This is a genomic window from Candidatus Manganitrophus morganii, assembly GCA_021651055.1.
GTDB classification, from domain to species: domain Bacteria; phylum Nitrospirota; class Nitrospiria; order SBBL01; family Manganitrophaceae; genus Manganitrophus; species Manganitrophus morganii.
In genome coordinates this window covers 1383244-1613929 of record JAJHOH010000001.1, presented here as the reverse complement: position 1 = coordinate 1613929, position 230686 = coordinate 1383244, and the positions used below count along the sequence as shown (strand labels likewise).

Here is a 230686-nt window from a genome sequence, read left to right as displayed (position 1 = left end):
GCCTCTACAAAAAGGCACTTTGTAAGAAATAGGATTTCGATGCGTCATTATTTTCTCCGGGCCGAATACTGGCGTGGAGCGGCCTCCGCCACATTCTAAACCGATTCGTCCAGCAACTTTTATCAGAGGAACCGATCGTTGTCGCAGAGAGTGACCGAAGTGGCGGCGTTGTTTCTCAGGCTCGGCGTAACCGCCTTCGGCGGCCCCGCGGCCCACATCGCCCTGATGCACGACGAAACGGTGAAGCGGCGCAAGTGGCTCAGCGAGGAAGAATTTCTCGATCTGGTCGGCGCGACGAATCTGATCCCCGGCCCGAACTCCACCGAGATGGCGATTCACCTCGGCTTTCGTCGGGCCGGATGGCCGGGGCTGATCGTCGCCGGGGTTTGCTTCATCGTCCCCGCCATGCTCATCGTCCTGGCGCTGGCGTGGGGGTATGTCCGGTTCGGCGCCACCCCTCAGGCCGAAGGGCTGCTCTACGGCATTAAGCCGGTCGTGATTGCAATCATCATCCAAGCCCTTTGGAGCCTGGGACAAAAAGCGGTCAAAGGCCCGCTGACCCTTGCTGTGGGAGTGAGCGTTCTCGCCCTCTATTTTGCGGGCGTCCATGAAATTGCGTTGCTCTTTGCCGGCGGATGGGTCGTGATGTTGGCGGAGAATGCTCGGCGGCTTCGCGGCCGGTCATCGGGCGCCCTGCTGATTCCGGCCGCGGCGGCGGGGTTGTCGCAGGTTTCGGTTCCTTTCAGTCTCCCCTTGATGTTCGTGACGTTCCTCAAGATCGGCGCCGTGCTCTATGGGAGCGGGTATGTTCTCCTCGCGTTCTTGCGCGCCGATTTCGTCGTCCGCTTCGGCTGGCTCACCGATCGGCAATTGTTGGATGCCGTCGCGATCGGGCAGGTGACCCCGGGTCCCGTCTTCACCACGGCGACGTTCATCGGCTATCTCCTCGGCGATCTGCCGGGAGCCCTTTTGGCGACGCTCGGTATTTTTCTTCCCTCCTTCATTTTCGTTGCCGTTTCAAATCCGTTGATCCCTCGGATACGCAACTCGGCCTGGGCGAGCGGCCTGTTGGACGGCGTCAATGTCGCATCGTTCGGTCTTATGGCCGCGGTGACCTGGCAGTTGGGGCGCGTTTCATTCACCGATCCCTTGACGGTTCTAATCGCCCTGATCTCTTTCGGGTTGCTCGTTCGCTATAGAGTCAATTCGACCTGGCTGATTGCGGGGGGAGCGATCCTCGGTTGGATGGCGTAAAATCTAAATCTACCCAAAGGGCGTAGAAAAACGTTTGCAAATAAAGGATGAAGAAATTCCGTTCGGCGATATGTGAGGACGCTCACAAAAGAAATAACCGACTGTAATGCCGGGCACTGAAATTGCGTTAACCAAAAGTGCCGGGACCTTCGGGTCCGGTCAAAGTTGAGTTTGAGTTTAAAAGAATCAGGAGGAAACATGGACCCATTTAAACTGTTGAAAGAGGATCACGAGAAGGTCGCCGATTTATTCGAAGAGCTGGAGTCAACGACAGAGAAGGCGATCAAAAAACGGGAGACGCTTTTTAATAAGTTGATGACGGAATTGGAGATTCACGCCCAGATCGAGGAGCAGATCTTTTATCCGGCGCTGAAGAAGGCGAATGAAACACGCGAAGTGACCCTGGAAGGGTTTGAGGAACACAAGGTGATCAAGCAACTCCTGCACGAGATGGATGCCTTGTCGAGGGACAGCGAGCAGTGGACGGCAAAACTCTCCGTGCTTCAGGAAAACGTGGAGCACCATGTCGAGGAAGAAGAAGGGGAGATGTTCAAAAGCGCGCGGGAGGCCTTCTCCAAAGAGCAGCTGGAAGATCTCGGCAAGCGAATGGAAGCGCAGAAGAAAAAACTGGCGGAAGCGGCCTAGGCTGCTAAACACTTGCCGGTGAGCGACACGTCAGGGGGTGACATTGCGTTCGCCCCCTGACGAATGCGCGCGGCGTTCATCTCCTAATAATTCCCCGATCGGCTGGAGGCCCTCGATCCGATCACAAACGGCCTTGGCGACCATGATGATCGGAATGCCGAGGAGCAGTCCCCAGACCCCCCAAATCCAGCCCCAGAAAAAGATGCCGACAAAGATCCAAACCGTGTGGATCCGGCCCGCTTTGCTCGTCATCAAGGGACTCACGAGAAGTCCTTCCAGGCTTTTGAGCCCCATCGACACCCCGCCGATCAGCAGCGCCATCGAAAGGGTTTCGAACTGAAGATATCCGACCAGCGCGGTCCCTCCGATGATCGCCGTCCCCCCCAGGAACGGGATCGATTTTAAAATGCCGGCGGCGATTCCCCACATGCCGGCATTCTCCAGCCCGATCCACCGAAACGCCAGCCAGATGGCGACCCCCATCCACAAACTCGTGATCACCTGCACGTACAAAAACCGTTTCATCTGCAGGTTGATTTCATCGAGGATTTCCAGTGTCCGTCTTTTTCTGCTGAAAGAGGGGCCGGCGATTTTAACCAGCCTCCGCCTGAACGTATCGCCTGAAACCAATAGAAAGTAGACCAAGAAGAGGATCATGACCGCTTGCAGCGCCATCCCGACGAGGCCGATCGTTCCGACCCAGAGATAGTTGCGGAGATCCAATCCCGGCCGGGCGGCCTGCGCCGGTTTCACTTGGGGCGCAGCGGCGTTGGCTGCTTCGGCCGCCGCCTTCTCGATCTCAGTGGCCGCTTTCTGAACTTTGTTCAGCGTCCCTTCCCGGTCGTTGCGGCCTTCCCGGAGCGATTGCCTGAACTTTTGCGAGGCCGCAGGGAGTTGTTCTAAAATCGCATCGGCCTGATCCCCCAACCCGTAAATTGCGGAGCCGATCCCTGCGACAATCGCCGTCAGCAAAAAGGCGGTCCCGACCGCGCGGGAGATCTTCCGTTTTTCCATTCGGGCGACGATCGGATCGAGAAAGTAGCTGATAAAGAGGGCGATCACCAGCGGAATGAGGACCTCCCGCGCCCACTGCAACGTGAAAATCACGACCAACGCGGAGATCAGATTCAGGGGGAAGGCGCCGAGAGGACCGACGCGCGCAAAGACCGGCGGTTTCGGTGTGGAACGGGAGGAAACAGGTTCCGCTTTTTTTTTGATTTCTGCGGTTTTAATGGCGAGCGATATCCTTCCCAAGCGGCGTCAAACATCGGGCATGTTCAATCGTCATCATCATCGTCGGGGCGATTCACGGTCCGAAAACTCCAGCTGGTATGTTCGAGGCGATTCCCGGCCAAGTCTCTGATATCGTGCGTCAGGACAACGGTGTAATTGGTGCCGTGTCTCAACCGGGAGGGGATCATCGTCGCCGTGTTCGAGGAGATGTTATATCCGATCTCGGCGGAAATCGCTCCCCCCCGGGTGGTGATCATGAAATTGCCCGCCAGTGTCTCAGGCCGGATCGCCTTGCTGAACCGGACGGTGACGAAACTCTCAAGGGGAATATCGATGCCGATCGGCTGTCGCTCGATGACCTCCGGACGATCGTCCCCCGGTGGGGTTTGGTCGTCGCTCCTCACGGTGGTGAACGACCATCGAACGTCGGCTGCGAGCCCGTTGCCGCTGAAATCGGAGACTCCCCTCCGGACGATCGCCTGATAGGTTGTCTCCGGTTGCAGCGCCGCGCTGGGTGTGAGGGTCGCGGTCCGCGCGCCGGAATCGTAGCGGATCGACGAAGCAATCTCTCCTCTGCCGGGGCCTTGTAGAATAAAGTTGGAAGGGAGGCTTTGTTCGTCGATTTCTTTATTGAAGACCGCTTGGATGGCGCTGTTCACCGCGACGCCGGTTTCTCCGTCTCCCGGAACGGTTGAAAGGATCACCGGCGGCGACAGATCGATAACGGAGGCGGTGGTGAACGACCATGATTGCGCGGCGGGCAGGGGATTGCCGGCCCGGTCGGTGATCTGGTTGGTCACCGTCACCTCGTATTTGGACTGGAGCGCGAGCGGCGCCAGCGGCTGTAGCGTGGCGGTGCGCGTCGACTCGTCGTATCGGATCTCGCCGGGAATCCCCCGGATGAAAAAGGTATCGGTCCGAAGGGTCTCGGGACGGATCGGTTCGGAGAAAACCACCCGGACCGGCGCATTGATCGGGATGTTCGTCGCCCCTTCTCTGGGAGTTGCTGAGACGATTTCGGGCGGGGTCTGATCCGGTCCCCCGCCGCCGGTGGCTCCCGTGGTGAAAGACCAGATAAAGTTCTCCGGAAGCGGAACGCCGTCGAGATCTCTGATCCCCGTCGTCAAGACCGCATGGTAGGTGGTTCCGTCGGCGAGCGGAATGGAGGGGGTAAAGACGGCCTTGCCGTTTTGATAGGTCACCTCTCCCGAAACGCCGGTGAGGATAAAGGTATCGGTGTTGATCGTGGCCGGGTCGATCCCTTTCGAGAGGGTTGCCTCGATCTGCCCCGAAAGCGGAACACCGGTCGCTTCGGGAGCGGGATTGGTCTCCATCACCTGGGGCCCGTTGAGATCCTCCGTCTCATCCCCCCCTCCGCACGCAGTCAGGGCGAGGAAAAGGAAAAGAAAAAGGGGGAGAGGAGAGCGTTTTTTTATGAGCATCGAGCGCCACATGGATGATAGAGTGAATCGATTCTGCATGATTGGACCCGGATTCATTTATCCAAGATCAGGGCAATTTCTGTACCATCTTTTTGAGATCGCCTCTTCCATCTAGGAAAGGAAAACATCGATATCACTACAATGTGATGAACCTGCTTGCATAGATTGATCACTGTCGGTTCTCTTTTGCATAGGGGAGTAGAACTGGTTTGCACACTGCGGGGGAGATTAGATGGATGCATCGGGTGTTCCCCCACATCGAAACAGATCGATCGACTTGCGTCGATGCGCAACGCCGGGTATGATAGGAGATGTTTAACCTAATTGAGGAGGGTGAATGGAACCGTCCCGATTTCCTCCGCCCGTGCAGCCGGGGGAGTTCATCTCGCCGGTCACGTCGGGCCCGGAGAACCGGATCGAGGTCGGCATTCTTTTCGTTGGGGCCGGTCCGGCGAACCTCGCCGGGGCGATCCGTCTGGCGCAATTGCTGGAGCAGGCCCCCGAGGTGAAAGCGGCCCTTGGCGAGTTCCCGATTGCGATCGTCGAAAAGGGGAAATATCCGGGGGCGCATCTCCTGGCCGGAGCGATCCTCAATCCGGTCTCGCTGAAAAGACTTTTCCCGGATTTGAAAGAAGGGGAGTTCCCGCTCGAAGTCCCCGTCCAAAAAGAGGCGCTTTATCTTCTCTCCTCGGAGAAGGGATACAAGGTCCCCCTTCCTCCGACGATGCGCAATCATGGGAATTACGTCATCTCGGTCAGCCGGTTCGGGAAGTGGCTCGCGGAGCAGGCCGAGGCGCTCGGCGTTTCGATCTTCAGCGAAACTGCCGGCGCGAAACTCCTGGTTGAAAACGGCGCGATCCGCGGGGTGAAGAGCGGCGACAAGGGACGCGATCGGACCGGCGCGCCGATGGAGAATTTTCAGGAGGGGGCCGAGATCCTTGCCAAGGCGACGGTTCTCGGAGAGGGGGCGCAGGGGCACCTCACACAAACGGCGATTGCCCACTTCGGGATCACCCGCTCAAATCCACAGACCTACTCGCTCGGGGTAAAGGAGATCTGGGAGGTTCCCCATCCTCCTGAAGAGGTCATCCACACGATGGGGTGGCCGCTCCGGGGTGAAAAGAAATATAACGAGTTCGGGGGAAGTTTCCTCTATCCGATGGGGGGAAATCTGGTTTCGCTTGGCCTTGTCGTCGGCCTCGGATACCGCAACGCCTGCGCGTCGGTCCACGATCTCCTTCAGTTGATGAAGACCCATCCCTTCTTCCGGAAGATCTTGGAAGGGGGCCGGCGGCTTGAGAACGGATGGGGAGCAAAGACGATCCCGGAAGGAGGCTATTATTCGGTTCCCGATCGTCTTCACCTCCCGGGGGGATTGCTCGTCGGCGATTCGGCGGGGTTTCTCAATGTTCCGGCGCTGAAGGGGATTCACTATGCGATGGCTTCCGGGATGCTCGCCGCCGAGGCGATCTTCGAGGCGTTGAAATCGGGAAAGGATCTCGGTCAGCCTGACGCGCTTTCGGGATACGATGCCGCCGTTCGGAAGAGCTTCATTCTTCGAGACCTCCATCGTGTCCGGAACATGCGCCAGGCGTTCGACCACGGGTTTGTGCCGGGGGTGTTGCTCGCGGGGCTGATGACGGTCACCGGCGGGGCTTTTCCGGGGTGGCGCTTTCAGACGCGGCGGGATGCCGACGAGCCGCTTTTTATCGAAAAGAGGGAGTACCCCAAGCCCGATGGAAAGTACATCTTCGACAAGCTGACCAGCGTCCATGCCAGCGGAAACAGCAGCCGCGACAACCAGCCGAACCACCTCCGTCTGGAGGTGCGTGTTCCGGAGGAGGTCGGGGAGGCCTGGATTCATATGTGCCCCGCCAACGTCTATGAGTGGGGAACCGATATCGAGGGGAAAAAGGTCGTCCGGATGAACCCGACCAACTGTGTCCAATGCGGCGCCATCGGAGCCAAGGGAGGCCGTTTAACCCCGCCGGAGGGGGGAAGCGGCCCCCAATATACCCTGACTTAGACTTTTATATTTCAGCAAATTCAATTTCTTATAAGCTATTTCGGGGACATCAGAAAAAATCTCTTTTCCTCCTCAAGTTTTTCTCAAGGCCTGCCGATAAGTGAGGTAAGGAGGAAAAGATGCTTTCACCATTAGGAGCTTCTCTTTCAGGTCTCCGTGCCGGTCTGGAAAAACTCGAAGCATCGGCAAATAATGTCGCCAATCTCAGCACCGACGGCTTCAAGAAAGATCAGGTCCTTTTAAGCGAAGGGGTCACCGGCGGCGTTGTCGTTGAGATCGGAAAGAGCACGGAGTCAGGACCCTCCTATCGATCCCCCCAGGGTGAAGTGATCGAAGCTTCCAATGTCGATCTGGCCGAAGAGGCCGTCGAGCAGATCCTCGCAAAATATACTTTCAGTATGAGCCTTGCCGCGTTCAAAACCACCGATGAAATGCAAAAGGGTGTGATCGATCTCCTCGCCTGATTCCACCCTTCTCATTTTTGCCGACATAAATCACCTGAAAAGTCTGACCGGCGGTTTGTCATACTGAGCCGAAGGGCGAAGCATCTCCTTGTCATGGGACAAAAACAGAGATCCTTCGCGTCGCTCAGGATGACAAAAACGTCAGTCATTTTTCCGGTCCTCCTTAATATCCTCTGTTTTTCAGATACGAGAGTTCCGGCGGATGAAAATGGATTGCGAAGCGATTCAAGATAGGGTATATAGAAACAGTCCTGTGTCTCCGATCGACATTGGGCGATCGTAAAGATCCAAATGCCAAACCAGAGGATGAAAAATGAGGCGGTTTAGACTTCTTGAGCCGGAGGATGAAGAAGCCGAGGAGGGAGAGGGTCGGCCGGGTCGCTCTATGAAAGAGTGGTTGAAGCTTCTGATCTGGACCCTGATTTGGGGCGGGGGAACGATCTGGTTGACGATCGCCATCATGAAAGTTTTCAAAGATAAAGCGAAATACTTTTAGCTTTTCTCCGCGACTTTGCGAACAGATTGGGAATTTGTTGGAAGAAGATCAGAGTCGCTTCAAACGTCCTTGACGACGTCGTTCTGTTTTGGAAAGTTTGCGCGGATTCCCCTTCTTTTCGGCCGGCCGGGCGGGTTCCGTCTCATCAAGCGCTTTTTCTATCGGCGGGGTTCCCTCCTGGTGAAGGGCGGCGTGAAGGCGGGCCTCGAATTCTCCCGAGTAGAGCGCGACGGCGCCGCTCCGTTGGACTTGATCCCGCACCGCCCGATCTGAAGAGACGACGGTGCAGCCTTCCCGGAAATCTTCGGCCATCCGGACAATCACGTCGTCGGCCGATTCTCCGTACCCCGAGAAGATCACCTCAATCCCTCCGGTTCGTTCGGCCGCTCCTTTCCCGCTTCCGTCGAAGACGACCGTAACAGGGAGTTCTTTGATTCGGCGATATGCTGTGAGCTGTTCGATGAGGCGGGCGCGTTTTCCCTCCAGATCCCCCCGAAGCCCCTTCTGCCTCCCGATGAAGTTGTAACCGTCGATGATAAGATGCATGAGATGATTGTATGCCGGGGACACTTCATTGGCAAGGGGGAATCGAACTACACGCCGCCGGCGTCCGGCGGTTTTTCGAAGAGATCACATTGCTCGCTCACGTAATGACGGCAGCCGGTGCAGACCTCTTTCTCCATCTGTTCTGAGGCCGCCCGGATCGCCTGGTCGGCGTGATCGAAGACCCGACCTTCCGGGATCATTTCCATCAATCCCATCTGCGTCAAAACGAACCGGACTTGGGGCTGAAGGCTGCTGATGTAGAGTTTTGCGCCGATCCGCTCCGTATGATCAATGATGGCCCGAAAGGCCATCGCCCCGGTGGCATCGATCATATTGACCTGCCCCAGGCGCAGGATCAATACTTTCATGTCGATTCGCTTCTTGATCTCATTCATGAACTTTTCCGCGGCGCCGAAAAAGAGGGGCCCGGCGATCCGGACGACGACCACATAGGGGCAGACCTGAATCGGGGCGGCCTTCTCAGGCGATTGGACGATCTCATCCACCGATTGGTTCATGATGCCGAGCTCGCTCATCCGGCGGATAAAGAGAAGCCCCGCGGAGATGAGTCCGATCTCGACGGCCAGAATCAGATCGAAGGCGACGGTTACTGCAAACGTAATCAGCAGAACGATCCGATCCGCCTCCGGGGCGCGGAATATCGCCCGGGTGTTTTCCCATTCGACCATCCGAATAGAGGTGACCATCAAGATCCCCGCCAGCGCCGCAAGGGGGATATGCGATGCGAATTCGGCGAAAAAAAACATGATCAGAACCAGCGCCAGACTATGGAAGATGCTGGAGAGGCGCGACTTGGCGCCGCTCCTCACGTTCACCGCCGTCCGGGCGATCGCCCCGGTCGCCGGGATTCCCTGAAAAAAAGCGGTGACGATGTTGGCCAGCCCCTGTCCGAACAGCTCTTTGTTGCTGTCGTGCCGTTCGGAGGCCATCATGCTATCAGCCACCACCGCCGAGAGGAGCGACTCGATGGAGCCAAGGGCGGCCAGCGCCAACGCCGGACGGAGGAGTGTGTGAAGGTCTCCCCAAGCGCCGGCGGGAAGATGGGGCATCGGAAGAACATGCGGAATGGCGCCGATCGTCGGCACATTCAGTTGAAAGAGGGCCGCGGCGGCCGTGGCGGCGGTCAGACCGATAAGGGAGGCCGGCACGCGGCGGGTGATGGAGACCGGCATGAAGAGCATGATGAGGACGACCGTGGCGGTGAGGAGAAGGGCTGAAAGATTCAGGCCGGGGAGGTGTGTCAGTGTCGTATAAAGGCCTTCAAAGAAGGTTGCCCCGCCCGCGGCAGGAATCTGAAAGCCGAAAGCGTTGTTCAACTGGCCGGCAAAGATGATGACGGCGATCCCATTGGTGAAGCCGGCGATCAGGGGATGGGGAATGTAGAGAGCGAACCGTCCCATCCGGGAGAGGCCGAGGGCGATCTGGATGATCCCGGCCAAGACGGCGGCGACCCAGAGCTTCTCGATTCCATATTGCGCGACGATTCCCGCAAGGATGACCGCCATCGCTCCGGTCGGGCCGGTAATCTGGACCTTCGATCCCCCGAAAACCGACGCCACCACGGCAGCGACGATGGCGGTGTAGAGGCCGTATTTGGCATCGACGCCGGAAGCGAGGGCGAAGGCAAGCGCCAACGGAAGGGCAACGACTGCGGAGGTGACCCCTCCCCAGAAGTCGCCGGAGACATCGACGAGGTAATTCGATTTCAAAAAGGTCCAGAATCGATCGGTGGGGATAGCCGGCGGTGTAAAGAAGTGAGTCTTCATCCAGGTCCTTATCGTAACGGAGAATAAAACGGGCGGAGGGTCCCCTCCCGCCCACCGTATAAGATACCATTTAATGCAACATGTCGCAATTAAATAAATGTTGCATTTGCATTGCGAGTCATGTAGCATCTGAAAAGCGCATCGTCAAGGGTAAGCGGCCATGAATCGGCGCGGGAGAAGAGGCAATGAAAAAACATAAAGATTTAATTGCAGTGCTTCGTCACAATCAGCAGCGGATTACCCCCGCCCGACGGTTTTTGCTTCAATATTTCATCGATCATTCCACAAGGCAGTTCTCCCTCCCGGAGATCCAGGCGCATCTTCAGGACAAGCTCCCCGGCATCAATCGATCAAGCGTCTATCGAAACCTGGAGATGTTAAAGCAGCTCAGCGTGATCCAAGAGCTGACCGTCCCCGGGCAGGGAAAGCGGTATCAATTCATCTTCGAGCAGCAGGTACACCATTTCATTATCTGCAAGGCGTGCGGGAAGGTGGTCAAGGGGAATCGAGATCTCTTCGAAAAGGTCGAGAAGGCGTTGAAGGAAATTCACGACTTTCAGAAGGCGAATCTGTCGGTGACGTTTTATGGGTTTTGTTCGAAGTGTCAGACGGCGGTGGAGGCGGGATAGCGCTACTTCTTCAAGCCGTTCTTAATCGCATCCCAGTCATACGGAAGCGGCTCGCTTTTCCAGGGGGCGATCCGGTCGATTTCGGTCCGGATTGCCTCGGCGCGGTTGGCGCTGGCGGGGTGGGTGGAGAGGAGAGCGATCGATGCTCCCTCTTTTTTTGAGAGCCGGTCAAAGAAGGTGATCATTCCCTTCGGGTCGATCTTTGCCTCTTTTAGAAGGGCGAGACCCTTGAGGTCGGCCTCGGATTCTTGATCGCGCCCGAAACTTAATATTTGCATCTGGGCGGCCGCCTGGCCGAACCGGCCTCCTCCGATATCACCGAGGAGGAGGGCGAGAACGACACGCCATCCGAGCTGGTGAACCATCCCCTTTAAGCTGTGCCGTTGAAGAACATGTTCGGCTTCGTGGGCAAGGATGCCGGCGACCTCCTCGGGCGACTCGGCCGCTTCAATCAGTCCGGTAAAGACGACGACATGCCCTCCCGGGATGGCAAAGGCGTTGATCGTCGGATCGTCGGCGACATGCCATTGAAAGGGATAGGGGGACGCCTGCGTCAATCGACTCCCGATCTCCTCGATCATCTTCGTTGTTTCCCCTTCCGGAAGAAGGGTCAGGCCGGGCCGGGTCTGCGCGTAGATCAGATCTCCGAACTTCACCTCCGAAGTGTGGGAAATGCGATGAACGGCCCATTCGGCGATCGCATCCGACTTCCACCAAAGCGCCAGGCCGAGAAGGAGGGGAGAGAGGATCAAAAGTCCGAGGAGAAACCAACCGAACCGCATTCCCCGTCCGACGCGGGAAGTCTGCTTTTGCCATTGTCTCAGCTGCGGTGCAAGAAAAGAGGGAGCGGCGGCGAGGAAGGCCGTTTTGGCGCGGGGATCGGAGAGGATCAGCGACCCGCTCTCCTCCCTCTTCATCCAGGTCAGCGTGATCTGGTTGTGATCGAATCCGCCGGCCGTAATCCGGAGGCTCTCGAAGAGAAGGGTCTCCTCATCCGGCCCGCCGGGACGTAGAATCACCCCTTCCGAGGTGATCCGAATGGAAATCCGCTCCCCCTGGGGGGGGATTCCCGGCCCGAAGCAGAGAACCTCGAATAATTCCGTTTGAGAGGTGGATGAAGACACGACCGGTCAGTTGTTCCCATCGAGCAGACCGCCCAATCCTCCGAGCAGCGAGCCCTCCTCGCGCCCGCGGCCGGCCCCCGGCATCGCCGAATAGAGCCGGCTGGCCAGTCGGCTGAGCGGAAGCGATTGCAGCCAGATCTTCCCCGGTCCCTGAAGCGTGGCGTAGAAAAATCCCTCCCCTGAGAAGAGGGCCGATTTGATCTTGCCGACATATTCGATGTCATACGTGACCGAAGGCTGCATGGCGACGATGCAGCCGGTGTCGACCCGAAGCATCTCGCCCGGAGCAAGGTTCCGCTCGCTCAACGTTCCCCCCGCGTGCACGAACGCCAAGCCGTCCCCTTCGAGCTTCTGCATGATGAAGCCTTCCCCGCCGAAGAGACCGACCCCGAGCTTCCTCTGAAAGGCGATCCCGACGGAGACCCCCTTCGCGGCGCAGAGAAAAGAGTCTTTCTGGCAGACGATCTGGCCTCCCAATTCTCTGAGATCCATGGCAATGATCTTTCCCGGATAAGGAGAGGCGAAGGCGACCTTTTTCTTCCCGCTTCCCCGATTGATGAAGATCGTCATAAAAAGCGACTCGCCGGTCAGGAGGCGCTTTCCCGCGCCGAGGAGGGCGCCCATAAACCCGGACTTTTGCTGCTGGGAGCCGTCCCCGAAGACCGTCTCCATCTCGATGCCGTTCTCCATGAACATCATCCCGCCCGCTTCGGCGACCGCCGCCTCGGCGGGGTCGAGTTCGATTTCGACATACTGCATCTCAGAGCCGAAAATTTGGTAATCGACCACATCCATCCGTGCCATTGTGACTCCTTATCGACGTTTTTTGAATTTGCCTTTCCCGAACCCCGGGAGAGGACGCGTAGGTAGCATTATATCCATCCGTGGCATCGATCTCAAGTCCGACTTTTTTCTGCTTCCTCAGAAGAGGGAATAGACTTGGAACCGTTCAGGAAGGCAGGCGTCAAAGTGACGGATCAGAGATTTTGGGAGGGTTTTTAATCAGGTTTTCGGCCGGCCGTTCGGCAAGGTCATTGATCTGTTGCTCACGGAGGCCGTCGAGGCCTTCAAGTATTTGGGTCTGGACGACATCGAAGAGATGTCTGGCATAAAGGAGGCGGGGAAGAAGAACATAATCGGCTCCCTCTTCATAGAAGCGCCGCGTCTCGCGAATGGTTTCGGAGGTGACGATCACGGCGCTTTGCGGACAGAGTGTTCGGATCTGTTTCAACAAACGGGAATTCGTGGTTCCCTTCAGGAAGGTATCGGGGATGGTGGAGAGGACGATCTTTGCCCCGCCGATCCCGGCATGCCGCAGGGTTTCCGGATGCGCGATATCTCCATAAACACAAGCAATGCCGTTCTTCTTTAAGATCTCCAACGTCTGCGGATTAAAATCAATCACAAAGATCCGCTCTTTCAGGGAGGGCATCTCATGATTGATCTTAAAAAGAAACGAGCTGGCCTCTTTGAAAAAGCCGAGGAGGACGATTTCCTTCTGGATGCCCGGCGGTGTTGCGTCGGCCGGCGCCACCGTCCGCGTCTCCTGCCCTCTGGTCCATCGGATGATCGACGAGACGATTTGCTCGCTGTAGAGGATGAGATAAGTGGAAAGAATCGATCCGACAATGAGAGAGAGGGTGACAATCGAGACGACCTCTTCTCCGATATGGCCGTACGTCAAGCCGAGCGAGACGATCACGAGTGAAAATTCGCTCACCTGGGAAAGGTTGAGCGCCGTGATCAAACTGGCTCGCAGGCCGACATTGGAATGGAAAAGGGGAAGCACTGTGATGAACCGGCTGATCACCACGAAGCCGGTGGCCGCCAAGACGATTCCCATCAGCGGAAGTGTCACGGCCGGCGCCTTCAGGCCGAGCGAGACGAAAAAGAGGGTGATAAAGAAATCCCGGATGCCGGTGATTTTGGCGACCACATCCAGACTATAGGGGAAGGCTGCAATCGAGAGACCCGCGACCAGCGCCCCCATCTCCTTTGAAAGCCCGATCGCATTGGCCGTGCCGGATACCAGAAAACACCACGAGATCGAGGTAATCAGCATCAGTTCGGGCGCTTTGGCGACTGAGAGAAAGAGCCTAGGGAGGAGAAACTTGCTGATGAGGAAGGCCAGCGAAAGAAGTCCCGCTCCCGTCAGGAACGAGGAAAGGACCGGAATGAAGCTCGGTTGGAGCAGATTCGGCTGGATTGCAAGAAAGACGATCGACCAAATGTCCTGCAGGATGAGAATGGCGAGCGTGATCCGGCCGGCAAAGCTGTCGAGCTCGTATTTGTCGTGGAGGAGCTTCACGACGATCATCGTCGAACTCGACGCGAGGCCAAGGGCCAGGTAAAACGGATCGAACGGGTTTTCGTTGGAGACGAGCGGAAAAAGCCGAAGAAAGAGGAAACCGAGAAAGACCGCTCCGAAGAATTGGGCCGTGCCGCTCAAGGCGACCCGCCTCCCCGCGTCGAGGAGTTTGGAAAGATTGATCTCCAGGCCGATCATGAAGAGGAGAAGGATCAGGCCGATCTCGGAAATAAGATCGATGCTCGCCTCGTCGGAGATGATCCCAAACCCCATTTCCCGGCCCAGGAGGATCCCGCCGAAAATATAGCCGAGGATCAACGGCTGCCGAAACTCCCGCGCGACCAGGGCCGCGAGCGTGGCAAAAATGATGCTGACGGCGATACTGGTCAGGAGATTCATCTGGAGATCCAATTGCATTCGGTATATCTCCTATTGGGATTTTATTATTGTAGCAGACTCTTTATGAAATAGAGGGTTTTGAATGAGGAATTCGGTTTTCGGAATGGAATGAAGCCGGGCGCAAACCCCTGGTTTGTAGTCCCGATTATCTTTTGAGGGCCTTTTCGATAATCCGAAGTCCTTCCCGCAGCTCCTTCTCCGAGAGGGTCAGCGGAGGGGCGATTCGGACGACGGTATTCGTGTGGAGGGTCCAGCCGAGGATCAATCCGGCCTTCAGGCAACGTTGGACGAACCGGGCGGTTTCCTTCTGATTGGAAAGTTCCAGGCCGATCATCAGACCCTTGCCGCGGATGGCGCGGATGGTTTCGATCTCTTGACCGAGCTTCCGCAGGGCGGCCCGAAGTTTCTCTCCCATCCTGTCGGCCCGTCCGGGGAGATCGTTTTCGATGATAAAATTCAAGCTCGCCAGCCCCGCGGCGCAGCAGACCGGGTGGCCGCCGAAGGTGGTCACGTGTGAGAGGGGCGGGTCGACCGAGAGGGTCTTCATGATCGCGGGGCTGGAGATAAAAGCGCCGAGCGGCATGCCTCCCCCCATCGATTTCGCTAGGGTGAGAATATCGGGAACCACCCCCCAGTGCTCCATCGCGAAGAGTCTCCCGGTCCGGCCGAAGCCGGTCTGGACCTCGTCGAAGATCAGCAGCGCGCCGACCTCGGTGCAGCGGGCCCGGAGCGCGGGAAGGAAGCGATCGTCGGGAATCCGCATCCCCCCTTCTCCTTGAATCGGTTCGGTGATGACGGCGGCGACCGAATCATCGATCTGCTTGAGCGCGTCGAGATCATTAAAGGGGAGGAAGGCGACGCCGGGAAGGAGCGGTTCAAACGGCTTTCGGTAAATCTCCCGACCGGTCACGGAGCAGGCGCCGTGGCTATCCCCATGGAAACTTCCCTCAAAGCTGATCAGCCGCTTTCGGCCGGTCCATTTTTTCGCAAGCTTCAACGCCCCTTCGTTTGCTTCGGTCCCGCTGTTGGTGAAGTAGACTTGGGAGAGATTTCTCGGCAGAAGTTGCGCCAATCGGGTCGCCATCTCGATCTGCGGTGATTGGATGTATTCTCCGTACACCATGACGTGGAGGTATTTTTCGGCCTGTGTCTTGATCGCCTTGACCACCGCCCGGTTCGTATGGCCGATGTTGGCGACGCCGATCCCGGAAATGAAGTCGAGATAGGCCTTGCCGTCGGTCGTATAAAGATAAGAGCCGGAGGCGCGGTCGATCTCCAGGCCGATCGGGTGGGGGGAGGTTTGACAGACGTATCGTCGAAAGCGGCGGCGGAGGGGGGTCACGTATTCTCCCAGTCGACAAAACGGAGGAGATCGAGCAGCCGGAAGCGGCCGTCGTGGTGCCAGGTGAGCGGCGGCTTCTGCATTTTTCCGATCGCGCAGATGCGATTGACCCCCATTCTCGCCAGTGAGAGGAGCACCTCCGTCTGACGCTCCTGCGGGATGGCAAGGCCGACCGCCTGAAGATAGGGCCGGATCAATTCGAGGTGGCCCGCGATTTCCGAGAGATCCCTTACCGGCTTAATCCAAATGGTCCGCGCCAGGGGTGAGACGGAAAAGTGAGGATCAGGATCGTAGAGCACGGTCCAATCAACGCCGGAGGGGCTCGGAAAAACTTTCCCTCCCTTAAGCGGAATGGCCCCCCGGAGCTGCTGGATTTGCGCGGCTTCTTCGGACGAGGTCGCTCCTTTGGGCAGTTGATAGGAGGCGACATAGAGTGATTGGGCGAGCCATTGGGCGAATTCGACCGGCGAGACGGCGCCGCCTTCCTCCACGTAATAGAGATGCGGCGAGAGGCAGCCGCGTTGATCGAACAGGGCGATATCGGTCGCCGCCTGCTCTGCGCGGTCTTTGTCGATCGATTCCCGCGCGATCACCCCCAGGCTCAACCGATGGCCGTGAAAAATCGTTCGTGTCGATGGAGGAATTTCTTTTCGGAGGGTCTCGATCGTCTCGTCGCCCCCGTAGATGATCGCCAAGTCTGCCTTTTGAAAGACCGCCCGGGTGAGATCCAGCGCGCTGTTTTCCCAGGTCAACACCGCCAGACACTGCGCCAGATCGGGACGTATTTTTTCCAGCGACCGGGCGAAAAGAACCGGCAAAAGAAACGCGTCCCGGCTTACCTTCGCAAGGTTGGCCGATTTTGCCAGCAGACCGCAAACCAAGCTGAAGACCGCGGTGCCGGCCAGATTCCCCGGAAGGATGTGAGCGGTGAGGCGCGGGCCGAACGCCCGGGTAAATCCGACCCCCTTCGTTTTCGGACGAAACTGATCGAGCAGGGTCGGGTCGCCGACCTCCGCCTCCAACAGTTGGAGGAGGACCGGACGGGTCAGGTGTTTGAAGAGATCATCCAGGGCGAATCGAACCATCTCGGGAGAATCGCCGGTGATGATCGGAAGGGTTGATTCGGCTTCTTGGCGGATCGAATCGGACGGATCGGCCCAGCAACGGGCGGCGGCATCGATCCAGTCGACGATTTTGAAGATCGATTCCGCCGCCAGCCTTTTTTGGACTTCGATCAGGCGGTCTGAGATCTCGACGATATTCGATTCCGAAACGAGCGGCATCGCCAGCGGGATGCCGTGCGCTTCGTTCTGTTCTTCGGCGACGGAGCATTCGGGAAGATAATATCCTTTCATTTCTTCCTTGCCTCCACTTGAAGCAGCTCATCGAGGGTGATCGAACACCCTTTGGGCGTTGCCCCGGTGACCCGGCCGAGGAGGACGAATCCCCCCGCCGCCTCTCGCCCGAGATCTTCGGTGAGAATCGCCATCACCGAATCGATGTTCGCCAGATCATAATGGGCGAGCAGTCCCACCCCTCCCTTTCGGACCGGCTGCAGCGTCTCCGGATCAAGTAGCCTGCTGCGCACCTGTGGCGGAGAAATATAGACGCGCGGGTCTTTCCGGCCGGCGACGCCGTCGTAGAACTGCGAGGTCATCTCGGCCATGCCGTATTCGTTGACGCAATTCTCCGCAGGAAGACCGAGATACTTCTCATAAAGCCGATAGAGCTCCTCGCGTGGAACCTCTCGCGATTTTCCTTTAAAGCCGCCGGTGTCCATCAACCGGCTTCCCCCCGGAAGGGAGAGCGGCGCGGTTCGCGTCTGCAGGAAATCAAGAAAATGAACGAATGAAAACGAGGTTCCCAAGAGGGCGATCGGTTCCCGCAGGTTGGAGAGATCGGCCGCCAGCCGCTCCGCATCGAGCCGGCTTTTTTCAATATAGTAGCGGCTTCCCTCGGCTCCAAAGGCGTCGCGAACGACTCCCATCATGTGGGACAAAGAAGCGTCGGGGGCCTCTTCGGGAGAGGGGGTCAGGATCGCCATCCGAATCCGCTTCCCCTCCGGAACCAGGTGCGGTCCGAAGTGGGTGAGGATCGCTTCCCTGGCGAGGTCGAGGTCGAAAAGAGCATGCCGGCTTTTTTCCCTTCCGGTCGTTCCGCTCGATCGAAACACCCGGGCCGCTTTTTCCATGGGACGGCACGAGATCTCCGTAAGCTTAAAGGCCATGACCGGGAGGGGGGGGATCCCTTCCCAAACTCGGACAGCATCGGGGTCTTTATCCATGGAAAGGCAGAACTGACGGTAACGGGGATTGCGGTCGAATTGATAACGGAAGAGAAGCAATGCGATCTCATTAAAGTCCTTCTCCGGCACCGCCTCTTTTCTGGCGCGAATCAGTTCTACGATTTTATCTCTCATAGCATTGAGAGATACACCATGGGTTGAGTGACTGTCAAGGTCGAAGAAGAAATTAATCCGATCGAAGGGAAGGGCTCCTACCGGCAGGACCGAGAGAAAAGGCTTTTTCTTTGCTAGGGTTGAATCCGAGAGGAAGGGAGATGAAAGATCCTCTTGACCGCCAGAAGAAAGATCACCGCGATCAGCGCCAGCATCTCGGCGGCATCCAGGGGGCTTCTTTCTCCGTGCAATGGAAGGCGAAGGGTGCATCCGCCGCCGCCGCCGTCTCCGCTGGGTGAGGCGGATGCGGCACCGCTCATCTCTTTGGAGACCTCGTTGGAGAAACCGCTTTCATGATGGCCGAGTTTGTAGGCGGTGACGGCGAAGTAGTGGGTGCCCGGTGTGGTCACCGACAGGGTATAACTGGTCGCGTTCCCGACGTCGATTGAGTCGGCGTATTGACCGGGGCCCGTTCCATAATAGAGCTCGTAGCCGATGACATCGGCATCCGGGCTCGGGTCCCAGATGAGGAGGGCCTCCTCCGCAAAGAGAAGCGGAACCGGACCGAGCAAGATGATGAGCACGACTAAAAATTTCATCAGCTTAGTTTTAAATGATCGGCGATGTTTATTCCAGAAATTCGGTTTGTTTTTTTTAAAGAAAAAGGGGACGAATTCCATTTTGAATCGACCTTCTTTTGGACGCGCCTATGACTGTCTACAACAGGTCCTTCATGAAGCAATTCAAATGCCAATGTGGGATCAAATATTTTATGCCGCTATTTCAATAGTATAGTGAAAATGATCTCTAAAAATAAAGGACAAATAATCGAACACTATGTAGAAACATTCCGAGAAGGGTTACAAATTTGTCAATGTGCCGGAAAATCATTTAAGGAAGGCCTTACTCCGTCGGAAGGACCGGCTTATTGATGCGGTCGAGGAAAGAACGATCTAAGAAAGAGGGGGGCTCTTGTTGCCCTCTTGGGCGGTTGACAGGACCAGGCGGTCAGAATATAATCTGGATCATTTCAAAAAACGGCGATGGAGTTCGCCGGAACCGCCCTGACCGAACGGGCTGATGACTCCTACTTGAGTGTGCAACTTGGGTAGGAGTTTTTTTATATCCGATGAGGATCGCTTCGTGATAAATAAGGAGACGCATTGATTCCCTATTTAATGGTCGGGATAGGAGGATTTTTCGGGGCGATTGCGCGTTATCTGGTCGATCGCTGGATCGGCGGGAGGATGGGGGGGCTCTTTCCTTATGGGACCTTGGCGATTAATGTGAGCGGCAGTTTTATCCTCGGCCTTTTTGCCGCCACGATAACCGAGCGGTGGATGGTCCACCCCCACTGGCGCCTGTTGATCGGCGTCGGCTTTGTGGGGGCCTATACGACTTTTTCGACATTCGGGTATGAAACCCATCAGTTGATGGAAGAGGGGAGCTTTGGACTGGCGTTGTTCAATGTGTTGCTCAGCGTGATCGTCGGTTTGATTGCGGTTCGACTCGGCATTCTCTTAGGAAGAGTCGGTTGACAAGGCGGTTCCCCCTGGGCTAGAGTTGAAAAAAAAGGAAAGCAAATTTGAGTACACATCGCGCTGCATTCATCTCTCTTAATCCACTCTTTTGAATGGTTCTCGTTACTTTTTTGAATCCGCTTTCTTACCCCGATTACTCACCCGTTACGATCAACTCTATTCCGTCTATCGGATTTGATCTTCCTCCAACAAAAGAAAATTCAATTCTGATGGAGGGGATCTAATGTTCTATTTCTTATCGACCTTTATTTTTCTGGCGAGCCTATCCGCGCCGGCTTTCGGACAAGCCGACTATCGTAATCTCGATCCGGGGCGGCCGATCACGATTGAAGATGCCCAGCCGATCGAGTTCCGGGCGTTTGAATTTTCATTCGGTTCCCGTTATGGCCGGCATCAGGAAGGGTATGAACTTTCCTTTGAGCCGGAGCTAAAGTGGGGGTTCTCAAAAAACTGGCAGGTCGGGGTGAGCGGAGAGCGCGCCGTTCTGGATGACGGGCAACGAACCGACGTGTTGGCTGGGACCGAGTTTCACTTTCTCTATAATCTCAATCAGGAGGATTTTGATCTTCCCGCGATCGCATTTCGCCCGGAGCTGACCCTCGGCGCCGGCGATTTGGGAGCCGACCATCCGCACGGCGCCCTCAAAGTGATTGTCAGCAAAACGTTCGGATTCAACCGGGTTCACCTTAACGGTTCCTATACGATCGGCCCAACGGAGATCTCGGGGAGGGGGGGGGATCTCGTCAACCGGTATTTGTATGGCATCGCCTATGAGCGGACTGCTCCCATCGAGTTCTTCGTGCTGCTGTTCGATCTCTACGCGGCGGCTCCGATTGATGGGGGCCGGCGGGAGATCATCTATGACCTCGGGACCCGGATCCAGATGACACCGACCTGGGTCTTTGATGCCGGCTTCTTTCATGCAATCCGGTCGGAAGATCTCGATTTCGGCGTGACCGTCGGTTTTTCGTATGTTTTTTCTCCGCGGTCGATTTTCCCGAAAGGACTCTGATGGGAGGAAGGATGAAAATGTTCAAGGTCTTCACCGTCACTTTACTTTTATTTTGTGCGGTTCTTCCAGTCGAGGCGCGGATTGAAAAAAGGGAGTCGATCTTTTACCTGCCGGGACGCTACAATTTTGCAACGCAGCGGGTCTATCCCGAATTGAATGCCATGCTCAATGTCATCGACATCGGCCATGGCGTGCTTGCAGAGATCCTAATCACCACGAAAGACGAAGCCAGGGCGATCGAGTTGATCGAGAAAGATCTCTTCAATCGGGTCGCCCGGATGTTTCTCGGAAAAGAGCCCCGTCCCCGTTTTTCCCCGTCCGAGGAGACCGTGGCGCCGGAAGCGGTGAAGCTCGCCTGGCGGGTGAACAAGGCGTTTGATTGGACCCATTACCTTCATCGTCAGGTGTATGATATTCTCTCCGATAATCGGGTGGCGGATAAGGATCAATCGATCCGCGAAGCGCTCGGCTACTATCTCACCGAGGGGGAGCGGACCTTTCCGCTCAAGATCAAATCGATGCAGTTGATGGAAGGACAGTCATTCTCCGGCTACTGGAAGGAGAGATATCCCCGGTTCAACGGGGCGATCTGGGCCTATCACTGGCTGCAGCTCGCAGCGAACGAAGCGCTGCTGGAGCCCGACCCGGAGGCCCGCCGACGAAAGATCGACACCGCCGTCGGTGAATTCAAAAAAATGTTCTCCGATCCCTCGCGCCTTCCGAAGCATATGCCGATGGCGCACGAGATCTCGCCCACCTTCGCAAAGCGTTTCCCGGAGATCGCCGCCACCTTCGACAATCTTCACAGCTTCCACGACATCTACATGGACATTTTGACGAGTCCGGCCGTCCGAAACAAACGGGACGCCGTCTATCGTCAACTCGATTTGATGCAGGCGCCGAGGAAAGATCTGGAGACGATGCCGCTCCACTCCCTGCCGCCGATCCCGATCGAGCAGCAACAGACGTTGCTTCAGATGGATCCGGAGGAGGCGATGGCGATGATGATGATGACGACCGAGGAACAACTGGATTTCCTGGAGATGCCGCCGGAAAAGCGGAAAGAGAAGGTCGACCAACTCAAAAAAGAGGCCGACCATTCCGGGCATTCGGGGAGTTGAGGAAGAAGCGTTTATCAGAGATAAGATAAGAAGAGACCGCCGTGTCCTTTATCCGGAGATCCGGCGGATTTCCTCGAAGATATTTCCCATCCATCGATAGACGTTGTTGACCCGGATCTGCTCCCGCATCTCCTCCATCAGGACCTTTTTGATGGAGGGGGGCATCCCGAGCGAGGTCTTGATCGCTTCCGCGAGACCCTCCACATCGTATGGATTAATCAAGAAAGCCCCCTTCATCTCATCCGAGACGCCGGCCAGCTCGCTGACGAGAAGCACCCCGCGCTCGTCGGTTTGGGAGGCGATGAATTCCTTTGCCACCAAGTTCATTCCGTCTGCGAAAGAACTGATGATCGCCAGATCGGCGGCGCGATAGTAGATCGCCAAGGTTTCAGGGGGAATGTAGATCGGCCGGTAATCAAGCGGTTTCCATCCGTCGACGCCGTGGCGCTCGTTGATTTCCTGGGAGGTTTTCAGAAGGGTCTCCCCATACGTCCGATAATCGGTCATCTCCGTTCGGCTCGGCGACGCGATCTGGATAAAGGTGAATTTTTTCTTAAACTGCGGATAGCGGGTAAAGAAGAGGTCGATCGCGTTAAAGCGCTCGACGAGGGCCTTGGTATATTCAAGCCGATCGACGCCGATTCCGATCGATCCCTCCGCTCCCAGGGCGAGCCGTTTCCGGAGCGCTTTCATCTCCTCTTCGGCTTGCGGGATGGTGGCGAGACGGATCCATCCCTCCGCATCGATGCTGATCGGGAAGGCCTTCACCCAGACGGTCCGTCCGCGATAGGAGATCGACCCCCGTCCGGAGTCGACCGGAAGGTTCAGGATTTGACGGACGCATTCGAGGAATTGGTCGCGGTAGAATGGGGTTTGAAAGCCGAGCAGGTCGCAGCAGAGGAGCGATTCGAGCAGCTCCTTCCGGCAAGGGGCGACCCGATAAACGTCGTACGAAGGCCAGGGGATGTGCCAGAAAAGGGAGAGGGTCGCGTTCGGCCGCTGCTCTCTTAAAATCAGCGGGGCGTGCGCCAGATGATAGTCTTGAATCCAGACGATCGGGTCGCGTCCTTTGGTTTCGGCGAGGACCGCTTCCGCGAAACGCCGGTTGACCTCTTTATAATATCGCCAGTCCTCCTCCATAAATTGAACCTTGTCCATCGCCTTGTGGAAGAGGGGCCAGAAGAAACGATTTGAGAAGCCGTGGTAGTAGTGGTCGATCTCTTCCTCGGTCAGCCAAATCCGCTTCAGCGTGTAGGCGGGCTGGTGGGGGGGAACGACGACCTTTCCTTCCGCATCGGCCGCATCGCGATCGGCGTCGCCGCTTCCCCAGGCGACCCAGAGGCCGCGCGCCGCCTGCATCACCGGATCGAGGGCCGACGTCAAACCGCCGGCGGGACGGTCGCAGCGGATCTCTTCGTCCATCCAACGATGGACATAGGGCTCGCGGTTTGAAACCAAGACCAGCATTCGATGGGAGAAGTTCGCCTCGATCCCCTGCCGCACTTTGGCGCTGTCCCAGATCTCATCGCGAGAGGAGGTGGTGATCACGCCATGCGCGATCCGGCGGTTGGGGATGAGATAGGTCTGTCCGGAGGGGGATTGAATCCGCGTCGTCCGCCAGGAGACCTCCAGGACGGTTCCTTCCTCGCCCGAGTGGAGACGGATCCGATCTCCGACCCGAAGGCGTCTTTCCGCAAGAAGGTGGTATCCGGCGGCCGTGTCGGAGAGGGTGTCCTGAAATGCGAGAACGGTGGCGAGGCCGCCGATCCCGATCACGGTGAGAATGGGGGAGACCGGGAAATCGATTTTCAGGAAAAGGAGCAACACGCCGAGGAGAACAAAGAGGGCGTAGACCCCGCTGAAGACCGATTTGCTGATCGGCGCGGCGATCCCCTTTTCCCTTAAGAAGCGCCGGATCACCCAAATCGAGAATTCGATCGCCATGAGGGTGCCGGTCGCAAAGAGATAGAGGTCGAGAAGTTTGTCGGCATGTTTCAACGCCCGAGGCTGATCTGGGAGGTGGGTCAGCAAGACATAAACGCCGAGAACCGCGGGCCAATAGTAGGAGAGCCGCCCCATCCGGCGGGCCAGATCCCCCAGATCTTCCGAAGCGGTAAGTTGCCGCAGGAGAAACTTCCGGAGAAAATGTGCCGCAATCATGACGATGCCGGCCAAACCGAAAAGAAAGGCCAACTCCCAGGGAAACGCTTCCAGCGGTTTAGACATTGCGATCCTCCCGGCGGCTCAAACAGAGCGGCGCCTTCCATCCATATTAATGGTCTCAACTTCAAAAAGCAAGAAAGGATTCGGCACAAAACGGGGGATGAAAGAAGGAGAAGGGACCAATTGCATTCCGAGTGACCGGGTTTCTTCCCCTTGCCTCGATCTGTCCAAAGTCGTTAGACTAGATACATTGGGAGTAAGAGCGGTGGGACTTAGATTACGTACGCCGATTCGGCCGATTGCGCCGGTTCGCGGCTGGCTCAATAGCGGGCCGGTCGATGTGGCCCGTTCCGAAGGGCCGGCCACCTTGATTCATTTCTGGGGGCTGAGCTGTCCGCTCTGCAAAGAGCAGATACCGAGCGTCCGGCGTTGGATCGAGCAATTCGGCCCGAGGGGACTCCGGGTCATCGGCGTCCATACCCCTTTGACGCGGGACGATCAGGATGACGTGATGGTCGAACGGATGGTTCGGGCGCTAGCGCTTCGACATCCGATCGCGCTCGATCAAGAGGGGGAGGCCGCATCGGCCTACCAGGTCGATGCGGTTCCGACCTATTTCATTTACGACCGCGATCGGCTCCTCCGGTATCGCCACACCGGTTATCAGGCGGAGAAGCCGGTCGAACGGATGATCGAACGGATCCTCAACGAAGCAGAACATCAAGCGGCCGGAGGTCGTCCTGCGGCGTAGAAGGGAATTGAAATGGAAATCAGGAAAATAAATGAAGAGGTGGCTTTTAGCGGCCGGCTGACCGCGGAAGAATTGAGCATCCTGCCGCGGCAAGGATATCGGATGTTGGCCGAAGCCGCTTTGCCGGAAGAAATCCAGGAAGGGGAGCGGCATAAGGCGAAGCAGGCGGGGCTCCGTTACGTCGAGATTCCGGTGAATCCTCACGCCTGGTCGCGAGAGAGTTTTTTGCTGCTGGAGCAGCTTCTCTTCCCTCAAAAATCGCGACCGGCGTTGATCTGCTCTCCCCAGGGAAGACGGGCGGGGGTCTTGGCGTTGGTCTGGGATGCGGTTCAGCGCGCCCGCACGGTAGAGGAAACCGAAGCGACCGCCGGCCAATTCGGCCTGAGTCTTCCGGAGATCGCCAAGGAGTACCTCCGGAAGAACAGCCCGGCCTATGAAATCCAGCCGAAAGCGCCCTTCCCCGAGGCGCTTCCTTTTCCAGAAGACGACGAGGTTCTTCCGGGTGACTTTCATCGTCCTCCCGGGGCGTAAACGGTGAGGGACAACCATTTCGTTTTAAATAAATCAGTTTAAAAGGAGGATGTTCATGGACAAGCCATTTCTGACCGACATCAAAACCCTTCGCGAGCGCGCCCGACAGCACATTGAGAACGGGGCGATCACGCCGGTCTACCAAGGGGACGTGCAGACGGCGATCCGTATTTTGAATGAGGCGTTGGCAACCGAAATCGTCTGCACGCTCCGGTATAAAAATCATTACTACATGGCGAGCGGCATCCATGCTCAATCGGTGGCCCAAGAGTTTCTGGAACATGCCAATGAAGAGCAGATGCATGCCGATCAGATCGCGGAGCGGATCACGCAATTAAACGGCAAGCCTGACTTTTCTCCTCAAGGGCTTGCAACCAAGAGCCACTCGGAATATATCGAGGCCGATTCCTTGATCGACATGATTAAAGAAGACCTGGTCGCCGAGCGGATCGCCATTGAAAGTTACACCGAGATGGTCCGCTACTTCGGCGAGAAAGATCCGACGAGCCGGCGGGTGATGGAGGAGGTCCTGGCGAAAGAAGAGGAGCACGCGCAAGATCTGGTCACCCTTTTGGAGACGCTTGATCAGGGACGCTTCAAGGAGAAAGCGGCCTGACGAGGGGCGGGAATCGTGCTTGGGAAAAAAGAGGTTGGAAACAGATCGGAGGGAGCGGGCGGGAGGGACGGCCGCAGTGACCGGCCTCCCGCCGCGTCGCGGAAAAGTACCGGGCTACTCCCACTCCCCCGTGCCCCAGCCGAGCCGCGTGCGAAGGAGATCGTGCCGAGTAATCGTCCCGATCAAGATCCCCTCCCGGACGACCGGCAGGCGTTGGAGCTGGAGGTTTTCCATGATCTTGCTCGCTTCGGCAAGGGATGTCTCCTCATCAATCACGGCCGGAACCCGGCTCATGATTTCTTTCGCCTTAATCTCCTCCAGCCGGCGCGGACCGGGAAGCAGGCGGAGGAGGTCCTGGTCGTTCACCATTCCGATGACGCGCCCCTCCCGGGTAACGACAGGGATCGCGGCGTGGCCGCTGTCGAGGAGCTCGGCGGCGATATCAAAGGCCGATTCGTACTCTTTGACGAAGCGCGGTTTCGCAAGACGAATCTGACCGACCTCTTGGGATTTGACCTTCATGATTCTCCCTCCTTTTGTTTTTTCCGTTTGATGACGCTCTTTATCTGCTCGAAACGCTCAAGATTTGAGGATCGAGACGGAAAAGAGAAGGATCAATAAGCGGTAACGCATCAAGATGATTTCGATCGAAGCGGGATTGCGTTCCCCACCGGCGTGTGCCAGAAGATGGGGCAGCCGACCGATGAGCGTGCCAACATCCCTGATCTGTTTTATCCCACTCTTCCGAATCGTGAGGACCGGGTGCAGAGAGAGGGAAGGGGGTTCGGGGGGCCTTCTCTCACGGATCCATATCGGCTCTTTCATTTCTCCTCCTTATCGGCTGTTCCTGTCCGGAACGATTTTCCCGGCAAAAACCGGAACCGGGCCTTCCATTCCCCTCCTCCCTGAAGCGGCGGGAAAGAGGTTGACCGGCGAGGCGGACGGGGAGGAAAAGCGACGGGGGTGCGTCGCATGCCGCCTCGCCGGTCGGCGGGAACCTGTAATGCTAAGCGGCGTCCAGGGTCAGGAAGAGGGTGTTGCCCCCGCGGTGGACGAGGAGGAGCGCGCTTTGTTCTTTTTTCAGTCCGGAGAGGGCCTTCTCGTATTCGCGGGTGTTCCGGACCGCAGTTCGATTGACCTCCAGGATCACGTCGCCCGCTCTCAGCCCGGCCTCCTCCGCGAGACTTCCGGCCTCGACCCGACTGATGACGACCCCCTCGAGCCCCTTGGGAAGATTCATCTCCCTTGCGGCCTCCGGGGTGAGATTCCGGACCTGGGCTCCTTTCAGAGCGCTTGTTTCCGCTTCCGCCCCTTCTCCTCCAGCCTGGGCGACCTCTTGCGGCTGCTCGCCGGGGGAGAGCTCGATTTCCTTCTCCTTTTTATCTCTGAAGAGGGTAAGCCGGATCTTCTTTCCGACGGCGGTGCCGGCGACCCACTTTCGGAGTTGTGCGGTACTCTCAACTTCTTTCCCATCGATCGCGAGGAGAATGTCGCCCCGCTGGATCCCGGCCGCTTCGGCGGGACTGTCGGGGAGGACGTCGCTGACGAGGGCTCCCTTGGATTCTTTGAGGCCGAACTCTTTGGCCAACTGCGGGGTGACCTCCTGAATCGAGACCCCCAGCCAGCCGCGGGTCACCTTGCCGGTCCGCACCAGGCTCTCCTTGATCGATTTCGCCATTTCGCTCGGCACCGCAAAGCCGATCCCCATGTAGCCGCCGGTGCGGCTGAAGATCGCGGTGTTGATTCCGACCAGTTCGCCCCGCCGGTTGACGAGGGCCCCGCCCGAGTTGCCGGGGTTGATGGCGGCGTCGGTCTGGATGAAGTCTTCATAATCGGCGATGCCGACGTTGGCGCGGCCGACCGCCGAGACGATCCCCATCGTCACTGTCTGGTTCAGCCCGAATGGATTGCCGATCGCCAAAACATACTCTCCCACCTGCAGCTGCTTGGAATCGCCCCAAGGGACGGTCGGAAGATCCTCGGCGTCGATCTTCACAATGGCGAGATCGCTCTTCGGATCGCTACCGATCACTTTTCCTTTGAATTCCCGCTTGTCTCCCAGGAGAACCTCCACCTCGTCGGCATTTTCGACCACATGGTTGTTGGTGATAATGATGCCGCTTGGATCGACGATCACGCCGGAGCCGAGCCCCTGCGATCGCCGCTGCCGCGGCGGGCCCTGCCGATCAAACGGGCGGTCGCCGAAGAATCGTCTGAAAAAGGGATCGTTGAAGGGGTCGTCGTCTTCCCGGCCTTTGACGACCCGCGTCGTTGAAATATTGACCACCGCCGGCGTGACCCGCTTTGCAATGTCGATAAAGAGATCGTCAGGCGGAACGGCGACCTGCAACGGCGCACCCTCCCGATGGATCTCGACCGCCTGGCCGAGGGAGAAGAAATCGAGATGAGACGTAAGAAGACTCCCGAGGATCAGACCGAAGAGGAGGAGCGAAGTTGAAACGAAAAACTTCCTGCCTTTCATAATAAAAGAAACCTCCCGATAAAAATGAATGATCGAAATATCATTATGGTAATGATGACTGTAAATCATTCAGGTTAAGAGAGGATTAATTGAAGATTAAAAAACTCTAATCGTTGCGCAGGGGAAAACGGAGGGTAAAAAGGGTTCCCAGACCGGGGGTGCTGTCGACCTGGATGGTGCCGCTGTGTGCGTGGACGATCCATCGGCAGATCGAGAGCCCGAGACCGCTCCCTTTCGGATGGATCTCACGGGCGGAATCGGAGCGATAGAAGCGGTCGAAGATCTTGGAAAGATCTTCTTTCGGAATGCCGATCCCGGTGTCGGAGACGGTGACTCGCGCGTGGCTTCCTTCCCGAGAGAGGGTGACGATGATTCTCCCTTCTGGCGGGGTATAACGAATGGCGTTTTCGACGAGGTTGAGGAGGAGCTCCCGCAGCCGATCGGAATCGCCTGTAATCGTCGTTTCTTCCCGGCAGTCAAAACGGAGCGAGATCGCTTTTTCCTTTGCGAGAAGCTCCATTTGCGTGAGGGTTTCTTTAAAGAGGGGGGCGAGGGTGACCGGCTTTCTCTCCAGCCGGGCTTCGCCGAGATCGGCCTTTGAGAGAAGGAAGAGCTCCTCGACGATCCGCGAAATCCGGTCGATCTCCTCCAGCGAGCTGGCGAGGGTTTCCTGATACTCCTCCATCGTCCGCGCCTGCCGCAGCGCCAGCTCGGTCTCCCCCTTGAGGATCGTCAAAGGGGTTCGAAGCTCATGCGATGCGTCGGCGGAGAACTGGCGGAGGCGCTGAATCGACTCTTCCAATTGCGCGATCATGGCGTTGAATGTTTCGGCCAGCCGAGAGAGCTCGTCTTGGCCGGCATGGACCGGGATTCGGCGGGAGAGGTCGCCCGCTGTGATTCGACGCGCGACTTGCGCCATGGCATCGACCGGCTGGAGCGCCCGAAGGGTGAGGAGCCATCCACCGGCCACCGCCAAGAGGAGGGTGGCGGGGAAGAGAAAAAGAAGGATCAGTCGAAGCCGTTGCAGCACTTTTTCCAAATTTCGGAGCGAGCCGCCGACCTGGAGAATGTTGACCAGCCGCCCGTTTTGGATCACCGGGTAGGTGACCCATCGAATCTTCCCCCGATCTGGATCGATAAAGGTCTCATAGGTAAATTTGCCCTGAAGGGCGTTGTTGAGGGCTACTTCCGTTAGGGGATAAGTCCGTTTGGAGAGATTGCGTGATCGGGCGCCGAAGCGGCCGCGGGGATCGAAGAGCTGAAAGAAATTGCTGGTGGGATCGGGGTTGTCGAGCTGTTGTAGTAGGGCCTCGATGTCGAGCTCCGGAAGGGGGGGGCTGCGGTCGAGGGAAGCACGCGCCAGGGCTTCCGCGGTGGAGCGAAGCGAGAAGTCGAAATCGGAATGAAGGTTTCTCGACAGATAAACGAAGAGGAGCAGTCCGACGAAGAGGAAAGCCACCCCCAGGATGGTGCCGTACCAGAGGGCGAGCCGCCCCCGGATCGATGCGGGCCAGCCCCATCGATTGAGATTAGGCTTTGAGGACATAGCCGACCCCCCGGACGGTCTGGATCAAGGGGCGCTTGAAGCCGCGGTCCACCTTGTTCCGAAGGTAATTGACGTAAACATCGATCACGTTGGTGAAGGTATCGAAATGGATGTCCCAGACATGCTCCGAGATCATCGATCGCGTCAGGACCCGGTTCGGATTGCGCATGAAATATTCGAGAAGGGCGTACTCCTTGGTGGTCAGTTCGATCTTCTGTCCCGCGCGGCGGACCTCGTGCGTCACCGGATCGAGGGTGAGATCGTCGGCCTGGAGCAGCGGCGCCGTCACCCCTCCCCGTCGCAGCAGCGCGCGGACGCGGGCGAGGAACTCCTCAATCGCAAACGGCTTGACGAGGTAATCATCGGCGCCGAGGTCGAGTCCTTTCACCCGGTCGCCGATCGCCGTCCGGGCGGTGAGGATGAGAACCGGAACCTTGAGCCCCTTTTGCCGCAGCCACTGCAGAACCTCCAGCCCCCCTTTTTTCGGGAGGGTCAGATCGAGGATGATCATATCGTATGGAACCACCTCGATCTGATCGATGGCCGCTTCCCCGTCCCCGACCACATCGACGGCATAACTTTCCTCCTCAAGCGCCCGCCGGACGAATCGGGCGACCTTCTCCTCATCCTCCACGACTAAAAAACGCATAGGGGCGAGTATAACACATCTTATTTTGCGTTGAAACGGCGGGCCGAGGAGCCGCCCGGTCGGCCGGTTCCGGAAGATGACTGCGCAAGATTTTGAGATTGTATTCCGCCGAAGAGTTCATTATATTGAGGCCGTTTGTCGGAGTCGATCGCCTGGGCGCGATGAAAGGAGAAAGCGGTGTGTCGATTATTGTTGAGCGTGTTCTTGTTCGTCTGGATGGGGATGGTCTCCCCCGCTTTTGCGGGGGGATTCGAAAAACGCGGCGGCGAAGCGACCCTCGATTTGACCTTTCAGGATGAAGAGGATATCGGAACGTTCATCTCCGTGAATGGGTCTGTTTTGTTTATCTTGGCCGGCGGTTACTTCGAGATCGGGCCGGTTTATTCATACGCCCGTATTGAAGGGGATGATGGGTCCTTTTTCGACGGTTATGGTTTCGGACCTCGCGCGGAGATCAATTTTCTACCGGATCTTTCGGCGACGCCGTTTATCACCGGTTCGTTCCTTTTCTTGGGCGGGGATTTGGGCGATGTATTCGATGATGAGGTGTCGGTCGGGGTCGGGATTAAGATCTTCATCGGCGATTCTGCAGCGCTTCGGATTACCGGAAGCCGGATCACCCGTTCAGGCGAGCCGGGATTGGCGGATCAAGAAGCAACGTTGATCACCGCCGGTTTCTCTGTTTTTCTTGGGGATTGATAGAGAAAAAATCGATTACCGAAGCGATTCTAACCGTGTCCATCCCTTGCCGCCGTCGACGGTTTTATAGAGCCCTTTTTCGGAGGAAAGGTAAATGACCTCGGGCCGGGTCGGATGGATCGCAATCGCGTAGATCGTGCCGACCCCCTTCTGGCAGCCGGCCATTAAGAAAAAAGAGAGGAATAAGAGGGCGATTGCCGATCGGGGATTTCGGATTGAAGAGCGAAAAGATTTTTTCTTTTAATCCGCAGTCCCCAATCCGAAATCCGCAATGCCTCTACTCTGTCATTTTGCTGAGGCCGGTCCAGGTGCCGAACCATTTGTTCCCCTGCGCGTCGAAGGCAATCGAGAAGACATTGTTGTCTTGGAGGCCGTCGGCGGTGGTGTAAGTCCGCCATGACTGACCGTCGAATCGGGAGACGCCGCGGTCGGTCCCCGCCCAGAGAATTCCTTTGGAGTCGATCTCCAGCGCGTGAACGAAATTTCCGCCGATCGTCCCGCTGCCGGCGGTGTAGGTCGTCCATCGCCTTCCATCGAATCGGGAAAGCCCCGCCCCCCACGTGCCGACCCAGATATGGTTTTCCCGATCAACGGCGATGTCGAGGACAAAATTGGGATTCGCGGTTTGGTTCTCTTTGTTTCCTCGGCCGTGATGGCCTTCCTCGTACGCTTCATCCTTCGGTCGTGCGATGGCGGGAGGACCGATCTCCGCCCCCAGCCCGTCGCGATGGGTGAAACCGGTCCAGTTCTTTCCGTCGAAGCGGTTGATTCCCCCTTCGGTTCCGAACCAGAAATTTCCATCGTGGTCCTTCGCGATGGCATAGACCCACTTGTCGAGGAGACCATCTTCTTCGTGATACGTTTTAAAGGTTTTTCCGTCGAAGCGGCTGACCCCGTCCCAGGTGGCGATCCAGGCGGTGCCGTCCGGATCGAAATAGATGTCGTAAACCCACAGGTCGCCCAACCCGTTCCCGGCGGGATAAATAGTCCAGGCCGCATCATAAGTAATTCGACCGCCGCCGTACGGTGTGTAGGTGACCCACTCCCTCCCGTCAAACCGGGAGAGACCGCCGCCGTAGGTGCCGACCCACTTTCTCCCTTGCGGATCGACCGAGACCTTATAGATTCCTTTGGCGAGGAGACCCTGCGTCGATCGGACGGTGAAGATCTCGTGGCGATCGGGGGTGCGGGTGTCGTATCGGATCAGACCGCTTGCCAGACCGAGCCAGAGATCATCCCCCTCGAATGCGAGGCTCTTCACATTCGCGCCGGTCTCAAAATTGACGAAGCGGGGAGGGAGGGCCGGCGGGGCTGTCGAAGCAGGGGGGGCGACGGGGGCGGGCTGGGAACAGGCCATGAGAAGAAGGGTAAGGAAAATGAAAGAAAGTCGCATTTTCAATGCGTCATCGGCTCCGTTTTTGTTGACAAACAAAAAAGTTGGTAGTATTCTACAAAAACATTGCTCGAATAACAAGCACGTTGCGCTTGTTTTTCCGGGCGAACGTCGGGCGGATAGCTCAGTTGGTAGAGCGTCGGCCTTACAAGCCGAAGGTCACAGGTTCAATCCCTGTTCCGCCTACCACTTCGGGAGCGGCGGCGGGGATCGGGACCGGAGGCGCAGTGAGGCACCCGGTTCAGACGTTGCATATCAAAATTTGGAAAGGTCCTGGGGGGCCGTAGTTCAGCTGGTTAGAACGCCGGCCTGTCACGCCGGAAGTCGCGAGTTCGATCCTCGTCGGCCCCGCCACCTCGCTGTTATCGAAAGCGGCAGGCCATCCCTATCATGATTGAAATTCTTTCCGCCCATCCCGAAGGTGGGCGCGCTTATCGAAGGGAGAACCCACTGTTTTGCCTCTGAGCGCAGGTTCACAAGTTTCTATTTTTGATCTGGTTCTTTCCGCAGGTATTGTCGCAAAGATTGTCCTTCTTCTCCTCCTTCTCGCTTCGATCGTAACCTGGGCGATTATCCTGTACAAGTGGATGACCCTTCGAAAGGCCGAGGCCGAGAACCGGCGATTTTTAGTCCTCTTCTCGAAAATCGACGACCTGCTTGAGATCCAACAGAAGGCCCTCCAACGGAATGAGGGTCCGATGGTGATGGTCTATCAGGCGGCGATCGATAAAATGCGCCCCTACCTTGAGAAGGACGGGGAAAATGCTCCCCCCGCCATCGATGGAAACCGCCCGATGCTCTTGACCAGCCTTCAGCGCACCCTAAGGAGCGGTGTGCAAGACGAAATGGCCCATCAAGAACGCTACCTTCATTTTCTCGCGACCGTCGGGAACACCGCCCCCTTCGTCGGACTGTTCGGAACCGTCTGGGGGATCATTAATGCCTTTCAGGAGATCGGCCGGCAGGGGAACGCCAACATTGCGTCGGTCGCCCCGGGTATTTCCGAGGCACTCGTCGCCACGGCGGCCGGCCTTTTTGTGGCGATTCCGGCGGTGATGGCATATAATATCTTTATAAACAAAATCCAAAAAATGGAAGTTCAGTTGGAAGTCTTCGCGGCGGAGCTCACCTCTCTGGTGGAGGAGAAGCTGTTTAGCCTGCAGAGCAGCCGGAAGGTGAGATAGTTTTTTTCTTGCCTCCGAATCGCCAACCGTGCGAAACCGTGAAGGAGAGAGTTCTTCAACGGGAAGCGAATAGGGCAAACGGCTGAGCCGGGTTGCCCCTTCGATCTATAAAGAATGCGCAAGAGAGAATACAAATGATGTCGTCGTCGACAGGCCGCCAGCGAAAATTGTTGGCCGAGATCAATATTATTCCCCTGGTCGATGTCGTTCTCGTTTTGCTCATCATCTTTATGGTGGCCGCCCCGCTCCTTTACCGGGGGATGGACATCAAGCTGCCGCAGGCGGCGACGAATACCATCAAGCCGGAAGAGCGAAAAGTACTGACCATCGAAAAGAACCAAGCCATTTATTTAGATAAGGAAGAAGTCGGATTGGCCCGTTTGGAGGGAAGGCTCCAGGCGCTGAAAGGGAGCTCTCCGGAGGTGTCGATCTATCTTCGTGCCGATCGGGAGGTTCCCTATGGTACAGTTGTCCAAGTGATGGATTTGATCAAACGCGCCGGAATCGACAAGCTCGGCATTGTGACGGAACCGCTTCAGCAAGATTCTCCTTCCCGTTAGACTCATGTGAGGCCCCAGCGCGCGCTTTATCCGTTGCGCCAACGCGCCAGTATGATAATAGCGCCCGGCGCGCAAGGACAAAGGCCTTCTCCGCCAGAAACGAAGATCACCTCCTTATTAAGGGGGTGAACGAGCGGAATCGGCGGCGCATTCCCCGGTTCGCCGTTCACGATCAGTTGAAGCAGCGTCATTGTCCCACAGGCGTTCCGTCCAGAGATGGTTCGGAGTTCCCAGTGACCGACGCTGCGGCCGCATCGGCTGTTTTTAGGGGATTGAATGGGTGGATCGATGTCAGCCGTCCGTTGGAATTCGGATTGGGTCTCCGGGAGTGGGGCGATCCTCCGCCGTGCGGAGGGTCTTTCCAAAATGATGGTCCTCTCTTTGGTCCTTCATGTCGCATTTTTTTCCTTTGCATTGTATGGGCGGTCTTTTTTGGGATTCTCTCCCTCGGCATTCCAGAGCTATCAGGTGACGTTGGTTCCCCCGTCGTCCGCGCCGCCGATGCCCTCGATCGCTCCCGCGCCGCGCGCGCCGGCGCCGGCAGCCCCTGTTTCCCGGCCTCCTTCTCCGCCCGTTGCTCCGCCGGCGGAAGCGTCAAAGCCCCTTTCTTCAAAAGGGGTTCCCCCGGTCAAAGAAGATCCGGAGCGATTGCAAGACTGGTGGAAAAAAAAAGCAGGATCAATTAAAATACCAACGGTTCAAAAACCGAAAAACGATCCGGCCCCTCCGGCGCCGACACAAACGGTGAAACGACCCATGGCCACCCCCGCTCCCGTGGAAACAAACCCGACGGCATCCCAAGGAGAAACCGCCGCGCCGCCGCAACCCGTCGTGCCATCCACCTCGGCCCCGAGTGCCGCGCCGAGCCAGGAGGCGAGCAATCCGTCGCTCGTTGCGACCGGAAGCGCTTCGCTTAATACATCCTTATTTAAATATCCTTATTACCTCAAGAGTCTCGAGAATAAAATCAGCGGGCAATGGTCCCCCCCGCCGGTCCTCCTCGATGAACAGATTGTCGGGGCGGTTGTCCAGTTCAACGTCACCCGGAGAGGCTCGATCGAATCGGTTGAAATCGAAAAGAGCTCCGGCAACAGTCAGTTCGACCAGGCCGCTTTGAGGGCAGTCTATAACGCGAATCCGCTCCCTCCGCTTCCAGAGGGGCTTTCGGAGGATCCGTTGAAGGTCCATTTCAGTTTCACCCTTCAGAAGGGATCGTGAGCGTGCGGGTCAGGATTTTCGTTTTACTTCTTTTAGGGTTTTTTGCGGCGGCGGGGGGAAGCGATGCGGCCGATGTCTTCATCGGGACGACCCGCTCAGGCTACGAGAAAATTCCTTTAATGATCGTTCCCTTTCAGGGGGAGGGTTCGAGCGCCGAGCAGGTCTTGCTCGCCGAAACGGTCCTGCGCGCTGATCTGGAGCGATCGCAATTCTTTACCATTGTCGAGCGAAGCAAGGTGGCCTCCGCCACCGGAAAGACCAGCGCGCCGGAGGCGGCCCTCATCGCGGATGCCGGGAAAGCAGGTGTTCAGGTCTTGGCCTGGGCCAAATTGATCCCCAAAGGGGACGATTGGGCCCTGGAGAGTTACGCCTATGAGACCGCCAAGGGGGAGCAGGTGGTCGCGGTGCGGATGATCGGCGATCGGAAATCGGTCCGGATGATGGCGCATCGCTTCGCGGATAAACTTGTCTCTCATTTCACGGGGGAGCCGGGGATCGCTCAGACAAAAATCGCCTATGTTTCGGATATCACCGGCAAGAAAGAGGTCTATTTGATGGATTACGACGGCGCCAATGAAATGCGGGTCACCGCCGATCGAAATATCGTCATCTCTCCCCGCTGGTCGTCTGATGCCGGGCAGATCGCCTATACTTCTTACCGTGAGGGGAATCCCGATATTTATTTTCTGGATCTTGGAACCGGGCGCCGTCAGCGGATGGTTTCCTTCCCGGGGCTCAATATCTCGGCCGCCTGGTCGCCGAAGGGGGACCGGGTCGCCTTCGCGACGACGAAGGACGGCAATGCGGAAATTTATACGATGCGGCCGGACGGCACCGAATTAAAGCGGATCACCTTCAATACGGCGGATGACCTCTCTCCCTCCTGGTCTCCAACCGGAAGGCAGATCGCTTTTACCTCCGATCGGGGGGGAACCCCTCAAATTTATGTGATGGATGCCGACGGATCGAACGCCCGCCGGTTGACGTTCAACGGGAACTACAATACTTCTGCGTCATGGTCTCCGAAAGGGGATTGGATCGCTTACGCCTGTCGGAACGAAGAGAGATGGCTGAAGATTTGTATCGACAGCGTCGATGGTCAACAATCCATGCGGCTGACCGAAAGCGGAGCATGGGATGATGAATCTCCCTCCTGGGCCCTCAATGGGAGGGATTTGACCTTTACATCGAATCGGACCGGGAAAAATCAGATCTACACGATCCATGCAGATGGAACCGGATTGATCCGCCTGACCTCGAACGGGGCCAGCAACACCGCCCCGGCTTGGTCGCCCAAGTAAGGTAAAGAAACGTTCGGAACGAGGAATGCGGAATGTAGAATATTTCGACCCCGCATGCTCTGCACCGAACGCCGCATTCGAAATCGTTCACGGAGGAAAATAAATGAGAAGAAGTCTCTCAACCTTTGCAGCGCTGGTTATCTTATTCTCATCGGTCGTGTTAATGGGGTGTCCTAAAAAAGTCCCCTCGACCGAAGGGTCGGCCGGGCTCTCGAGAGAGCGGTCAGGAACGGAAAATCAGGGGGAGCCTGGATCGGACGGCCGGTCCCTTCCTCCCCCTCCGACGGAAGAGCGGCTTGACCCGATGGCAAAAGAGGCGCCGATGCCCGATGGAGTGCCGTCCGGCGGGGCCGAAGGCGGAGAGCGGGGCACTTCGCTTCAGGATGTCTTCTTCGAATTTGATCAGTGGCTGATCCGGCCGGAATCGCGGAAGCTTTTGGAGGCCGATGCCGAATGGCTTGCAGCCCATCCGGAGGCGAAGATTCAGATCGAAGGGCATGCCGATGAACGGGGGACCGAAGAGTACAACCTGGCGCTCGGTGAGCGGCGGGCCAAGTCGGTGATGAATTTTCTGGTCAATCTGGGGGTCAGCCCCTCCCGGCTCTCTTCCATCAGCTACGGTGAGGAAAAGCCCTTCTGCAGCGACCCGTCGGAGAGCTGCTATGAGAAGAACCGCCGGGCCCATTTTTTGATTGCCCCGCGATAGATCGATTGATCTATGGAGCCGTCGTGAACGGGAGGAGGAATGTGATGCGTTATTCCGTATTTTTGCTGGCGGGGATGATCTTGCTTCAGGGATGCGGATATTCTCTCCGAATGGTCGATGTCGCCGAGGAGAATCGCGAGCTTCGCAACAAGAGAGAGACGGAAGCGATGGTTTTCCAACTCGACGGTCAAATGAAGGAGATGCAAGCGCAGGTGACGAAGCTTCAGTCCGAGTTAAAGCAGACCCGGGAAGAGAGCCGAAAGGCCGTCGCCGACATTCAGAAACGAAGGGCCGACATGGACGTCCGTTTCGATGAGAGCGACGTCCAGCTTCGAATGGTTCAGGGACGGCTGGAGCGGGAGGAGCGCCGGCGCGCCGACCTCCTCCAGCAGGTCGACAACGCCGCCTTCCGCCTAAACGAGCAGGAAAAAAAGTGGGAGGGTTTTCAAAAAAACCTCCAGGCGCAGATCGAAGAGCTGAAGAAGGTCAATGCCGTTCTTCAGAAACATTCCGAAGAGCAGGAGGGACGGCTCAAGGAGATGACCGGACAGATCGGACAGCTGACGCAGGAGATCCCCTCCTCCCTCACCGCCCAGGCGGCGCAGCTCGACGAGTTGGGGAGGCAAATGCAGCGGGTGAGCCAGAATGGAGAGGTCGAGCAGCTGGGGAAAAGCCTGGCAGATCTTTCGGGCGCGCTCAACCTTCTCGGCGAGAAAATCACGGCGAAGGTCGATGAACAGGAAAAACTGTTGAACAAAACGACCAAACGGCTCCAGGCGCTGGAATCGAAGCTGGCCCCGAAGGGAAAGCAATCCTCGGTTCAGGAGGAGACCCCGAGCGGGGCGAGCCCGGCAGAAGCCGGTGAAACGGTCAACACCGCTTGGCATGAGTAAATCGTTTTAATCGGTCGTTTTCGGCTGATCCTGTTCCTCGGGACGGCCGCTGGACGGCGGGGCGATCGAAAAAGATGCGCGTTCGCTCGAGCCCGTCGGGGTAACAAGAGACAAAAAAAATCGGGTGGCGATACAATCGGTCATCAGTTTGTCATAGGGAGGGTCTTTAATGAAAATGAGATCAGGTTTTTGGGTGTTGGTCGGAGTCGGTCTGCTGTTGGTGCAAACGGGATGCGGGAAAAAAGTCACCCCCGTGTCGGGCACGGCGGCGTTGAGCGAGGAGAGCGCCTCTGGAAGTCTTCCTTCGGGAGGGGTGACGGAAGAAGGAATTCGGGAAGAGCGGGTTCAGAGCGATTCCATGGCGATGCAGGATGGCGCGGGTGATCCGACGGCCCCGTCCGCGAATGAAGAGGCCGGCGAGCTGCTCGATATCTTTTTTGAATTCGACCAGGCGATCTTGAAGGAAGAGTCGAAGATGAATCTTCAGAAGAACGCCCAGCGTTTGATGACCGAAAGGGTGAAGATTCGGATCGAGGGACACGCCGATGAGCGGGGGACCGAAGAGTACAACCTGGCGCTCGGTGAGCGGCGGGCCCAAGCGGTGAAGCGCTTCTTGACTGCGCTCGGCGTCGATAAGAACCGGATCAACACGATCAGCTTCGGCGAAGAGCGGCCATTCTGCAAAGAGCCGAGCGAGAACTGCTACAAAGAGAATCGCCGGGCCCATTTTGTGTTGACGCCATAACATGTCACGGAGGAGACGCTTGGATTCTCTTCGAAACGGTTTTTGGGGGGGGATGGTTTTATTCATCTCTCTGACGGGGTGCGCGCTTCAGTCGAGCATGGTCGAGATGGAAAGTGACGTCGATACGATGCGGAGGCATAATCGAGAGCTTCAAGGCCGCCTCGAGCGGCTTGAAAAGGGGGCGCTGACCCCCGGCGCCCCCGCCTCCGGTTCGAAGCTCCCGGCGGATATGGTCGTCCGGATGGACGGTTTGGGGACCGACCTGCAGATGCTGACCGGCCGGGTAGACGAGGGAAATCATCTCCTCTCCTCCCTGGCGAAGCGGATGGAGGACCAATCGTTCCGAACGGAAGAATTGTTGAGCCGGCTCGATGCCTTGGAGGCGCGGGTTCAGGCGTTGGAGAAGGGGGCCCCGGTCAAGGCCCCCGATCCCAACGAGGGAAAAACGATTCTGCCGGGAAGGACGATCGATCCGAAATCGAGAGGGGCCTCTCTGACGCCGACCGAGGCATATAATCTCGCCTATAACGACTATCTCAGGGGGAATTACGACCTCGCTATCAGCGGGTTCCAGACTTTCGTCCAGCAATATCCCGACTCTGGGCTGATTCCGCAGGCGATTTATTGGACCGGCGAGAGCTACTATAATAAGCGATCGTACAACAAGGCGATCGAGCAGTTCGAGCAGGTTCTTCAGCAATATCCGAAGAGTGAAAAAGCCCCGAACGCTCTCTTGAAGGAAGGGTTTGCTTACCTGGAAATGGGCGACCGGATCAAAGGGAGGCTCTTCCTGAAAAAGGTCATCGAGAATTTTCCCAATTCCAACGAATCGAACCTCGCCAAGGACAAGCTCGCCGGCCTTCGATAATACCCACGGACTGTAGGGGCACACCTGCGTGTGCGCCCCTGCCATGATAGATATTAGGTATCCCGTGCCGAAGATTAATATCCTTCCAGAAGGCTTAGCCAACAAGATCGCCGCCGGCGAAGTCGTCGAGCGGCCCGCGTCCGTCGTCAAGGAGCTGGTTGAGAATGCCGTCGACGCCGGGAGCCGCCGGATCTTCGTCTCCCTATTAGAGGGGGGGATCCGCCGGATTGCGGTGCAAGACGACGGCGAGGGGATGACACGCGAGGATGCGCTCCTCGCCTTTCAGCGGCACGCGACGAGCAAGGTGGCGGAAGAGGCCGATCTTTCCACCATCGCGACCCTCGGATTTCGGGGGGAGGCCCTTCCGAGCATCGCGTCGGTTGCGAAAATCCGGCTGGTCACCCAAGCCGCAGCGGAGACCGAAGGGACCGAAGTCCTTCTGGAAGGGGGGCAGGTGTTGGGGGTCAAAGCGGTCGGCGCCCCGAAGGGATCGCTCTTCGAGGTGAGCGATCTCTTCTACAACACCCCCGCGCGAAAGAAGTTTCTGAAGTCGGCGCAGACCGAGCTGAGCCATGCCAGCGATGTGCTCTTCCACCTGGCGCTTTCTCACCCGATGATCCATTTTCGACTCACCCACGGGAAGAAGGTCCTTCTAGACGCGCCCGCCGTATCCGATCTGAAAGACCGAATCCTCCAGCTCTTCGGAGAAGACGTTTTCGTGCGGCTGATGGAGGCCCAAGGGGAGGGCCACCTCTCCACCGGAAAGTCTCTTGAGGAGGGGGAGGAGAAGGGACTCTACGTCGATACTTTTTTCTCCCGCCCGCCGCTTCGGGGGAACCACCGAAAGGACCAATATCTCTTCGTCAATCAACGTCCGGTCCGAAGCCCCCTTCTCTCCCACGCCGTTTATGACGCCTATGGAAGCTATTTGATGAAGGGAGAGCATCCGTTCTTCATCCTCTTTCTCTCGATCGATCCGGCGGCGGTCGATGTCAATGTCCACCCGATGAAGCGGGAGGTCCGCTTCCAGCAGTCCGATCCGGTCCATGAGGCGGTTCGCCGCGTCATCCGAACGACCCTTTCCTTCGCCGGGATGGATGAACTGCCGGTGGCGGTGCCGCTCGAGCGGCTGATCCCGATCCAGCCGAATCGGGCGGACCGTAACCAGCCGCCACCATCGCGATGGATCGGATGGCCTGAGCGGGCCGCAGAGGCCGGTGCCGCGTACTGGTCGGCTGAAAAGGGAATCCTCCGGACGGAACAGGTACGGAATCAGGAACAGATTGGTTTTCACCCTGCATTCTCCGCTGCTCATTCCGCATCCCCCCTCATTCGCCCCTTAGGGCAGATCTATGGAACCTTTCTCCTGGCGGAGATCGAGGGGGAGTTTGCCCTGATCGATCAGCACACGGCGCACGAGCGGATTCTCTACGAGCGTTTCCTCGAGCGATGGCGCGCGCTGCAGCATCCTCCGATTGAAGGAAAAGGCGATGCCGGCCCGTTCAGCGCCGTGCAGCCGCTGCTCGTTCCGCAGCAGATCGATCTCCCCGTCACGAAGGCGGGTCTCTTGAGGGATTATCTGAAAGATCTGGCCCTTTTCGGGTGGGGGATCGAACATTTCGGGGAAACGACCTTCCTGGTCCGCGAGGTGCCGGCATTGATCTCCAAGATCCGTCTCGAATCGTTCCTCCACGATTTGACGGACGATCTGGCGCAGACGGAGGTCTCTTCGAAGGCGGAGCAGCCGATCCTGAACGTCATCGCTTCGATGGCCTGCCACGGTGCGATCCGGGCGAACCAGCCGCTGACCCCGCCGGAGATCGAGGCGCTCCTGAAAGATTATTTCGAGATGAAGACCCCGCCGACCTGTCCGCACGGCCGGCCGATTCTCCTCCGATATCCCCTGTTAGAACTGGAAAAACTCTTCCGAAGAAAATAACCTGCCTCGGTGTCTACCGGGGATGGAAATCATCCCTCATGACAGCCCCAATGTCCGAAGAAGCGCTTCCAAAACGCGCTCCGCGCTGAAATACTCTTTCGCGATCTTTCGCGCCGCGCGGGCGTGCCGGGGATAGTCCGATTCAATCGCCTCCACCGCGGCGACGATCTCCTCGAGGGTGTTGAAGGCGAAGAGTCCCTCCCCGGTGGGGAGGCGGTCTCCGAAGCCGGTGTCTTGCGTGATCACCGGACGGCCGGCGGCGAGATAACAGGCGCTCCGCTCGCTGAACCAGCCGCTCCGAAGCCGGACGTTCTGGTCCTTGGCGACGGTAAACTCTCCCCGGGAAGCCCAGAGGTAGTCCCGATAGCGCCAGGGATCGAGAGTGAACGCGTGCGCGTCGGCCATCCGCCATCCTTTTGTTTCAAGGAGCGAGCGGCTCTCGGCGTCGAGACCGGCGAGGCCGAGAGCAATTTCGACCGGCGGGGCGATCCGGCGGGGAAGGTCGATGAACTTCAGGAATTCGCGATCTTTGCTCCAATAATAGACCTCGCCGCCAAATTCGATTTCCCCCCGCTGCCGCCAGTTCGCCACCGTGGTATACACCTCGCCGGGGGGAGGGGCCCCTTCCCAGAGGTCGAGGAGGACCGGCTGGCGGGTCCGGGCGCGAAGCCGGGGGAGGGGCGGGATCGGGCAGTCGGGATCTCCGATCTTCTCGCCGTAGGTGACGAAGTCGTCGTGTTCTTCCAAAAGCCATTTTCTCTCTCCATGAGAGACCGCAATTTCATCGCCGACCGGATCGGTCCCGAAATAGATGAGCCGGCCGACCTTCAGCCCCTCTTCCGCGAACTTCGTCGCCCCCGCCACATTCAGCACGGCGTCGGCTTCGGCCAACAGGGTCTCCGCCTCGGCCCGCGCCATCCCGAGCCACCCTTTGTCCGAGTAGCTGCGGCGATAGGCCCACCGCCCCTTCATCCCAAACGCCTCCGCTACCCTCGCCAGGTACGGGGCCGCGTAGTCGGAATCGTTCACGTGCATTTGACGGAGCGGATCATACGGCCACTGCGAGGTCGTCTCGAAATAGTAAACCTCGTGGCCCAGGCGGCGCAGGCCGACCGCGATCTGCATGTGCATCCAGGCCATGCCGGCATAGGGATTGTTGGCCAGCGTTCCGACCACGATGAGACGCTGTTTCCTCACGGCATTTCCTCTTTCAGGGGGATCTTCGGCTCGCCGAAACGCGACGCCGCGGCGACATACTCGGCGGGATCGGAATGGAGATAAACCAACCGTCCCCGTTCGATCACGAGGAGCAGATCGCAATGCCGCAGGGTGCTCGGCCGGTGCGAAATCAAGAAAGTGGTCCGCCCCTGCATCAGGCGCCCCATCGCCTCCATGATCTCGGCCTCGGTCTCAGTGTCGACGGAGCTGGTCGGCTCATCCAAGATCAGCAGCGGCGCGTTTTTCAGAAAAGCGCGGGCGAGCGAGATCCGCTGCCGCTCCCCTCCCGAAAGACGCATCCCCCGCTCGCCGACCAGGGTGTTGTACCCCTCGGGAAGGCGGGTGATGAAGTCGTCGGCATGGGCCGCTTGGGCGGCGGCGATGATCTCTTCCCGGCCGGCGTCGGGACGGGCATACGCGATGTTCTCCGCGATCCGGGTCGAGAAGAGGACCGGCTCCTGCAGCACGATCGCGAACTGGCTGCGCAGGTCGGCCAATCGATAGTCGCGCAGATCGACGCCGTCGAGCGCGATTTCACCCTCGGTCGGGTCGTAGAATCGCATCAGCAGGCTGATCAAGGTCGTCTTGCCGGCGCCGGTTTTGCCGACCACCCCGACCCGCATCCCCGGCTCGATGACAAAGGAGATCTTTTGCAGGATCGGATGGTCCCGATCGTACCCAAAGGAGACCTCGCGAAAGATCACCCCCCCGCCGGCCCGCCGGAGGGGGCGGGCGTCGGGGCGCTCGGTCACCTCGGGAAGCTCATCGATTAATTCAAAGGCGCGCTGCGCGCCGGCGAGCGACGATTGGACCGTCGCCGCCTGCCGGATGATCGACCGCAGCGGGCCATAAAGTTGCGTCAGATAGGTGATCACGATCAACAGCTCCCCCAGCGTCAGCCGCCCCGACAACACGTGCCGGGCGCCGATAAAGAGGACCGCCGCGGTTCCCGCCGCGATGACCAAGTTGATCACCAGTCCGAAGAGCCCTTCCGCCAAGGTGAGCCGAAGCCGCGCCCGCATTCCGGCCCCCGATTCTTTGGAGAAGCGTCCCTCTTCCCGCGCTTCCTGCCCGAAGGCCTTCACCACCCGGACAGCGGTGAGGACCTCTTGAACCACCTTCAAAGCGTTGCTCTCCAGCCCTCGGACCGCGTGATAGTCGGCGCGCATTCGGCGGTTGTATTCCAGGGAGAGGAGAAAGAGAAAGGGGGAGACGGCCAGGGCGATGAGCGCCAGCGATCGGTCGATCTGGGCGGTGATGAGGATCATCGAAATCAGGGTGACGATCGAGGTGACGAGCGGGATGGCGCCGTGAATCGTGACCCACTGGATCGAGGGGGCATCGTATTGGATCCGGTAGATCGAGTCGGCGGTTCCCTTCGCATCATGGAAGGCGAGCGAGAGGCGCTGGGCATGGCGAAAGAGGGCCGATCGGAGGCGGAGGGTGAGCGCCTCGCCGGTATAGGTTTTTAAAAAATAGGTCGCCAGCTCCTGTGCTTGGCCGAGGAGGACAATGACGATTTGCAGGACGGCGACGGTCCCGAGAAGGCGCAGCGGCGTCGCGGCGGCCCAATCGGGGAGAAGGAGGTCGATAAACCGGGGGAGCGGGGCAGCGCCGATGACATTGTCGACGGCGATCTTCAGCGGCAAGGGGGTCAGAAGAAACAGGGGAGAGGCGAGGAGGTCGACGATGAGAATCAAGACGAGAAGGGGCCAAGCCGGGCGGGCCTGACCGAGAATTCTTCCATAAAGCTTCAGATCAGTCGATCGGAGCCGTCTCATCTGCTACAGCGCTCCTCCTCGGTTCGCTCGATGGCGGCGAGAAAGGCCGAGAGCCCCCGGCCCCCTTCCCGGATCGTCCGCCAGAAGAGGAAAAGGGTCGCTGCGCCGAAGAGGCCCGCGGGGATCCAGGCCCCGTCTCCCGCGGCGGCGGCGGCGAGGAGGAGCGCCAGGATCATGAGAATTCCCCCTTCCGATCGGATTCCGGGTTGGAGACGGTAACGAACGAGCTGTCTTCCCCCGCCATGTTCTTCGATCACCATTTGCAGCCGGGCGGTCCCCAGAAGCCCCCCCCGCAGCTCCAGGTCCCACGAATCAAAGTCCCCGCCGCATCGAAGATGGGGTGTTGCGCCGCTTTCTTTCAAGGCCGCCTCCAGGGCGCCGAGTCGCGATTCGGCCGATTTCCAGGTTTCACTCCAGGAGACCACCTTCCGGCGAAAAGGGAAGAGCCATCCTTCTCGACCTTTTCTCTCTTTCCCGTCTTGGCTATCCCCATCCGGACGCCGCCAGGGGGAGAGGCCGTGGCGCAGCCGGCCGATCAGACGCGCCAGCGGTTGCACCAGGTGAAGCAAGGCGGTGATTGTCCGCAGCTTGAACCGGGCCGCTCCGCAGGGGGCGCTATGAAAGAGGGCACGCCCGGAACTGAACCAGGCCTGGAGGAGCGGGATGCCGGCCGCCAGAAGAAAGAGGGGAAGGGCCGCCAGAAGCGGGCTCCAGAGGGGGCTGAGCAGAGAGAGCCCGCCCAGGAAAAAGATCAGAAGGAACCATTCCGGCATCAGCGGAAGCGACGCCAGGGTGGTGGGGTGAGGCTCATAAAGCGATTGGAACGGGGCGCTTCCCCAGGTGCCGTGGTAGATCCGGGTGCGCCATCGGCCGAGCGGCGCGGTCCAGCCCCTTCCGTAGAGTCGTCCGGCCCAGGTCAGATGGCCGGCGGCGTTATATTTTTCCGGCCACTTTCGCGCAAGGAGCGCCTCCGCCTTGCCGTACCCCTGTTGCTGTTTCCAATACCGGACCACGGAGTTGCGACGATGGTGCCAGACCATCGCCGCGGGGCTGAAGCCGAGGGTCCCCCCCCGCTGCTGCAGCCGCCAGCAGAGATCGACGTCATCTCCCGCGGCGCGAAATTGCGGATCGCAGCCGCCGACTTCCAGCAGCGCCGATTTCCGAAACGCCATGTTGCACCCCGGAATGTGCTCCGCCTCCTGATCGGAGAGAAGGACATGCACCGGGCCGCCCGGTGCATTGGCGACGCATTCGGCGATCGGTCCATCCCCCGGCGGGGGGAGATTCGGTCCCCCCACCCCGACATGGGTCGTCCGCATAAAGGTAGAGGCGAGGTAGGTGAGCCAATGGGGATCGGGGTAGGCGTCGTCATCGATATAGGCGACGATCTCCCCCTGTGCCGCCGCGAGGCCGGTGTTCCGGGCGCTTGCCAGGCCGCGGTTCTCCGTCCGGATCAACTGAAAGCCGAACTCTTTTGCGATGGCGGCCGTTTCGTCGGTGGAGCCGTCATCGACGACGATCACTTCGAAGTTCGGATAGTCGAGGCGTAGGAGCCCTTCGAAGCAATCGCGAATCGTTCCGGCGCCATTATAGCTGCAGACGACGACGGAGATCATCGGCCAGGGGAGATCGGGCGGGAAGGGGATCTCCGCGAAAGCCTTTCCGACGGCGGCCAAAGCTTGCTTCGGCTTTCTCTCCCGGGTGGTCAGGCCGAAATCCCAATCTTCGATTTCATATCCGCCGCGGTGCCACTCATCGGTCCAGGAGAAGATGAAGGCGCCGGCGCAGCCGGCGGCAAAGGTGGTCCGGATCTGCCAGTCGAGGGTTCGCGCCTGATTTTCCTCCCCATTGCGGCGACTGTCGAGGCCGATCTCGGCCATCATCAGCGGCCGCTCCCCCGCGATATTCTGGAGGCGGGCCAGATAGGCATCGAGAGAGGTCTGTGATTCGAGGTAGACATTGAAGCAGACCAGATCGAGAAACGGGAGCTGAAGATATTCGGTCGTGGGATAGTTGACATAGGTGACCAGCGCCCCCGGATCTTCCTCCTTGGCCGCGAGGTAAAGACGCTCCAAATAACGCTCCACCCGGGCGGGCTCATGCCAGCGGACGATCGGCGCCGGGATCTCATTGCCGATGGAATAACAAAGGAGCGCCGGATGCCCTGCGCAGCTGGCCACACCGGAACGGAGACGTTTTTCGATCTGCGCGGACCGGTCGAACTCATCGAGGAAGGCGACATGTTGTTCCCAGGGGAGGCCGACCATCACCCGCAGGCCATGCTGCAGCGCCGAATCGAGAAGCCAGCGGGGAGGAACCGTATAGGTCCGGACCGCATTGATCCCGTTCGCAGCCATGAGGGCGAAATCGGCCTCGGCCCGATCGGGAGAGTACTCCTCTTGCCGCGGCCCCTGCGGGCGGAAAGTGCCGTAGGTCACGCCGCGCAGAGACCACTTTTCGTCTCCGACATAAAGGAATTTTCCTTTGATCGTCGGCCGCTGAAACTGGGAATCGGCCGGAACGATCCGGTGAGCGATCTGGGCACTGGTTTTCGGGGGGTGAAAGGTTTTGATCTCAGGCATCATCTTCTGCTTCCCTTCTCTCTATTCAGCTTCGGTTCTGCATTTAGGCTCAACATGTAGGCGTACACTCCGCCGCCACCGGTTGAAGTGATGACGCATCGCTCGATGCGGAAGTCATCGTGCCGATGATGTTGGATCATCGGTAAACGGGACTCGGGGGTGAACGATGGTCTGCAAGGGGTCAGGTGATCTGCATCACAAGAGGACCTCTTCATTGGTATGATTTCGGCCGGAGGGGCCGGTGGCGGGGGTGGCGCAGATCGGTATACAAACGGGAGAGGCCGGGAAGATAAGAGGGAAATGGACCATAACATCCTTTCTACAGATGGTTTACGGGAAAGAGGCTGGCCTCCATAGAGCGAAGATGGTATATAAGGGGCGACGCCGGCCGACACTTCGGTCCGTTCGCCGCATCGCCGCCCTCTGCACGCGATACAATCGTTTATCACTATGGTAGGCTTTGCGTCCAAGCTGTGTCAAGGAGGGAGATCGATTTCAGCTTCAGGTGAGGAAAAGAAAGATCTTTGGTTGATTCTCGTCGGCCCGACCGCCGTCGGCAAGAGCGCCGTTGCCGAGCGGCTGGCGCTGGCGCTGGGGACCGACATCCTGGTGGCCGACTCCCGCCAGATCTACCAGGGGATGGATATCGGGACCGATAAACCGTCGCCCGAATCGCGGGCCCGGGTGCCGCGTCACTTGATCGATCTTGTCCCTCCCGACGGTTCCTTTTCGGCCGGGAAGTTCAAGATGCTGGCCGAGGAGAAGATCGCCGCGCTTTCCCGGGAGGGAAAGCCGATCTTTATCGAAGGGGGGACCGGCCTTTATATCAAAACCCTCTTGTACGGATTGTGGGAGGGGCCGCCGGCCGATTGGGATCTCCGGCGGCGGCTGCTTCAAGAAGAGAGCGAGAAAGGAGAAGGGATCCTTCACCGGCGGCTGGCCGAGGTCGATCCCGCGGCGGCGGAGCGGATCCATCCGCGCGATCTCCCGAAGCTGGTTCGGGCGCTGGAGGTTTATCATCAGACCGGCCGCCCCATCTCCGAAGTTCATGCGGCCCACCGGTTCGCCGAGCCCCCGAAGGGGACCTACTGTCTGATCGGATTGCGGCGCGACCGTGAAGACCTTTATCAACGGATCGAGCAACGGGTTGAAGCGCAGATCGCAAAGGGGCTGATCGAAGAGACGGCGGGTCTTCTCTCGGCCGGTTTTTCACCGGAGCTTCCTTCCATGCGGGGATTGGGATACAAGCAGATGACCCGGTACATTCGGGGCGAGCAGACGCGGGAAGAGGCGATCGCGACGCTGAAACGTGATACCCGTCACTACGCGAAACGGCAGATGACCTGGTTTCGGGCCGACCCAAAGATCGAGTGGATCGATCTTCGTCCGGATGAAGCGCCGGAAGAGGTTGCCGACCGGATTCTGCGCTTGAAGTATTTGAAGAGTATGCTATAATCCTGTTCAATTTTGGCCGTAGCAGATCAGTTGTGGGGAAAAAGATGGCGGAGAAGCGAGGTTCGAAGAAGCGCTCAGTGCGTCGATCCAAATTGCCGCAGGCGCGGATCGGCGTAATCGGCGGAAGCGGTCTATACCAGATGGAATCGCTGAAAGAGGTCCGGGAGGTGGCGATTTCGACCCCTTTCGGAAAGCCCTCCGGGAAGTTCATCCTCGGAACCCTGGAGGGGGTTCCGATCGCTTTCTTGGCGCGGCACGGCCAGGGCCATACGCTTCTCCCCTCGGAGATCAACTATCGGGCCAATCTCTTTGCCATGAAGAAGCTGGGGGTGGAACGGATTCTTTCCGTCAGCGCGGTCGGCAGTATGAAAGAAGCGATCGCCCCGGGCCATATCGCGATCCCGAGCCAGTTTTATGATCTGACAAAAGGAAGAAAGAGCACTTTTTTCGGACAGGGGATCGTGGCGCACGTCAGCCTGGCCGACCCGATCTGCTCCGAGCTGGCCGGCATCGTCGCGGAGGCAAGTGAAGCGGTTGGGGCGACGATTCATCGCGGGGGGACCTATCTCTGCATGGAGGGGCCGCAATTCTCCTCCCGCGCCGAATCGGAGGTCCACCGCAGTTGGGGGGTCGATGTCATCGGGATGACGAACGTCACCGAGGCCAAGCTGGCGCGAGAGGCCGAGATCTGCTATACGACGATTGCGCTGGCGACCGATTACGATTGCTGGCACGTCTCCGAGGAGCCGGTGACGGTCGAGATGGTCATCAAGACTCTTCTGGAAAATGTCGCTCTCTCAAAGAAGATCATTCAGGCGGCGGTGGTTCGGATGGGAGAGGGGAGGCGGTGCGCTTGCGCCGAAGCGCTGAAGCACGCCATCGTGACCCCCTCCTCTGCCGTTCCTCAAAAGACCAAAGCCGATTTAAAGCCAATCATCGGAAAGTATATTTGAGGCGCCCGCGGTTCGATCGAGGGCTTCGAAGGGGGGAGATTTCGAGCCTCTCCCGTGAGCCCGGCATCGGCATCGGATCGACGGGGCCGCATCTGGGGGATCGGCGCATGAAGCACACCCTGCTTTTTTCTTTTGTCCTCTTTTCATTCGGCTGTGCGGCCCTTTTGTCTCCGCCCGTCGCCCGTTCCCCCGTTCAGGACTATTCTGAAACCGAGTTTGTCTCTCCCCATCTGACCAAGGAGGGGCTGGCGTCGGGGAAATTGGCGATTCTGGCGGTCTTCTCTCCGAACGATCCGGAAGGAATGGAGCAGAACGCCGCCTATGAAATCTTCCAGGGGTTGCGCTCCTCGTTTCGCGATGTCCATATCATCCCGCGGTCGGATGCCGTCAAAAAGATCGCCTCGTCCGATGAGTTTCCGGCTTACGAGGCTTTTGTGAAGGAATATGAAGAGAAAAGAATCATCGACCTAGACGCGCTCAAAAAGTGGGGCGAGTTGGAGGAGGTCCGTTATCTTTTCATCGGAGAGCTCGGCGTGGTGAATAAACATACCGAGGCGCGGATGATGCGAGGCGGGGAGAATCTGGTCGCGGGAAAGATCTCCGTTTTTGCCTCGGGGCCGAATATGATTCCGGAAGAGGTGAGCAAACAGGTGCGGCTGCGCGGCGAAATCTGGGACAGCCGGTGCGGGCGGATGGTCTGGATGGGAAGAGGGGGGGCGGAGGTGGTGGAAACGGTGGGGCATGAGCAGACCCGCGTGGAAGACATCTTCATGGCCGCGGGGAGAAACCTGATCGCTTCCCTGACGAAGTCGATTAAAACGACGAAGGCCCCCGCAGAGGAATGCCCGTAAAAGACGATTGGGAATCGTTCAATTAGGAATGAGGAATCAAAATGCAAAAAGCCCGGTTTCAATTCTTAATTCGTCATTCCTAGTATTTAATTGAGTTAAGGAGGCGGTATGAGTTTATTGGTGGTTGGTTCGGTGGCGTTTGATTCGGTCAAGACCCCGTTCGGTGAGGCGAAAGAAGTATTGGGAGGATCGGCGACCTACTTCTCCACGGCGGCGAGCTATTTTACCGAGGTGAAGCTGGTGGCGGTGGTCGGCGAAGATTTTCCGGAGTCCCACCTGGCGTTTTTAAAAGAGAAGGGGGTCGATTTCGAAGGGCTGGAGCGCCGGCCGGGCCGGACTTTCCGATGGCGCGGGGAGTATGGCTATCAGCTCAACGAGGCGAAGACCCTCGATACGCAGCTGAATGTCTTCGAGTCGTTCCGGCCGAAACTTCCTTCATCGTACCGCGACGCCTCCGTCGTTTTTTTGGCGAACATCGACCCGGAGTTACAGCTTGATGTTCTCAAGCAGGTGAAGCAGCCAAAACTCGTTGCGTGTGATACAATGAATTTCTGGATCGGGGGAAAACGCGACGCGCTCATTAAAACCCTCGGAGAAGTCGATATCTTGATCATCAACGACGGCGAAGCGCGCGAACTGGCCGGCGAGTTCAACCTGGTGAAGGTGGCGAAGAAGATCCTCTCGTTCGGTCCGAAGATCCTCATTATCAAGCGCGGCGAATATGGGGCATTGATGTTCAACGGGCAGACCACCTTCGCCGCGCCTGCGCTGCCGTTGGAGAATGTGTTTGATCCGACCGGCGCCGGCGATTCGTTTGCGGGGGGATTTATGGGATACCTCTCGCAGAACGGAACGATGAACGAAGCGGCCCTCCGGCAGGCGGTCATTTACGGGAGCGTCATGGCCTCTTTCAATGTCGAGGCCTTCAGCCTCGATCGGATGCGGACCCTCACCCGGGAAGAGATCAACGCGCGGTATAAAGAGTTTCAGTCGTTGACCTTCTTTGAAAGTGCCTAGAACGGGCTCCCCGATTTAAACGACGGAGGAATGTGGATGCGTTGGAAAAGGGCGATGATTTGGATTCTCATTCCGCTTTGCACCGCCTGCGGGATGGGCGAGGCGCAACTCAAGAGAGAAAGGGAGGCATCGGCCCATTACAAGCTCGGCATCTCGTATATCAACGACAATTCCCTCCAAAGGGCGTTTATCGAATTTCAGAAGGCGATCGAGCTCGATCCGCGTTATCGCGACGCGCACTATGCCTTGGGGCATGTTCATTTTATGCAGGAAAACCACAAGGAAGCGGTCATCTCCCTGCAGAAATCGCTTTCAGCCGATCCGGAATTCTCCGATGCTCATAATTATCTCGGAAAGGTGTATGAGGCGCAGGGCAAATTCGATCAGGCGATCTCGGAGTATCAGGCAGCTCTCAAAAATCTACAATACGCGACCCCTGAAAAACCCTATCTGAACCTCGGGCTGGTCTACCTGAAGCAAGAGAAATATGATGAAGCGATCCGCTCCTTTGAAAGTGTTCTGAGGATCAATCCCCGTCCCGAGTTTATCGCGCTGACCCAGAATGGGCTTGGAAGAGCCTATTTTCAGATGGGAAAGCTCAAAGAGTCCATCGCCTCTTATCAGGAGGCCATCCGTCTTGCGCCCGATTTCGTCGATGCCCATCTCAATCTCGCCTCTGCGTATTTGAGAGAGGGCTCGAAAGGGCTTGCAGCGGGTTCGTTTAAAAAAGTCGTTGAGCTCTCTCCCAAAAGTTCACAAGCGAAAGAAGCGCAAAAATTTTTGGATGCGCTTCGCTAAACCGCTTCGCCCGCCGGCCGGTCGTCGTGCGTCTTGAATGGGGATTTTTCCTGTGACGTCCCGATTCAATCTTTCGGCGCCGCGGATCGATTCGATGCAAAAAACATTCGGCGGCGCCCGGTTCAATAAAGCAGGTGAGTGGAGAGCGTTTCGAAGAGGATCAGGTTTACTGGATGGAAAATTTAGGCGAGTTCCTTCGGCAACAAAGGGAAGGTAAAAACATTTCAATAGAGGAGTTGGCGACCCGGACACGCATCGGGGTCCGGTTCATCAAGCTGATCGAAGAGAACCAATTCGACCAGCTTCCCAACCCGGTCTCGGCCAAGGGGTTCTTAAGAAGTTACGCCCGCTGCCTCGGTCTTGAGGAAGCGCCCATTCTGAACCGGTTTTCGCAGACCGTTCAGTCGCCGGAGACCTCGGCCGCAAGCGGCACCGAGGAGAAAGTCCCTTCCTACATTCAGAGGAAGCAACCCGATCGCCTTCCCTTTCCGCTTTGGGCCGCCCTTGCGGTGGTCTGCGTGATCGTTCTCTTTCTTGTGCTCGCTTTTTTAATGCCGAAGAACAAAGAGGTCGCACCCCCTCCGCCGCCTGAAGAGATCCTCTCCGACGAGCCGGTTCCCCCGGAGCCGTCGCCGATTCCTCCCCCCCCGGAGGGTGGAGGGGCCTCCTCTGAGCCCCCTTCGTCTCCTTCCCCCGCTCCAACCCCTTCTTCGGCCGCCGATCCCTCGCCACCCACGCAGGAGTCCTTTATCCCGTTGGTTCTTCTGATTGAGGCGGTGGAGCCGTCATGGATCCATGCCACCCTCGATGGGACCGAGATTAAAGAGGCCCTTCTCCAGGCGGGTGAGAGCGTTCGATGGGAAGCCAAAGAGAAATTCGCGCTTACGGTCGGAAACGCCGGGGGTGTCCGTCTCTTTCTCGATGGGCGAGAGCTTGGCTCTCTTGGTCCGAGCGGAAAGGTGGTGAGAAGGGAAATTGTGGCGCAGCGGTAAAGCGCGCACAAAGGACTTGATTTTCCCGATTTCTCCGTGTATTAAGAAGGGCGACGCCGGCGTAGCTCAGTGGTAGAGCAGCTGATTCGTAATCAGCAGGTCGTCAGTTCAATCCTGACCGCCGGCTCCAGCAAATCAAAGGCGCTGTTCCCGGGCAATATCCCCTCCGTCTCTTCCTCCGAATTTTTTTGGCTGCGGCCGGTGCGGACCCTGTTTTTCTCGTAAGGGCTTACGCCTTAATGTTGGCTTGTATTAGGCGTGTCAATGTAGTACTATTTCCACATTCTTCATCCGGAGATTTAGAAGGAAAGACGCATGCCGAAGCAGATCCTGATTGTAGACGATAACGAAGATTCCTGCCAGGTCTTCACACGCCTTCTGACGAAAGAGGGTTATGCGGTGACGCTTGCGAAAGATGGCGCGGAGGGATTACAGCGGGTCGCGCAGTCCCGGCCGGACCTGATCCTGCTCGATGTGATGTTGCCCGGAATCAACGGCTTTGAAGTCTGCCGCACGATCAAAAGCGATCCTTCATTGCGCTCCATCCCGATTCTGATCATCAGCGCCGGTATCGATCCCGCCTTGCAGGAGCAGGGCCTGAACGTCGGCGCGGAGGCGCTTTTGACCAAGCCGATCAGACCCCCCGATCTGATCGCGAAGATCAAAGGATATTTCAATAACCAACATTCCTCTCTCTCCACCCCGTAATTTCTCCTCACGCCAGCGATATGCGATCCGGGACCGGCCCCTTGACACTGAAATATGAATTGTATAATTTACACGATTGCAAAGCATCGTAGGGAGTCTTAAGAGATATGATTGAGGTGGTGCATTTAGGAAAACGCTATGGAGAAATCGTGGCGATCGATGATGTGAACTTTTCGGTCGCCAAAGGGGAGATCCTCGCTTTTTTGGGGCCGAACGGGGCGGGGAAGACGACGACGATGCGGATTCTCACCTGCTTCATGCCGGCCACCAGCGGCACCGCGAAAGTGGCTGGGTTCGACATCTTCGAATCGCCGATGGAGGTGAAGCGCCGGATCGGCTATCTTCCCGACAACCCGCCGCTCTATCCCGAGATGACCGTCTCGGAGTACCTTCAGTTCGTCGCCAAAATCAAAGGGGTCGCGAATCAAAGGATCAAAGCGGCCCTTGCTTCCGCTTTGGAAAAGTGCAATCTCGGCGACGTGGCCCGCCGCCTGATCGGCAATCTCTCCCGCGGGTATCGGCAGCGGGTCGGATTGGCGCAGGCGATGATTCACAATCCCGACGTTCTGATTCTTGATGAGCCGACGGTGGGGCTCGATCCCAAGCAGATCATCGAGATCCGGGAGTTGATCAAGGGGCTCGGCGGAGAACACACCATCGTGTTATCGACCCACATCTTGCCCGAAGCGACCGCCGTTTCTCAGAAGGTCGTCATCATCAACCGCGGCAGGATCGTCGCGGTTGACTCGCAAGAACGGCTCTCGGCGCAGGTCCGGAAATCGGAGAAGATCTCGGTGCGGGTCCGGCGGGGAGAGGCGGTTGATCCGGAAAAGATCGTCTCGATCGAGGGGGTGCAACAGGTCCTCCCGCAACCGGCGCAACCGTCGATGAATGGGGAGGGGGTTTTCATCGTCGAATCGGAGCTCGGCCGCGATATCCGTGAAGAGTTGTCGAAGCGGGTGGTCGAGTGCGGGTGGGGTCTTCTTGAGATGAAACCGTTGGCGGTCAGCCTGGAAGAGGTCTTCCTCCAGCTCACCACGGAGGAGAAGGGGGTAGAGGAAGCGGCCGCCGCGCCGGTCGCCCCGGGAGGGGTGCCCGCATGAAAAATATTCTGACCCTGGCCGGAAAGGAATTAAAGCTCTATTTCATCTCCCCGATCGCTTATGTCTTGGCGATGGTCTTTTTAATGGTATCGAACTACCTCTTCCACAGCCAGGTTTTTTTCTATTCGAGGCTGTCGTCTCAGGCGATGCAGTTTCAGGGAAACCTTCCGCAGCTCAATCTGCATGAAATTCTCTTCCGGCCGACCTTTTTAAACATGGCGATCATCCTCCTTCTGATCATGCCGCTCTTGACGATGCGCCTCTTTGCCGAGGAGAAAAAAGGGAGGACGACGGAGCTCCTAATGACCTCTCCGTTGACGATCACCGAAATTGTCCTCGGGAAGTTTTTGGCCGCCTGGGTGATCTATGCCCTTCTTTTGGGACTCACCCTCCATCTGCCGGTGATGTTGTCGACCTTTACGGATGTCGCCTGGAAGCCGCTGGTCGCCAGCTACCTGGGGCTGTTATTGCTGGGAGGGGTTTTTCTCTCGATGGGGCTCTTCGCCTCTTCGCTGACGGAAAATCAGATCGTCGCCGCGGTGATCTCCTTCGGGATCTTGATCGGCTTCTGGCTGATCGGGCTGACCGCGCAGACAATGTCCGATTCTGCCGCAGGGGAGCTGTTCAGCTATCTCTCCCTGCTCGAACACCTCGATCACTTCGTGAGGGGGTTGATCAATACGCGCGACCTGACCTATTTTATTTCACTGACGATCTTGGGGCTTTTTCTAACCCACCGCGTGGTTGAGTCGCAGAGATGGAAATGATGAGATGATCTGTTTTGAGGTTTTAACATGAGACGAACGTTAAGCATTGTTTCCGGAGTTTTGGGGGCCATCTGCGCTTTCGCCGGTCTTTTTCATTTCTTGATCTGGGGGACACCGGTCTGGGTGGTCACCGTGCTGGAGAGCGCGGCGGTGATCTTCCTCTCCTTTTTTCTCTTCACCCATTTTGAATTGGTGAAAGATTTTTCCACCCGGCGGTCGACGAAGTTCGGGGTAAACAGCTTCTTGATGGCGGGGATCTTCATCGCCATCGTCGTGATCCTCAACTTCATCCTCGCCCGGCATGAGGTTCGCTTCGACCTCTCCGGAACCGGCGCCTTCTCGATCTCCCCCCAGACGGTGAGCGTCCTTCAAAATCTCAAAAACGAAGTGAAGGTGATCGGCTTCTTCGGGGAGCAGAGCAACGCCAAGCGGCTGGCGAAGGATATTCTCGAGAACTACCGGTATGAGACCGACAAAATCCAATATGAGATGGTCGATCCCGACAAAAAGCCGACCCTGGCGAAGCAGTACGGGATTACCGAATACGATACGGTCGTCATCGAGTCGGGGGGGCAGAAGGCGACCCTTCGAACGATTTCGGAGGAGGAGATCACGGGAGCGCTCATCCGGATCAGCCGGGAGTCGAAGAAGACCTTCTACTTCGTCGAAGGGCATGGCGAGCACTCCGTCGATGATCCGGAGCGCAACGGCTTCTCTATTCTAAAAGAGTCCCTGGAGAAGCAGGGATTTTCCGTCAAAAAGCTGTTGCTTCTTTCGGAGAAAAAAGTCCCGGACGATGCGGCGGTGGTGATCATCGGCGGTCCGCAGCGCCCCTATACGGAGGAGGAAGGGGCGGCGCTCGACGCCTATCTTTCGCGGGGGGGGCGGCTCTTCGCCCTGGTGGACCCGTTGGTGAAGACCGATCTGGAGCCGGTCCTTGCGAAGTGGGGGGTTCTGCTTGCGAACGATATCATTCTCGACCCCGCCTCCAGCCTCGGCGGGGTGGTCCCGATCGTCAACCCCGGCACTTACCCGCCGCACCAGATCACCGACCGGTTCAACCTGGGAACCTTCTACCCGGTGACAAGGTCGGTAAACTTTGATCCCGCCAGGGAAGGAACACTCCTCTTCGAGCCGATTCTAAAATCGGGACAAGGGACCTGGCTCACAACCCAAGTGGAGGGGGATCTGGCGATCGATCCGAGCCGCGACAAGCTCGGCCCGATCACCTTCGGCGGGGTGGTCCGCTACAAGGAGGAGCCTCCCCCGATGGAAACCGGCGACGGGGGAAAAGCGATCGATGCGTCGAAAAAAATGCGGCTGGTCGTCATCGGCGATGCCGATTTCGCCACTAACAGCGCCGTCCGATCTGCCGGCAACGGCGACCTCTTCCAGAACGTGGTCAGCTGGCTGGCGGAAGAGGAGGATCTCATCTCGATCCGCTCGCAGGAAGCGAAGACGAGCACCCTGCTGTTGAGCAGTGCGCAGCACCGGTTTAACTTCTACAGCTCGGTGATTATTTTACCGCTTGCTATCTTAACGGTCGGTCTCACAGTGTGGCGAAGGAGGCGTCGGCTGTGAGGTTTAAGGCAACGATTCTCCTCTCGCTCGTTCTCATCGCCTTGGGTGGGTATCTCTACTTCGTCGAAATCCCCGGAGAAAAGAAAAAACAAGAGGCGGAAATCGAAGAAAAGCGCCTTTACGGTTTTTCTCAAACCGCCGTTACCAACCTAAGCATCCAAACCCGAAACGGCGAGTCGATCGACTTTCTTCACGAGCCGGCCGATCCCGACAACCCCTGGCGGATCACCCACCCGGTCGAGGCGATCGCCAATGAGGCCGCCGCTTCTTCTCTTGCCTCCCAAGTGGAACGGCTTCAAGCGAGCCGGATGATCGAGGAGAAGGCGGAAGATCTGAAGGAATTCGGCCTTGATCCGCCGGTCTACACCGTCATCGTCACTCTCAACCGAGTCGATACCGAGATTTTGGAAGTCGGGAGTGAAAACCTGACCGGCAGTGAAGTCTATGTCCGGAAGGGGGCGGGGACGCCGGTCTATCTCGCCCCGGTTTCAATCAAGCAGACGTTGAATAAAGAGCTGAAGGATTGGCGACGACAGGAGCTCTTTCGGTTTGCTTCCACCGATGTCAAACGGGTTCAAATCGAGTCGCCCCGCCAGCAGATAGAGATCACCCGCGAAGAAGAGGGTTGGCAGATCAGATGGCCTCGTGAACGGAGCGGCCACCAGAAACAGATTCAGGCCAAGGGGGACCCCAATGAAATCTCGAATCTGCTCGGCAGTCTTTCGAGCCTTCGGGGGGACGATTTCATCGACACGCGGAAAGCGGATTGGCTCAAAGGGCTCGGTGAGCCGGTCCTGAAGCTCACTCTCCTTGTCGGCGCTCTGGAGCACCCGGCCGTTTTTTACAAAGCCCCCTTCGAACCGGATGCGGTTTACGCGGTCACCACACCGGCGGCGCCGATTTATAAACTCTCCGAGCGGGAGTTTAAGATTCTGGAAGAGCCGGCGTCGTCTTATCGGGACAGGCGGGTGGTCGATCTGGTCGATCCCTTTCTGATTGAACAGATTTCAATCAAGAAAGGGGGAGAGTCGATATTTCTTGAGAGAAAAGAAGGGGAGTGGTGGATGAAAAAGGGAGAGACCCCGAAGAAGGTCGATTCCACCGGCATCAACGGTCTGCTCTTTGAGCTGAATGAGCTGCGCGTCGACCGATTTCCGGAGCCGGCGCCCCCGCCGGCGAAGGCCGGTCTTTCGAATCCCGATTGGTCCGTTCAGCTCAAAGGAAAAGAGGGAAAGTCGCTTGGCCAGGTCTCGTTCGGCCGAATCGAAGGAGACCTCGCCTACGTCCAAAGCAGCAACCAACCGGGCCCCGTTCTGTTGAAGAAAGAAGAGGTCGATCGGGCTCAAAAGGCGAGGGATGAGATCAAACCTTCCGAAGCCCCTGTTACACCTCCGGCCCCACCCGCATCGCCGGCCGGTTCGACCGAACCGAAGAAGGGGTAGTTCCTACCGCTTCAACTTCTCCAGAAACTGCTTCCGCGCTTTTGCGACTTTGGGGGCGATCACCACCCGACAATATCCCTGGCCGGGGTTATTTTTATAGTAGTCCTGATGTTCATCTTCCGCCCGATAGAATTTTTCAAAAGGGGTCACCTCCGTTACGATCGGCGTGTCCCAGACACCCTTCGCCGTGAGCTCATTGATCACCTGTTCGGCGATTGCCTTCTGCTCCGGCGTGTGATAGTAGACGGCCGAGCGGTATTGGGTTCCCTCATCGGCCCCTTGGCGATTCAACGTCGTTGGATCGTGGATCGTAAAGAAGACCTCCAGCAGCTCGCGAAAGGTGATGACCTTCGGATCGAAGGTCACCTGCGATACCTCGGCATGGCCGGTCGTTCCGCTGCAGACCTGGCGGTAGGTCGGATTGTCGACCGTCCCCCCCGCATAGCCGGAGACGGCGCTCTCGACCCCCTTTAGATCGGCGAAGACCGCATCCAAACACCAGAAACAGCCGCCGCCGAAGGTGGCGACTTCTTTTGTTTCGGTTTCACTGCTCATCGATAGACCTCCTCCTGTGAACCGCACGGCAATGATGGATTCAATGACGTCTGATCATAACATATTCGAACAAATACAACAGTCATGGAGCGATTTACCATTGAAGACAGCTCATTCTCAGCCCCTTTGTAGAGAGAGCCACACCCTTATTTCGCCTGACTTGAAGCGCTCTTGACGAAATCTGTATAATTGAACACAGGGTTTCACAACCTTAAGATGGTCGCATAATCGATGCCCCCGCGAAAATTGAGCGACGTCCGTCCCCTCATCCAGCGCCTGCTTCTTCGGGCAACTCAGCATATACATATTAAAGATAAGGATCGCATCCCGTGACATTTTCTAAGATGGTTGTGACTGCTTGCCTCCTTCTTCTGGTCGCCTATACCTGGCCGATTTTTTCACATGGGACGGGGAGGTCGTCACCGACCCTTGTCATCTATGGCTTCAGTATTTTGGAAGAGGTGATCTCCTCCGGAATTCTCCCCGTTTTTCAGAAACGCTGGCGGGAGCAGACCGGAGAGGAGGTCCGTTTTTACACCTCTTTTGCCGGCTCGGGGACGGTGACCAATCAGATCCGGTTCGGCGCGCCGGCCGATGTCGCCCTCTTTTCTCACACGCTCGATGCGCATCGGCTCAAGGAGGCGGGATTGATTCAGCACGATTGGACCGGCTCTCCCTATCAGGGGATCATCAACCGCACCCCCATGATCCTCATCGTCCGGCAGGGGAATCCGAAAGGGCTCTCCAGTTTTGAGGCGCTCGGACAACCGGGGGTGGGGATCGTTCATCCCGATCCTCAGACGTCGGGTGGAGCGCTCTGGGCTCTCCTGGCCGAGTATGGCGCCTTTGCCCTCCCGGAGGGGGGAAGCCCCGGCGCCGCTCATGCGGGGATGATCGATCTTTGGAGAAACGTAATCATCCTCGGATCGTCGGCGCGCGCCGCCCGCACCCAGTTTGAGATGGGGTTCGGCGACGTCCTGATCACTTACGAGCAGGAGGCGGTGAAGGACCTCGCCCGCGGAAAATTCAATCATGAGATGGTGGTTCCGGAGTGGACGATCTACACCGAGCATCCCGCCATCGCGATCGATCGGAACATCTCTCCCGAGGAGCGGCCGCTGGTGGAGGCTTTTCTTGACTTTCTCTGGACGGAAGAGGCGCAGCGGATCTTTGTCGAATATGGCTTCCGGTCGATCACCGATCCCCGTCTGGATGCCGAGAACCCCTCTTTCTCGAAAATCCCCCACACCTTCACCGTGGACGATCTGGGGGGGTGGCCGCAGGCCTATGCCGAGATTGTTGAGGGCTTCTGGAGAAAACGCATTCTGGAGGAGGTGCGCCCATGATCAATCCGCTGCAAGCTGCGCGTGTTCGGCTCCCATGGCGGGGGCTTCTGATCGCGATGGTCTTCATGGTGTTGTTTCCCCTGCTGATCATGCCGATCGGCGCGATCTTCGTTTTCGCCACCCGCGACGGACTCTCCCGGTTCATCACCGCGCTGACCGGGGAGGGGGCGCAGTTTGCCCTTCGCTTAAGCCTCTTCGTGGCGCTGATTACCAGTCTCTTGAACTCGGTTTTAGGGACCCTCACCGCCTATATTTTCGCAAACTATCGCTTCCCGGCGAAGCGGCCGCTCGGCATCTTGATCAACCTGCCGGTTGCGATTCCGACCGTCGTCGTCGGAACTTCCCTCCTGCTCCTCTGGGGACCGATCGGTCTGGTCGGCCGTTATCTCGACCCGCTCGGCTTCCGGCCGATGTTCGCAATCGGCGGCATTCTTCTGGCGCATGTCTTCGTGACCTTCCCCTATATGCTCGGCGCGGTAAAGCCGGTGCTGGATGAGCTGGAGGTGACCTATGAAGAGGCCGCCTACACAATGGGGGCGGGGCGATTGAAGACCTTCTGGTATGTCATTCTCCCTTCGCTCCGCGGGGCGCTCTTTACCGGTACGTTGCTGACCTTCGCCCATTCCCTCGGGGAATTCGGGGCAACGGTGATGGTCTCGGGGAATTTGCGGCTACGGACCCAGACGGCGCCGCTTTACATTTTCTCCCAATTCGAAGCGGGAAACATTGAAGCGGCCAATGCCGTGGCCGCAGTCCTCGCGATGCTTTCGTTTGTTATCTTCTTTATCCTTCTTCGTGTGACAGAGAGAGAAGAGCCGGCGGAGGCCTGATCAGAGGGAAAAGTCTCATTCGCCGAGAGGAACATTAAACGATGTCCATTTCACTCAAAAATATCTCGAAATTATACGGCGAGCAGGCGGTGGTGGAGAACGCCACCCTGGAGATCTTCCCAGGAGAGCTCTTTGTTTTACTCGGAGCGAGCGGCAGCGGCAAGACGACGATCCTCCGGATGATCGCCGGGCTGGTCACGCCCGATCAGGGGGAGATCCTGCTGCAGGGGAAGGTGGTGAACGATCTGACCCCCCAGGAGAGAAACGTCGGCTTCGTCTTCCAGAACTACTCCCTCTTCCGTCACATGACGGTCGCCGAGAACATCGGATTCGGACTTCAGCTCCGGCGGGTTCCCCGCGAGGAGCGGGATAAGAAGATCCATCATCTTCTGGAGCTGATCGGGCTTCCCGGCTTCGGCCATCGTTATCCCTCTCAGCTCTCCGGCGGCCAGCAGCAGCGGGTCGCGGTGGCGCGGGCGCTTGCTTATGAGCCGAGCGTGCTTCTGCTCGACGAGCCGTTCGGCGCGCTCGATTTGAAGACCCGCACGCAGCTCCGGCAAAGCCTCAAGCAGATCCACCGGCAGCTGGGGGTCACCACGGTGATGGTGACCCACGATCAGGCCGACGCTTTCGAGCTGGGCGACCGGATCGGGATCATGGATCGGGGAAAGCTCCTTGCCACCGGCGCTCCGGCCGATATCTACAAGCGGCCCAAGTCGGAGTATGTGGCGCAATTCCTCGGCTCTGCGAACTTCTTCACGGGGGTGATGCAGGAACGGCATATTCAGATCGGCTCGGCTTTCCTCCCTCTTCCGGAGGGGACCGCGGCGCCGGAAAAAGGAGAGCGGGTGCAGGTGTTGATCCGGCCGGAGCAGATCGAAATTGCGCCGAGCCGGGAGGCGCTTCACGGCACCTTTATCGGGGAAGGGGAGATTCGGGATTTTCTCTTTGTCGGGGGATTCCACCGGATGACGGTGCAGGTTTCCGGAGTCGTCCGCTCCCTGACCGCAGGCTTCGGGGATACCGACCCGACGGTTCTTTCGGTACAGATGGGATTGGCGCAAACGAGCTTCCCGATCGGATCGGGGCAGAAGGTTGCCGTCGGGGTGACCTCCTTTCATATCCTTCCGTATCAGGGACTGCATATCCTTGTAGGGATCGACGGGTCGGAGCATGGGGAGCATGCGCTTCACTTTGCTTCTTATTTGGCGCAGAAGACCCAGGGACGGCTGACGATTCTGGGGGTGGCCGAGCGCTATCTGGAAGAGGCCAAGGCGCGCGAGGGACTGACCCAGGCGAGCCAGGCGGCCCAGCAGGAGCTTCAGGAGGTGGAGACGGCGTATCGGCGGGGACATCCCGCCGAGGAAATCCTCAACGAGACGGAGCAGAACCGGTATGACCTGGTCGTCCTCGGCACCCGCGGCCGCCACGCCCCGGGCCGCTTTCTCGGATCGACTGCCGCCCGCGTGTCGGTGAACGCGCCGGTGCCGACGCTGCTCACCCCGACCCCCTTCCAGGATTTCAAGAAGATCCTCGTCTGCATCTCGAGCGAGAAGGTCCGAAAGTCGGATATTCGTTTCGTGGGGCGGATTGCCCGGAGCACCGGCGCCAGCGTCACCCTTTTCCACGTGACGCCGGAGGGGGAGGAAAACGGCGGGGCCTTCTACCTTCAGGGGGTTCTTCGGGTTTTGGAGAGCCTCGGCCTGCGGGTGGAGACAAAGGTCGGGGAGGGGGAGATCGTCAGCTCGATCTTGAAAGAGGCCTATGAGGGAAGCTACGATCTGTTGGTCCTCGGCACCCGAATCGGGAATCTCCGAGAGGCCTTCCTGACCAACAGCGTCACCAGCCAGGTCCTCTCCCAGGTCGACCGACCCGTGTTGATCCTACATATCCGTCCGCCGAGTTAAGCCCCATTTACGGCGAAGGGCGCACCGACCCATCCGTGCGCCCTTCTTTGATGAAAACATTTTTCGCTGGGAGGGGGTTAGAATCGCCGCCCGCCGCCACCCCCCGGTCTTCCGCCGCGGTCTCTGCTCCCCCCTCCGCCGCCGCCTCTCTCTTCGCGAGGACGGGCCTCATTCACATTGACCGCTCTTCCCTTCAATTCTTTTCCGTTCATTCCGCTGATGGCCGCCTGCGCTTCCGATCCCGACGACATTTCCACGAACCCAAACCCCCTCGACTCTCCCGAGAATTTGTCTTTTATGACCGTGGCAGAATCTACTTTCCCGAAGGCCTCAAACGCCTTCTGTAAGTCCGCATCATTAACGTCTCGAGACAAATTGCCGACAAAAATTTTCATTCGACGCTCCTCTCTTCTGGTTGTGTGATAAGAAAATGGGGTTTTGGTGCTTTTCCTTTAAAGAGAAGAGGGGCTCTTGCTCTTTGTGATGTGGACAGGGCGAGATTCCCTCTTTAAAGGCAGGGTGTCGATGGATAAGGACGGAAAGGTACGGGGGGGAAACCATCGGATTTGACCCAGGGATTTATCCTTGAAGCGTAAGGCAGAGCCGTGCAGAAGTCAAGATAATTGTGCTCTGGTCTTTTTTCATTGAGATCAGGTTTGAACGGAGTTCTATCAAGCGATATCATACGGTAGGCTGACAATAAATGTGGAGCCGACCCCCGGTATGCTGGCGACCCGGATCGATCCTCGAAGGTATTCAACGAACTTTTTCACGAGATCCCTTTTGTCCAGGCGGCCGTCACCTTCTCCAGATCTTCCGGGAAGAGATGCTCTTTCCAGAAATTCGGCTCAGGCGACCGGATTTGAGGGGCGCCCTGTTTTTGCGGCGCCCCTCAAAGGGATATCCGGCAGGACGAAAGCACCGGTTTTACACGCCGATACCGGCGATAACGGTGGAGGAACGCGCGGAAACCGGTGAACCCGAGAGGCTGACTTTTGCATAAACTTCATCTTGTCGAGGAAAATAGACCGGCGTGTTGATGTCCGCGTCGGCTATTTTGACATTTCCCGGGTCCTCGTCAAGTTTTTCGTTGCTGATTGAACGGGTCTCCGTGAAGGCTTGCGGTCCCGCCGTCATGACAGTGAATTGCTTGTACGGTTTCTTGGGGAGCAGAAAGCCCCATTGAAAGGGATAGAGCAGGTCGTCGCCGACCGGATCCCCGGCCGGGAGTTTATCGCCCGATTTGTCTTCCCCGAAAATTCCGATCTCCATCCGAAAACTTTTTCCCACTTCGCCCGCTTCAAAGGTCATCGTTCCGGTGACCGTCACGTTGGCGGTGCTCGCGGTGGACCCGGCCGAGAGCGACATTACGATATTGGATACCGAAGCCATCTTTTTTCCTCCTATTCACATTCCATGTGGACGTTTGATATTCACCCTTTGATGATCATCACAGCGCCTCTCTGACGCCGTGCTCCCTCCACTGAGCAATCGGCGTGCCGACGCAGATTGCTCGTGGGTGTTGACGAAAACGCCGGCCATTTGCAGGAAATCGTGTGGAGAGGATCTGATCGGGCGCGACGCAGCAGAGGGATGTTTCTTTCAGGATACAGAGCGTATCCAAAGTTCATCAGCATAAGTCGTGACCGGATTCGGACTTTGCCCGGCGCCGCGTTCACGTTTAACAAAAAATTAATCTGAATTTAATGCGGTAATGGCTTGGGAGTGGTAATCATAAACGTGGCGAAAATTCCGCCCTCTCACGTATGGAGAGAATCAGAAACCTGAATGTAGGGAGAAAAGGATGTACAGGATTGTTTTAGAGTACGGACTTCCGGTAATGATCGGTCTGGTCTTTGTCAGCTTTCTCTGGGCGTGGATTTTGACGGCGGTGAAACCGCCTCAGAAATTGGAAGACGAACGGATCACGGGGCGGGTCAACCCGGATTGGAGGTATCTTGATGCGGGACCCGAGGGGGTGAGAAGAAATATTTTCGAGAAGATTGAGCAAGCGGGTTTTTTGAAAAAACACGTATGAGAATTCTACGAATGACCGATCCGGATCATATCGCAAGCGTTCGCGGCAGGCTGTTTTAAGCCGGATCGGTCTTGTTCAGATGGGTTTTGATCTTTGCCAGAAGATTGGATGGGTCGATCGGTTTGATGAGGATTTCTTCTGCGCCGGCTTCGACGGCTTGTTGCCGGGAGGCGGGATCGGCAAATTTGGCGCTGATCATCAGAATAGGAATAGGGCGATAAGCGGGGTTTTGTTTGAGCGCGCGGCAGACCCTCAACCCATCGACGCCGGGCATCATGAGGTCAAGGAGGATCAGATCCGGGTGTGTCCACCCGACCTTTCTTAGCGCTTCATCGCCATCGTTCGCGAGAGTGACCTCATAACTTTCTCCACTCAGCGTCTGAGCAAAGAGCTGACGCGCATCTTCGTTATCGTCGACGATGAGTATCCGCTTCGGCATGCGCGGTTCTCCCTGGGTGAGGGCTCGCATTATCTGAAAGAGGTCTGCTCGAGAATAAGTGTGACTTGGGTCGCAAGTCACAACCCAAGCTTTTGCTCAAGCTCATCTCTACTCTTTTTTTAAAATGTAATCAATCCCTTTATTCACCTACAGACCACCTGATCCGTATCCCCAACATCTGAAGGGTGATGATTCGAACGTGAGAAAGCGCTTCAGCGCCACCCCTTGATCAGGGCGAGCGTCTTCTCCCATCCACGATAAAGCATCTCCCGCTCGGCTTTCCCGATCCGGGGAGAGAAGGTTTCTTTGAGCGGGGAGAATTGAAAAATCCTCCGGTCGGCGGCGCCGCGGATCGTCGATTCGGGATCGTGCGTCGCCGTGATCGGCTTGCCAAAAAAGTCCGATTGGATCTGGAGGAGGCTTTTGATTTGCGAGCCCCCTCCGCTCGCGATGATTTTCCGGATCGGGATCGGCTCCTTCGTTCGCAAGGTTTGATAGATGTCGGTCATTAAAAAAGCAACTCCTTCCACGGCGCCCCGGACGAGATCGTCCTTGCGAGACGCGCCGGTCAGCCCTACGATGCTCGTGGGAACCCGATTGTCCCAATGAGGAGCCCCGAGGCCGATCAGCGCCGGGAGAAAAAAGATCCGCTCTTTCGATCGGGCGCAGGCGGCGTCGATCTCCGATTCCGACCCAATCATGCCAAGATCGCGCAGCCAGGTGAAAAGAGGGCCGATGCCATTTACCGTACCTTCCACCAAATACGTTGTCTTATTTTCGTTTGACCAGGCGATGCTGGTGAGGAGTCCGGGGACGGCGCACCGTTTCGGGCCGGTGTTGATGAGGAAGAAGCCGCCGGTCCCGTAGTTTACGTTCGCCATCCCTTCTCGGAGCCCCCCCAACCCGGCGAGTGAGGCTTGCTGATCGCCGATGCTGCAGGTGATCGGAAGATGAACCCGGTCGATCACCGCCTCGCCGAAGGCCGACTGCGTCGGAGCCACCTCGGGAAGGATCGCCCGGGGAATGCCGAAATGGTCGAGCAGGCCGTCATCCCAATCGCCCCGGTCGAGGTTGTAGAGGAGCATCCGGGCGGCGTTGGTCGGATCGGTCCGATCGACCTTCCCCTCGGTGAGATGCCAGATCAAAAAAGCATTCACCGTTCCGCAGAGGAGTTCCCGGGTGGATTGCCGCTCTTTTCTAAATCGATCGAGGAGCCAGGCAAGTTTGGTGGCGGAGTAGTAAGGGGTCAGGGGGAGGCCGGTTTTCGCGACGAAGTCGGGGCCCTCCCAGCGGGAGATTTGATCGCCCGCCCGCCGGTCTTGCCAGCTGATCGCGGGGGAGAGGGCCTTGCCGCTTTTCCGATCCCAGCAGACGAAGGTGGAACGCTGGTTGGCGATGCCGAGGGCGATCGGCACCCTTTCCAATCGGCGGGTCTCGCGAAGGACTTTCCGGAGAACGGTTCGAACGCCCTCCAGCATCTCCTCCGGATCATGCTCGACCCATCCCGGCTTGGGCATGTCGGTCCGAAGCGGGGCTTCGGCGCGGGCGAGCGGCTTGCCTTTCAGATCGAAGAGAACCGCCCGGGAGCGGCTGCTCCCCTGGTCCAACGCGACAATCGCCCAGCGAGAAGAGAGGGGGCGCATTCGTTAACGGGTCCCAGAGGCGGTGAGTAGGTGAAAGCGCGCCTTGTAGGCCCAAAGGCGATCTTGTCTCTTCTTGAACGAGGGGGAGAGCTTGAAGATTTCGATTGCCTTTCGGAAGCTCTCGGCGGCCCCGGCCCGGTTGCCGACCTGAAGCTGAAACTGCCCGAATTTATAGTAGCCCTCCGGGCTTGAGGAGTGGATCGAAAAAAAGCGATCGAAGAAGGTCTGCGCCTCCTCCGTCCGTCCCTTCTTTCCATAATACTCCGCGAGGCGGAGCGCCGGCTCGCCGTACCGGAACTTAGGGTTCTTCTCCAGCGCCTTGAGGATCAACGCCTCCCCTTCGGACTCGCGACCGGTCACAAGAAAGGCAAGGCCAAGGTAGTAGGTCGTCTCCTCGGTGTCGGAGAGCCGTTCGTAAGCGCGTTCCAGATAGGGAAGCGCTTGATGCTCTTTGCCGCGCATGACCAGAAGGCGTCCCAGATCGCTCAGGGCGGCGGCGTTGTGCGGATTCAGCGCCACCACTTTCTTCAATCCGGAGATCTCCGACTCCAACCGAAAGATCTGAACCCCCCGGCGGAGAAACCCGGTGAATTGGTAGTCGAAAGCCAAATAAATGCCGAGGATGACGAGGATTGCGAGGAGGGGGCTTCCGGTGAAAAGCATGACGACGTAAAAAATAAGAAACCGTGACAGCATTGACTCTCCTAAGTTGTCAATGTCCTATCCTATTCAATAAACATCGGTTTGTCAAAAGGGCGGAGATCCTGATGGATCCGGTTTTGTCGGGGGCGAGGCGCCGCCTCGCCCCTACGATAGACTGACTACATCGGAAAGTGGATCATTGATCTGGTCTGTCATTTAGAGTACGATAATGAAGGGGTTTAACGTGAGATCGGACAAAGATGCGGTATATCGTTTTTTGCGATGATTCCTTTTTTTATCAAATATTAAAGAGCCACCGCGAGGCCGGAAGCGCCTGGCTCTTCGTTGTGCAAGAGCCAGAGCTTGCCGACTGGCTTGAGAAGAAAAAGATCCCGGTGATCCGGGGTCCTTTCTCTTCCCAATCGACTTATCAACGGGCGAAGATCGGCCGCGAGGACCGCGTGATTATTGCGCTCTCCAAGACAAAGTTTTTCAGCCCGATTTTAAGACTCCTCTCGAAAGAAGGGGTCCGGCCTTCGCTGCTGTTGTCCAGAAACAAGGAGGTGGTCGATCTCGGCTCTCCCGATCTGAAGGTGGTCTCCTGCACCGATCTTCTCTCCTCCCCGCTCTTCTGGGAGCTTCGCGCCATCTCGCTCCGCGAGAAGACCCGGGAGATCCACCGGATCTTGGGAGAAGCGGAGCGGGTCTTGATCCTCGTCCAGGATGATCCCGATCCCGATGCCATCGCGTCGGCCCTCGCGCTCCGGACCCTGCTGGGCCGGAACAAGCTGACCGCGCCGATCGCCTCGTTCGGGGTGGTCGATCGTCCCGAAAACATGGCGATGCTCAAGCACCTCGAGATCGAAGTCGACCGGATCGATGCCAAGCGCCTCTCCGGCTACGATCGGGTCTGTTTCGTCGACACCCAGCCGAGCCGCTTCCCGGTCAAGTTTCCGCGGATCGACGTGGTGATCGACCATCATCCGGAGGAGAAGGGATACCATGCGGCCTATCGGGAGATCCGGTCGAACCAGGGGGCGACCTCGACCGTGATGACCGAGTATCTGCGCGCCGAAGATGTGAAGATCAGCCAGCGCCTCGCCACAGCCCTCCTCTATGGAATCGGAACCGACACCGCCTTCCTGGAGCGGGGGACCCATCCGGGCGATGTGGAAGCGTTCTCCTTTCTTTATCCGTTGGCAAACCATGGCCTCATCCGGCAGATCGAGCGTCCGGAGTTCCCTCAAGAGGAGGCCGGTTTCGTTCAGAAGGCGATCCGGCGGTGGCGGATCGAACATCGCCTTTTGGTGTCGCACTTGGGGCAGGTTCCCCGCCAGGATATCGTTCCGCGGTTGGCCGACTTCTTCACCCAGGTGGAGGGAATCGACTGGTCGGTTCTCTCCGGGATCGTGGGGGGGAATCTCATCATCTCCGCGAGAAACATGGGGAAGAGCGGAAACGCAGGGAGCCTCATGAAAGAGGCGTTCGGTTCCTACGGACGGGCGGGCGGACATCGGTTTATGGCCAAGGCGGTGATGCCGTTGAAGGGTTTCAGGGAGGTTTTCGGACGCGCGGACGAGCGGTTTGTTCGGGACCTGATCTTCGAGCGATTGGTCGATCTTCTCCAGCGGGAGGCGGTGGCGGTATGAAAAAAAAGTCCTCCGCGGCAGAAAAGCCGAGCTTCGATATGAACGACGTTTTCCTCTCGGCCGCCTCGGACGTGGCGGCCGGCGTCGGGGCGCAGGCGCTCCTCCTCTATGCCGACTTGTTGACCGATTATACGCCGCTGAAGATCCTTTCAAAGGAGTTGAACCTGATTTTGGTGGCCCGCGGGGAGCGCGCCTATCAGCGGGCGCAGCGTTATTTTGAAAAGGTGGTCCGGGTGCCTCAGATCGAATTGACCCGGATGGGGCAGATGAAGCTGGGGGTAATGATGAGTCTCTCCGCCGGGCTGGTCCGGGTGGGGGATCGGATTGTTTGCCTCTCGGGGATCAGCCGCTTCGGCTTTCTCGACAGCATCGTGGTCCTCGACATCGGGAGGGAGTTCGAGATCTTGACCTCGACCGACCTGACCGATCTTTCCAGTGAGATCCGGTACGACGTCTTCGAGGCGGTCCTCAGCCTGGCGGTGGAGTTGGCCTATCAGGGCCGTGCGGGGAAAATGATTGGAGCCCTCTTTGTCCTGGGGGACCATGAGCGTGTCTTGCAGCTTTCGCGTCAAATGATCATCAACCCCTTCCACGGCTATCCCGAAGAGGAGCGGAATCTCATCGATCCGATGCTGAAGGAGACCCTCAAGGAGTTCTCGGCGATCGACGGCGCGTTTGTGATCCGGGAAGACGGGGTGATTCTCTCCGCCGGGCGGCATCTGGACGCCTCCTTCGAAGGGAAGGAACTCCTGCAGGGTCTCGGCAGCCGGCATCTGGCGGCGGCCGGCATCACAGCGGTGACACAGGCGCTGGCGGTGGTGGTCTCCGAATCGACCGGCACGGTCCGCATTTTTAAGGGAGGCGAGATTATCCTGGAGTTAGAAAAGGCGGTGCATCGAGACCGTGGGAGCGCCTGAGGTCGCAGATGAGGGAATCCTGAAAGGGACTCATCCAGATTAATTAGTTCAAAATATAAAAGGCGTTCACAGCAGATGGCGGAAGCGAGGCGGGGAGGACGTTGGGGGTGGCTGGCGATCCTGGCGCTCGGGATCGGGATCGTCTACTTAGCCCGCAGCATTCTCATCCCATTTCTGCTCGCTTTTCTTCTGGCCTATGCCTTTGATCCGGTCGTCGGCTTCCTGGAACGGAAAAAGATCCGCCGCTCTTTAGCTATATGGTTTGTTATCATCCTTATCGCCGCCGCCCTGGCTCTCTTCCTGTTGGTGGTGATTCCCGTGATCCAGGAAGAGACCACCCGTGCCTTGGAGCAGCTCCCGCGCTACTTCGAACATGTCCGGACCAATCTCTTTCCCTATCTCGAGCAACGGTTCGATATTCACATCCCGAAAACCTATGAGGAAATTTCGGAAGCCATTCTCCCGAGACTGAGGGAGGAGGCCCCGAACATTTTCCGGCCGGTGACGGCGATTCTCCTCTCCGTCTTCTCGAATACGGCCTACCTCCTTGCCGTCATCGCGAACCTGATTGTCATTCCGTTCGCTTTTTATTATTTCCTAAAAGACTTCGAGACGCTGAAAGCGAAGGTGTGGGAGTACATTCCACCGAGGCATCGGCCGGAGGTCTCCCGATGGCTCCGTGAGCTCGACCGGTCGCTGGCCGGATTCATCCGGGGGCAGCTCCTCGTGATTCTCTTTCTTGCGGTCTTATACGGGATCGGCTTGACGCTGATCGGTGTTGATCTGGCGTTTGTTCTGGGGATCATCGCCGCCTTCGGCGAAATTGTCCCCTATGTCGGCTTTATCGTCGGGCTTTCCCTCGCTGTCCTGGTAAGCCTCCTCCAGTATCAGGACTTTCTCCATCCGCTCTATGTTGTTTTCCTCTTTGCGGCGGTGCAGTCGGTCCAGGGATTGGTGATCGCCCCGCTGGTCATGGGGCAGCAGGTGGGGCTTCATCCGTTGGTCGTGATTGCAGCGATCTATATCGGGGGGGATCTCTTCGGTTTCGTCGGGATTCTCCTGGCGGTCCCCGGGGCGGCGGTGGTCGTCGTCCTTCTCAAAGCGCTCGCCGAACACTATCGGCGCTCTTCGCTCTATAGAGCGTAGAGCTTAATTCGGAATGTATTCCGCCAGTCCCCAGACCCGCTCTTCGGTGGTCCCCGTTTTGAGCACCCCTTCGATAGACATGAGGTAGTATCCCCCCCAGATCCAATTTTTGGAGGCATTTCCACGCGACCAGATGAACAGGGTGCCGACGGAGGGGGCATCGATCTTCCATCGCTGCGGCAGGGTGTAGAGGGCGAAAGGGGGATGGGTGCTGTCGAGGAGGGAGAAGGGGATCGGCGGTTTGAAAAAGTAGGTCGATTTGGGGCCCGATCGGATCAGCCCCCCCTCCGGAAGGAAGGTTTCCGAAAGGCCGTATTTGTTAAGAAATTCCTTCGGGTTCGATTTATTCTGGTGCAAGTAGATCTCGCGCCCCTTCTCGGTGATGAGATAGAAGGAAAGGTACTCTTTGAAGAGTCCCTTGTAGCGTTTTAAGCCGTTGAAGCCTTGCCAGATGACCGTCTCGTGAACCACCTCTCCCCAATGCTCCTGCCCGCGAATATTGAGAACCGCCTCGGCCACGCCGAGCTGTTTTTGCAGGGTCTTCCCCGCATCGGGGGTGTAGAGCGGCTGGGTCGGCCCGCTGGAGAGATTGAGGGTGAAATCCCCCCCGTCGTAGCGAAGCTTAAATCCGGAGACGGCCGATCCGTCCGCCTTCGCGAAATAAGAGGGCTGGATGGTCTCCAGGTTTCCCGGTTTATAGAAATATTTATCGTTTCCCTCCAGAAACCACCATCCGGTCTGGGTAAAGACCGCGCCAAAGAACTCCCCATAGTACTTCTCTCCCTCTTTCCCTCGGCTGAAATTCAGGATGACCAGGGTGAGATCATCCACCTCCCTGCTCCGGAAAACAAAGCGATCGGAATAGTAGAGGGTCTCCGGCTCGCCGAAGGAGAAGGGGGGGAGCAACAATGTAAAACTGACGAGGATCCATAGAGCGGTGAGCTTGCGTTTCATTTTTTGATGTTGCCATGGTGGGAAGAGCAAGTCAACTGATTTGCCGTTCTCCGGAGAGAAAAGTCGGCATTCCGGATCGGCGTCCCAATGTTTTTTACGGGCGGTTTTTTCGCAGGCGTCGGGCCGTTAACGCCAGCGCCAGCAGGGCGACCCCGCCCCAGGGGTAGGCGACCAAGAGGACCAGCGGGGTCAGCGTCCAACGGACGACCGTTCGGAGGGAGTCATGCTTGCGGATGACGTCGGCGATCGGCGGCGAGGCGCGGTAGTAGGCCTCGACGAAGAGACGTCCCGGAAGATTCGTCAAAAGATAGCGGTCTCTGAAGTCCCGAAGGACCTTGACGTGCGGGTCGAGATAGCTGCCATACGCCGCGGTGGCGATAAAGCAGCCGCCGCCCCCGCCTCCTCCTCCGCCGCCGGGGGGAGGGGCCGGCGCCGCGCCCGCTTTGAAGGCCGGGCCGGCGATATTCTCGATGACGCCGTTCGCGGCATGATCGCCGTCTCCCATGCCGCCGTCCTTCAGCGTCATGCGGATGGTGTTTCCGCCGGAGAGGAGCGACCCGGTCGCTTCGACCGCCACAAACTGATTGTTCTGTGAATCGTACCAGAGCCACTGGGGTTGTCCCTCGCCGGAGATCGGCTCCGGGAAGGTGGCGCTGACGACCGCTTCCTCCCCGGGGGCCAACCCCTGAAGTTTGAAGGAGAGGACGCCGTAAGGGAAGGTTGTGTCGGCCGGCGGCACGGTCAGATTCGCAAGATCGCCGATATCGATTCGCTCAAAGGCCCCCGCGGAGGTGGTCATGACGATCGCCCCGCGCGGGCTCGATAACGTGACGGTTTCCGAAGCGCCGACCTGCGGCCCGGTCAGGGGGACGGCCGGCGTCGGCGCGGCCGGAGAGGCGATCGCCTGCACCCCGGTGGCGTCGACGGCGTCGAAATAATAGGTGTAATCGAACCCCGCTTGAAGGAGGCGGCTGTAGTTGTAGACGGCCCCGGCCGCGGGGGTTCCTCTCTCAAAGAGCATTTCGAACGGACTCCCGGCGATTTCTTTTCCACCCTGCAGAAGGTGAACCCTCGGATAGCCGGGGAGCGGCGGGTTGTTGTCAGGATCGGTATACGTCACGCGGAATTTGAAAGACGTGCCGTTGACCGTGCCGGTTTCCGGATCGAGGCCGTCGGTCTGATAGTTCGGCTCGCCGGTCCATTTCAGCGTCGGAGGGGCGCCGGACGATTTCGGGGTGGTCAGATGCGATTCCGGGATCACCTGCCAGCCGATCGAATTCGACGACCAGTTGAGCTGAAGGAGGGCCTGCCCCGTGTTTTCGGAATATTCGAGCTTGATGTCGTGCAGGCCGGAGGCGTTGAACGCCACCCCTTTCTCCAGGGAGACGAGATGGTCGGTCTGCTCCCAATGGTCGATCACCAACGCCCCGTCGATCCAAAGGCGGACGCCGTCGTTGGTGATGATGTTAAAGAGGTAGGACTCGGCGCGATCGATCTGGATCTGCCCGGTCCAGCGGACGGAGAAGGTCTCCGGATCGATCCCTTGGATGGGGGGTCCCGAGCCCCATCCGGTGAAATCGATTTTCGGATCGGTTTGCGTCAACATCGGTCCGGTCAGATCGGGGGTGTTGAAGTATTCCCCTTTCAGGCCGTTGCAGGTGACCGTCAAGGTCAGTCCCACCGACTGGGTCAGGAAGCCGCCGGCGCCGGTGACCGTGAGGTTGTAATCGTGGCATTCGACCGTCCCATCGATGTTGAGGGTCAAGGTCGGTTTGATCGATCCGTTGCCGGGCGGGGCGGCGGGATTGGGAGAGAAAGTGCCGGTCACCCCGGCGGGCGCGCCGGTCAGTGTCAGCGCGACCGGCGAGGTGAATCCCTGCGTTGACGCGATATTATAGGAGACCGACCCGGAGGTTCCTTTCTGAATGGCGACCGAGGCGCTGTTCGCGGAGAGGGTAAACCCGTTGGCGAAGTTGGCGCTGACCGTCTTGTCGCCGTCGAGCGTCAGGGTGCAGGTGGTCTGCGTGCCGGAGCAGGCTCCTCCCCAGTTCTGGAAAGGGGCGCCCGCGGCGGGAACGACGGTCAGGGTGATCCGGGTGTCGGGGTTGAGCGGGACGGAGGTGCAGGTCGTCCCGCAATCGATTCCCCCCGGAGTGCTGGTGACGAGGCCGTTCCCGGTCCGGCTCACGGTGAGGGTGAAGGTCAGCGGCGCGGTGAAGGTGGCGGTGACGCTCCTGGCGGCATCGGTGGTCACCACGCAATTGCCGGTCCCGGTGCAGGCTCCGGACCAGCCGGTAAAGGTGGAATTGCCGGTGGGGGCGGCGGTCAACGTCACCGTCGACCCGATGTTAAATGAGAAGGAGCAGGTGGCGCCGCAATTGATCCCGGAGGGGTCGGAAGTGACTGTCCCGGTTCCGGTTCCCTCCTTGACGACCGAGAGAGCGAAGGTCTTGAGGGTGAAATTAGCGTTGACCGACTTGGCCGCATCCATCGTCACGAAGCAACTTCCGGTTCCCCCGCAGGCCCCCGACCAGCCGGTGAAATTCGCGTCGGCCGAAGGAGAAGCGGTCAAGGTAACGGTTGCGCCGCTGTTAAAAGAGAACGAGCAGGTTGCACCGCAGGTGATCCCCGCCGGTGAAGAGCTGACCGTTCCGCTTCCCGATCCGGTTTTGGTCACCGTCAGATCAAAGGTCCGGAGGCCAAAGTTGGCGGAGACCGACTGGGCGGCATCCATCGTCACGGTACAAGTGGCCTGACCGCCGCTGCAAGCGTTTCCCCCCCAGCCGGTAAAGGTCGCGTGGGTGTCCGGGGTGGCGGTGAGCGTGACCTGGGCGCCGATGTTAAAAGTGGCCGAACAGGCGCCGCCGGCGCCGCAGCTGATGCCGGCTGGGTTACTGGTAACCGTCCCGTTTCCTGAGGTCGTGACGGAGAGGGTAAAGGTTCTCAATGCGAAGGTGGCGGCCACGTTTTTCGCGGCATCGATCGTCACGATGCAATTGCCGGTTCCGGAACAAGCGCCGGACCATCCGGTGAAGGTCGAATTGGTTGCGGGAGCGGCGGTCAAGGTCACCTGTGTTCCGGAATCATAAGACTGGTTACAATCTGTTCCGCAATTGATCCCGACCGGGTTGCTCGTCACCGTCCCGGTTCCTGTCCCGGTTTTGGTAACGTTCAACCCAAATGTTTTGAGCGTGAATGTCGCGGTGACCGACTTTGATTGACTCATCGTGACGGAGCAGGAAGTTCCATTGGTGCTGTTGCAGCCGGACCAGCCGGTGAAGTCGAAATTCGCGTCGGGTGCGGCCGTCAGGGTGACTTGGGTGGTGAAGTTGCCGAAGGATTGTGAACAGTCGGTTCCACAGCTGATCCCGGCGGGGTCGCTGGTGACGGTTCCGCTCCCCGTCTTCGTCACGGTCAGAACCGGCTTGAGGGTGAAGGCGGCTATCGCCGTCTTCGCGGCGTCGATCGTTACGACGCAGGCTGCGGTGCCGCTGCAGGCCCCGCTCCAGCCGGTAAAGAGGGAGTCGGTGTTGGGTGAGGCGGTCAATGTAACCTGACTCCCGGCGTTATAAGAGGCGTTACAATCAGCCCCGCAATTGATCCCGGCCGGACTGCTCGCCACCGTCCCGGTTCCTGTCCCGGTTTTGTTTGCCGCCAGCGCAAAGGTCTTGAGCGTAAATGTGGCGGTGATCGATTTCGCCGCGTCGACGGTCGCGTTACATGGGGCCGTTCCGGCACAACCTCCACCGGACCAGCCGGTGAAGTTGGAATCGGCCTCCGGCGCGGCGGTGAGTGTCACCGTTGTGTTGATCGTATAAGGCTCCGAGCAATCGGTCGGGCAGTTGATCCCGGCGGGGTTGCTCGTTACCGTCCCCCTTCCGGTTCCCGTTATGGTGACAGAGAGCCCCAAGCTCTTTAAGGTGAAGGTGGCGATGACGGTTTTTGCCGCGTCCATCGCGACGGTGCAGGTCGCCGCCGTTCCGGCGCAGCCTCCCCCGGACCAGCCGGTGAAGTCCGAGTTGACGTCGGGCGCGGCGGTGAGGGTGACTGAACTGTTCATCGTGTACATCTCCGAGCAATCGGCCCCGCAATTGATTCCGGCAGGGCTGCTCGTCACGGTGCCGACGCCGGTTCCGGCTTTCGACACAGCGAGGGGGAAGCGTCTGATGAAATTCGCCGTCACCGTTTTGGCGGCGTCCAGGAGGACGGAGCAGGTCGCGGCCCCTCCGCTGCAGGCGCCGGACCAGCCTGTAAAGAGCGAATCCGAGCCGGGGGTCGCGGTCAAAAAGACCAGGGTGTTGAAATCGTAGATTTCGGAACAGTCGGTTCCGCAGCTGATCCCGACGGGACTGCTGGCGACGGTGCCGCTCCCGCTTCCCGATTTTGTAACGGTGAGGGTGAAGGTTTTTAACGTGAAATTGGCCGTGACCGATTTGGCCGCGTCCATCGTCACGGAGCAAGGCCCGGTGCCGGAGCAGGCCCCGCTCCAGCCGGTGAAGTCGGAGTCGTCCCCCGGCGTTGCGGTGAGGGAAACAGGGGTGTTGATTGTGTATGTTTCCGAGCAATCGGCCCCGCAGTTGATCCCGGCCGGACTGCTGACGACCGTTCCGGTCCCCGTCCCGCTCTTCGTCAGAGTGAGGCCGAAGGTCTGACGGTTAAAGTTGGCCGTGACCGATTTGGCGGCATCCATCGTCACGACACAATTGCCGGTCCCACTGCATGCCCCCGACCAGCCGATGAACACCGAATCGGCGGAGGGGGGGGCGGTGAGGGTGACCGTGGTCCCGGTCGTGAAGGTAAACGAACAGGTCGTCCCGCAGTTGATCCCGGCCGGGCTGCTCGTGACGGTTCCGCTCCCCGTTCCGGCCTTCGTTACTGCGAGACTGAAAGTCTGCACATTAAAGGTGGCGGTGACGCTCTTCGCGGCGTCCATTGTGACGAGACAGGTTCCGGTTCCGGAACAGGCGCCGCTCCAGCCTGCGAAGATGGCGCCGGCCGAAGGGGCGGCCGTTAATGTCACAGAGGCGCCTGAGCCAAACGAGGCGGAGCAAGTTGCGCCGCAGTCGATTCCGGCGGGGGAGGAGGTGACGGTCCCCGTACCTGTTCCGGTTTTGGTGACTGAGAGATTGAAGTTTTGTAGGGTGAAGTTGGCGCTGACCGATTTGGCGGCGTCGATGGTCACGATACAATTTCCGACTCCGCTGCAAACACCCGACCACCCTGTGAAGGTCGAATTTGCCGCGGGGGCCGCGGTCAAGGTGACAACGGTGCCGCTGTTGAAGGGGAATGAGCAGGTTGCGCCGCAGTTGATCCCGGCGGGGGAGGAGGTCACCGTGCCGGTTCCGTTCCCGGTTTTAGCGACCGAGAGGCTGAAGGTCTGAAGATTAAACGTCGCGGTGACCGATTTAGCCGCGTCGATGGTGACCACACAGCTGCCTGTGCCGCTGCATCCTCCCGACCACCCGGCGAACACGGAATTACCGGCGGCCGCGGCGGCGAGGGTGACCGTGGTCCCGGTCGTGAAATTAAAAGAGCAGGTCGTCCCGCAGTCGATCCCGGTTGGGCTGCTGGAGACGGTTCCCGTGCCTGTTCCGGCTTTGGCGACCGAGAGGCTAAACGTTTGCAAATTGAATATCGCCGTGACCGACTTGGCGGCGTCGATCGTCACGGAGCAGGTACCGGTTCCCGAGCAGGCGCCGCTCCACCCGGCGAAAAGAGAGTTGGCCGACGGGGTTGCGGTTAATGTTACTGAAGCGCCCGCGTTAAAAGAGGCGGAGCAGGTGGCGCCGCAATTGATTCCTGCGGGTGAAGAGGTGACCGTTCCGGCTCCGGTCCCCGTCTTGGCGATCGAGAGGGTGAAATTCTTCAGGGTGAAGGTGGCGGTCACCGACCTGGCCGTATCCATCGTGACGTTACAGCTCCCGGTTCCGCTGCACGCGCCCGACCAGCCGGTGAAATCAGAATCGGCCGATGTTGTCGCGGTGAGGGTCCCGGCGGTCCCGGCGTTGAAGTTGGAGGCGCAGGCGGCGCCGCAGTTGATCCCGGCAGGGGAGGAGGTCACGGTTCCTGTGCCGGTTCCCCCTTTATTCACGGTTAGCGCAAAGGTCTGAATGTTGAAGGTGGCGGTGACCGATTTAGCGGCGCTCATCGTCACGGTGCAGGAGGCTCCCGCAGCGCTGTTGCAGCCCGACCAGCCGGCGAAGATCGAATTGGCGGCGGGTGCGGCGGTCAGCGTGACCGATGTCCCATTGTTAAAAGAAGCCGAGCAGGTGGCGCCGCAGTTGATTCCGGCCGGGTTGCTCGTTGCTGTTCCGGTTCCCGACCCGTTTTTGGCGACGGTGAGGGTAAAGCTTTTCAATGTAAATGTCGCCGTGACCGATTTGGCTGCATCCATGGTGACGACACAATGACCGGTTCCCGTGCAGGCGCCGGACCATCCTGTAAAGTCGGTATCCTCGGCCGTCGTCGTGGTAAGGGTCACGGTCGTGGCGGCGTTGAAGAACGCTGAACAGCTGCTGCCGCAGTCGATGCCGGCGGGGGAAGAGGTGATGGTCCCGGTCCCGTTGCCGAGCTTGTTGACCGTGAGAGAGTAGGTCTGAACCCCGAAGCTGGCGGCGACCGAGCGGTTGGTGTTCATGGCGAGGTCGCAGGTGTTCCCGGCGGCGCTGTCGCAGCCGGACCAGCCGGAGAAGGTAGCGCCCCCGGCCGGGGTGGCGGTCAGCTTGACCGCGGCTCCGATAGTGAGAGAGGCCGAGCAGACGTTTCCATTTGCGCCGCAGTTGATCCCGCCGACGTCGCTGGTCACCGTCCCGTTTCCGGCGGTGGCGACCGAGAGAGTAAAGGTTTTCAGTGTAAATGTTGCGGTGACCGATCGGACCGCATCCATCGTGACGGTGCAGTTTCCGGTTCCGGTGCAGGCGCCGGACCATCCGGTGAAATTAGAATTGGCCGACGGAGCGGCGGTTAATGTCACCGGCGTTCCGAAGTTAAAAGAAGCGGAACAGGTTGCGCCGCAGTTGATTCCGGCCGGACTACTGGTGACGGTTCCCCCGCCATTTCCGGTTTTTGCGACCGAGAGCGCGAACACTTTTAATGTGAAGGTTGCGGTGACCGTCTTTGCCGTATTAATTGTCATGGTGCAAGAAGTTCCGGAAACGTTGTCGCAACCGGACCAACCGGTGAAGTCGGAATCTGCAGAGGGGAGAGGAGAGAGGGTCACGACCGTTCCACTGCTATAAATCGCGGAGCAGGCGGCGCCGCAGTTGATTCCGGCCGGGGAAGAGGTGACGATACCGGTCCCCGTGCCGCTCTTTGTGACCGTCAGGGGGAAGGTCTGAAGGGTGAAGGAGGCCGTCACCGTTTTTGCGGCGCTCATCGTCACGGTGCAGGAGGTTCCCGAGGTGCTGTTGCACCCCGACCATCCGGTGAAGGTGGAATTTGCAGCCGGGGCGGCGGTGAGAGTGACCGACGTGTTGATATTAAACGTAGCAGAACAGGTTGCCCCGCAATCGATCCCTGCAGGCGAGGAGGTGACGGTTCCTGTTCCGGTACCTGATTTTGTAATCGATAGGGTGACGGGGGGCTGATAGATGATCTCTGCAAAAAGTTCGGTGATCCGAAGGTCTGTCGATCGGTCGGTGTTGTCGACGAGCGCATTCAAGGCATTGATCTCTGCCCATGTCCAAGCGGTCCCCGTGTTGGGATTTGTCGAATAAAGATTGCCGGAATAGAGCTGGTAGGAGTCGCCTGCGTCGAGCGTACTACTCCAAAAATCGGCTCCATTGGTTCTCAGGCCGATTCGGAATTCGCCGTCGCTCCAGCCGCTGTCGCTTCTGAGGACCCCTCTGATTCGCACCGAAGTGATCGTTCCTAAATTTGCCGAATCGTCCAGTGCAAGGCGCGCCGTATCTTCAGAGGAGAGGTCTCCATACGAGGTGCTCCCGTCGTTTGTGTCGAGCGCGGTGACGGCGGTGCCGCCGACGTATTGGTCTGTCTGATCGCCGGATGCGCTGCCGGAAGGATGGAGGATGAGGGTGTCGGCATAGGCGGAGCCGCTCCAGAAGAAGAGGGTTGCCAAGATGAGCAGGGCAATCGTTGTACAAAAAGAGGGTTGCTTCATGGACCTTGTTTTTACTTTGTCTTCCTTGTTCTGGTTCTTTATACGTTATACGTTTACGGAGCGCCTTCGAGCTTGAGAGCGCATTGATTCCCAAAGGGAATCCTATATTATGGGATATCCCCCGACCCGACAATCCCCTCGTAAAAGGGGTGTCTGGTGTCGTTTGGGTTCTTCGAACATGTATGGATGAAGCGACGAAAACCAGAACGCAAAGGCATGATGATAGTGATAATGAGGATGCCTGCGGAATGAAGTAGCCGGAAAAACGATCGAAGGATAAAACCCTGCAGGGGTATGTCGTAATTAGGTTCTTGCTACCCTCCTTGGTTTGGTTCTTTAAGGTGCAAAAGGATACTTAGAGTGTTGTCCTAAAAATCCCTGAATTACCTTCTTACATTTCCGGTCGGAATGCAAGCAAAAATTCATTAAATATTGAACTTTTTCGTTTCCATTTCTTTTGGAGGTCGGCAACACCACCTTAAGTGCACGACGCCGGCGCGGCCGACGGCTCTTTGATTGACAACTTAGGGTTTGGCATCTATCCTTCTCTATGGGAATAGAGAGGAGCGCAAATGGGTTTTCTAGACTTTATCCAAAGTACGTTGCAGGCGGGGGTGAACCAGACCGGCCTTTCCCCGCTGGCGGCCAAGGGGGTCGGCGTGGTGCTCTTGCTGCTCTTCCTTCTTTTTGCTGTTCGCTTTCCCGGAAAATTTTTGAAATTCTTGGTTGTTGTTTCTATTTTTTTCGCCCTCAGCTATGTCGCTTTCGATGTCATTCAACTCGGTTCTGAACGAAGCCAGCAGATCGAGAAAAACCAACCGAGTCTCACCCCCGAGTAGTTCTTTTTAGAAACGCTGGTTTCTCCCGAAATGATCTGATATACTCCGCCCAACAAAGATTCGGTTGGGTCATGTGGAGCGGTCAATTCTTATTCGGCGGAACCGTTGTGCTCTTCTCGGCCTTCTTAAAGGCGCTGGCGGATTTCCACCTTCGCCATCCGGTCTACGCCCGGCCGCGCGCTTTTCAAAGCCAGCGGTTTCTTTCGATGCTTTCCATCCTTTCAAATGCCCTCTTTGTTCTTGGTTTCGTCTCCCTCTTTGTGACGAAACTTTGGATCGGTCTTACGGCGCTTCTTCTCTATCCTTTCCTTTTCATTCCCGGTTTTGTTTTTCTCCTCAGCAAGATCTATACGTGACGAGGCCAGAATGATGTTTCGAGACCCGGCGGGGTTTATTCAGGAGAAGCTCTCCAAGAAGATCCTCTCGGCGAATACCGTCCGGGATGCGATGATGGCCTCGTTCATCTTGACCCTTCAGAAAAGAGAGGAGGGGGCGGGGGCCTCCATCCCCGATCCGGCCTCGTGGCGCCAGGAGAAGGCGCGGGAGATGCGCGAGGTTGCCAGCGCCGCCTTTGCCGGCATCGGCGCCCCCTTCGAATATCCGACCCTTCCCCAGATGGAGCAGGTCAAAGCCGAGATCGAACGAAAATATCGATGGGACCAGCTTGATGCCGGCCTCAGGGAAGAGCACGAACGAGTCTGCCGGATCCTTTTCGCAAAATTCGAAGAACCGTTCTGACGCGTGTTCTCCTCTTGCGCCGTTCCATGAAATGGACTATGATTTTTCCCAATGCAAAAACATCCCTCCCATACGGAAGACTTGGCCGCTTCGGGCGCGCTCAGCAGCCGGGAGATGCTTTACGAAGGGCTGGCGCTGATCGCCGATCCGATCCATAACTACATCAGCTTTACCGTTCCTTTCGGAAAACGAGACGAGGCGACTGAAAAAGAGCTGATCGACTCTCGCTGGATGCAGCGGCTCCGGTATATCAATCAGCTCCAGTCGGCGCGCTGGGTTTATCCTTCCGCGGAGCATTCCCGGTTTGTCCATTCTCTCGGGGCGATGCATGTGGCGGGGCGATTCGCCCGCCACCTTTATCCTTCCCTCAAAGAGGTGATTCCAGGCGCCCCTTCTTATCCTTTTATTGAAGCGCTTCTGCGGGTGTCGGTTCTCGTTCACGACATCGGCCATGGACCGTTCTGTCATTTCTTCGACGATAATTTTCTCGACGAATTTTATTTGACTCACGAAAAGCTCGGCCAGGCGATCATTCGGCAGGAGCTGGCTCCGATCATCCGGCGGATTCGAAGAAGCCCCGGCGGGGAGTTCGCTCCGAGGGAGACGCTCGATCCGGAACATGTCGCTTTTCTGATTCACAAGGACAAAGATTTCAAGACGCCGGAAAGTTATCCCCGATGGCTGGTCATGCTCAAGCCGCTTTTTTCCGGGATCTTCACCGCCGACAATCTTGATTATGTTCTCCGTGATTCGTACATGTGCGGCGTGGCGATCGGCCCGGTCGATCTCGATCGCTTGATGCATTACACGTTTTTCACCGAGCAGGGACTGACGCTGCACAAGGCCGGACTCTCCGCCTTGACGATGTTCTTGAACGCCCGCTCGTATCTCTATTTCAACGTCTACTATCATCGGACTACCCGGTCGCTCGACATGCACCTGAGAGATATCTTCCGGGAGACCCTCAAGGCGATCTTTCCCCACAATCCGCTGGAGCGGCTGGATGCGTATGTCGATCTGACCGATTGGTCGCTCCTTCTGGAGGTGAAGTCGTGGAAGGAATCCAAGTCCAAAACCAAGCGCTCCCTCTATGAGGAGTGGGAGAAGATCCTCCTTCGGGACGTGAAGTGGAAGATGGCCTATGACACGAACTTTTCGATCGAGAAGGCCGAAAAGGGGAGATGGATTATGAATCCGGCCGATCTGGAGGCGGAGATGCGAAAGCGCCTTCCCGCCGAATTGAGCGACCTTCCCTTCCGGGTCGATATGGCGAGTCAGGATCCAAGGCCGATGAACCCGTTGATGATGGGAGAGCGCCAGGTCTATGTCTTTAATCCATCAACGCGCGTCGTCTCCAAAGAGGCGCTCACCGAATATGTCGACTCCATTCCGGCCAAATTGATCCAGTGCCGCATCTTCGCCCTCAATCATGACAACGACGCCCTGTTGTCTCGTATCGCGGAAGAGGCCCTCGCCGGTCTTCCTCCCAGCATCCAGACGAGCGTTTAAGCACCGCCTTTCCTCCCATTCTGCGAGCGTTGACAAAAAGGGGGACATCTTCTATTCTAGTTTTCTAGTTTCTATGTTTTCATGCGTCACGCGTTTCCCCTGACCAAGAACGGAAATCCGGGAGCGCCTTGAACGGGGGAGGGTTGTTTGGAAAGCCGAAGAATCTTTTTAAAATCGCTCTTCCCGCGGGTGCTCGGATGGGGCGCCCTTCTCTCGCTCGATCTTTCCCGGGCCGATTTGCTCCTGGCCCACGCTGAACCCTCTTCTGCTTCTTCCCTGAATCTGGACGATCTGCGGTATGCCTCCTTAATAAAAGATCTGACACAGCGCCATCAGTTTGGGGCCGCCGAATTGAAAGCCATTTTCGGCAAGGTGGTCCTTCAGCCCGAGATCATTGAAAAATTTGAGAGACCGGCAGAGATTCTCCCTTACTACGCATACCGGAAGCGATTCATCAACGATGCGTTGGTCGTACGAGGACAGGCCTACCTCCAGGAGAACGCCGAACTCCTTCAGGGAGTCGAAGCTGAATTTGGCGTTCCGATGGAAATCATCTGCAGTATCCTCGGCGTCGAAACAAAATTCGGTCAGCCTGGGATCGAAAGGTACCGGGTCTTCGATATTTTGAATACCGCTTATTCCCTCTATCCACGACGAGAGCGTTTTTATCGGGAGGAACTGATCGCTTATCTTCTCCTTTGCCGGGAAGAGGGAATTGATCCGTTCTCCGTCAACGGCTCCTATGCGGGGGCCTTCGGGGTGCCTCAATTTATGCCGACCAGCTTTCGAAAACATGCCGTCGACTTTGATAAAGATGGGAAGAAAAATCTCTGGACGTCGAAAGAAGATATTTTTGCCAGTGTCGCCAACTACTTAAAAACGTTCGGATGGAAACGAAACGGGTTGACCTATCTTCCGGCCCGTTTTGCGGGCGATTCTCCGGAAGCACAGAACAAGGTGGAGATGGGAATTCGCAAGACCATTCCGATCGCGAAGGCCGTCGAGTTGGGAATTCAAATCCCGCTCCCTGCATCGATCCAGAAAGATGAGGCGGTTTCGTTCGCACTCTATCAACCGCAGGAGGGGACGGAAGCGCTCTTGGCGCTCTTTGGAAATTTTAGAACGATCACCTCCTACAACTATTCTCTTAATTACGCGTTGGTGGTCGCCGATCTTTCGGAGATGCTGATCAAGAGAGAAAATTCGTGAAGATGCTTCTTTGGGCCTTCTTTTTCTTCTTTTCCTCACAGGGATTGACCTGGGGTGAGACGGCCCCCGAATCGGATCTGGCTTTTCTCCTGGCGGAGGGGGACCGGATGTATGACACGCGCGATGAGGCGGGCCATTCCGATCGGGCGGTCGAGCTTTATAAAAAAGTTCTGGAAATCGATCCGAAGAACGAAGCGGCCCTCTGGAAACTCTCCCAGTCGTATAGATGGCAAGGGGATATCGCTTCTTCTTCCGAGGAAAAACTCGGCCGTTATAAGGAAGGGGAGCGCTGGGCGAAGCGTGCGATCGAAGTGAATCCCCAGAGCATCGGAGGGCATCTGATGCTCGGCATCGCTTATGGACGGATCGGGGAGACACAGGGGGTCATGAAGTCACTTTCATTGATCTCTCCGATCAAGAAAGAGATGAACGCCGTGCTGGAAAGAGATCCTTCCAACGATGTGGCGCATCATGTCCTGGGAGTTCTCTACCGGAAGGTCCCCGGCTTGATGGGAGGATCGATCAAAAAATCGATTGAGGCTTTGCAGGAGGCGGTCCGATTGAACCCTGCCAGCACACCTTCCTATCTCGATCTGGCCAAGAGTTATCTGGAAAAAGGGGAGAAAGAGAAGGCGAGTGCGACCTTGGAGAAACTTCTCTCGATTGACCACCCTTCGGATCGTGTCCAATCGAAAATGGATCGGGCCGAGGCGGAGAAGCTCCTTACCGAGCTTCAATCTCCCTAGCTTCTGCTTGCAATCACCCCGTTATTTCGGGTAGAATGATCCCACTTCAGTCTCATATTCAATTAAATTAGATAGTTATGAAGAAGAATAAAATTACAATTGTCGGCGCGGGACAGGTCGGCGGGACGACGGCGCAAAGGCTCGCAGAAAAAGAGTTCGCCGATATCGTGTTGCTCGACATTCAGCCGGATCTCCCTAGGGGGAAAGTTCTCGATCTTTTGGAGTCAGGCCCCATTTATGGCTATGATACCCGCTTGACCGGGACAGCGAATTATGAGGAAACGGCGAATTCGGACATCGTCGTGATCACCTCGGGTGTTCCGCGAAAGCCGGGAATGAGCCGCGATGATCTTCTACGGGTCAATGTCGGAATCGTTAAAACGGTGACGGAGCAGGTCGTCCAGAGATCCCCGGAAGCAATTCTCATTGTTGTTTCCAATCCGCTCGATGCCATGACCTACGTGGCGCATCGGGTCAGCCGATTTCCAAGGGAGCGGGTCCTTGGAATGGCAGGGGCGCTCGACTCGGCCCGTTTTCGCGCTTTTATTTCGATGGAATTGGGGGTTTCGGTCGAGAACATACATGCGTTTGTGCTCGGCGGCCACGGCGACAGCATGGTTCCGCTTCCTCGGTATACGACCGTGGCCGGCATCCCATTGACGGAATTGTTGCCGAAAGAGAGATTGGATGCGCTCATCCAGAGGACACGCGACGGCGGCGCCGAGATCGTGAAATTGTTCAAAACAGGGTCGGCCTTTTATGCTCCGTCGGCGGCTGTTGCCGAGATGGTCGAAGCGATTATAAAAGATAAGAAAAAAATCCTTCCTTGCGCCGTCCTCTGTCAGGGGGAATATAAAATCGACAATCTTTTTGTCGGTGTGCCTGTGAAATTGGGACAAGGGGGAATCGAGGAGATCATCCAGATCCAATTGACCCCAGAAGAAGAAGCGAACTTCAGGCGATCCGCCACGGCCGTCAGGGAGCTTTGTGAAGCCGTCGATAAGATGATCTGATCGCTCTATCATCCGAATTCTTTCCGCTTTAAAGCACATCTGTAGTAATATCTAATCTAATTAACGTCTTAAGTGAGGTCTTATTTTCCATGACCAAGGTCGCCATTATCGGGGGGGGGAGGGGCGGAACCGCCCTGGTCGAAATCTTACATAAAGATCCCCTCGTGAAGGTTGTCGGCATCGCCGACCTCAACCCGGATGCCCCGGGGCTCGATCTGGCCCGGCGCCTTAAAATTCCGACGACGACCGATTATCGCAAGTTGATCCGAGACGGGACCGACCTGGTTATCGATGTCACAGGGAGCAAGACCGTTCGAGAGGAATTGGAGACAATTACCGGCCAGGTGGAAGTGATCGGAGGGCTCTCCGCCAAATTCATGTGGCAATTGATTGAAGAGCGAATTAAAAGCAAGGCGATGGAGGAGGTGCTTCGGGAGAGATATTCTTTCGAAAATATCATCGGGAAAAGCGAGAAGATGCAGGAGATCTATCGCCTTCTTCCCAAGATTGCAAAGACGAATTCGACCGTTTTGATCGAAGGGGAAAGCGGCACCGGGAAAGAGCTGATCGCGCATTCGATTCATCATCTCAGCCCTAGGGAGGATAAGGCTTTTATTCGCGTCAATTGTGGGGCGCTGGCGGAAGGCCTTTTGGAGAGCGAGTTGTTCGGCCATGTCAAAGGGGCCTTCACCGGCGCAATTACTCACAAACTGGGTCGATTCGAGTTGGCGGATAACGGAACGATTTTCTTGGATGAAATCGGAGATATCAGCCCGGCGACCCAAGTGAAGCTTCTTCGCGTGATTCAGGAAGGCGAATTCGAGAAGGTCGGTGACTCCCGTCGGCTTAAAGTCGATGTTCGAATCATCGCTGCAACGAATAAGGATTTGAAAAAAGCGGTGGAAATGCGGGAATTCCGGCAGGATCTCTACTATCGGCTTCGTGTTGTGCCGATCCATCTTCCGCCGCTTCGGGAACGCAAGGATGATATTCCGCTTCTGGTCACCCATTTTATTTCCCGGTTTAATAAGGAGACCGGGAAAAAGGTGACTCATGTCTCGCCGGAGGCGATGGAGATCCTGATGGCCTATGACTATCCGGGAAATATCCGGGAACTCGAAAACATTATTGAACATGTTATGGTTTTCTGTTCCGGGGACACGATTCAGGCGGAACATCTCCTCAAGGATATTCAGCCCTCCCGCAATGACATCATCGGAAAAGTCATCGAAAAGGAAGATCCGCTAAGGGCGATGGAGCAGGAACTCATCCTTAAAATATTAAATCAAACCGGCTGGAACTATAAAAAAACTTCGGAAAGATTAAAACTCAGCCGAACAACCCTTTGGCGAAAAGTAAAGGAATATGCGATAGCCAAGCCGTCGGATGTTTCTTTTTGAAACTTGTTTAAAAATGAAACGTTATTCGTATAAGTATTTGATTATAAGATTAAATATTAAATAAAAAAGAGTCTAAAAAGAGTCTAAAGCGAATAGCTGTTTCTTTTTTAAACATATTCCTTAAAAGGATAAAATTACATAAGCTTTTGAATTATAGAGTAAAAATAACTAAAAAGAGCTTGGCACCTCTGTTGCAATCCATAAAGGTAAGTTCACAACGAACCTTTACCAAGGAGGCAACAGATGAACTGCCCAAGGTGTACGGGGAATATGATTACGGAAGCTTTTGAAGATATGAAAGATGATACCGGCCGTATCTGTTTTTACGGCTACCGCTGTCTGATTTGCGGTGAAATTCTTGATCCGGTGATTGTGGCCAATCGAGAAAATCGTCCTCATATGCAAGCAAGAAATCGGAAATTGATGGCCTCTTCAAGGGCATAAGCCCTTTTAGAGAACCGTTTCACCCTCGGCGTAAGGAATCGATTGTGCAGAGCCGGCATATTTTGACCGATCACGATCTTCCCCTGGAGCAGTTGTCGACGGTTCAGCCGATCAGTTATGAGGAATATCTTAGCCGCCGAGGCTACACGGCACTCCAGAGAGCGATCCATACCCTAGGGCCGTCCGGGGTCCTGGAAATGATCAAGCACTCCGGGCTTCGCGGCCGCGGGGGCGCCGGTTTTCCCACCGGGAAAAAATGGGAGATGGTCGTCCAGCGGAAGGCTGATCGAAAGTACCTTTGCTGTAATGCAGCGGAGGATGAGCCCGGAACATTCAAAGATCGCTATCTCCTCCGATTCAATCCCCACCAACTGATTGAAGGGGCCATTCTCGCCGCGTTTGCCATCGGCGCCGCAGAGGTTTACCTTTACATCAACGGCCGTTATGAAGAAGAGATCGAATTTATGGAGCAGGCGCTCCAAACGGCGAAAGAAAAAGGACATTGGGGAAAACAGGTTGAGGGAACCGCTTTTTCCGTAGAATTAAAGATCTCAAAGAGCCCCGGTACCTACGTAGCGGGAGAGGAAACGGCGCTTCTGGAGGTCGTCGAAGGTCGGTCGGCCAAACCTCGACAAAAACCGCCCTATTATCCCGCGATTCAAGGACTCTACGGCATGCCGACCGTGGTGAATAATGCCGAGACTCTCTCGAATGTCGCGCACATCATCAGAGAAGGGGTCGATTGGTTTCGAACGCTTGGGACCGCGACTTCACCTGGGACATTGGTTTTTACCCTCACGGGCGATGTGAATAGGCCCGGCTTATATGAACTTCCGTTAGGGACTTCTCTTCGGGAGCTAATTGAAGAGTATGGGGGCGGGGTCTGTGGCGGTAAACAGCTGAAAGCGGTCTTCCCAGGCGGGCCTTCTAATACGATTATTGCCGCCGATCAGATCGATGTGGCGCTTGATTTTGATGCTTTGAAGGCGATTGGATCGGGTCTCGGAACCGGCGCCGTGATCGTGATGTCTGAAGATGCCTGTATGGTTCAATCTGCGATCCAATATGCCCGGTTTTTTGCGAGAGAAAGCTGCGGCCAATGTCCCCCCTGCAAGCTCGGCACGGCCCACCTCTCCGAGATTTTAGAAAAGATCGAATCGGGCCAGGGAGATGAGAAAGACCTTCAGCAGATCGAACAAGTCTGTGGAATGGTCAAGGGAAGAGGTTATTGTTACCTGTTAACAGGCGCTTCCATCGCGGTTGAGAGCATTTTCCGGCGCTTCAGGGAGGAGTACGTGGCTCACGTTCAGCAAGGGGCGTGTCCTCTGGTCGGAACGGCTTAGTTTTATGTGCAATCTGCGTAAATTTTTGTTATAATAAACCTACTTTTAAAAAAGAGACAGCGGAGGGAAGAATGGTCACATTGACTGAAAGAGCCGGCTCCAAGGTGAAGGAAATCATGGAGGCCGAACAGAAGGCCGGATATGGGTTGCGGGTCTATGTCACCGGCGGCGGGTGTTCGGGGTATCAGTACGGAATGGCTTTTGAGGAAAAAGAGACCGAAGAGGACAGCGTCCTTGAAATGCACGGCGTGAAGCTCTTTGTCGATCCGTATAGCGCGCCGATGCTCCAAGGGACAGAGGTCGACTATTTGGATAGTTTGCAGGGCGCCGGTTTTGCGATTAAGAATCCGAATGCCAAATCGACCTGCGGTTGCGGGTCGTCGTTCAGCGCCTAACGTGCGTTGCGCGCGTTTTCTGCTCCGATAAGATCGAAGGTACGATTCACTACGAAATGGGCCGGTTCTTCAGATCGGCCCATTTTTTTGTCTTAGCGTTGGGCTTAAGATTGCTTGACAGCCAGGGAAACGTTTCATATAATGCGATTTTTTAAAGGAAAGAGCAATGGAAATTAAAATTCACGATATTCCGGAGGAGGGGCTTCTCCTTTCTTATGAGGAGGACCCGAAAGATTGGGACCTATCGGAAAGCGGATTTACAATCAAAGGTCCTGTCCAGGTTCGAGTGAAGGCGGTTAAACATAATCAGGAAGAGGTCTACGTCCGAGGCGCGCTCTCTGCGGAGGTGAGTGCAGAATGCAGCCGCTGCCTGAAGCCTCTAACGAGTCGGGTTGAAGCCGACTTTCACGCCGAATATGTTCCTCGAAACGCGGTTCCGACCGAAGGGGAACGGGAATTACTGGAAGAAGATCTCGACCTTCTTTTTTATGAAGGGGATACCATCGATATCAGTGAGGAGGTGGAGGGCCAATTGATTTTGGCCACGCCGATGCGGCCCCTCTGCAGTGAAGAGTGCCGCGGCCTTTGTCCTCAGTGCGGACAAGATTTAAATCTCAAAGAGTGCAATTGCGTGCAGGAGATCCCTGATCCGCGCTGGGCTGAATTAAAGAAATTAACCGATAAGAAATCATCGCCAAAGTAAGGAGAAGCAATGCCGAATCCAAAACACAAAATATCGAAAGCCAGAAGAGACAGCAGAAGGACGCACAAAAAGCTCCAGGTCCCTGTCTATGTACTTTGCCCTCAATGTCATGAGCCGAAGTTGCCCCACCGCGCCTGTCTGAGCTGCGGAACGTATAAGGGCCGCGAGGTGATTGCGGTCGAGGAAGTCTAGCTTAGAGGAAGGAGCGGCCACCCGTAGTCTAACGGATCGTTCCCGGTTGACACTTTATGAAGATTGCGCTGGATGCGATGGGGGGAGATGACGCCCCCGCCGCCATTGTGGAGGGGGCCGTTCTGGCCGCCCGAGAGCTCGACGTTGAGATTATCCTCGTTGGAGATGAAAAGGAGATTCAAAAAGAGCTCTCCCGACATCCCGCTCAAGGACTCCCCCTCTCCATCCATCACGCCCCGCAACGGGTTGCGATGCACGAATCCCCCTCCTCGGTCATTCGAAAGAAGCGTGATTCTTCCATTTGGATCGCCACCGAACTCGTTCAAAAATCCCAAGCGGTCGCGGTGATCAGCGCCGGAAATACCGGGGCGAGCATGGCGACCGCGCTCTTTATCCTCGGCCCGATGACCGGGGTCGAGCGGCCCGCCATCGCCACCTCTCTTCCGACGCTGAAGGGGACGTCGATCTTGATCGACGTCGGCGCCAATGTCGATTGCAAACCCCAGCATCTTTTTCAGTTTGCGATCATGGGGAGCATCTACGCCAAGGAGATCTTAGGGATTCCGGAGCCGACGGTCGGTCTCTTGAGCATCGGTGAAGAGGATACCAAGGGGAACGAGCTGACCAAAGAGGTCTTCAAGATGTTGAAAGCGAGCTCCCTCCGGTTTATCGGGAACGTCGAGGGGAGAGAAGTCTACACCGGCGGCGCCGATGTGATCGTCTGCGACGGCTTTATCGGAAATGTCGCGCTGAAGATCTCCGAGGGGCTTTCGGATGCGATCGGCCAATTCCTGAAAAAAGAAATCACCGCCTCTCCTTTTGCAAAGCTCGGCTACTTCTTGTTGAAGCCAGCCTTCTCCCGATTCCGAAAGAAGGTTGATTACGCCGAATACGGCGGCGCGCCGCTGTTGGGGGTCGACGGCATCAGCATCATCTGCCACGGCCGCTCTTCGGGAAAGGCGATCAAGAACGCCGTTCGTGTCGCCAAGGAATCGCACAGCCGGGGGGTCAATCGACTGATCAAAGAGCAGATCGAGGCGCAAATGGAGCTGACCTCCTCGAAGGAAGAAGGGAGCCCGCGCGGATGAAGTCCGAAAAGCCGGCCGGGAAATCCCAAATTCGCGCCGAGATCATCGGAACGGGATCGTACGTTCCGGAAACCCGGATGACCAACAAAGACCTGGAAGGGAAGATCGAAACCACCGACGCCTGGATCGTGGAGCGGACGGGAATCCGGGAGCGACGGATCGCCTCCAAAGATGAAGCCGCCTCCGACCTTGCCTTCCAGGCGGCACGAAAGGCCTTGGAAGCGGCTCAAGCGGCCCCGGAAGAGATCGATCTGATCGTTCTGGCGACTTCCACCCCCGACATGTTCTTCCCCTCGACCGCCTGCATCGTCCAAGACAAATTAAAAGCGACCCGCGCCGCGGCGTTCGATCTCTCGGCCGCCTGCTCCGGATTCGTCTATGCCCTCGCCGTCGGCGAACAATACATCCGGAGCGGGACCTATCAAAAAGTGTTGGTGATCGGCACGGAGATCATGTCGCGTCTGATCAACTGGACCGATCGAACCACCTGCGTCATCTTCGGAGATGGGGCCGGCGCGGTGCTCCTTGCCCCCTCTGCTTCGGAGAGCGGCATTCTTTCCACCCATCTTCATTCCGACGGATCACTTTGGGATCTGATCTGCGTGCCCGGCGGGGGCTCTGCGATCCCTCCTTCCGAAAAGATGCTGGCGGAGCAGCTCAATACCATCAAGATGAAGGGAAATGAGACCTTCAAGGTTGCCGTCCGGAGCCTGGAAGAGGTCGCCTGGGAGGCCCTTCGGGCGAATGACTTCCTGCCGTCGGACGTCTCCTTTTTGGTTCCGCATCAGGCCAACCTTCGCATCATCCGCGCGGTGGCCGATCGCCTTCAACTGCCGATGGAACGGGTGGTGATTAATCTCGATCGTTATGGGAATACTTCAGCGGCGTCGATTCCCCTCGCACTGGATGAAGCGGTTCGGGAAGGCCGGATCAAAAAGGGCGACATGCTCCTCTTCCTGGCGTTTGGAGGGGGCCTGACGTGGGGCGCTTCTTTGGTGAGATGGTAATTCTCTTTTTATGGAGGATAGGGTGAACGGACAATTTCTAAATGGATGGGCGCTGATTCTGGGGGCCTCCAGCGGTTTTGGAGAAGCCTGTGCCTTGGAACTGGCCGATGCGGGGCTGAACATCTTCGGTGTTCACCTCGATCGCAAAGGAACCCTCGCCAACGTCGATCGGATTACCTCCCGGATCAAAGAGAAGGGACGCCAGGCGGTCTTCTTCAACGTGAACGCGGCCGATCTCGAAAAGCGCAAAGCGGTCCTCGATGAAATTGAGAAGACTCTCTCCACGGGACCGGAACGATCACGCATCCGGGTCCTGGTTCATTCGCTGGCGTTCGGGACGCTTAAACCGCTTATCGCCGACTCGCCGAGCGAGGCGATCGCGCAGGCGCAGATGGAGATGACGCTCGATGTGATGGCCAACAGCCTCGTTTACTGGTCGCAAGATCTGGTGGCGCGCGGTTTCATGGCGGACGGCGGACGGATCTTCGCCATGACGTCGGCCGGCAGCGCGCGCGTCTGGAGAAGTTACGGCGCCGTCTCCGCCGCCAAATCGGCGCTCGAATCGCACGTTCGCCAGCTCGCCCTCGAACTCGGACCAATAGGGATCGCGGTGAATGCCATCCGGGCCGGGGTGACCGATACCCCCGCCCTTCGCAAAATTCCGGGGCATGAAGAGATGATCAAGATGGCCAAGGCGAGAAATCCGATGGGACGCCTTACCACCCCGGAAGATGCGGCAGGGGTGATCGCGCTTCTCTCCCATTCCAAGGCGCAGTGGATTACCGGAAATGTCATCGCCGTCGACGGGGGCGAGTTTATCGTCGATTGACCGCTTCTTTTTTCAGAAAATCCCGAGTGATTTATCGGAAATTTTTTGTTGACTTCACGTTTCTTTTTGATCAATATCATTGGACTGAAATGATTTTTGTCTTCTCATATCCCGATAAGCGAATCCTCTGCCGCCGCGGCTCAGGCGCAGCGGTGAGCCGATAGATGGCGATCGCATTTCTCTTTCCCGGGCAGGGATCGCAGTATGTCGGAATGGGAAAAGATCTCTGCGACCGGTTTGAGACGGCGCGGGAAACCTTTACCGAAGCCGATCGCGCGTTGGGATGGGAGATCAGCCGGCTCTGCTTCGAAGGTCCGGAAGAGAAGCTGAATCAGACCGAGTATACACAGCCGGCCCTTCTCGTCTCCAGCATCGCCGCTTGGCGCTGCCTCGGAGCACCGCTTCAAAAGGCAACGGTCGTCTCCGGACATAGCCTGGGGGAATACACGGCGTTGGTCGTCTCCGGAGCGCTCCCCTTTGCAGCGGCGGTCCGATTGGTCCAGCAGCGGGGCCGCTTCATGCAGGAAGCGGTGCCGAAGGGGGAAGGGGGAATGGCGGCCCTTCTCGGGCTCGATCGGAAGCGTGTCGAAGAGGTTTGTGAGAAGGCCTCCAACGAAACCGGCCGGGTGACCGCCGCGAATTACAACGCCCCCGACCAGATCGTGATCGCCGGCGAGTCGAATGCCGTCCAGCGGGGAATGGCGCTGGCGCAGGAGCGGGGGGCGAAGCGGGCCATCGCGCTCGCCGTGAGTGTTCCTTCCCACTCGCCGATGATGAAAGAGGCTTGCCGCCGTCTCGCCGCGGAGTTGGAGAAAGTTCAGGGTCGCGATCTCGACGTTCCCCTGATCAACAATCTCCAGGCGAAGAAGATCACGACGTGGAGTGAGGCGAAAGCGGGTCTGATTGATCAGCTCTCTTCCCCGCTTTTATGGGAGGAGACGATCCAGCGGATGCGGGAAGACGGGGTTGATCTCTTCATCGAGGTCGGGCCGGGACGGGTCTTGTCGGGACTGCTGAAGCGGATCGATCGCCGGCTCTCGACGGCGAACGCGGAAGATGCCGCCGGCGTTGAGAAGGTGAAGGAGCTTTTGGAGAAATAATGGGGGATTTCATCGATCTGCAGGGGAATGTCGCGCTGGTCACCGGAGGGGCGCAGGGGATCGGAAAGTCGATCGTCGGACTTCTTGCGGATTGCGGCGCGAGTGTGGTAGTCTCCGACATCAATCGCGAAACGGCGGAGAAAACCGTTGCCGAGCTGAACGCACAGGGGAAAAAAGCGATGGCGGTCCAGGCCAACGTCGCCCGCGGTGAAGAAGTGAAGGCGATGGTCGATTCGGTTGTTTCGCAGTGGGGAAAAATCGATATCCTGGTCAACAATGCCGGCATCACCCGCGATACCCTCCTGCTCCGGATGAAGGATGAAGACTGGGACGCGGTTCTCTCGGTCAACCTCAAGGGAACGTACCACTGCATGAAGGCGGTTCTCTCTTCGATGTCGAAGCAGCGTCGGGGAAGAATCATCAACATCTCCTCCATCGTCGGCGTCATCGGAAATGCGGGACAAGCGAATTACGCGGCATCGAAAGCGGCGGTCATCGGTTTAACCAAAACGGTGGCGCGGGAATATGCCGGCCGCGGCATCACGGTAAACGCGGTCGCCCCCGGATTTATCGATACCGCCATGACGGCGGTCCTTTCCGCCGAGGTAAAAGAGAATTTGATGAAGCAGATCCCGTTGGCGCGTCTGGGAAGTCCTTCGGATATCGCGAACGCGGTGGTCTTTTTGGCTTCGGATCGCGCAGGCTACATGACCGGCCAGGTGCTTCATGTCAACGGCGGCATGTATATGGGTGGATAAGGGACCCGAGGGTTCTCTTTCCAGTAAGACAATCAAGACCATTGAGTGTTCTACTCAATCTATAAGGAGGAAAGCGTTGGCAGTCGAAGAGCGTGTTAAAAAAATCATTTCGGAGCAGTTGGGTTTGGAAGATGAGGATGTGACTCCGGAAGCCTCCTTCGTCGAGGATCTCGGGGCCGACTCTTTGGATACCGTCGAACTGGTGATGGCGTTCGAAGAGGAGTTCGGGATTGAAATTCCGGACGAAGATGCGGAAAAAATCCTCACCGTTCAGAATGCAATCGACTACATCAAAGAGAAAGTATAGTCGTTGTTCGGAACGCTTTATCGGGTTGGGTCCGGTTCTGTGGCCCGACGCAGCTTTATTTTTTAAGTAAGGGGGTGAGTTTCTGAGTAGAAGGGTTGTGGTGACCGGTTTGGGGGCGGTAACCCCGCTCGGCGTGGGGGTGGAGAAGACATGGAAGGCCCTCCTTTCCGGAGAGTCGGGTGTCGGTCGGATTACCCGATTTGATCCAGCGGACTACCCTTGCCAAATCGCCGCCCAGGTCAACGATTTCAATCCCGCCGATTATATCGACGGGAAAGAGATCAAGAAGATGGACACCTTCATCCACTATGCGATCGCCGGCGGCCAGATGGCGATGGATGATTCCGGCTTGAAGGTGACCCCCGAGAATGCGGAGCGGGTCGGCGTCTACGTCGGATCGGGCATCGGGGGGCTCAACGCAATCGAAGCGTGGCACAAAGTCCTTCTCGAAAAAGGACCGAAGCGGGTCACCCCGTTCTTCATCCCGATGTCGATCATCAACCTTGCCCCCGGCCAGATCGCCATCCGATTCGGCGCCAAAGGGCCGAACTCCTGCGCGGTGACCGCTTGCGCCACCGGGAACAACTGCATCGGGGACGCCTTTCGATTGATCCAGCGCGGGGATGCCGATGTCATGATCGCCGGCGGAACCGAAGCGGCGATCACCCCTCTCTCCGTCGCGGGTTTTTCTTCCTCCCGCGCCCTCTCCACACGAAACGATGATCCCAAGCGGGCGAGCCGCCCGTTCGACAAAGATCGGGACGGGTTCGTCCTGGGCGAGGGCTCCGGCATCCTTGTTTTGGAGGAACTTGAAAGTGCGCGTCGCCGCGGCGCCCGCATTTACGCCGAGATCGTCGGATACGGCATGTCGGCCGATGCGTATCACATCACCGCGCCTTCGGAAGAGGGAGAAGGGGCGGCGCGCTGCATGCGGCTCGCCTTGAAAGACGCCGGGATTCAGCCGGGCGAGGTCGGCTATATCAACGCCCACGCCACCTCCACCATGGCCGATGCGATCGAAACGAGGGCAATGAAAACAGTCTTCGGCGAGGCGATCGGCCGCATTCCGATCAGCGCCACCAAATCGATGACCGGCCATCTTCTCGGCGCCGCCGGCGGGATCGAGGCGGTCTTCAGCATCCTCGCCCTTCGGGACGGCATTCTTCCCCCGACGATCAACCTCGACCATCCCGATCCTCTCTGCGATCTCGACTACGTCCCCCATCAGGCGCGGAAGGCCGATGTGAATGTGGCCCTCTCCAACTCCTTCGGCTTCGGCGGAACGAATGCCACGATCATTTTCCGAAAGTATCAGGAAAGCTAAACTCCCCTTTCTCGCAGGCGAACCCCACTGAGAGAACCTCTCCCCATGTCCCCTTCAGACCTCTTCGCGCTTCAGCAACGGCTCGCATATACCTTCCAGATGACGGAGCGGCTCCGGCAAGCGGTCACCCACAAATCGTATATCAACGAAACCAAAGACAAGACGGTCGAGGACAACGAGCGGTTTGAGTTTCTGGGCGACGCGGTTCTCGATTTGATCATCAGCGAAGCGCTCGTCGCCCGCTTTCCGAATGCCCCGGAGGGGGATCTCTCCAAAATGAAGTCGCGGGTGGTCAGCGAGGGGACGCTCGCCCGGGTCGCCAAGGAGATCGATCTGGGACGGTATCTTTATCTCGGAAAAGGAGAAGAGCGGACCCTCGGCCGCGAGAAGAGCTCGCTTTTGGCCGATGCGCTCGAAGCGTTGATCGCCGCGGTTTATCTTGACGGCGGCCTCTCTCCGGCACGGGAGGTCGTGATGCGGGAATTCGAGCCGGCGCTTCAAGAGCTGACCCGCCCCGAAATGACGGCCGACTACAAGACCGAGCTTCAAGAGCGTTGCCAGAAAGAATTCGAATCGCTCCCCCTCTATCAGGTCATCCGCGAAACCGGTCCCGACCATCAAAAGCTCTTCGAAGTGGAAATCCGGATTCAGAACACCCCCTACGCCACCGCCACCGGCCGGAGCAAGAAGGAGGCGGAGCAGCGGGCGGCGCAGATCGCGCTTGATAAGTTGAGGAAGGGCTGGCCGCCCCCGCAGGGGGAATAATTCAAACCAGAAAAATGAGTGACGCGGTTTAATGTAGGGGCGTGATTCATCACGCCCACCCAGAGGGCGCCATGAATGGCGCCCCTACAGAGACCCTTAAGGGGGTTCTTTCAACGCGCATTATCACTCGTTGAGGAATGGCGGCGTCTTCATAAAGACGAACTGATGCAAGATTGGGAATTAGCAAGGCAACGTAAACCGTTGCGCTCTATTTCTCCGTTGGAGTAAAAGCGATGATACCGCATGTTATTAAAGCAGAATACAAGGGATTACCGTGTCTGGCTTCGATTCAATGATGGCGCCGAAGGGGTCGTCGATTTAAAAGATGAACTCTACGGCGAAATGTTTGAGCCTCTTAAGGATATAAAAAAATTCAAATCCTTCCGAATCGATCCCGAACTGGAGACGCTGGTCTGGGAAAACGGAGCAGATTTCGCGCCTGAATTTTTACGTGACCATCTTCTTGTCTAAGAGAATTTCTTCTTAAATCGCGCATTGACTTTCATAAGAAAACTGCACTATAAAGAGTAGCCAGCCGTCATAAAGACATCCATCCAACTAGAGGCTCCGAAGCATGGACGCGCAGAAGATCGTTCTTGTTCTCGCGGGAGGGATTGCGGTCGGACTTCTCGGCTACAACCTCAATGCGCTCCTGCCCGAATGGCAGCGGACGATGCGGTTCGTCGTCCTCGGATCTCTCGGCGGCCTGCTCGGCATCGCGATCAGACACTTCAAAGAAATTTCAGGCGGCCGGTTGAGCAAAGAGATGTTTCAACTCGCCGCGCTCGGCTTGGCGGCCGGCGCCGCCCTGGGCGTGGGCTTGGCGGCCAATCCCCACATCCATCTCTACCAGCATTATTTCAGAGGGACGGAAGGGGTCTGGCTTCTCTTCTTAGGCGCGCTGGCCGGTCTTCTCGGGGTTGCGCTCGTTCGCCTTCTCGGTCGCGTTTCGAGTAAGGATGGTGCAGATGCGAACCTTTAGAAAAAAGCAGAATCCCTCTCATCGATCAATCTCCCCCAGCCTCGTTCAATCAAATCATCATTCAGATCTGATCCCAAACCTACAACGCACCATCGGCAATCAAGCGGTCCAGCGGTTTATCCAGCGAAAGTTGACAATCAATACGCCGGAGGACCGCTACGAGCAGGAAGCAGATCATGTTGCCGATCAGGTGATGCGGACGTCTGCGTCTCCATGCGCCTGCGGCGCATCATGCCCCAAGTGCAAACAGGATGGGAGCGGGCAAGTGCAGACGAAGCGGGTCCACGAACACGACGCCGGCAACAGGACCGCGCCGCCGGTTGTAGACGAAGTCATTTCTTCCTCAGGCCAGCCGCTCGATGTGAGCACGCGTCAATTCATGGAGACCCGTTTCGGTTACGACTTCAGCGGGGTGCGGGTGCACGCCGATGCCAAGGCCTCCGACTCCGCGCGGCAGATCGATGCGCTCGCCTATACCGCCGGCAGAGACATCGTCTTCGCCGCCAGCCGATACGATACGGCATCGGCGGCGGGACAACGTCTCCTTGCCCACGAGTTGGCCCATGTGGTCCAGCAGACCGGCGGGGCAAGCCGGACCATTCAACGCCAGCCCGCGCCCGATATCGGAAGCGAATCGTTCCAGCTCTCCCCGTTCAGACCGGACGATCCGCGCACAGATGCCTCCCCCCTGGTGGCGAGTGCGTTGGGATCGACCGTCCTCGACGGGTTTACCACGGGGAGCGCGGCCATTCCAAAAGGGGGTGACGACACCCTTCGTTTCGTCGCCCGGCAGATTCAGTTTTTCATTGCCAAATATCCCCGCTCGACCGTTCAGATTACCGGCCACACCGACCGGGTCGACTCGAAAGAGAGCAATTTCAAATTAGGCCAAAAACGGGCCGACGCGGTCAGCGCTTTTCTGAAGGACGAAGGGGTCCCCGCCGATCTGATCAGCGCCGACACCAAAGGGGAGAACGACCCGATGGTGCCGACCGCCGACGAAAAAGGGGAGCCGCGCAACCGCCGCGTGCATGTCTTCTTCCGGGTCCGGAAAAGCAGGAGAGTGTTGGAGGTGGAAGAGACGCCGCCGACCGAAGAGGAAGAGCGGACGATTAAATTCGACCTTCCAACCGATTATGATCCCGACAAGAAGGGGCCTCCCTATCGCAATCCAAAGGACACCGAGCTGACCGACAAGATGGACAAGGCGGAGAAGCGGGCGGAGGAGATCGAGAAAAAACGCCCGAAGAACACAAAGACCCCGGCCGGCGTGGTCATCAATAAGGTGATGGACGACATCGTGAACCCGGTCATCGAAAAACTCCCGATTCCGAAAAAGTGGAAGAAGAAAGCTGAGAAGAAAGTGCGCGAAGGGCTGGAGTCGGGCAGCGAGAAAGCATGCGAGGCGGGGATCGATCTCTTGGAGATCGGGAGCGGGGAGAAGGATGTCCTCAAGGCCACCTGTAAGTCGGCGCTCAAATACAAGCCGGGCGAAAAACCGGGCGCAGGAGGGACGCCGTAGAGATCGATCGGCGCCTCCTTGTTTTTATCTCGGCCGGATGGATGAAGAAGGCCGGGAAATATCCATCCTTGAAACTCCCGAATTGACTTGATCTAAAAACTCAATTATAAAGAAGGGCCAAACATCACCGAGATGCTTGCAATGTCTATCTCTGATCTCCATCTTTGTCCGTGAGCATCCAATCTATTTTTCCGTTTATTTCTTCCAAGAAATCACAGGGAAGTTTACTGATTTAAGGAAGCACGACAATTGACCCACTCCGGAGGGGGCTGCATCAACGCCGCGCGTTGAGGAGCGTCGTTTCGCGGCGCCTCCGTTTTCATCTGAAAACCAAGAAGGAGACCATCATGAGCGCCCCGAACCTCGAGATCAAACTGGAACCTGTCGAATCTGGAAAAGCGGTTTACCTTCCCCTCGCGGCGACAACCGCGACCGGAAAAACAATGGTGAAGATCGTCCTCCGCCTGCGGATCAAAAACAAAAATGGACGCGGCACGGTCAAGGTGAACAAGATCCAGTTTTCCTTCCCCGGCTCCTCGCATGCCGCGGTGAACATGCAGGGGGTGAACATGGACGGCAGCCTCGACCTTGCCGCCGGCGCGGCCGCCTATTGGTCGAACGGGCGGGTCGATCTCGACCCCGATCCGGATGTCGATAACTTCATCAACAACGCCGTCTACCTGAACACGCCGGCGCCGTCGCAGATCAAAATTTCGGTGAGCTGCAAGGACTTCACCGATCCGGCGACGGTGACGATGTCGCTGGCCTCTCACAAGAGCCCGACCCCCGAAGGGGCTTACCGGTTTCCCTATGCGGCGGGCGAGCTTCGGAAGGATGAGTATTATCAGACCGACGCGGTCCACTGGGCCAACGGCGGGGCGAAGGGACCGCAGATCTTCGCCCACGACATCGGCGTGGTCGGCTGGGACCCCAAGGCGAAAAAATGGTCGAGCCTCCTTCCGGGAGGCGCGTCGTCGAAGAATGAAGACTATCGGATCTATAACAAACCGCTCCGCGCCGTGGCGGACGGCGAGGTGGAAGAGTGGTTCGACGGCATGGACGACAACACCGTCCTCGGCGAGTTTCCCGATCCGACGCCGAGCCCGGGCGCGGGGAACAACATCTGGATCAGGCACGGCACGGAGCTGGTGAAATATGCGCACCTCAAAAAGGGGAGCATCCCCGCCGAGCTGATGAAAAAGGGAGCGCGGGTGCATGAAGGCCAGATGATCGGGCGGGTCGGCAACACGGGGAACTCCACCAACCCGCACACCCACATCGAATGCGTGAGAGATTCGACGTCGGGGCCGCTCCGGCCGCTCCCGTTCCGGGCCGGATGGGTGGTCGACCGGAGCAAGCTGAAGCCGCCCGGGGCGAAGGGGCCGTGGTTTGCGCTGCGGGGCCACGGCATCTCGAAAGAGGCCGTCTCGATCTGGCCGGCGTCGACCTATCCCGGATTCCCCGTGCCGGCCGTCGGCATTTCGATGCAGGGGGACTGGGCGAACTCCTACTGGATCAGCCCGGACCTGGCCAGCTTCCAGCAGAAGGCGCAGGCGCTGTTCGATGATCATGGGCGGCGGTTGATCCGGATCGCGACCTTTGTCGAGAACGGGAACCGGCGGTGGGTCGGCATTTCGCGCGCCGGGACCTGGGCGAGCCGGTGGTGGGTCAGCAACAATCTCTCCTCGTTTCTGGCGAAGGCCCAGGAGCTGTTCGATACACAAGGTTTGCGTCTGATCCAGGCCGCCAGTTATCTTGAAGGGACGCAGCGGAAGTGGTTCGGGATTGCGCGGGGAGGGGACTGGGCGAGCCGGCTGATCGTCAAGCCGGACCTCGGAAGCTTCTCGAAGGAGGCGCAGAAACTCTTCGACGAAAACGGCCTCCGATTAATCTATGTCACAACCTACGTCGAGGGAGGAAAGCGGAAATGGTTCGGCATCTCCCGCTCCGGCGACTGGGCCAACCGCTGGTGGATCAGCCCCGACTTCGGGAGTTTCCGGACGAAGTCGCAAGATCTCTTCGACAACGAGGGGAAGCGGCTGGTGCATGTGACGACCTACGTCGAGGGAAGCCAGCGGCGGTGGGTGGGGATCTCCCGTTCCGGCGATTGGGCGAACCGCTGGGTCTTCCGGAGCGATCTGGACGCCTTCAACCTGGAAGCGCAGCGGCTCTTCGACGAGGAGAAGCTCCGGCTGATTCACGTTGAGATGCTGGAGTAGGAACGAAGCGTGGCGGCTGGAGCACTCATCGGAAAACGGATAAGAGGACTTTTCCTCCTCTGGGGCGCGATCGTCCTCCTCGTGACGGGATGTGCGACGCGCCCCGCCACGCCGCCGACCCGAAGCGGGCCGGCGCCTTGCGACACCTGCATCGAAGGGGTTTCCAATTTTTCAAAAGTCTCTCCCCTGCTCTGGCGGGGAGCGCAGCCGACCGAAGCGGGATTCCGAAACCTCGAAGCCGCCGGAGCGAAGACGATCATCTCCCTTCGTGAGCACCACGACGATCTTCCGCTGTTGGAAGAGACGAAGCTCAATTACCTGCGTATCCCGATGGATGCCTGGGACCCCGAAGAGGCGGAGCTGGTCCTTTTCTTGACGCAGCTTGAGAGAATTCTGAAAGATCCCGACAGCGTGCCGATCTTCGTCCACTGCGCCGAGGGGAAAGACCGAACCGGGTACAGCATCGCCGCCTACCGGATGCTCTTCGAGAACTGGACCGCCGATGATGCCATTCATGAAATGTTCGATTTTCGCTTCAACACCGTCTGGTTTCGCAACCCCGGTTTTCTTAAGCGCCTGGATATTGAACGGGTTCGAAAGCGGATGCAACGGGCGCCTTAACGGGCCTTCCTCTTCCATTGACACTTCCCCTCTCTTCCGCTACATTAAGGCGATGCTTTTTCCCCGGACGGAGGGCGTTTCCCTCCGAGGTTCAAAAGCGAATCATCCCCACGAAGGGGCTTAAATCAACTGAGGTGTAAATGAAACAAGTGCTCAAGTTCAGTATCCTGGTGGTTGGATTGGCGATCGCCGGGTATTATATTTTCCACCTGGTGACTTTCCTCTCCCCCGCGACCGACATCTTCGCTCCGATCAAATAAGGAGGATCTGTGGCGCGTCGCGTCGCAATTCTCGGTTACGGGACCACCCCCTTTCGAGCCCGCTGGATCGACAAGAGCTATTATGAGCTGGCGTTCGACGCCGCCAAGGCCGCCTTAAAAGATGCCGGTCTCTCCCACGATCAGATCGAATCAGCCGTTTACGGGATCTACAACGATCTTTTCCAGCGGCAGTTCATGCCCGATGTCTACGTCCATGACTATCTCGGCCTCGGTCTCAAACCGTCGCTCCGGGTCACCACCGGCGGAGCGACCGGCGGGGCCGCCGTCCACACCGGCTTCGCGCAGATCGCCTCCGGCCTTTATGATATCGTCCTCGTTCTCGGCGTCGAGAAATGCTCCGACGCCTTCAACCCCGAATTAAAAAGCAGCACGCCGGAGGTGTTGAAGGGGATCATCTACTCCGCCGACATGACCTTCGAAGCCCCATTGGGGCTGACCCCCGCCGCTTCCTACGCGCTCCCGACCGTCGCCCACATGGAAAAATACGGCAGCCCGACCGAACTGCAGATGGCGAAGGTCTCGGTCAAGAATCACAAAAACGCCTTCAAGAATCCTTTTGCTCAGCGGCCGGAGCGGATCACCGTCGAAGATGTCCTCCGGTCGAAAAAGATCTGCCACCCGTTCAAATTCTACGACAACTGCCTCTACTCGGAAGGGGCCTCGGCACTGGTTCTCGTCTCGGAGAAAATTGCAAAGAAGGCGAAGCGGCCGGTCGCCTGGATCACCGGCGTTGGCGCTTCGACCGACATGGCCTTCACCGGGAACCGGCCCGACTACGCCGAGTTCGGCTCGTCGATCGCGGCAGGGAAAGCGGTTTACAAGATGGCCAAGATCAGAAACCCAAGAAAGGAGCTCGACTTCGCCGAGCTACACGATGCCTTCACCTCCGCCGAGATTCTCTCCTACGAAGCCTTCGGCTTTTGCAAACCGGGAGAGGGAGGGACGTTGATCGACGACGGGGTGACCGAGATGGAGGGCGATCTCCCGGTCAACCCGAGCGGCGGGCTGATCGGCTGCGGCCATGCGGTCGGCGCCACCGGCGTGATGCAGATGGGCGAAGCGGCGCTCCAGGTGACCCACCGGGCGGGGAAACGTCAGGTCAAAGGGGCGAAGCGAGGCTTGGTTCAGGGAATCGGGGGACCGGCGACTTCGTGGACCTTTGCTTTCATTGTCGAGGGAGAATGATGGCGCGAAAGAAGAAAGAACCCCGACCGGACGTTGTCCCCTTTGAGATCCCCGACCGGATCGAGATGAACTACCGCTACAGCTACGGCGGGATCTCCCCTTTTTTTCGGGCGATCAAAGAAGAAGCGAAGCTCCTCGGCAGCCGCTGCGCCCGCTGCAAAAAGACCTATCTTCCCCCGCGCATCAACTGCTCCCAATGTTACCGTCCAACGAAGTGGGTGCCGCTCGGAAACGAGGGGACCGTGATTACCTGCACCACCGTCTACTATGCAACCTCCCGCTTCTTCTCCAAGACCCCCTTCGTCTGCGCCTACATCCGGGTGGACGGCGCCGACACCCTCCTCCTTCAAAACATCATCCTCGATGAGGTGACCCAAGCCCGGCCCGGCATCCGTGTCCGCGCCCTCTTCCGCCCGGAGCGCAAAGGGGAGATGGCCGATTTTTATTTTGTGCCGGTGTAGCCGGATTCCCGATCCTTTCTTCTTCAAGTCGACAGGGTGAGGGCAGGCTGGTTCCGGGTTTTGGTCTTCCATTCCTTGTAGTGCGAATGGACCCATGCCGGAAGGGTTAAGCTGAGGATGAATAACATGGAAAGGAGCAAGGCCGGACCGGTTCCATATGAGGCGATCGGTTTTCGGACGAAGAATTCGAGTAGATAAAGCATCAGGAGGTGATAAGTAAACACCGGCAATGAATGCGCTCCCAAAAAGGCAAACCAACGCCACCGAAAAAGGTGCGGATAGGCTTGAACAAGCCGGGCGGTTAAGTAGGTGATGAGGAGGACGTTGATTAATCGGAGCCAGCCGAGATGGCTCTTTTCGGTTGCGTGTTGAATCGAGAAAGGAAAAACGGCGTCGAGCAGCACAGGTTGATGGCGAACCAGGAAGAGGAAAAGGCCGATCGTGAGTGCAATCGCAATAAAACAGGGATGGTAAAAAAGATGCGGGGTGGAACCCTTTCTGCCGGTGAATCCCAACCAGGTTCCGAGAACGAAGGGAAATTGCCACGCGAAGAGGTCGAAGTAGCCGAGCTCCGATTGGGTGAGGGGCAGAACGAGTGCCGTGAAATTTTCTCTCAGGCCGGTTTGAGAAAATCCCCATAAGGAGAGACTGAACAGCAAGACCGCCGCGCCGCTTCCGTTTTGATAGCGCCGGATCAAAAAAGGGACAACCAGCACCAGAAGGGTGTACATCGGAAGGATATCAAAAAAATGCGGCCGGTAAAGTGTCGCCGCGCCGAGAAGAAGGGCCGAGAGCGGTTCCTCGCGGATGATCAGGAGGCGATCGGTCCACCGGCTCTCCGCCGCCGCGAGGGGGAAGAGCCGGACCAGCGCGAAAACGAAAAGAAACGAGAGGAGATGATAAAGATAAATGCGCCGGGTGTTGTGGAAGGCGCGTTGCGCAATCGACGAAAAGGAGGGGGCTGTATAGGCCAGTCCGGTCGCCAGGCCCGATAAAAGAAAAAAACCTTCGGCCGCCGAGGCGAAACCGAACGGCTCATGCGTGAGCCGGCGGAGCGGGCCGCCGTCGTGATTGAGGGTCATCACGACAAGAAAAAGTCCCCGCAATGCATCCAAAGCGTCGTTTCTTTTCATGGAAGGGTGCCTCCGTCGGATCGGGGAAAGAAGGGATCTAGATCTATTTTATCTCTTTGGAGGATTCCGCCACAAGGCTGGGCCGGTGTTGGAAGGGGTGGATCGCTTGACAGCGCATCATCTTCTGCTATCTTCTCATTAGGTCCCTGTGCCGGTAACGGATCTATTCAGAAGTGAAGGAGAAGGAGATGGATAGTTTTATTTTGGCCCTTGAGAATCGAGACGATAAACGGAAACATCCCCGGCTTCCGGTGGTCAGCAAAGCGACGCTCCTTTCAGAGCTTCCCTTCGTCAAGGTGATGATTACCAACATGAGCCTTTCCGGTCTTCTTTTTCATTCCCGTAAGTGGTTGGATTTCGGAAAGACGGTCGCGCTTCAAATCGAGGGACGGTTCCGAAAAGAGGCCTTCCGAGAAGTGGTGACAGGAAAAATCGTAGCGGTGAATCGGGGGGGCGTCGGCTACTCTTACGGCGTACAATTCGACGAGGTCCTCACCTTGGAGAACCAGCCCTCACTCTACCGCTATCTTCAAGCCAGCAAACGCTCCGCAGTCAGAGAGTGATGTTCCGCTGAACCGATCCATCGGAGGAGAGGATGCCCAATTTTTTTATCGGAATGGAAGGGCCGGACGCCCCTTCTCTGGATCAACGAAAGCAGCCCCGCATCGCCTTCTCCGGGAAGGGAAGCGTCGTTTTCGGGCCGCGGCCGATCGAGATCACAATCAGCAACATCAGCCTCTCCGGTCTTCTCTTTCATACGAAGGAGCGGTTTGATCTCGGGAAACTGCTCACCCTTCGGATCCTCGGAGAGGAAGAAGGAAAACCGTTTGAAGAGAAGGCGGCCGGAAGAGTCATGGCGGCGCATCGGGGCGACGGCAGCCATTCCTACGGATTGCAGTTTCTCGCTCTCCTGACCGCCGAAAAACAACCCTGCCTCTTTGCAAAGATCCAACGGGTTCTTCAGAATAAATCGTGACGCCAAGCCCTGCCTCGCCAACACCCCGTCCCTTCCAAGAAACGTTGCAGCGGAGACTGGCTTGCCGGGGCCGGTCTCCTGTGTTAGACTCGCGCCAGAATCAAACCAGGTCCACCTAAATCATCGACCGGCTGAATGATGGCCATTCCCGATCCGCTTCGCTCCATCCCCGCCCTTCTCCGCCGGCAGGCGGAGCGCTTTCCCAATAAAGTCTTTCTTTTCTTCAAAGAGCAGGAGGTTACTTACCGCCAGCTCGATGAGCGGACCGAGCGGATCGCCGAAAATCTCGCCCGGTTCAAAATCCGGCCGGGGGAGAAGGTCGCCCTCTTCCTTCCAAACATGCCGGAATTTCTCTTCGCCTTTTTCGGGACGTTGAAGCTCGGGGCGGTGGCGGTGCCGATCAACACGCAATTGAAGGGTGAAGAGGCGGCCTATATTCTTCAGAACTCCGAAAGCCGCGTCTTGATCACCACCCCCACGCTTTATTCCGTCATCGCGCCGAAGCGGTCCGGGTTGCCGATGTTGGAGCAGATTTTTCTGATCGGTGAGCGGGCAGGCGAGGGAAGAGTCTTCTCCTCTCTTTATGTGGCCGGCGGCTCGCCGTTGCAGATCGATCTCCGACCGAACGATCCGGCGGCGCTGATCTACACCTCCGGGACGACCGGATCGCCAAAGGGGGCGATCCTGACCCATCGGAATTATCTCTCTAACGTGGCGCAGTTCGTTCGGCCGACGCAGATGACCGAACAGGACCGCCTCCTCTGCATCCTCCCCCTCTTCCATGTCAACGGCCAGGTCGTGACGACGTTGGGTCCTCTTTTCGTCGGGGGGAGCATGGTCCTGATGGAAAGATTCTCGCCGAAAGATTTCTTCATTTACCTGGAGCGATTTCGCGCAACCGCCTTCTCCGGTGTCCCGACGATCTACGCGATTCTCCTCCACGCCGAGGAGACGAAAGCGCATGACCTCTCATCGCTTCGTTTCTGTATCTGCGGGGCGGCGCCGATGCCGGTGGAGCTCTTTGAAAAGTTCGAGGAGAAATTCCATGCGTTCATTCTGGAAGGGTATGGACTGTCGGAAGGAACCTGCGTCTCCTCGGTCAATCCCTTGGGGGGCCTGCGAAAGATCGGCTCGGTCGGCCTTCCCCTTCCGGACCAGGAGATGACGGTCATGAATGACCGTGACGAGGAGGCGCCGGTGGGGGAGGTCGGCGAGATTGTTGTCCGAGGCGAGAATGTCATGGCAGGTTATTTCAAGAATCCGGCGGCGACCGAAGAAGCGCTGCGCGGCGGCCGGCTTCACACCGGCGATCTCGGCTATCGCGACGAGGAGGGATTTTTCTTCATCGTCGGCCGGAAGAAAGAGATGATCATCCGGGGAGGGGAGAATATCTATCCGAAAGAGATCGAGGAGCGGCTTTATCGGCACCCCGATGTCCTGGAGGCGGCGGTGGTCGGGCTGCCCGATCCGGTGTGGGGAGAAGAGGTGGCCGCCTTCATCATCCCGAAACCGGATGCCTCATCAACCGCCGAAACGATCATCGCTTATTGCCGAGAACACCTGGCCCGATTTAAATGTCCCAAGGAGGTGATCTTCATGGACGCTTTTCCAAAGACGGCAACCGGAAAGATCCAGAAGGGGAAACTGAGAGAAACCTATCTCCAACGGGAAGAAAAATGACCCGCCGGTTCTTCGATGATTTTGAAGTGGGGGAGAGGTTTACCACCGAGGCGCGAACAATCACCGAGAACGATATTGTTCAGTTCGCCGATCTCTCGGGAGATCACCACCGGCTCCACCTCGACGAAGCCTATGCGAAGAAGACCCCCTTCGGCGGGCGGATTGCGCATGGGTTGCTGGGGCTTTCGATCGCATCGGGTCTCTGGGTACGGCTCGGTCTTTTGGAAGAGAGCGTCATCGCCTTTCTTGGTTTGGCGTGGAAGTTCACCGCGCCGGTCCGGATCGGTGACGCCGTGCATACCGATGTCATCGTGAAGGAGAAGAGAGCGAGCCGGCAGCCCGATCGGGGCATCCTGACCCTGGAGGCGGCGGTTCTCAATCAACGGAATGAAACGGTGCAAGAGGGGAGCTGGACGCTGCTGGTAAAGAGAAGGAGATAGAAGAAGCTGTCAGCGGTCAGCCGTCAGCGAAAAGATAAAGATTTGCGTCCTTTACTGATAGCTGACCGCTGATCGCTGCACTCTCCGCCTTTAGATCGCGTCTTCGACAATCCAGAAAAAGTGATTCGGAAAGATTTTTGCCAGAAAGAGATTCTTGTCCTTGTCGTGATCGAAGATGCGCCGATCGAGGAGATGGTTTGCGAAGCGGTTGTGAAAAATCCGGAGGTGTTCTTGACCCGGCCTTCCCTCCAGCAGAGCGATTGCGCTCAGCTCCGGAAAGTGTCCCTCCTGAAGGGCTTCCTGAAGGTAGCGGTGTTCCAGACCGGGCAGACCCCCCTTGTGGAGGACCGGCATGAAAGGGGTTTTCTCCTTCTTGAACTGTTTCGACCGTTTTTGAGCCTCTTTCAGTTTTTCCCGGATTTCCGTGGAGGCATCGTATTCGAGGACCACTGCAAAGAGCTTCCCGAACGGGCTTTCGATCAGGTAGTCGGAGGGGGCCTTTTTTGTTTTCGATGTTCCCTTGTAGCGGAGAGAGAATCGTTTTAGATAATCCTGAAATGAGGACTTACCTGTTCTTTTTTCCTTTACTGCCTGCATCCACCATCCTTAATACGGCGACCACTCTTCCCAAAACCTGAACCGATTGATCCTGTCGAACAATGATCGGTTTCATCTCGGGATGGGCGGGAGATAAAATGATTTCTTTCTTTCTCTTCGTAAAATACTTGAGCGTCGCCTCTCCGTCGACAAGCACCACCGCCATCTCCCCATTTCCCACGGTTTGCTCTTTTTGCACCACCACGTAATCTCCGTCGACGATGTGGGCGTCGATCATGCTCTCCCCCTTCACCCGAAGGACGAAGGCCGATTCCCGGGCGGCGATCATCGAATCGAGCAAGAGCTCTCCCTCCATGTTTTCTTCGGAGAGAAGGGGAAGCCCGGCATGGACTTCGCCGAGAATCGGAAGAAGGCGGCCCTGCCGAAGGGGAGGGGTTTTAATGCGGATCGCTCGCGGTTGTCCGGGGAGACGTTGAATGACCCCTTTACGGACGAGGGTATCGAGATGTCTCTTTACCCCCATCGGTCCGGCCAGCCTGAAATGCCGCGCGATTTCACGGAGGGTCGGCGGAAACCCGTGTTCATCCAGGAAGCGTTGTAGATACTGATAGATCGCTTGCTGTCGTTTTGTAAGAGCGGTTCCCGCCATTCCTTCCCCCGGAAGTCTACAGGTGTAGACCTCCTGCGCGATCCTCATCGTAATCATTTTTTCATCCCTTGTCAAGGCGGAGTTCACCGCGGATCACCCGCTTCGCGTGAACCCTTAAGTTGTTATCACACGCTCGGTTTCGTTGACAAAAAACCCTTTTGTGTTATCCTTTTTCCACCCGGAGCAGCCGATGAAGAAGATCTTAATCGCCGACGATGAAGTCCCGATCCGCCTCCTCATTCACAGCACTCTGGAAAGCGAGGAATACCACATCATTGAATCCGAGAACGGTCCCGACACAGTCGCAAAGTGCCTAGAGGAAAGACCGGATCTTCTGATCCTCGATTTAATGATGCCGGGGATCAGCGGAGAAGAGGTTTGCAAAAAGGTTCGGTCGGATCTCCGGACCAAGGCGATCCCCATCATTATCTTGACCGGTAGGGGGAAGCTTTCGGAGAACGAAGCAAAGAGCTTCGATGCAAATGTCTACCTCACCAAACCCTTCAGTCCTCTCGAACTCCTCGACTGCGTCAGCAAGATCTTAACCCGAAAAAAATGATGAACTTCATCCCCAGTCAAAGACCAGGCGAATCGAGGGAGCTTTCTTCCGTCGATCGAGATCTGGAGCGATACCTTCGGGAAGAATTCGGTTATTCCGGAACGCAGCTCGCCTATGTTCTCCGAGATCTGAAGATTCTTCTTAAGAGAGAAAAACTCAAGACGCGAGAGTTGGAGACGGCGTACCAACAGATGTTGCGGTATGCTGAAGATCTTCGGAAGAGCTATCTGCATGAACGCCAGCAAAGGGAACAGCTCATTCAGAGCCAAAGAGCGACCGCCATCACGCTCGCCAAGGCGATCGAGAAGCGTGACCGCTATACCGGCGGGCATACCGACCGGGTGACCGAATATGCGAAGCTCACGGCAAAGCTACTCGATTGGCCGGAGGAACGATTGGCGGTGCTGGAGCTGGCCGGGCATCTCCATGACGTCGGGAAGATCGGCGTCCCTGATGCCGTTCTCAATAAGCCCGGAAAGCTCACGGTCGAGGAGTTTGAGATGATGAAGGCCCATCCGGAGATCGGCGAGCAAATTATCCGCGGGATCGATTTTCTGGAAGCGCTGGTTCCGTATGTCCTCTATCATCACGAGCGGTATGATGGAAAGGGATATCCGAAGGGGCTCTCCGGCGAGGCGATTCCGATCGAAGGAAGACTGTTGGCCGTCTCCGATACCTTTGATGCGATGACGAGCAGCCGTCCCTACCGTAAGCAGCTCGATCCCGAGCGCGCCATTGAGGAGATCAAACGTTGCTCGGGGACTCAGTTCGATCCGAACATCGTCGTCGTTTTCTTGGAAATTTGGAGGGCCGGCTTACTCGACCCGATCCTTCTCGGAACCTCCCCCCATCCTCCCAATCCCGCTTCTTAATTGAGATTTCCGTTTTGAAAATCGCGATCGTCTTGTCGATATACCACTGTGGTAGCTCAGGAGAGACCCGAAAGCTGCAACGCCTTTCCCATCCCTGAACGAACCTCAAGCAGGTCAAATTCCTTGACAATCGAAACGGCGACCTGATAACCTGAAAAACGGGCAGAGGTTGCGAATGTGGGCCATTTCACGGATAAAAAGGAGATTCGGGCCGGTTTTCTTCTCCGGAGAAAGGCGCTCTCCTCCGAGGAATGTCGGCTTAAAAGCGGGGAGATCGCAAAGCGATTTTTAGCTTCCTCTGAATTCAACGCGGCGCAGACGATCCATTTCTATTTGGCCATGGCTGCGGAGGTTCAGACCGACGAGATGATCCGGGAGGCGCTCCATATGAAGAAGCGGGTTGTGGTCCCTCTCGTTCAACCGGAGACAAAGTCGTTGGCCCTTTCGGAGCTGATCGAACTTCATCCCTCCAAGTTGCAGCCCGGTCCCTATGGCATTTCCGAACCGCGGCTCGAATACCGGAAAAAGGTCGATCCGAAGGAGGTCGAACTGTGGGTCGTTCCGGGAGTGGCTTTTGATGAGACGGGGAATCGGCTGGGGTTTGGGGGGGGGTATTATGATCGGCTTCTTTCTTCGGCAAGGGGGAGGAAAGTCGGGGTGGCGTTTGAGTTTCAGGTGCTCAATCGGCTTCCAATTGAAGAGACCGATCATCCGGTTGATCTGATCATGACAGAAAAAAGAACGATATACATTCAGGGAGACGAAAGTGCCGGCGAAACGAATTGACGGAAAGGCGATTGCGCAGGAAGTCCGCGCCCGGGTGAAGACCGAGGTCGAAAAACTCGGTCCGAGCGATCGGCCCGGATTGGCGGCGGTCCTGGTGGGAGAGAATCCCGCTTCGAAAATTTACGTTCGAAACAAACGAAAGGCCTGTGAAGAGGTCGGGATTTATTCGGAAGAGCATCACCTTCCCGAGGAGACCACGGAGGCCGAGGTGCTCTCTCTGGTCGAGCGCCTCAATCAGGACCCGAAAATTCACGGCATCTTGGTTCAGCTTCCCCTGCCGAAGCAGATCAACGAGCGCAAGGTGCTCGATACGGTGATTCCGGAGAAAGATGTCGACGGGTTCCATTATATCAATGTCGGGAAATTGGTGGCCAACGAGAAGGGGTTCGTCCCCTGCACGCCGCTCGGCATCATCGAGCTTCTCCTTGCTTCTAAAGTCGAGATCGCCGGAGCGAATGCGGTCATCGTCGGACGAAGCAATATCGTCGGAAAACCGGCGGCGCTGCTCCTGCTTCATCACCATGCGACGGTGACGATCTGCCATTCGAGGACAAAAAACTTACCCGAGGTCTGCCGCCAGGCCGATATCCTGATCGCGGCGATCGGCAAGCCGCAATTTGTAAAAAAGGAAATGGTGAAAGAGGGCGCGGTGGTGATTGATGTCGGGATCAATCGCCTTCCGGACGGCCGGATCGTCGGCGATGTCGATTTTGATCCGGTCCAGGAGCGGGCCGGGGCGATCACGCCGGTGCCGGGCGGGGTCGGTCCGATGACGATCGCCATGCTTCTTTTAAATACCCTTCAGTCTGCGAAGTGGAAGAAGGAAAAAGCCTGAGGGGAGACGCGGCCGGAGAAAGGCAAAGGGCTTTATGAAGACACTCAGAGAAGCGCTGGAATCGGGAGAGTTTATTTTAACGGCGGAGTGTTTGCCGCCAAAGGGAACCGATATTGGCGGGTTCTGCAATCACGCGCAGCGGCTCTTGGGAAAGGTCCATGCGGTCAACGTAAACGATAATCCGGCGGCGACCCTGCACGCCAGCCCGCTGGCGCTCAGCAAGATCCTCCTCGATATGGGGCACGATCCGATCTGCCAGATCACCGGCCGCGATCGGAATCGGCTTGCCATCCAGTCCGATCTCCTCGGTTTACATATTCTCGATATTCGAAATGTCCTCTGCCTGACGGGGGACGATCTCTCCATGGGGAATCAAAAAGAGGGGAAGGCGGTTTTTGATCTCGAATCGGTGGAGATTCTCCAGGTGGTCCGCAGCCTCAACGAAGGAAAGGAGATGACCGGGAAACCGATCCAGGGGGGGACTTCTCTCCTTCCGGGGGCGGCGGTCTCGCCGGAAGCGGAACCGCTGGAGCCGGCGTTGATGCAGTTCGGAAAAAAGATCGAGGCCGGCGCCCGATTTTTTCAAACGCAAGCGATCTTTCAGCCTGACCGTTTCGAACGATTCATGGCGCAGGCCCGGAAGTCGAACGTCAACATTCTCGCCGGTGTTCTCCTCCTCCGCTCTCTCAAAATGGCTCGTTATGTGACGGAGCATCTCGGGATCCGCGTGCCGGAGCGCTTTGTCCAAAAGCTGGAGCGGGCCGGAAAAGAGGGAGAACTGGAGGCAGGGATCGAAATTGCGCTCGGGCTGATCGAGGCGATCCGAAGGAAATGCGACGGGATTCATCTGATGGCGATTGGCGCCGAGGAGCAGATCCCGGTGATCTTGGAACGGGCGGGGCTTTTGCCCAAAGGTCCCGGGTTAAAAAAGGCCGCCGGAGGAGCGAATGGATAAAATCACGGTTCCCCGGATTCGCGAGAAAAAAGAGAACGGGGAGAAGATCACCGTCCTGACGGCCTATGATTTCCCCTTCGCCAAGCTGATCGATGAGGCGGGGATCGACATTCTCTTGGTCGGGGATACGGTCGGGATCGTCGTTCAGGGGGAGGAGAGCACCCTTCCGGTGACGCTGGATCAGATGATTTATCATACCCGAATGGTCTCCCGGGCCGCGAAGCGGGCCTTGGTCGTCGGCGACATGCCGTTTTTATCCTATCAGGCGAGCATTGAGGAGACGATCCGGAATGCCGGACGGTTCCTGAAGGAAGGGGGCGCCGCGGCGGTGAAGCTGGAGGGAGGCGTGCGGGTCGCCGATCGGATTGAAGTGCTGACGCGCCACGATATTCCGGTCATGGCGCACATCGGATTGACTCCGCAATCAGTTCATCGGATGGGGGGATACAAGGTTCAAGGACGAGGGACCTCTCAGGTCAAGCAGCTCCTCGCAGACGCCAAGACGGTCGAGTCGGCGGGGGCTTTCTCGTTAGTGTTGGAGGGGATTCCGATTTCCCTGGCGAAGAAAATCACTCAATCGATTAAAATCCCGACGATCGGGATCGGCGCGGGTCCTCACTGCGACGGCCAGGTCCTTGTTCTGCACGATCTCCTCGGCCTCTTCACCCGCTTCCATCCCAAGTTCGTCCGCCGCTACGCCGACCTCACCTCGACGATTACCGAGGCGGTCCGTCGCTACAAATCGGATGTGGAGTCGGGCAAATTTCCCACGGAAGAAGAGGGATACGAGTAGAACGCTCGAAAGGCTTATTTACAAGATTGAGTCGGATGAAATAAAAAGGCTGGGAGAAATCCCAGCCTTTTTGCATTCTTGAGGTGATTATTCTCGAGCAAAGACAATCTCGAGATTGCCGAGGGTTGCATCCTCCCAGGAGGCTAACAAGGTCCCATCCGCGGCGGCGATAATGCTCGGGTTCGCTGCGGAGCCTGCCGTCTCGATATTGGAAGAAGCGCTGAATGTATCCCCGCCGTCCTCTGATTTTCTAAATGCCATCCCTGCAAGGTCGGGAGTGCTCTCCATCCAAACGACATAGACAGATGATCCCGATATAGAGATCCGAGGACTATTGGAGTGGCCGGCTGTGCTCGAAAAATTGCTCTGAGCGCAATCGTTTGCATCACTAAATTGATCACCCTGGTTGTCTGATTGAACGAGAAGGATTTCCGACCGGGTCGAAGGATCAATGGCGGTACTGTCTTGGCCCGCGGGACACTGCTCAGGAGAGCCCTCCCAGACCAGATAGACCTGGTTTCCTTCTGCGGCCAGGTTCGGCCGGCTCGACCCCTTGATGAAACCGGAGAGGACCCTGGCTTGCTGACTGAGAGGGGGACTGAAAGACGAACCGAGCGGATCGGATAGCTTTCTAAAAAAAACTTTTGAATGCGCTACCGGTAAAGGCTGAGGCTGCGGCACGTCTTCCCAGGCGATATAGACTTCGTCTGCCGTTGCGGCCAGGGTCGGGGCAAATGAAGGGGAGAGGGTGCTGTCATCCTTTGGGCCTGAGATGGTGAAGATCGTTGGATCGAATGTGGTTCCATCGTCTGTCGATCTCCTTAGTAGAATTTCCGAGTTGATGATCCGAAATGTTTTGGAGGGAGGATTGAGTGAGTTATCGATCTCGAACTGATAAATGGTTGATTCCCCCCATGCAACGAAGACGTTCGCGCCGGAAGCAACAACGGTCGGTAATTGCGAAGGGCAGGGATCGTCCCCCGGCGTTTCGGTGTTGTTTCTGCAATTCTGAGTCGGACTCGAAAGTCTCAAGCCGGTCTCACTTAAAGGAGGAGACCAGGTGAATGTGCCGTTCACATCTTCGCCGCGTCTGTAAAAAATGTCGAATTCATTGGCCTCGACGTTGGTTGGAACCGTCTCTTCCCAGACGATATGGACGAAATTCCCCGACGCGGCGATCTGGGGATTGCCCGAGAAGACGGCGGTCTGAGAAACATTGACCGGTGCGCCGAAGGTGGCGCCGCCGTCTCCGGAACGGGAGAGGAAGACCTCCATGTTCTGACCGCCGACATGCTCCTGCCAGACGACATACAGGGTCTCTCCGGACGCAGCACTATCCGGCGCGATGGAGAGAGCCTCGGTGTTGGACAGGTTGATTACATTGGCCGGAAGCTCGGGAGGAGAGGGCTGATTTTCCCCTTTGCAACCGGAGAGGGTGAAGAGAAGAGCGATCAGCAGAGGAAACAGCAGAGGAGAGAGTGCGGAATAAAAAAAGCCGGAAGGGCTTTTGCTCCGCGCTTCGCTCTCCGCATTCCGCATTCAGAGGGTCCTTATTCTTTGTCGATCTGCGCTTTTTGAAGCCGGCCGCTGTAGTCGCGGTAGATGATCTTCCATTGGGTGTAGAGGTCGAGGGCGCCGCCCCGTCCGCCGGCGTCACGCGGTCCAAGGCCGGTCCGTTTGGTCCCGCCGAACGGCAGCTGGATCTCGGCGCCGATGGTGGAGGCGTTGATGTAAACCAACCCGGTATTCAGATCACGCTCCGCCACGGCGGTTTTGTTGACGTCTTGTGAGTAGATCGCCGCCGAGAGGCCGAAGGGGACATCGTTGGCGATGTCGATCGCTTCCTGGAGATTCCGGGCGCGCAGGATGGCGACGACCGGGCCGAAGATCTCTTCCTGCGCGATCCGCATCTTCGGCTGAACGTCGGTAAAAATCGTCGGCTCGATGAAATAGCCGTTGGCGTGCTTCCCCCTCTTCAGGGCATTCCCACCCAGGATCAGCTTGGCTCCTTCCTTCTTTCCGACTTCGATGTAATCGAGAATTCTACGATATTGGGCTTCGCTGATGACCGGACCGATCTGCGTTTTTTTATCCGATCCCGGCCCGACCCTCAGTTGGGCGGCCCGTTCGGAAAACATCTTTACAAAGCGATCGTGAACCGCTTCATGAACGATCAGCCGGCTGGCGGCGGTGCAGCGCTGCCCGCTGGTTCCGAATCCCCCCCAGATCGCTCCTTCGATCGCAAGCTCGAGGTTGGCATCATCCATGATGATGATCGGATTTTTCCCGCCGGTCTCCATCGTGAAGTGCTTGTGCAGGCTGCCGCAAATGCCGGCCAGCCGCTCGCCGACCGGATTCGAGCCGGTGAATGAGACCACATCGACCTCCGGATGGCGGACCATCGGTTCGCCGGCGGTTTCTCCGAACCCGTGAATCATGTTCAGCACCCCCGGCGGGAGACCCGCTTCGATCAGGATCTCGACAAACCGGGTGGCGCAGACCGGGGTTTCCTCGGCCGGTTTAAAGACGACCGTATTCCCAGTGATGAGGGCGGGAGTCATTTTCCAAGAGGGGATGGCGATCGGGAAATTCCAGGGGGTAATCTGAGCGACCACGCCGATCGGGACCCGCACCGATTTCGCGTCTTTATTCGGAAGCTCCGAGGGGACCGTCTCACCGGAGAGGCGTCTCCCCTCGCCGGCCATATAATAGGTCATGTCGATCGCTTCTTGAACGTCCCCCATCGCCTCCGGCATCACCTTGCCCATCTCCCGACAGACCAGCTCTCCGAGCTCCTTTTTCCGCTTGACCAGAAGTTCAGCCGCCCGGTAGAGGATCTCTCCCCGATGGGGAGCCGGTGTGAGGGACCATTCGCGAAATGCCTTACGGGCGGCGGTGACCGCTTTATCGACATCCGTCGCATCTGAGTCGGCGACTGTTCCGACGAGGTCTCTGTTGTCCGCCGGGTTGCGGCTCTCAAAGGTCTTCCCGCGGGCCGTATCGACCCACTTCCCGTTGATATAATTTCGAATCTTCTCAGCCATTTCGATTCTCCCTTTCGACTTTTTTAATTCTATCCAAAAAGGGCCTAAAAGACAACCAGGGGCTAAGAACACGGGAGAGGGTAGGCGAAAATGCTAAAGAACGAGACAAGATTTTCACCCTCTTTTTCCCCTCCCCCCTTCCGCCTTCCGCCTCCCGTTTATTTGTCTTTTGATTGTTTGCTTTTTGATTTTTGATCGATTATTATGAGAAAAAGGAAGAGGAATGGCTAAAATAAAAACAGTCTTTTATTGCCAGGAATGCGGCTATCAGTCGCCCAAATGGCTTGGGAAGTGCCCCGACTGCGGTGTTTGGAATTCGCTGGTCGAGGAGCGTGTCGAGCCAAACCTTGGGAAGAACCAGGAATCCCGATGGCTGGCCCAGGGAGAGCTCGACCGGGAGATTTGGGCGCCGAAGCCGATCTCTCAAATTCTCCCCGTTTCCGAAATGCGGGCGAAGACCGGTTCGAGCGAATTTGACCGGGTCTTGGGAGGGGGGATCGTCGCCGGATCGGTGGTCCTCATCGGAGGGGACCCGGGAATCGGAAAATCGACCCTTCTGCTTCAATCGCTCGATCAAATCGGGGCGGGCCGCGGAAAAGTCCTCTATGTCTCCGGGGAAGAATCTCCGGCCCAGGTGAAATTGCGGGCCGACCGGCTCCGGATCTCCTCCGACCACCTTTATATTCTTGCCGAAACGGCCTTTGAAGAAATCATCCACCATGCGCAAGCGGTCCAACCGGTTGCGATCGTCATCGATTCGATTCAGACGATGTATACCCGCCAGATCAGCTCCGCCCCCGGCAGCGTGACGCAGATCCGGGAGGTCGCCTCTCAGCTGATGTTTTACGCCAAGCGCGCCAACGTGGCGGTTTTGATTGTCGGCCATGTCACTAAAGAAGGATCGATCGCGGGGCCGCGCGTCCTCGAGCACATCGTCGATACGGTTCTCTATTTCGAGGGGGACAAGGGGCACCCCTATCGAATTCTCCGGGCGATCAAAAATCGCTTCGGGTCGACGAACGAGCTGGGGGTTTTCGAGATGAAAGGGGCGGGTCTGGCCGACGTCGATAATCCTTCAGGCCTCTTCCTCGCCGAACGGCCGCGCGACGCGGCCGGCTCGGTCGTCGTCGCCGCGCAGGAGGGAACCCGGCCGATCTTGATCGAGCTTCAAGCGCTGGTCAGCGCCTCTTATCTCGGGACGGCGCGCCGGATGGCGTTGGGGGTCGACTCGAATCGGGTCTCGCTCCTCCTCGCCGTTTTGGAAAAGCGGGCGGGGCTTCATCTCGCGGGGCAGGATGTTTTCATCAACGTCGTCAGCGGGATTCAGGTTGAAGAGCCGGCGATCGATCTGGGGATCGCGGCGGCGGTCGCTTCCAGCTTCCGGGAACGCCCGGTCGATCCGGCGACGGTGATCTTCGGGGAGGTCGGTCTGGCAGGAGAGATTCGCGGCGTCCAGCAGCCGACCCTCCGGATTCGCGAGGCTGAAAAGCTCGGATTCAAGCGGTGTATCCTTCCAAAGCGGAATCAGGAACTGCTTCGGGAAGAGGGGGAGATCGGGAACACACTGGAAGTGATCGGCGTCTCGCATCTTGCCGAGGCGCTCGAGTTGATCTAGTTCTTCTAGGAGAAGAAGTTGGTCCGTTCCTGGTTTTGCCTTGCGTTGGTGATGTTGCTGCTCGTATCGGGTTGCGCAAAAAAAGAGATCCGGCCCGTCGATGAGGCGGTGAAGAAAGACGCCTCCTTGGAGGAGCTTCTGACCCTCTATCAACTCCGCCGTCAGGAGTGGAGCGGATTTAAAGGGCTGTTGGAGATCACGGCCGACTCCGAACGTCAGGGACGCCATACCTTTCAGGCGAGCTGGGTCCACCGGAACGGGGAGACCCGAATCCGGGGATTTAACCTTTTGGGAGGGACCCTCTTTGAATTGCGGCTGGCCGGCCCCAGGGTGACCCTCCATCTTCCCTCGGAGCAAAGGACGATCGAGGCGACCCGGGAGGAATTTGAGGAAGAGGTCCGAACGGCGATCCCGATCGGATCGCTGGCGCTGATCGACTGGGTCAATCGGGGAGCCATCCCCGACCCGGCGCCGCCGTCGCTTCCGGCCCTGGAGAAGGGGGAAGATCGTTTCATCCTTTATCTCTTGAGGGCGCTGCCGGGGAAGGCGGTTCTGGAGGAGAAAATCTGGATCGAGCGGACGGCGTTCCGGTTAGAGCGGGTGGAGCGATTTGGGATGATGGGTGAGCGGAGCGGCCGCCTGATCTTTGGCGATTACCGGAAGGTCGGACGACAGGAATTTCCTTTCGAAGTTCGGGGGGAGAGCGAAAGAGAGAAAGTGACGCTCCGTTTCAGGGAGGTCTCTCCGGCCGTTCCATTGGAATAGTGGAATGGGACGGGGTAGAGGATGAAGATCTTATCGATTGAAACCGCCACGTTGGCAGGGGGGGTCGCGCTGATGGAGGAGGCCGGCCTGATTGCGGAGTATCGCCTTCATGTGGAGGTGCGCCACTCGGAACGCCTTCTCTTGGCGATCGATCGGCTCCTCACCGACAGCGGAACGGCGGTGGCCGATCTTGATGCGATTGCGGTTTCGATCGGTCCGGGGTCGTTCACCGGGCTGCGGGTCGGTCTCTCCACGGCGAAGGGGCTTGCGATGGGAGGGCGAAAGCCGCTGGTGACGGTTCCGACGCTAGAGGCGATGGCTTGGCTTTTCCCCTATTCGAATGCGTTGATTGCGCCGATGCTCGATGCGCGGCGGCAGGAGGTTTATTGGGCGTTGTTCGACATGCAAGAGGGAGGACCCGTTCGGCTTCATCCCGATGCGGCGACTTCGCCCGAGGCGATGCTGGAGGCGATCGGCCGTCTCGATCGACCGGTTCTCTTCGTCGGAGAGGGGGCGGAGAAATACCGGGAGCTTCTCCTCACGCGCAGACCGGGGGGAACGCTTTTCCCTCCGAAGGCGCTCCGATTTCCCTCCGCAGCCGGCGTGGCGGAGCTGGGCCTCGCGCGCCTGAAAGGAGGGGAAGTTCATCCCCCGGAGGAGGTGACGCCGTTTTATCTCCGGGCCTCGACCGCCGAATTGAACCACCGCGTGAAATCAAGCAGCCAGGGGGCGGAAAAGTGATTTTCCGGCGGAGGCGATGGAATCGGATATGAATAAGAGAGCGGCGTCGGTTCCTATCCTCTACGATCGGATGACTCCGAAAGATGTCGAGACGATCTTAACGATCGAGCGCGCCGCCTACTCGTCTCCCTGGACAAGAAGAATGTTCGAGTCCGAGCTGTGGGAGAACCCGTTTTCATTCGCCTATGTGGCGAGGGAAGAGGAACACCGCCGGATCGTCGGTTATGTCCTCTTCTGGGTTGTCTATGATGAGCTTCACTTGATGAATGTGGCGGTCGAGCCGGCCTGGAGAAGACGAGGGATCGGAGAGGGGCTGGTTCGCTTCGCGCTGGAGAGCGGCCGAAGGCGGGGAATCCGGATGGCGACGCTCGAAGTACGCGCCTCCAATCTTCCGGCGCAAACGCTCTACCGAAATCTCGGATTTTATCAGGTCGGGGTTCGGCGAAATTACTATCGGGAGCCGAGAGAAGATGCGCTCCTGCTCCAATGCGACTTCGGCGGAGGGGGAGAAGAAGAATAAAATCATTTCACGTTTAATCACCTCATGAGGGGGGAATCGATGGAGAAAGAAGAAAAGATCATCGAAATGCTCCGCGAAAAAAATTGGCATTTTCGTCACCTCGAGAAACTGCATGGGGAACTTGACCAATCGCTTCACCAGATGGGCCGAAGAAGGGTCTTGACTCCTCAAGAGGAGGTTCAAAAGAAAGAGTTCCAGAAGAAGAAATTAGCCGCCAAAGATGAAATGGTGGAGATGGTCCGGCAGGTTAAAATCGCCGGAAAAGCCGATGTCGAAAAAGGGGCCAAGCGGATCTCCAACATGACGGCTGGAAGACACTGACGGATTTCGGAGTGCGGAGCGAGAGGGAACTTGCTCCGCACTCCGAAACAACACACTCTGGATTTTTTTAGAATGAGGGGCCTTTGTTTGGGATTGGTTTTCCAGAATTGCTGCTGATCCTCGCGATTGCGCTTGTCGTCCTCGGTCCCGAGAAGCTTCCCCAGATCGCGCGGGTGATCGGAAGGGGGCTCGGCGAGGTTCGCCGTGCGACTGAGGAGGTGCGGGCGGAGATCGAGAAGGGGGATAAAGAAGAACCGGTCAAGCCTGCCGCTAAACCTGAAAGCGCCTCACCCGAAATCAGTGACAAATAACGTGTATAGACGTCATCTCGCATCTTTCCATTCAGAGGGTTTTGCCTTGATCAAAATCGGGGAAGCTGTTTTAAGCCTCGCTGTCGTGTTGGCGTGCGTCGGCAAGAGGAGCGGAGGAAAAGGGAGAGTTGGAAAAAAGTGAAAAAGCCGGCCGGGAGTAGTAAAGGGGGGGCGGAGATGCCGATCTCCGGGCATCTTCAAGAGCTTCGGAGCCGACTGATTCGGTCGGTCCTGATTATCTCTTTTGCCTTTGGGGCGGCTTTTTATTTTTCGGACAGCCTCCTTTTTTTCCTGAAGCGCCCCCTCCCTGCCGAATTGGTCTTCCTCGCCCCCGCCGAAGCTTTTTGGGCCGACCTAAAGGTCTCCCTCTTCGTCGGTTTTTTGGCGGCCCTCCCGGTGATTCTCTATGAGATTTGGCAATTCGTCGCGCCCGGCCTTCTTCCGAATGAGCGGGGATATCTTTTCCCGTTTCTAATCTTTGCGACGGTGCTCTTTTTCGCCGGGATGGCTTTTTGTTATCTCTTCGCCCTGCCGTTCGCGCTCAATTTCTTGATCGACTACGGACGTCGAAGCGGCATCACCCCCCAAATCTCCGTTTCAATGTATATCGATTTTAATCTGAAGTTCCTCCTCGGGTTCGGTCTTGTCTTCGAGCTTCCGTTGGTGATGCTCTTCTTATCAAGGATGGGGCTGTTGACCCCCGCCTTTTTCAGACAAAATCGGAAGTACGCCGTTCTCTTGGCATTTCTGATCGCGGCGATTCTCACGCCGACCCCCGATATCTTTAACCAGTGCATCATGGCGATCCCGCTGATTGTCCTTTACGAGGTTGGGATCATCATCGTTCGGATTTTCGGAACCAAGATCTCACTTCGCAAGGAAGAGCCGGGGGAGATGTCGCCATGAGCCGACCGAAGGCGTTTTTCCTCATCCTCGGCATGGTGGCCGTTGCCGGTTTTTTTTATCTCTCCAACAAACCGCAGGCCTCTACGATTCCCTTCGCATCGATTATCCAAAGAAAGGCCGATTACCGTCCCCCGATGGAGGGGGTCACCCTTTATCCGACCGACGGTCCCTACGGCGTGGGAGTGATCCAGACGATTGCGGCGGGGTCCGGAGAGACCCTCTTCGTCGGAACCTACGGGGAAGGTCTTTTCCGAAGCGAGGATGGCGGAAAGCATTGGGCTCCTTCCAATCTCGGCCTGGGGGATAAATTCATCGTCAATCTGATGCGCGTGGATGGAGGAACCCTCTATGCCGGGACGATTCGGGCCGGCCTCTTCAAAAGCCGCGATGATGGACGGCACTGGGTCTCGATCAATCGGGGATTGGAGAATACCAGCGTGGAATCGATGGTCTCCCTTCCCGGAGGGGTGGTCTATGCGGGGACGGGACAGGGGGTCTACGGCAGTAAGGATGAGGGAGCGCATTGGGAGCCTTTTAATGACGGGATCGGATCGGTCTTGGTCCGGAGTATCGTTGCGACGAAAGACGGAACCCTTTATGCGGGGACGCAAGGTAAAGGAATTTATAAACGGCGCCCCCGGGATTCGCAATGGACGCAGATCATCCGCGCGTTCGATTTTCAAGGGATTGAAGAGCAGGTCATTCGGGCCTTGGTTTTGGGAAAAGATGAGGCGCTTTATGCAGGCACATTGGGAGCCGGTATTTTCCGGAGCCGGGACGGCGGGGTCCGTTGGCAACGGGCCAATGCAGGTCTTCCCAATATTTCTATCCGCTCGCTGAGTGTGGATGGCAGCGGGATCCTCTATGCTGGGACCGGCGAAGGGGTTTTCTACAGTGAAGATGACGGGGCGCGTTGGTTTCCGCTCGAGGCAGGGACGGAGATGACCGATATTCAGATTCACTCGTTCGTCGCCGGCGAGGGGGGCGATCTCTATGCCGGGACCGGCGGAGGGCTCTTCCGGGGAAGAATTCGATCCCCCTGGGAGGCACTGCATCAGGGATTGCTGATCGCTCCCGTCCGGACCCTCGATTATGCAGAGGGAGAGATCACCGTCGGTACCGATGGAAAAGGGGTCATCACCGGTCAGGGAGGGAATTGGATCGGGGAGAATGTGGGACTGGTCAATCTCTCTGTCCGCGGAATGGCCCGCGGCAAGACGTTCCTCTATATCATCACTGAAGATGGAATTTCCAGAAGGCAGCATGGTCGGGGTACATGGGCGGCCGCGGAGGGTTCTCTCCCGGCCCGCGTGCTCTCCATCGCGGTGGACGGAACGGAGCGGCTCTACGCCGGGACAGAGGCGGGTCTCTTTTATTCCTCCGATCACGGAAAGGGCTGGGAGAAGGTGGAGGCGATCGAATCGGGGGCGATCTCGGCGCTGGCTGTGAAAGGGGAGATGGTTCTCGCAATGATGGAGAACACCCTCTGGTCAAAATCGAATGAGGGTTGGAAAAAAGTTGTTTCCAAGGAAGGCGCCCCGTTTCGCTACATCGCTTGGAGAGACGAGGGGCATTTCCTGGTGGCCAATGAACAAAAAATATGGGAAGGCGATCTTAATGGCGAGTGGAGAGAGATGAAGGGGGCTCTTCCGAATGAGGTGAGGATAACCGCTCTGTCGGTCGATCCGAAAAACCGGGAGATCGTCTACATCGGCACGGAACGGGGCCTTTTCTGGAGCAACGACGGGGGGGCCGAGTGGCATCCCGCCCGGCTTTACCAGGGGGAGCGCTTCGAGAAGCAGGTCAATCAACTCCTCCCGCTTTCGGACGGCTCCATCTGGGTTGCCACCGAGGAGAACGGGGTTTTGTTGGGAGTGGATCGGATTCCCAAAGGAGGACTTCTCGCAACGCTTCGGAAACGTTTAGGGTAAGACCGCGATCGTCGCTTCTGTAATCTTCTGGTCGATAATCCGGAACGTGCGAATTTCCGGCTTCTCCTTTTCCAAGGAAATGATCAGATAGGATGTATCCGTATAGAAGGCCAGGCGGACATCAGTGGCCGAAGGGTAGGCAGGAGAATGTGGATGCGAGTGGTAGATCGCGAGGAGCTCGGTCCCGCTCGTTCGCATTGTCTTGAAGGCCCGGAGTTGTTCCTTGGGATCCATCACATATCGGAATCGGCGGTCCGGCGGGACCTTCAGATCGGCGACGGCCGGATCATCCGCCGGCAGATTGCCGATCTTGTAAATTTCACTCACCACGTTTTCCTTCCCCGACAGTAGACCGCAGCACTCGTTCGGTGCCTCCACCTGCGCATGGGTGATCATTTCATCGATGATGTTTTTTGGAATTTGAAGCATTATCCCTTTGTCTATCCTGTTCTCGATCGATGCAATTTATTAGTGAAAATGTGGATGATTTTCGTCAGTACAGACTGTCCCGCCGTTGGAACCTCCTGATAGTATTGAAAACTCTAAAGAATGTCAAACAGACTGTTTGACATTTTCCGGTCACGTGGTACCTTTACCAATAACACTCCTTAATTGACGGTTGTCGGATGACGGCAGAAAACGGTGAAAAAAAGAGAAGGAAGGAGCGCGTCCTGGTGGTCCAGGAGGTCGAGATCAACGGCGCCGCCTCCGGCCAGGCGATTGATCTTAGCACCGAAGGGATGTATATCACGACGCATGAAAAATTCGAGAGAAACGCGACGATCTCGCTCCGTTTTTTCCTCGATAAGCATGAAATCGAGGTGAAAGCAAAAGTGGTTTATCTCCATGAAGGGGTGGGGATGGGGGTGCGGTTCGTCGGACTCAAACCGGGAGATCTCGACTATCTAAAGGGGTACATTGAGAAGCTCTCCCATTCGCACAACTCTTCAAGCTCGAACCACAAGAAGGTCTTGATTATCGATGATACTCAATTCTACCAGGCGGTCTATCGGCAACGTCTCCTCTCGGAGGGCTTTTCTGTCCTGGTGGCCAATAACGGAATTGAGGGACTCAAGATTTTGTTCAAAGAACGTCCCGCGCTTGTTCTGCTCGATCTAGTGATGGATGGGATGGACGGCTACAAGGTTCTCCACATCATTCGATCCCAACCGGAGGTCAAAGACATTCCGGTTATCGTCTCTTCAGTCAAAGGGGCGTCTCACGAGGTGGACCGCGCGATCGGTTTAGGCGCCGTCGATTTCCTCGTTAAGGCGACCACCTCTCCCAACAAGGTCGTCGAAAAAATCAAAGAAGTCATGCGTCACCGGCGTCCGGGGCATTAATCCAAAAAAATGGTCAGAGAGAATTTTGATACGGGACCGATTTGTCCTGCGGGAGCGGCGCGCTTATTTCCCGGGGGGGGGAAGGGTGCACGAGATTTCGTAGTCGAGAAGCTGTGTGATGGTGGGGTTCGGGCCGCAGAGATGGCACTGCTTGTTCTTTGGAACCTTCACCGTCCGGAACGACATCTCGAGAGCGTCATAAACGAGGAGTCTTCCGGCGAGGGAGGTCCCGATTCCTAAAATTTCCTTCAGCGCTTCGGCGGCCTGGAGCACACCGATTGTTCCGGCGAGGACGCCGAGCACCCCGGCCTCTTGGCAGCTTGGGACCAGCCCCGCGGGGGGAGGTTCCGGATAGAGACACCGATAACAGGGTTTCGGTTCGGAGGTCTCGTGCGGTTTGAGGGTGGTCAGTTGCCCCTCGAACCGGAAGATGCTTCCGGAGACAAGGGTCTTCTTGAGGAAAAAGCAGGCGTCGTTTACGAGGAATCGGGTTGCGAAATTATCCGAGCCGTCGAGAACGATGTCGTAGTCCTTGATGAGATCAAGGATGTTTTCGGATGAAATTTTCCCGAGATGAGGGACGATCTTGACGTCCGGGTTCATACTTGAAAGGGTTTCTTGGGCCGATTCGACTTTCGGGCGATGGAGTGTCTTTGCGCTGTGCAGGACCTGGCGCTGAAGGTTGGAGAGATCGACCACGTCGCTATCGATGATGCCGAGGGTTCCCACGCCGGCCGCCGCCAGGTAGAGAGCCGAGGGGGAGCCGAGCCCGCCGGCCCCGATCAAAAAAACCCGCGCCGCGGCGATTTTCTTCTGTCCTTTTCCTCCCACCTCGGGGAGGAGAATGTGCCGGCTGTATCGTTGAAGCTGTTCTTCTGTGAATGCCATTCTTATGGATGCTCCCGTATTACTCGATAATATTTCTTTCGATCGGATCGACCTTCACCCCTTTTTGCTTGAGGCCGGCGATGGCCCGTTCGATTTCATCGGGCTCTCCCGTCAATTCCAAATCGACCCATCCCGTTTTCTCGGTCACGTCGGCCCGCCGGATGTTGGTGATGAGTTTATAGTCCTTTCCAATCTGATAAATAATCGGCTCTCGAATTTTCTCTTCCGGAAATGTAATATGAACCTTTAGACTGGCCAATTATCCCTCCCTTGGTATCGTTATTACAAAACTATCCTCCTGCGATGGCCGGGACGATCGAGACTTCATCCCCTTTTTTCACGGGGGTCATGATCCCCTGGTGAAAACGGATGTCTTCTTCATTGACATAGATATTGACGAACCGGCGGAGCTCCCCCTGCTCATCGCAGAGCCGTTCTTTGAGGCCGGGATATTCTTTGTCCAGAAGATTAATCAATGCGGCGATGGTTTCCCCTTCGGCGGCGACCTCTCCCTGACCGCCGGTCAGTTTACGCAAAGGGGTCGGAATGCGAACCTTGATCATTGGACTCCTCTTTCCCTATTCTGGGCATCGGCCGAGGCGGCTTTCAGCGCCTCCTGGAAATTCGCCAGGCTCGGCTGAATCAGCCAGGGAACGCCCAGGGCCGGTGCGACCGCTTCCTGAGTCTTGAGGCCGTTCCCGGTGATATAAGCCACCACCGATTCCCCCTTCTTGAAAAGACCCTTCTTGGCCAGCTTTTTCAGAACGCCGATCGTGACCCCTCCTGCGGTCTCCGCGAAGACCCCTTCGGTCCGAGCGAGCAGGGTCATTCCCTCGACGACCTCCTCATCGGTCACATGCTCGATCACCCCGCCGCTTGCGAGGACAACCTTGACTGCGTAGAAACCGTCCGCCGGGTTTCCGATGGCGAGCGATTTTGCGATCGTCTTCGGTTTGACCGGTTTAATGAAATCTCGCTTTTCTTTAAAGGCGGTGGCGACGGGAGAGCACCCTTCTGCCTGGGCCCCATGAATCTGTGTCTTCACCGGTGAAACGAAACCAAGGTCGGCGAACTCGTTGAAGCCTTTTGAGATCTTCGTGAGAAGCGATCCCGATGCGATCGGCACGACCACGTGATCCGGCGTTCGCCATCCGAGCTGCTCCATCGCCTCGTAAGCGAGGGTTTTCGATCCCTCGGAGTAGTAGGGGCGGATATTGATATTGACGAACGCCCACGGATACTCTCCGGCGATCTCGCTGCAGAGGCGGTTGACGTCGTCATAGTTCCCATTAACGGCCACAACGTTCGGCCGGTAAATCAAATTCCCGAGGACTTTTCCCGCTTCCAGATCGGCCGGGATGAAGACGAAACAGCGAAGCCGCGCTTCGGCGGCATGTGCGGAGACCGAATTGGCCAGGTTCCCGGTGGAAGCGCAGGCGACCGTGTCGAAGCCGAGCTCCTTCGCCCGCGTGAGGGCGACGGCGACGACCCGATCTTTGAAAGAGAGGGTGAGGCAATTCACCGTGTCGTTTTTCAAATAGAGATAATCGAGCCCCAACTCCGCGCCGAGATTCTTGGCGTGGATCATCGGCGTAAAGCCGGCGTTCAGGCCGACCGTCGGCTCCCCCTCGATCGGGAGGAGATCCTGATATCGCCAGAGGCTCTTCGGTCCCTGAAGAATTTTTTCTTTCGTAATTTTTGTTTTGATGTAGTCGTAATTGTAGGAGACCTCCAACGGGCCAAAGCAGAATTCGCAGACGTGAAGGGCCGCGGCGGGATAGGTTTTGCCGCACTCTTTACATTTCAACCCTTTCATCTTGCTCATCGTGTTCTATCCTAAATTGAGGCTGATCGTGGATCGTTCATCACTAAGAAATGCTTCTCATCGTCACGCTCCCACGCTGGCGCACCGATTTTTTTCTTTGGATTTTATGGCTGGTGATTCATTCCCTGTGATCGGAGGGGGGCCGGATCTGTATCACAGACCGGCGATTCCTGGACCTCCAGTGTTCTGATTGTCGGATTGCCGCCGCAGAGAGGACAGTTTGGATTCCTCCGGATCGGGATCTCTCGGAACTGTGTCCGGAGGGCATCATATTTCAGGATTCGGTCGGTCAACGGTTTTCCAATCCCTAGAATCAGTTTCAAAACTTCGGTTCCTTGAAGGGTTCCAATCAATCCGGCGAGCGCCCCGAGCACCCCGGCCTCCTGGCAGGTCGGAATCAGACCCGCCGGGGGAGGCTCCGGGAAGATGCAGCGATAACAGGCGCTGGTACCGGGAAGGATCGTGAAGAGCTGTCCCTCGAATCGGAGAATCCCCCCGTGGATGAGCGGTTTCTTCGCGAAGTGGGCGGCGTCGTTGATTAAAAATTTGGCCGGAAAGTTATCGGTCCCGTCGATCACATAGTCGAAGTCGTTGAAAATTTTCAGCGCATTGTCGGCATCGAGGTTCTCTTGGTACGGAACGACCTTCACATCGGAGTTGATCGCAACCATTTTTTCCTGAGCCGAAAGGACCTTGGGCCGGCCGATATCGGAGGTATGATGGATGATCTGGCGCTGCAGGTTGGAGAGATCGACGACATCGGCATCAATCAGACCGATGGTGCCGACCCCCGCCGCGGCGAGGTAGAGGGCGATCGGAGAGCCCAAACCTCCGGCGCCGACGATCAGAACCTTCGCCTGTCCAATCTTCTTTTGTCCCTTGCCGCCGACTTCCGTGAGAATAATATGCCGGCTGTACCGGACGAGTTGTTCTTCCGTAAAGGCCATTTTCTTACCGCCTAAATATTAAAATATTTCTCGATGCTGATGTATCGCTCCCCGGTGTCGGGAAGGATCGTCACGACCGTCTTGCCTCGGCCAAGTTCCCGTGCAATCTGCTGTGCGGCCAGCGCGTTGGCGCCGGAGGAGATCCCGACGAGAAGTCCCTCTTGGCGCGCGAGCAGCTTGGCGGTTTTGTAGGCGTCGTCATCGCTGACGGTGATGACCCGGTCGATGATTTTCCGATTGAGAACATTCGGAACGAAACCGGCGCCGATCCCCTGGATTTTATGCGGACCCGGCTCCCCGCCGGAGAGGACCGGCGAGGCGGACGGCTCGACCGCCACAATCATCGTCTTCGGATTCTTCGCCTTGAGCACTTCGCCAACCCCGGTAATCGTCCCGCCCGTCCCGACCCCGACGACAAAGGCATCGACCTTTCCGTCCAGCGCTTCCAGGATCTCCGGCCCGGTCGTCTTCCGGTGGACCTCAGGATTCGCAGGGTTCGAGAACTGATTCGGCATGAAGTAATTTGGGTTTTGCTCGATAATGCTCTCCGCCTCTTTGATGGCGCCGCGCATCCCCTCCCAGGCGGGGGTGAGGACAAGTTGGGCGCCGTAGGAAGAGAGCAGGCTGGCCCGCTCCATGCTCATCGATTCGGGCATGACGAGAATCAACTTGTATCCGCGGACCGCGGCGACCAGGGCGAGACCGATTCCGGTGTTGCCGCTGGTCGGCTCTACCATCGTTCCCCCCGGCCGGAGCTTCCCGGACTGCTCGGCCGCCTCGATCATGCTGAGGCAGATTCTGTCTTTCACGCTTCCACCGGGATTGAAGAATTCGACCTTTGCAAAGAGGCGGGCGCTTTCATCGTCGGCGAACCGGTTCAATTGAACCATCGGGGTTCGCCCAATTAATTCGGTGACATTCGGATGTGATTTCATGAGATTCCTAACTGGAATGGTTTAAAGCAATTTTGTCTCGGATCCGCCCCCCATGAAAAAGAGGAATTCGATCTCATCTCCCTCGCGGATGCGGGTTTGATCCAGGCTGGATCGATCGACCATTTTGGCGTTCAATTCAACGGTGACCATTCGGGGCTCGATATTCTTTGCCTTGAGCAGATCTGAAAGCGTTGTCTCTTGAACTTCTTCTTGTTTTCCATTGATTTTAACGCGCATCATGCCGCTTTCTTGACAGCCATTTTAAATCAGTGTTATATAGTAGCCAACTTATTGAGGAATATGGAAACTTATCAAATAAGCATCTCGAATGTCAAGGCATTTTAGCCGCTTTTAGATGACGATGAAGCTGCATGGGAGGAGCTTCATTTTATTTTCAATCGTGCCGCGATAAGAAAAATATTTGACGATTAGAGGAAATGACTAAGAATATCTCGGAGAGTAAGGATCGATGTGAGAATGTCGAGAATATTTTTTGGAGGACGGTTCTAACGCATACTTCAATTTGGGGTTCTACCTATAGGGGGAGCTGATCGGTCAACGCCCAACAGCTGGTCCCTCATCCACCGCCTGAAAACGCCCGATCGTCTCAGAACGCTCAGAAAAAACACTTCCGAATCAAATATTTCGATAACATTCTGGTCGCTTTCTGTCAGCGCCTCCCTCCTCATGTCTACCCGGTATAACCTTTTGGGACATCGGCCCTTTTTCTCTTGACAAAGTGGAAAGCTGGGGTATAATTCCCCCCAAAGTGGGATGAAGTGGGGTTTCGCTGAGGGGGTAGCGTGTTCCTGGGGAAATACCAGCATACGATTGACGCGAAAGGGCGATTGAGTATCCCGGTAAAGTTTAGGGAGTTTTTGAACGCCTACTCCAACGGCACCGTCATCATCACCACCGATCTCGATCGGTGCCTGGCGGCATATCCGCTTCAAGAGTGGAACGTAATGACCGAGAAGGCGAAAAAGCTGCCGACCATGGACAAAGGGGTCAAGAATTTTTTAAGATTTTTTTATTCCCGCGCGACCGAATGTCCGCTCGACAAACAAGGGCGGATCCTTCTTTCTCCGCCGCTCCGGGAATATGCGCAGGTCAACGGCGACGTCCTTGTCGTCGGAATTGAAAATCGATTCGAGATTTGGAGCCCGCAAAAATGGCAGGAGAATGAGGCGCTCGTGACCGAAAACAGCGAGCGAATTCAGGAGGCGTTGGCCAGCTTGGGGATGTGAGCGGGCGAGCCGACATCCACGATTCTCCTGAAAATCAGTTTTGAAATCGCTTTCCACTCCGTGTAAAGATTTCGATAGAATTTGTGATCCGAGCGCCATCGAGAAGTAAAAACCCTTCAAGGCGATTCAACAAGTGCTCGCAGCAATGGTCGAACCGAGTTTCTCGGAAAGAGAAGATGAAGGGGGGCGGATCCACCAGCCTGTTCTCGTCGAAGAGGTTCTCATCGCCTTGGACTGCAAACCAAACGGAAGAAAACGCTATCTCGATTGCACCGTTGGATTGGGAGGTCATACGGAGGCGATCCTTGCCGCGACAAATCCCGAAGGACGGGTCGTCGGACTCGATCGGGATGAGGAGGCGCTTGCCTTGGCGGAAAAACGGCTTCATCCTTACCGCGATCGGATCATTCTTCGTAAAGGTTCTTTCAATGAACTCTCGAGCATTGCGGCGGAACTCAATCTGAAGGAGGTCGATGGTCTTCTTTTCGACCTCGGGATCTCTTCTCTCCAATTGGATCGGCCGGAGCGAGGATTCTCATTTCAGAAACCGGGTCCCCTCGATATGCGGATGAGCCAAACGGAAAAAGAAACGGCGGCCGATTGGGTCAATCGCGCCACCGAACACGAACTGGTCGAGATTATCCGGACGTATGGAGAGGAGCGATGGGCCAAGCGGATCGCCTCCTCGATCATCCGTTTTCGATCGGAGAGCGGACCGATCACCCGAACGGAAGAGCTGGAGGGGGCGATTTGGCGGGCGTATCCTGCAAAAGAGCGCCACGGCCGAATCCACCCGGCGACGAGGACCTTTCAGGCGTTCCGGATGGTCGTCAATCAAGAGATGGCGCAACTGGAAGCCGGCTTGGAAACGGCCGTCTCTCTGCTGGCGGTAGGAGGGCGGCTGGTCGTCATTTCATTCCATTCCCTGGAGGATCGGCTCGTCAAGCAGACGTTCAAGAAATGGGCGATGCAGGAGCCGCGCCGTTTCGTGAATCTTTACAAGAAGCCGATCCAGGCGGGACCAGAGGAGATTGCGCGGAATCCGAGGGCGCGAAGCGCCAAACTCCGCGCCCTTGAGAGGGCCGCATGAACGAGTGGTTTCGCCAATTGGAGTCACGGATTGCCTTCTTCATTCTGGGAGGGGCGATTCTCTTTTTTGTTTTTCTCTCCCTCTGGCAGCGCAACCAGATGATCCATCTTGGCTATGAGATCGAGCAGCTCCACCAGCAGAAGGCGGAGTTGCGCCGTATTCATCAAACCCTCTTGGTCGAGGCGGAGAGCTTAAGTGCGATCGAACGGGTTGAGCAAATTGCCGCGCGTCAGTTGAAAATGTCTCCGATCCTTCCTGAACAGCGCGTCTATATCCGGCAAGCAAAAGACGGAAGGGAAGCCCCGGAAGGGAAGGGAGGAAGAGCGCAATGATTTTCAAACGCTCCACCCCCGGGGAGAGGCTTGTGCCCGGTTCCTCCAGAAATAAACGTGGGGGAATGGCTGCATTGTTTCTGGTCTCTTCTCTTTTGACGGTCGGATTCCTTCTCGTTTCGGTTCGCCTCGTCGTGTTGCAGGTGTTCCAGCACGACGAATGGTCGAAGAGGGCCGAACGCGAGCACGAGAAGCATGTTTCGATCGAGGCGGAGCGGGGGGCCATTTACGATCGAAGCGGGACTGTCCTTGCCATGAATGTCGAGGTTCCGTCGGTTTATGCCGTTCCGGGAGAGATCCGGAATTCCGCGGCGGTTTCCCGAAAGCTGGGGCCGATTTTAAAGATCGACCCGAAAAACCTGGCGAAAAAATTGGACGATGGAAAGAGCTTCGTTTGGCTGGCCCGGAAAATCGATCCGGCGAAGGCGGAGGAGATCCGGCGTCTTCAATTGGACGGAATCGGATTCGTCATGGAGAGCCAGCGCTTTTATCCGAAGCGGGCCCTCTTCGGCCATCTCTTGGGATTCGCCGGTCTCGACAACCGCGGCCTGGAGGGGATCGAGCTGAAATATGACACCACCCTTCGGGGAGAAAAGGGATGGCTGGTCTTGGAGAGAGATGCCCACGGAAAATCGATCTTCCCGAAAGATCTGAATTATATCGCCCCCTCTCGCGGCAAAGATCTCTACCTTACGGTTGATGAAGTGATTCAGCATATCAGCGAGCGGGAACTCGACCGGGTGGTCGATCAGACGCGCGCCAAGGGGGGAACGATCATCGTGATGGATCCCTGGAGCGGGGAGATCTTGGCAATGGCGGTCCGGCCGCGCTTCAATCCCAATACGGTCCGAACGCATCAACCCTCCGAGTGGCGCAACCGGGCGATCACCGACGCCTATGAGCCGGGCTCTACCTTTAAAATTGTGACCGCCGCCGCGGCGCTCGAAGAGAAGGTGGTCGATCCGAACGAGATGATCGACTGCGAGGAGGGATCCTATCGAATCTTCGGAACGGTGATGAATGATCACGACCCGGTCGGCGTGGTTCCTTTTCACCAGGTCATCGCGAAGTCGAGCAACATCGGGACGGCGAAGGTGGCGCAGCGTCTCGGCGAGAAACGGATGTCCGACTACATCCGCGCCTTCGGGTTTGGAGAGCGTCTCGGAATCGATCTGCTCGGGGAGATGCCCGGCCTGGTCCGGGACCCGAAGCAGTGGTCAAAGCGCTCTCTCGCTTCGATCTCGATCGGTCAGGAGATCGGCGTCACCCCGCTGCAGGTGATCACCGCGGTCTCTGCCATTGCGAACGGAGGGTGGTTGATGACCCCGCATCTGATCCGGCAGGTCAAGGAGATCGATCTTCAGCGCGTCGGCGGCGAGGGAAGAGTGGTCAGGGAGTCGTCGCCTCAGGTCCGCCGGCGGGCGGTTTCGGAGGGGACGGCCCAGGAGATGGTTCGAATTCTCGAAGGGGTTGTTTCGAAATCAGGAACAGGGCTGCTGGCGGCGATTCCGGGATATTCGGTTGCGGGAAAAACAGGCACGGCGCAAAAGATCGATCCCGCGACGGGCCGCTACTCCCGGCATGCTTTTGTCAGCTCCTTCGTCGGCTTTGCGCCGGCGGAAGATCCGGCCGTGGCGATTCTTGTGATGATCGATGAGCCGGAAGGGGAGGGATGGGGGGGGACGGTCGCCGCGCCGGTTTTTTCCACGATCGGCCGGGAGGTTCTCCACTATCTGAAGGTTCCGCCGCAGCCGTCGCTGAACGAGCAGGTCTTGACCGCTTCACTGAAAGCGCGAAGCGCTCCGAAGGTGCGGGGAACCGCCTCGGCCGTGAAGGTATCCGATGCGGTCGCGTCGAGCGGTCTGGGGACACGTCGCGCGCCGAGGAACGTGTTTGAAGCTGAATGACTGGTTGACCCTTTTTTCGACCGTGGCGGTCTCCGGGAAAACCGATCTGGAGATCGGGTCGATCGCGTCCGATTCAAGGAATGTCGCGCCGGGGGGGCTTTTCGTCGCTGTGGCCGGGTCAAAGCAGGACGGCCGCCGGTTTATTTCGGAAGCGATTGAGCACGGTGCGACCGTCGTTGTCGCGGAGGGGCCGGTGACTACCCCGGCGAGCACCCTTAACGCGACATCTCGGAAGGAAGATCGCCCGATCACTTATATTCAGGTGTCCGATGCCCGGCAAGCGCTCGCTCATCTTTCCTCTTATTTTTATGGGAATCCGACCGATGGTCTTCATCTTATCGGGGTGACCGGCACCAATGGAAAGACGACGACGACTTTCCTGATCCAGGCGCTTTTGAGAACGGCCGGTTTCAACACGGGACTGATCGGAACGGTCCGGTTCGACTTGGGGAATGCCGTCCGGCCGGCAACGCATACCACCCCCGGGCCGATGGAGCTACAGGCGCTTTTTGCGGAGATGAGAGGGGCCGGCGCGACCCATGCGGTCATGGAAGTTTCCTCTCACGCGCTCGACCAAGGACGGGTGGAGGGATGTTGGTTCGACACGGCGATCTTTACGAACCTGACCCAGGACCACCTCGATTACCACGGAACGATCGAGGCCTATTTCGCTGCGAAGCGAAAGCTCTTCGATCAAGCCGGGACGACGCTGGTGAACCTCGATGATCCTTGGGGAAGGAGAATCCGGGAAGAGATCCCGGGCCGGTGTTGGGGCTACGGGATCTCCGAGCGAGGCCAATTCTATCCGAAGTCGATGGAGATCGGTCCGGGGGGAATCAGGATGACGGTGGCAAGCCCGATGGGAGAAATGGAAATCCGATCTCCTCTCGTCGGGCGCTATAACGTCTATAACCTGTTGGCGGCGATCGGGGCGGGGGCGGCGTTGGAATTGTCAAAAGAGTCGATCATCGCCGGTGTGGCGGTGATGGCCGGGGTGCCGGGGCGGTTCGAGAAAATCGACGCCGGCCAGCCGTTTCTGGTCATTGTCGATTATGCGCACACCGAAGATGCGCTCGATCGACTGCTCCAGGCGGTGTCGGACCTGCAGCCCCGCCGGATCATCACTGTTTTCGGCTGCGGCGGCGACCGCGATCGGGGAAAGCGGCCGAAGATGGGGGCGGTTTCGGCCCGCCACAGCGATGTGACGGTGCTGACCTCCGACAATCCGAGGAGCGAGCCGCCGATGGCGATCATTCAAGAAATCGAGGCCGGGCTTCGATCGGCCGACTCCTCTGTGGAGTATCAGGTTATTCCCGATCGGCGCGAGGCGATCGAGCGGGCTGTCCGTCTCGCCGCCGAGGGGGACGCGGTCGTGATCGCCGGAAAGGGCCACGAAGATTATCAGATCATCGGGAGTGAGCGCCTTCGTATTGACGATCGAGAAGTCGCCCGGACCGCGCTGACCGCCAGGGTGGGACGAGAATGAAGGTTCAGGAGCAGGTCGTGTGGAGCGTTGAGGAAATTACGATTGGAAGCGGCGGCGAGCGGCGGGGGAACGCCTCGGTGGAGGTGACCGGCGTCTCAATCGATACCCGCACGCTCCGTCCGGGCGACCTTTTTGTTGCCGTCAAAGGGCCGCGGTTCGACGGACATGACTTTGTGGCGCAGGCGTTGGAGCAGGGGGCCTCGGGCGCCATTGTTTCACGCCCCGAATTTCAGGCTCGGGAAGTGGCTTGGCGGCCGCTTCTCGATCGCCATTTTTTGACCCTGGTAGATGATCCCCTTACGGCGCTTCAGGCGTTGGCGACCTGGCACCGGATGCGATTCGACGTTCCGTTGATCGGGGTGACGGGGAGCAACGGGAAGACGACGACGAAAGAGATGATTGCCGCCATCCTCTCCCGGAGAGGGCCGGTCTTAAAGACGGAAGGGAATCTCAACAATCACCTCGGTCTTCCCCTTTCCCTTCTTCGTCTCGACGCAAGCCATCGGGCGGCGGTCCTGGAGATCGGAATCAGCCTCAAGGGGGAGATGCGGCGCCTCTGCGAGATCGCTCGGCCGACCGTCGGTTTGATTACCAACATCGGCCCGGCCCACCTGGAGTTCCTGGGAAGCATCGAAGGGGTGGCCGAGGAGAAGGGATCGTTGTTCGAAGCGGTTCGTCCCGACGGCACAGCGATCATCAACCTCAACGATCCGCATCTGGCTCCCTGGGAGAATCGGCTCTCTAATAGCCTGGGGAATAAAGCGCCCACCCGGAAATGGACCTTTGCGCTCGATGCGCCGGCCGATGTGACGGCGACCGAGATCCGGCCCGAGGGGGCGGAAATCGGTTTTCTCCTGACGCTTCGCCGGACCGGGGAGGCGGGGAGAATTCATCTGGCGACCTCGGGGCGGCATCAGGTGGCGAACGCGCTCGGCGCGGCCGCGGTCGCCTGCGCGTTGGGGTACCGGCTGGAGGAGATTCGCGAGGGGCTCGCCGCCTTTCGGCCGGTGGCGCTCCGGGCGGAGGTGCTGGAGGTGGAGGGAAAAACGATCCTCCTTGATGCTTATAATGCCAATCCGGCCTCGATGAAGGCGGCCATCGAAATGCTCGCCGCCTTTCCGAGGCGGGTGGGGGGTTCCTCCCGGAAGATTGCGCTGCTTGGCGACATGCTCGAGCTGGGAACCTTTTCAGAGGCGGCCCACCGAGGGATCGGAGAGGCGGCGGCACAAAACGGGATCGATCTGTTGATCGCCGTCGGTCGATGGGCCGGGGCGATGGCGGAGGGGGCGAGTCAGGCGGGAATGGCCGGCGAGAAGATTTCGGCGCATGCCGATCTTCCGTCGCTTCAAAAAGTGTTTTTGTCTTCTGTTCGGAAAGGGGATGTGTTGTTGATTAAAGGATCGCGCGGAATGCGGATGGAAACGGTCCTGGCGTGGCTCGGGGTCGAGCGATCGGATCGGGGAAAGCGGGCGGAGACCCTCCCTCAGGAGAGGGGAAAAGGTTAATGCTCTATCATCTCCTCTATCCGCTCCATACGACCTATTCGTTCTTTAACGTTTTTCGATACATCACTTTCCGGACGATTTATGCCATCGTGACCGCCTTGGTGATTTCGTTTCTGATCGGGGAGGTGGTCACCGAGTTTCTACGCCGGTATCAAATCGGCCAGCAGATCCGGAGCGACGGGCCGAAATCGCACATGAGCAAATCGGGGACCCCGACGATGGGAGGGATCCTGATCCTCATCGCGATGGTCGGTTCGACGCTTCTCTGGGCCGATCTGACGAATCGATATGTTTGGCTGGTGCTGACTGCAACGATGGGGTTCGGCGCCATCGGGTTTATGGATGACTATCTGAAATGTATTCGAAAAAACACCAAGGGGCTCCTTCCCCGCTACAAATTCAGCTTGCAGATCCTGGTCGCGCTGATTATCGCCCTGGGGGTTTATCGCTCCGCCGCCTACTCCCCGATTCTCTCGGTTCCCTTTTTCAAGAATATCACCCCCGATCTGGGGGCGCTCTACATTCCCTTCGCGATCTTGGTGATCGTCGGGGCCTCGAACGCGGTGAACCTGACCGACGGTTTGGACGGGCTGGTGATCGGGCCGATTACGGTGACGGCGGTCGCGTACACGATTGTCGCCTATGTGACCGGCCACAAGACCTTTTCGGAGTATCTTCTGATTCCATACATCGAGGGGGCGGGGGAGCTGTCGGTCTTCTGCGGCGCGATGATCGGGGCGAGCCTCGGCTTTCTCTGGTACAACGCCTATCCGGCGTCAATTTTTATGGGGGACGTCGGCTCGCTCCCCCTCGGCGGCGCGCTGGGGACGGTGGCGGTGATTTCGAAGCACGAGCTGCTGCTTGCGCTGGTCGGCGGCATCTTTGTCATGGAGGCGCTTTCGGTGATCTTCCAGGTCGCGTCATTCAAATCGAGCGGGAAGCGGGTCTTTCTGATGGCGCCGATTCACCATCACTTCGAGCTGAAGGGGTGGAAGGAGCCGAAGATCGTCGTCCGGTTTTGGATCGTCTCGATCATTTTAGCCTTGTTGAGTTTAAGTACCCTCAAGCTGAGGTAGTATCCCCTCTTCGAGCGGCCGCTCTATTTTCTCGGCGATCGGCCTTCGGCGGACGGAACGAGTGATGACGCGTAACGGGGTTGCATTGAAGGAGTCATTTAAAGGAAAGCGGGTCACAGTCGTCGGGATGGGAGCCAGCGGAATGGCCGCCGCCTCTCTTTTGGTCCGCGAGGGGGCCGACGTGCTCGTCGTCGACGATCGTCAAAAAGCGGTCCCGTCTTCTCTCTCCTCTCTCTCCCAGGGAGGCCGGGAGGCCGGCTCTCTCCACTTCCGCCTCGGCGGCCGACGCGAGGAAGATCTCCTCTCCTCCGAGTTGGTTGTTCTGAGCCCCGGGGTTCCATTGAAAACCCTCCCGTTAAAGGAACTCCAGGCGCGCCGCGTCCCGGTCATCGGGGAGATTGAGCTTGCCTCGACCTTCCTTTCGGCCCTCTCGGCGCCGATCATTGCGATCACCGGGACGAACGGAAAGAGCACCACCACCACCCTCGTCGGAGAGATCCTCAAGGGATGGGGGTGGAAGGTTTTCGTCGGCGGGAATCTGGGAACGCCGCTGTCGGAGGCGGTCGCCGGAACGTGGGATTTCATCGTGGCGGAGTTGAGCTCTTTTCAGTTGGAGACGATCCAAACCTTCCGGCCCCGGATCGCCGCCCTGTTGAACGTCACCCCCGATCACCTCGACCGTTATCCCGACTTTCAGTCGTACCAGGCGGCGAAGTGGCGGCTCTTCGAGAATCAATCGGAGGGGGATTATGCGGTCCTCAATCAAGATGATCCGGCCACGATGCCGCCGACGTTGAGCGGTTCGGCGGTCTCTTTCAGCCGGCTGGTGATCCCGAAGCGGGGGGTCTATCTTCATTGGCGGGAGGGGGAGATCGTCTCCAACCTCTGGGGAGAGCCCGATCCGGTGATTCGGGTGGAGTCCCTGAAGATCAAAGGGTCTCACAATATCGAGAACGCCATGGCCGCCATTGCCGTCACCCTTCTCTGCGGTTGCTCCCCCGAGGGGATTCGACAGGCGCTGATGAATTTTAAGGGACTTCCGCATCGAATGGAACTGGTCCGGGAGGTGCGCGGGGTCAAATACATCAATGATTCGAAGGGGACGAACGTCGGGGCGGTGATCAAATCGATCGAGGGATTGACCGTTCCGGTGATCCTGATCGCCGGGGGGAAGGACAAGGAGAGCGACTTCACCCCGATGCGGGAGTTGATGTTAAAGAAGGTGAAGCGGCTGATCTTGCTGGGAGAGGCGCAGGAGAAGATCGCCCGCTGTTTTTCGGATCATCCCGCGGTGGAACGGGCCGGGTCGATGGAGCAGGCGGTCGAGCGGGCCGCCGCCTCCGCGGCGGCGGGCGAAATCGTCCTTCTCTCCCCCGGCTGCGCGAGTTTTGACATGTTCCGGGACTATCGGCATCGGGGCGAGGTCTTCAGGCAAGCGGTGGAGGGACTGCCGTCGTGAGTGCAAGAAAAAGAGCGGACATAGAAAGTCATTCTCTTTTCGCCTCTATTCCGCAATCTGAAAGGAATCTGAAAGCCGTGCGGAGGCGCCGCACCCCCGGCGACCGCCTTCTGCTGATGATTGCCCTTTTCTTAGGCGTTGTTGGGTTGGTGATGATCTACAGCGCCAGCGGTATTCTGGCGGGGAAAAACTATCAAGACTCCGCCTTTTTCCTGAAGAGACAATTCCTTTGGATGGGGATTGCCTTTTTTTCTTTCTTAATCGTTTCACGCATCCCGCTCGATCATCTACGGGATTGGGTCGCTCCGATGACCATTGTTGTTTTCGCCTTGCTGATTGCGGTGCTTCTCCCCGGGATCGGGTCTGAAGTCAACGGCTCCCGCAGATGGATCCGGCTGGGGCCGGCCGCTTTTCAGCCTTCCGAGGCGGCCAAGCTCTTCACCGTCATTTATCTGAGTCACTATGTGGTCAAGAAGGGGGATCGGATTCGCGATTTCTTAGAGGGGCTGGCGCCGGCGCTGGTCGTCATCGGTCTACAGGTTGCCTTGATTTTGGTGGAGCCCGATCTCGGAATGACCGTGACGATCCTCGCTCTCGCGACGCTCCTCCTCTTTCTAGGCGGGGTGTCGTTCAAACACCTGGCGTCGCTGGGGCTGCTGATGATTCCACTGGTCCTCTACTGGATTTTCAAGACCCCTTATCGGCGGGAGCGGGTGATGTCGTATCTGAATCCCTGGAGCGATCCGTCGGCGAGCGGCTTCCAGATGATCCAATCGTACCTCGCGTTGGGAAGCGGCGGGATCTTCGGGAACGGATTGGGGGAGGGGCGGCAGAAGCTCTTCTTTCTTCCCGAACCGCACACCGATTTTATCTTCGCCCTGATCGGGGAGGAGCTGGGGTTGATCGGAACCCTCTCGCTTCTCCTTCTCTATGTCTTTCTTTTGTGGAAAGGAACCCGGATCGCCTGGTCGGTCGAAGATCCCTTCCACCGGATGCTGGCGATGGGAACAACCCTGATGATGACCCTGCCGGCGCTGATGAACATGGGGGTGGTGACCGGGCTTCTCCCGACCAAGGGATTGGCCCTTCCCTTCGTGAGTTATGGCGGTTCTTCTCTTTTAATGAACTGGGTGGCGATGGGGCTCCTCTACAATGTTTCGCGGAGCGCCGCCCCTTATCGGGCGAGGACCGGCGCGAGAGGACTTGCAGCGGAAGGGGGACGGGCATGAGGGTGGTGATTGCGGGGGGAGGAACCGGCGGCCATCTCTACCCGGGGATCGCCCTGGCGCAGACCTTTCAGAAGATTGAGTCGAACGCCAAGGTTCTCTTTGTCGGAACCGCGCAGGGGATGGAAGCGAAGCTCCTTCCCGAGAAAGGATTCTTATTTGCCGCGATTTCGGCGAAGGGATTCGTCGGAAAAGGGATTACCGGCCGGCTCAAATCCCTTTTCCTTGTACCGGTGGGGTTAATCCAGTCGATTTCGATTCTGAGGGATTTCTCTCCGCAATTGGTCATCGGGATCGGCGGGTATGCCGCGGGGCCGGTCTTGCTGGCGGCGGTCTTGCTGAAGATCAAACGGGTCATCTTAGAGCCGAACTTGGTGCCGGGGTTGGCCAATAAGCTGGTTGCCCCCTGGGTCGATCTGGCGGTGATCGCCTTTGAGGAGACGCGCGCCTATCTTCGGACAAACCGCTTTCTGCGCGCCGGTGTTCCGGTCCGGCCGGAGATCGTTCAATCAAAATCGACCACCCGGTCCGACAAGAAGACCCTCCTGATCCTGGGGGGGAGCCAGGGGGCGCAATCGATCAACCGGGCGATGGTCGCGGCCCTTCCTCATTTGGGGCAAGAAAAAGGATCGTTTCAGATCATCCATCAGACCGGCAAACGTGATTGGGAAGAGGTTAAGGAAGCTTACGAGCGCTCCGGACTCTCGGCCCGCGTCGAGCCGTTCATCCACGACATGGCCGCCGTCTACTCAGAAGCCGATCTGGTCGTCAGCCGCGCGGGGGCGGGAACCCTCTCGGAATTGGGAGCGGTCGGGAAGCCGTCGCTTTTGGTCCCTTATCCGCTCGCCACCGGCCATCAGGAGAAGAATGCGGCGGCCTTTGTGTCGGCGGGGGCGGCTGAGATGATATTGGATCGGGATCTCGACGGGCGAAGGCTGGCCGAGCGGATTGTCTTTCTTCTCTCCGATCCCAAGCGGCTTTCCGAGATGGCCGGGGCGGCCCGGCGTCAGGGACATCCGCATTCGGCGGAGGAAATTGTGGAAGCCTGTTATCAGCTGGTGGGGGCCGAGGGCTCGGGATCGAAACATGTTTCGTAAGGTTCAACATATTCACTTTGTCGGGATCGGCGGGGTCGGGATGAGCGGGATCGCGGAGATTCTCCTCAACATGGGTTTCCAGGTCAGCGGATCGGACAGGGCGGCGTCGGAGCAGACCCGCCGGCTGGCGTCGATGGGGGGGACCATTTATGTGGGCCACGACTCCCGCCACATCGAAGGGGCGGAGGTCCTCGTCTACTCTTCGGCGGTCCGGCCCGACAATGTCGAAATCGTCGCGGCGAAGCAGCAGAAAGTTCCTGTGATCCCCCGGGCCGAGATGCTGGCGGAGTTGATGCGGCTTCGATACGGAATCGCCGTCGCCGGCGCGCATGGAAAGACAACCACAACGACGATGGTCGCAACCGTCCTGGCCGAAGGGGGGCTCGATCCGACGGCGGTGATCGGGGGAAAGGTGAACAGCTTCGGCGGCCATGCGAAGAAGGGGGAGGGAGACTTTCTGGTGGCCGAGGCCGATGAGAGCGACGGCTCGTTTTTGAAGCTCTCGCCGACGGTGGCGGTGGTGACGACGATCGACCGGGAGCATCTCGACTACTACCGGACGTTCGAGGCGATCCAGGCGACGTTCCTCAGCTTCATCAACAAGATTCCGTTTTATGGACTGGCGATCCTTTGCGGCGACGATCGGGCGATCGCTGAACTGATCCCGCGGGTGGAGAAGCGTTATCTGACCTACGGCACGGCGACCCATCTTGATCTGGTCGCGGAAGAGATGGCCTTCCAGCCCTGGAAGACGACCTTCCATGCGCGATTTCACGGCGAAGCGCTCGGGCGCTTCACGCTGCCGGTGCCGGGCCGGCACAATGTGCTGAATGCCCTGGCCGCGATCGCCGTCGGATTGGAGCTGGAGATTCCGGTCGAATCGATCCGAAAGGGATTGGAAGGATACCGGGGGGTCGAGCGGCGCTTTCAACTGCAAGGGGAGAAAAACGGAGTCTGGGTCATCGACGATTACGGGCACCACCCGACCGAGATCCGGGCGACCCTGGCGGCGGCGAAGCGGGGGTGGGGATGTGAGCTGGTCGTCCTCTTCCAACCGCACCGGTATACACGAACCCGCGATCTTCTGGATGATTTAGCGGGATCGTTCACCGACGCCGATCACCTGATTCTCACCGACATCTATGCCGCCGGCGAGCCGCCGATTCCGGGGATCGACGGGGAGCGGCTCTGCCAGGCGGTCGCGGCGAGCGGTCATCCCGATGTGATGTTTCTCCGCGACCGCGCCGAGATGCTCGCCGCGGTCGAAAAGAAGGCAAAGCCCGGGATGATGGTGATCACCCTCGGCGCCGGCGATATTTGGAAGCTGGGGAAAGCGTTTCTCTCCGGGTCGGAGGGAGTGAAGTAGGATGAGAGTAATGCAAATGGAGCCGGAGAAAAAAGAGGGCCTTCCGCTGAAAGAGGCCTTGAAAGATTATCCGGGGGAGGTCCGCTTCGACGAGCCGGTCGCGCCGTACAGCTCGCTCAAGGTCGGCGGGCCGGCCGAGGCGATGGTCTTCCCGAGATCTTCGGCGGAGGTGGTTCTCCTGATGGAGCGGATCGGCCGGTATCGGCTCCCCTATTTTGTCCTGGGAGGGGGGAGCAACCTGATTGTGCGCGACGGCGGAATTCCGGGGGTGGTCGTTCACCTGAAACATTTAAGCCGGATCGCCTTCCAGGAGCCCGATACCCTTCTTGCCGATGCGGGGGTCTCTTATCCGAAGCTCTCCACCGAAGCGATGGCGAAGGGTCTTTCCGGATTGGAGTTCGCCGCCGGGATTCCGGGGACCGTCGGCGGGGCGATCGCGATGAACGCCGGCATTCCGGGAGAAGAGACGGCATCGGTCTTGAGCTCCGTCACTCTCGTCGATGAAGAGGCAAGAGTGAAAACCCTTCCGAAAGAAGCGATCCAATTCGGTTATCGGACCGCGGCGCTTCCCAAGGGAATCGTGACCTCCGCCTCCTTTCGGCTGACATTGGCCGCCCCCGCGGAGGTCGAACAGAAGTTGAAGCGGCTGCTGAAACGGCGGCGGGAAACCCAGCCCCTCTCCTTTCCGAATGTCGGTTCGGTTTTTACGAATCCGCCGGGGGATTATGCCGGCCGGCTGGTCGAATCGGTCGGGCTCAAGGGGTTCCGGATCGGCGATGCGCAAATCTCCGAGCGGCACGGCAACTTCATCATCAATCTCGGAAACGCCAAAGCCGGCGAGGTGCTGGCCCTCGTCGCAGAGATGCAGACGCGGGTGAAGGAGCGGCACGGGATCGATCTGGAATTGGAAGCCAAGGTGGTTGGAAGGGACATGTAGGGCCGGCGCATTCACCCCAAAAAGCAGGCTTTTTGGGGACCCCGGCGCATGCGTCGCCCGTACATCGAGATTATTATGCCTTTAGATCAGTTTCTCGGAAAGCGGATCGGAGTGTTGATGGGAGGGATGTCGGCGGAGCGGGAGGTGTCGCTGAAGAGCGGGCGGGCGATCGCCGCTTCGCTCGACCGGCTCGGCTACACCGCCGTCCCGATCGATGTCGATTCCGAGGTGGCGCAGGCCCTTCGGGCCGAGCGAATCGAGATCGCCTTCAACGCGCTGCACGGCCGGTATGGGGAAGACGGCGCGATTCAGGGGACGCTGGAGGTGATGCGGATTCCTTACACCGGCTCCGGCATCCTGGCGAGCGCCCTCGGAATGGATAAGATCGCCTCGCACGATCTCTTCCAATCGCATGGGATTCCGGTTCCGCCGTTTCAGGTTTTGACGGAGGAAGCGCTCTCCGGGTTCCGCGCAGACGGCCTCTCGTTCGGGTTTCCCCTTGTGGTGAAGCCGGCGATGGAAGGCTCCAGCGTCGGGGTCACGATCGTCTCGGGGCCGGGAGAGATCGATTCCGCGCTGAAAGAGGCTTTTCAATATGGTCCCCGGATTTTGATCGAGAAGTATATCTCAGGGATGGAGGTCCAGGTCGGGATTTTGGGAAGCAAGGCGCTCGGGGCGATCGAGATCCGGCCGAAGACAAAATTTTATGACTATACCGCCAAGTATGTTCCCGGCATGTCGGAGCATTTCTTCCCGGCGCCGCTCCCGGCCGATGTTTATCAAAAGGTCCTCGACTGGGGGCTGAGAGCGCATCACGTATTAGGGTGCACCGGCTACAGCCGGGTCGACCTTCTGGTCGATCGGCAGAATCACCCCTCTGTTCTGGAGGTCAACACACTTCCGGGGATGACCGAAACGAGCCTCCTCCCGGAGATCGCCCGGGGGGTCGGGATCGATTTCGACGCGCTGGTCGAATGCATTTTAGAGACGGCAGGATTAGACAAATAAAATTTCAGTCGGACGGGTCGGACACCAAATGAAGGCACTTGCGATCCAGAGGAATAAAAGAAGAAGAGGCCGGCTCTCTTGGGCGCGACTGATCACCTGGCTCCGGCCGACGCTCTGGGCCGTTCTCCTCGGTGGAAGTCTCTTCGCGCTTTATCTCGGCGGACAGCGATTGACGGCCTCCCCTGCATTCCAAGTTCGGGAGATCCGGTGGACCGGCCTTCATCATCTAAAAGAGCCGGAGATGACGGCGCGTTTTCGGTCGATTGTGGGACGGAGTCTCTTTCGCGTCGACATCGCCCAGATCCAACGGGAGATCCAGGCGAATCCATGGATCAAGGAGGCGGTCGTCCGGAAGGAATTTCCCGATCGGCTGCGCATTCAGGTGATCGAACGGGTTCCGGCGGCGGTCGAGATCGACTCGGCCCGCCGGCCGCTCCTCCGGGATGAGGAGGGAAAGATTTTACAGCAGAACGGAGAGCCCCCCGAAGAGTTGCCCCGGATCATTCATTACAATCCGGCTGCTTATGCGCAAGGGCTCCAATTGGCCTCGCTCATATCGGACACGCTGGAGAAGGAGGGGGCCGAACCCTCTCTTTTCGTGATCGATTTGGCCGATCCGGAGAACCTGATGGTTCATTTCCCGGAAGGTGTTCTCCATTTCGGCAAGGAAGAGTATCCCGAGCGGTGGCGGCGGTTTCTTGAAATTAGAGAAGATCTCGAACGGCGGGGAATTTCCGATCGGGAGATCGATCTCCGATACCGGCGAAAGGTGATTGTGAAGGATGGTTTCATCCCCGATGAGGGGGAGCGCGGATTGTGGCCCGGCGAGAAAGAGGCCGGGCGAGAGTCTCAGTTCTAAATCGGCAATACAGCGCCGCTTCTTCGGGCGGGGCTGAACGAGAGGGTCGGACGACCTTCTCAAGGAGGATCTCTTGGCGAAGCGTGAAAATATTTTAGTCGGCCTCGATGTCGGAACGACGAAGATCTGCGCGATTGTGGGCGAAGTCGTCGATGAGAAGCGGATCGATATCATCGGCATCGGGACCCACCCCTCGAAGGGGCTCAAGAAGGGGATGGTGGTGAATATCGAGAGCACCGTCGATTCGATCAAGCGGGCGGTCGAAGAGGCCGAACTGATGGCGGGGGTGGAGGTCAATTCGGTCTACACCGGCATCGCCGGGGGGCATATCAAAGGGCTCAACAGCCGCGGGGTGATCGCCGTGAAGGATCACGAGGTGACCCGGGCCGATATCGCCAGGGTGGTCGATGCCGCGAAGGCGGTCGCCATCCCGATGGACCGGGAGATCCTGCATGTTCTCCCGCAAGAGTTTATCGTCGACAGCCAGGATGGGATCAAAGATCCCCTCGGCATGTCGGGGGTCCGCCTGGAGGCGGAGGTCCACATTATCACCGGCCTGGTGACGTCGGCCCAGAACATCGTCAAGAGCATCAACCGGGCGGGGCTGCAGATGGCGGAGATGATCCTTCAGCCGCTCGCGTCGAGTGAGGCGGTGCTCACCCCGGAGGAGAGAGAGCTCGGCGTCGTCATGGTCGACATCGGCGGCGGGACGACCGATATTGCGACCTACATCGAAGGGAGTGTCCGCCATACCGCGGTCTTGGCGGTCGGGGGGACCCACTTTACCAACGACATCGCCATTGGGCTTCGGACCCCTCCCGCCGATGCGGAGAAGATCAAGGTCAAATATGGCTGCGCTTCCACGGAGATGGTGAAGGACAATGAGACGATCGAGGTTCCGAGCGTCGGCGGGCGTCCGCCGCGGGTTCTCTCACGCCAGCTTCTCTCCGAGATTATCGAGCCGCGGGCCGAGGAGATTTTCATGCTGGTCGCGCGCGAAATCGAACGAATGGGTTTTGAAGAGCGGGTCGCCTCCGGGGTGGTGATTACCGGGGGGACCTCTTGTTTAAACGGGATGGTCGAGGTGGCCGAGCGGGTGCTCGGTCTTCCGGTCCGGCGGGGGGTGCCTGCCGGCATGGGGGGGCTGATCGACGTCGTCGGAAGCCCGATGTATGCCACCGGTGCGGGGCTCATCCTCTACGCGTTTCGGAATCAAGAGAAAGAAGATCATCGAAGAAATGGAAAAGGGCAGTTGTTCCAGCGGATCAAGAGCCAAATGAAGAGCTGGGTGAAGGAATTTTTTTAAACCAGGATCGGCGCCCCGTGAGGTGCCTAAAAAGAGGGAGGTCTGAATGTTTCTCTTTGATGAGGAGGAACAAGAGTCAACATCGGCGAAAATTAAGGTCGTCGGTGTCGGAGGAGGCGGTTGTAATGCGATCAACAGCATGATCCAATGCGGTCTCCAGGGGGTCGATTTCGTTGCGGCGAACACCGATATCCAGGCGCTGTATATGAATCCGGCGCCGAATAAGATCCAGCTCGGCACCAAGCTGACGCGGGGTCTAGGGGCGGGGGCGAAGCCGCAGATCGGACGGGAGTCGGCCTTGGAAGCGGTCGATCAGATCCGGGAGATGCTCGCCGGGGCCGATATGGTCTTTGTCACCGCCGGCATGGGGGGCGGGACAGGAACGGGCGCCGCGCCGATCATTGCCGGCATCGCCAAAGAGATGGGGGCATTGACCGTCGGGGTGGTGACCAAGCCGTTCCAATTCGAAGGGGCCAAGCGCTCCCATCAGGCCGAAGACGGGGTCCATGAAATGAAGCGGGCCTGCCATACGGTCATTATTATCCCCAACCAACGACTCCTGAATGTCGTCGAAAAAGGAACCCCGCTTCGCGCGTCGTTCCTGGTGGTCGACGATATCCTCCGCCAGGCGGTTCAGGGGATCTCCGACCTGATCACGACCCCCGGATTGGTCAATGTCGACTTTGCCGATGTCCGGACGATCATGTCCCACACCGGCCGGGCCGTCATGGGGATGGGGGTTTCCAAAGGGGAGAACCGGGCGATCGAAGCGGCGCAAAAAGCCATTTCCAGCCCCTTGCTGGAGGACAGCTCCATCGAGGGGGCGCGGGGGGTGTTGATCAACATCACCGGCGGACTCGACCTCTCGCTCGGCGAGGTTGATGAAGCCTCGTCCATTATTCAAAAGACGGTCGATCCCGATGCGAACATCATCTTCGGATCGGTGATCTCCGAGTCGTTGACCGACGAGATCAAGGTGACCGTCATCGCGACAGGGTTTGAAGAGAATGAACGTCACGAAGAGCCGGTCGATGGAGAGAGCCGGCCGGCCAAACGGGCGCCCCAGAAGAGCCTCGATCGGACCGGTTACCTGAGAAAGGTGGTTCGTGAAGGGGGCAAAGAGGTCATCCGCATGGAAGGGGATGACGAATGGGATGTGCCGACATTCTTAAGAAAGCAGGCGGATTAGAACCCTTCTACCAATAGGAGGCACGGACGCCATGGAGATCCTGACACAGATGCAGCCGTATCAGTGGGTTCAGAACAGCGGACAAGGGTATATCGTCCTTCCCCGGCTCAGCGCGCCGGGGGTTTTCCATTTCTTCGGGACCCGTCTTCTCTCCGAAAGCGCGCTCTACGAGGCCGGCTCAGGGAGGCTGGGGAAAGCAATCCGTGTGCGCCAGGTTCATGGGGATCGGATCTGGCCGGTCTCCGAATCGGACGCGGGAAGGGGGGAAGGCCCGGAACCGCGGTTGATCGGTGACGCATTGGCAACCGATCGTTCGCATTTGTTGATCACCGTGTCGACGGCCGATTGTGTGCCGGTCCTCCTCTTCGATCCGGTCCAGAGGGCGGTCTCTGCGATTCACGCCGGGTGGCGGGGGACCTCCTTGAACATTTCGGGGAAAGCGGTTCGTGAGATGGCATCACGGTACGGTTCGGAACCGAGCGCGCTTCTCGCCGGCATCGGCCCCTGCATCGGCCCTTGCTGCTATGAGGTAGGGGAAGATGTCTGGGGGGAGATCGAGGCGAAGTATTCTCCCGGTCCGGAAGTGGTGATCCATGAAAGGGAGGGAAAGGCGAAGCTGGATCTGGCCCGATTAAATGCGCTGCAACTCGCCGAGGCGGGTCTCAATCCGGACAAGATCGCCTTTTCCGGCCTCTGTACCTCTTGTCTTCCCGGTCTGTTCTATTCTTTTCGTCGGGATAAAAAGAGGGTGGGGAACATGACCAGCGGGATTATGCTGATTGATGGGACCTAATCGAGAGGGAAGCCAATTTCATGGGGGAGATTGCCCGGGCTGTCGAGCGGATCGCGGCGAGGATTCAGGAAGCGGCACGCCGTTGTGGCCGAAATCCGGCGGAGATCACGCTGGTTGCGGCATCGAAGGGGGTTGGGCTCGATCGGGTCCGGGAGGGGGCGGAGGCGGGAATACAGATCTTCGGCGAGAACCGGGTTCAGGAGGCCCGCGCCAAGTTTCTGGAGAGTCGATTTCTTGAAGAGAACAAAACGGCTGCGGTCCATCTGATCGGTCCGCTTCAGACGAATAAAGTTAAACAGGCGGTCGGCTTTTTTTCTCTGATCCACTCCATCGACTCGGTTCGTCTGGCCGAAAAGGTGGCACAGGAGGCGGAGAAGCAGCAGATCACCCAACCGGTATTGATCGAGGTGAACGTTGGGGAAGAGACGACCAAACGGGGGATTTCGATCAAAGAAGCGCCGGCGCTGATCGCGCAGGTTCGAAAGCTTGCCCCGCTCTCTTTGGAGGGGCTGATGACCCTTCCCCCCCCGACCCCGGAGCCGGAGGGGGCGCGTCCCTATTTTTCGAGGCTGCGCAAACTGGGACAGGATCTGGGGTTGAATCGCTTCTCGATGGGGATGTCAGCCGATTTCGAAGTGGCCGTTGAAGAAGGGGCGACCTGGGTGCGTATTGGAACGGCGATTTTTGGGGAAAGAAAAAAAGAACAAAAATAATAAGATCTATTAGGACGGATAGGACGGATATTCTGTGAAAAAACAGACTGCGAAACTGCCGACCCGCCTCTCTTTTCTTGGATCGGGGAACATGGCGGAGGCGATCATGAAGGGGGTGCTCGCCGCCGGGCTCTTCAAGGCGGGCGATCTTCTTGCCTCTGATACCTCCGAGGCAAGGCTGAAGTCCATTCATCAAAAATACGGCATTCGAACCACCCGGAATAATCGGGAAGCGGTCCGCGAAGGAGATCTGGTGATCCTCGGGGTGAAACCGCTGGGGGTCGACGGGGTCTTGGCCGAAATTAAATCGGAGCTGAAAGAGAAGGTCCTCGTCTCGGTCGCCGCCGGCGTTCCCCTGGCCCGATTGGCCGCCGGCCTGGAGCGGGAGGCGAAGATCATCCGCGCCATGCCGAATGCGCCGGCGCTGGTCCAGGCGGGGGCGACGGCGCTGGCGCCGGGAAAAGGGGTGGAGCAAGAAACCCTCGATCTGGTCCTCCAGATTTTTGATTCGATCGGAAAAAGCTGGATCCTGGAAGAGCGCTACCTCGATGCGGTGACCGGCCTCTCCGGAAGCGGGCCGGCCTTTGTTTTTGTGATGATCGAGGCGATGGCCGACGGCGGGGTAAAGAGCGGGCTGAGCCGCGAAGTGGCCCTCGCCCTGGCGGTGCAGACGGTTCTCGGAGCTGCGCAGATGGCGCTCCAGACCGGGGATCATCCGGCACGCCTTAAAGACTTTGTCGCCTCTCCGGGGGGGACGACGATCGCCGGGCTCCATAAACTTGAAGAAGGAAAGGTCCGGTCGGCGTTTATTTCTGCCGTGGAGGCGGCGACGCGGCGGTCCGAAGAGCTGGGAAAGGCAAAATAAAGAATTTGCGTCTCTTGGTAAGAGCAACAAAAAAGGGGACCTCATTCTCACATTGAAAGTGGTATAGTATTTTTTATTGCGAGCCATCGAAAAAAGCGGGTTGCTCCGATTGGAATCGATGAGGAGAGATCATGTTCATTGCGGCAAACTTCGTCTCGGCGCTTGCGACGATTCTCAATTACGTCCTGGAAATCTATACATGGGTCATTATCATTCGCGCGTTGATCTCCTGGGTGAACCCGGATCCCTATAACCCGGTCGTCCAGTTTCTCTATAAGGTGACGGAGCCGGTCCTCTATCCGCTCCGGAAACTGATGCGGACCTACAGCACCGGAATCGACCTCTCCCCGCTGGTGGCGATCTTGATTATTATGTTTTTAAAACAGTTCCTGGTCAGCTCCCTTTTTGAATTGGCCAACCGACTGCGATAGAGAGGTGAATATGAAATGGACACCGATCGATATCCGCCAAATGACCTTCTCCTCCGGTTTCCGGGGGTACGCTCCGGGCGAGGTCGATGCTTTTCTGGAAAATCTGGCGAGTGAAATCGAAGAGATCCTCAAAGAGAATGCCGACCTCCGGGAGCGGATCGACGATCAGGGACAAACGATCGCCGAGTTGAAGAAAACCGAGGGGGCGCTGACGAACACCCTGCTGATGGCGCAGAAGGCGATCGAGGAGATGAAGCGGACCGCGCAGAAGGAAGGGGATCTCATTATCCGCCAGGCCGAGCTGCGGGCGGAGGAAATCACCCGGTCGGCCATGAAAGAGGTCAGCCAAGTCCAGGGAGAAATCCTGAACCTGAGACGGCAGCGCGATTTTTTTGTTGAGAAGATTCGATCTTTAATGCAGAATCTCGAAAAGACAATGCAATGGGAAGATGAAAAAGCGGATCAGAGGGAAGAAGAGGCCTCTCTTTAACATCTGAGAGACCGACGGTTCGGTTGTGCCGTCCGATTTGTCTTCATCGGATCGCCGGCCTATGAGCACTGTTTCGAAGTAAGCAATTCGGTTGGAAAGAAAATTTTCGGTTCGGACGGATGGAATTTCATCCACCTTCACCTTTGCACAGGAGGAGAGATGAGTTACTACGTCTATATCACGCAAGTCGATCACTGTTTTATCGCCGACGTTCCCGCCCTACCGGGGTGCCGCACTTTCGGTCGAAGCGAGGCGGAGGTTCTGGAAAATATCCGGGATGTGGTTCGAGGGTACCTTCAAAGCCTGCGGAAGAAAAACCGCACGGCGCCGAAGGTCAAGGTCGTCAAGCTTTCCGAGCATTTGCCTTCTTTCCCTCGGGGCGCATCAGGCCGTTCGATATTGAACGTCCCCTCCGAAAATGGAATCGCCGTTCCGCCCCTATAAATCGGGCGCGCTCCTCCATCTGCGCGTGACGCCGAATGCATCCCGGGACAGCATCGAAGGTTGCGTCGCGGGAATGCTTCGGTTAAAATTAAGGGCGATCCCGGCGGAGGGGGCCGCGAATGCGGCCTGCATTCGATATTTATCTGGGTTGTTTTCTTTCCCGAAATCCCGGCTTGAAATTATCCGTGGGGAGAAATCCAGAGAAAAATGGATTTTGTTTAAAGAGGTCGATCCGTCGGTTCTGAATCAACAGCTCGATAAAATCTTGGCGGGGTAAACGTGGGGGTTGAAGGGCGTCGGTGGGGTTGGGTGACAGGCCTGATTGTGTTCGGCCTTGTCTTTATCTTTTCCGTGGAAAGCGGGGTGTTGGGGGAGCTGACGGAAGATCCGCTGCGGAAGACCCCCCTCGCGCTGGTTGAAGAAGGCATTCGAATCCGGGGTGCGCTCTCTCCATTCGATCATACCGAGCAGGGAAAATATCTCTCGCGTTTCGAGAACGGGGTGACCGCCGTCTACACCTTCGATCCCGACCTTCAGACGACGATGGAGCGCTACTTCAAGCGGTACCGGGTCCCTTATGGCGTTTTCATCGCCATGGACCCGAAGAGCGGCAAGCTCCTCGCCTCCGTGGAATACTCCGCGATCGACCCGAAGGCCGACCGTCTTGCATTCCGGGCGACCTATCCCGCCGCTTCGATTTTCAAATTGGTGACCGGCGCCGCCGCCCTGGAGGAAGGGAAGGCCCGGCCGGAGACCGAGATCGCCTTCCACGGCGGGCTCTACCGCCTGGGGCCGAAGAACTGGGTTGATAATCCGAAACGGGACAAACAGAAGATGTCGCTGGCCGAGGCGATGGCGAAATCGAGCAATGTGGTCTTTGCGAAGACCGCCCTGCGTTGGCTCGATGTGCCGACCTTGTTGAGCTACGGAGAGCGCTTTCAGTTCAATCGCCCGATTCCGTTCGAGCTTCCAGTCCAGGTCAGCCGGATGGAGATCGACGACAGCGAGCGGGGATTGGCGATGTCGGCCGCCGGGTTCGGCGATGTGGGACTCTCTCCGCTTCACGGGGCGATGATCGGCGCGGCGATCGCCAACGACGGCGTGATGATGGCCCCCTGCATGATCGACGCGGTCCGGGACGCCGACGGCACGCCCATCTACCAATGCGAGCCGAAGGTGTTCGCCACGGCGATCGCCCCCCAGACGGCGGCGTCGCTCCGGGAGATGATGGCGATGGCGGTCATCAAGGGAACCTCCCGGAAGGCGTTTCGGGTCAAGCGGCGCGAGGCGAGTCTGCGGGGCATTACCATCGGCGGAAAGACCGGCTCTCTGACCGGGGAAGATCCCCCCGGCAAGTACAGCTGGTTCGTCGGAATGGCCCCCATGGAAGATCCCGAAATCGTGGTGGCCGCCATGATCATCAACCAACCCAAATGGCATATCAAAGCCTCCCAGGCTGCCAAGGAGGGGTTTGCCGCCTATTTCCGGTCTGAAAATCTCCGTAAAGTAGCCAGTCAGTAAGCGCCGTCTCCGCCCCGCCATTCCTTCCATTGATACTGATCGACGTTTTCTCTTTCCCCTTGATAAAAAGTGCTTGACAGAAAAATGCAGAAGGGTGTACTCTACTTCTAGTATTGAGAATGATTCTCAATCGCACTCCGTGCGGCTCGCGCCATCGCGATGTTAGGCCCAAGCCCGAAGGTTCATTTAGATTGTCTTTGGGTTTTATTGGGTCGATGAAGAAGCCTTCCAATAAGAAAGCGGATCCAAATCATCTTCGATGTCTCTGTGGGAGCCTGGTCGCCCGGATTGTGGATGGGAATTTGGAACTGAAATGCAAACGATGCAAGCGGATTCACCTTTTGCCGCTCCGGAAGTCTTCTTCGGCGTCGGGAAAAGAAACGAATAAAGGGGATGCTTCTTGAGACGGCTCCGGCCGGCTCGTGTTTTTTACAGAAAGGGAGAAAGATGCAGCGTGATGAATCTCCGTTGGGAGTTTTAGATGGAAATCATTCCGATGAAAAAATCGAAATTGTCCTGATCGACGAGGCCGATCGAAGCGGGGTGGAGATCCGCCGGATGATATGGGGAAACGGAATCGGATGGTATCCTCAAAAGCGTTTTTTCATCCCGACCGGCCAGATTGGAACGGTTCAACATCTGCTTCAGCAGGCCGAGCATCTCTCTCGATCTCAAAGAAAAATCACGCGCGCGGTCGGCGGTCGCGTGCTGCGGCTCGTCCCGCCCGTTCAATCAACCTGATCGGGGCGCCGCATCCGCAGGTGTCTTTTTATATAGAATAATGATAGAGCGGCTCGAGGTCATTTACCCCACGCCCGGAATGGAAAAATCATTCCGGGCGTTTTTGTTTCTGAGGGGAGCGCACCGCTTGGTTCCCTCCGGCCGCCGTGAAGGGGAAGAATGAGGTTCTTGAAGCGGGAGCCCGTCGACCGATCGTCCGCAACCGCGCGTGAGGAGATGAAAATGGGATGGAACCGCCGTCCTGTCGGGGAGAGGCCCTGTTCTCCAACCGAGATTGCACCGTTTGGCAGTGTCGATGCGGGATCTACCATGTTCAAATTCATACGGCCACGCTGCATCTGACGGCGGCTCAATTTGATAGGGTCGCTCGGGTTTTTAAACTGATGATGGGGAGAGCGGCTGGAGCCGGAGCGCTTTCTCCGATGCCGCAGGCAGGTTTGGAGAGAAAATAAAGAGGAGAGGTCGAGGCAGGATCGATCCAGCGCGCCGCTCGCGTCCTTCGAGGATCTGAAGTAAGGAGGAAGAAAAATGCAGGCCATTTTCGGAGTCATCGTTTGTTTCGTCTCTTTTTCGCTCGCGACGCCGCGCGCCAGCGCCGAAGGAAGCGTGACGTCGAAGACCGGCTTTCTTCTGGTCGCTCCGGACCGGGGCTTTCTCGGAAATCAGGAAATTGAAGCGCTGTATGAGGCATTTCAGAGGGACTACACTGCCGCGCTCGCTTGGGTCGGCCGAGGATACAACCGCGTCGGGGGGGAATACTCCGAATATCTGACCCGCGCGGTCGCTGATCTGAAACGGGCCGGGGCGACCGAGATCGTTGCCGTTCCCCTTTTTCTCTCGTCGGCCGATCCGATCTTGAAAAAGGTGGCGCCGCACCTTCCGGTTTACGCCGCGGGGGGAACGATCCGATGGGCCCCCTCGATGGGGGAGAGCCATCTCACCGCGCAGATTCTTCTTGACCGCGTGGAAGCATTGAGCCGGGATCCGGACCAAGAACGGCTGGTGGTGCTGGGGATCGGCGCGGTCGACGAAGCCGGCGAAGCGGCGCTTCGCGCCGATCTGCGGTCCCTTACCGACTATGTTTCCCGCTATCGTCCATTCAAGGAGACCCAAATCGGGATCTACTACGACCGTGAGGCCGAAGCGGAGCTGCGGGAGAAGAAGAGCCGTGAAGTCGAAGAGATGATCGTCAAGACGGCGGCGAAGAAGGGGAGAACCCTCGTCGTTCCCTTCTTCATCGGTCCCAAGTTCGACAGCCACATGTCGCTCACCCGATGGCTGGCCGATAAGCTTAAGGAGCTTGACGTCGTCTATGACGGCCAGGAGATTTTTCCCCATCCCAACCTTCTCCTCTGGTTGAAGCAAACGGCGAACGCCCATCTTCCCGCTTCTCCGGAAGAAACCGGGGTGGTGATCATGCCGCACGGCGCGACCCTCCCCTGGAACGACGCCGTCGAAGCGGTGATCGCGCCGCTGAAGTCCCGCTACCGAATCGAGATGGCCTACGGCATGGCCGATCCGGTCACCCTCCAGAAAGCGGTTTCCCGCCTGGAGGAAAAAGGGGTCCGCCGGATCGTTTTCGTCCGGATGTATTCTCTCTCCGACCAGATGAAGGAAGACACCGACTACCTCCTGGGGCTCTCCGCCGCTCCGTCCGGGCATGACCATGACGGGCCTCCCCCTCCTCAGGTTCGAAGCGGCGCGGTCTTCTCCACCTTCGGCGGTTATGAAGAAGATCCGGCGCTGGCCGAGATTCTCCACGACCGGATCACCGAAATCAGCCGGAAGTCCTCGGAGGAGACGGTCATCCTGGTGGCCCACGGCGCGGGGGACGATGCGGTCGATGCCCGGTGGCTTTCGGCCATGGGCCGCCAGATCGAGCGGCTTCGGAAAGATCCCCATTGCGCCGAGCTCAAGGCGATCCTTCCCGCCACGATCCGCGAGGATTGGCCGGAGAAGCGGAAGGAGGCGGTGGCGAAGCTCAAGGAGATGATCGAAGCGGGGAAGCGAAACGGGCGGGTCGTGCTGATCTCGCACCGGCTCCGGGGCGCAGGGCCGTATAAAAGCCTTCTGGAGGAGGTCGGCCTCAAAGAGGGGGAGGACTATGAGATCAACGGAAAGGGATTCACCCCCCATCCGGTCCTCACCCGATGGCTGGAGGCGGGAATCGAGCGGGAGATCGCGGCGATGGATGGAAAACGACCGGTCGAAGCGGCCGCTTCCCGTCGTCGATAGGCATTCCAGCGAGAAAATGTTAACACTCACATGCAAAGGAGGTTTTTCATGAGCAGCGAATCAGGCCATCATTCCGTTCCCCTTGCGAAGTCCGAATTCGGTTCGATCGATCGATGCCGGTGCGACGGCTATCACGTCAGCCTTCGGAACATCATGCTCCATTTCAACCGGGAGGAGTTCGCCGCCCTCGCCGATCTCTTCGAGCGGGCGCAGGAGCGGGAGGAAGAGGCGGTTCTCTTCTCCAAATGGGAAGGGTGAGGTTCCGTGTTTGTTTCTCGTAAGAACGACAGGAGGGAGAAGATGTTGCAGACAAGCTCAGGAGGGATCGCCCTTGATGAAAGCGTCCCGTCGCTTTTTTCCGAAGTCGCGAAAATCGTCCGGGACGAGATCGATCTTCTGGAGCTCTCCTCGCGATGCAGCGTGAACCCGACGACGCTGCGAAAGATCTTGGAGGCGCGCCCCATCTCGCATTATGTCGAGAAGAAGATTCGCGCCGGCTTGGAAGTCGCGCCCTCTTCCGGAGGGGTTCCCGGGCAGCCCTCGAAGGTGGAGCGGCTGCGGGAGATCCATCGGCTCTATCTGGAGAAAGGAACGCTGGAGGCGGTCGGCCGAACGATCGGGCTGAGCCGGGAGCGCGTTCGGCAACTGTTGGTCAGGGGAGTCAGGATCGGACTGTTCGAATACAGCGCGCGCCGGACTTCCGATCCGTCGAGAGAAAAGATTCTCGAAGATTACCGAAAGTTTTAAGATTGAGAATTGTCTCAATCTCTGCGTCTTGATCTTTTCTGAAATCAGATCATTTCAGGGAATGGCTTTTTTTGCAAGTATAATATAACAGGAATCCTGATCAAAACGTGGAGGCGCTTACGGCCTTCTCATTTCAAAAGTGGGGGTAAGGAATGCAGTTTGAGAGAGTGTTTTTGCATTTTGGGGCGGTGTTTTTCCTCTTGGGGATTGTCTTCGCCGGTTGCAGCCCTGGATCGGGAAACCTGAAATCGGATGCGAGTCCATCGGAGGTTCAAGTCACCCTCAGGGAATGGAGCGTTGCGGTCGATCGGGGGACGGTCCGACCCGGCCGGATCACCTTTCAGACGGCGAATCGCGGCACGGAGGATCACGAACTGGTGATTCTGAGAACCGATCTGCCGGCCGATGCCCTCTCTCTGAGGGATGATCGGGTCGATGAGGCGGCGGCGGGGAGAATCCAGGGAGAGATCGAGCCGTTTGCGCCGGCAACGGAGAAAGAGCTGACCCTCGATCTGGAGCCGGGGTCCTATGTCCTTCTCTGCAATATCGTTGAGACGGAGAATGGACAAAAAGAGGGACACTACGCGATGGGAATGCGGATCGCGTTCAAGGTCGAATCCCCCACGCTCTCGACCGAGTGATATAGATATCCAGCGGAGAGGACCGGCGATACGCCGATCCTCTCTCCAGACGAACCGCTACGCACTTTTCACTTTCTTGAGCTGAACCTCTTTTTCAGTGACACTGACCTTCTTCTGATCCAGCAGTTTCTCCAGTTCATTGACGTCTTGGTATTCATGATAGGCTTGGTCTTCGAAGAAAAATTTCAAGGGCATCTCTTCTGCCGCGGCCTTGATCCCCTCTTGATAAATTTTTAAACCGGTCCGTTCGAGTTCAAGATCGAGCTGAAGCATTTCTTTCAGATCGGTGCTCTGTTTGATCGCGTACGGCTCCACGGTCGGGAGCCCTCCCAAATTGACGATGTGGTCGCCGATCTGTTTGGCCTGGTTGAGCGAGCTCTCGCTCTGACTGCGGAAATAGTCGGCGAAGACGCGCCGGTCGATTCCCTGCACGAGAAAGCTGTGCTGCAAATATTGAATCCCAGCGGCATATTCGATCTGGAGCGCTTGATTCAGAATCTGAAGAACCTGTTTCGTATCCATAATATGGGCCTCCACGGTTACTGTTCTATTTTATGGGAAATCTCCGTTACATTCAACCGAGCTTTTGTGATTTTGTTATTTGACTCCTCTGACTCAGCCTCTCTATCATAGAAGGAGAATATTTCATCGCTTCATCATTGATGGATGGGAGGGGATTGTTATGTGGAAGAGGCTGGTCTGGAGTGTTTCGGTCGTTTTGGTTTTTGCTTCCCCCGCCATGGGGCAGACGATCTGGTGGGAAACCGGCATGGTGAAACTCCGGATGGAAAATGGGGGTCCGGAGGGGGATCCGGTCCCGAAGAATGCCGACCTTTGTCAGGAGGAGAAGTGCACAAAGGGGGGGGTCCGGATTGCCGCGGCGCAGAATGAGTTCGAGCCGTTCCAGATTTTCATCGCCGCGGAGAAAGACGAACTTCGCAGTGTCGATGTGGCGGTGAGCGATCTTGTGCAAGAGACAGAAAAAGAGGGTTATCGAATTTCGTCGCGCCTGCCGGGGCCGATCATGATCTACCGGCAGCATTATATTTTGATCGAGAAGCCGACCACCGCCGAGGCGCAGCCGGGCGCCTGGCCCGATGCGCTGATTCCGAAGGTCGACGAGTATTTCGGCGAGCGGCGGTCGATTCCCGGCGAGGGGCAGCCCGCCTTCCCCTTCGATGTCCGTCGCGGAATGAAGCAGGGGGTCTGGGTCGATGTGTATGTTCCCCCCGATGCGCCGCCCGGTCTCTACGCGGGCACGGCGACGGTGACGGTCGGCGAGAAGAAGGAGGCGGTGATCCCGATCCGCCTCACCGTTCAACCGTTTCGTCTCCCTTCAACCGCCTCGCTGAGAAACGCGTTTGCCGTCGGGATCACCGAGCTGGGAAGGGGGCACGACTGGGACGATCCCCGCTCAAATGCCAGAGGCTTCATCAGCGATGACCGGACGAGCGAGCTGGTCTGTCTTTATACCAAGGCGCTGCTGCTTCATCGGCTCTCCAACGAGAACGCGATCTGGCCTCCTCCGCGCTGGGACAAACAGGGGGGAAGGATCAAATGGAATTTCCCGGAGGGGAAAACAGGTTGCCGGGAGAAGTACCCTGAGTTTATGAACGGCATCAACTCCCTCCCGGGCGGGAAGCTGAAGGGGGCGCGGCTGACCTCGCTTCGCCTGCGCGACGGCTACGGCTTCAACGATCCCGAGCGATACGATCCGGAGAAGCTCAACCCCGATTATTATCAGGAATATGTCCGCTACTTTAAGGAGAACGGCTGGCTCGACCGGCTCTTTGATTACACCCGGGACGAGCCGAAATTTCTCTACCAGCGGCTCACGAAGCAGCGGGAGTGCTGGAACGTCGAGGAGGTCGCGGAGCGCCCCGATACCGACTGGGACAAAATCAAGCGCCGCTCGGAGTTCCTCCACAAACACGCCCCCGGTCTGAGGCTGCTGGTGACGACCGATCGCCATGCGGCCGAGTCTTGCTTCAAACGGCTCTTCGAGGTCAAGGAGGTGCAAAAGTTCATCGATATCTGGGTCGTCAGCATCAAACGGATGGATGGGAAGCCCGGCAGCGACCTTTATAATCGCAACTTCCGGTCGGTGTACGACGGATCGTTTATCGGGCCGGGACAGGAGCTCTGGTGGTACCACGCCTGCGGCTCGCACGGCTGCGGCGACGGATCGGAGAAGGGATGGCCGACCGTGATGGTTGATCTTCCCGCCGTCTCGACGCGGATCTTCGAATGGCTGACCTACCTCTACAATACTTCCGGGGAGCTCTACTATGAAACAATCTTCCAATATCCCTACTCTTATAAAATGAAGAAAGGTTCCGGCGGGAAAGAATCCAAGGTCGCCGACCGAAATCCGTTCGAACATGTCCATTACTTCGGAGGCCATGGCGACGGCGTCCTCTTCTATCCGGGAAAGCCCGATTACGTCGGCGGTAAGAATCATATCCCGATCGAATCGATCCGCCTGAAGCTGGTTCGGGAGGGGATGGAAGATTATGAATATCTCAAGCTGGCCGAGGTGAAGAAAGGGCGGGAGTGGATCGCGTCGAATGTCCTCACCCTTTTGAAGCAGGATGACCAAACCCCGCTGAACGTCTATCGGTGGACCCGCCGGCCGGAGCGGCTTTTGGAGGCGCGTGAGAAACTGGCTTCGGTCCTGAAGTAAAAAACACGAGAGGCGTACGGCGTGAGACGTGAGGGGTTAAAGATAAAAGACGCTTGGGTCTTACCCCTTACGTCTCACGCTACTTTACTTTCTCGCCTCACGATTTTTGACGCCTTTGTTGTTCTTCCCCTCCGCTTCGGTTATAATAACCGAATGTGTGTAAATCGAATATTCACGGAGGGGATAAGAAGGCTTGAAAAAATTAAATTTCACATCGGCTTTTTTTATTTTGTTTCTCATGCTGACCGGCTGCGGCTACAACTCGCTGCAGGCGATGGACGAGCAGGTGAACGCCGCCTGGTCGGAGGTTCAGAATCAGTATCAGCGCCGGTTTGACCTGATCCCCAACCTGGTCGAAACGGTCAAAGGTTTCGCGACGCAGGAGCGGGAGGTCCTCACCCAGGTGGTGGAAGCCCGGTCGAAGGTGGGTCAGATGAAGATCTCATCGGAGATCATCCAGGATCCGGAGGCGTTCCGAAAATTCGAAGAGGCGCAGGGGCAGCTCTCCGGGGCCCTCTCCCGCTTGATGGTAGTGGTGGAGCGCTACCCGGAGCTGAAATCGAACGAAAATTTCCTTACATTGCAAGCTCAGCTGGAGGGGACCGAAAACCGGATCACCGTGGCCCGGCGCGATTACATCCAAGCGGTCCGCGACTACAATACGTCGGTCCGCTCCTTTCCCACCAATCTGACCGCCAAGTACCTTCTTGACTTGAAAGTCCGTGAGAATTTCAGCGCAGAGCAAGGGGCGCAGGAAGCGCCGAAGGTCCAGTTTTGAGCCGGATTAAAATGCTCAGATTGGGCTTGATGGTACTCCTCTTGTTCTTCGTGGTTGCCGCTTCCCCCGCCTCAGCCCTGAACGTTCCCGCCCTGCAGGGCCGCGTCAATGATCACGCCCGCCTTTTAAGTCCGGAACAGGCCGCTGCTTTGGAGGAAAAACTCCGTGCTTACGAAGCGAAGACGACCAATCAGATCGCGCTTCTGACAGTGCCGAGTTTGGAAGGGGAGGCATCGGAGGATTTTTCAATCCGGGTGGCGCGCGAGTGGCAGCTCGGCCAGGAGAAGCGGAACAACGGGGTCTTGATCTTTATTGCAGCCGAGGAGCGGGGGATCCGGATCGAGGTCGGCTACGGCCTGGAGGGGGCGCTGACCGACGCGCAGAGCAGCATCATTATCCGCAACATCATGATCCCCGCCTTTCGTGAGGGAGATTTCAATCGGGGAATCGATGCGGGGGTCGATGCGATTCAGGCCGCGATCGCCGGCGAGTTCACGGCGCCGGAGACCCCCACCCCGCGCCGATCCCGGGACGACTCCAATGAGGTCTTCTCGCTCGGTCTGATCCTCCTGATTCTTTTCTCCTCTTTTCTCTCTTACCTCCCTCTGCCGGTCACCGGATTGGCCGGCGCGATCATCGGAGGGGTGGTGGGGTCATTCATGATCGGGTCGATCTTCTTGCCGGCGCTGGCCGGTGTTTTTCTCGGCATTCTGCTCCCGCTCCTCTTTCGAGGGACGGGGGGCGGACCGGGCCGCGGGCTCGGCGGGCGGGCTTACAGAGGCACCGGCTGGTCGGCCGGCAGGGGCGGTTTCGGAGGGGGAGGCTTCTCCGGCGGCGGGGGGAGTTTCGGGGGGGGTGGCGCGTCGGGACGATGGTGAGAGTACAAGAGCGATGAAAAAAGCGGAAGATTTTTTTACAGCGGATGAGAAGGAGCAAATTCAGCAGGCGGTGGCTCGGGCAGAGAGCCGCTCTGCGGGTGAGATCGTTCCGATGGTGGTCGACCAGAGCGGGCATTATCTTCAGTTTGCATTAACCGGCGCGATCTTTTTTACCTTCTTTGCCGCGGTCATTTGGATGACCGTTCAGCCGCGGGTGACCGCGCCCCAAATTCTGCTCATCGAGTTTTTTACCTTTTGGGTCGCTTTCTTTTTGATCCAACGGGTAAACCTGATCTGGTCGTGGCTGGTTCCGGAGGCCTTGAAAGACCGGGTCGTCCGGCGGCGGGCGGAGGAGGCCTTTTATTCAAATCGGCTTCATGAGACGCGGGAGAAGAGCGGCGTGTTGATCCTTCTCTCCTTGATGGAGCACCGGGTTCAGATTCTGGCCGATGTCGGCATCCACCAGCGGGTTCCGCCGGAGACCTGGGAGACGCTGGTGCAGCAGATCGCATCCGGCGTAAAAGAAGGACATCCTTTCGAGGCGCTGCGCGGCGCGATCGATGCGTGCGGCCAACTGCTGGCGGAGCATTTCCCAAGAAGACCGGACGATACCGACGAGCTGTCGAACCAATTGCGGGTCGGAGAATAGTCCTCAGTTCCCGGTCGCTAAGATCAAGTCTCCCGATCCGGAGATCCACCCCTGCTGATCGTTCACGAAGTGAATCCCGAAGAGGTCGTTCCGCGTTCCGGCCGAAACCCGCCGCCAGTTTTTTCCCCCGTCGCCGGTCTCGAGAAGGGTCCCCATCCATCCGGCCAGCCATCCTTTTTCTTGATTGATGAAAAAGAGATTGTTGATCGTCAGTGACGTGCCGGTCGGGACCCGGGTCCAGGTCGCTCCCCGGTCCTCCGTCCGCATCAACACGCCGCCCCGCCCGGCGGCCCAGCCGACATTTCCGATCATCTGAAAAGCATGAAATCGCCCCACTTCGGGGAGAAGCCGGTCCGAGACGGTGATCCTGTTTTCAACCCTTGCGTCCCACACCACCGAGGTTCGGAGATCCCAGGTGAGTCCTCCGTCGGTTGTGTGAGCAATGATCGATTCGGGGTTGCACGGGGCGCAGCAGCCGCCGGCGACGAAGAGGTCGTTGGGATCGGCGGGGTTCACCGAGAGACCGAAGAGATGCCCTCCCATCCTCGGCAGGGTGACACCGCCGGGGGTGGTGCATGTGCCGTCGATCGTCGTAAACCGCCAGTTGTTCGAGAGGAGCCGCCACGTCCTGCCGCCGTCGGTGGTTTTGTAAATCGTCCGGAAGCGTCCGACGGCCCAGCCGTTGTTCTCGTCGGCGAATTGGACCTGCCGGAGGTAGACCCCCGCCTTGGCGCACTGGTAGCAATCCTCCGCATAGGGATCGACGTTCTGCTCGGTCCAGGTGAGACCGCCATCCTCGGTGGAGAGAATCAGGCTCGGCTGACCGACCGCCCATCCTTTGAGCGGCGTCAGAAAAAAGACGTGATAAAGATGGATGCTGCTTGTTCGGATGCAGAGGGCGGTCGCCGGATCTTCGGCCCAGGTACCGTCCGGGTTTTTATTGCAGAGCCGGGCTGGATTTGAGAGATGGGTCCAGCGGATGTCGCGCCTCCAATCCCGCACGGGCTGCGACCAGGTCGTCCCGCCGTCTTGCGTGCGGAAGATCCGGGCGTTGCTCCCGACGGTCCATCCGTTTCCCGAATCGATGAAGAAAGGTCCATAAACCTCGGAGGTATTGGTCGGGTTTTGAACGCGCGGCGTTTCTTGGGATGAGGCGAAGGTCACCATCCCGTAATCACCGACCCCCCACGCGGCATTTTCGCCGGAAGGGGCGACCCCCTTGAGTGAGATCGTTGTTCCGGAAGGGACAGTCGTCCAACCGGTTCCGTCGAAACGAAGGAGGGTCCCCCGGTCGCCGACGGCCCAACCCTGTGTGGCGGTCGCCATCCGAATGCCGGTCAGGTTCGCCGTCGTGGCGGAGATCGGTGTCCAATGTGTCCCCCCGTCGACGGTTTCGAACAGCGCCCCTCCATCGCCGACGGCCCATCCCCGATTCCGATCGATGAAGTCGATCTGCCGGATCGGAGAGGAAAAAGTAAATTGGGGGGTCCATCGGGTCCCGCCGTCGTCGGTCTTCAGGAGAACCCTTCCCGGTCCGGTTGCCCAGCCGTAATCGGCATCGACAAAATCGACCGCGGCCAACTCCGAGGTGACGCCGCTCTGCTGAAGGGACCAGCTTTCCCCGCCGTTTTGCGTGGCGATGATCGTCCCGCCTCCTCCCACGGCCCAACCGTTTTTTCCCTCGAGGAAGTGGACCGCCTTCAATACCCCCGGGAGCGGCGGGAGCGTTTTCCCTTCCCAGGTCTGCCCGCCATCGGCTGTTTTTAAAATGGCATTGGCAAATGAATTCGATCCCGCCGGATCGCCTCCGACGGCGAAGCCGGTTTGAGCATCGATGAAGTCGATTCCGTACAGCGGCAAGGATGTTCCGCTCTCCTGAAGGCGCCAGTTTGTCCCGGCGTCGGAGGTGGCGACGATCAGCCCCCGTTCTCCGACGGCCCAGGCGCGGTCGGCTGAAATGGCATCGGCCCGGTAGAGATGCTGGTTGAAACGATTGCCCATTCCCTTCGACCAAGGAGAGGGGGGAGGGAGCGGCCGGGGTCGGGTAACGAATTGACCCAGATAGGGGGCGGTCAAACGATTCCCGGCGGAATCGGCGATCTCGGTGGTGGCTTCCACGCGGTAAATCGCATTCAGACGAAGCTGAACGGCCGGGGCGAAGGTGACGACGGTGCAGGAAGGATCACAGCCGTAGGTGCCGAGGATCGGAACACTTTCACCGTCCGGGACCAGTTTAAAGGTGGTGCTGTTCATTCGATTCGGGTCGATTCCCTCATCGAAGGTGAAGGTGACCAAGGTCCCCTCATCGATCCCGGTGGCGCCGTTCGAAGGGGTGATCGAGAGAAGGCGGGGCGGCGTTGTATCCGATGTGGGGGCGGTGGGTTGTGTGGTAAAGGACCAGCTGATCGGCGCCGGAAGGAGGTTACCGGAGAGATCGCCGATCGGATCGACCGTCACCGTATAACGCATGTTGTAGCGAAGCGGCGTCTGGGGGGTGACAGTGATTTGAATGCAGGGACTTTCACAGTCAACCTCAATGTGGGCGATTTCTCCGTTAGAGGCGGTCAGTCGAATATGCTCGGCCAGGCCGGTGAAATCGATCGGTTCGTCAAAAACGATTTGAACCGAGGTATCGGGAGCGATCTCTTCTCCTTCAGGTTCAGGAGATTGAGAGAGTAACCGGGGGGGCTGGGCATCGCTTGCGGGGGGGTGTTCGGGCGGGGGATGGCCGGGAGGGGTCGGAGAGGAGGGTGATCCGCCGCAACCGGAGAGGAAGAGCCCGACATAAAGGGTTGAGAAAAGGAGAATGGATTGTCTGTTCATTGCAATTTCTCCAATCGATCCTGCAGGGGATTGCAACTCTTCTGCAAAACGAGGAAGCAACCCTGCGGCGAGATGCCGCCTTTAGGAAAGAGAAAGGGGCTCTTTTTGAACGAAACTTCATCTGGACAGATGAAAAGAGCAAGAGTTGTACCGGCTGAGTGTGAGGTTATATGGAAGGGTAAGAGACGAGAATAAAAAAGGCGCCCCGGTTTACCGGGGCGCCTTTCATCAAGAAAGTGTGAAGACCTACTTTCCTTTTTTCGGCTTGAATCCGCCGTTGGCTCCGTCATGTACCATCAAGCTCGTATTCGGAGCGACGAGGGTGCAGGTGCCTGAGATACATTGAAGATCGACGACGCGATGCCAGGCTGCGGACGTTGTTCCGTCACCATCAGCCACTTGGAATGAATGGGTCGGAAAGGAGTAAACCGAATCTCCGATCTTCACTGTGACCGTCACGGTGGCGCTGGTTGCATCAGCCAGGTCGTAGCTGTTGACCGCGATGACATATCGGCCCGCCGGTAGGCTGCTGACCGTCACATGCTCCGGACCGAGCCCGTCGGTGTCATCGAAGTCGAGGATGGCGCCGGCGGTTCCGAAAGTTGCACTGGTATCTTGCCAATGTACCACCGCATCGGCCGGCCCCGAAGTCGCCAACGGATCACTATAATAGCCGACATGGAGATCCATGTCGCTCAGGTCGGTGCCGTCATCTGTCCAGGTCAGCGTAATCAGCATGCTGTCTCCGCTGGTGGTCGTATCGCCCGACACGGTGACGTTGTCTGAGTCCTCTTCTAAGTCTTCCACTTCGCAGATATCGAAGAGCTCATCGCAGCTGGCAAAGCTAGACGTTTCACTGCCGACGGTTACGTCGACGCTCTGGTCGCTGTTGAATTCGATATTGGTATTGCTGTTGATGACGAGGTGTCCCGCCACCGGGCAGCTCTCGCCGCTGTCATATTGAAGCGGGGTCACCGTCTGGAAGCTAAAGGTCCCCTCGATCCCGCAATCGGTATCGGGGGTGAAATTTACGGCGACCGTTCCTGAAAGGGAGACGGCTTCTCCGGTATCATTTTCCGTGGCGCTGACGGCCATGTTGGTAAAGCTGATCGCGGTGGTGTGGGTGCCGTCGTCTTCAGTGAACGATTGTGTAATCGCGCCGTTCAGGTTATTGCTGAATGTCCCGGCCGTTTCGTCGAAGGCGCTCTCATCCTCAAAACCGACAAAGAGGATGTTCATCGTTTCGGTAAAGTCGTCGAATGAAGCATCGCCAGTGGCCGCAAGGGTCACTGAGCCGGCCGTCGCTGACGTCATATTGAAGGAGGTGTTCAGAGTCATGGTCGATTCCATGACGCCGACGAGGTTCGCATAGGCGTTCCCGTTGATCTCTTCATAATCTTGTATCGAGAACGCGTTACTTCCTTCTCCCAATGTCATGTTCATCGTAAGAATGCCGGCCTGTGTATTTTCATCAAAGTTGCCGGTGGCCGTCATGCTGACGGGGCCGTTAATTTGTGTTCCCTCTTCACGGCAGTCAGAAAAGACGAGATCTAAGTCGAATGCTCCGCTTGAATCAGGTGATCCGGTGGCCGTCACCGTTCCTCCATCCGTGCAATCAACGGCTTCCCCATCGCCAACGGCAAAGGAGGTCTTCGCTTTCACGGCTTTCATCCGATTGGAAATTTTCATCATCGATTTGCTGCGCGCCACCTTATTGTTCATGGCGACGATTTTAGCGTACTTGGGATTCTGTTTTGTAAAAGGGCTCATCGGTTTGCTGAGGCCGAACACGCCTCCACCCGCGGCGGAGCCGAGTGATGACGCAATGTCCGACAAGGCTGTCCCGGACTGGGCTCCGGTCGTGCCGGAGCTCGCCGCCTGCGATCCCTGGGAAGCATTACTAATAGGCGTGGTTCCGCCCCCCCCTCCGCCGCTGCTTGAGCCGCCCCCTCCGCCGCAAGCATAGACCAGCAATGATATTGAAAGGAGCATCCCAATCGTCAGGCTGAAACGTTTTCTAAAAAGGAACATGTTCTTTCCTCCAGTTGATGTTGTGTGTTCTTTCTCGATATGAATGGACGTGGATACCGAAACGGTTTACTCGCTCCGAGCAAGTATAGCAAAGAAAGGGATACCGTCAAGGCGAGTGGAAGGGGCCATCCGTTTCGAAAAAGGGAGGGGCATTGGAAAGGAGTCCTCCTCGCGAGTGAAGGGGTCTTTCGATTCCAACGGCTCAAAAGAACCGGTGGAGGTTTTCTGGGTGTTTTATTCAACCGGTTATTGCTGCCGGATCGGCTTGCAAACGAGGTGGAGAGTTTCGTATAATCTTGAATGATTGCGCGTCACTTTTATTCCAGTGAGTTAAGAAGCGATGAAGTTCAATCAGGAGAGATCGATGAGGAGATCGCGATGAAACAGAGGAAACCGGAAGGAGCAATCCTCATCGGAGAGGATCACCCTGATACCCTCCAGATCTTAAAAGTGGTTCTTGAGTCGGAGGGATACCGGGTCGACACCGCTCTTGACAGTGAAACCGTTTTAACGAAAGCGACCCGCAATAAGCCGATGCTCATTCTGCTCGATATGAGGTTGCCTAACATCGGCGGCGTGGAGGTTTGTCGTCGGCTGAAACAAGATCTTTCTACCGCTCATATCCCTGTGGTTATTGTCACGGCGAAATCGGACCACGAAGCGAGGGCAGGGGCTGTGGCGGCGGGAGCGGATGCATACGTGCTGAAGCCGTTTGATCCAGCCGACCTTGTCGAAAGGGTGAATAAGATCTTCGACCGGATCGCTCTTGCTCCGCTGCCTCAATCGACTTAAATCGTTGACAACTTTTTTGCATCTATACTATACTGAAAGCCAATCCTACAGCGGTTCTGGCGGCTGCCGGCAACCCTGAACCGCCTTCTTCGTTATCATGCCCAGCTCTCCTCATGTAGTGCGGATTTTTGACGTAGGATGTCCCGTCATCTCCGAGGTCGAATGCAGGTAGTTGTCAACGGAACCCGGCAAGACGTCCCGCCGGGCATGAATCTTTCCCAGCTCCTTGATCAACTCAAGGTACAGCCGGAGCGTGTTGCAGTCGAAGTAAATTTGAAGATCATTCATCGTCAGCGGTACAATCAGGTCCCATTAAATGAAGGAGACCAGATTGAGATCATCGGTTTTGTGGGAGGGGGAAGTTCATGCCGATAGACCGACCTTTGGTCGTGGGAAATCACGAGTTCCGATCCCGTCTAATCGTGGGGACCGGGAAATATGCCTCTTTTGAAGAGACCAAAAAAGCGATCGAGGCATCGGGAGCCGATTGTGTGACCGTCGCGGTGCGGCGTGTCAATATCATCGACCGTTCCCAGGAAAATCTGCTCGATTACATCGATCCGAAGGTCTATAAAATCCTTCCCAATACGGCGGGCTGTTATACGGCCGAGGAAGCGGTTCGGACGGCGCGGCTGGCGCGTTCGGCCGGGATCTCCGACATGGTCAAATTGGAAGTGATCGGCGACCCGAAGACCCTTTTCCCCGACAACGAGGCGCTCCTGGAGGCGACCCGAATTCTCGTGAAGGAGGGGTTCACCGTCCTTCCTTACACAAACGACGATCCGATTATGGCGAAGAAACTTCAGGATGCGGGAGCGGCGGTGGTCATGCCGCTGGCGGCTCCCATCGGATCGGGTTTGGGGGTCCGGAACCCTTACAATATCAGAATCATCTTGGAAACGATCTCCGTCCCAATCATTGTGGATGCAGGCGTCGGAACCGCTTCGGATGCCGCAATTGCGATGGAACTGGGCTGCGACGGCGTTTTGATGAACACGGCGATCGCCGGCGCGGAGAATCCGATCCAAATGGCTGAAGCGATGAATTACGCTGTTCGTGCCGGACGACTCGCCTATCTGGCAGGGAGAATTCCGAAGAAACTCTATGCTCAAGCGAGCAGCCCTGTTGAAGGGATGATCGAGTAAGCTCTCTCCTCTCTTGCGGCGTACCCTGTTTTAATCCAGCATTGAAATTGGTATGCCTTCAATCGACTTTAAAGTCTACCTGATCAGTGATCGCACAAAAACGCTCGGCCGTCCCTTGTCCCAGGTCATCGGAGAGGCGGGTCGCGCGGGCATCGCAGCGGTTCAGTTCCGAGAAAAAGATCTCACGCTTCGGGAGCAGTTCGAACTCGCCTCGGAGATCCGCTCTATTGCCAAGCAGCACAAGATGCAGTTTTTTGTGAATGATCGAGTCGATCTCTGCCTGGCCCTCGATGCGGAAGGGGTGCATCTTCCTTCCTCGGGCTTTCCGGTAACCGTTGCGAGAGAGATTCTGGGGGGGAGCAAATTGATCGGCGTCTCTTGTCACTCCATGGAGGAGGTTCAGCGGGCGGAGTGGGAAGGGGCTGATTTCGCCCTCCTGGGGCCGGTGTATGACACCCCTTCGAAACGTGCTTACGGTCTTCCTCTCGGAATCGACGTTTTTAAAAAGGTGCGACGGTCCGCCGCGATTCCACTTTTTGCGATCGGCGGCGTGGATCGCTCAAAACTAAAAGAGGTGATCGATGCGGGGGCCGATGGAGTCGCTGTGGTCTCGGCGATTCTCTCTTCGCCCGACGTTTATCGAGAGTGCCGACAGCTGATCGACGAGATAAAGCGGCTGCAAGGTGTGTAAGCTTATGCACATTGTGCGAGAAGCTTTGCTCGTTGGTCGGTTCTCTGCCAAATTCATGTCGCAAATCTGTCTCAGTCGCGTGTTTGTTGCTCCGAATCTTCCTCGTATAGTTGACCGTCCCAGGGAGAGATGATAAAATTAGCTCCTGAGAGAAGAGGGATCTAACCTTCATCATCTCGGAGTGTGAGAGGAGCATTGATGGGTGAATCAAAAAAGAACCAGGGGAAGTCAAATCCATTCAAAAATACGATGAAAAAACTCTCTGAACAATTCGGCGGCGGCGACTCGGAAACCAAGATCATCGAGTACGAGCGGGAAATAGAGAAACTTCTCGTTCAAGTGGCCTCGATGGAGCAAGAGTTGAAGGAGCTTCGTCAGTCGCGCACTCAGCTGGAGCAGGCCTTCAGACAAAATGAAAAGCTTGCGGCGACCCTCGTCGAAGCAAAAAATCAGATCGAGGCGCTGAAGAAAGAAGTCGAAAAGCTGACGACCCCTCCTTCCAGCTATGCGATCTTCTCCGGGGCAAACGAAGACGGCACTGTCAATGTCTTCGTCGCCGGGCGGAAGATGAAGGTGAATATCCATCCGAACATTTCGATCCGGGATCTGAAGAAAGGACAACAGGTTCTGCTGAACGAAGCGCTCAACGCCATCGAGGCGTGTGAGTTCGACGTTCAGGGAGAGGTTGTCCGGATCAAGGACCTTCTCGAGAACCATCGCGCGATCGTCACGCTCCGGGCCGAAGAGGAGCGCGTGGTTGAATTGGCCGATCCGTTGATGCGGGAGCGTTTGTCGGTCGGCGATCATCTCCTCTACGATGTTCGCTCCGGCTATGTTTTGGAGAAACTTCCGAAATCGGAGATCGAAGAGGTCGTTTTGGAAGAGATTCCCGATGTAACCTATGATCACATCGGCGGACTCGAAGAACAGATTGAATTGGTGAGAGACGCCGTGGAGCTCCCTTTCCTCCACCCGGAAGTCTTTGCCGAGCATAAACTGCTTCCTCCGAAGGGGATCTTGCTCTATGGCCCTCCCGGATGCGGTAAAACGCTGATCGCTAAAGCCGTGGCCGCCTCTATCGCTCGGAAGTTGGGAGATCGTTCCGGGAGAGAGATGCGAAGCTTCTTCCTCCACGTCAAAGGTCCTGAACTCTTAAATAAATATGTCGGTGAGAGCGAGCGTCAAATCCGAGAGGTCTTCAAGAAAGCGAAAGAACGCGCCGAGGCGGGGCACCCGGTGATTGTCTTCTTCGACGAAATGGACGCCCTCTTCAGAACCCGGGGAAGCGGCATCTCTTCGGATATGGAGGCGACGATCGTTCCGCAATTCTTGTCGGAAATCGATGGGGTGGAGCGCCTTCGCAATGTGATCGTCATTGGAGCAAGCAATCGGCAAGATCTACTCGACCCGGCGATCCTTCGGGCGGGGCGGCTTGACATCAAAATTAAAATCGAGCGGCCCGATAAAAAGGCGGCCGTCAAGATCTTCCACAAATACCTGACCCAGGACCTTCCCTATCATCCGGAAGAGCTCGAACGAAACGAAGGCGATTCAGCCAAGATCGCCGAGCGGCTCATCCACGAGTCCGTTGAAGAGATGTACAGCGTCCGCGAGGAGAACAAATTCCTTGAGGTCACCTATGCGAACGGCGAGAAAGAGACCTTCTTCTTCAAAGATTTCTCGAGCGGCGCGATGATCGAAGGGGTTGTTTCCCGGGCAAAGAAACATGCCATCAAGCGAATGCTTGAGTCCGGCGTGAAAGGGTTGAAGCAAGAAGATCTGATCCGTGCGATCAAAGATGAATTTAAGGAGAACGAGGATCTTCCAAACACGACGAACCCGGATGATTGGGCGAAAATCGCCGGAAGAAAGAGTGAAAAGATCATCCACGTTCGCACCATGGCTGGAAGAGCGACCGCCGATGCCAAAAAGATTGAAAACGTGACGACAGGACACTATCTATGACCGGCTGAGAGCAGCTATCGGAGGCCTCTGATCGATGAAGAGAATATTGGGCACAGAGACGGAGTTTGGAATCGCCTCCAAAAATTCTGAATCAATAGATCCTGTTTCAAATTCCATTTTTTTAATCAACAGCTACCCTTACCTTCCCTCCTCGTCTGCGTTTTGGGATTACGAGAATGAGAATCCCCTGCTCGACGCGCGCGGTTTCGAAGCCGACGGCGAACGCGAGCGACCCGGCCCGGAATATAACCGTCTCCTCAACAAGCTTTTACCAAATGGCGGGCGGCTCTATGTCGATGGGGCGCATCCGGAATACTCGACCCCCGAGTGCACCAATGCCAGAGATCTGGTCGCTTTCGAAAAGGCGGGCGAGCGCATTTTGGAAACCTGCCTCGAGATGGCAAGCCGCTTGAAACCGGGTGAGAGTCGTTTCTCGATTTACAAAAATAACACGGACAGCAAGGGGAACAGTTACGGCTACCATGAAAACTACCTGGTGTCGCGGGAAGTCCCCTTCGAGAAGATCGTGGCGCAGTTGACCCCCTTTTTGGTGACGCGACAGGTGTTCGCGGGGGCGGGGAAGGTCGGCTCCGAAAACAAAACCGAGTCGGCCGCTTATCAGATTTCGCAACGGGCGGACTTTTTCGAGGTCTGGGTCGACCTGAATACCATGGTCAAGCGGCCGATCATCAATACGCGCGATGAGCCGCATGCCGATACCGCTCGTTTCAGACGGTTGCATGTCATCGTCGGCGATGCCAACATGTCGGAGTTTACCACCTATCTCAAGGTCGGCACCGCTGCGCTGGTGCTCGCCATGATCGAAGAGGGGCGGGAAGTGCAAGGGGTTGAACTTGAGAACCCGGTCCGATCGATTAAAGAGATCTCTCGCGATTTGACCCTGAAGAAAAAAATGAAGCTCTTGCGGGGGGAGGAGTGGAGCGCGATTGAAATTCAGAGGGCCTACCTGGAGCAGGCGGAGGTCCACTTCGCCAAGAGCGACGATCCGGTGACCCACGATCTTCTTGAAAAATGGCGGATGGTGCTCGATAAGCTGCAAGAAGATCCGATGCAGCTTTCAAGGCATATTGATTGGGTGATTAAGAAAGAGCTCATTGAATCATATATGCAGCGGAAAGGATGTGATTGGAGAGATCCGCGCGTGTCGATGATGGATCTTCAATATCACGATGTGACGCAAGGAAAAGGGTTATACTATGCGCTGGAGCGGGGCAATTATGTCGAGCGCATTGTTTCGGAAAACACCATTTCCGATGCCCAGAACAATCCACCCGAGGATACACGCGCTTACTTCCGTGGGAGCTGCCTCAAAAAGTTCCCGAAAGAGGTCTACGCGGCGAGCTGGAGCTCCATCTTATTTGATATCGGAAACAGCAGCATTAAAAGAGTTCCTCTGATGGACCCTCTCAAGGGGAGTCGCGCCCTGGTGGGGCCTTTGTTGGACGGGGCCAGAACCATCGAGGAATTGCTCGCCATTATCGCAACATAAGGGGGTTTCAATGGCTAAGCAAGACAAAAAAAGAGAGAAGAAGAAGGAGTCGGACAAGAAAGAGGAGGCGGTTGCGGCCAACCCGGAGGTTGTCGATAAGGGGAAAAAGATCAAGGAAGACCTGGATAAGCTCATGGACGAAATCGACGATGTTTTGGAGGAAAACGCAGAAGAGTTTGTTAAAAATTATGTTCAAAAGGGAGGAGAATAGTGACCGAGTTCCGATTCCACGACCCGGGTTCCAGCTTCTATCAGTTACTCACCTCGCAACATCCTCAACTTCTACCCTCGCTTCCAGGAATTCTTCCTTCTGAAAAAAAGGATCTCTCTCAAATGGTTCCCCATGGAACAACCGTCCTTGCCTTGCGTTATGCGGATGGGATCGTCATGGCCGGAGACCGAATGGCGACGGAAGGCTATGCCGTCTCGGAGCGCCGCATCGAGAAGGTGCATAATGCGGACAAATATTCGGCCATCGCGATCGCCGGCGCGGCCGGTCCCTGTTTGGAGATGACCCGTCTCTTCCGGATTGAGTTGGAACATTATGAGAAGCTGGAAGGGGCCGAGCTCTCCATGGACGGTAAGGCGAATAAACTTGCGCAGATGATCAAGGGAAATCTCCCGATGGCCGTGCAGGGGCTGGTTGTGATTCCGATCTACGCAGGATATGACGCCAGACGCGGAGTCGGCCGAATCTTTAAATATGATATCGCGGGAGGGCAGTACGAAGAGATAGAATACTACGCCATCGGCTCGGGCGGGAGAGACGCTCGGGGAACGTTGAAAAAAATTTATAAGGAAGATCTCGACCAGGAGAGAGCGATTCAAGTCGCGCTGGAGGCGTTGTATGATGCGGCGGAGGCGGATGTCGCCACCGGAGGACCCGATCTCATCCGTGGAATTTTCCCCACGATGAAAGTGATCAACGCACAAGGCATTACCGATATTCCGGATGAAAAGATAAAAGCGCTTCTAGAGCGGATGATGCAGCGACAAGGGGGAGGATAAGCGGTGGCAATGCCATATTATGTTTCACCTGAACAGGTGATGCAGGACAAGGCGGAGTACGCCAAGAAGGGAATTTCCAGGGGCAGATCGATCATTGCGATGGAATATGACAAGGGAATTCTTCTTGTTGCGGATAATCCGAGCTCATTGAGCAAGATCTCGGAGATCTACGACAAAATCGCTTTTGCGGGAGCGGGGAAATACAGCGAGTTCGAGAATTTGAGAAAAGCCGGCATCCGGCATGCCGATATGAAGGGTTATCTATACAGCCGAGCCGATGTCACCGGCAAGTCGCTGGCCAATTCCTACTCACAGTCGCTCGGAACGATTTTCAGTCAGGAGCTGAAACCGCTGGAGGTAGAGATTTTGGTAGTAGAGGTCGGCAGCGCGACGGAAGAAAACGAGATGTATCGGATCTCATTCGACGGCAGTATTTTTGATGAGACAGGGTTTACCGCCATCGGAGGCAAATCGGAAGCGCTCATTACGTATCTCAAAAGCCGGTACAATCTTTCTCCTTTAAAAGATGCCTTACGGCTCTCTGTCGATGCGCTCGAAGCGGGGTATAACCAGACTACGACGCCGGAAGGTTTGGAGGTGGCGGTTTTAGATCGAGATCGCATCGGCCGGACGTTCCAGCGGCTTGGCACAAAAGAGTTAACGGAGTATCTACGCAAATAAAGTTTTAGGGTAAAATGAAAAATAGAATCTTTGGTCTTGAAAACGAATACGGATTGATCTTTTCTCCCAACGGAAAAGTGTATCTTCCGATGGAGAAGATTTTGGGTTATATCTTCGAGGGACTCATTCCAAACAGCTGGCCGTCGAATGCCTTCTTGGTGAACGGCGCCCGTTTCTATCAAGACACCGGTTGTCATCCGGAATATTCAACCCCAGAATGCGATAACGTTTTCGATCTGGTTGTTCACGATAAAGCGGGAGAGCGCCTCCTGGAATCGTGTCTTCCCATCGCGGAAAAACGGCTGAAAGAGGAAGGTCTCTCCGGGGAAATCTACATCTTCAAGAACAATACAGATTCGATGGGAAACACCTACGGCTGTCATGAAAACTATCTCATGCGCCGCGATCTTGATTTCTGGAAGGTGACAGAACAGTTGATTCCCTTCTTCGTCACCCGGCAGATTTATAGCGGTTCGGGAAAGGTCCTCAAAGTCTCAGGGAAGAGCCACTACTTCATCTCGCAGCGCGCCCAACATATCCATGAGAAGACCTCTTCTTCCACCACCTCTTCTAGAAGCATCATCAATACACGCGATGAGCCCCATGCCGACGCGGAAAAATACCGGCGGCTTCATATCATCGTCGGCGACTCCAACATGTCGGAGTACGCCACCTATTTGAAGGTCGGAACGACGGCGCTGGTCCTCTCTATGATTGAAGAAGGGTTCAATGTAGTAGGGTTGGAGCTGGAAGATCCGGTTAAGGCGATGAGAGAGATCTCCCGCGATCTGACGATGAAAAAACGGGTTCGCCTGGAAGGGGGAAAAGAAATGACCGCCATCGAGATTCAGCGGATTTATCTCGAAAAGGCCAAGGAGTATGTCGCCTCGGAAGACGAAGATGAGGTCAGCTACGATATCCTGGAGCGGTGGGAATATGTGCTCAATGAGCTTGAAGAAGATCCCAACCGTCTCTCCCGCGAGTTGGATTGGGTGATCAAGAAGGAGTTGATCGGCTCTTATATGGAGCGGAAGGGATGCGGCTGGGATGATGCCCGTGTGGCAATGATGGATCTGCAATATCACGACGTCAATCAGAACCGGGGACTCTACTCGCTTCTATGCCGGCAAGATATGGTCGAGCGGATTGCAACCGAGGAAGATATCCAAAGAGCGATTCAGACCCCACCGCAGACGACCCGGGCGAAGGTCCGTGGCGATTTCATCCGGTTTGCCAAAGAAAAAAACCGCTCTTACACCGTCGACTGGACGTATCTCAAATTAAATGGATACTGGGAAGAGACCATCCTCTGCATGGATCCTTTTTGCTCCGCCAACCAACGTGTGAAGGAACTCATTGCCGCCGCAGCGCCTCCTAAATAGTCCGGTCCGGACGATTACTTCTCTTTCAATTCTCTTTTTTTATTTCCTCTCGATTCCCCTCCAAGCACAGGAAACATCCGCGCCGATTCAGGTGAAGCAGGGCGAGATCGCTTTGATCACGCTGACACTCGAGTCGGACATCCCCTCCGTTGCCGGAAAATTTTTGGACCAACCGATCTCTTTTTTCAAGAAAAATACGAATGAATATGCCGCGATGATCGGGATCGATCTCGACCAGCCGGTCGGCTTGCAGCCCCTGACGGTCACGTGGCAGAAGGGGGAATCGACCGTCCGCCGGGAGATTGCAATCGAAGTGGTCTCCGCCGCATTCGCCACCCAATCGTTGAAACTTCCGAAAGGGATGGTCGATTTGGATCCCCCCACCCTCGCACGGGTACAAAAGGAGCAGGCGCGAATGAAGGAGATCTTCGACAAGAGCGCCGATCAGAAGTTGTGGGAAGCGGCCTTTATTGTTCCGACCGAAGGAAAGGTGGCGGGAACCTTCGGCCTCCGCCGGATGATGAACGGCCAGCCGAGAAACCCTCACACCGGGGAAGATATCAGCGCTCCGCTCGGCGCGCCTGTCTTGGCATCGAACGGGGGGAAGGTGATCCTCGTCGGCGATTTTTACTTTAACGGGCATTCGGTCATTATCGATCATGGTCTCGGTCTTTTTAGCATGTATTTTCACCTCTCGGAGACAACGGTCAAAGAGGGGGAGACTGTGATAAAGGGACAAGCGATCGGATCGGTAGGGCAATCGGGTCGGGCGACCGGCCCCCATCTTCACTGGGGGATACGGCTCAACGGGGCGCGTGTGAATCCCTTCTCTTTGATAGAAAAGAAGCTCGGCTGATTCACGAATAATGACATTTTCGGGGTTTTGATGCTGGAAAGCGGTATTCCTGAAAATCATCCTTTACGTCTTCATTTTCTGATCCTCATCGAAAAGAGCTTTCATCAAACATTGAATTGGTCCGACCCGGTCGTCACCGAATATATCTCGAATCTTCTTCTCTATTTCACCCGGACCGATTGCCTCTATGCCATTCGAAACAGCCAGGGGAATCGGATCGATACCATCGCTGAAATGTTGATGGAAGGGGATATCCTGCTCCGGGCCCAGACCATTGAGCGGGAGTGGGAGGTCCACCGACATATCGGCGATTATACTCTCTTTATGAGCGGTCTCTTCCCGGAGTATCTGAAGCGGTTGAAATCCGGGCAGAAGATCGAACATCCCGACTTCCTGATCGATTATGTGCGGGTCGGGAAGAAGTCGTACCGGCGGGCGGCCGAGTTCAACTATGGCCGATTTAAAGAGTGGACCCCCCTTTATCGAAAACTGGCCGAGCACTTTGAGATCTGCATTGCAGGATTAGGTTTGATTCGTGAGGAGTTGGATCGTTCCAGCGAATGGCAGTCCAAAAAACAAATCTTAAGCTGAGACATGGAGAAAAGAGGAAAGAAACGGGTCCTGAAGCGGCTGTCGGTCCGATTTGGCACTCAAAAGCCGGACCACATTGCGTTTACCCATGATCTTTCCTCAACCGGTATTTTTCTCAAAACGACCACTGTTTTCCCACCGAATACAAGACTTCAAATCGAGCTGACCCTGCCCGATAATAAGGTGATCCATGTGCGCGGCATCGTCATGTGGGCGAAGCGGATTCCCCCTGCCTTTAACAGGGTCATCCAAAAACATGGAATGGGAATTCATCTTCTCAACATTCCGGATGAATACAAAGCACTGATTGACCGTCTGCATCTCTAGACTTCTTATTCGGAGAGAGCGGGCTATTCTGTTCTTTTCTGAGGATAAGGAGGGACGATATGGATTATGCGATCGGTTTTAAAGGAGTTCTTCCTTCACATTGATCGCCGCCTTCTCGCGAAGGGCGAGGGTGTAGGCGTTCAGCGCTCTTTGCTTTTTCTGAAAAAGCAGGTCTGAGGCGGCCCGATCCGGGTCTGGGTTGGCGGGGTTGCTCTTTTTTGCGTCTTCTTCCTCTGAAGGGGTCAGCGCGACCGACTCCTTCACGATCGTTTTCACTTTTTCAATCAATAATTCTTCCCGATGTTGCCGTTCGAAGCCTTCGGGGGTATAATGTTCTCTGGCGAGAACGAGACGGTAAACCGCCGGGTCGAATTTGCCCTCTTTCTGGAAGCCGGGAAGCTCGGTGATCGAGCGCTTGAGTTCCTCATCGCTCACCACCAGCTTCATCCGACGCGCCTCCTGCAGCCAAAGTTTTCGGTCGACGAGCTCGTCGATCACCCGTTTTCGCAGGTCTTTATCGTCGAATTTATCCTGAAAGACCTCCCGGTAGAAGTCGGACGCGTTTTTATAGGCGCGCTGATACTCCTCAATGGAGACGGAGGCGCGGTCCACTTTGGCGATGGCGTTGTCTTCGGTCTGCTCGAAGCCCCACCATCCCATGGTGGCGGTGAACACGACGGCGAGTCCGATCATGACGAGCCGGAAGAACCAGGGATTTTCGATGGCTCCTTTACGAATGACCTTTAGCAAGTGATCCTCCTTTTTGCGGAGGTTAGGATAACATCAGTCGGTACAAAAAGCAACCCCGCCGGCCGCGAAGCGGCGACATTTTTCTTAAACATTTTTTATTTTTTGATGTATAATGGCATCTATTTTATGATCGGACGAAAGGTCCTTGTGTTGACGGAGCTGGGTGAGGAGGTAGCAGGTTCTTGGGTCTATCCTAAAGCGAGTGTCCTCCATCGGTTTATCGCTAAATTCCTCGATTTATTGGTTGTTGCCGCGATCTATGAAATACCGCTTCGAATCAGCTTTCTGGCAGGGCTTTCCTACCTTTTGATTTCTGACGGTTTTGGCGAAGGGAGAAGCATCGGGAAACAGCTGATCGGTCTTCAGATCATTACCCCTGCAACGCGAAAAAAAGCTTCCTTCAAGGAATCGATTATCCGCAATTTCCCGCTGGCGACCGCCTATTTACTTTTTTACCTCCCTTACATCGGTTGGCTGTTCTCATTGATGGTTATCGGTTTTGAAGCGTTGTTGATGATCGGCAATCCGAAAGGGTTGCGGGTTGGGGACGAATTGGCGAAGACGCAGGTGCTCGATCACGCTGTGTTCGAATCTTTAGAAAAATAATGAGGGGATGATGGGACTGACAAGCAGCATCTTGGGGTGGTTTTCAAACGACTTGGCCATTGATCTGGGGACCGCGAACACGCTGGTTTACGTGAGGGGGAAGGGGATCGTCATCAACGAGCCTTCGGTGGTGGCGATCGAGCGAAAATCGGGAAAGGTGGTCGCGATCGGGGCGGAGGCGAAAAAGATGCTGGGGCGCACCCCCGGAAACATCGTCGCCATCCGGCCGATGAAAGACGGCGTGATCGCCGATTTCGAAATCGCCGAGAAGATGCTGAATCACTTCATCAAGAAGGCTCACAATCGGAACACTTTCGTCCGCCCCCGTGTGATCATCGGGGTTCCTTCGCGGGTCACGCAGGTGGAGCAGCGGGCGGTGCGCGACTCCGCGGAACTGGCGGGGGCGCGCGAGGTTTATCTGATCGAGCAGCCGATCGCCGCCGCCATCGGCGCGGGGCTTCCGATTGCCGAGCCGTCCGGAAACATGGTGGTCGATATCGGCGGCGGCACGACCGACATCGCCGTCATCTCTCTGGCCGGCATCGTCTACTCGGAATCGGTGAAGGTGGCGGGAGATAAGATGGACGACGCCATCGTCAACTACATCAAGCGAAAATATAATCTTCTCATCGGAGATCACATGGCCGAGCAGATCAAATTCGAGATCGGCTCCGCCTATCCGCTGGAAGAGAAGAAGACCTATATGATCAAAGGGCGGGATTTGATCTCCGGAATTCCGAAGACGCTGGTGATCGATGACGGGGAGATCCGGGAAGCGCTCGCCGAGCCGATCTCCGCCATCGTCAATGCGATCAAGGTCGCCTTGGAGAACACCCCCCCGGAGTTGGCGGGGGATATTATCGATCGCGGAATCGTCTTGACCGGGGGAGGATCGCTTTTGCGGGGGATGGATATCCGCCTGCGTGAAGAAACAAACCTCCCGATCATTACCGTCGACAATCCGCTCAATACCGTGGCGCTCGGAACGGGAAAGGCGCTCGATCAGCTGAGTCTCCTCCGACGGATTTCAATCGCCTCGCAATAATTTAGAAGCGGGGCGTTTTTATCCAGTAAAGGCACGTTGTTTTAGGAGGGTTTTCAATCGCACAGCTAGGTCAGCGGATGCTTCGCCGCCGAAATATCTATAAACGTTTCCTCATTCTCTCTTTTATCCTCGGTCTGACGATCATCTTTATCTCTCCCGAGCTTCAAAAAAGGCCGTTGCGATGGGTGGAAGTCCCGATCGGAGGGGTGGTCTACTACGTCCAGCAGGGAACCCATGCGGTGCTCGACGGGATCGGCGGTGTCTGGAACGGCTATATCAACCTGATTCACGTTCAGCAGGAAAACCAACAGCTTCGCGAGGAGATCGGTCGGCTTCGGGGGGAGAACAATCTGTTAAAAGAGGAGGAGGTCCTCGCCGAGCGGCTCCAGGGGATCCTCGATTACAAGCAAAGCGCTCCCTTCAACCTCGTCGCAGCCTCTGTAATCGGTCGGGAGCCGAGCCATTGGTATCAGACCGTCATTGTCAACAAGGGGGAGGCCGAGGGAATCAAGGTCGATATGGGGGTGATCACTCCGGAGGGGGTCGTCGGGAAGGTGATCAAGACCGGACCGCGCCATGCGCAGGTCCTCCTCCTGACCGACCGGAACAGCGCCGTCGCAGCGATTGTGCAGCGGACCCGGGATGAAGGAATCGTTCAGGGGATCGAGGAGGGGGCTGTTCGTCTGAAATACCTCCCCCATTTCTCGGAGGTGGTGGTCGGAGATGTTCTCGTCACCTCCGGGCTCGAAGGAAGTTTCGCGAAAGGTCTTAAGATTGGGGAGATTGAAAAAGTGGAAAAAAAGGAGCATGAACTCTTTCTTCAGGTAAAGGTGACCCCTCAAATCAGTTTCTCAAAACTTGAAGAAGTCCTGATTATTACTTCAACCGACGAGAGAGATGAATGAAATGGTTTTTCCGAATCACGATCTTTCTTCTTCTGATTCCGGTCCAGACCCTTCTCTTGGAGAAAATTCAGATCGCAGGGGTCAAGCCCGATCTTGCTTTGATCTTGGTTTATTGTTTTAGTTGGGCCAAAGGAGAAATTCATGGTCTGCTTTGGGGGGTTGCCCTGGGGGGGCTGATCGATCTTTTTTCCGTTGGACTCCTCGGCGTGAATTTTATCTTGAAAACAACGATCGGTCTTACGATCGGAATGCTGGGGAGATCTTTCTTGAATCTCTCCTTGCTCTGGAATGTGCTGATTTTCTTTTTTATTTCGATTTTGCATGACTTCCTCGGAACCCTCTTGGTGGAAGGAATGAGAGAGGGGAGCCTCTTTCTGATGATTCAACCCAATATGGTTGGAAGAGCCCTCTATAATTCCCTTTTTGCAGTCGGGCTTTTATTCCTCTTCTCGAAGAGAAGCGGTGAGAAAGGATCATTCGATCATGCGGGAGTCCTATTTTCCGCAGGAGGAAACACGAGATCTACAGAGTAGGATCTATTGGCTCTTCGGCCTGATCGTCCTGGCGCTCTGCGGCCTTCTGCTTCGGGCGTGGTACCTGCAGGTTGTCAAAGGGAAGTTCTACTACGAGCTCTCTGAAAACAATCGGATCCGGGTGGTAGAGACCCCCCCTCCCCGCGGCCTGATCTACGATCGGAACGGCGCCCTCCTGGTGAATAATGTCCCCAGCTTCAACCTCTACGTCGTTCTCGGCGACATGCCGGATCAGACGGAGGTTCTCTCGCGTCTGGCCGACCTCATCGGTATGCCTCAGGAAGAAATCGTGCGAAGGGTTACTTTCAAAAAGGAGGACCCTTTCTTTCCGATTAAAATTAAAGACGACCTGACAATGAAAGAGGTGGCCCTGATCGAGGGCCATGGACTTGATCTTCCCGGCGTGAAGATTGAGGCTGAATTCAAGCGGAATGCCATCCATGGAAACCTGGCCGCCCACCTTCTCGGCTACGTCGGCGAAATCACGCAGTCGCAGCTTGAATCGGGAAGTTATCAGAACCTTAAACGGGGGGGGATTATCGGGCAGTACGGCATTGAACAGAGCTTTGACGCGGTCATCCGCGGAATTCCCGGCCAGAAACGGATTGAGGTCGACGCCCTCGGCCATGAGATTCGCGTCTTGGAGGTCAATGAGCCGCAGCGGGGGAACGATGTTTTTCTGACGTTGGATCTCAATGTCCAAAAGGTGGCGGAAGAAGCGTTGGGAGGTCGAAACGGAGCGATCGTGGCGATGGATCCTAGGAACGGCGAGGTCCTCGCCATGGTCAGTCATCCGGCATTTAATCCTAATCTCCTCTCGCAGGGGGCTTCGTCCGAGGCATGGGAAGCCATTCTAAAAGATGAGGGGCGTCCTTTGACGAACCGGGTGATTCAAGGACAATATCCGCCCGGATCGACCTTTAAGATCGTGATGGGCGCCGCCCTCCTTGAAACGAAAGAGGCCTCTCCGGCGAGCCGGGTCGAATGCCGCGGATTTCTCCACTTTGGAAATCGAAATTTCAGAGACTGGAAAAGAGGAGGCCACGGGACGGTCGATCTTCACCGGGCGATGGTCGAATCGTGCGACGTCTATTTCTATGAGATGGGAAACCGCCTCGGTGTCGATAACATTGCCAAGTTCTCTCATCTCTTCGGCCTGGGGCACCCGACCGGGATTGAGCTTGCTTCCGAAAAGGGGGGGTTGATTCCAAGCACCGAGTGGAAACGGCAGGCCCGCAAAGAGCCGTGGTATCCGGGAGAGACCCTCTCCGTTTCGATCGGACAGGGCTATGTGTCGACGACGCCGCTGCAGCTCGCGATGATGACCAACGTGGTGGCGAACAAGGGGATTTCGCACCCGCCGCAGATCCTGAAGAAAGTACGGGATCAAGTGACCGGATCGATCCAGGAGATCCCGACCGCGGAAGGAAAACGAATCCCCATCTCGCCGGAGACGTTTCGGGTCCTGCACGCTTCTTTGGCCGGCGTCGTCTCCGACCCGCATGGGACGGCCAACGGATCGAAGTCTCAGTTCGTCTCGATCGGAGGAAAGACCGGAACGGCGCAGGTGATCGGAATGAAGGGAGGGGTGCACGGAAAACTTCCCGATAAGTTTAACGATCACGCCTGGTTCGTTGCATTCGCGCCGGTGGAGAGTCCGAAGATTGCCGTCGTTGTATTGGTAGAGAACGGAGGCCACGGCGGTTCGGCCGCAGCGCCGCTCTCCAAAAGGTTGATCGAGGCCTATCTCGGTATCGCCCCTCCGTTGGAGCCGATCACCGTTAAAAGCCCGGCGCCCCCTCCGAGTGCCATTCCAAGCGAGGGTTAAGTGAGCCGATTGGTAAGGATTGTAAAATGATTGATCGAAGAAGCATCGCCGGCTACGACTGGCTTCTCTTTGTGGTCGTGATTCTTATTTTGGGGATCGGCGTCGTCTCGATATACAGCGTCACGTCCGCCTCCGAGGCGCGCTCGCCGCTCTACATGAAGCAGATTTACTGGATCATTCTCGGCTGGGTCGTCTTCCTGGTGATGGCCTGGATCGACTACCATGAGATCGCCCGGTTCGCTTACCCGATTTATGCGGTGACCCTGCTCCTGCTGGTCCTGGTCCTTCTGATCGGACGAACCGTTCTGGGGGCCCAACGGTGGCTCTCATTCGGCTTTTTTAACATGCAGCCTTCGGAGCTGGCGAAAATCAGTCTTTTGCTGGTCTCGGCGAAATACTTTTCAGACTATTTTCCGAAAAAAGGGTTGAACCTCCGGCAGCTGTTGGTGCCGGGAAGCCTGGTCCTCTTGCCGATGCTCCTGATCCTTAAGCAGCCCGATCTCGGCACCGCATTAGCAATCTCCTCGGTCTTCTTCAGCATGGTCTTAGTGATCGGGTTGCGCTCCAAGTTCCTGATCTATTTCTCCCTCATGTCTCTGATGATGTTCCCTTTCTTATGGCAGTTTTTCTGGAATCGTCTCAGGGGTTATCAGCGGGAACGCCTCCTGACCTTCGTCGATCCGACCAACGATCCGACCGGAACCGGTTATCACATCATCCAGTCGAAGATTGCGATTGGATCGGGGGGGCTCTTCGGGAAGGGACTCTTCGGGGGGACCCAGAGCCAGTTGAAGTTTCTTCCGGAGAGCCACACCGACTTCATCTTCTCGGTTTTCTCCGAGGAGTGGGGCTTCGTCGGAATTTTCATTTTCTTTATGCTCTTTTTCTTTTTGCTCCTTTGGGGGGTTGAGATCGCTTACAAGGCCAAAGATGTGCTCGGGTCGCTCCTGGCGGTCGGGATCATCGGCCTGATTTCGTTTTATTTCCTGGTGAACGTCGGGATGACGTTGGGGGTCATGCCGGTCGTGGGAGTTCCGCTCCCGCTGGTCAGTTACGGGGGAACCTCCATGGTCACCACGATGGGTTTGCTTGGCCTTCTTTTCAATGTTAAACTGAGACGATTTATGTTATTTTACTGATTCATGGGGAAACTCTGGTGTTTCGTTCCCGGTTGGGACGATGCACGATGAGACACCCCCCTACGTATTGAGGATTCTTATGGCTATTGAGATTGTGATCAATTCAACCCGCGAAGAGACACGGGTCGCCCTTCTCGAAAATAAGATTGTTACCGAGCTCTATTTCGACCGGAAAAAAGATCGCGGCATCGTCGGCAACGTTTACAAAGGGAAGGTCGTCAAGGTTCTGCCGGGAATGCAGGCCGCCTTTGTCGATATTGCCACCGAGAAAGCCGCCTTCCTCTACGTCGCCGATGTCATGACCAACATGGACGATTACGGCCATATGATGGAAGAGGCCGAGGAGGTCGAGGAAGAGCCGCTGGAGTTCGAAGAGACATCCGAAGCGACGCAGGTCCCGGTCATGACGCGGCCGAAGAAGGGCTCTTCCCAGACGATTGAAGATCTCCTCCAGGAGGGGCAGGAGGTGGTCGTCCAGGTTTCCAAGGAACCGATCGGAACGAAGGGTCCGCGGGTGACCACCTACATTTCCCTTCCCGGACGTTACCTCGTCTACATGCCGACGGTCAACCATGTCGGGGTTTCTCGCCGGATCGGCCGGGAGGACGAGCGTCATCGGCTGAAGGACATGATCCTCCGGCTGAGGAAACCGGGGGCCGGATACATCGTTCGAACCGTGAGCGATGGCATCACCGAAGAGGAGTTCAAACAGGATATCGAATTCCTGGAGGTGGTTTGGCAGAACATTCTTAAGAAGCGGGATAAATTGCCGGCGCCTGCCTTGCTTCATACCGACCTCGACCTGGTCTTCAGAACGGTTCGAGACCTCTTTACGAAAGATGTCGACAAGCTGACCATCGACTCCAAGCCCGAATATGAACGGATCAAAGAGTTTGTCGGCACCTACCTTCCGAGCTTTCTCCCACGTGTGGAGCTCTGGGATAAGGATGAGCCGGTTTACGACGCCTACGGTCTTGAGATGGAAATCTCCAAGGCGAAGAACCGGCGGGTCTGGCTGAAATCGGGAGGATACATCGTCATCGATCATGCTGAAGCGCTGACGGTGATTGACGTCAACACCGGCCGGTTCGTCGGGAAGCGCGATCTGGAAGAGACGATTTTGAAGACCAACCTGGAGGCGGTGAAGGAGATCGCCTACCAGCTGCGCCTTCGGAATATCGGCGGGATCATCATTATCGATTTCATCGATATGGAAAAGGAGAAGAACCGCGAGAAGGTCTTCAATGCCCTCCACGACGCGGTCAGCACCGACAAGGCCCGAACCCATCTCTTAAAGATCTCCGAACTCGGCTTGGTGCAAATGTCCCGGGAGCGAACCCGGGAAGATATCCTGCGGATCCTTTGCGAGCCCTGTCCGTATTGCGAGGGGAGAGGCTATACCAAGTCTCCCACCACCATCTGCTACGAGATCTTTCGGGAGATCCGCCGGATCGGCTCTTCTCCCCGGGACAAAAAGATCATCATCGGGGTCCATCCGACCGTCGCCAATCTTCTCTACGACGAAGAGCGGCATGGGGTGGAGGAGTTGGAGCGGGAGTATCATAAGAAAATCATCATCAAGGCCGACTCCAATCTCCATATCGAACAGTATGATATTGTGACCCTCTGATTCCTACGTGACTCATACCAAAAGGGTGGGATGCCTTCGCGTTCCCACCCTTTTTATCTCCTCGTCATAAGGATTTACCCTACCGGTTTCGATACTTGCCTGCATATTTTGGGATCCGGTTTGCACACTTTTCTCATCGTTCTTCGAATCTCTTTTTTAAATCCTGCTAAATCAGGCGAATAAAGAGACGGTCCTGTTATTGCAATTTTTGTCTCCCACCGAAGCGCCGAGACGGCCTCGGATTATTGGGGGCCTTCCATTGATTCAAAAGATGCAATTCCAGCCACTGCTGTTGTTCGTTCTCTTGCTCCTTGCCGCGTGCGGCAGCGGAGGAGGGGGGGAGATTGGGGCTCCGACCGTTTCAGAAACGACTCCTCCGAACCAGGCGACGAATGTCGGGGTTGATTCTCATATCACTGCCAAGTTTTCTTCATCGATCGATCCGGTCACGGTGAATGACAAGACCTTCATCGTGATCGATATGACCGGAACAGTCGACTATCGCGATAAAACAGCGATTTTCACCCCTTCCTCCCCATTCGAGAGGGGAAGGCGGTACAACGCGATCCTCACCACCGGGATCAAAGACCTCGACGGCATTCCCCTTCCATCCAACTTCACCTGGGCCTTTGAAACGGAGGGTGGTCCCGATACAACCCCTCCTTCGATTGAGGCGACCGTTCCAAGGGACCAAGCGAACGAGGTATCATCCACCTCTTCGATCCGGGTTGTTTTCTCGGAGCCGATCGATTCCACCAGCATTCATGAAGGGACTTTTTTCGTGAACGGGGTCACGGGGACCTATAGTTATGACGAGCCGAATCGAACGGCGATATTAATCCCCTCGCGGCTTTCTTCTTCGGCCGTGATCACGGTCACTATGACAAGGGGTGTGACCGATCTGGCCGGAAATCCATTGGAGAGCGATCATACCTGGTCTTTTACGACTGCCTCCGGCTCCGACCGGACCCCTCCCCGCATCATTACGAAAACCCCCGGCGAGAACGTCCAGAACGTTTCAGTCAACAGCAACATCTCGGCGACTTTCGATGAGGATATCGATCCGGCGTCGCTTCAGTCTCATTTTATTTTGACGGGACCCTCCGGAGAGGAGATTCCGGTCCGCCTCTCGTATAATGTGGGATCGAGCACGGCGACCCTTGATCCGGAGGCCGATCTGGCGTTCGACACGAGGTATCAGGTCTTTATAAGGGGAGGGGTCAGAGATTTGAGCGGCAATGCCACCTCTTCGGATGTCAGCTGGTTTTTCACCACCGGCCGGGCCCCTGATATCACCCTTCCCGTGTTGACCGAACAGCAGCCGGGAGGGGACGGCGTGCCGGTCAGAAGCTTGATCACGGTCACTTTGAGTGAACCGATCAAACCTGAAACATTGAGCGGAAACTTTATCGTCAGCAGCAATCAGGGGAGCTTCCCCGGCCAGATCAGCTACGATGCCCGCTCCCTCCAGGCGTTCTTCAACCCCTCCGGGCCGAGGCTGGAGTACAACACCACTTATACCGTTCTTCTCACGCAGGGAATCGAAGACCTCGCTGGGAACCGGCTCGCGCAGGTCAGTTGGACATTCACCACAATCGATCCCCCGCGGGTGGAGGAGATGTCTCCCGCCGGGCAGGGGGTCTCGACCGATCCGCCTCCTTCCATCCGGGCCGTCTTTTCTCGCGAGATGAGAGGGAGCAGCATCACTCAGAGCAGCTTTCAGGTTGTCCGTGTCGACCCGTTCACCCAACAGGGGGTCACCATTCCCGGGTCGATTTCCTATGCCAATGCGATTGCGACCTTTACCCCGAGCATTCCTCTTTCGGACAACACCCTTTACCGGGTGACCCTCACGACGGGAGTCGAGGATGCCAACGAAAACCCGCTTCCTGCGGAGGTGACTTGGACCTTTCAAACGGCGGCCCCGCCCGATCCGTCGCCGCGCGTCGCTTCGACGGCGCCGGCCGATGGAACCGTCGACGTCTCGGTCAATATTTCGGGTCTCTCCGCTCAATTTATGCGGCCGATCGATCCCTCGAGCCTTCTGGGCCAATTTGAGGTGCGGGAGACGAACGGGGTCTGCTGTCTGCCGAGGAGAATAGAATATGACGCTGGCCAGCAAAGGGCGATGTTGGTCTTCACCGGAGGACCGCTGGCATACAATACCTCCTATACGGCGGTACTCGGGGCGGGGATTCGATCCACCTCCGGGACGCCGATGGGGAGTGACTTTGTCTGGACCTTTACCACCGAGGCGGCCCCCGACGCCACACCCCCTTCGGTGACGGGGGGCGATCCCCCCGACGGCGCTCGCGACGTTCCGGCGACCGATCTCTCCGGGCAGCCGTTTCAGATCCGCGTCGATTTCAGCGAGCCGATTCTCTCTTCCACGGTGACCGCCGCAACGTTTGTCGTGAGGAGAGTCGAGTCGGAGTTCGATAAACCGGAAATCTCCGGGACCCGTCGAACGGAATCATCCTCTCTCTTTTTCGTCCCTTCCTTCCCTTATGATCCCGGAAAGACGTATGAGGTGACCCTGACCACCGGGATCACCGATCTGGCCGGAAACCCCCTTCCATCCAATGTTATTCGGTCGCTCACGACGGCGCCGTAAAGGCTTTCCATGCCGGGGTGCGGTCGCCATTTCTTCCAGATGCTTGTTCCCTTATACTCCGTAGTCATTGATTTTAATAGACTTTCATGGACGCTGTCTCCTCCATGATCCCCCTTTGGCTTGACAGTCCCCCGATCTTCTGTATAATGAACCCCCATTTCTGGCGAGGGGGGATGGAACGCTATCGATCTTGGTTGGCGTTGAAGCGGGTGACCGGCGTTGGGAACGTCCTCTATCGGCGGCTGCTCGACAGATTCAAGACGCCCGACGCGATCTTCGCCGCAGGTGAAGAGGCGCTTCAGACGGTGGCCGGGGTTTCCCTCGACCTTGCCAAGGCGATCTGCAGCTTTGCCGCGTTCGATCAGGTGGACCGTGAGATTGAGAAGCTCGATGCGTTGGGGGTAACGCTCCTCTCCCTTCAAGATCCCGATTATCCGCCGCTGCTTGCGGCGATCTATGATCCTCCCCCGTTTCTCTATGTGAAAGGAGACCCTCAAACCGCCAATCCCTATCCGGTGGCGGTGGTCGGAAGCCGGCGGGCGAGTCACTATGGGAAGACCGTGGCCGAACGGCTCAGCCGGGAGTTGGCGGAGCAGGGGGTGACGATCGTGAGCGGCTTTGCGAGGGGGATCGACACCATCGCCCATCAGGCCGCTCTGGCGGCGGGGGGGAGAACGATCGCGGTGCTCGGTTGCGGGATCGACCAAATTTATCCCCCCGAGCATCGGTCGCTCTCTGAGGAGGTCGTCGAGCAGGGGCTCATCCTTTCCGAGTTTCCGCTGGGAACGCCGCCGGATGGGCGCAACTTTCCTCAGCGGAATCGGATCATCAGCGGGCTCTCGCTCGGCTGTCTTGTCGTCGAAGCGACCCTGGAGAGCGGATCGCTGATCACCGCCCGGTGTGCTCTTGATCAGGGGAGAGAGGTCTTCGCCATCCCGGGGTCGATCCTCTCCGAGACCACGGCAGGAACCCACCAACTCATCCGATCGGGGGCCAAACTGGTCGAGCGGGTGGAAGATATCTTGGAAGAGATCCTCCCTCAGGTAAGGAGAGTCCCAAGAGAATCGGCCTTTGCCCCTGTGTTGGAGGGTGAGGAAAAAAAGCTTTATGATCTCTTGGGTTTCGAGCCGAAGCACATCGATCAGCTGATCCATGAAAGTACTTTATCCATTGCTGTCGTCTCCGGTTTGCTCCTGGCGTTGGAGCTGAGGGGAATTGCCCGCCAACTCACCGGAAAGTTTTATGTTAGAATATAGAAGAACAAAAGAGGGAAACGGAGGCTTTATTGGCCAAAGCAGTTAAAAAGAAAAAGGAATCGGGGAAGAGTGGCCCGGGAAAAGGAGCGGACACCAGTAGCCCGGCGAAAGGGGCGGTCGCCGGTGCCCGGGGGAAAAAGACGGCCACACGGACGAAGTCGCTCGTGATTGTGGAGTCCCCTTCGAAGGCGAAGACGATCTCGAAATATTTGGGAAAGCAGTTTTCTGTGATGGCGTCGGTCGGCCATGTAAAGGACCTTCCCAAGTCGCGGTTCGGCATTGATATCGATCATGACTTCGAACCGGAGTACACGGTCATCGACAAAAAGCGCAAGGTCCTCTCCGAAATTAAAAAGGCGGCCAAGGAGGCGGACAAGATCTACCTGGCGCCCGACCCCGACCGGGAAGGGGAGGCCATCGCCTGGCATATTCAAGAGGAGCTGAAATCGCGCAACGGCGATGTTTACCGGGTCCTTTTCAATGAAATTACGGAGAAGGCGATCCAGCAGGCGATGCAATCGCCCGGAAGGATCAATATGAACCGGGTCAACGCCCAGCAGGCCCGCCGGGTGTTGGATCGGATCGTCGGTTATCGGATCAGTCCGCTTCTATGGGAAAAGGTCCGCCGCGGTCTTTCCGCAGGCCGGGTCCAGTCGGTGGCGGTCCGTCTGATCTGCGAGCGGGAGGCGGAGGTCCTCGCCTTCGTTCCGGTAGAATATTGGAGCATCACGGCGAAGCTGCTGGGACCGAATCCCCCTCTATTCGTCGCCCGATTAATCCAGCGCGGAGGGCAGGCGATTGAGATGGGAAATGAGGCCGATGCGCAGGCGGTCCTTGATGCGCTCCGTCCCCTTCCCTTTGTCGTCTCCAAGATCGAAAAGAAGGAGCGGAAGCGAAACCCGACCCCTCCTTTTACGACCAGCCGGCTGCAGCAGGAGGGGGTCCGCAAGCTTCATTTCACCCCGAAAAAGACAATGATGCTCGCGCAACAACTCTATGAAGGGGTCGAGACCCAGGCGGAAGGGGCGGTCGGATTGATCACCTATATGCGAACCGACTCGGTCCGTGTCTCGCCCGACTTCCAGCAGGAGACAGCGGCGTGGATTCGCGGCAAGTATGGAAACGAGTATGTTCCGGAAGCGCCCCCGGTCTATCGGAGCAAGAAGGGGGCGCAGGAAGGGCATGAGGCGATTCGACCCACCTCGCTTGCGCGCGATCCCGAACAGCTGAAAGCCGATCTGACGAAGGATCAATACCTCCTCTATAAATTGATCTGGAACCGGTTTGTCGCCAGCCAGATGACTCCCGCCGTCTTCGACGTGACCCGGATCGATATCACCGCGGGGGATTTTCTGCTGCGGGCCTCCGGGGCGATCATCAAGTTCGCCGGCTTCTCCATCGTCTACATGGAAGGGAAAGAAGAAGGGATCCCGCAGGAGAAAAAAGAGGGGGAAGAAGCGGAGGACACCTCCGAAGAGGCGGTCATTTTGCCGGAGCTCTCGGTGGGGGATCGTCTTACGCTGCAATCGCTCGATCCGAAGCAGCACTTCACCCAGCCGCCCCCCCGTTACAACGAAGCGCTCCTCATTCATGATCTGGAAGAGAAAGGGATCGGGCGGCCGAGCACCTATGCCACGATCATCTCGACCATTCAGGACCGGGAATATGTCGAGAAGCGGGAGGCCCGTTTCTATCCGACCGAATTGGGAAAGGTGGTCAACGAACTCTTGATCCAGCATTTTCCGGATGTGGTGAATGTCGAGTTCACCGCCCAGATGGAAAATGAGCTCGATGGAATCGAAGACGGAGAAAAAGAGTGGGTTGAGACGGTCCGCGGGTTCTACGAGCCGTTTAGCAAAGAGTTTAATCGGGCGCAGGTCGAAATGCGGGATGTGAAGCGGGAAGAGACCCCGACCGACCTCACCTGTGAAAAGTGCGGCAAGCCGATGGTGATTAAATGGGGCCGATTCGGCCGATTCATCGCCTGCTCCGGCTATCCCGACTGCAAGAACACCAAGGAATTTGCCGAGACCGCCAATGGGATCGAAGTGGTGGAGAAAGAGACCGCCACCAACGAGGTCTGTGAAAAATGCGGCAAGCCGATGGTGATCAAAAACGGCCGCTTCGGCCGCTTCATGGCCTGCTCCGGCTATCCCGAATGTGAAAATACCAAGCCGATCAGCACCGGCGTCGCCTGCCCCGAAGAGGGGTGCGGCGGGGCCCTCATCGAAAAGCGAACCCGGCGGGGAAAGAACTTTTTCGCCTGCAATCGCTATCCCAAATGTACTTTTGCCCTCTGGGAGCGTCCTGTTCCCCGGGCCTGTCCGGAATGTAAAGCCCCCTTCCTCATTGAGCGTCGCGAACAGGGGGGCGGGATGAAGGTGGTCTGCCGAAACGAGGGGTGCGGCTTCGAAGATGCCGGTTGATTTTATCGCGTTCCTTCCCTTAGAATAACCCAACGTTATTCATTCAACGTGAATCGTTAAGCGTAAGAGAAAAATAACTCCTTCGTCACCGCTCTGTCTATTTTTGCGTTGAACGAATAACGATTCACATTTAACGTCTTTTAAGGATTAATGCATGTCTGAAAAAAAAATAATCGTCATCGGCGGAGGCCTGGCCGGTTCCGAAGCGGCTTGGCAGGCGGCGCAGCAAGGGGTTTCCGTCGTCCTCTACGAGATGCGGCCGGTCCGTCCGACCCCGGCCCACAAGACCGGAAACCTCGCCGAGCTGGTCTGCAGCAATTCGCTCGGCTCGCTCGACCCGAACAGCGCCCCCGGTCTTTTGAAAGAAGAGATGCGACGGCTCGGGTCGTTGATTATCCGGGCCGGCGAGGCGGCGCGTGTTCCCGCCGGGGCGGCGCTGGCGGTCGATCGAGAAATCTTCTCGCAGGAGATTACCAAGGCGCTCCAAAGTCATCCCGGGATCACCGTGTTGCATGAGGAGGTGAAGGAGATCCCGACCGATGGGATCGTCATCATGGCGACCGGCCCGCTGACCTCCGACGCTTTGGGGGAGTCGCTTCGAAATCTGACCCGTTCCGACTACCTCTACTTCTTTGATGCCATCTCTCCGATCATCGACGCGGAGAGCATCAACGACGAGATGACTTTTCGCGCCTCCCGCTACGACAAGGGAGGGGACGACTACCTCAACTGCCCGATGGATGAGGCGCAATACAATGCCTTTTATGATGCATTGATGGCGGGCGAAAAAGTAGAGGCGAAAGAGTTTGAGAAGGTCCCCTACTTCGAGGGATGTCTTCCGATCGAGGTGCTGGCGGAGCGGGGCCGGCTGACCCCGGTCTTCGGTCCGATGAAGCCGGTCGGTCTGGTGAATCCCAAGACCGGGAAAGAGCCGTTCGCCGTCGTTCAGCTACGGGCGGAGAACCAGTTCGGGAGCTGTTATAACATGGTCGGCTTCCAGACCAAGCTGAAGTGGCCGGAGCAGAAGCGGATCTTCCGGATGATTCCGGGCCTGGAGGAGGCGGAGTTTTTAAGGCTCGGAAGCCTCCACCGGAATACCTTCATCAACTCGCCTCGTCTTCTCTCCGAGACCCTCCAGATCCGAACGCGGCCGGGGCTCTTCATGGCGGGCCAGGTGGTCGGGGTGGAAGGGTATGTCGAATCGGCGGCGATGGGGGGGCTGGCCGGAATCAACGCGGCGCGCCTGCTTCACGGCGAGAAGACCGTCATTCCGCCGAAGACGACGGCGCACGGAGCGCTCATCCAATACATCACGCAGAGCCACCCGGCTTTCTTCCAGCCGATCAATACCAATTTCGGCCTCTTCCCGCCGCTCGATGAAAAAGAGAAGGGGCCCGGGAAGGGAAAACTGAATAAACAGCTTCGCCACCAGAAGGTGGTCGAACGAGCCCTCGGAGAGCTCTCTCAATGGATCGCGCAATACACGATTTTGCCCGATATCTCCAGATAGAGGAAAATGTCTCGCCCCATACTTATCGGAATTATCTCTCCGATTTGGCCGCGTTTAAGGCGTTTCTCGTCGGAGCGCCGGAGAAGGAGTCGAAAGCGCCTTCTCTCGAGTCGATCGACCATCTGATGATCCGCGGCTATCTGGCCGCGCTCCAGAAGCGGGGGGCGAAGAAGTCGACGGTCGCCCGGAAGCTCGCCGTCCTTCGCTCCTTTTTTCAGTATCTGGTCCGCGAGGGGCGGCTTTCGTTGAACCCCGCGAAGCGGGTCCTTCGCCCCAAGCTGGAGAAACGGCTGCCGAAGTTTCTCACCGTCGATCAGGCGCAGGCCTTGATGACCGCCCCTTCCGGAGAGGGATGGATCACACGGCGGGACCGGGCGATCCTCGAGACCTTTTATTCGACCGGAATCCGGATCTCGGAGCTGGTCGGATTGAATCCCGACGATATCGATTTCGATTCGGGGATGGTGAAGGTCTTCGGCAAGGGAAGGAAGGAGCGGATCGTTCCGATCGGGCAGAAAGCGATCGACGCGCTCCGCGCCTATTTAACCGCTAGGCCTTTTTCGGCCGAGGCGCTTTTCAACAATACGCGGGGAGGCCGGCTGACGGTGCGAAGCGTCGATCGGATCGTTAAAAAGTATGTCCGCCAGATCGATCAACCGAACATGGTTCCCCATGGCCTGCGGCATACGTTTGCAACACATCTGCTCGAAGGAGGGGCCGACCTCCGGTCGGTCCAGGAGATGCTGGGGCACGCGAGCCTCTCGACGACACAGCGGTATACGCACCTTCAGATCGATCATCTGATGCAGGTGTATGATCGGGCTCATCCGAGGGGAGACGGGAATGGTATTGGGAGTAAGGAGTAAAGCGTGACAGGTGAAGAAAACAAGGTCCGGTCGACCACGATTCTCTCCGTCCGCAAGGACGGACGGGTGGCGATGGGCGGAGACGGCCAGGTGACGTTCGGCCAGACGGTGATGAAGCACAATGCCAAGAAGATCCGGCGGATCTATAATAACTCCATCCTTGCCGGGTTTGCGGGGGCGACGGCCGACGCCTTCACGCTGGTGGAGCGCTTCGAGGGAAAGCTGGAGCAGTACCACGGCAATCTCACCCGCGCGGCGGTCGAGCTGGCCAAAGATTGGCGGACTGATCGGATTCTCCGGCGGCTGGAGGCCTTTTTGGCGGTGGCCGACCGGGAGCACTCGCTGATTATCACCGGCACCGGCGACGTGGTGGAGCCCGACGATGGGATTCTATCGATCGGATCGGGCGGACCCTATGCTCTTGCTGCGGCACGGGCGCTGATGGAGGCCTCCTCTCTCGATGCCCGCGGCATTGTCGAGCGGTCGATGGCGATCGCCGGCGATATTTGCATTTATACGAATCGAGAAGTTATTATTGAAGAGTTATAAAAGGAGTCTTACTCGAAAATGACATTGAACGAGGAATACGGCCATTTGATTCCGCGGAAGATCGTGGAGGAGCTCGACCGGTATATCATCGGCCAGCGCGAGGCGAAGCGGATGGTGGCGATCGCCTTGCGGAACCGCTGGCGCCGCCAGCACCTCCCGCCGGAATTGCGGGATGAGGTCCTCCCGAAAAACATCATCATGATCGGCCCGACGGGCGTTGGGAAGACGGAGATCTCGCGCCGATTGGCGAAGCTGGCGGGCGCTCCTTTTGTCAAGGTCGAGGCCTCGAAGTTTACCGAGGTCGGCTATGTGGGCCGCGATGTCGAGTCGATGGTGCGCGATCTGGTGGAGCTGTCGATCAACATGGTCAAGGCGCAACATGCCGAGACGGTGAAGGAGAAGGCGGCGAAGCTGGCGGAAGAGCGGCTGCTCGATCTCCTGCTTCCCCCCCCGACGACGACACAGGCCCCGGGCATCTTCAGCGAGACGCGGGAACCGGTCCCCGTCTACTCCGAGTCGTACGAGCAGAGCCGTGAAAAGCTGCGCCAGCAGCTGCGCGAGGGAAAGCTCAACGAGCGGGCGGTGGAGCTGGAGGTGAAGGATAAAAACTTCCCGCCGGTCGGGGTGATCTCGAACGTCGGCATGGAAGATCTGGAAATGAATCTGCGGGAGATGCTCGGCAACATGATGCCGGGGCGGAAGAAGAGACGTCGGGCCAAGGTGCCGGAGGCCCTCTCGCTCCTCGGCCAGGAGGAGTCGCAAAAGTTGATCGACATGGACGAGGTGACCCGGGATGCGGTTCAGCGGGCCGAAAACGCCGGGATCATTTTTATCGACGAGATCGACAAAGTGGCCAGCCGTGAAAAGGGGGCCGGCCCCGACGTTTCCCGAGAAGGGGTTCAGCGCGATCTGCTCCCGATCGTCGAAGGGTCGACCGTCAACACCAAATACGGGGTGGTGAAGACCGACCATATCCTCTTCATCGCCGCCGGCGCCTTTCATACCGCCAAGCCGTCCGATCTGATCCCCGAGCTGCAGGGGCGGTTCCCGATCCGGGTCGAATTGACCTCGCTCGGAAAGGATGATTTCGTCCGGATCTTGACCGAGCCGCAAAACGCCCTCATCCGGCAATATGTCGCCCTGATGGGGACCGAGGGGATTCATCTTGAGTTTACCCGGGACGGAATCGAAGAGATCGCCGCGACCGCGGTCAGCGTCAACGAACGGACCGAAAACATCGGCGCGCGGCGGCTTTTCACCATTATGGAGCGGCTGCTCGATCAGGTCTCGTTCGAGGCCCCGGAGATGACCGAAAAAAAAGTCATCATCGATGCAAAGATGGTCCGGGAGAAGATGCAAGATATCGTAAAGGATGAAGATCTCAGCCGGTATATTCTCTAATAGGAAACGTGTGGATCATCCCCGATGTTTTATCGGGCATGACCCCGTAACACGATGGCGACGACGCAACCCCGATCCAGGCCCCAAAAGAATATCCCGGTCATCCTCATCGCGGAGAACGCCCCGGAGCGGCTCGATTCGCTCCGCGGTTGCATCCGACATCTCTATTTCCTTTCCCCCTTCGAGAGCACTTTCAGGGAGTTTGTCCTTGCCTTCTCCGTTCGAAAAAAGACCGTCTGGATCTGGCTGGTCCTTCGAAGCGCCACCGCCGAGGCGCTCCAAACCATCGGAGAGGTCGCCCGGAAAGAGGGGATCGGCTGGATCGATTTAAGCCACCTGAGCGAAGAAGAGAAGGAGCGCCATCGGGAAACGGTGGTGAAACACCAGGAGTCGTACCAGGTTTTTTCGGCGGAGGATATCGATTCCCTCCTCGCCGTTTTTATGGAAAGGGTCCAGGTCGATGAGCAACCTCCACGATAAAGCCCAGATTCTCGTCGAGGCGCTGCCGTATATCCGCGCCTTCTTCGGAAAGACGATCGTCATCAAATACGGCGGGGCGGCGATGACCGAAAAAGCGCTCAAAACCCAGTTCGCCGAAGATGTCGTCTTGATGAAATATGTTGGGATGAACCCGGTGATCGTCCACGGCGGCGGCCCGCAGATCTCGGGGATGATGAAGCGGCTCGGAAAAGAGCCGAAGTTCGTCAAAGGGGTGCGCGTCACCGATGCCGAGACGATGGAGATCGTCGAGATGGTCCTGGGAGGAACGATCAACAAGGAGATCGTCTCCCTCATCAATCGGCATGGCGGGAAAGGGGTCGGCCTGACCGGAAAAGACGGCGCGCTGATTCAGGCGAAGCCGATGAAGGGGGAAGAAGAGATGGGGCAGGTCGGCGACGTAAAGACGATCGATCCGCAGATCATCAAAACGTTGGAGGGGGGACGATTCATCCCGGTGATCTCTCCCATCGGCGCCGATGAGGAGGGACGGAGCTACAATATCAACGCCGATCTCGCCGCCGGCGAGGTCGCCTCGGCCCTCTCCGCCGAGAAGCTCCTCATCCTGACCGATGTCCCCGGAATTTTAGACGACAAAGGCAAGCTCCTCCCGACCCTCTCCCGAAAAGAGGTCCAGAAGCTCATCAAAAAAGGAACCATCAGCAAAGGGATGCTCCCGAAGGTCGAGGCGGCCCTCTCCGCTGTCGAAGGGGGGGTCCAAAAGGCGCATATCATCGACGGCCGCGTTCCGCATGCGCTCCTGCTGGAGATCTTCACCGACCAGGGGGTCGGAACGGAGATTATTGCGTGAGAGATTTGATGCCGGTCAAAGATTCTGCATTACCAGCGAGGTCGGGAAGGGCTTCCCCTTCACCATTCTCCTGCCGTATCGGTTTCATCTGTAGGGGCGTGATTCATTTTCTTCGGAGTCCTGGCCAGGTGCAATGAATTGCGCCTCCACGAAAGAAATGGATTTCTTTCACGGTGATTTTGCGCAGCGAAATCCGAGATCGGCATACGCCTCTTCGGGTGGGATCGACGAGCGATAGGTCGTTCGATAAAAGAGCGGCAGCGAGAAATGCCCCTGTCCCCCCCATCCCCCTCCCCGGAACACTTTCTGTTTCTCCCCGAAGTTGGGATGTTTGTAGTCGGAGCCGGGATAGGGTTGATACCAGTCGGCGGTCCACTCCCAGACATTTCCCGACATGTCCATCGCGCCGTAGGGGCTGGCGCCCGCCTTGAAGGAACCGATCGGCACGATATCCCCGAAACCGGAGTCCCCCGCATTCAGTTTTTTGTTATCGTACGCGTTCCCCCACGGAAACTCCCTTCCGTCGGTCCCGCGCGCCGCTTTCTCCCACTCCGCCTCGGTCGGAAGACGTTTTCCGGCCCATTTGCAGTAGCGGTCGGCATCGTACCAGTTGACGTCGGTCACCGGATGGTTCTCCCGCCCCGGCGGAACGCTCCGGATGAAGAAAGAGACCGGAGGGCGCGATCGGGTGGCGTCGATGAAGGTTTTGTATTGGGCGTTGGTGATTTCGTAGCGGTCGATATAAAATGCGGGAAGGTGCATCTTGTGCTGCGGGTGCTCGTCGAGATACCACGGTTTTGCAGAGCCGAATTCTTCTCCCTGGCGGTCGGCATCGACCTTGTCGCTTCCGCGAATGAACTCCCCGGCGGGGACGGCGACCATCTCGGGGGGAGGGGGCGGAACCCGGAGAAAACAACTCGATAAGATCATCCCAATAAAGACGATGGCGGGAAAAACAAGCTGAACCATGGCGGGGATTATAGAGATTTTGCCGGGGAGGGTCAAGGGGACGGATAAGAAAAGGGGGTAGGGGGTAGAGAAAGAAAGTAGAGAAAGAAGATGATGTCGGCGATAAGTTTCTACCCCCTATCACCCTACCCCCTACACCCTCTCTTTTTCAAGGTTCGGCAAGAACACCGTAAAGATCGACCCCTTTCCATAGGTGCTCTGGACCGCGATTTTTCCCTCGATCAGCTCGACCGCTTTTTTTACGATCGTCAGACCAAGGCCGGTGCCGCCGACGTGCCGGGTCAACGATCCGTCGATTTGCCGGAAAGGATCGAAGATGGTGGGGAGATCTTCTTCTTTCATCCCCATGCCGGTATCCTCCACCGAAAGATAGAGGCCCTTCCGCCGGGGGGCGGCGGTCACCGAGATCGTGATCGATCCCGCTTCGGTGAATTTGATGGCATTGGAAAGGAGGTTCAAAAAAATCTGCCTGATTTTTTGAGCGTCGCTTTGAAGGGGCCGGAGCTGTTTTCCGATCTTCCAGAGGACCTCAATCGGTTTTTCTTCCATCAGCGGCTTGATCTCGTCGAAAAGAGCGGGGAGAAAATGCTTTAAATCGATCGTCTCCAGAAGAACCGGCATCTTTCCCGCCTCGATCCTCGAGAGGTCGAGCAGATTGTTGATGAGACCCAAATGAGCGCGGGCGTTTCGATGAATGCTCAGGAGGGCCTCTTCCTGCCGCGGGCCGATCTCTCCGAAACTCCGATGAAGAAGGAGCGAGGTGTAGCCGATGATCGCGTTGAGCGGGGTCCGAAGCTCGTGGGAGACGTTCGAGACGAACTCCGACTTCAACCGGTTGGCCTCTTCCGCCTCGATCTTCTTTTGCTGTAGCTCTTTTTCGGCCCGCTTGCGCTTGGTGATGTCGCGGATGACGGCCAGAACCTCTTCCTTCCCGCTCACGGCGATCCGCGCCTCGTAGTCGCGGGGCTCCCCGTTGATCCAGAGAGGGTATTCAAAAATCTGCACTTCTCCTGTTTTTAAAGCCTGCGCAATATGGCGCAGGGTCGGACCGGCGACTTCGGGCGGGAGAATGTCAGAGAGGTTCTTTCCGAGGAATTCGCCCGGCGGAACCAGCGGTTCGATATTCTTCGCTTTTTTAAAATCGAGGATTGTCCCGTCCCGCCGAAGCTGAAACATCATGTCCGGGATGGCGTTGAGGAGGGCGCGGTTTTTCTCCTCGCTTCGCCTCAATGCCTCCTCCGCCTGTTTTCGCTCGGTGAGATCGAAAGAGACGCCGATGATTCCGATGATCCGCCCCTCCTGGTCGTACACCGGGGAGTCGGTGACCATCGCCGTGAAGGCCGTTCCGTCCCGGCGCCGAACGAGGAATTCACCGCTCCAGGCTTTGCCCTGCCGCAGCTCTGCCATGATCTCGGCCGCTTTCTCCGCAGAAGCGGGAGCGGCCATGGTTTCCGATACGTCCCGGCCGAACGCCTCCTCGGACGACCATCCGTAAAGCTTCTCGGCGAAATGGTTCCAGTAAATAATCCCCCCGCGCAAATCGGTGGCGATGACCGCTTGGCCGATCACGTCGAGGAGATGGGCCTGAAAGCGGACCTTTTCCTCCGCCCGTTTCCGCTCCGCCAGCTCTTCCTGCGCTTTCTGATAGAGCCGGGCGTTGTCGACCGCCAGGGCGGCGCGGCGCGCCAGCTCCACCGCGAAGGGGAGCTCCGATTCTCGGTAACGGCGGTTCGAATCGGCCATCCAGAGCGAGAGGACCCCCATCGTCCGCTCCCGGCCCAAGAGCGGGGCGCAGATGCCCGATCGAAGGGAGAGCCCGCGCAGGATCTCCATCAATTCGGCATGCGCGCCGGCGAACTGGGCCAAGACCTTCTCGGTGACCTCGGGGAAGAATTTCGGCTCGCCGGTCCGGAGGACCTTCGGGATGCCGTGCGGCGCGTTCATGTCGTGCGGATATCGCCGCCGGATCTCGCCGATCTGCGCCTCCCGCGTTTGATCGACGTGGGCCACGGCCAGCCGGCGAATCGAACCATCCTTCTCCAGAATATCGACGATGCAGCAGTCGGCGAACCGGGGGACGGCGAGGCGGGCGACCCGCTTCAGCGTGGTTTCGTAGTCGAGCGACGCCGAGAGGACCATGCTCGCTTCGGAGAGAAAGGTGAGGCGCTGCCGGGCGGTCTCCGCCTCGGCGCGCGCCGTCCGCTCGGCCTCGTAAAGAAGGGCGTTGTCGACCGCCAGCGAGGCGCGGTGGGTCAGCGCCTCGGCGAAGGTGAGATCGGCGGGCCCGAATCGGCGGCCCGATTCTGCGGAGAGGAAGGTAATGATCCCCAAAATTTGATCGCGGGCGCAGAGCGGGATCACCATCGCCGATTTGAACGCCATTTCACGGAGGGCGTGAAGGTGAATGTCGTCCTGGGCGGCCGCCTGGAGCATGGCATCGGTCACCTGGGGGTAGAGCTCCGATCGGCCGGTCATCAGCGCCCGTTCCGGTCCGCTCGACAGGTTGATCCCGATCGGGCATCGTTCGCTCAACGAGCAGGCCATTTCGACCCGGGACGGATCGGTGTGGGCCGTGGCGAGTTGGGAGAGGACGCCGTCCGGGCCGAGCATGTGAATGACGCACCAGTCGGAGAGAAGGGGGACCGCCAGGCGCGCGACGCTGGCGAGAGTGGTCGGATAATCGAGCGAGGAAGAGAGGATCGCGCTCGCCTCGGAGAGAAAGGCGAGTCGCCGCTGTGCCGCCTCCAGGGCGGGATGGTTTTGATCTTCGCCGGGATCAGGCAAGCGCTGCGCGCCGCTTTGATAATGAACGGAAGGGCTGGAAGGCTGCTTTTTCTTCCTGGGATTCAACGGTCTTTCTTCCTTACTGTGTGGCGATCCGGCCGGGCCGAGGCCGGCTTTGAGGATTTTGATCCTTTTTTGATGCGAGGTCGGGGAGGAAAACGGTGAAACGAGAGCCTTTCTCGAACGCGCTTTCGACTTCGATTGTTCCCTCGATCAGATTCAGCGCCTTCTTCACGATCGTCAGGCCAAGACCGGTTCCTTCGGCCGACCGGGTGAGGGAGCCGTCCACCTGCCGGAAGGGGTCGAAGATCGTGGGAAGATCCTCCTCCCGCATCCCGATTCCGGTATCTTCGACCGAAAGGACGATCCCACTCGGCATCGATTGGTTCGCCGCGGAGATGGTGATCGATCCGTGGTCGGTAAATTTAATGGCATTGGAGAAGAGATTCAGAAAGATCTGACGGACCCGCTGCGGATCGCTCCAAAGGGGAGAGAGCGGCCGGGCCAGACGCCAGTGAACCTCGACCGCCTTGTCGTGAAGGAGCGGTTTGACGTTTTCGAAGACCTCCTGCAAGAGCTCCTCCAGACCGAATTCCTCCAGGTTCACTTCGACCTTCCCCGCCTCGATCTTCGAGAGATCGAGCAGATTGTTGATCAGCGATAAAAGCGAAGCGGCGTTCCGCCGGACACTGCTCAACGGTTCCTGCTGGCGGTCCCGCAGGGGGCCGTAGATTTCATCCTGGAGCAGGTGGGTATAACCGATGATGGCGTTCAACGGGGTCCGAAGCTCGTGCGACACGTTCGAGAGGAACTCGGTCTTCAGACGGCTTGCCTCTTCCGCTTCCCTTTTTTTGTGGGTGAGCTCCTGAAAAAGCCGGGCGTTCTCGATAAAGGGAGCGAGGTGGTTCGCAAAGGGGAGGAGCGACTCGATCAGGGTGTCGGAGTAGGCGCCGGGCCGGTCGCTCTTGAGATTGAGCGTGGCGATCACCACCCCCTTCAACACAATCGGAAGGATGGCGTAAGAACGGATTCCCTCCTGAAAGAGAAAGCGATCCTCGGCATAAATTTGGGAGGCGCCGAGATCGGGGCGGATCAGCGGCCGTTGGTGCGCGAGAACCCAGTCAATCGCCGACTGTTCTTGAGACCAGCGGGCCGTCCCGATCCGATTCTGTTGCTCGATCCGGAAGAGCTGGATCTCCTTTAACGACTCGTCGCGAAAGCCGATACTGAGCCGGCTATAGGAAACATGGCGTTTGAGCCCTTCGGCGATGTGGAAAAAGACTTGATCGAGATTCCGGCTAAGGCTGATCTCTTTGGTCAGGAGGGCGAAGCGCTCGTGAAGCGCCGCCGTCTCGGCGTGAAGCCGCTCGTTTTCGATGGCGATGGCGGTATAACGCGCGAGAATTTCGATGGTTTTTCCATCCTCGCTGCTCAGGCTTCTTCCCCGTTGGGCCGTGAGGAAAAAGAGGACGCCGACCGCTTCCTCTTTGACCAGGATCGGCGTTCCAATCGCCGATTGAATGGACCTTCCGCGGAAAAGGGGGAGGGCTTCGAAGAAGTCGGGGTGATCTTCGATCGTGATGTTTTTCTTCTCCCGGAGGATCGGGCCGATCATCTCATCTGGCACGACCCGCTTGCCGGCCTCCGGGGAGGAGGGGCCGACGGCGACCTGCATGACGTACGAAGCGCCGTCGCGGTTCTGCAGAACGATCCCTCCTTTTTCCATCTCCATCAGAGAACATCCCCGTTGAGCCACCAATTCGAGCACCGCAAGCCAGTTCGATTGAGCGCCGATCTCCTGGGCGATTTCCCGAAGCGCCTCGGTTCGGGCCAGGTGGCGGTCGCGCTCTTCGAGCCATTTCAGATAGTGGACGGCGGTGGCCGCTTCCGAAGCGATCGCGGAGAGGATCTCAATTTCGTGCGGCGGGAAAGCGCCGGCCTCGCCGGAATAGACCACCAGGGCGCCGCTGCTCTCCTCCTGGAAGAGGAGTGGGACGGCCACGAGAGAGAGAAAGCCGAAACGGGTCGCCTCTTCCCGCAGCGGGAGGGGGATCGTCCGCTCCGATTGAAGCTGGGGAATCGTGACCACCCGCCGCTCGCGAATCGCCGTGATGCCGGGGCTTTCCTCCTGGACCGTGGCGATTTTAAATGCCTCGGTGAAGAAGGGGATCTGGACGGGCGGAACCTGGTAGGCTCCCTTCGGAATGATTTCCTCCCCCTGTTTTAATAGTAGGACGGAGAAGGTCCCATGCACCGCCTCCGCCGCGATCTGGGCCAATCGATGGAGAATTTCCTGGGGGGGAAGGTTGGAGGAAACGGCGCTCACCACTTTATAGAGGAGCGCCTGCCGCCGCGCCTGCTCGACCGATTGCTGGAACAGCCGGGTGTTTTCGATCGCAACCGCGGCCTGCTGCGCCAGCATTTCGCCGAGCTTCCGGTCGGCGTCGGTGACCGTTTTGTTCGGCTGAGAGGTCGCCATATTAAACGCGCCGATCACCTCTCCTTTCCAAAAGATCGGGATTCCGATATACGTTTTCAACTGGAGGGAGGCGATCTCCGCAATCGGACTGTTCAAGGAGGGATCATCATGAACCAGGAGAATCGTCTTTTCTTCGGCCACGCGGCCGACAAGTCCTTCTCCTCTTCGAAATTTCTGTCCGATGAGGGACGGAGGAAGGTTTGCGACGGCCCGGAGGACAAAGGCCTCCTCTCCCTGCCGCCAAAGCAACAACCCGGCCACTTCGAAATCAAGGAGCCGCAGCCCCTCGAAGAGAATCAGCTGAAGAAGCCGATCGATCTCCGATTCGGCCGTCAGACGGCTGCTGATCTGCTGGAGCGTTTCGAGATGGGAGGCGAACCGCGCCCGCTCCAGGGAGGTTGCCTTTTCTTTTTGATAGGCCTCCTCCTTTTGGTTGGAGAGGAAGTTGATGATCCATCCGATCGGGAAATAGAAGAAGGAATAAATCCCCTCCAGGGTCATGGTGTTCGAGGAGAATGCGGCCGGATCATAAGAAAAGGGGAGCAGTGTAAAGAGGAAAGCGCCGATCATGACGGTGAGATTCTCTTTCCGGGAGAGAAAGAAAGAGGACCAGAAGATCACGAGAAAATATAAGAAAGCATAGGGGCTGGCGGCCCCGCCGCTAAAAAAAACAAATCCGGCAATATAAAAGAGGGTCAACACCGTGGTGAAATAAAAAGCGCGGATGGAGAGACGTCTCCAATCGAGTATCAGGAAGAAACACCCGGTGACGGCGGAGACCAGACAGATCAGATCGAGAACCAGGGGAACGCTCTGATCCGACTGGGGGAAAAGGTGGATCGTCGTCCAGACGACAGCCGTCGAAAAGAAATAGAGGAGACCGGCCGACTTGGCCATGGTGACCCGCTTTTCCTCGCCGGGTTGAGGCAAGATCCAGCTGACTGCCCATTGGCTCATAGAGATTGACCCTTAAATTCGGGAACAAAAATGGGGTTTCGTTATTATAGGGAAATGACGATGGACGATGCAAGTGGGGATCAATTATTCCAGCGTAGACTGAAAGTGCCGGAGCGCCGTGGAGCGGATGTAGGGGAGGAAGAGCCCGGCGGTGTAGTGGCCGGCGGGGAATTTGATTTTCTTGATTAATTAGGGGGAGATATGTTAAATATTGGGGGGCTTTCGGGGCGCGTGGCGGAAACGGTAGACGCAGCAGTCTCAAAAACTGCCGAGGGCAACCTCATGCCAGTTCGATTCTGGCCGCGCCCACCACTTCAGATAGATCTCTTTTTTTTTACTTTCTTACTTAAGCAGAGGACACTCCTCTCTCCGTTCATCCAAATTCATAATGTAGACGCTGTCACATTATGAATCGGTTCTTGAATCCACGTACTTCCAAATATTGTTCTTTATTTCAGGTTATGTTAGGTTAACCTGCTATGAAGAAGAAACACTACACTATTTCAGAGGCATCTCGTCACCTCAAAATCACTCCTGAGTCTGTTCTTAAAGCCATTCGAAGAGGTCGTCTTAAGGGTCGTCTTACTACGGTCATGGTCCCTAAAAAGATTTGGATCATTGATCCGAAAAGCGTCGAATCCTATGTTGTATCCTCATCCCATCAAGAGCGTGGTTTAAAAAACCCTTATCAGGTTAGCTATGCCTATCCTATTTTCAATTTCCTGAGCATTACTATCAAGCAACATAGTATCAATGGAGATTTCAATGGGAGAATGGAGGGTGCCGACTAATAAATTCATCAAGGCGACTAAGGAGGTCTCGGTTGATAGTGTGTTGACTAAGATGGAATTGATCCTTTGGGCCATCAAGGGACTCAAAGGGGAATACAACTGTGGAAAGCCCCTTGGGTGTTTGGCAGACACTCTAGTGGAGGCGATGGAAGAACTTGAAATGCTAGCTGGAATAAAGAAATAAGCGAGTTGTTGCTCTCGTCGGTTTCTTAATATCCTGTTTAATCTTCAATTCTGCTCTTCATATAAAAGAGAGATGAAGAAACCTACAAAGGGTTGTCAGTTTTGTGGTGGTAAAGAGTATGTTCAATTGGTAGATCGGAATAGAAAAGAGGAACGAGAAGTAGAAGAGATATTAGAGCGGATGAAGAACTAGCATAATTTCGTCAGATTATATCTTAAGATAAGGGGGGGTGTTAAATCTGTAAATGCGGGAATGTTAAATAGCTATTTCTTTGTTATTATAAATATTATTGATTTATAAGGGTTAATTTTGTATGATGTTAAATCATGGATGAAAATTCTGAAAATAAAGATAAAGTCAAATTTAAAGATATTTCCCTTACTCTTTATAAGCCTTCTTTCGACTCAGAACTGACGAGTATTATTATTGAACTCGAAAAACTGAGAGTTAAGAAACTTGGTGGCCCTGTACCCCCATATATATTTTTTCAGCTGAAGGAAATATTTCAGATCCTGGAGAGCCTAGGTTCAGCACGCATTGAAGGCAACAACACAACTCTAGCAGAATTTATTGAAAAAGTTATTGAGAATAGCCCGAGAGAAACCCGAGATGAGAAATTACGTGAAATTTATAATATTGATCGTGCAATCGGCTTTATAGAGAAGAATGTTGATGAACAGACTACAATAGATCGCGCCCTTATTTCTGAGGTTCACAAAATTATAGTTGATGGGCTGACTCCGCCACCTAACGGGGAAGGATCACGTTACCCAGGTATTCTAAGACCTATAAACGTAACTGTTCAAAAATCATCACTGATACCACCAGATCATACCCGTGTTCCTGATTATTTTCAGGAACTCTTAAGTTTCACAAATCAGAAAATTGATTCAAAATACGATCTACTTATTACTGCACTTTCTCATCACAGAATGGCATGGATTCACCCATTTGATAACGGAAATGGCAGATTAATTAGAATGTTTACATATGCACTTCTAATCAAGCAAGGATTTAAAGTGAAAGACGGGAGAATTTTAAATCCTACAGCGATATTTTGCATGGATCGTAATAAGTATTACGACATGTTAGCTCTTGCTGATACAGGAAAAGAGGAAAATATACTCCAATGGTGTACATATGTTCTTCAGGGATTATTGAAAGAAATTGAAAAAATAGACAGATTATTAAATCTAGACTATATGACTAACGAAATACTTTTACCTGTGTTATCTCATGCTCTAGATCGAAGACATATAACAGCTAGAGAATGTGAAGTCCTTAGAGCTGTAGTTAAAAACAAGGGTATGATAATAAAATCTGCCGATTTAAAATCAATTATTGGTGGTTCTGCAATACAGAGATCACGTGTTATTAAAAAATTAAGAGAAAAAAATATGCTCTTACCATTAGAAGAAAAGGGCAGGAAATACACAATTGGATTTGTAAATAATTACCTGTTAAGAGGCATTTCACATATTCTTGAGGAAAAGAGTTTCATTCCTGAGTTCTTAACTAAATCGAAATAAACCTTTTCTGGAATTATAAAATTAATGTTTATTCTATAGATTAAAAATTTGCTCGGTCGCTTTAGATTACCACCCCTAACACTACACACACCCCAGGGGGGATGGGTGAGTTTATAATATGCCACTTATTTTAGGTCACGATTCCAGTCACGGTTTTCATGAAAATTAGTCACGATCTAGGTTACGGTTACAGGTACAAATAAAGATATAAGTTTAATTTTATTCTGCTTTGAATCACCCTATGAATAAAGGGGATCTTAATAGTTTATAATATTAAACTTATATCTTTAGTTATTCAGTCTTGGGACTCTCAAAAACTGCCGCGGGCAACCTCATACCAGTTCGATTCTGCCGTGCCCACCACTTCAGTAGATCTCTTTTTTAATCCTTATCAAACAGAGACTACTCCTCCCTCCGTCCATCCAAATTCACTCGAAGAAGTACATTTCTGAGGCTATCGCCGTGAGGGATATCCTTTCCGTTTTAGATTGACTCTCTCGATGGTCGGTCCTAAAATGGCTCTGCTTTGAGTAGTGCCAGCTAAGGTACTTCGATGATTGAACGATGAATAAAGAATCTATTATGAAATGGATCGTCCTCGGATTGGTCGCCCTCTTTACATTTGGGTGTGCGGCTGTACCCCTTGCGCCGGAACAGAAGGAGAGGGTTTATCAGGCTGATTATGATAGAACGTGGTTTGCCGTTTTGGATGTACTGAACGAACGGGTCATCCCGCTTACGATCGTTCAGAAAGACAGCGGTTTAATTATTACCGATGTTGTGGAAGCTCGGACGGGGATGATCGGGTGGTTCAAGTTAAATATCTCCGTTCGGCAGCAATGGAGTGCAACAAAGGTTCGGATTGATGGTCGTTTTGAGTACTTTAATCAAAGCGGTTCATTCGACCTGGGGCGGTGGGAAGTTCAGGAATCGACTGGGAAGCTGGAATCGGAGTTGTTCCAAAGTATTGAAAAGAAGCTAGCAGCAACTCTCGCTAAAGAATAATAATACAGAATAAATCGACCGGGAGCCTGGAAGACTTAACCGGGGCGGAAGTATCCAAAAATGACAGCGGTTTCGGAAGAGATGGGGCAACCGCTTGAAACCGTCAAAGCCGTCAATACAACCATTTTTGAATTTACGGATAACTTCACCACGATGATGAAGCAATTTTGCGGGCTGCGCACCACGAGGGGCCGGTCTATCGGTGTCTCAACGGAGCTTTTGTTCTTGACGATTTTATGACTTACGGGTATCTTCTTTAGACGTTACGGCACTTGGAAAGGCCGGCAGTGGAGTTAAAGATAGAGAGAGCATGATCGAGCAATTGTTGGACCCGGCCTATTACGCGTACAGTCTGTTTTCCGTTCCGACCTTTCTCTTGGCCGTGGCGTTGCTCTTCCTCGGAACGTTCGTCTGGGTGCATGAGCGGGGAACGCGGGTCAGTTTTTCTTTTTTTATCATGGCGCTGGCCGCCGGCATCTGGCTCTTCGCCTTTTCGGGAATGTACGCCGCGACCGATAAAAAGGTCGCCTTGCTTTGGGCGAAAGGGGCCTATCTGGGGGTCCCTTTTATCCCCTCCGCCGTCTATTTTTTCGCCGTGACCGTTCTGCGCATCACGGAGCGCAGGAAAATCATCGTCTGGATCGTTTCATTTCTTTCTTTCGTCTTTTCTTTTTTTGCGCTCGCCACCGACCTGTTGATTTCCGACCTTCATTATTATCCCTGGGGATACTATCCGAAATATGGGGCGTTGGGTCTTTCCTTTTTGGCCTTTTTCTTCGGAACGATGGCCCTCAGCCTCTATGAGTTTTCAGCCGAGTTCAAAAAGACGAGGCCGGGAACACACAAGCTTCGCGTGAAGGCGTTCATGGTCGGGTTCGGCATCGCCTCGCTCGGTTCCATCGATTACTTCGCGAAGTACGGCGTTCCGATTTATCCTTTCGGATACCTTCCGATCTTTGTCTTCTTCATTATCGCGGTCCAAACGATCCGGCGTTATCGGTTGGTCGACATCACCCCCGCTTTTGTGGCGGATCAGATTATCGCAACCATGGCCGACTCCCTCATCGTTTGCGACGCCGAGGGGAAGATCCGGCTGGTCAATCCGACCGCTTGCTCGATCTTAGGCTACAGCAGAACAGAGCTTCTCGGAAAGCCGATGGCCTCTTTTTTGGCCGCCGCCAGAGCGCATCGGTTCGGGGAGGCGCTGCAGGGGACGACCATTCGAGACGAGGAAGCGGAATTCCATGCAAAAGGGGGCCGGCGGGTCGATGTCAGCATTTCCGTCTCCCATTTGCGCGACCGGGACCAGAGCGCCCAGGGGGTCGTCATCATCGGCCGGGATATCCGCGAGCGAAAAAGAATCGAGGAGGAGCTTAATTTTTTGGCGAAATTCCCGGCGGAGAATCCGAATCCGGTGCTTCGCATCTCAAAAGAGGGGATGATTCTTTATGCGAACCGCGTGGCGCACGCCTTGCTCAAACTGTGGGATTGGAAATCGGGCGAGCCTTCTCCTCCTTTTTTTCGGACGGAGGTGTCGAAGGTTTATCGGGCGGGTGTGAATCGGGAGTTGGAAGTCACGGTCGGAAGCGCCATCTGGTCTTTGATGTTTAACCCGGTGCCGGAGGCGGGATATGTCAACGTCTATGGAACGGAGATCACGGAACGAAAACGGGCCGAAGAGCGACTGAAGCATATGGTGCATTATGACGCGTTGACGAACCTTCCGAACCGGCTTTTATTGACCGATCGTTTGAATCAGGCGCTGAGCCGATCGCGCCGGCATCATCAATTCGTCGTCGTGTTGTTTCTCGACCTGGACCGTTTCAAGGTGATCAACGACACGTTGGGACATCATTACGGCGACTTCCTGCTCAAGGGGGTCGCCGACCGACTCGTCGCTTGTGTGCGCAGTGTCGATACCGTTTCGCGTTTAGGGGGAGATGAGTTCGTGGTGATTTTGGATGACATCTCCGATACGGAGATGATTCCGAGAATGACCCAAAAGATCTTGGACGCCTTCTCCAAACCGTTTAATGTCCATTCCGTCGAGCTGTTCATGACCCCGAGCATCGGCGTGAGCATTTATCCGAATGACGGCGAGACCGCTGAAGAATTGCTCAAAAACGCCGACGCCGCCATGTACCGGGCCAAAGAGCAGGGAAAGAATAATTGCCGTTTTTATTCTTCCGAGATGCATCTGAATGTGATGGAGCGCTTGGAGCTGGAAACGAGCCTCCACCATGCGTTGGAGCGGAACGAATTTGTCTTGTATTATCAGCCGGTCATCGATCTCCGGGAGGGCCGGGTCGTCGGAATGGAGGCGTTGATCCGCTGGGAGAAGCCTCATTCCGGAATGATCTCCCCGGGGAAGTTTATCCCTTTGACGGAAGAGACGGGGTTGATCATCCCGATCGCCGAATGGGTCTTGCGGACCGCCTGCGCCCAAAACAGGTCATGGCAGGAGGCCGGATTGCCCCCGGTGAAGATCGCTGTGAATCTTTCGGGCCGCCAGTTTCAGCAAAAAGATCTGTTGGAAACGATCACCCGGACCCTTGAAGAAACCGGTTTAAGCCCCGACTTTCTGGAGCTGGAGTTGACGGAGAGCATCTTGATGCAAAAAGGGGATGCGACGATTGCGACCTTGCGGGGATTGAATGCGATGGGGGTGCGGATTTCGATCGATGATTTCGGGACCGGCTACTCCTCGCTCAGTTACCTGAAGCGCTTTCCGATCGACAAGTTGAAAATCGATCAGTCCTTTGTCTCGTCGGTGATGGCCGATTACAACGACGCCGTCATCGCCAAAACGGTGGTGACGATGGCGCACGGTCTCGGCTTGAAAGCGATTGCCGAGGGGGTGGAAACGGCGGAGCAACTGGCGTTCCTGCATTCCGTCGGATGTGATGAAGCGCAGGGATATTTCTTCAGCCGGCCTTTGCCGGCCGAAGAAGCGATGAAATTATTGACCGAAAAATTTCACTGTTAATCGCCCGTCCGGTCTGAGTAGAAACGACCCATCGGCGGCCTCTACTCGTTTTCGAGGACCGTGAGGTTTTTGATCATTTTGTGGAGGGCCGATTCCATTTCACCCTGGTCGATGATTCCCGATTGAACATGGGTGACATCGTATAAAACGGAAGCCGCGGTGCTGGTCTTCACGGGTGAGATGTTTTTGTAGACGGCGCTGATCGCCGTATTGTCTTTTATTAGATAAGTTTTCATGTCGTACGGCTTTTCTCCCTCCAAGAGCCGCTGCCACCGATTCAAATCGATCTCGTCGAGATCTTCATCGGCCCGCATATTCCGTGTGACGGCGAAGCCATTATGCTTGAAGTTATTTTCGTTGAGAAATAATTTCGAGACATCCCAGACGGTTGCATTCCCGCTTCGGTAATAACTGAATCCGAGGGTCAGCATGCTCTGATCGGTCAGCTTGATGATGTCGGAGCTGCATGAGAGCTTCAGTCGTTTCGACTGATACTCGAACGCATCCTGATTCGCCGTCAGCGCGATCGTGTCGAACAAAGGGGGAATCACCTCTTTCATTTCAAGATACTCGCGCCATTTTTTGAAGGTGCCGTCAAAGGAAACGTAGACGAAATCGGCAAGGACCTTCAAGTCGGGAATGTGGCCGTCGAACGTCTCTCCGGTTTGGCCCACCCTCAGCATCGTGACGGCGCCGCCGGGCACCGGCAAGGAGAAGGTCACGACCTGCTGATCAATGTAGGGAATCGGCCACGTTTTGACCATCCACTTCCGGCCATAAGAGTCGATATGAACAGATTCATCCTCCGCCTTTCCGAACGAGAGGATTCTCACCCGCTCCGGGCCGACGAACCGGTACCACGGCATCCCCTTCAAGACCAAATCGATGAATACTTTTGAATCGGCGTAAAAATCGGCCAGGGAAAGATTCTCCGGCTTTTGAATTTTTAAAAAGATCGAATTTCGTATCCGGCCCAGCGTAATCGAGCCCTTGTTTCCCAGATCGGCGCGATCGACCTTTTCGGGCGGGGCCGCGTCCCAATGGCCGTCCGGGCGTTTCATGATGAGCTGAGGGAAGTCGGAGAGGGCGTTTTTGTAGAGCAACTTTTTCGAGCCGCGGCCGTTCGGGAAAAGATCGGCTTGATTTTCGGACAAGAGCTCTTTCAACAGCTTGGCGTTGAATTCACTTTGGATGCGGATATATGCATTTCTGAAATCGCCATACGGCATCGGCAATTTTATTTGGGTGTCGAGCGTTCCGGTTTTGATCGAATCGAAAACGTCCAATTGATAGGAGCTCTTTTGGTAAATCTCCGCCGAGCTGCCGTCGGCTTTCCGGACCTCGGCGATCGGCAAGGCCATATTCAGATTTTCGTTCGGCGATTTTCGGGTGATCACGCCGATCACTTTTCCATTTGAGTCGAGAAGCGGGCCGCCGCTGTTTCCCGGAGAGGCGGCGGCGGAGAATCGGATCCAGCTCCAAGCCCCTTCGACCTCTTCCGGCGTATTGGAGGTGTAGAGACCGTCCCTGATCACGATCCCTTCTCCCAGTGCGTTTCCGACGGCATAAACCTTTTCGTTGATATGCGCGTTTGGATTAAGATCAAAATATTCCGACGGCGATTTGTCCTTCACCGTAAAGACGGCAAAATCGCGCCGGCTGGAAAATTTGATCATCCGATCGACGGCAAAGACCTTTCCCTGATTGTCCCGCACGAAGGCCTCTTTAAATTGGCTTTTGACCCCCAGATTCAGCACATGGGCCGCGGTAATAAATTCGGTGCCGTTGATCGCAAACGCGGTTCCGATCGAATAATATTTGTCGTTCCGGATGACGAAGGGGAGAAAGTCGAGCGGCAGCTCTTTTTCATAGGTCAACGTGTCGTCCGGCGGCTTCGGCACGATCACTTCGTAAACGGCGCTGTTGATGCGGCTTGGGACGATTCCTTCCGTTTGGGAGAACCCGCTCTTGGGAAGCGCAAGGATGGATACCATGACGGCCAGCCCGATCAGTTTATAAATCAAGACGGTTGATCCCTCCTATCCGGTTGGTTAATGAAGGCGCTCAGGGCATATTGCAATACGCCCCTACGGCAATCCACATCCTATCACAAAACCGCGCGATTGCATCCACCGGGAAAGTCACCGATTAAACGTGATTCGGCTCACTGTTTTTCCCGGTAGGCGGCAAAGCGTACAGAAATTTTCTGACCGCAAGAATCCATAAAAAAGGGAGATTGTTCAGGTCGGAATCGACCGTGCTTCTTCTTCCTTGACAGATCGGATAGTTCTGATAATTTTACATTGTCGTTCACGAATTTGGAGGTGAGAATGTTTTTTTCAAAAAATAATCCGGTCGATTATCGGCGATATCCCCGCATTCCGTTGTCCGCTCGAATTCATTACACCCACCAAGGATACCAGCAGTGGAATGAGGCGCTGGTCCGGTCGGTCTCCACGCATGGGATGGGGATCTATACTGAGAAGCGGATGCAAAAGGGAGATCAGATCCTCATTGCACTCTCTTTGCTGACCGACGATAGGGAATCGCTTCATGAATCGATTCTGGGGGAAGTGACCTGGGCTGGAACCGGAGATGATAAGAAACGCTACACCGCAGGGATTTTTTTCGGAGAGATCGAAGAGAAACACCCCAAATTATACGCCTACCTAAAACGCCTGGAAGCCGCCGTCGTCGCCATCCCCTGAGTTTCTAAGGCGGAATCCGACCGATTACGACGGTTTAATTTCAGCCGTGCCGACCGCAAATCTGTTTTGATGTTTCCTCCTTACGGTTTTTCTTCGCCTGTTTGAACTGTCCTCATCAATCTGTTATTCTACCTTCGTTTGAGAAGGGCATATTGCAATACGCCCCTGCAAGCAAACCACACGAGGCCTTGTGCGTGTTCACGAAGGAGGATCATCACTGCTCAATAAGATAGACCGACGCGTCCGGATTACAATCGTTGTGCTGGTTGCTGTGGCGGTCGGCTTTGCCTGGACCGCCTTCAGCCGGATGCAGGACGGCGCCGATCCGAAAGCCGCGAGGCGGGATACCCCGCCGGCGCCGGTGGAGGTCGCCCCGATCGAGCAGGGGCCGATCGTGCTGCGGCGGACCTTCAGCGGCACGCTGGAGGCGCTGGCGGAGTTCGTTGTCGCGCCGAAAGTGAGCGGCCGCGTCGAGGGCCTGGCGGTCGACCTCGCCGACACCGTCCGGCGCGGGCAGGTGGTCGCGGAGCTCGACGACGACGAGCACTTGCAGGCGGTCGCCCAGGCGCGGGCCGATCTGGCGGTGGCGAAGGCCAACCTCGCCGAAGCCGAAAGCGGGCTCGACATCGCGCTTCGGGAACTACAACGGATCGAAACGCTGCTTGAGCGGGGCGTGGCGTCCGAGTCCCAGCGCGATACGGCCAAGATCAACCAGCTGGCGAAGCAGGCCCAGCTCGATGTCGCCGAGGCGCAGTTGACCCGGGCCGAGTCGTCGTTGGAAACGGCGAATATCCGGCTGCGGTACACGAAGATCACCGCCGATTGGAGCGGCGGCGACGACCGGCGGGTCGTGGCGGAGCGCTACGTCGACGAAGGACAGACCGTCTCGGCCAACGCGCCGCTGCTCTTGATCGTGGAGCTCGATCCCCTCACCGGGGTGATTTTCGTGACGGAGAAAGACTACGCCCGTCTTCGGGTCGGCCAGACCGCTTCACTGATGACCGACGCCTATCCCGGCGAGCCGTTCGAGGGACGGATCGCCCGGATCGCCCCGGTCTTCCGGGAAGCGACCCGACAGGCGCGGGTCGAAATGAAAATCGAGAATGCGAAACGCCGTCTCAAACCCGGGATGTTCATCCGGGCGACGATCGTGCTCGACCGGGTTCCGGAGACGACGATCGTTCCGGAGCAGGCGCTGACCACCCGCGGCGACCGGACCGGGGTTTTCGTCGTCAATGAGGCCGACCGGACGGTCGCCTGGCGCGAGGTGACCGTCGGCATCCGGGAAGGAGGCCGCGTGCAGGTGGAGGGGGAAGGATTGTCGGGCCGGGTCGTCACGCTCGGTCAGCAATTGGTGGACGACGGTTCCCGAGTGACGATTCCCGCCGAGCAGGGCGAAGCGGCTTCCCTCCCGAAGACGGCGGAGCGCGGATGAGGCTCCCGCAACTCAGCGTAGAGCGGCCGATTTTCGTGACGATGGTGACCCTGATCGTCGTGATTCTCGGCGCGGTCTCTTTCAGCCGCCTGCGGATCGACCTCCTCCCCGAAATCGAGCTGCCGACGCTGACGATCAGCACCGAGTACGAAGGGGCCAGCCCGGAGGTGATGGAGCGGCTGGTCACCCAGATCATCGAAGAGATCGTCGGGACCGTTCCCGGCGTGGAGGAGCTCACCTCCCAATCGTCGGAAGGGAGCAGCCGCGTCCGGGTCCGCTTCGGATGGGGGACCGATATCGACGCGGCCGCGATCGATCTGCAGGCGACGCTGGAAGACGAGATCAGCGAGCTCCCCGAAGACATCGTCCGGCCCCGGATCAGCAAATTCGACATCGCTTCATTCCCGGTGGTGCTCCTCGGCATCTCCAGCGCGCTCGACCCGGTGGAACTGACGCAGCTGATCGAAGACCAGATCCGCTACCGCTTCACCCATGTTCCGGGGGTCGCCCAGGTCGATTTGTGGGGAGGTTATAACCGGGAGGTCCGGATCGGGCTTGATCCCGACCGGGTCAAAGCGCTCGGCCTGCCGCTCGACCGGGTGCTCCAATCGATCGAAGACGCCAATCTCGATTTGCCGGCGGGCCGGATCGACCAAGGACGGTACGAGGTCACCCTTCGCGCGCCGGCCGAGTTCGCCAATCTCGATCAAATCCGCAACACGGTCATTACACGGCGCGACGGCGCCGCGGTGACGCTCCGCCAGATTGCCGAGGTCACCGACACCTATGAGAAGCTGACGCGGATCATCCGGGTCAACGGCGAGCGCGGCCTGCGGGTGGCGATCCGCAAGCAGGCCGACGCAAATACCGTCGAGGTCTCCAGGGCGGTGCTCGCCAAAATCGAGGAGGTCAACAAAACCTTTCCGCAGATCGAAATCGTGCCGGTCAGCAACCAGGGGAATTTCATCGAGCGGTCGATCGCCAACGTCGCGCAGTCGGTCCTCTACGGCGGCGGCCTGGCGATCGCGGTCCTCCTCTTCTTCATGCGCAGCTTCCGCAGCACCCTCGTGATCTCCCTGGCGATCCCGATCTCGCTCATCGCCACCTTCGCGCTGATCTATTTTTGGGGCCTCACGCTGAACCTGATGACCCTGGGGGGGCTGGCGCTGGGGGTCGGGATGATGGTCGACAGCTCCATCGTGGTGCTGGAGAACATCTTCCGCCGGCGGGACGAGGCGGGCGAGCCGCCGGCGGTCGCCGCCGTGGAAGGGACCCGGGAAGTCGGCCCGGCGATCATCGCCAGCACCGTGACGACCCTCGTCATTTTCCTCCCGCTGGTTTTCGTCCGCGGCGTCTCCGGCATCCTTTTTCAGGAGCTGGGATACGTCATCATGTTCTCCCTCCTCTGCTCCCTGCTGGTGTCGCTCAGCCTGGTGCCGATGCTCGCCTCCCGATTTCTGAAACCGCCGGGGGAGGCGCAGCCCGCGAAGCGAGCGTCCCGGTTCGAGCGCTGGGCCGACGCCGCGGGGGGGGCTTTCACCGCGTTCGAAAACGGCTACCGCGATCTTCTCCGACGGGTGTTGGACCGCCGATGGCTGACCGTCTTCAGCGCCGCGGCGATTTTCGCCGCGAGCCTTCTTCTGGCGCCGATGATCGGCACCGAGTTTCTCCCTCCCAGCGACGAGGGGGAGGTCCGCGTGACCGGCGAGATGGAGGTCGGGACCCGGCTGGAGCTGGTCGATCAGCAGACGCGGCGGATGGAGCGGATCGTCCATGCCGCCGTGCCGGAAGCGGTCTCGTCGGTGGTGAGCGTCGGGGCGCTGGGGTGGCGGCCAGACGCGGCCGCCCAGGGGGAGATCAACCTGTCGCTGCGGCCGGCGGCCGAGCGGACCCGCTCGAACGTGGAGATCGCCGAGGATTTGCGGCGCCGTCTCTCGGGGAATATTCCCGCCATGGAAATTCGCACCCGCGCCCCGCAGGGCCAATTCCTGCTCGACCGGCTCCTGGGGGGGGATGAAGGGTTGACGATCGAGATCCGCGGGTTCGACCTTCAGACGCTCGACGCGCTGGCCGCCCGGGTCGCCGAGGGGATCTCGAATGTGCCGGGGATTGCCGACGTCGACACCAGCCGCGAAGCGGGCATTCCGCAGCAGGAGATCCGGGTCGACCGTGACAAGGTGGCCGACGTCGGCCTGAGCGTTCGCGACGTCACTGAAGTTCTGGAGACCGCCATCGCCGGCTCCCGTGTCGGGCTCTTCAGAAGCCAGGGCAATTCTTATCGTATCCTCGTGCAGCTCAAAGATGCCGAGAAGCGTTCTCTCGACGAGATCCTCAATCTGACCTTGACCACGGCGTCGGGGGAGCAGGTGGCGCTCCGCAGCCTGGTGACGGCGGAACCAAGCCGCGGACCGATCCTAATCGAACGAAAGGACCAGCAGCGGCTGGTGACGGTCACCGCGAACGTCGCGGGGCGCGACCTCGGCTCGGTCGCCGGGGAGGTGCAGGAGCGGCTCGACCGGATCCCGCGTCCCGTCGGGTACGACCTGATCATCGCCGGCAACTTCGAAGAGCAGCAGAAGTCGTTCCGGGAGCTGATCGTGTCGCTCGTGCTGGCGCTGGTGTTGGTCTATATGGTCCTCGCCTGCCAGTACGAGTCGCTGCGCGATCCTGTCGTTGTGATGGTCTCCGTCCCCCTGGCGGCGGTCGGCGTCCTGGTGACCCTCTTTTTGACGAAGACCACGCTCAACCTCCAATCGTACATCGGTTGCATCATGTTGGGGGGGATCGTCGTCAACAATGCGATTCTGCTGGTGGACCAGGCCGGGCAGCTGCGCCAGCGCGGGATGGGGGTCCGCGAGGCGATGGCGGAGGCGGGCCGAAGGCGGCTTCGGCCGATTCTGATGACGACGCTGACGACCATCCTCGCCCTGCTGCCGCTGGCGTTCGGCATCGGCGAGGGGGCCGATGCCCAGGCCCCCCTCGCGCGGGCGGTCGCCGGCGGCCTCACCGCGTCCACCCTGATCACGCTGGTCCTCATTCCGGCGGTCTACTCCCTCTTCCATCCCGAACCGAAAGCGGGCCGCGCATGACGCGACCCGGTCCGATTCGGCGTCTGATATTGATTCCGGCCGCAGCACTGCTCGCGCTCTCCGGCGGCTGCCTTCAAATCGATCGATGGCGCCTCTTTGACGCCGATTTAGAATCCCACCTTCGTAAAGAAACCGTCCGTCCCATCACGCTGCCGGAGGAGGTTCAACCGGTGCTGGCCGAGCCGCCCCCGTTCACATTGCCCGACGCGGGGCCGGTTGATCTCTCCGTCGAGCAGGCGATCTTGCTGGCGCTGCACAACAACCGCGATCTGAAGGTCCGCCAGATCAACCCGATCATCACCGGGACGTTCGAGCAGATCGAGCGGGGCGTGTTCGATCCGGAATTGTTCGCGGAGCTGACCTACGGGAGAGAGCGGCTCAGCGAGACCGACCGCGCCACCGGCACGCAGTTCAACGTCGAGGGAAGCGAGCGGACCGCCGTGGCCGGGATCCGCCAGGATCTGCCGACCGGCACCACGTTCGAAGCGGCGGTCGGGCAGGGCCGAAGCAGCTCCGACCGGACCCCCGAGCAGCAGACCGCGCGGCTGGGACTGAGCATCACTCAGTCGCTGCTGCGCGGATTCGGCCCGGCGGTGAACCTGGTGAGCGTGCGCCAGGCGGAGCTTGACACCCTGGCGAGTCTCTACGAGTTGAGGGGATTTACAGAGGCGCTTCTGTCCGAGGCCGAGACCGCCTACTGGAACTACGTCCTGGCGCGCCAGGAGATCGAGATTTTCGAGCGGTCGCTGGAGGTGGCGCAGCGGCAGCGGCAGGAGGTCGAGCTTCGGATCGAGGTCGGTATTTTGCCGAAGATTGAGGCGGCGGCCGCCCGCGCCGAAGTCGCCCTGCGGGAGCAAGCGCTCATCGATGCGCGCAGTCTGGTGGAGGAGACCCGGCTGCGGCTGCTGCGGTTGATCAACCCCGGCGCAGAGCGTCCGCTCGATCTTCGGGTCGATGCGACGAGCGATCCCGCCATCGATCCGGAGCCGATCGCCGACCTCGACGACCGTCTCGATCTCGCCGAGCGGTCCCGCCCCGATTTGAACGAAGCGCGCCTGCGGTTGACGCAGAACCGTTTGGAAACGATCGTCACCCGGAACGGTCTTCTTCCTCGGCTCGATTTTTTTATCGCATTGGGGCAAACCGGTTTTGCAGGAAGCTTTTCCGATTCGTTTCGCGAGTTGAACGGAGAGACCTATGATGTCACCGCCGGCGTCCGATTGAGCCACTTCCTCGGCAACCGGACGGCGACGGCGCTCGACCGGGCCGCGCGGGCGTCGCGGCGCCAGACGGCCGAGGCGGTGGACAACCTCCGGCAGCTCGTCCGACTCGACGTGCGACTGGTGGCGAATGAGGTGGAGCGCGCCCGTCAGCAGATCTCGGCCACCCGGGCGACCCGCATTCTCCTGGAAGAAACGCTGGCCGCGGAAGAAGAACGGTTTAGCGTGGGGTCGGGGACGGCGCTGCTGGTCGCCCAGGCCCAACGCGATTTGCTCGCCGGCAGCATCGCCGAGGTTGAAGCGATCGTCCAGTACCGCATCGCGTTGGTGGAGCTCTATCTCGCGGAGGGGAGCCTGCTGGAGCGCCGCGGCGTCCGGCTTCCCGCGGCGGGGCAAATTCAGTGATTTAAAAAAAAGGAGAGAGGGGCTTTCCCGGGATCAGACCGCTTTGCCGATCATTTTGGGGGAAGCGGAGAGGGTCGCTCTATGCAGCGGCTTCCATTTTAAGAAGCCTCTTTAGTTTGTCTTTGATATAGTCTTCGGCCGATTGATCTTTCGAATCGAGATAGTCGTCGATGTACATTCTGCGGATCTCTTTATAACCGTATCCCTTCCGGGTCACTTTATAGGAAGCCCCGCTGAACCAGTCGGATCCAAAGTGGAGCTCTTCCCGGTTCCCGCCGATTTCCTGATAAAAACTTAAAATCATCTGTTTTGCTTCTTCTTGATCCACCTATTCCTCACCTTTTGGATTGAAGATCAAATCGCTTCGACTCTTTTACCTCAAAGAACCCCGGGTTTCCTTCTCGGACCGCTTCGCGGCTTTTTTTTCTTGCATCGTCTTGGCCGGTTTTTTCTTGGTCTGTTTTTTTGTATCCCTGCCCTTGCTCATTGTTTCTGCTCCTTGTGTGTTCGATTTACATGCGGAACTCTTCACAAACCCTCAGCTCCGTTTGCTCGAGGATATCATCCAGACAGGTGAAGCAGGTAAAGGGGAAATCTTCAGCCGGGAAGGTGCGGGTTTCAGATTCGAGGGAATTGGTTTCAAGGGCCGGTCCACTGCAGATTTTATGGGTGATCAAAATCATCTTCACATCCTCTCAAAGGGTTGGACGATCTGGAACAATCAAGAGGACGTTAACATCTCGATTTTGTATCTGGACCTCTGTAGAGTCTACTCGCAATGAGCGAGAAGCGCAATAGCTTAAACTAAAGAGGGGGAAAGGGCCTTGACAAAAGATTGCGGTACTTTTATAACAGATCCAACCTTATGACGCGTAAACGAGCCCTTCCTTTTAATGCCAATACCTTCCTTGCCATCGTCGGCAGCGGAAAAACGATTCTAAACTCCCCGAAGAAACAAAGCCTCTTTTTACAAGGGGATGCGGCGGACGCCGTATTCTATATCCAGTCGGGCAAGGTCAAACTCACTGTGGTTTCCCCGAAAGGGAAGGAAGCGGTCGTGGCGATCCTGGGACGCGCCGATTTTTTCGGCGAAGGGTGTCTTGCCGGACAGTCGGTTCGTATGGCGACCGCGATCTCGATGGAAGATTCCACGATCGTCCGGATCGAAAAAGCCGCCATGATCTCCGTGCTCCATGAACAGCCCGCCTTCTCCGAACTGTTCATGGCCTATCTGCTCTCCCGCAACATCCGGATCGAAGAAGATTTGGTCGATCAGCTCTTTAATTCAAGCGAGAAGCGGCTCGCCCGGGTGCTTCTTCTGCTGGCCCATTTTGGAAAAGAAGGAAAATCGGAGCTCGTCATCCCGAAGATGAGCCAGGAGACGCTGGCGGAAATGGTCGGCACCACCCGGTCCAGGGTCAGCTTCTTTTTGAACAAGTTCAAGAAGCTCGGCCTGATCGAGTATAACGGTGAATTGCGCGTCCACAGCTCCCTTCTGAATATCGTCCTGCACGATTAGCGCTCATCTCTCCTCTATACCATGTCATTCATTTGATCTTCTCGATTCTCAAAACTGAGCAATATTGACCAGACTTTCTCTGTTTTTCCCGTCAGAATATCACCAAGGGAAGTGATGTCCGGTGAGAACGCCGGAGCGGGTGCGGGTCGCGACTTTTCTTTCGAGAGTCGAAACAGAGTGGTCTTCAACGGAATAGATGGCCCGAGGTTTCTAAAATGATGATCACGACAAAAGATCTCCTTCAATATCTTTTTATTTTTCTCGTTCTCCTCTGGCCGGTCTGGGTGCTTGGTCTGGTTTTTCTCCGATGGCTGCTCCGGACAGCAGGGTCATTCCTGGGGATCTTCAAAACAGAGAAATTGGCTCCCCGGGAAAAAGGGCTATCAAAACCGGCCGAGCCGTTGATCGGGACCTCTTAGACGATTCCTGTCCGGGTCGAGAGGGGCGATTCCAATTTAAAGTGAACGAATCCATGTCCGAATGCAATAAGACATGGTGCATCGCTATCGGCCGGCGCACCCCCCGCGCCGGCCGGTAGCGGGCTTAATCATTTTTCGAAAGGCAAGACTCATGTTATGGACGATCGCTCTGTTTTTAATGGTTCTGTGGCTGTTCGGATGGGTGAACGGCTCGATAATGGGAGGGTGGTTTATTCATGCCCTGCTCAGCAGCATCATTCAAGGCCGAAGACCGCGTAACCCGCGGGAGGCTATCAACAATCCGGTTTTGTAAGGGCGAAGCGAAATGAAAATGGAGAGACTGTTCGCCATTGTCTTGATCACCGTGGGGGTATTGACCTTTGCTTATCAAGGGATTACTCTCACGCGACAGAAGGGGGCCGATCTCAATTCCGGGGCGACACCTGAGAAGACGAGAGCCGTCCCGCCGCCGCCGATCGTGGGGGTCATCGCATTGGCCGGCGGCATCGTGTTGCTGCTTACGGGAAGCAACAAAGAAGAATAGAAAGGGTAAGATGCTACAGAGTGTGATCGGCACAGTGAGTCAGGCTTCTGAAGAAACGATCTCTTTGGAAATGGAGGGGGGGACCACCCGTCACTTTACCATGAAAGGCGCTATAAAATCGGGGGCGATTCCTCATCCGGGCGATCGTATTCTGTTGGAGTTTGATGAAGGGAACCAGATCATCGACATGATTCACATCGGTGGAAAACATCAACTGGCGCTGATTCATGGCGAGGTCATTTCCGTCGATTCAGACAAGAAAGTCGTCACGTTGAAGCTTAAAAATGGGACCTCGCAATTCTACAAGATGAAAGAAGAAGTCGCCGAAAAGATAACCGATATCAAAAAAGGGACGGCCATTACCGTCATGGTCGACCAACAGAACCATTCCATCATTGATGCGCATGTTGCCTGAAAGTCGAAGAGAACATTGGAGGGAGGCCTCGGTGCCGAAGGCGACCAAAATTCAAGAAAAGGCCCTGAAACAGGCGGTGAACGCCGAGTGGAAGGACTTTGTGAGCAAGCCTCTCTGTTGGCGGTGCGGGGGCCTCATGGTCGTCGAGCAATGCCTCTATCTTCTGAAGAATAGCGGTTACACCGATCTCTTGCCGCGGCGCTGCGTGCAGTGCGGCGAGCTCGTCGATGCGATCATCCTCCGGAATCGCCGGCAGGGTTTGCCGCAACGGAGAATCGGGAGGTCTTCCACCCGCAAAGGAGGGATCGTATGAAAAAACGTGGATACCTTTTAGTGATGGCCCTGCTTGGGCTGACCGCCTGTTCCGGCGGCGGGGGGGCCGCAAGCGCTCAAATCCCGGTGCTTCTCTCCCCATACGATATGAGCAACAAGGAGGCGGCGGCTAAGAACAATGAAGGGGTCGACCATCTGGTTCAGAAACATTATGAGGTCGCCTCCCGGCACCTGAATGAAGCCATCGCGGCCAAGGGCGATTTCGCCGAGGCCCATTTTAACTTGGCGATCGCCTACGACGGCATGGGAAAACATCCGGAGGCGACAGAGGCCTTTAAGAAGGCGAAGCGGTTCGGGGGCGACAATCGGGAAATCACCGAAAACGAAATTCTAAAAAAACATCTCGGTCTATAACGGTATTCATCGAAGGGAAACACCCAACGCGATACACCTCCCTGAAACGTCTCCAAGCATTCCTTACTTTCCAACAGAATCCAAGCTAAAAACAAGTTAGGTTCATTCCGTTTTTTCACGGCAGAAGTTTTTTCTGCCCGAATCGATCGGGCGGGTCTGGAAAGAGAACCTCCGCCGCCTGGATCAGGAGCGATTCGTATTTTTCGGCGTCGAATCCCCATGACCCGTCGATGAATCCGAGCGCTCGGGCGCGGTCCGATTTCACGCGTGATTTGGCGTCGGTGATCACATACGAAATGCTCTGCCCGGGGGAGAGACGCACCCCGCGGCCGGCGAGCTCTTTGGCGACGATCGCCGTGAGGCTGTCTTTTTGATATTCCGAGGGGGACTTCGAAAGGGTCTTGGCGATCGCCAACTCCCAGAAGGAGACCCGCCTCGCTTTGAGCCGCTCCCGATAGGCCTCCCGGATCGCTTCGACCTCGGGGAGGAGCGCCTCGTACGCTTCCCGATTCTTCGCCTGAGAGAGGATCTCGATCATTTCGGTCTGGGCGGCCCGGATGAACGGCGGGGTGTCGCCGCGGCGGGCTTCGATCCCCCGCAGCTTGACCTCGCCGTTTCGGAAGACACCGAGATAGCGGTTGGGGACCCCGATCTCCGGATCGGACTTCGAGGGGGGAAAGAGGACCCAGCGATAGACCCCCTCAAACGCGATCGGGATCTCGCACGCCTTCGAGATCCGCTCGGCCAGCGCTTCATAGTCGGCCTCCGTCGTTCCCGATTTTTTAATCCAGAGAGAGTCGACGATCGCATGGATCATCTCGAACCCCTCCGCTTCGACGATTTCCTTCGCCTGGAGCAGCTTCTCCCGGGCATAGGCGGTGATCGCCTCGTGGGCTTCGATCTTCCCGAACCGGGCGTTCTTATATCCTTGATAGCCGAAGGTGGTAACCATGCCCCACTTGAGCGCCGACTGCCGCGCGTCATACCGCGCCTTCCACTCCGGATCGGTCGCGGTTTTCTTGAGCCGCTTGTACTCGGCGCGCTTGGCCAGAAAGGGCTCCAGGAAGCGGGGGATCAATCCGCGGCGCTTTGTGCAGAGATGGTGGCCGATCTCCGGAACGAGATTGTGCGGGCAGCAAGGGCAGTTGATCGTCTCGGGGGAGATGTTGTAACGGGCCATCATCGCGGGGTACATCGAGGCGAAGTCGAGCTCCGCGACCTCTTCGTGAAAGCCGAGCTTGGGGGCGTAGGTCAGCCCCCCTTTGTCGGTCAACATCAGCTGGTCGGCGCTCTTGAACGCCTCGCTCTCCTGCTTTCGCCAGGGGATCAGAATCCCGTCCTCAAATGCCAGCGCCATCTGCATCGAGGTGATTCCGGTGCCGGTGGTGGTCCGCGCCATCTGCTGGACCGGGATCCGCGAGAGGCGGGCGAACTCAAAGAGCCCTTCAAGCTCGGTCTGATCGACCAAGAAAGAGTTATGCAGATCGATGTGCCAGCGGCCGAGGAGCAGGTGCGCTTGCGCCTGATGGACGACTTGGCCATATGTAAAATAAGAGCGTTCGCGCCGGGTGATCACCCCCGTATCCGGCTCTCGGTTGAGCAGAAGCGGGAAGCGCTTCTTTTTGGCCATCGCCATCAGCTGGGGGAGGAGGTACGGATCGCCCCATTCGGAGAGAATCAGGTCGGGATCGTGCCGCAGCAGCATCCGGTCGAACCGGTCGATCAGCCCCGCCTCATCCTCCGCTTCGAGGCAGGAGGTCCGCCCATCGATCGTGACCTCCAGCCGCCGGGGACCGGTGTGATCGGGGCGAAGGCTTCCCCCTTCCATTCGAAGGATCAGGGTCGTCAAGGGGGGGGTGGTGTAATCGGTCCGCCAGATCGAATCGAGTAAGCCGACCGTTTGAATGGTTCCGGAGGGATCGACCTCCACCTCGCAGAAGG

The 230686-nt window shown here is 57.2% G+C and carries 219 protein-coding genes, 4 tRNA genes and 1 riboswitch (2 of these 224 running past the window's edge); of the genes, 169 read left to right on the top strand and 54 right to left on the bottom strand.

The annotated features are described in order from the left end of the window. The 3 genes from MCM46_07210 to MCM46_07200 form a co-directional block, all read left to right on the top strand. Positions 1-32: the 3' portion of a hypothetical protein gene (locus MCM46_07210; protein MCG3111599.1), read on the top strand. Its footprint begins 412 nt before the window's first position; only the last 32 of its 444 coding nucleotides appear in the window; its start codon lies off the left edge, out of view; its stop codon occupies positions 30-32. A gap of 106 nt (positions 33-138) precedes the next feature. Continuing rightward, positions 139-1254, top strand: coding sequence for a chromate efflux transporter (chrA, locus tag MCM46_07205; protein MCG3111598.1), 1116 nt, complete (start codon positions 139-141; stop codon positions 1252-1254). A 198-nt stretch (positions 1255-1452) separates the two neighbouring features. Further along, complete coding sequence (locus MCM46_07200; protein MCG3111597.1) at positions 1453-1899, top strand: hemerythrin domain-containing protein; 447 nt, start codon at positions 1453-1455, stop codon at positions 1897-1899. Between the two features lie 30 nt (positions 1900-1929). Here MCM46_07200 and MCM46_07195 read toward each other — a convergent pair whose 3' ends face one another. Further along, positions 1930-3153, bottom strand: coding sequence for an AI-2E family transporter (locus MCM46_07195; GenBank protein MCG3111596.1), 1224 nt, complete (start codon positions 3151-3153; stop codon positions 1930-1932). Positions 3154-3176: 23 nt separating this feature from the next. Next, the gene (locus MCM46_07190) at positions 3177-4574 is read right to left on the bottom strand and encodes an Ig-like domain-containing protein (GenBank protein ID MCG3111595.1); all 1398 of its coding nucleotides are present in this window, start codon (positions 4572-4574) and stop codon (positions 3177-3179) included. A gap of 337 nt (positions 4575-4911) precedes the next feature. On the opposite strand from MCM46_07190, the gene MCM46_07185 reads away from it, so the two are divergent. The 3 genes from MCM46_07185 (at position 4912) to MCM46_07175 (ending at position 7560) form a co-directional block, all read left to right on the top strand. After that, positions 4912-6600: an electron transfer flavoprotein-ubiquinone oxidoreductase gene (locus MCM46_07185; protein MCG3111594.1), complete on the top strand. Its 1689-nt coding sequence runs from the start codon at positions 4912-4914 to the stop codon at positions 6598-6600. Between the two features lie 119 nt (positions 6601-6719). Next, positions 6720-7064 (top strand): flagellar basal body protein, encoded by a 345-nt coding sequence (locus tag MCM46_07180; GenBank protein MCG3111593.1) that lies wholly within the window; start codon positions 6720-6722, stop codon positions 7062-7064. A 313-nt stretch (positions 7065-7377) separates the two neighbouring features. Then, on the top strand, positions 7378-7560 hold the full coding sequence (locus MCM46_07175) for a hypothetical protein (GenBank protein ID MCG3111592.1): 183 nt from the start codon (positions 7378-7380) through the stop codon (positions 7558-7560). Between the two features lie 48 nt (positions 7561-7608). Here the strand turns inward: MCM46_07175 and MCM46_07170 are convergent, their stop codons facing one another. Together MCM46_07170 and MCM46_07165 are read right to left on the bottom strand one after the other, a co-directional pair. After that, positions 7609-8106, bottom strand: coding sequence for an NYN domain-containing protein (locus MCM46_07170; GenBank protein MCG3111591.1), 498 nt, complete (start codon positions 8104-8106; stop codon positions 7609-7611). Between the two features lie 47 nt (positions 8107-8153). Then, on the bottom strand, positions 8154-9893 hold the full coding sequence (locus MCM46_07165; GenBank protein ID MCG3111590.1) for a SulP family inorganic anion transporter: 1740 nt from the start codon (positions 9891-9893) through the stop codon (positions 8154-8156). 185 nt (positions 9894-10078) lie between these two features. Here MCM46_07165 and MCM46_07160 point away from each other — a divergent pair, with 185 nt between their 5' ends. Next, positions 10079-10522, top strand: coding sequence for a transcriptional repressor (locus MCM46_07160; protein MCG3111589.1), 444 nt, complete (start codon positions 10079-10081; stop codon positions 10520-10522). 2 nt (positions 10523-10524) lie between these two features. Here the strand turns inward: MCM46_07160 and MCM46_07155 are convergent, their stop codons facing one another. The 7 genes from MCM46_07155 to MCM46_07125 form a co-directional block, all read right to left on the bottom strand. After that, complete coding sequence (locus MCM46_07155; GenBank protein ID MCG3111588.1) at positions 10525-11646, bottom strand: M48 family metallopeptidase; 1122 nt, start codon at positions 11644-11646, stop codon at positions 10525-10527. Between the two features lie 6 nt (positions 11647-11652). After that, complete coding sequence (locus tag MCM46_07150) at positions 11653-12450, bottom strand: TIGR00266 family protein (GenBank protein ID MCG3111587.1); 798 nt, start codon at positions 12448-12450, stop codon at positions 11653-11655. Positions 12451-12610: 160 nt separating this feature from the next. Beyond that, complete coding sequence (locus tag MCM46_07145) at positions 12611-14371, bottom strand: cation:proton antiporter (protein ID MCG3111586.1); 1761 nt, start codon at positions 14369-14371, stop codon at positions 12611-12613. A gap of 127 nt (positions 14372-14498) precedes the next feature. Further along, positions 14499-15695 carry an aspartate aminotransferase family protein gene (locus MCM46_07140; protein MCG3111585.1) on the bottom strand — a complete coding sequence of 399 codons (1197 nt, stop codon included), beginning with the start codon at positions 15693-15695 and terminating at the stop codon, positions 14499-14501. After that, complete coding sequence (locus MCM46_07135) at positions 15692-17050, bottom strand: hypothetical protein (protein ID MCG3111584.1); 1359 nt, start codon at positions 17048-17050, stop codon at positions 15692-15694. Before MCM46_07135 ends, MCM46_07140 begins: the two co-directional genes overlap by 4 nt. Beyond that, positions 17047-18114 carry a hypothetical protein gene (locus MCM46_07130; protein ID MCG3111583.1) on the bottom strand — a complete coding sequence of 356 codons (1068 nt, stop codon included), beginning with the start codon at positions 18112-18114 and terminating at the stop codon, positions 17047-17049. The genes MCM46_07135 and MCM46_07130 overlap by 4 nt, the downstream gene beginning before the upstream one ends. A 113-nt stretch (positions 18115-18227) precedes the next feature. Further along, on the bottom strand, positions 18228-18692 hold the full coding sequence (locus MCM46_07125; protein MCG3111582.1) for a fibronectin type III domain-containing protein: 465 nt from the start codon (positions 18690-18692) through the stop codon (positions 18228-18230). A 431-nt stretch (positions 18693-19123) separates the two neighbouring features. Next, positions 19124-19190, top strand: a riboswitch (Fluoride riboswitch). A gap of 66 nt (positions 19191-19256) precedes the next feature. On the opposite strand from MCM46_07125, the gene crcB reads away from it, so the two are divergent. The 3 genes from crcB to MCM46_07110 all read left to right on the top strand — a co-directional run bounded on the left by crcB (position 19257) and on the right by MCM46_07110 (position 21767). After that, positions 19257-19631: a fluoride efflux transporter CrcB gene (gene crcB / locus MCM46_07120; GenBank protein ID MCG3111581.1), complete on the top strand. Its 375-nt coding sequence runs from the start codon at positions 19257-19259 to the stop codon at positions 19629-19631. Between the two features lie 226 nt (positions 19632-19857). Then, positions 19858-20646, top strand: a complete 789-nt coding sequence (locus MCM46_07115) for a hypothetical protein (GenBank protein ID MCG3111580.1) — start codon at positions 19858-19860, stop codon at positions 20644-20646. 11 nt (positions 20647-20657) lie between these two features. Beyond that, positions 20658-21767, top strand: a complete 1110-nt coding sequence (locus MCM46_07110; protein MCG3111579.1) for a hypothetical protein — start codon at positions 20658-20660, stop codon at positions 21765-21767. 48 nt (positions 21768-21815) lie between these two features. Here MCM46_07110 and MCM46_07105 read toward each other — a convergent pair whose 3' ends face one another. Further along, complete coding sequence (locus MCM46_07105; protein ID MCG3111578.1) at positions 21816-23993, bottom strand: trehalose-6-phosphate synthase; 2178 nt, start codon at positions 23991-23993, stop codon at positions 21816-21818. Between the two features lie 202 nt (positions 23994-24195). Between MCM46_07105 and MCM46_07100 the strand changes: the two genes are divergently transcribed. The 3 genes from MCM46_07100 to MCM46_07090 are packed head-to-tail and all read left to right on the top strand — an operon-like array spanning position 24196 to position 25828. Continuing rightward, positions 24196-24681 (top strand): TlpA family protein disulfide reductase, encoded by a 486-nt coding sequence (locus MCM46_07100; protein ID MCG3111577.1) that lies wholly within the window; start codon positions 24196-24198, stop codon positions 24679-24681. A gap of 12 nt (positions 24682-24693) precedes the next feature. Continuing rightward, a complete protein-coding gene (locus MCM46_07095; protein ID MCG3111576.1) occupies positions 24694-25212 on the top strand; it encodes a hypothetical protein in 519 nt (172 codons plus the stop codon). Between the two features lie 55 nt (positions 25213-25267). Beyond that, the gene (locus MCM46_07090) at positions 25268-25828 is read left to right on the top strand and encodes a hypothetical protein (GenBank protein MCG3111575.1); all 561 of its coding nucleotides are present in this window, start codon (positions 25268-25270) and stop codon (positions 25826-25828) included. 114 nt (positions 25829-25942) lie between these two features. Here the strand turns inward: MCM46_07090 and MCM46_07085 are convergent, their stop codons facing one another. The 5 genes from MCM46_07085 to MCM46_07065 all read right to left on the bottom strand — a co-directional run bounded on the left by MCM46_07085 (position 25943) and on the right by MCM46_07065 (position 30505). Beyond that, on the bottom strand, positions 25943-26350 hold the full coding sequence (locus MCM46_07085) for a CBS domain-containing protein (protein MCG3111574.1): 408 nt from the start codon (positions 26348-26350) through the stop codon (positions 25943-25945). 57 nt (positions 26351-26407) lie between these two features. Further along, on the bottom strand, positions 26408-26653 hold the full coding sequence (locus MCM46_07080; protein ID MCG3111573.1) for a hypothetical protein: 246 nt from the start codon (positions 26651-26653) through the stop codon (positions 26408-26410). A 181-nt stretch (positions 26654-26834) separates the two neighbouring features. Beyond that, positions 26835-28310, bottom strand: coding sequence for a DegQ family serine endoprotease (locus MCM46_07075; GenBank protein MCG3111572.1), 1476 nt, complete (start codon positions 28308-28310; stop codon positions 26835-26837). Positions 28311-28416: 106 nt separating this feature from the next. Then, entirely contained in the window at positions 28417-29856 is a 1440-nt protein-coding gene (locus MCM46_07070) for a heavy metal sensor histidine kinase (GenBank protein ID MCG3111571.1), read from the bottom strand. Next, entirely contained in the window at positions 29840-30505 is a 666-nt protein-coding gene (locus MCM46_07065) for a response regulator transcription factor (GenBank protein MCG3111570.1), read from the bottom strand. The genes MCM46_07070 and MCM46_07065 overlap by 17 nt, the downstream gene beginning before the upstream one ends. 177 nt (positions 30506-30682) lie before the next feature. On the opposite strand from MCM46_07065, the gene MCM46_07060 reads away from it, so the two are divergent. Continuing rightward, complete coding sequence (locus MCM46_07060; GenBank protein MCG3111569.1) at positions 30683-31204, top strand: hypothetical protein; 522 nt, start codon at positions 30683-30685, stop codon at positions 31202-31204. 15 nt (positions 31205-31219) lie between these two features. On the opposite strand, the gene MCM46_07055 is transcribed toward MCM46_07060, so the two are convergent. Both MCM46_07055 and MCM46_07050 read right to left on the bottom strand, forming a co-directional pair. Beyond that, complete coding sequence (locus MCM46_07055) at positions 31220-31369, bottom strand: hypothetical protein (GenBank protein MCG3111568.1); 150 nt, start codon at positions 31367-31369, stop codon at positions 31220-31222. Between the two features lie 112 nt (positions 31370-31481). Next, a complete protein-coding gene (locus MCM46_07050) occupies positions 31482-32597 on the bottom strand; it encodes a hypothetical protein (GenBank protein MCG3111567.1) in 1116 nt (371 codons plus the stop codon). A gap of 113 nt (positions 32598-32710) precedes the next feature. On the opposite strand from MCM46_07050, the gene MCM46_07045 reads away from it, so the two are divergent. The 11 genes from MCM46_07045 to mutL all read left to right on the top strand — a co-directional run bounded on the left by MCM46_07045 (position 32711) and on the right by mutL (position 42011). After that, positions 32711-32786 (top strand) — tRNA-Val (locus MCM46_07045). Between the two features lie 88 nt (positions 32787-32874). Then, positions 32875-32951 (top strand) — tRNA-Asp (locus tag MCM46_07040). 101 nt (positions 32952-33052) lie between these two features. Beyond that, positions 33053-33781 carry a protein TolQ gene (gene tolQ / locus MCM46_07035; GenBank protein ID MCG3111566.1) on the top strand — a complete coding sequence of 243 codons (729 nt, stop codon included), beginning with the start codon at positions 33053-33055 and terminating at the stop codon, positions 33779-33781. 134 nt (positions 33782-33915) lie between these two features. Beyond that, positions 33916-34341 (top strand): biopolymer transporter ExbD, encoded by a 426-nt coding sequence (locus MCM46_07030; GenBank protein ID MCG3111565.1) that lies wholly within the window; start codon positions 33916-33918, stop codon positions 34339-34341. 276 nt (positions 34342-34617) lie between these two features. Beyond that, positions 34618-35559, top strand: coding sequence for a TonB family protein (locus tag MCM46_07025; protein MCG3111564.1), 942 nt, complete (start codon positions 34618-34620; stop codon positions 35557-35559). Between the two features lie 2 nt (positions 35560-35561). Next, the gene (gene tolB / locus MCM46_07020) at positions 35562-36860 is read left to right on the top strand and encodes a Tol-Pal system beta propeller repeat protein TolB (protein MCG3111563.1); all 1299 of its coding nucleotides are present in this window, start codon (positions 35562-35564) and stop codon (positions 36858-36860) included. 103 nt (positions 36861-36963) lie between these two features. Continuing rightward, positions 36964-37566 (top strand): peptidoglycan-associated lipoprotein Pal, encoded by a 603-nt coding sequence (gene pal, locus MCM46_07015; protein ID MCG3111562.1) that lies wholly within the window; start codon positions 36964-36966, stop codon positions 37564-37566. 44 nt (positions 37567-37610) lie between these two features. Further along, positions 37611-38459 (top strand): hypothetical protein, encoded by an 849-nt coding sequence (locus MCM46_07010; protein ID MCG3111561.1) that lies wholly within the window; start codon positions 37611-37613, stop codon positions 38457-38459. Positions 38460-38628: 169 nt separating this feature from the next. Continuing rightward, positions 38629-39204 carry a peptidoglycan-associated lipoprotein Pal gene (gene pal, locus MCM46_07005; GenBank protein ID MCG3111560.1) on the top strand — a complete coding sequence of 192 codons (576 nt, stop codon included), beginning with the start codon at positions 38629-38631 and terminating at the stop codon, positions 39202-39204. Positions 39205-39223: 19 nt separating this feature from the next. Then, positions 39224-40072: a tol-pal system protein YbgF gene (ybgF, locus tag MCM46_07000; protein ID MCG3111559.1), complete on the top strand. Its 849-nt coding sequence runs from the start codon at positions 39224-39226 to the stop codon at positions 40070-40072. Between the two features lie 64 nt (positions 40073-40136). Then, complete coding sequence (gene mutL, locus MCM46_06995; GenBank protein ID MCG3111558.1) at positions 40137-42011, top strand: DNA mismatch repair endonuclease MutL; 1875 nt, start codon at positions 40137-40139, stop codon at positions 42009-42011. Positions 42012-42047: 36 nt separating this feature from the next. On the opposite strand, the gene MCM46_06990 is transcribed toward mutL, so the two are convergent. The 3 genes from MCM46_06990 to MCM46_06980 are packed head-to-tail and all read right to left on the bottom strand — an operon-like array spanning position 42048 to position 47595. Then, a complete protein-coding gene (locus MCM46_06990; GenBank protein ID MCG3111557.1) occupies positions 42048-43208 on the bottom strand; it encodes a hypothetical protein in 1161 nt (386 codons plus the stop codon). Next, a complete protein-coding gene (locus MCM46_06985; protein ID MCG3111556.1) occupies positions 43205-45010 on the bottom strand; it encodes an ABC transporter ATP-binding protein/permease in 1806 nt (601 codons plus the stop codon). Before MCM46_06985 ends, MCM46_06990 begins: the two co-directional genes overlap by 4 nt. Continuing rightward, positions 45007-47595 carry a glycosyltransferase gene (locus MCM46_06980; GenBank protein ID MCG3111555.1) on the bottom strand — a complete coding sequence of 863 codons (2589 nt, stop codon included), beginning with the start codon at positions 47593-47595 and terminating at the stop codon, positions 45007-45009. Before MCM46_06980 ends, MCM46_06985 begins: the two co-directional genes overlap by 4 nt. Before the next feature lie 525 nt (positions 47596-48120). Between MCM46_06980 and miaA the strand changes: the two genes are divergently transcribed. From miaA to MCM46_06920, 12 genes are all read left to right on the top strand, one after another. Further along, a complete protein-coding gene (gene miaA / locus MCM46_06975; protein MCG3111554.1) occupies positions 48121-49047 on the top strand; it encodes a tRNA (adenosine(37)-N6)-dimethylallyltransferase MiaA in 927 nt (308 codons plus the stop codon). Between the two features lie 77 nt (positions 49048-49124). After that, on the top strand, positions 49125-50000 hold the full coding sequence (mtnP, locus tag MCM46_06970; protein MCG3111553.1) for an S-methyl-5'-thioadenosine phosphorylase: 876 nt from the start codon (positions 49125-49127) through the stop codon (positions 49998-50000). Further along, positions 49997-50851, top strand: coding sequence for a hypothetical protein (locus tag MCM46_06965; GenBank protein MCG3111552.1), 855 nt, complete (start codon positions 49997-49999; stop codon positions 50849-50851). The genes mtnP and MCM46_06965 overlap by 4 nt, the downstream gene beginning before the upstream one ends. A gap of 108 nt (positions 50852-50959) precedes the next feature. Continuing rightward, positions 50960-51868 (top strand): PfkB family carbohydrate kinase, encoded by a 909-nt coding sequence (locus MCM46_06960; protein MCG3111551.1) that lies wholly within the window; start codon positions 50960-50962, stop codon positions 51866-51868. A gap of 36 nt (positions 51869-51904) precedes the next feature. Then, the gene (locus MCM46_06955) at positions 51905-52666 is read left to right on the top strand and encodes a tetratricopeptide repeat protein (protein MCG3111550.1); all 762 of its coding nucleotides are present in this window, start codon (positions 51905-51907) and stop codon (positions 52664-52666) included. Between the two features lie 173 nt (positions 52667-52839). Next, the gene (locus tag MCM46_06950) at positions 52840-53658 is read left to right on the top strand and encodes a DUF4115 domain-containing protein (GenBank protein ID MCG3111549.1); all 819 of its coding nucleotides are present in this window, start codon (positions 52840-52842) and stop codon (positions 53656-53658) included. 55 nt (positions 53659-53713) lie between these two features. Then, positions 53714-53788: transfer RNA gene (locus MCM46_06945), tRNA-Thr, on the top strand. Between the two features lie 185 nt (positions 53789-53973). Beyond that, positions 53974-54366: a response regulator gene (locus tag MCM46_06940; GenBank protein MCG3111548.1), complete on the top strand. Its 393-nt coding sequence runs from the start codon at positions 53974-53976 to the stop codon at positions 54364-54366. A gap of 107 nt (positions 54367-54473) precedes the next feature. Beyond that, positions 54474-55469, top strand: coding sequence for an ABC transporter ATP-binding protein (locus MCM46_06935; protein ID MCG3111547.1), 996 nt, complete (start codon positions 54474-54476; stop codon positions 55467-55469). Then, positions 55466-56236 carry an ABC transporter permease gene (locus tag MCM46_06930; protein MCG3111546.1) on the top strand — a complete coding sequence of 257 codons (771 nt, stop codon included), beginning with the start codon at positions 55466-55468 and terminating at the stop codon, positions 56234-56236. The genes MCM46_06935 and MCM46_06930 overlap by 4 nt, the downstream gene beginning before the upstream one ends. Positions 56237-56263: 27 nt before the next feature. Continuing rightward, positions 56264-57817, top strand: a complete 1554-nt coding sequence (locus MCM46_06925) for a GldG family protein (protein ID MCG3111545.1) — start codon at positions 56264-56266, stop codon at positions 57815-57817. Further along, positions 57814-59259: a DUF4340 domain-containing protein gene (locus MCM46_06920; protein ID MCG3111544.1), complete on the top strand. Its 1446-nt coding sequence runs from the start codon at positions 57814-57816 to the stop codon at positions 59257-59259. Before MCM46_06925 ends, MCM46_06920 begins: the two co-directional genes overlap by 4 nt. A 3-nt stretch (positions 59260-59262) precedes the next feature. Here MCM46_06920 and msrA read toward each other — a convergent pair whose 3' ends face one another. Beyond that, positions 59263-59814, bottom strand: a complete 552-nt coding sequence (gene msrA, locus MCM46_06915) for a peptide-methionine (S)-S-oxide reductase MsrA (protein ID MCG3111543.1) — start codon at positions 59812-59814, stop codon at positions 59263-59265. A gap of 329 nt (positions 59815-60143) precedes the next feature. Between msrA and MCM46_06910 the strand changes: the two genes are divergently transcribed. From MCM46_06910 to MCM46_06900, 3 genes are read left to right on the top strand one after another with little or no spacing between them, the layout of a single operon-like run. Further along, positions 60144-61160, top strand: coding sequence for a substrate-binding domain-containing protein (locus MCM46_06910; GenBank protein ID MCG3111542.1), 1017 nt, complete (start codon positions 60144-60146; stop codon positions 61158-61160). Next, on the top strand, positions 61157-61990 hold the full coding sequence (locus MCM46_06905) for an ABC transporter permease subunit (GenBank protein ID MCG3111541.1): 834 nt from the start codon (positions 61157-61159) through the stop codon (positions 61988-61990). Before MCM46_06910 ends, MCM46_06905 begins: the two co-directional genes overlap by 4 nt. A gap of 41 nt (positions 61991-62031) precedes the next feature. Continuing rightward, positions 62032-63897 carry a universal stress protein gene (locus tag MCM46_06900; GenBank protein MCG3111540.1) on the top strand — a complete coding sequence of 622 codons (1866 nt, stop codon included), beginning with the start codon at positions 62032-62034 and terminating at the stop codon, positions 63895-63897. Positions 63898-63974: 77 nt separating this feature from the next. Here MCM46_06900 and MCM46_06895 read toward each other — a convergent pair whose 3' ends face one another. Together MCM46_06895 and MCM46_06890 are read right to left on the bottom strand one after the other, a co-directional pair. Next, positions 63975-64292 carry an RNA-binding protein gene (locus MCM46_06895; protein ID MCG3111539.1) on the bottom strand — a complete coding sequence of 106 codons (318 nt, stop codon included), beginning with the start codon at positions 64290-64292 and terminating at the stop codon, positions 63975-63977. 532 nt (positions 64293-64824) lie between these two features. Further along, entirely contained in the window at positions 64825-65289 is a 465-nt protein-coding gene (locus MCM46_06890; protein MCG3111538.1) for a hypothetical protein, read from the bottom strand. Positions 65290-65701: 412 nt separating this feature from the next. Here MCM46_06890 and MCM46_06885 point away from each other — a divergent pair, with 412 nt between their 5' ends. Next, positions 65702-65935: a hypothetical protein gene (locus MCM46_06885; GenBank protein MCG3111537.1), complete on the top strand. Its 234-nt coding sequence runs from the start codon at positions 65702-65704 to the stop codon at positions 65933-65935. Between the two features lie 55 nt (positions 65936-65990). Here MCM46_06885 and MCM46_06880 read toward each other — a convergent pair whose 3' ends face one another. The 3 genes from MCM46_06880 to MCM46_06870 all read right to left on the bottom strand — a co-directional run bounded on the left by MCM46_06880 (position 65991) and on the right by MCM46_06870 (position 68713). Next, a complete protein-coding gene (locus MCM46_06880) occupies positions 65991-66374 on the bottom strand; it encodes a response regulator (GenBank protein ID MCG3111536.1) in 384 nt (127 codons plus the stop codon). A gap of 212 nt (positions 66375-66586) precedes the next feature. Further along, positions 66587-68017 carry a hypothetical protein gene (locus MCM46_06875; GenBank protein MCG3111535.1) on the bottom strand — a complete coding sequence of 477 codons (1431 nt, stop codon included), beginning with the start codon at positions 68015-68017 and terminating at the stop codon, positions 66587-66589. A 3-nt stretch (positions 68018-68020) separates the two neighbouring features. Further along, on the bottom strand, positions 68021-68713 hold the full coding sequence (locus MCM46_06870) for a tetratricopeptide repeat protein (protein ID MCG3111534.1): 693 nt from the start codon (positions 68711-68713) through the stop codon (positions 68021-68023). A gap of 206 nt (positions 68714-68919) precedes the next feature. On the opposite strand from MCM46_06870, the gene MCM46_06865 reads away from it, so the two are divergent. The 3 genes from MCM46_06865 to MCM46_06855 all read left to right on the top strand — a co-directional run bounded on the left by MCM46_06865 (position 68920) and on the right by MCM46_06855 (position 72371). Next, positions 68920-70308, top strand: a complete 1389-nt coding sequence (locus MCM46_06865) for a DHH family phosphoesterase (protein ID MCG3111533.1) — start codon at positions 68920-68922, stop codon at positions 70306-70308. After that, complete coding sequence (locus MCM46_06860; protein MCG3111532.1) at positions 70305-71225, top strand: diadenylate cyclase; 921 nt, start codon at positions 70305-70307, stop codon at positions 71223-71225. Before MCM46_06865 ends, MCM46_06860 begins: the two co-directional genes overlap by 4 nt. 75 nt (positions 71226-71300) lie before the next feature. Continuing rightward, positions 71301-72371: an AI-2E family transporter gene (locus tag MCM46_06855; GenBank protein ID MCG3111531.1), complete on the top strand. Its 1071-nt coding sequence runs from the start codon at positions 71301-71303 to the stop codon at positions 72369-72371. 3 nt (positions 72372-72374) lie between these two features. Here the strand turns inward: MCM46_06855 and MCM46_06850 are convergent, their stop codons facing one another. Together MCM46_06850 and MCM46_06845 are read right to left on the bottom strand one after the other, a co-directional pair. Beyond that, positions 72375-73325: a hypothetical protein gene (locus MCM46_06850; protein MCG3111530.1), complete on the bottom strand. Its 951-nt coding sequence runs from the start codon at positions 73323-73325 to the stop codon at positions 72375-72377. A 94-nt stretch (positions 73326-73419) separates the two neighbouring features. After that, positions 73420-81444 carry a PA14 domain-containing protein gene (locus MCM46_06845; protein MCG3111529.1) on the bottom strand — a complete coding sequence of 2675 codons (8025 nt, stop codon included), beginning with the start codon at positions 81442-81444 and terminating at the stop codon, positions 73420-73422. A gap of 572 nt (positions 81445-82016) precedes the next feature. Here MCM46_06845 and MCM46_06840 point away from each other — a divergent pair. From MCM46_06840 to MCM46_06705, 28 genes are all read left to right on the top strand, one after another. After that, positions 82017-82283: a hypothetical protein gene (locus MCM46_06840; protein ID MCG3111528.1), complete on the top strand. Its 267-nt coding sequence runs from the start codon at positions 82017-82019 to the stop codon at positions 82281-82283. A gap of 71 nt (positions 82284-82354) precedes the next feature. Beyond that, complete coding sequence (locus MCM46_06835; GenBank protein ID MCG3111527.1) at positions 82355-82639, top strand: hypothetical protein; 285 nt, start codon at positions 82355-82357, stop codon at positions 82637-82639. Positions 82640-82649: 10 nt separating this feature from the next. Continuing rightward, positions 82650-83021 carry a hypothetical protein gene (locus MCM46_06830; protein MCG3111526.1) on the top strand — a complete coding sequence of 124 codons (372 nt, stop codon included), beginning with the start codon at positions 82650-82652 and terminating at the stop codon, positions 83019-83021. Between the two features lie 51 nt (positions 83022-83072). Next, the gene (locus MCM46_06825; protein ID MCG3111525.1) at positions 83073-84530 is read left to right on the top strand and encodes an HD domain-containing protein; all 1458 of its coding nucleotides are present in this window, start codon (positions 83073-83075) and stop codon (positions 84528-84530) included. A 147-nt stretch (positions 84531-84677) separates the two neighbouring features. Then, positions 84678-85739, top strand: coding sequence for a lytic murein transglycosylase (locus MCM46_06820; GenBank protein ID MCG3111524.1), 1062 nt, complete (start codon positions 84678-84680; stop codon positions 85737-85739). A gap of 2 nt (positions 85740-85741) precedes the next feature. Beyond that, a complete protein-coding gene (locus tag MCM46_06815; GenBank protein MCG3111523.1) occupies positions 85742-86485 on the top strand; it encodes a tetratricopeptide repeat protein in 744 nt (247 codons plus the stop codon). Between the two features lie 77 nt (positions 86486-86562). Continuing rightward, on the top strand, positions 86563-87498 hold the full coding sequence (mdh, locus tag MCM46_06810) for a malate dehydrogenase (protein ID MCG3111522.1): 936 nt from the start codon (positions 86563-86565) through the stop codon (positions 87496-87498). 89 nt (positions 87499-87587) lie between these two features. Beyond that, entirely contained in the window at positions 87588-88898 is a 1311-nt protein-coding gene (locus MCM46_06805; GenBank protein MCG3111521.1) for a sigma 54-interacting transcriptional regulator, read from the top strand. 243 nt (positions 88899-89141) lie between these two features. Beyond that, positions 89142-89342, top strand: a complete 201-nt coding sequence (locus tag MCM46_06800; GenBank protein ID MCG3111520.1) for a hypothetical protein — start codon at positions 89142-89144, stop codon at positions 89340-89342. 44 nt (positions 89343-89386) lie between these two features. After that, positions 89387-90685 (top strand): NADH-quinone oxidoreductase subunit NuoF, encoded by a 1299-nt coding sequence (gene nuoF, locus MCM46_06795; protein MCG3111519.1) that lies wholly within the window; start codon positions 89387-89389, stop codon positions 90683-90685. A 71-nt stretch (positions 90686-90756) separates the two neighbouring features. Further along, a complete protein-coding gene (gene erpA / locus MCM46_06790; protein MCG3111518.1) occupies positions 90757-91080 on the top strand; it encodes an iron-sulfur cluster insertion protein ErpA in 324 nt (107 codons plus the stop codon). A 166-nt stretch (positions 91081-91246) separates the two neighbouring features. After that, positions 91247-91783: a DUF177 domain-containing protein gene (locus MCM46_06785; GenBank protein ID MCG3111517.1), complete on the top strand. Its 537-nt coding sequence runs from the start codon at positions 91247-91249 to the stop codon at positions 91781-91783. 9 nt (positions 91784-91792) lie between these two features. Further along, positions 91793-91975, top strand: a complete 183-nt coding sequence (gene rpmF / locus MCM46_06780; GenBank protein MCG3111516.1) for a 50S ribosomal protein L32 — start codon at positions 91793-91795, stop codon at positions 91973-91975. 56 nt (positions 91976-92031) lie between these two features. After that, complete coding sequence (gene plsX, locus MCM46_06775; GenBank protein ID MCG3111515.1) at positions 92032-93063, top strand: phosphate acyltransferase PlsX; 1032 nt, start codon at positions 92032-92034, stop codon at positions 93061-93063. Continuing rightward, positions 93060-94070, top strand: a complete 1011-nt coding sequence (locus MCM46_06770) for a ketoacyl-ACP synthase III (GenBank protein ID MCG3111514.1) — start codon at positions 93060-93062, stop codon at positions 94068-94070. The genes plsX and MCM46_06770 overlap by 4 nt, the downstream gene beginning before the upstream one ends. Positions 94071-94092: 22 nt before the next feature. Beyond that, a complete protein-coding gene (locus tag MCM46_06765; GenBank protein MCG3111513.1) occupies positions 94093-94899 on the top strand; it encodes an SDR family oxidoreductase in 807 nt (268 codons plus the stop codon). 164 nt (positions 94900-95063) lie between these two features. After that, a complete protein-coding gene (fabD, locus tag MCM46_06760) occupies positions 95064-95999 on the top strand; it encodes an ACP S-malonyltransferase (GenBank protein MCG3111512.1) in 936 nt (311 codons plus the stop codon). After that, positions 95999-96757, top strand: coding sequence for a 3-oxoacyl-[acyl-carrier-protein] reductase (fabG, locus tag MCM46_06755; GenBank protein MCG3111511.1), 759 nt, complete (start codon positions 95999-96001; stop codon positions 96755-96757). The genes fabD and fabG overlap by 1 nt, the downstream gene beginning before the upstream one ends. 76 nt (positions 96758-96833) lie before the next feature. Beyond that, complete coding sequence (acpP, locus tag MCM46_06750) at positions 96834-97064, top strand: acyl carrier protein (GenBank protein ID MCG3111510.1); 231 nt, start codon at positions 96834-96836, stop codon at positions 97062-97064. Between the two features lie 100 nt (positions 97065-97164). Further along, the gene (gene fabF, locus MCM46_06745) at positions 97165-98388 is read left to right on the top strand and encodes a beta-ketoacyl-ACP synthase II (GenBank protein ID MCG3111509.1); all 1224 of its coding nucleotides are present in this window, start codon (positions 97165-97167) and stop codon (positions 98386-98388) included. Between the two features lie 45 nt (positions 98389-98433). Continuing rightward, positions 98434-99153, top strand: a complete 720-nt coding sequence (gene rnc / locus MCM46_06740; protein MCG3111508.1) for a ribonuclease III — start codon at positions 98434-98436, stop codon at positions 99151-99153. A gap of 243 nt (positions 99154-99396) precedes the next feature. Next, positions 99397-99624, top strand: a complete 228-nt coding sequence (locus MCM46_06735; protein ID MCG3111507.1) for a DUF2442 domain-containing protein — start codon at positions 99397-99399, stop codon at positions 99622-99624. Between the two features lie 103 nt (positions 99625-99727). After that, entirely contained in the window at positions 99728-100135 is a 408-nt protein-coding gene (locus MCM46_06730) for a hypothetical protein (GenBank protein MCG3111506.1), read from the top strand. Beyond that, a complete protein-coding gene (locus tag MCM46_06725; protein ID MCG3111505.1) occupies positions 100122-101657 on the top strand; it encodes a DUF4157 domain-containing protein in 1536 nt (511 codons plus the stop codon). Before MCM46_06730 ends, MCM46_06725 begins: the two co-directional genes overlap by 14 nt. A 347-nt stretch (positions 101658-102004) precedes the next feature. Further along, positions 102005-103876 (top strand): M23 family metallopeptidase, encoded by a 1872-nt coding sequence (locus MCM46_06720; GenBank protein ID MCG3111504.1) that lies wholly within the window; start codon positions 102005-102007, stop codon positions 103874-103876. A 9-nt stretch (positions 103877-103885) separates the two neighbouring features. Next, entirely contained in the window at positions 103886-104497 is a 612-nt protein-coding gene (locus MCM46_06715; protein MCG3111503.1) for a dual specificity protein phosphatase family protein, read from the top strand. A 269-nt stretch (positions 104498-104766) separates the two neighbouring features. Next, positions 104767-105963 carry a thiolase family protein gene (locus tag MCM46_06710; GenBank protein ID MCG3111502.1) on the top strand — a complete coding sequence of 399 codons (1197 nt, stop codon included), beginning with the start codon at positions 104767-104769 and terminating at the stop codon, positions 105961-105963. Next, positions 105960-106424, top strand: a complete 465-nt coding sequence (locus MCM46_06705) for a Zn-ribbon domain-containing OB-fold protein (protein MCG3111501.1) — start codon at positions 105960-105962, stop codon at positions 106422-106424. Before MCM46_06710 ends, MCM46_06705 begins: the two co-directional genes overlap by 4 nt. A gap of 23 nt (positions 106425-106447) precedes the next feature. On the opposite strand, the gene MCM46_06700 is transcribed toward MCM46_06705, so the two are convergent. Then, complete coding sequence (locus MCM46_06700; GenBank protein ID MCG3111500.1) at positions 106448-107557, bottom strand: OpgC domain-containing protein; 1110 nt, start codon at positions 107555-107557, stop codon at positions 106448-106450. Positions 107558-107745: 188 nt separating this feature from the next. Between MCM46_06700 and MCM46_06695 the strand changes: the two genes are divergently transcribed. The 4 genes from MCM46_06695 (at position 107746) to MCM46_06680 (ending at position 110653) form a co-directional block, all read left to right on the top strand. Continuing rightward, positions 107746-108120 (top strand): PilZ domain-containing protein, encoded by a 375-nt coding sequence (locus tag MCM46_06695; GenBank protein ID MCG3111499.1) that lies wholly within the window; start codon positions 107746-107748, stop codon positions 108118-108120. A 32-nt stretch (positions 108121-108152) separates the two neighbouring features. Then, positions 108153-108533: a PilZ domain-containing protein gene (locus tag MCM46_06690; protein ID MCG3111498.1), complete on the top strand. Its 381-nt coding sequence runs from the start codon at positions 108153-108155 to the stop codon at positions 108531-108533. A gap of 135 nt (positions 108534-108668) precedes the next feature. After that, positions 108669-110213, top strand: a complete 1545-nt coding sequence (locus MCM46_06685) for a long-chain fatty acid--CoA ligase (GenBank protein ID MCG3111497.1) — start codon at positions 108669-108671, stop codon at positions 110211-110213. Further along, positions 110210-110653: a MaoC family dehydratase N-terminal domain-containing protein gene (locus tag MCM46_06680; protein ID MCG3111496.1), complete on the top strand. Its 444-nt coding sequence runs from the start codon at positions 110210-110212 to the stop codon at positions 110651-110653. Before MCM46_06685 ends, MCM46_06680 begins: the two co-directional genes overlap by 4 nt. 90 nt (positions 110654-110743) lie before the next feature. On the opposite strand, the gene MCM46_06675 is transcribed toward MCM46_06680, so the two are convergent. Together MCM46_06675 and lexA are read right to left on the bottom strand one after the other, a co-directional pair. Then, a complete protein-coding gene (locus MCM46_06675) occupies positions 110744-111250 on the bottom strand; it encodes a hypothetical protein (GenBank protein MCG3111495.1) in 507 nt (168 codons plus the stop codon). Next, positions 111219-111917 carry a transcriptional repressor LexA gene (gene lexA, locus MCM46_06670; protein MCG3111494.1) on the bottom strand — a complete coding sequence of 233 codons (699 nt, stop codon included), beginning with the start codon at positions 111915-111917 and terminating at the stop codon, positions 111219-111221. Before lexA ends, MCM46_06675 begins: the two co-directional genes overlap by 32 nt. A gap of 133 nt (positions 111918-112050) precedes the next feature. Here lexA and MCM46_06665 point away from each other — a divergent pair, with 133 nt between their 5' ends. The 6 genes from MCM46_06665 (at position 112051) to panB (ending at position 116660) form a co-directional block, all read left to right on the top strand. Next, the gene (locus MCM46_06665; protein ID MCG3111493.1) at positions 112051-112419 is read left to right on the top strand and encodes a response regulator; all 369 of its coding nucleotides are present in this window, start codon (positions 112051-112053) and stop codon (positions 112417-112419) included. Then, on the top strand, positions 112416-113291 hold the full coding sequence (locus MCM46_06660) for an HD-GYP domain-containing protein (GenBank protein ID MCG3111492.1): 876 nt from the start codon (positions 112416-112418) through the stop codon (positions 113289-113291). The genes MCM46_06665 and MCM46_06660 overlap by 4 nt, the downstream gene beginning before the upstream one ends. A gap of 177 nt (positions 113292-113468) precedes the next feature. Beyond that, entirely contained in the window at positions 113469-114077 is a 609-nt protein-coding gene (locus MCM46_06655; GenBank protein ID MCG3111491.1) for a 5-formyltetrahydrofolate cyclo-ligase, read from the top strand. After that, positions 114058-114912 carry a bifunctional methylenetetrahydrofolate dehydrogenase/methenyltetrahydrofolate cyclohydrolase FolD gene (folD, locus tag MCM46_06650; protein ID MCG3111490.1) on the top strand — a complete coding sequence of 285 codons (855 nt, stop codon included), beginning with the start codon at positions 114058-114060 and terminating at the stop codon, positions 114910-114912. Before MCM46_06655 ends, folD begins: the two co-directional genes overlap by 20 nt. 34 nt (positions 114913-114946) lie before the next feature. Then, a complete protein-coding gene (locus MCM46_06645; protein MCG3111489.1) occupies positions 114947-115867 on the top strand; it encodes a methylenetetrahydrofolate reductase in 921 nt (306 codons plus the stop codon). Beyond that, positions 115860-116660, top strand: coding sequence for a 3-methyl-2-oxobutanoate hydroxymethyltransferase (gene panB / locus MCM46_06640; GenBank protein ID MCG3111488.1), 801 nt, complete (start codon positions 115860-115862; stop codon positions 116658-116660). The genes MCM46_06645 and panB overlap by 8 nt, the downstream gene beginning before the upstream one ends. 87 nt (positions 116661-116747) lie before the next feature. Here the strand turns inward: panB and MCM46_06635 are convergent, their stop codons facing one another. Beyond that, positions 116748-118199 carry a hypothetical protein gene (locus MCM46_06635; protein MCG3111487.1) on the bottom strand — a complete coding sequence of 484 codons (1452 nt, stop codon included), beginning with the start codon at positions 118197-118199 and terminating at the stop codon, positions 116748-116750. An 11-nt stretch (positions 118200-118210) separates the two neighbouring features. Then, on the bottom strand, positions 118211-119704 hold the full coding sequence (locus MCM46_06630; GenBank protein MCG3111486.1) for an aldehyde dehydrogenase family protein: 1494 nt from the start codon (positions 119702-119704) through the stop codon (positions 118211-118213). A gap of 223 nt (positions 119705-119927) precedes the next feature. Here MCM46_06630 and radA point away from each other — a divergent pair, with 223 nt between their 5' ends. The 8 genes from radA (at position 119928) to MCM46_06590 (ending at position 126814) form a co-directional block, all read left to right on the top strand. Beyond that, complete coding sequence (gene radA / locus MCM46_06625; protein ID MCG3111485.1) at positions 119928-121319, top strand: DNA repair protein RadA; 1392 nt, start codon at positions 119928-119930, stop codon at positions 121317-121319. 18 nt (positions 121320-121337) lie between these two features. Beyond that, positions 121338-122084, top strand: a complete 747-nt coding sequence (locus MCM46_06620; protein MCG3111484.1) for a hypothetical protein — start codon at positions 121338-121340, stop codon at positions 122082-122084. Positions 122085-122105: 21 nt separating this feature from the next. Further along, positions 122106-122825 carry a tRNA (adenosine(37)-N6)-threonylcarbamoyltransferase complex dimerization subunit type 1 TsaB gene (gene tsaB / locus MCM46_06615; protein ID MCG3111483.1) on the top strand — a complete coding sequence of 240 codons (720 nt, stop codon included), beginning with the start codon at positions 122106-122108 and terminating at the stop codon, positions 122823-122825. A 28-nt stretch (positions 122826-122853) separates the two neighbouring features. After that, positions 122854-123345 carry a ribosomal protein S18-alanine N-acetyltransferase gene (gene rimI / locus MCM46_06610; GenBank protein ID MCG3111482.1) on the top strand — a complete coding sequence of 164 codons (492 nt, stop codon included), beginning with the start codon at positions 122854-122856 and terminating at the stop codon, positions 123343-123345. 39 nt (positions 123346-123384) lie between these two features. Beyond that, positions 123385-123666 carry a DUF465 domain-containing protein gene (locus MCM46_06605; GenBank protein MCG3111481.1) on the top strand — a complete coding sequence of 94 codons (282 nt, stop codon included), beginning with the start codon at positions 123385-123387 and terminating at the stop codon, positions 123664-123666. Positions 123667-123749: 83 nt separating this feature from the next. Further along, the gene (gene tatB, locus MCM46_06600) at positions 123750-123977 is read left to right on the top strand and encodes a Sec-independent protein translocase protein TatB (protein MCG3111480.1); all 228 of its coding nucleotides are present in this window, start codon (positions 123750-123752) and stop codon (positions 123975-123977) included. A 138-nt stretch (positions 123978-124115) separates the two neighbouring features. Beyond that, complete coding sequence (gene tatC / locus MCM46_06595; protein MCG3111479.1) at positions 124116-124883, top strand: twin-arginine translocase subunit TatC; 768 nt, start codon at positions 124116-124118, stop codon at positions 124881-124883. Then, positions 124880-126814: a hypothetical protein gene (locus MCM46_06590; protein ID MCG3111478.1), complete on the top strand. Its 1935-nt coding sequence runs from the start codon at positions 124880-124882 to the stop codon at positions 126812-126814. The genes tatC and MCM46_06590 overlap by 4 nt, the downstream gene beginning before the upstream one ends. Here the strand turns inward: MCM46_06590 and MCM46_06585 are convergent. Then, on the bottom strand, positions 126806-127243 hold the full coding sequence (locus MCM46_06585) for a M67 family metallopeptidase (GenBank protein MCG3111477.1): 438 nt from the start codon (positions 127241-127243) through the stop codon (positions 126806-126808). The genes MCM46_06590 and MCM46_06585 overlap by 9 nt on opposite strands. Before the next feature lie 197 nt (positions 127244-127440). Here MCM46_06585 and MCM46_06580 point away from each other — a divergent pair, with 197 nt between their 5' ends. Next, a complete protein-coding gene (locus tag MCM46_06580; protein ID MCG3111476.1) occupies positions 127441-128157 on the top strand; it encodes a response regulator in 717 nt (238 codons plus the stop codon). A 63-nt stretch (positions 128158-128220) separates the two neighbouring features. On the opposite strand, the gene moeB (MCM46_06575) is transcribed toward MCM46_06580, so the two are convergent. From moeB (MCM46_06575) to thiS (MCM46_06545), 7 genes are all read right to left on the bottom strand, one after another. After that, the gene (gene moeB / locus MCM46_06575) at positions 128221-129045 is read right to left on the bottom strand and encodes a molybdopterin-synthase adenylyltransferase MoeB (GenBank protein ID MCG3111475.1); all 825 of its coding nucleotides are present in this window, start codon (positions 129043-129045) and stop codon (positions 128221-128223) included. Positions 129046-129064: 19 nt separating this feature from the next. Beyond that, positions 129065-129304: an NIL domain-containing protein gene (locus MCM46_06570; protein ID MCG3111474.1), complete on the bottom strand. Its 240-nt coding sequence runs from the start codon at positions 129302-129304 to the stop codon at positions 129065-129067. Between the two features lie 31 nt (positions 129305-129335). Then, positions 129336-129608: a MoaD/ThiS family protein gene (locus MCM46_06565; protein MCG3111473.1), complete on the bottom strand. Its 273-nt coding sequence runs from the start codon at positions 129606-129608 to the stop codon at positions 129336-129338. Next, the gene (thrC, locus tag MCM46_06560; GenBank protein MCG3111472.1) at positions 129605-130870 is read right to left on the bottom strand and encodes a threonine synthase; all 1266 of its coding nucleotides are present in this window, start codon (positions 130868-130870) and stop codon (positions 129605-129607) included. The genes MCM46_06565 and thrC overlap by 4 nt, the downstream gene beginning before the upstream one ends. A 104-nt stretch (positions 130871-130974) precedes the next feature. Next, positions 130975-131817, bottom strand: a complete 843-nt coding sequence (gene moeB / locus MCM46_06555) for a molybdopterin-synthase adenylyltransferase MoeB (protein ID MCG3111471.1) — start codon at positions 131815-131817, stop codon at positions 130975-130977. A gap of 11 nt (positions 131818-131828) precedes the next feature. Continuing rightward, entirely contained in the window at positions 131829-132752 is a 924-nt protein-coding gene (gene cysK, locus MCM46_06550; protein MCG3111470.1) for a cysteine synthase A, read from the bottom strand. Positions 132753-132773: 21 nt separating this feature from the next. Beyond that, the gene (gene thiS / locus MCM46_06545) at positions 132774-132992 is read right to left on the bottom strand and encodes a sulfur carrier protein ThiS (GenBank protein ID MCG3111469.1); all 219 of its coding nucleotides are present in this window, start codon (positions 132990-132992) and stop codon (positions 132774-132776) included. 563 nt (positions 132993-133555) lie between these two features. Here thiS (MCM46_06545) and mraZ point away from each other — a divergent pair. The 29 genes from mraZ to MCM46_06400 all read left to right on the top strand — a co-directional run bounded on the left by mraZ (position 133556) and on the right by MCM46_06400 (position 161463). Next, entirely contained in the window at positions 133556-133999 is a 444-nt protein-coding gene (mraZ, locus tag MCM46_06540; GenBank protein MCG3111468.1) for a division/cell wall cluster transcriptional repressor MraZ, read from the top strand. 133 nt (positions 134000-134132) lie between these two features. Next, on the top strand, positions 134133-135089 hold the full coding sequence (gene rsmH / locus MCM46_06535; protein MCG3111467.1) for a 16S rRNA (cytosine(1402)-N(4))-methyltransferase RsmH: 957 nt from the start codon (positions 134133-134135) through the stop codon (positions 135087-135089). Next, a complete protein-coding gene (locus MCM46_06530) occupies positions 135086-135421 on the top strand; it encodes a cell division protein FtsL (GenBank protein ID MCG3111466.1) in 336 nt (111 codons plus the stop codon). The genes rsmH and MCM46_06530 overlap by 4 nt, the downstream gene beginning before the upstream one ends. A 65-nt stretch (positions 135422-135486) precedes the next feature. Next, on the top strand, positions 135487-137328 hold the full coding sequence (locus MCM46_06525; GenBank protein MCG3111465.1) for a penicillin-binding protein 2: 1842 nt from the start codon (positions 135487-135489) through the stop codon (positions 137326-137328). Next, positions 137315-138814, top strand: coding sequence for a UDP-N-acetylmuramoyl-L-alanyl-D-glutamate--2,6-diaminopimelate ligase (locus MCM46_06520; GenBank protein ID MCG3111464.1), 1500 nt, complete (start codon positions 137315-137317; stop codon positions 138812-138814). Before MCM46_06525 ends, MCM46_06520 begins: the two co-directional genes overlap by 14 nt. 17 nt (positions 138815-138831) lie before the next feature. Beyond that, the gene (gene murF / locus MCM46_06515) at positions 138832-140319 is read left to right on the top strand and encodes a UDP-N-acetylmuramoyl-tripeptide--D-alanyl-D-alanine ligase (GenBank protein ID MCG3111463.1); all 1488 of its coding nucleotides are present in this window, start codon (positions 138832-138834) and stop codon (positions 140317-140319) included. Further along, a complete protein-coding gene (gene mraY, locus MCM46_06510; protein ID MCG3111462.1) occupies positions 140319-141395 on the top strand; it encodes a phospho-N-acetylmuramoyl-pentapeptide-transferase in 1077 nt (358 codons plus the stop codon). Before murF ends, mraY begins: the two co-directional genes overlap by 1 nt. Positions 141396-141459: 64 nt before the next feature. Beyond that, positions 141460-142854 carry a UDP-N-acetylmuramoyl-L-alanine--D-glutamate ligase gene (gene murD, locus MCM46_06505; protein ID MCG3111461.1) on the top strand — a complete coding sequence of 465 codons (1395 nt, stop codon included), beginning with the start codon at positions 141460-141462 and terminating at the stop codon, positions 142852-142854. 77 nt (positions 142855-142931) lie between these two features. After that, the gene (ftsW, locus tag MCM46_06500; GenBank protein ID MCG3111460.1) at positions 142932-144083 is read left to right on the top strand and encodes a putative lipid II flippase FtsW; all 1152 of its coding nucleotides are present in this window, start codon (positions 142932-142934) and stop codon (positions 144081-144083) included. Beyond that, positions 144080-145177 (top strand): undecaprenyldiphospho-muramoylpentapeptide beta-N-acetylglucosaminyltransferase, encoded by a 1098-nt coding sequence (gene murG / locus MCM46_06495; GenBank protein MCG3111459.1) that lies wholly within the window; start codon positions 144080-144082, stop codon positions 145175-145177. The genes ftsW and murG overlap by 4 nt, the downstream gene beginning before the upstream one ends. Further along, the gene (gene murC / locus MCM46_06490) at positions 145167-146543 is read left to right on the top strand and encodes a UDP-N-acetylmuramate--L-alanine ligase (GenBank protein MCG3111458.1); all 1377 of its coding nucleotides are present in this window, start codon (positions 145167-145169) and stop codon (positions 146541-146543) included. The genes murG and murC overlap by 11 nt, the downstream gene beginning before the upstream one ends. A gap of 1 nt (position 146544) precedes the next feature. Continuing rightward, positions 146545-147480, top strand: coding sequence for a UDP-N-acetylmuramate dehydrogenase (murB, locus tag MCM46_06485; GenBank protein ID MCG3111457.1), 936 nt, complete (start codon positions 146545-146547; stop codon positions 147478-147480). Positions 147481-147555: 75 nt separating this feature from the next. Continuing rightward, positions 147556-148488, top strand: a complete 933-nt coding sequence (locus MCM46_06480) for a D-alanine--D-alanine ligase (GenBank protein ID MCG3111456.1) — start codon at positions 147556-147558, stop codon at positions 148486-148488. 28 nt (positions 148489-148516) lie between these two features. Next, on the top strand, positions 148517-149347 hold the full coding sequence (locus MCM46_06475) for an FtsQ-type POTRA domain-containing protein (protein MCG3111455.1): 831 nt from the start codon (positions 148517-148519) through the stop codon (positions 149345-149347). A 73-nt stretch (positions 149348-149420) separates the two neighbouring features. Next, positions 149421-150653 (top strand): cell division protein FtsA, encoded by a 1233-nt coding sequence (gene ftsA, locus MCM46_06470; GenBank protein MCG3111454.1) that lies wholly within the window; start codon positions 149421-149423, stop codon positions 150651-150653. A 46-nt stretch (positions 150654-150699) separates the two neighbouring features. Beyond that, positions 150700-151842, top strand: coding sequence for a cell division protein FtsZ (gene ftsZ / locus MCM46_06465; GenBank protein ID MCG3111453.1), 1143 nt, complete (start codon positions 150700-150702; stop codon positions 151840-151842). Positions 151843-151873: 31 nt separating this feature from the next. Next, complete coding sequence (gene pgeF / locus MCM46_06460) at positions 151874-152635, top strand: peptidoglycan editing factor PgeF (GenBank protein MCG3111452.1); 762 nt, start codon at positions 151874-151876, stop codon at positions 152633-152635. A gap of 20 nt (positions 152636-152655) precedes the next feature. Then, positions 152656-153348 carry a YggS family pyridoxal phosphate-dependent enzyme gene (locus MCM46_06455; GenBank protein ID MCG3111451.1) on the top strand — a complete coding sequence of 231 codons (693 nt, stop codon included), beginning with the start codon at positions 152656-152658 and terminating at the stop codon, positions 153346-153348. A 34-nt stretch (positions 153349-153382) separates the two neighbouring features. Further along, complete coding sequence (gene proC, locus MCM46_06450) at positions 153383-154213, top strand: pyrroline-5-carboxylate reductase (GenBank protein MCG3111450.1); 831 nt, start codon at positions 153383-153385, stop codon at positions 154211-154213. Positions 154214-154344: 131 nt separating this feature from the next. Further along, positions 154345-154644, top strand: coding sequence for a YggT family protein (locus MCM46_06445; protein ID MCG3111449.1), 300 nt, complete (start codon positions 154345-154347; stop codon positions 154642-154644). Positions 154645-154654: 10 nt separating this feature from the next. Next, positions 154655-155134, top strand: a complete 480-nt coding sequence (locus tag MCM46_06440; GenBank protein MCG3111448.1) for a DivIVA domain-containing protein — start codon at positions 154655-154657, stop codon at positions 155132-155134. Between the two features lie 159 nt (positions 155135-155293). Further along, on the top strand, positions 155294-155578 hold the full coding sequence (locus MCM46_06435; GenBank protein ID MCG3111447.1) for a type II toxin-antitoxin system HicB family antitoxin: 285 nt from the start codon (positions 155294-155296) through the stop codon (positions 155576-155578). After that, positions 155553-155855 carry a DUF167 domain-containing protein gene (locus tag MCM46_06430; GenBank protein MCG3111446.1) on the top strand — a complete coding sequence of 101 codons (303 nt, stop codon included), beginning with the start codon at positions 155553-155555 and terminating at the stop codon, positions 155853-155855. Before MCM46_06435 ends, MCM46_06430 begins: the two co-directional genes overlap by 26 nt. A gap of 32 nt (positions 155856-155887) precedes the next feature. Beyond that, complete coding sequence (locus MCM46_06425; GenBank protein ID MCG3111445.1) at positions 155888-157099, top strand: penicillin-binding protein; 1212 nt, start codon at positions 155888-155890, stop codon at positions 157097-157099. A 447-nt stretch (positions 157100-157546) separates the two neighbouring features. Beyond that, the gene (locus tag MCM46_06420; protein ID MCG3111444.1) at positions 157547-157840 is read left to right on the top strand and encodes a hypothetical protein; all 294 of its coding nucleotides are present in this window, start codon (positions 157547-157549) and stop codon (positions 157838-157840) included. 528 nt (positions 157841-158368) lie between these two features. Next, a complete protein-coding gene (locus MCM46_06415; GenBank protein MCG3111443.1) occupies positions 158369-160075 on the top strand; it encodes a hypothetical protein in 1707 nt (568 codons plus the stop codon). A gap of 48 nt (positions 160076-160123) precedes the next feature. Beyond that, entirely contained in the window at positions 160124-160333 is a 210-nt protein-coding gene (locus tag MCM46_06410) for a hypothetical protein (protein ID MCG3111442.1), read from the top strand. A 42-nt stretch (positions 160334-160375) separates the two neighbouring features. Then, positions 160376-160822: a hypothetical protein gene (locus MCM46_06405; protein ID MCG3111441.1), complete on the top strand. Its 447-nt coding sequence runs from the start codon at positions 160376-160378 to the stop codon at positions 160820-160822. A gap of 152 nt (positions 160823-160974) precedes the next feature. Beyond that, positions 160975-161463 carry a hypothetical protein gene (locus tag MCM46_06400; GenBank protein MCG3111440.1) on the top strand — a complete coding sequence of 163 codons (489 nt, stop codon included), beginning with the start codon at positions 160975-160977 and terminating at the stop codon, positions 161461-161463. 57 nt (positions 161464-161520) lie between these two features. Here MCM46_06400 and MCM46_06395 read toward each other — a convergent pair whose 3' ends face one another. Next, positions 161521-161985: a ferritin-like domain-containing protein gene (locus MCM46_06395; GenBank protein MCG3111439.1), complete on the bottom strand. Its 465-nt coding sequence runs from the start codon at positions 161983-161985 to the stop codon at positions 161521-161523. 160 nt (positions 161986-162145) lie between these two features. Here MCM46_06395 and MCM46_06390 point away from each other — a divergent pair, with 160 nt between their 5' ends. The 4 genes from MCM46_06390 to MCM46_06375 all read left to right on the top strand — a co-directional run bounded on the left by MCM46_06390 (position 162146) and on the right by MCM46_06375 (position 166451). Continuing rightward, positions 162146-164146: a DUF4091 domain-containing protein gene (locus MCM46_06390; protein MCG3111438.1), complete on the top strand. Its 2001-nt coding sequence runs from the start codon at positions 162146-162148 to the stop codon at positions 164144-164146. A 193-nt stretch (positions 164147-164339) separates the two neighbouring features. After that, a complete protein-coding gene (locus MCM46_06385; protein MCG3111437.1) occupies positions 164340-164924 on the top strand; it encodes a LemA family protein in 585 nt (194 codons plus the stop codon). Positions 164925-164935: 11 nt separating this feature from the next. Continuing rightward, on the top strand, positions 164936-165802 hold the full coding sequence (locus MCM46_06380) for a TPM domain-containing protein (GenBank protein ID MCG3111436.1): 867 nt from the start codon (positions 164936-164938) through the stop codon (positions 165800-165802). Positions 165803-165815: 13 nt separating this feature from the next. Next, positions 165816-166451, top strand: a complete 636-nt coding sequence (locus tag MCM46_06375; protein ID MCG3111435.1) for a TPM domain-containing protein — start codon at positions 165816-165818, stop codon at positions 166449-166451. A gap of 3 nt (positions 166452-166454) precedes the next feature. Here MCM46_06375 and MCM46_06370 read toward each other — a convergent pair whose 3' ends face one another. After that, a complete protein-coding gene (locus tag MCM46_06370; GenBank protein MCG3111434.1) occupies positions 166455-169274 on the bottom strand; it encodes a YCF48-related protein in 2820 nt (939 codons plus the stop codon). A gap of 246 nt (positions 169275-169520) precedes the next feature. Beyond that, complete coding sequence (locus MCM46_06365; GenBank protein MCG3111433.1) at positions 169521-171305, bottom strand: hypothetical protein; 1785 nt, start codon at positions 171303-171305, stop codon at positions 169521-169523. Positions 171306-171683: 378 nt separating this feature from the next. Here MCM46_06365 and MCM46_06360 point away from each other — a divergent pair, with 378 nt between their 5' ends. The 13 genes from MCM46_06360 (at position 171684) to MCM46_06300 (ending at position 182253) form a co-directional block, all read left to right on the top strand. Continuing rightward, positions 171684-172097, top strand: coding sequence for a response regulator (locus tag MCM46_06360; protein ID MCG3111432.1), 414 nt, complete (start codon positions 171684-171686; stop codon positions 172095-172097). 162 nt (positions 172098-172259) lie between these two features. Then, a complete protein-coding gene (gene thiS / locus MCM46_06355; GenBank protein ID MCG3111431.1) occupies positions 172260-172472 on the top strand; it encodes a sulfur carrier protein ThiS in 213 nt (70 codons plus the stop codon). After that, positions 172463-173242, top strand: a complete 780-nt coding sequence (locus MCM46_06350) for a thiazole synthase (protein ID MCG3111430.1) — start codon at positions 172463-172465, stop codon at positions 173240-173242. Before thiS (MCM46_06355) ends, MCM46_06350 begins: the two co-directional genes overlap by 10 nt. A gap of 52 nt (positions 173243-173294) precedes the next feature. Next, entirely contained in the window at positions 173295-173933 is a 639-nt protein-coding gene (thiE, locus tag MCM46_06345) for a thiamine phosphate synthase (protein ID MCG3111429.1), read from the top strand. Between the two features lie 198 nt (positions 173934-174131). Next, complete coding sequence (gene arc / locus MCM46_06340) at positions 174132-175898, top strand: proteasome ATPase (protein ID MCG3111428.1); 1767 nt, start codon at positions 174132-174134, stop codon at positions 175896-175898. Positions 175899-175932: 34 nt separating this feature from the next. Next, the gene (locus MCM46_06335) at positions 175933-177408 is read left to right on the top strand and encodes a proteasome accessory factor PafA2 (GenBank protein MCG3111427.1); all 1476 of its coding nucleotides are present in this window, start codon (positions 175933-175935) and stop codon (positions 177406-177408) included. A 10-nt stretch (positions 177409-177418) separates the two neighbouring features. After that, positions 177419-177619, top strand: coding sequence for a ubiquitin-like protein Pup (locus tag MCM46_06330; GenBank protein MCG3111426.1), 201 nt, complete (start codon positions 177419-177421; stop codon positions 177617-177619). Between the two features lie 122 nt (positions 177620-177741). Further along, positions 177742-178416 (top strand): proteasome subunit beta, encoded by a 675-nt coding sequence (prcB, locus tag MCM46_06325; protein ID MCG3111425.1) that lies wholly within the window; start codon positions 177742-177744, stop codon positions 178414-178416. Between the two features lie 9 nt (positions 178417-178425). Continuing rightward, positions 178426-179097 (top strand): proteasome subunit alpha, encoded by a 672-nt coding sequence (prcA, locus tag MCM46_06320; protein ID MCG3111424.1) that lies wholly within the window; start codon positions 178426-178428, stop codon positions 179095-179097. 14 nt (positions 179098-179111) lie between these two features. Then, positions 179112-180479, top strand: coding sequence for a Pup--protein ligase (pafA, locus tag MCM46_06315; GenBank protein MCG3111423.1), 1368 nt, complete (start codon positions 179112-179114; stop codon positions 180477-180479). After that, positions 180454-181335, top strand: a complete 882-nt coding sequence (locus MCM46_06310) for a M23 family metallopeptidase (protein ID MCG3111422.1) — start codon at positions 180454-180456, stop codon at positions 181333-181335. The genes pafA and MCM46_06310 overlap by 26 nt, the downstream gene beginning before the upstream one ends. Positions 181336-181365: 30 nt before the next feature. Beyond that, complete coding sequence (locus tag MCM46_06305) at positions 181366-181926, top strand: hypothetical protein (GenBank protein MCG3111421.1); 561 nt, start codon at positions 181366-181368, stop codon at positions 181924-181926. Positions 181927-181929: 3 nt separating this feature from the next. Further along, positions 181930-182253, top strand: a complete 324-nt coding sequence (locus MCM46_06300) for a PilZ domain-containing protein (GenBank protein MCG3111420.1) — start codon at positions 181930-181932, stop codon at positions 182251-182253. 78 nt (positions 182254-182331) lie between these two features. Here the strand turns inward: MCM46_06300 and MCM46_06295 are convergent, their stop codons facing one another. Then, entirely contained in the window at positions 182332-183003 is a 672-nt protein-coding gene (locus MCM46_06295) for a SurA N-terminal domain-containing protein (protein ID MCG3111419.1), read from the bottom strand. On the opposite strand from MCM46_06295, the gene MCM46_06290 reads away from it, so the two are divergent. The 16 genes from MCM46_06290 to argB all read left to right on the top strand — a co-directional run bounded on the left by MCM46_06290 (position 183004) and on the right by argB (position 202620). After that, positions 183004-183609: an RDD family protein gene (locus tag MCM46_06290; GenBank protein MCG3111418.1), complete on the top strand. Its 606-nt coding sequence runs from the start codon at positions 183004-183006 to the stop codon at positions 183607-183609. 10 nt (positions 183610-183619) lie between these two features. Continuing rightward, the gene (locus tag MCM46_06285) at positions 183620-184654 is read left to right on the top strand and encodes a rod shape-determining protein (protein ID MCG3111417.1); all 1035 of its coding nucleotides are present in this window, start codon (positions 183620-183622) and stop codon (positions 184652-184654) included. Positions 184655-184731: 77 nt separating this feature from the next. Next, positions 184732-185559, top strand: a complete 828-nt coding sequence (mreC, locus tag MCM46_06280) for a rod shape-determining protein MreC (GenBank protein MCG3111416.1) — start codon at positions 184732-184734, stop codon at positions 185557-185559. After that, on the top strand, positions 185556-186092 hold the full coding sequence (mreD, locus tag MCM46_06275) for a rod shape-determining protein MreD (protein MCG3111415.1): 537 nt from the start codon (positions 185556-185558) through the stop codon (positions 186090-186092). The genes mreC and mreD overlap by 4 nt, the downstream gene beginning before the upstream one ends. After that, complete coding sequence (gene mrdA, locus MCM46_06270; GenBank protein ID MCG3111414.1) at positions 186043-187920, top strand: penicillin-binding protein 2; 1878 nt, start codon at positions 186043-186045, stop codon at positions 187918-187920. Before mreD ends, mrdA begins: the two co-directional genes overlap by 50 nt. A gap of 26 nt (positions 187921-187946) precedes the next feature. Next, positions 187947-189059 (top strand): rod shape-determining protein RodA, encoded by a 1113-nt coding sequence (gene rodA, locus MCM46_06265; GenBank protein ID MCG3111413.1) that lies wholly within the window; start codon positions 187947-187949, stop codon positions 189057-189059. Positions 189060-189138: 79 nt separating this feature from the next. Continuing rightward, complete coding sequence (locus tag MCM46_06260; protein ID MCG3111412.1) at positions 189139-190689, top strand: Rne/Rng family ribonuclease; 1551 nt, start codon at positions 189139-189141, stop codon at positions 190687-190689. Positions 190690-190960: 271 nt separating this feature from the next. Beyond that, positions 190961-193303, top strand: coding sequence for an Ig-like domain-containing protein (locus MCM46_06255; protein MCG3111411.1), 2343 nt, complete (start codon positions 190961-190963; stop codon positions 193301-193303). Between the two features lie 173 nt (positions 193304-193476). Further along, entirely contained in the window at positions 193477-194559 is a 1083-nt protein-coding gene (gene dprA, locus MCM46_06250; GenBank protein MCG3111410.1) for a DNA-processing protein DprA, read from the top strand. Positions 194560-194588: 29 nt separating this feature from the next. Then, on the top strand, positions 194589-196985 hold the full coding sequence (gene topA / locus MCM46_06245; GenBank protein ID MCG3111409.1) for a type I DNA topoisomerase: 2397 nt from the start codon (positions 194589-194591) through the stop codon (positions 196983-196985). 154 nt (positions 196986-197139) lie between these two features. Further along, a complete protein-coding gene (trmFO, locus tag MCM46_06240) occupies positions 197140-198495 on the top strand; it encodes a methylenetetrahydrofolate--tRNA-(uracil(54)-C(5))-methyltransferase (FADH(2)-oxidizing) TrmFO (GenBank protein ID MCG3111408.1) in 1356 nt (451 codons plus the stop codon). After that, positions 198453-199361: a tyrosine recombinase XerC gene (gene xerC / locus MCM46_06235; GenBank protein MCG3111407.1), complete on the top strand. Its 909-nt coding sequence runs from the start codon at positions 198453-198455 to the stop codon at positions 199359-199361. Before trmFO ends, xerC begins: the two co-directional genes overlap by 43 nt. Positions 199362-199433: 72 nt before the next feature. After that, complete coding sequence (hslV, locus tag MCM46_06230) at positions 199434-199910, top strand: ATP-dependent protease subunit HslV (protein MCG3111406.1); 477 nt, start codon at positions 199434-199436, stop codon at positions 199908-199910. An 18-nt stretch (positions 199911-199928) separates the two neighbouring features. Beyond that, entirely contained in the window at positions 199929-201311 is a 1383-nt protein-coding gene (hslU, locus tag MCM46_06225) for an ATP-dependent protease ATPase subunit HslU (protein ID MCG3111405.1), read from the top strand. A gap of 54 nt (positions 201312-201365) precedes the next feature. Continuing rightward, a complete protein-coding gene (locus tag MCM46_06220; protein ID MCG3111404.1) occupies positions 201366-201791 on the top strand; it encodes a hypothetical protein in 426 nt (141 codons plus the stop codon). Further along, the gene (gene argB / locus MCM46_06215) at positions 201772-202620 is read left to right on the top strand and encodes an acetylglutamate kinase (protein MCG3111403.1); all 849 of its coding nucleotides are present in this window, start codon (positions 201772-201774) and stop codon (positions 202618-202620) included. The genes MCM46_06220 and argB overlap by 20 nt, the downstream gene beginning before the upstream one ends. Before the next feature lie 168 nt (positions 202621-202788). Here argB and MCM46_06210 read toward each other — a convergent pair whose 3' ends face one another. The 3 genes from MCM46_06210 to MCM46_06200 form a co-directional block, all read right to left on the bottom strand. After that, complete coding sequence (locus MCM46_06210; GenBank protein MCG3111402.1) at positions 202789-203589, bottom strand: formylglycine-generating enzyme family protein; 801 nt, start codon at positions 203587-203589, stop codon at positions 202789-202791. A gap of 132 nt (positions 203590-203721) precedes the next feature. Continuing rightward, a complete protein-coding gene (locus tag MCM46_06205) occupies positions 203722-206439 on the bottom strand; it encodes a PAS domain S-box protein (GenBank protein MCG3111401.1) in 2718 nt (905 codons plus the stop codon). A gap of 13 nt (positions 206440-206452) precedes the next feature. Further along, entirely contained in the window at positions 206453-209809 is a 3357-nt protein-coding gene (locus MCM46_06200; protein ID MCG3111400.1) for a GAF domain-containing protein, read from the bottom strand. Positions 209810-210034: 225 nt separating this feature from the next. Between MCM46_06200 and MCM46_06195 the strand changes: the two genes are divergently transcribed. From MCM46_06195 to MCM46_06170, 6 genes are all read left to right on the top strand, one after another. Beyond that, positions 210035-210121, top strand: a tRNA-Leu gene (locus MCM46_06195). A 453-nt stretch (positions 210122-210574) separates the two neighbouring features. Further along, the gene (locus MCM46_06190; protein ID MCG3111399.1) at positions 210575-210784 is read left to right on the top strand and encodes a hypothetical protein; all 210 of its coding nucleotides are present in this window, start codon (positions 210575-210577) and stop codon (positions 210782-210784) included. A 326-nt stretch (positions 210785-211110) separates the two neighbouring features. Next, positions 211111-212313: a Fic family protein gene (locus MCM46_06185; protein MCG3111398.1), complete on the top strand. Its 1203-nt coding sequence runs from the start codon at positions 211111-211113 to the stop codon at positions 212311-212313. Between the two features lie 564 nt (positions 212314-212877). Beyond that, positions 212878-213318 carry a hypothetical protein gene (locus MCM46_06180; protein MCG3111397.1) on the top strand — a complete coding sequence of 147 codons (441 nt, stop codon included), beginning with the start codon at positions 212878-212880 and terminating at the stop codon, positions 213316-213318. Between the two features lie 60 nt (positions 213319-213378). Then, a complete protein-coding gene (locus tag MCM46_06175) occupies positions 213379-213558 on the top strand; it encodes a hypothetical protein (GenBank protein MCG3111396.1) in 180 nt (59 codons plus the stop codon). Between the two features lie 70 nt (positions 213559-213628). Next, on the top strand, positions 213629-216304 hold the full coding sequence (locus MCM46_06170) for an EAL domain-containing protein (protein MCG3111395.1): 2676 nt from the start codon (positions 213629-213631) through the stop codon (positions 216302-216304). Between the two features lie 41 nt (positions 216305-216345). On the opposite strand, the gene MCM46_06165 is transcribed toward MCM46_06170, so the two are convergent. Further along, positions 216346-218328, bottom strand: a complete 1983-nt coding sequence (locus MCM46_06165; protein MCG3111394.1) for a trypsin-like peptidase domain-containing protein — start codon at positions 218326-218328, stop codon at positions 216346-216348. Between the two features lie 306 nt (positions 218329-218634). Between MCM46_06165 and MCM46_06160 the strand changes: the two genes are divergently transcribed. The 4 genes from MCM46_06160 to MCM46_06145 all read left to right on the top strand — a co-directional run bounded on the left by MCM46_06160 (position 218635) and on the right by MCM46_06145 (position 225161). Next, the gene (locus tag MCM46_06160) at positions 218635-219012 is read left to right on the top strand and encodes a PilZ domain-containing protein (GenBank protein MCG3111393.1); all 378 of its coding nucleotides are present in this window, start codon (positions 218635-218637) and stop codon (positions 219010-219012) included. 259 nt (positions 219013-219271) lie between these two features. Further along, on the top strand, positions 219272-220447 hold the full coding sequence (locus MCM46_06155) for an efflux RND transporter periplasmic adaptor subunit (protein ID MCG3111392.1): 1176 nt from the start codon (positions 219272-219274) through the stop codon (positions 220445-220447). Further along, positions 220444-223536: an efflux RND transporter permease subunit gene (locus tag MCM46_06150; GenBank protein MCG3111391.1), complete on the top strand. Its 3093-nt coding sequence runs from the start codon at positions 220444-220446 to the stop codon at positions 223534-223536. Before MCM46_06155 ends, MCM46_06150 begins: the two co-directional genes overlap by 4 nt. Beyond that, complete coding sequence (locus MCM46_06145) at positions 223533-225161, top strand: TolC family protein (GenBank protein ID MCG3111390.1); 1629 nt, start codon at positions 223533-223535, stop codon at positions 225159-225161. The genes MCM46_06150 and MCM46_06145 overlap by 4 nt, the downstream gene beginning before the upstream one ends. 79 nt (positions 225162-225240) lie before the next feature. On the opposite strand, the gene MCM46_06140 is transcribed toward MCM46_06145, so the two are convergent. Together MCM46_06140 and MCM46_06135 are read right to left on the bottom strand one after the other, a co-directional pair. Then, complete coding sequence (locus tag MCM46_06140; GenBank protein MCG3111389.1) at positions 225241-225489, bottom strand: hypothetical protein; 249 nt, start codon at positions 225487-225489, stop codon at positions 225241-225243. 184 nt (positions 225490-225673) lie between these two features. Further along, positions 225674-225844 (bottom strand): hypothetical protein, encoded by a 171-nt coding sequence (locus tag MCM46_06135; GenBank protein ID MCG3111388.1) that lies wholly within the window; start codon positions 225842-225844, stop codon positions 225674-225676. A gap of 182 nt (positions 225845-226026) precedes the next feature. On the opposite strand from MCM46_06135, the gene MCM46_06130 reads away from it, so the two are divergent. From MCM46_06130 to MCM46_06105, 6 genes are all read left to right on the top strand, one after another. Next, on the top strand, positions 226027-226680 hold the full coding sequence (locus MCM46_06130) for a Crp/Fnr family transcriptional regulator (GenBank protein MCG3111387.1): 654 nt from the start codon (positions 226027-226029) through the stop codon (positions 226678-226680). A gap of 215 nt (positions 226681-226895) precedes the next feature. After that, complete coding sequence (locus tag MCM46_06125) at positions 226896-227099, top strand: hypothetical protein (protein ID MCG3111386.1); 204 nt, start codon at positions 226896-226898, stop codon at positions 227097-227099. A 325-nt stretch (positions 227100-227424) separates the two neighbouring features. Beyond that, a complete protein-coding gene (locus tag MCM46_06120; GenBank protein MCG3111385.1) occupies positions 227425-227643 on the top strand; it encodes a hypothetical protein in 219 nt (72 codons plus the stop codon). 10 nt (positions 227644-227653) lie between these two features. Then, positions 227654-228058, top strand: coding sequence for a hypothetical protein (locus MCM46_06115; protein ID MCG3111384.1), 405 nt, complete (start codon positions 227654-227656; stop codon positions 228056-228058). A 31-nt stretch (positions 228059-228089) separates the two neighbouring features. Continuing rightward, on the top strand, positions 228090-228371 hold the full coding sequence (locus MCM46_06110; GenBank protein MCG3111383.1) for a hypothetical protein: 282 nt from the start codon (positions 228090-228092) through the stop codon (positions 228369-228371). Beyond that, complete coding sequence (locus MCM46_06105) at positions 228368-228745, top strand: hypothetical protein (GenBank protein MCG3111382.1); 378 nt, start codon at positions 228368-228370, stop codon at positions 228743-228745. Before MCM46_06110 ends, MCM46_06105 begins: the two co-directional genes overlap by 4 nt. Positions 228746-228860: 115 nt before the next feature. Here the strand turns inward: MCM46_06105 and MCM46_06100 are convergent, their stop codons facing one another. Beyond that, on the bottom strand, positions 228861-230686 hold the 3' portion of the coding sequence (locus MCM46_06100; GenBank protein ID MCG3111381.1) for a hypothetical protein. The gene runs 397 nt beyond the window's last position; the window shows 1826 of its 2223 coding nt (coding positions 398-2223); its start codon lies beyond the right edge, outside the window — the gene reads right to left on this strand; it ends in the stop codon at positions 228861-228863.

What these genes read in the sequence shown, in the direction of transcription:
- MCM46_06125 (MCG3111386.1), top strand. Translation starts at nt 226,896, where the DNA reads ATGATGATCACGACAAAAGATCTCCTTCAATATCTTTTTATTTTTCTC.
- moeB (MCG3111471.1), bottom strand. Translation starts at nt 131,817, where the DNA reads ATGGCCTTTACGGAAGAACAACTCGTCCGGTACAGCCGGCATATTATT.
- MCM46_06845 (MCG3111529.1), bottom strand. Translation starts at nt 81,444, where the DNA reads ATGAAGCAACCCTCTTTTTGTACAACGATTGCCCTGCTCATCTTGGCA.
- thrC (MCG3111472.1), bottom strand. Translation starts at nt 130,870, where the DNA reads ATGAGCAAGATGAAAGGGTTGAAATGTAAAGAGTGCGGCAAAACCTAT.
- murC (MCG3111458.1), top strand. Translation starts at nt 145,167, where the DNA reads ATGTTTCGTAAGGTTCAACATATTCACTTTGTCGGGATCGGCGGGGTC.
- rpmF (MCG3111516.1), top strand. Translation starts at nt 91,793, where the DNA reads ATGCCGAATCCAAAACACAAAATATCGAAAGCCAGAAGAGACAGCAGA.
- MCM46_06885 (MCG3111537.1), top strand. Translation starts at nt 65,702, where the DNA reads ATGTACAGGATTGTTTTAGAGTACGGACTTCCGGTAATGATCGGTCTG.
- MCM46_07170 (MCG3111591.1), bottom strand. Translation starts at nt 8,106, where the DNA reads ATGCATCTTATCATCGACGGTTACAACTTCATCGGGAGGCAGAAGGGG.
- MCM46_06260 (MCG3111412.1), top strand. Translation starts at nt 189,139, where the DNA reads ATGGCTATTGAGATTGTGATCAATTCAACCCGCGAAGAGACACGGGTC.
- MCM46_06430 (MCG3111446.1), top strand. Translation starts at nt 155,553, where the DNA reads ATGGAATCGCCGTTCCGCCCCTATAAATCGGGCGCGCTCCTCCATCTG.
- MCM46_06825 (MCG3111525.1), top strand. Translation starts at nt 83,073, where the DNA reads ATGCAAAAACATCCCTCCCATACGGAAGACTTGGCCGCTTCGGGCGCG.
- MCM46_06705 (MCG3111501.1), top strand. Translation starts at nt 105,960, where the DNA reads ATGATGGCGCGAAAGAAGAAAGAACCCCGACCGGACGTTGTCCCCTTT.
- MCM46_06940 (MCG3111548.1), top strand. Translation starts at nt 53,974, where the DNA reads ATGCCGAAGCAGATCCTGATTGTAGACGATAACGAAGATTCCTGCCAG.
- MCM46_06115 (MCG3111384.1), top strand. Translation starts at nt 227,654, where the DNA reads ATGCTACAGAGTGTGATCGGCACAGTGAGTCAGGCTTCTGAAGAAACG.
- MCM46_06785 (MCG3111517.1), top strand. Translation starts at nt 91,247, where the DNA reads ATGGAAATTAAAATTCACGATATTCCGGAGGAGGGGCTTCTCCTTTCT.
- MCM46_06870 (MCG3111534.1), bottom strand. Translation starts at nt 68,713, where the DNA reads ATGCTGTCACGGTTTCTTATTTTTTACGTCGTCATGCTTTTCACCGGA.
- MCM46_06830 (MCG3111526.1), top strand. Translation starts at nt 82,650, where the DNA reads ATGATGTTTCGAGACCCGGCGGGGTTTATTCAGGAGAAGCTCTCCAAG.
- MCM46_06660 (MCG3111492.1), top strand. Translation starts at nt 112,416, where the DNA reads ATGATGAACTTCATCCCCAGTCAAAGACCAGGCGAATCGAGGGAGCTT.
- MCM46_06735 (MCG3111507.1), top strand. Translation starts at nt 99,397, where the DNA reads ATGTTATTAAAGCAGAATACAAGGGATTACCGTGTCTGGCTTCGATTC.
- MCM46_06805 (MCG3111521.1), top strand. Translation starts at nt 87,588, where the DNA reads ATGACCAAGGTCGCCATTATCGGGGGGGGGAGGGGCGGAACCGCCCTG.
- MCM46_07055 (MCG3111568.1), bottom strand. Translation starts at nt 31,369, where the DNA reads ATGGCCGGCTGCCAGAAGGGGGTCGGCACGATCTACGCGATTGCGATC.
- hslV (MCG3111406.1), top strand. Translation starts at nt 199,434, where the DNA reads ATGGGCGGAGACGGCCAGGTGACGTTCGGCCAGACGGTGATGAAGCAC.
- MCM46_06685 (MCG3111497.1), top strand. Translation starts at nt 108,669, where the DNA reads ATGATGGCCATTCCCGATCCGCTTCGCTCCATCCCCGCCCTTCTCCGC.
- MCM46_06415 (MCG3111443.1), top strand. Translation starts at nt 158,369, where the DNA reads ATGCAGGCCATTTTCGGAGTCATCGTTTGTTTCGTCTCTTTTTCGCTC.
- MCM46_06120 (MCG3111385.1), top strand. Translation starts at nt 227,425, where the DNA reads ATGAAAATGGAGAGACTGTTCGCCATTGTCTTGATCACCGTGGGGGTA.
- MCM46_06835 (MCG3111527.1), top strand. Translation starts at nt 82,355, where the DNA reads ATGTGGAGCGGTCAATTCTTATTCGGCGGAACCGTTGTGCTCTTCTCG.
- MCM46_07185 (MCG3111594.1), top strand. Translation starts at nt 4,912, where the DNA reads ATGGAACCGTCCCGATTTCCTCCGCCCGTGCAGCCGGGGGAGTTCATC.
- MCM46_07135 (MCG3111584.1), bottom strand. Translation starts at nt 17,050, where the DNA reads ATGAAAGGATATTATCTTCCCGAATGCTCCGTCGCCGAAGAACAGAAC.
- MCM46_06200 (MCG3111400.1), bottom strand. Translation starts at nt 209,809, where the DNA reads ATGAGCCAATGGGCAGTCAGCTGGATCTTGCCTCAACCCGGCGAGGAA.
- MCM46_06300 (MCG3111420.1), top strand. Translation starts at nt 181,930, where the DNA reads ATGGAGAAAAGAGGAAAGAAACGGGTCCTGAAGCGGCTGTCGGTCCGA.
- MCM46_06565 (MCG3111473.1), bottom strand. Translation starts at nt 129,608, where the DNA reads ATGATCAAGGTTCGCATTCCGACCCCTTTGCGTAAACTGACCGGCGGT.
- MCM46_06305 (MCG3111421.1), top strand. Translation starts at nt 181,366, where the DNA reads ATGCTGGAAAGCGGTATTCCTGAAAATCATCCTTTACGTCTTCATTTT.
- MCM46_06720 (MCG3111504.1), top strand. Translation starts at nt 102,005, where the DNA reads ATGAGCGCCCCGAACCTCGAGATCAAACTGGAACCTGTCGAATCTGGA.
- MCM46_06905 (MCG3111541.1), top strand. Translation starts at nt 61,157, where the DNA reads ATGATCAATCCGCTGCAAGCTGCGCGTGTTCGGCTCCCATGGCGGGGG.
- fabG (MCG3111511.1), top strand. Translation starts at nt 95,999, where the DNA reads ATGGGGGATTTCATCGATCTGCAGGGGAATGTCGCGCTGGTCACCGGA.
- rodA (MCG3111413.1), top strand. Translation starts at nt 187,947, where the DNA reads ATGATTGATCGAAGAAGCATCGCCGGCTACGACTGGCTTCTCTTTGTG.
- MCM46_07105 (MCG3111578.1), bottom strand. Translation starts at nt 23,993, where the DNA reads ATGTCTAAACCGCTGGAAGCGTTTCCCTGGGAGTTGGCCTTTCTTTTC.
- MCM46_06895 (MCG3111539.1), bottom strand. Translation starts at nt 64,292, where the DNA reads ATGAAAATTTTTGTCGGCAATTTGTCTCGAGACGTTAATGATGCGGAC.
- MCM46_06950 (MCG3111549.1), top strand. Translation starts at nt 52,840, where the DNA reads ATGGAAAATTTAGGCGAGTTCCTTCGGCAACAAAGGGAAGGTAAAAAC.
- MCM46_06880 (MCG3111536.1), bottom strand. Translation starts at nt 66,374, where the DNA reads ATGCCGAAGCGGATACTCATCGTCGACGATAACGAAGATGCGCGTCAG.
- pal (MCG3111560.1), top strand. Translation starts at nt 38,629, where the DNA reads ATGAAAATGAGATCAGGTTTTTGGGTGTTGGTCGGAGTCGGTCTGCTG.
- MCM46_06850 (MCG3111530.1), bottom strand. Translation starts at nt 73,325, where the DNA reads ATGAAACGCAAGCTCACCGCTCTATGGATCCTCGTCAGTTTTACATTG.
- MCM46_06985 (MCG3111556.1), bottom strand. Translation starts at nt 45,010, where the DNA reads ATGAGACGGCTCCGATCGACTGATCTGAAGCTTTATGGAAGAATTCTC.
- MCM46_06840 (MCG3111528.1), top strand. Translation starts at nt 82,017, where the DNA reads ATGGGTTTTCTAGACTTTATCCAAAGTACGTTGCAGGCGGGGGTGAAC.
- MCM46_06410 (MCG3111442.1), top strand. Translation starts at nt 160,124, where the DNA reads ATGAGCAGCGAATCAGGCCATCATTCCGTTCCCCTTGCGAAGTCCGAA.
- MCM46_06960 (MCG3111551.1), top strand. Translation starts at nt 50,960, where the DNA reads ATGAGTTTATTGGTGGTTGGTTCGGTGGCGTTTGATTCGGTCAAGACC.
- radA (MCG3111485.1), top strand. Translation starts at nt 119,928, where the DNA reads ATGGCTAAAATAAAAACAGTCTTTTATTGCCAGGAATGCGGCTATCAG.
- plsX (MCG3111515.1), top strand. Translation starts at nt 92,032, where the DNA reads ATGAAGATTGCGCTGGATGCGATGGGGGGAGATGACGCCCCCGCCGCC.
- MCM46_07065 (MCG3111570.1), bottom strand. Translation starts at nt 30,505, where the DNA reads ATGCGTTTTTTAGTCGTGGAGGATGAGGAGAAGGTCGCCCGATTCGTC.
- MCM46_06105 (MCG3111382.1), top strand. Translation starts at nt 228,368, where the DNA reads ATGAAAAAACGTGGATACCTTTTAGTGATGGCCCTGCTTGGGCTGACC.
- cysK (MCG3111470.1), bottom strand. Translation starts at nt 132,752, where the DNA reads ATGAAATCACATCCGAATGTCACCGAATTAATTGGGCGAACCCCGATG.
- MCM46_06455 (MCG3111451.1), top strand. Translation starts at nt 152,656, where the DNA reads ATGGGGGAGATTGCCCGGGCTGTCGAGCGGATCGCGGCGAGGATTCAG.
- argB (MCG3111403.1), top strand. Translation starts at nt 201,772, where the DNA reads ATGAGCAACCTCCACGATAAAGCCCAGATTCTCGTCGAGGCGCTGCCG.
- rnc (MCG3111508.1), top strand. Translation starts at nt 98,434, where the DNA reads ATGTCCCCTTCAGACCTCTTCGCGCTTCAGCAACGGCTCGCATATACC.
- moeB (MCG3111475.1), bottom strand. Translation starts at nt 129,045, where the DNA reads ATGGCATTCACAGAAGAACAGCTTCAACGATACAGCCGGCACATTCTC.
- MCM46_06175 (MCG3111396.1), top strand. Translation starts at nt 213,379, where the DNA reads ATGACAGCGGTTTCGGAAGAGATGGGGCAACCGCTTGAAACCGTCAAA.
- MCM46_07180 (MCG3111593.1), top strand. Translation starts at nt 6,720, where the DNA reads ATGCTTTCACCATTAGGAGCTTCTCTTTCAGGTCTCCGTGCCGGTCTG.
- MCM46_06160 (MCG3111393.1), top strand. Translation starts at nt 218,635, where the DNA reads ATGTTTTTTTCAAAAAATAATCCGGTCGATTATCGGCGATATCCCCGC.
- MCM46_06980 (MCG3111555.1), bottom strand. Translation starts at nt 47,595, where the DNA reads ATGATGCCTGAGATCAAAACCTTTCACCCCCCGAAAACCAGTGCCCAG.
- MCM46_07110 (MCG3111579.1), top strand. Translation starts at nt 20,658, where the DNA reads ATGAAAATGTTCAAGGTCTTCACCGTCACTTTACTTTTATTTTGTGCG.
- MCM46_06680 (MCG3111496.1), top strand. Translation starts at nt 110,210, where the DNA reads ATGACCCGCCGGTTCTTCGATGATTTTGAAGTGGGGGAGAGGTTTACC.
- tsaB (MCG3111483.1), top strand. Translation starts at nt 122,106, where the DNA reads ATGAAGATCTTATCGATTGAAACCGCCACGTTGGCAGGGGGGGTCGCG.
- MCM46_06285 (MCG3111417.1), top strand. Translation starts at nt 183,620, where the DNA reads ATGGGACTGACAAGCAGCATCTTGGGGTGGTTTTCAAACGACTTGGCC.
- dprA (MCG3111410.1), top strand. Translation starts at nt 193,477, where the DNA reads ATGGAACGCTATCGATCTTGGTTGGCGTTGAAGCGGGTGACCGGCGTT.
- mraY (MCG3111462.1), top strand. Translation starts at nt 140,319, where the DNA reads ATGCTCTATCATCTCCTCTATCCGCTCCATACGACCTATTCGTTCTTT.
- MCM46_06665 (MCG3111493.1), top strand. Translation starts at nt 112,051, where the DNA reads ATGAAGAAGATCTTAATCGCCGACGATGAAGTCCCGATCCGCCTCCTC.
- pafA (MCG3111423.1), top strand. Translation starts at nt 179,112, where the DNA reads ATGAAAAATAGAATCTTTGGTCTTGAAAACGAATACGGATTGATCTTT.
- MCM46_06375 (MCG3111435.1), top strand. Translation starts at nt 165,816, where the DNA reads ATGAAAAAAGCGGAAGATTTTTTTACAGCGGATGAGAAGGAGCAAATT.
- MCM46_06255 (MCG3111411.1), top strand. Translation starts at nt 190,961, where the DNA reads ATGCAATTCCAGCCACTGCTGTTGTTCGTTCTCTTGCTCCTTGCCGCG.
- MCM46_06220 (MCG3111404.1), top strand. Translation starts at nt 201,366, where the DNA reads ATGGCGACGACGCAACCCCGATCCAGGCCCCAAAAGAATATCCCGGTC.
- MCM46_07070 (MCG3111571.1), bottom strand. Translation starts at nt 29,856, where the DNA reads ATGTCCTCAAAGCCTAATCTCAATCGATGGGGCTGGCCCGCATCGATC.
- MCM46_06955 (MCG3111550.1), top strand. Translation starts at nt 51,905, where the DNA reads ATGCGTTGGAAAAGGGCGATGATTTGGATTCTCATTCCGCTTTGCACC.
- MCM46_07130 (MCG3111583.1), bottom strand. Translation starts at nt 18,114, where the DNA reads ATGAGAGATAAAATCGTAGAACTGATTCGCGCCAGAAAAGAGGCGGTG.
- MCM46_06475 (MCG3111455.1), top strand. Translation starts at nt 148,517, where the DNA reads ATGAAGGCACTTGCGATCCAGAGGAATAAAAGAAGAAGAGGCCGGCTC.
- MCM46_06890 (MCG3111538.1), bottom strand. Translation starts at nt 65,289, where the DNA reads ATGGCTTCGGTATCCAATATCGTAATGTCGCTCTCGGCCGGGTCCACC.
- MCM46_07165 (MCG3111590.1), bottom strand. Translation starts at nt 9,893, where the DNA reads ATGAAGACTCACTTCTTTACACCGCCGGCTATCCCCACCGATCGATTC.
- MCM46_07095 (MCG3111576.1), top strand. Translation starts at nt 24,694, where the DNA reads ATGGAAATCAGGAAAATAAATGAAGAGGTGGCTTTTAGCGGCCGGCTG.
- MCM46_07175 (MCG3111592.1), top strand. Translation starts at nt 7,378, where the DNA reads ATGAGGCGGTTTAGACTTCTTGAGCCGGAGGATGAAGAAGCCGAGGAG.
- MCM46_06525 (MCG3111465.1), top strand. Translation starts at nt 135,487, where the DNA reads ATGGCTGCATTGTTTCTGGTCTCTTCTCTTTTGACGGTCGGATTCCTT.
- mreC (MCG3111416.1), top strand. Translation starts at nt 184,732, where the DNA reads ATGCTTCGCCGCCGAAATATCTATAAACGTTTCCTCATTCTCTCTTTT.
- MCM46_06145 (MCG3111390.1), top strand. Translation starts at nt 223,533, where the DNA reads ATGACGCGACCCGGTCCGATTCGGCGTCTGATATTGATTCCGGCCGCA.
- MCM46_06695 (MCG3111499.1), top strand. Translation starts at nt 107,746, where the DNA reads ATGGATAGTTTTATTTTGGCCCTTGAGAATCGAGACGATAAACGGAAA.
- MCM46_07145 (MCG3111586.1), bottom strand. Translation starts at nt 14,371, where the DNA reads ATGCAATTGGATCTCCAGATGAATCTCCTGACCAGTATCGCCGTCAGC.
- MCM46_06330 (MCG3111426.1), top strand. Translation starts at nt 177,419, where the DNA reads ATGGCTAAGCAAGACAAAAAAAGAGAGAAGAAGAAGGAGTCGGACAAG.
- ftsZ (MCG3111453.1), top strand. Translation starts at nt 150,700, where the DNA reads ATGTTTCTCTTTGATGAGGAGGAACAAGAGTCAACATCGGCGAAAATT.
- MCM46_06360 (MCG3111432.1), top strand. Translation starts at nt 171,684, where the DNA reads ATGAAACAGAGGAAACCGGAAGGAGCAATCCTCATCGGAGAGGATCAC.
- MCM46_06135 (MCG3111388.1), bottom strand. Translation starts at nt 225,844, where the DNA reads ATGATTTTGATCACCCATAAAATCTGCAGTGGACCGGCCCTTGAAACC.
- MCM46_07150 (MCG3111587.1), bottom strand. Translation starts at nt 12,450, where the DNA reads ATGGCACGGATGGATGTGGTCGATTACCAAATTTTCGGCTCTGAGATG.
- MCM46_07190 (MCG3111595.1), bottom strand. Translation starts at nt 4,574, where the DNA reads ATGCTCATAAAAAAACGCTCTCCTCTCCCCCTTTTTCTTTTCCTTTTC.
- MCM46_06130 (MCG3111387.1), top strand. Translation starts at nt 226,027, where the DNA reads ATGACGCGTAAACGAGCCCTTCCTTTTAATGCCAATACCTTCCTTGCC.
- rimI (MCG3111482.1), top strand. Translation starts at nt 122,854, where the DNA reads ATGAATAAGAGAGCGGCGTCGGTTCCTATCCTCTACGATCGGATGACT.
- MCM46_06700 (MCG3111500.1), bottom strand. Translation starts at nt 107,557, where the DNA reads ATGAAAAGAAACGACGCTTTGGATGCATTGCGGGGACTTTTTCTTGTC.
- MCM46_06725 (MCG3111505.1), top strand. Translation starts at nt 100,122, where the DNA reads ATGCGAACCTTTAGAAAAAAGCAGAATCCCTCTCATCGATCAATCTCC.
- MCM46_06860 (MCG3111532.1), top strand. Translation starts at nt 70,305, where the DNA reads ATGAAAAAAAAGTCCTCCGCGGCAGAAAAGCCGAGCTTCGATATGAAC.
- erpA (MCG3111518.1), top strand. Translation starts at nt 90,757, where the DNA reads ATGGTCACATTGACTGAAAGAGCCGGCTCCAAGGTGAAGGAAATCATG.
- hslU (MCG3111405.1), top strand. Translation starts at nt 199,929, where the DNA reads ATGACATTGAACGAGGAATACGGCCATTTGATTCCGCGGAAGATCGTG.
- MCM46_06585 (MCG3111477.1), bottom strand. Translation starts at nt 127,243, where the DNA reads ATGCTTCAAATTCCAAAAAACATCATCGATGAAATGATCACCCATGCG.
- thiS (MCG3111431.1), top strand. Translation starts at nt 172,260, where the DNA reads ATGCAGGTAGTTGTCAACGGAACCCGGCAAGACGTCCCGCCGGGCATG.
- MCM46_06390 (MCG3111438.1), top strand. Translation starts at nt 162,146, where the DNA reads ATGTGGAAGAGGCTGGTCTGGAGTGTTTCGGTCGTTTTGGTTTTTGCT.
- MCM46_06445 (MCG3111449.1), top strand. Translation starts at nt 154,345, where the DNA reads ATGTTCATTGCGGCAAACTTCGTCTCGGCGCTTGCGACGATTCTCAAT.
- MCM46_06675 (MCG3111495.1), bottom strand. Translation starts at nt 111,250, where the DNA reads ATGCAGGCAGTAAAGGAAAAAAGAACAGGTAAGTCCTCATTTCAGGAT.
- MCM46_06210 (MCG3111402.1), bottom strand. Translation starts at nt 203,589, where the DNA reads ATGGTTCAGCTTGTTTTTCCCGCCATCGTCTTTATTGGGATGATCTTA.
- murB (MCG3111457.1), top strand. Translation starts at nt 146,545, where the DNA reads ATGAGAGTAATGCAAATGGAGCCGGAGAAAAAAGAGGGCCTTCCGCTG.
- trmFO (MCG3111408.1), top strand. Translation starts at nt 197,140, where the DNA reads ATGTCTGAAAAAAAAATAATCGTCATCGGCGGAGGCCTGGCCGGTTCC.
- MCM46_07160 (MCG3111589.1), top strand. Translation starts at nt 10,079, where the DNA reads ATGAAAAAACATAAAGATTTAATTGCAGTGCTTCGTCACAATCAGCAG.
- MCM46_07075 (MCG3111572.1), bottom strand. Translation starts at nt 28,310, where the DNA reads ATGAAAGGCAGGAAGTTTTTCGTTTCAACTTCGCTCCTCCTCTTCGGT.
- MCM46_06690 (MCG3111498.1), top strand. Translation starts at nt 108,153, where the DNA reads ATGCCCAATTTTTTTATCGGAATGGAAGGGCCGGACGCCCCTTCTCTG.
- prcA (MCG3111424.1), top strand. Translation starts at nt 178,426, where the DNA reads ATGCCATATTATGTTTCACCTGAACAGGTGATGCAGGACAAGGCGGAG.
- MCM46_06370 (MCG3111434.1), bottom strand. Translation starts at nt 169,274, where the DNA reads ATGAACAGACAATCCATTCTCCTTTTCTCAACCCTTTATGTCGGGCTC.
- MCM46_07090 (MCG3111575.1), top strand. Translation starts at nt 25,268, where the DNA reads ATGGACAAGCCATTTCTGACCGACATCAAAACCCTTCGCGAGCGCGCC.
- MCM46_06185 (MCG3111398.1), top strand. Translation starts at nt 211,111, where the DNA reads ATGGATGAAAATTCTGAAAATAAAGATAAAGTCAAATTTAAAGATATT.
- MCM46_06530 (MCG3111466.1), top strand. Translation starts at nt 135,086, where the DNA reads ATGAACGAGTGGTTTCGCCAATTGGAGTCACGGATTGCCTTCTTCATT.
- mrdA (MCG3111414.1), top strand. Translation starts at nt 186,043, where the DNA reads ATGCGGGAGTCCTATTTTCCGCAGGAGGAAACACGAGATCTACAGAGT.
- MCM46_07080 (MCG3111573.1), bottom strand. Translation starts at nt 26,653, where the DNA reads ATGAAAGAGCCGATATGGATCCGTGAGAGAAGGCCCCCCGAACCCCCT.
- MCM46_06380 (MCG3111436.1), top strand. Translation starts at nt 164,936, where the DNA reads ATGCTCAGATTGGGCTTGATGGTACTCCTCTTGTTCTTCGTGGTTGCC.
- MCM46_06580 (MCG3111476.1), top strand. Translation starts at nt 127,441, where the DNA reads ATGACGGCAGAAAACGGTGAAAAAAAGAGAAGGAAGGAGCGCGTCCTG.
- mreD (MCG3111415.1), top strand. Translation starts at nt 185,556, where the DNA reads ATGAAATGGTTTTTCCGAATCACGATCTTTCTTCTTCTGATTCCGGTC.
- MCM46_06440 (MCG3111448.1), top strand. Translation starts at nt 154,655, where the DNA reads ATGAAATGGACACCGATCGATATCCGCCAAATGACCTTCTCCTCCGGT.
- MCM46_07085 (MCG3111574.1), bottom strand. Translation starts at nt 26,350, where the DNA reads ATGAAGGTCAAATCCCAAGAGGTCGGTCAGATTCGTCTTGCGAAACCG.
- MCM46_06865 (MCG3111533.1), top strand. Translation starts at nt 68,920, where the DNA reads ATGCGGTATATCGTTTTTTGCGATGATTCCTTTTTTTATCAAATATTA.
- prcB (MCG3111425.1), top strand. Translation starts at nt 177,742, where the DNA reads ATGGTTCCCCATGGAACAACCGTCCTTGCCTTGCGTTATGCGGATGGG.
- MCM46_07200 (MCG3111597.1), top strand. Translation starts at nt 1,453, where the DNA reads ATGGACCCATTTAAACTGTTGAAAGAGGATCACGAGAAGGTCGCCGAT.
- MCM46_06335 (MCG3111427.1), top strand. Translation starts at nt 175,933, where the DNA reads ATGAAGAGAATATTGGGCACAGAGACGGAGTTTGGAATCGCCTCCAAA.
- MCM46_06730 (MCG3111506.1), top strand. Translation starts at nt 99,728, where the DNA reads ATGGACGCGCAGAAGATCGTTCTTGTTCTCGCGGGAGGGATTGCGGTC.
- MCM46_06405 (MCG3111441.1), top strand. Translation starts at nt 160,376, where the DNA reads ATGTTGCAGACAAGCTCAGGAGGGATCGCCCTTGATGAAAGCGTCCCG.
- MCM46_06635 (MCG3111487.1), bottom strand. Translation starts at nt 118,199, where the DNA reads ATGCGGAATGCGGAGAGCGAAGCGCGGAGCAAAAGCCCTTCCGGCTTT.
- fabD (MCG3111512.1), top strand. Translation starts at nt 95,064, where the DNA reads ATGGCGATCGCATTTCTCTTTCCCGGGCAGGGATCGCAGTATGTCGGA.
- MCM46_06875 (MCG3111535.1), bottom strand. Translation starts at nt 68,017, where the DNA reads ATGCGCCCCCTCTCTTCTCGCTGGGCGATTGTCGCGTTGGACCAGGGG.
- MCM46_06480 (MCG3111456.1), top strand. Translation starts at nt 147,556, where the DNA reads ATGCCTTTAGATCAGTTTCTCGGAAAGCGGATCGGAGTGTTGATGGGA.
- xerC (MCG3111407.1), top strand. Translation starts at nt 198,453, where the DNA reads ATGGATCGCGCAATACACGATTTTGCCCGATATCTCCAGATAGAGGAA.
- MCM46_06770 (MCG3111514.1), top strand. Translation starts at nt 93,060, where the DNA reads ATGAAGTCCGAAAAGCCGGCCGGGAAATCCCAAATTCGCGCCGAGATC.
- MCM46_07025 (MCG3111564.1), top strand. Translation starts at nt 34,618, where the DNA reads ATGGGTGGATCGATGTCAGCCGTCCGTTGGAATTCGGATTGGGTCTCC.
- MCM46_07050 (MCG3111567.1), bottom strand. Translation starts at nt 32,597, where the DNA reads ATGCGACTTTCTTTCATTTTCCTTACCCTTCTTCTCATGGCCTGTTCC.
- MCM46_06395 (MCG3111439.1), bottom strand. Translation starts at nt 161,985, where the DNA reads ATGGATACGAAACAGGTTCTTCAGATTCTGAATCAAGCGCTCCAGATC.
- MCM46_06630 (MCG3111486.1), bottom strand. Translation starts at nt 119,704, where the DNA reads ATGGCTGAGAAGATTCGAAATTATATCAACGGGAAGTGGGTCGATACG.
- pal (MCG3111562.1), top strand. Translation starts at nt 36,964, where the DNA reads ATGAGAAGAAGTCTCTCAACCTTTGCAGCGCTGGTTATCTTATTCTCA.
- MCM46_06190 (MCG3111399.1), top strand. Translation starts at nt 210,575, where the DNA reads ATGGGAGAATGGAGGGTGCCGACTAATAAATTCATCAAGGCGACTAAG.
- msrA (MCG3111543.1), bottom strand. Translation starts at nt 59,814, where the DNA reads ATGAGCAGTGAAACCGAAACAAAAGAAGTCGCCACCTTCGGCGGCGGC.
- MCM46_07010 (MCG3111561.1), top strand. Translation starts at nt 37,611, where the DNA reads ATGCGTTATTCCGTATTTTTGCTGGCGGGGATGATCTTGCTTCAGGGA.
- mdh (MCG3111522.1), top strand. Translation starts at nt 86,563, where the DNA reads ATGAAGAAGAATAAAATTACAATTGTCGGCGCGGGACAGGTCGGCGGG.
- MCM46_06420 (MCG3111444.1), top strand. Translation starts at nt 157,547, where the DNA reads ATGCAGCGTGATGAATCTCCGTTGGGAGTTTTAGATGGAAATCATTCC.
- MCM46_07115 (MCG3111580.1), top strand. Translation starts at nt 19,858, where the DNA reads ATGTTCTATTTCTTATCGACCTTTATTTTTCTGGCGAGCCTATCCGCG.
- thiE (MCG3111429.1), top strand. Translation starts at nt 173,295, where the DNA reads ATGCCTTCAATCGACTTTAAAGTCTACCTGATCAGTGATCGCACAAAA.
- pgeF (MCG3111452.1), top strand. Translation starts at nt 151,874, where the DNA reads ATGGAGATCCTGACACAGATGCAGCCGTATCAGTGGGTTCAGAACAGC.
- lexA (MCG3111494.1), bottom strand. Translation starts at nt 111,917, where the DNA reads ATGATTACGATGAGGATCGCGCAGGAGGTCTACACCTGTAGACTTCCG.
- MCM46_06800 (MCG3111520.1), top strand. Translation starts at nt 89,142, where the DNA reads ATGAACTGCCCAAGGTGTACGGGGAATATGATTACGGAAGCTTTTGAA.
- murD (MCG3111461.1), top strand. Translation starts at nt 141,460, where the DNA reads ATGACGCGTAACGGGGTTGCATTGAAGGAGTCATTTAAAGGAAAGCGG.
- MCM46_06435 (MCG3111447.1), top strand. Translation starts at nt 155,294, where the DNA reads ATGAGTTACTACGTCTATATCACGCAAGTCGATCACTGTTTTATCGCC.
- murG (MCG3111459.1), top strand. Translation starts at nt 144,080, where the DNA reads ATGAGGGTGGTGATTGCGGGGGGAGGAACCGGCGGCCATCTCTACCCG.
- MCM46_06605 (MCG3111481.1), top strand. Translation starts at nt 123,385, where the DNA reads ATGGAGAAAGAAGAAAAGATCATCGAAATGCTCCGCGAAAAAAATTGG.
- MCM46_06400 (MCG3111440.1), top strand. Translation starts at nt 160,975, where the DNA reads ATGCAGTTTGAGAGAGTGTTTTTGCATTTTGGGGCGGTGTTTTTCCTC.
- MCM46_06900 (MCG3111540.1), top strand. Translation starts at nt 62,032, where the DNA reads ATGTCCATTTCACTCAAAAATATCTCGAAATTATACGGCGAGCAGGCG.
- MCM46_06180 (MCG3111397.1), top strand. Translation starts at nt 212,878, where the DNA reads ATGAATAAAGAATCTATTATGAAATGGATCGTCCTCGGATTGGTCGCC.
- arc (MCG3111428.1), top strand. Translation starts at nt 174,132, where the DNA reads ATGGGTGAATCAAAAAAGAACCAGGGGAAGTCAAATCCATTCAAAAAT.
- MCM46_06590 (MCG3111478.1), top strand. Translation starts at nt 124,880, where the DNA reads ATGAGCCGACCGAAGGCGTTTTTCCTCATCCTCGGCATGGTGGCCGTT.
- MCM46_07030 (MCG3111565.1), top strand. Translation starts at nt 33,916, where the DNA reads ATGATGTCGTCGTCGACAGGCCGCCAGCGAAAATTGTTGGCCGAGATC.
- MCM46_06855 (MCG3111531.1), top strand. Translation starts at nt 71,301, where the DNA reads ATGGCGGAAGCGAGGCGGGGAGGACGTTGGGGGTGGCTGGCGATCCTG.
- MCM46_06365 (MCG3111433.1), bottom strand. Translation starts at nt 171,305, where the DNA reads ATGTTCCTTTTTAGAAAACGTTTCAGCCTGACGATTGGGATGCTCCTT.
- MCM46_06815 (MCG3111523.1), top strand. Translation starts at nt 85,742, where the DNA reads ATGCTTCTTTGGGCCTTCTTTTTCTTCTTTTCCTCACAGGGATTGACC.
- MCM46_06170 (MCG3111395.1), top strand. Translation starts at nt 213,629, where the DNA reads ATGATCGAGCAATTGTTGGACCCGGCCTATTACGCGTACAGTCTGTTT.
- MCM46_06350 (MCG3111430.1), top strand. Translation starts at nt 172,463, where the DNA reads ATGCCGATAGACCGACCTTTGGTCGTGGGAAATCACGAGTTCCGATCC.
- MCM46_06935 (MCG3111547.1), top strand. Translation starts at nt 54,474, where the DNA reads ATGATTGAGGTGGTGCATTTAGGAAAACGCTATGGAGAAATCGTGGCG.
- panB (MCG3111488.1), top strand. Translation starts at nt 115,860, where the DNA reads ATGGATAAAATCACGGTTCCCCGGATTCGCGAGAAAAAAGAGAACGGG.
- MCM46_06925 (MCG3111545.1), top strand. Translation starts at nt 56,264, where the DNA reads ATGAGACGAACGTTAAGCATTGTTTCCGGAGTTTTGGGGGCCATCTGC.
- MCM46_06930 (MCG3111546.1), top strand. Translation starts at nt 55,466, where the DNA reads ATGAAAAATATTCTGACCCTGGCCGGAAAGGAATTAAAGCTCTATTTC.
- MCM46_07125 (MCG3111582.1), bottom strand. Translation starts at nt 18,692, where the DNA reads ATGAAATTTTTAGTCGTGCTCATCATCTTGCTCGGTCCGGTTCCGCTT.
- MCM46_06150 (MCG3111391.1), top strand. Translation starts at nt 220,444, where the DNA reads ATGAGGCTCCCGCAACTCAGCGTAGAGCGGCCGATTTTCGTGACGATG.
- thiS (MCG3111469.1), bottom strand. Translation starts at nt 132,992, where the DNA reads ATGATGCGCGTTAAAATCAATGGAAAACAAGAAGAAGTTCAAGAGACA.
- MCM46_06645 (MCG3111489.1), top strand. Translation starts at nt 114,947, where the DNA reads ATGAAGACACTCAGAGAAGCGCTGGAATCGGGAGAGTTTATTTTAACG.